The organism is Neorhizobium sp. T25_27 (genome assembly GCF_002968565.1).
Lineage (GTDB): Bacteria > Pseudomonadota > Alphaproteobacteria > Rhizobiales > Rhizobiaceae > Neorhizobium > Neorhizobium tomejilense.
The window spans coordinates 455,030-648,935 of record NZ_PVBJ01000003.1; the positions used below are offsets into that span (position 1 = coordinate 455,030).

The following is a 193,906-nucleotide window of genomic DNA, read 5'->3' on the forward strand; positions in this document are numbered from 1 at the left end:
GGTGGTCCCCTGCCCCACCGCGTTCGTGCCTTCATCGAACACATGGTCGTGACACTGGGTGATTCACCGCTGCTGAAAGGGACCTCCTGACCCGGACGGAATATGGGAAAGGCGAATGCCAAATGCTTCGCCTTTTTCCTACTCCATCAATCGCGATACTCTGGCGCCTGCCGGTCGAGGACCCGCCGGATGCTCTCCAGATGCATCCTGGCACTTTCCGGGTCCGCTTCGCGCATCTGCCGCGCCGCTTCAGCCGCGACAGCAGGCACGACCGGCAGAAGTTTGCGGCCTGAACCCATTGCCTTCAACTGAACTTCGGCAGCACGTTCGAGATAGTAGAGATCGTCCCAGGCTTCGGCGATGTTCGGCGCGCAGACCATCACACCATGGTTTTTCATGAACAGGATATCCTTGTCGCCAAGGACGGAGGCGATCCTGTCGCCTTCGCTTTCGTCCAGGGCGAGGCCGTTATAGTCCTGATCCACCGCGACACGGCCGTAGAACTTGAGCGCCGTCTGGCCTGCCCAGACCAATGGCTCACCCTCCACCATGCTGAGAGCGGTTGCATTCGGCATATGAGTGTGAAAGGCGGCGCCCACCCGAGGCGCCATCTTGTGCAGCCGCGCATGGATATAGAAGGCTGTCGCCTCCGGCACGCCATCCCCGGCAACCACATTGCCCTCGAAATCGCAGATCAGCAGTGACGAGGCAGTCGCCTCCTGAAACGCCCAGCCGAGTCGGTTGACGATGAAGAGGTTGGGATGGCCAGGCACGACGGCCGAGAAATGATTGCAGATCCCCTCTTCAAGGCCGAGCCGTGCTGCCATACGAAGGCAAGCGGCAAGATCGACACGTGCCTGCCATATCTCGTCGGTATCCAGCGGGAGATTGTGCCGAAGTGCAGGATTTGTCTTCGAAACATTCAGTTCATGCGCCATGTTGGTCTCCTTATCGCTCCATCCAGCCTACTGCGGCAAGGATGGCAGGTATCTTGTCGAGCGCCGGGACGATTTCATTCGGGTGGTAGTCAGCGAGTGGTTTGCGGCCCGTGCCACGATCGATCCAGACAGTACGAAAGCCAACCTCACGCGCTGCGGCAAGATCAAGATGCGGGCTGGCGCAGATATGCACCAGATCCTCCATGCTGATGCCGAGGCTTTTCCAGGCGTGATGGAAGATCTGGCTGGATGGCTTGTAGGCACCGGCCTGTTCCGCAGTGATGACGCGGTCGATGTGGCCACCAAGTTGGGCCACGTTTCCAGCGATGACGGCATCATCAGTATTGGAGATGATCGCCAGGCGGAAACCTGCATCTTTCAACTTTCCAAGGGTTGCCACGACCTCCGGAAACGGCGGCATCTTGCCGATCGACGAGGTCAGGATTTCGGCATCCGCAACCTCAAACGGAAGGCTAAATTCGGCCATCGCCCGTTCCAGGGCAAGGGCGCTGACCTCGGCAAACGAGCGGTGCGGACGCTCCTCCTCCAGCGAGTGTTCATGGTGGTCATAGATCGAGATGAAGGCCCTCTGGTCGATATCGCCACCTTTTGCGGACAGTATTTTGTCCATTGCTGCAAGCAGCCCTTCGTCCCATTGAATCAGGGTTCCATAGCAATCAAAGGTCAGCCAGGTCGGCTTGGGTCCAGTCAGGGTCATGTGTCTTCTCCTTGATTTCCCCGAGCTTGACAAAACCCGCATGGATGGAGAAATTAAATCTCGTCATCGTCTTCATCGAGAAATCAAATGAGCTTCGGGTTCGATCTGGATCTTCTGAAAACCTTTGCTGCAGTCGTCGACTGTCGCGGCTTTACGAAGGCGGCCGAACGGGTTCATCTGACGCAATCGACGGTGAGCCAGCAGATCAAGAAGCTGGAGGTCAACTTGGGCACCTCACTGTTGCGACGGGACAAATCGACCGGAACTGTTGAAACGACGGAAGCCGGCGAGTTGCTGCTGAGCTATGCGCGCAAAATACTCGCCATGGCGGATGAGGCCGCCGAGGTCATGCGGAGGCCTTCGGCGCCGCGCACGGTCCGTCTTGGAGTGCCGGAAGATTTTGCCGGGCGGCGGCTTATCGATCTGCTGTCGGGATTTTCTGCAGCGTCTCCACATATCAGGCTCGACACGGTCAGCGGATGGAGCACCGAGCTTCGACGCCTGCTGGATATGGGCGAGATCGATCTGGCGCTGATCAAGCGCGAGCCGGGAGACGAGGCCTGTCTCGCGAGCTGGAAAGAAGAGCTGATCTGGGTGGATAGCGCCACCCGCTCTGCCGTGACCGATCCGGTGCCACTCGCGGTGTTTCCCGTCGGCTGCATCTACCGGGATCGTGCCATCCGTGCGATCGAGCGCAGTGGTCGCCGTTGGCGGATTGCCTATACTAGCCAGGGTCTGATGGGTGTGCAGGCAGCGGTCGCTTCCGGTCTCGGGATCAGTCTGTTGCCTTCCGATGCGGTGCTTTCCGAACACCGGAAGCTCGGGCCAACGGATGGGTTTGACGATCAGCCCGTGTCCGAGATCGCGCTTATTAAAGGTCGGACGAATTTGTCCAAGGAAGCCCAGTCTGTGGGTCAATTTCTGGCGGATAGCCTGTGATCTTGATGCCTCTGATGGTGGTACAAAGATTGGCTTCCTACCTCCTCAGCAGCGACGAAGCACCGCTTTTAAGCCTTCGATCTGCAGATCCAGCCCAAAGGCAAAACGTTGATCGGCATTCGCCGTGGTGATTTCCGTCATTGCAATCGCAGCAAGCGGAAACGTTGATTCGAGTGACATCTCCTCCAGATTTGGGGTTTCTGTATTGCGCCCATTTGCCTGCTCCTCAATGACGAAGCCGATCACGAAATAAACGAGTGTAAACGCGCCCCAGCTAGCCACGCGATCGTCCGCACCGGCTTGCTTGAGAGAGCCGATCAGAAGCGAGCCGACACGCAGCACGTTATCGGACAAAGGATAGGTGCCGGCGAAAACGCGTGCCGCATCGCGGCGCGACAGCAGGGCGTTTCGCACCTCGGAGGCCACGCGCCCAAGCCTCGCATCCCACGCCTCGCTTTCCGGATTGCTTGCGGCAACCGGCTCCATCAGCGCATCCGCCATTCCCTCGAGCAAGGCGTCCTTGTTGGCAAAATGCCAGTAAAGCGAGGGCGCCTGAATGTTCAAGGCGTCTGCCAGCTTACGCATCGTCAACCCCTCCATGCCGACCTCATCTAGCAGCTTCAACGCAGTCGCGATGACCTCGGTTTTCACAATGCGCATGTCCGCCTCCAGTTTTATTATTGACTCCCTAACATTGTTAGGCAAATCTAACAACGTTAGACTGGAGCACTCCTCATGAAAATGAACTACGATGTTATTGTTGTCGGCGCCGGGCCTGTGGGACTGTGGCTGGCATGCGAACTCAAACTTGCCGGCGTGGATGTCGCCGTTATTGAGCGGCGAACTGAGCGGACGGCGCAGTCGCGTGCGCTCACCATTCATGGACGTTCGCTGGAAGTGTTTGCCTTGCGCGGCCTTGCCGATCGATTCCTCAGCACCGGCAAACCGATCCCGACCGGTCACTACGCAGCCCTCGATACGCGCCTGGATTTTTCACTGTTCGACACCCGCTTTCCTTACACGCTGTTTATTCCGCAGGCCGTGACCGAGCAGCGTCTCGAAGAACGCGCGACTGAACTCGGCGTGATCATCGTACGGGGCGTGGCAGCAACCGGAATTCTGGACGACGGGAGCCGGGTGAACATCTCTACCGACAGCGGAGAGTTTTCCGGCTCCTTTGTGGCGGGAGCCGATGGTGCTCGCAGTGTCGTGCGGGAACACGCGAGCATCTCATATGAGGGAGTTGAGGCCCGCAACTCTCTCCTGCTTGCAGACGTGGTTTTTGCCTCGCCACCGGCAAAGCCGGTCGTGTCGGTCACCAATGAACATGGTTCGGTGATGATCGCGCCTCTCGGTGATGGCAAGCATCATCGCATCGTGCTTGTCGATCCCCAACGAACCCATGTGCCGCGCACCGAACCGGTTACTCTGGAAGAGGTAGCGGGACCGACCGCGCGCATTATCGGCGAGGACTATCAACCTCGCGACCCGATCTGGCTTTCGCGTTTCGCCGATGAGACGCGCCTTGCCGGAACTTATCGAAGGGGCCGCGTCCTCCTCGCCGGCGATGCCGCTCATATCCATGCTCCCATGGGCGGACAGGGCATGAATGTCGGACTGCAGGACGCCTTGAACCTCGGCTGGAAACTGGCCGCGGTCGTGAAGGGCGAGGCGCCTGACAAACTGCTTGACACCTATGATGAGGAACGCCGTCCAATAGGACAAATCCTCTACACCAATACCCTGGCGCAGGTCGGGCTCGTCACCCGGTCCGATCCGGCGACCCTTGCCTTGCGCGAGACGCTGAACGAGCTCCTGAAAATCCCGGCGGTCAATCATCGTCTTGCCGGTGAGCTTTCCGGCTTTGACGTCGCCTATGGCGCTGATGCGAAGGCGGCCGTTGCTGCCGGACGTTTCGCGGCAGGGGTACGCGTTCCCGATATAGAACTGGTCGGCAAGGACGGCCTATCGATGTCGCTCTACAGCCTGCTGGTCGAAGGACGTTGGCTTCACCTTTCCTTCAAGCCAGGGGCATCGGCTTCCGGCCCGGAATGGTTGCGATCCAGCAGCGTCCAATCCCTGGCGGCAGTTCCCTCCGATCACGCGGCCCTTCGGGCCGTTCGGGCGCTGTTGGTCAGGCCCGACGGTTATGTCGCGGCGATCGATCAGGAATAAGGGAGAGCATCGATGGAAATCCTAAACCCTTCCACCCTCACCGATGCCTTCTCGCACCTGATTGCACAAATTGCCGTAACCCCGCCTGGCGCGCGGCTTGCCGCCATCTCTGGCCAGGTCGCCGTCGACAGGGCAGGTCAACTCGTCGGTAGAAACGATCACGCAGGCCAGGCGAGACAATGCTTTGGCAACATCCTCAACGCCCTCACTGCCTTGAAGGCGGCTCCTCAAGACATCCTGCAGATGAAGATCTATGTTGTCCGGCACACTCCCGATCTCATTCCAGCGATCTTCGGGGCGGGTGCGAACATATTCAGTGAAAAATGGCCACTTTGCGCGAGCACCTGGATCGGCGTCGAAGCGCTTGCCATTCCTGAATGGCTTGTCGAGATTGAGGTCTTGGTCGCCCTGCCCTAACGCATAAGGCATTCTGAGACGGAGCATCCGGCACGACGCCGGACACCTGCGTCTTATTCCAAGAGGCCGCGAACATGATGCGACCATCACGCTTGCACCGATACGGGCCTTCGACCCGCTCGTGCGGCGACGGCCTGCGGACGTTCAGCGAAGAATGCCAGCATCGTTCGCGGCCACTCTGAACGCTGACGCAGCCGCGGACGGATCACCTCGGCCTTCGGCAGCTTCCATGCAGGCGCGCTTGGCTAAAGCAAAGGAGTCTCCTCCTTTCTGGGGCCAGCAGGTCATCAAGTATGCCAAGGCGTCTCTGCTGCCGCCGATGCTCTTGAAGTGATCGCCCGGGCCAATAGCGATCTCAATCGGCTCATCCCAGAGATCATGGTCCATAACGTGCTCCATGGGTTCTGCTTTTTTGATGAACGCAAGTGGTCAGGGCTCGTTCCTGGGTTAGGGCTTTGGTCCCAGGTGCGGCCTGGATCACACAGCGCTACCGGCCGTTCCTCGGTTGACCTCGAGCTGATGATCCGGATGCTGATGATCGGCCACTCCATGTGCATATACTGGCCGGGAGGTGGTATTACTCATATCGCATTCGGGCCTGCGCAAATCCGCACAAGATCGGCCAGGATCGTGCGACGCTCCGGCCACGGCGCTTCCTGGAGGGCAGAGCGTGGATCCTCCATCTCCAGGAGAGAATGCAGCTTCACCGCGACGCCGGCGACAGATCGAGGAGCCGCGCTCCACAATTCCTTTGCCAACGCCTCCTCGATATCTGCGATTTCCTCCTCGGCTTTTTTCGCCCTGGTATATCCGACCCGCTTGTCCGCCGTCTTCCATTCGCGCCGGCGGGCCGCCAATGCGGTCCTTGCTTGCCGCCGCATTTCATCCTGATCAGCGTTCGGCAAAAGACGGTCGATCTCCCGACCGCAATAGGCCCAGATGAAACCACAGTCTTCGGAGAGCGGGATTTTGGTGCGGGGGAAACTACCGAGCTCTCGAAGCAACTCCGTTTCAAGCTTTTGCTGCCGGCGGCAGGCTTCCCCGCAGAGCCTGTGGGCAACTAGCCAATCCCTCCAAAGTGACACCACCGGATCGTCTTGCTCCGACCTCTCCGTCCGCACCATTGCACCTGCCGGGGCGGGCGCGGCTGCGATCGAAGCCGCAGCGCGTGCAAGGAAATTTCTGCGCGTGGTCTCGGGGGAGACATCCCTATTCCCGGAAGAGGCCATTGGGGCCGCCTCCGATCAAAACGAGGTCCGTGAGTATCGCCCCTAGTTCTGCCCACGGTAATTTTCGGCGGGTGATTGCTGACAAAGTTCTGCTATTCTCAGAATCAGCCATGATCCAAGCTTGATAAAGCGGGATTGCGGTTCGCACTGATTAGGTTTCCCGAGGCCGATCAGCGAGGCTATGAGAATGAGAGCATGACAACAAAATGATAGAAGTCAAACAATTTGTTTGCACCGGAGGTCATCTTGCTGACCGTTGAACAGTGCCGAGGTGCCCGCGCTATGCTTGGGTGGAGCCAAACCGAACTCGCCGAGGCCGCAAACGTTTCGCGTCAAACCATAGCTGATTTCGAAAGAGGCGCGCACATGCCGATCCCGAACAATTTAGCGAGCATAGCCACCGCGTTCACGGAGGCCGGAATTGAACTTATTCCGGAGAATGGCGGCGGCGCGGGCGTGCGTTTTGCGCGTCCCTACAACTCCCATGACCTCTGACTCAAAGATTTTTGTGAGCCTGCAGCCAATCCGCAAAAGCCAGCCCAAACATCAGGAACCAGATGGGCCAAAGTGCCAATGGGACGGATGCGAAAAGAGCGGCACGCACCGTGCGCCGGTGGGGCGTGAAGCAGAAGGGCTATTTCTGCTATTCTGTCCCACGCATTTGGCGGCATATACCAAGGGTTACAACTTCTCATCGAGCCTGTCCGACCCCGTGACCGCCCGTTATCAGCGGGAGGCCGCCAGCGGTCTTCGGGCAACCATTGGCTTAAAGATCAATCGAGTTACAGAACCCCCCTCTCCCATCCACGGCCCGATCAGGCTCAGCAAAAGCGATCAATGCGCGAAAGAGTGCAGCCGAGCGGCAAGCGGCAAGCGCTGCGAAACGGGTTCGCAGGCTCAAGGCTCTTGAAGCAAAAGCATTCGAGACGCTCGGCATTTCACCCGACGCGACACCTGAAGAGATCAGGAGGCGCTACAAGGAGAAACTCAAGATGCATCACCCCGATGCCAACAAAGGCGATCGCAATTCAGAAGACGAGCTCCGGGCGACCATAGAAGCTCATAAGATCCTCAAGCTCAACGGCTTCTGTTGACGCCCGGGCTCCCGGCACTTCGTTTGTCCGCGACGTCAAATAAACCGCTTGGCTTTCAAGGCGAAAGACAACCTATTCTCCAAACGGAAGTTCGATTTCTTCGCGGTTTTTTTTTGCCCCCTCGATCAGGACGGTCTTAAGCCGCTCGGCGTCTTGTGCCGGCAGCATCCCAGCCCCGGCTCGAATGCCTTCCTGCCATGCAGGCCCGCGTTCCCACGCTTCGTTGTAGACGAGCGCCAGGTCGGCGGACCGCCTCATCTGCAGCAGGGCCTCAAAAAGCAGCGCAGCTTGGCGGACGTCCTTCTCCCGCTTCGCTGCCCCCTGCCCGTCAAGGTGCCGGCGGCTGGCGACGATGAGCTTGTGGATCGCGTACCGGGACGGATCCGGGACAACGACCGGGACACCGCTCCGGTGGAGCAGCATTGTCCTGACGGGTTCCCTGATGAGGAAGTCGAGAAAGCGTAGTGGATCCGCGCTGGCGCCACCAAGGGCAGGCATCGTTGCTGGCTGGTCGATGTAGTCATCCGAACCACGGTTCGACGTCAGGAATTCGACCCGGTAGCCGTCAGCATTTTGGAACGCCGACGAGGCCGCAGATCCCGATCGATGGGGAACCGGCCGGAAGCTGGCGTCGACGCCCTGTAGCAGCTCGACGATCGGAGGCAGGCTGTCTTCAACCTCCCGGCTGATGGCATAATCCTGGGCGATATCCGCATCGCCGGTCAGGATCGCAGCCATGGGAAGGCGCACACCCAGCAGTCCTGAGTAGCATTGAAAGGCCACTGTGCCGATGAGAACGCCCCGGAGCCGAAAGAGGCCACCGTCGGCGAGGGCCTCGACGATGTCGCCCGACGTGGCGTCAGGAGCGATCATCCCGCCTTCGCGGGTCAAAGTGTTGACCAAACGCCTGCGAGCGCGGAGATCGTCCTTGTCCCGCTTGTGATCGGCTACGCGCTGCGCGATATCCGGATCGTCGGCAGAGCCGACATAGCGACGTTTCGTACCGCCCTGTCCGTCGGGTATGTCGAAGTACCAGTACTTGCGCCCCTTGATGTTCGCCGGGGTGAACCGGCCTTCCGGAGGGAAGTCGGCCGTCCAGGCGGCATCGAGCGAGCGCTGGCCCAACTCGGCGAGCATCGTCTGGTACATGAGGTCGATGGACTTCATAGGCTCGACTCTGGTGTTATACTGTTTTTCAAAAACAGTATAACCATCGAGAGGATGCCGCAAGATGGGATCCTAGCTCTATCGCCGAAGCCCGATTTGAACCAAAGACCAGCTCTTAAATTGAATATCAATGAAAATTCCTGCTCTTCACCTTCAACGTATCGATATGAAGGTCAGGCACGAACATGTCGCGCGCGGCGACAAGTGGCTTCGGCGTGTCCCGCGGATCGGGTCCACCTCCCCGCGCAAACTCATCACCACGGCCGGCCGGCAGCTTGAACTCCTCATCGCGATCCGCGAGGCCCACAAGGTCACCTGACAGATCAAACAGCTGCTGGGCGACAAGATGCACGACCTCCCCTTCCCGCTGAATCCGGCCATTGATCGCCATCATCGACGAACCGAGAACGACCCGCCGGCGCTTTTCAAACAGCGTCGGCCAGACGACTAGGTTGGCAGGCCCGGTTTCGTCCTCGATGGTGATGAACATGACGCCCTTGGCCGATCCGGGTTTTTGCCGCACCAGCACAAGACCGGCGGTATAGACCCAGCGCCCGTCCCTCGAATTCATCGCCTCTGCACATGTGATGATGTTGCGCACTGATAAATCCTTGCGCAGGAAGGCGATCGGATGCTGCCGCAATGTCAGCCCGGTATGGCTGTAGTCCTCGATGACGTTATGCCCGTCCGTCATCTGCCGAAGTGCCACCTCCGGCTCCTGCTGTTCGGCGATTGCAGCCATCTCCCGTTCGGCCGCGGCGGCAAACAGCGGCAAGGGTTCATCGCGCAGCGCCTTGATCGCCCAGAGCGCGTCGCGGCGTTCAAGCTTCAGCGACGGCAGAAAGGCATCGGCCTTGGCAAGCTGGACGAGCGCCTCCGATGGCACGCCGGATCGTCGCCACATGTCGTCAACCGAGGCAAAGGCATTGCTCATGCGTGCTGCGACGATGCGCGCGGCGTCAGCGACCGCCAGTCCTTTCACCTGCCGGAAACCGAGCCGTACAGCGTGGCGGCCAGAATTGCCGATCCGCTCCAGCGTGCAATCCCATCGGGACCGATTGATGCAGACCGGCCGCACCTCGACGCCGTGGGCCCTTGCGTCGCCGACGATCTGCGCCGGCGCGTAAAAACCCATCGGCTGCGAATTGATGAGCGCCGCACAGAAGGCTTCCGGATAATGGCATTTGATATAGCTCGACGCATAGGCGATCAACGCGAACGACGCCGCATGGCTCTCCGGAAAACCATAGGAGCCAAAGCCTTCGAGCTGGGAGAACGTCTTTTCGGCGAATTCCGGCGTATAGCCGTTCCTCACCATTCCCGATACGAGTTTGTCCTTGAACCGCGAGACGCCGCCGGTGAACTTGAAAGTGGCCATCGACTTGCGCAGCTGGTCGGCCTCGCCGCCGGTAAAGCCGGCGCAGACCATCGCGACCCGCATCGCCGACTCTTGAAACAGCGGCACGCCGAGCGTCTTGCCGAGCACCGCCTCAAGCTCGGGCGTCGGATATTCGACCGCCTCCTTGCCTTCGCGCCGGCGAAGATAGGGATGCACCATATCCCCCTGGATCGGACCTGGCCGGACGATCGCCACCTGGACGACAAGATCATAAAATGTGCGCGGTTTCAGGCGCGGCAGCATCGCCATCTGCGCGCGGCTTTCGATCTGGAAGGTACCGAGCGTATCGGCCTTGCGGATCATCGCATAGGTTGCCTGATCTTCTTGTTCGACAGCGAGATCAAGTTTTCGACCATTATGTTCTTCGATGAGCTTGAACGCTTTCGCCATGCAGGTCAGCATGCCGAGAGCCAAGACATCGACTTTCATAAACTTGAGGGCTTCGACGTCGTCCTTGTCCCATTCGATGATCTGGCGGTCCTTCATTGTTGCCGGCTCGATCGGCACGAGGTCGTCGAGCCGGTCATGGGTGAGGACGAACCCGCCCGGATGCTGGCCAAGATGGCGCGGGGCGCCCATCAATTGCTGCGCCAGCTTCAAGGTCAGCACAAGACGCCGGTCGTCTGGATTGAGATTGAGCTCGCGGACGTTGCGATCGCAGACCTCCTCCGACCAGGCCCACATGCCCGACGACAAGGCCTTGATCACGTCCTCCGGCAGGCCGAGCGCCTTGCCGACATCGCGGATCGCACCACGCGCCCGGTAGCGCGTCACGGTGGCGCAGAGCGCTGCCTTTTCTCTGGAATAGGTGCGGTAGATCCACTGGATCACCTCTTCCCGCCGCTCGTGCTCGAAATCGACATCGATATCCGGCGGCTCGTCGCGCTCCTGGGAGACGAAGCGTTCGAACAGAAGATCGTTGGTCGAGGGATCGATGCTGGTGATGCCGAGAATGTAGCAGACAGCGCTGTTGGCGGCGGAACCCCTCCCCTGGCAAAGAATGCCCTGCGACCGCGCATAGCGAACGATCGAGAAGACGGTCAGGAAGTACGGGGCGTATTTCATCGTCTTGATCAGATCGAGCTCGTGCCGCACTGTCTTCAGAACGTCAGGCGGCAGGCCTTCGGGATAGCGGTCCGGCGCGCATTGCCAGACATAGTGCTCCAGCGAAGACTGGGCATCCTTGCCCGGCACGATCGCCTCCTCGGGATATTGGTAGGTGAGTTCCTCCAGCGAGAACTTGCAACGGCAGACGATCTCTATCGTCCTTGCGAGCGCTTGCCGGTATCGCGGAAACAACCGCTCCATTTCTTCCGGCGGCTTCAGATAGCGATCAGCGTGCCGCTCGCGCTCGAAGCCGACCTCGTTGATCGTCGTCCGGGTGCGAATGCAGGTGACAATGTCCTGCAGCTGCCGGCGGCCTGGTTCATGGAAGAGGACGTCATTGGTGACGACCGTCCGCACCTTGAACCGCGTGGCCAGATTGGAAATCTCATGCAGCCGCAGCTGGTCGTTCTGCCGACGCCGGAGGCAGAGAGACACATAGGCCCGATCGCCAAAAAGATCGGCCATCTTGCGCAGCTGGATCGCACAGACGTCATCGGGCAGGTCCGGCACCAGAATGCCGATCATGCCGTCAGTATATGTGATGATATCATCCCAATGCAGGATGCAGTTGTTCTTGCCGCCACGCGATTTGCCAAGCGTGATCAGACGGGTAAGCCGGGAATAGGCAGCGCGATCGGTCGGATAGACCAGTACCGACATGCCGTCGGCCAGATCGAGCCGGCAACCGACGACAAGACGCAACCCCGTGGCCCGGGATGCTTCGAGTGCCCTGACAATTCCTGCCAGCGAATTTCGATCGACGACGCCAATCGCCTCGATGCCGAGAGCCTTTGCGGTCTCGAACAGTTCCTGCGCCGAGCTTGCACCGCGCAGAAAGGAAAAATGTGTCGTGACCTGCAGCTCGGCATAACTCATGCGAAGATCCCGTGCATAAACCACCGATGGGTCCCGGTTTCCGGATCGATGCCATCGCCGGAACGAAACACCCAGAGACGCTCGCCGGCCTCATCTTCGATGACGAAGTAGTCCCGCACCGCCTCCATCTCGGCGTCGCGCTGCCACCACTCGCCAAAAATCCGTTCCGGACCGTCGGCCCGCTTGACCTTCCGCCGCTTGCCGCGCCAGGTGATCGAGACCGGCGGGCGGTCCGGCAGTAAGGCGATGGCCTCGATCAGCTCGGGACGCGCCAGCAGCCGGACAGGCCGGCGCCAATGGCTGACCCAGGTAACTTCGATCGGGTCGGCCGCGGCGCTGATGCGCTGGACCGAGCGCTCCGGCACATCGGAGGCAACCGGCGCCACCCGATACACACGCTGTCCGCGATTGCCGTAGATATCGATCAGCGGCGTGACATCAGTGACCTCGCCCTCGACCAGCGAGGAGGATTTCTGGCGCTCCTCCAGGGGCTCGACTATGACCGCAACCAAGGTGAGCTTCTCGATCCCGAAACCGGGCTCGATCTTCTCCGTGCGATCGCGAAACAGCTTCGTCAGCCAGGCGACATCGCGCACCGGCTTCACCGTGCCGGCGCGGATTGCCTGCCGCGTGCCGTCGACCTTTTCGACGATCAGGTCGGCGCGCCGAACACCAAGGCCACGCCTTTGCAGCTCCTCGATCAGTTGTACGACCAGCCGGCCGACATATTTGTTGATGGTTTCGGCAGCACCGATCGGCTCGGCGAAGGCTCTGGAGACCTCGATAGTTTCGGCGGTGCGGATCGGATCGATCGGTTCGGAAGCGCGGCCGAACATCTGGTCGAGCCGCCGGCCAATCTCCGGACCAAAACGAAGCGTCAGCGGCGCGCGCGGCGTGTTCGCCAATTCGCCGATCGTCTGGAAGCCGAGCGTGCGCAGATCGCCGACGACTTTCCCCGGAAGGCGCAGCAACGATATCGACAGCTTTTCGACGGCGCGGACGGTCTCACCGGTCGGCACGATAACCGTCTCGCGGCTGATGGCACGGGCGCAGGCATGCGCTGCACCCCAGGTGTCGGCGATCGCGACACGGGCGGTGAGTTTTTTTGCCAGGAACTGATTAGCGATCTTGGTCACCATGGCGAGCTCGCCGCCCTGCAGGTGATCGGCACCCTCGGTGTCCATGACGATCCCGTCGATCCCATCGACGGCGACGATCGGCGAATAGAGCGTCAGCGCCCAAAGGGTAATGCGCTCAAGCGCTGCGGCATCCTTTACAGGATCCGCATCGACCAGCATCAGGCCGCGGAACAGCGCCTGTGCTTTCGCCGCCGGCATGCCGACATGCACGCCGGCTTTTCGGGCGGCGGCGTCGGCGGCCGACACCCAGCGTTTCGAGCCGCTCCTGGCGATCACGGCTATTGCCTGTTCAGGAGGAATAGACGGATCGGCGCGACGAATGCGATCCGTCGGCAGATCCGGAAGATAGATCGAGACGACCCTTGTCATCGCACGCCCTCACGAGAAACTCAGCACATTCACCCGCTTTCACGCGCATCAGTTCCAGCAACCATTGGGCCCTCCCCACACCCGGCACCGGCAATTCCTCCGACGGCATGACGCTCACCCGCCACCGCGTGGCCGACGCCGTCGGCTGCCCGAAATCATTCGCCTCCGTCTGCCGTCGCCAGCGTCGGACGGCAAGCGCCATCGTGCCCGTTTGCTCGGCCGCCAGCTGCAGCCGGCGCGAGCTGACCATCGGCAGGCGAACGAGTTCACCGACGACGGCGCCGAGCCCGCCAAAGGACAGCCCTTCCTCCATGTTTGCCAGAACGTCTTCCTCCTTGTCGGACTCGACAAAGACCACCCGGTCGGGATGGAGACCGACCTGGGCGAGCCCGGGAAAGAACAGGTCTGGCCGCGTCAGGCACCAGACGATCGGGCCTTTGGTGCGGGCCGCGATCCCTGCGGCACAGAGCGCTGCTGCCGCGCCATCCACCGTGCCCGAGCCGCCGCCGGCAAATTCATGCAGGGCGCCATAGGCCAGGCCACCTCCCGGCAGGACCGCATCGATTTCCGGCACCCCAAAGGACAGACAGCCAGCCTTTCTGGCTGACACGCCCTCCAGCGAGGCAATGCGCTCGCGCAGATCGGAAATCACCCTTTCGCGGGCAGCAGTCATCGTTCACGGCTCCCTTCAAGGTCGCGTTGTCGGCCGACATCATGTCAGACAGAATGCAGATGTTCTCTTTCTGTTCCGCCCCAACAAAAGAGTCAAGCAACCGGAGGGATGGGAATATTATCCTGAACATTAGGAATCGGAAGAATACTCAGAAGAATCAGCCCAATAGCGGCTGGCAGACTTTTTTGGAGCGCTGCGTGCGCTCGCTACTCCTTGGTGTGAATTGCGGGGACAAGTCGGGATCGTCGTAGTGTCTGCAAATTTCTTCTCGATCCCCGCGCATGAGGGCACCCCGCCGACAAAACGTCGCGGATCAAGCGGCCGGACGGTCATGGCCCCCCGCCCGAAGTGTTGCTGTCCTCACTGGCGCAACGCAGGTGATAAGGGGCCGCAGTTGCGGCTCGCGCTTTAGACCGCCAATCTTGACTGGAACGAAGCGTTCGAAAGAGGCTTGACGCGGAATGTACCTGCCGGGAGTGGCCGCAGGATTTCATCTTCCGGTACGACCCCATCGAGCCAGTCCATCCGCCGATCGCGCGTCAGCACCGCCATCTGCCGGTCATGGTAGGGTGCGATGTCGACATTCGCCTCGATCGTCAGGACGGCATAGGCCTCCGGCCAGCCATGGGACGCCTGCCGCCAGATACCCGCGAAATAGAACCAGTCACCGTTCTTGAACGAGAAACAGAAGTTCCTCGCCCCACTGCGATGGCGAAACTCGGATGCCGGCACCAGACAGCGGTGGTGGGTTGGAAACGTCCTTCCTTCAGAGCGGACGACATTGGCCGCGCGTGGGCCGCCATCGAGCCGACGCAACCCCCAGGGCAGCTCCACCATCTCCACATGGCCGTCATGCCGTCTTATGATGACGCGGCGCTCGTCGAGCGGGGCGTCGGACTGGAAAACCTTCGCGTTCATCATATGTAGAACATAGCAAGAACCACGCTTCACAACAAGAACTGCGAGGAAAGCATGTGCAATGATTATCGGCTGATGGTGGACGTGGCGTCGATTGTGGAGGATTTCGCCCATCTCAAGATCAAGATCCGCTTTGGTGAAGGTGCACCGAACGTTGAGGCACGCGAAGACATCAAGATCACAGATATGGCGCCGATCATCCGCACAATCGAGGGAACGCGCGACGAGGCGGACCTCGTCCAGCGCCGATGGAGTTGGCCTGGCCAGAACAAGCGGCCGGTCTATAATTTCCGCTCCGATGGACGCGAGTTCGATTCCAACCGATGCCTGATCGTCGCCGATGGTTTCTACGAGTTCACCGAACCAACCGAAAAAGGCAAAAAGCGCAAGGACAAGTGGCTGTTCACCAAGAAGGACGAACCAATTTTCTGCATCGCCGGCATCTGGCGCGAGACGGATGACGTCGGGCAAGCCTTCACCATGCTGACGATGGAGCCTGGCCCGGATATCGCGCCTTACCACGACCGGCAGATCGTCATCCTCGAACGGGACGCCTGGGGCAACTGGCTCGATCCATCTGTCTCGGCGAAGTCTCTGATCAGGCCGCTTCCCGCCGGCACACTCCACGTCGAGCAGGTCGGCTGACGCGCTTTCTGTTTCCATCACCGCATCTCAACGGGCTGAGTTGGAACAAAATGCGGGCTGGATGCTTCTCAGTTCCGAGGTCGCGTGCCGTGTCAACTGGACGTGACAGGGGTGATGAACGCTCTCCTTGCGGCCAACGAAATGGCAGTCGAGCGTCCCACCTGTCCAGCCCGCGCCTCAGCTCCGTCGTCATTCGACGCGGATGGCGGAAGTGTCCCGGGGACCGCGATGGCCAGCGACAAGCTCTCAAAATACAAGCAGAAACGCGACTTTCAGAAGACGCAGGAGCCGAGCGGAAAGGCGAAGCTGAAGGCGTCGAACCGCCGTCGCTTCGTCATCCAGAAACATGACGCGACGCGGCTGCACTACGATCTTCGCTTGGAACTAGATGGGGTATTCAAGTCTTGGGCGGTGACCAAGGGACCGTCGCTCGATCCACGCGACAAGCGTCTTGCCGTCGAGGTCGAGGATCATCCGCTCGACTATGGCGACTTTGAAGGCACGATTCCGAAAGGCCAGTATGGCGGTGGCACGGTCATGCTCTGGGACCGTGGCTATTGGGAGCCGGAGGGTAATAAAAGCCCGGAACAGGCATTGGCCAAAGGAGATTTCAAATTCAGGCTGGAGGGCGAGCGTCTGCATGGCAGCTTTGTGCTGGTGCGGATGCGCAATGACCGCGATGGCGGCAAGCGCACCAATTGGCTGCTGATCAAGCATCACGATGAATTCTCCGTCGAGGAAGACGGCGCGGCTGTCCTTGAGGACAACGCCACCTCTGTCGCCTCCGGTCGCACAATGGAGGCGATCGCTGCCGGCAAGGGCAAGAAGCCGAAACCGTTCATGGTCGAGAGCAGTAACGTTCAGGCGAATGCCGTCTGGGACAGCACCCACGGCCTTGCCGCCGAAGAACGCAAAGCCGAAACCAAAACCAAAAGGAAAGCCGCGCCGGCCAAAGCTTCCAAGTCAACAATGCCGGGGTTCATCGCTCCGCAGCTCTGCGAAACGCTTGAGCGTCCACCCACGGCGGACGGCTGGATCCATGAGATCAAGTTCGACGGCTATCGCATCCAGATGCGCATCGAAAACGGCGAAGTGACGCTCAAGACTCGCAAAGGCCTCGACTGGACAGCAAGATATCCGGCAATAGCCGCATCTGGTTCCGCCCTCCCTGACGCGATCATCGATGGCGAGATCTGCGCTCTCGACGAACACGGCGCGCCGGACTTTGCCGCGCTGCAGGCGGCGCTGTCGGAAGGCAAGACCGATGCGCTGGTGTATTTCGCCTTCGACCTGCTGTTTGAAGGCAATGAGGATCTCCGACAACTGCCGCTGACCGAGCGCAAGGATCGTCTGCAGACCCTGCTCAACGACGCAGGCGACGATCCACGCCTGCGTTTCGTCGAGCATTTCGAAACCGGTGGCGACGCCGTCCTGAAATCGGCCTGCCGCCTGTCGCTCGAAGGCATCGTTTCGAAACAGGCCGATGCGCCTTATCAATCCGGCCGCACTGAAACGTGGGCCAAGTCCAAATGCCGGGCCGGCCATGAAGTGGTGATCGGCGCCTATGCCAAAACGAACGGCAAGTTCCGCTCGCTGCTCGTCGGCGTCAACCGGGGTGATCATTTCGTTTATGTCGGCCGGGTCGGGACGGGTTACGGCGCAAAAGTCGTCGATACGATTTTGCCGAAGCTCCGCCAGCTGGAAACCACCAAGTCGCCGTTTACGGGGATCGGCGCGCCAAACAAGGATCCTAACATCGTCTGGCTCAAACCGGAACTCGTCGCCGAGATCCAGTTCGCGGGTTGGACAGCCGATGGCCTGGTTCGGCAGGCGGCATTCAAAGGCCTGCGCGAGGATAAGCCAGCGGGGGAAGTCGTCGCTGAGAAGCCTGTCTCACCCGTAGCAGCCGATGTGCCTGATCCGGAGGCAGAGGCCGAAAAGCCAACTCCCGCTAAATCTTTCCGGAAGGGCGGCAAGGCGAACGTCATGGGCGTGTTGATCTCCAATCCGGAGAAGCCGCTGTGGCCCGACGCTGGCGACGACAAGCCGGTGACCAAGGTCGATCTCGCCACCTACTACGAAGCCGTCGGCCCCTGGCTTATCGACCACATCAAGGGCCGGCCGTGCTCGATCATCCGAACCCCCGATGGCATCGGCGGCGAGCAGTTCTTCCAGCGCCATGCCATGCCCGGAACGTCGAACCTGCTCGAGCTGGTGCAGGTGTTCGGCGACAAGAAACCCTATCTGCAGATTGATCGCGTCGAGGGCCTCGCCGCGATCGCGCAGATCGGCGGCGTCGAGCTGCATCCCTGGAATTGCGAACCGGAACTACCCGAAGTGCCGGGTCGTCTGGTGTTCGACCTCGATCCCGGTCCGGACGTCCCCTTCTCCACCGTCGTCGAAGCCGCTCGGGAGATGCGTGACCGGCTGGAGGAACTCGGCCTTGTCAGCTTCTGCAAGACGACGGGCGGCAAGGGCTTGCATGTGGTCACGCCGCTTGCAGTGGCGAAGGGCAAGAAGCTCGCTTGGCCGGAAGCCAAAGGCTTTGCCCATGACGTCTGCCAGCAGATGGCACGCGAAAACCCTGAGCTCTACCTGATCAAGATGGCGAAGAACCAGCGCAACGGTCGCATCTTCCTCGATTACCTGCGCAACGACCGCATGGCGACCGCGGTCGCACCACTATCGCCGCGCGCCCGGCCCGGCGCCACGGTGTCAATGCCGCTGACCTGGGCCCAAGTGAAGACGGATCTCGATCCGAAGCGGTTCACGATCCGCACCGTGCCGGCGCTGCTGGCGAGATCGAGCGCCTGGCAGGACTATTGCGACGGGCAGCGATCGCTCCAGCAGGCGATCAAGCGGCTCGCCAAGTCGATGAAGCAGGCGGCCTGAGTGATCGGCCGCAGCATGGCGAGTGAACCCGAATTCGTAATTCCGCGTTACAGCACGATGGAACCGGAACCGGACAGCGATGCTCCCTCAACGCCGCGTGCTGGCGCGACGACAGAGCTGCCTCATGATCGCATCACGGTGCAGCGCTTTCGCGAAGCGTTTCCGCGCGCGCGATGGAGCGATCGTCTCAATGCCTGGTTCGTGCCGGGACGGACCGCCCAGAGACGTATCGGCCGCTGGCTCGCCGAGATGGAAGCGGAAGCCGAGGCCTTCGCCGACGAGAAGGGCAGAGATGCCTTCGCATTCGATCCGATCGAAAGCCACTATCTGGACGCGGGGCCCTCTTCCCTTCAAATTCGGACGCCCTATTCCCGCACCATCGTCAACGAGATCCGGGACATTCCCTTCGCGCGCTGGGATGCCGACCGACGGCTGTGGGCGGTGCCTTACCGGTCGTTGGACGAACTCCGCCGGCGGTGGCCGGCAATTGAGACGGCCGCCGAACGCAACGAGCCTGAGATGCGGAAGGCGCGGCGTGAAGAAATCAAGGGTACAGAGGAAGACGAGGCGTCGAAGGCACGGACCAGGGAGCGTCGACGGAAACGATATCCTGTCCCGGCCAATGATGGCCCGCCGCCGGAGCGCGCTGTCAGCACCCATGTCGGAGTCCTTTTCTTTACTGGCACGGACGGCGAATTGGCAGATACGGCGACTGTCGATACGTTCTACTTCCCCGCAAATCGCGATAAGAATTATGTCTGGGCATCGTGGCGATCAGGCTCGCTGGAAGAATTGGTGACCACCTGGCCGGCGCGGACATCTCCGGGACCACAAGAACTCGATCGCGGCTGGTGGCTTCCGACGCTGGAGGAACCGCGGACCGCGCGGCGGGACGCCAAATCCAGGAGGCGGACGAGGGAGCGCAGGGAAAAGGAAGCGTCCTCTGAGCGAACAGCAGAAAACCCTTGAGAAGTTTCTAAGCTTGCCGCCGATCAAGCCCAGCGAGATGATCGGGCTATGGCAGGGTCGCGGCATCCCGTCCGGCCATCCGTTCGACGGCGTGTTGGAAAATCTCGGCTGGTTCGGCAAACGGTTTCCATCGGAATTGCGCGCGGACGCGCTCTTGTTTCGATTCGGTCAGCACAGGCTGACACCAATCGATCCCGCGAGGATCCCGCTGCGTCTGGCGCTTCGCTTCCATAAGGTCGGAAGAACACGTCCCGTGAAAAACCTGTTTTCGTACCTTCAGCGCGGGCTGCGGGCAAAAGGGCCGGTTGCGTCGCTGCAGACGATGTCGTTTCACGGAGTGACAAGCGCTGCGATCATCTATGACGAGCAACCGATCGTAGACCACCTTCGCAGGATTGACGAGCACAGGATGATGGGGGCGATGGTGATTGAAGGCGACGAGCGGATCTACTTCTTCGAACTTGAACGGGTCGAGCCGCCATCAGGCTCGGCACGAGCAGACCCTTGAATTCTCCGGCTCGGACGATCATCTATCTGCTGCCACCCGTCTTCGATGATCGCCTGCGCAGCAGCTTGTCTGTCTGCGCGATCGTCCGGGTGTGGCAGGGCGCTCCCCGCAAGGGTCGAGCTCCCTGCCCGTTTCAGCGATCCGGTCAGCCATTCATTTCGAATACAGCCGCATTGTCCTGGATTTCCCGAAGGCCTTTGTAAGATGCATGCCGCAGATTGCCGTCGTCCGTCCAGCCGCGGAATTCGATCTCCGCGATCAACGTCGGCTGCGCAAACACGTAGTTCTTGCCTTTGATCGGAACCACCGGCGTCCTCGTCTTCAGCTGATCCAGCGTCTTCTTCAGATAGATCGCATCCCTTTCCTTGAAGCCGGTGCCCACGGCGCCGACATAGACCCAGTCATGGCCGCGACGGCCAGCAAGCAGCAAGCTGCCGATACCGCCGCGCGCAGCGGCGGATCGCTCGTAGCCGACGATCATGAAGCTATCGCTCTGGACGCATTTGATCTTTAGCCAGTCCCCGGTCCGACCGGAGCGGTACGGGCTGTCGCGGTGCTTGGCGATAATGCCTTCCATTCCAAGAGAACAAGCGTTGGCCAACAACCCTGTTCCGTCGCCTTCGATTTCCTCTGAAAGCTGAATGGCGCCGACGGCGCCTTCCAGCAGATCTTCGAGAAGATGCCGCCGGACAGACAGCTCGGTTTTCGTCAGATCGTGCCCGTCGAAATACAGAAGGTCGAAGGCAAACAGGATCGACTCCGTCGAGGATCGTTTGCCGCCGCGTCCGCCGAGCGAACGCTGCAGCGCTCCGAAGTCGGATTGGCCCTCAGCGTTGAGAACGACAGCCTCCCCGTCGAGGATCGCTGTTCCGACCCCGAGTTTCTTTGCCGCCGCGGCAATCGCGGGAAAACGGTGTGTCCAGTCATGGCCGCCACGGGTGATGATCCGCACGCCCTTCGGCTCGATATGGATCGCGAGTCGATAGCCGTCCCATTTGATTTCGAAGGCCCAGTCCGGCCCGACAGGCGGAGCTGTCTTCAGCAAAGCCAGGCATGGCTCAACGCGATCGGGCATCGGGTCGAATGGGAGGTTGGGTTGGGCCGGATCGCGCTTGCGCCTCGGCTTCGATTTGGCGGTGAACGCCTCGTCTTGAAGCAGAGGCTTGGCGCGTTTGCTCATTTGCTTGTCCGGGTTTCGGCTGCGACCGACTTCTTCAAGGCATCCATGATGTTGATGACGTTGCTCGGTGCGGGCGCTGAGGCCGGCGTTTTGGCCTTGGCCTTTGACGGCTTTTTCAGGGCCTTCTTCTTTGCTGCGATGATATCGAGGAGCCGGTCCTGAACCGGGTCGACGACCATCTTCGGGTTCCAGTGCTGGGTCTGCTTTTTGATCAGTTGCTGGATCAGCGGCATCATGTCGGAATCTGCTGTCTCATCACCGATGCCCTCGAAATAGGTCTCTTCATCCCGCACCTCGTCACCATAGCGCAAAGTCCACAGAACGATACCCTTGCCGCGTGGCTCCAACATGACGGCGCGCTCGCGCCGCGTAATAACCAGCCGCGAAATGCCGACCATGTCCTGGGATTCCATTGCGTCGCGTATGACCGAGAACGCCTCCTGGCCGACCGGATCGTTCGGTGACAGATAATAGGGGGTGTCGAGCCAGACCCACTCGATCGTGTCGCGCGGGGTGAAGGTGGAGATATCGATGGTCTTGCTGCTATCCAATGCGACATTTTCGAGCTCATCATCTTCTAGAATGATGTATTCGTCCTCACCGCGCTGATAGCCTTTGACCTCGTCCTCTTGCCTGACTTCTTTCCCCGTCACCGAGTCCACATAGTAACTGACGACGCGGTTCTGGGTTTCGCGATTGAGCGTGTGGAAGCGAACCTTCTCGTTCTCCGAGGTCGCAGGCATCATCTGCACCGGGCAGGTGACCAGCGACAGCTTGAGATAGCCTTTCCAGTAGGGACGGACAGCCATGATACCCTCCGATCAGCGTGCGCGGCGCGCTGGCGTCGTCGCGGCCTTCGATTTCGCTGCACTGGCAGGTTTGGCGGCCTTTTGGCGACCGGTGCCTTTGTTGGCGTTGGCGGCTGTGCGTTTCGGCTCGGCCTTGGCTCCGACCCCCGCGCTTTCGCGCAGTGCCTGCAGCAGATCGCTCGGTTTCGATGCGACCGGCGCCTTCTTCTTCGGCAGCGACCGGCCTTCGATCTTGGCCTTCACCAATTCGGCGACCGCGGCTTCATATCGGTCGTCGAAGGTGCTGGCATCGAAACTGCCCTTCTTCTTCCCGATGATATGTTCGGCGAGATCGAGCATCTCGCCCTCGATCTTCAGGTCAGGCAGCTCCTCGAACGCTTTCTCGGATGAACGGACTTCGTAGTCGAAGTTCAGCGTCGAGGCGATCAGGCCCTTGCCGTGTGCGCGGATCAGGACCGTGCGCATCCGGCGAAAGAGGACGGTGCGAGCGATAGCGGCGACCTTCGCCGTCTTCATCCCGTCGCGCAGAAGGACGAAAGCCTCCTTGCCCATCCTGTCCGGCGCAAGATAATAGGGCTTGTCGAAATAGACGTCGTCGATTTCGTTGCAGGGAATGAACGCGTCGATCTTCAGGGTCTTGTCGCTCTCGGGTACGGCGCCGGCGACTTCATCGGGTTCCAGAACGATGTATTGGCCGTTTTCGATCTCGTAACCTTTGACCTGCTCATCGCGCTCGACGGGATTACCGGTTTCGCTATCGACGAACTCCCGCTTTACCCGATTGCCGGTCTTCCGATTGAGGGTGTTAAACGCGATCCGCTCGGAGGAGGATGCCGCGGTGTAAAGCGCCACTGGGCATGACACCTCTCCGAACTTGATGAAGCCTTTCCAATTGGCCCTTGGGGCAACCATGACGCTGAACTCCTGACGCAACTTAGGCGATTCAAGCGAATGAGCGGGTAATTGTTCCGAGTCGAAACGAATCATTTTTCAAGGCCTTAGCCGTTCGGCCGTGCCCGTTTCGCGAGTCCCGGTTAGCCTGCTGATTCGCATGCATCTTTTGGGCGTCGGGTGCGTTCATGGAAAGCATCAACCAGGAAGGAGTCTCGCCATCACCACACGCGAACTGATCGATACCGAAGCGACAAACGGTATGTCCGCAGGGACTCGATGACGGATAACTCTAGCGGCATCTACTAGCATGGTCATCCCTGCCTCCCTTGCTGCAATATTGCCAGAGACCGGCCGTCCGCCTATGAATGGTCCAGACGATAACATAGGGGTTCGGCTTGCAAGTTCTGGTGCGGGATAACAATGTTGATCAGGCTTTGCGCTTTCTGAAGAAGAAGTTGCAGCAGGAGGGCGTGTTTCGGGAGATGCGCCTCCGGGAACATTATGAAAAACCTTCCGTGAAGCGGGCCCGCGAAAAGGCGGAGGGCATCCGCCGGACGCGCAAGGTGGCGTTGAAAAAGATGAACCGCGAACTTGGAATAACTGCGCCGAAGAAGGCGAAGCCAGCCATCCGTCCGAAACCTGCCGGTTGATTTCCGGCGAGATGTCTAGCTAGGCCTGCTTCAGGTGTTTGCCGCGCCGCACATTCGCTTCGCGGAACGAACTCGCAGACGTGGCGCATGCCTGCAATACGTTAGCCCTCCCCGACTTTCACGCCCGCGGCCAACAGCAGGATCAGGCCCTTCAAAGAGGGCCTGGATTTCGCTGACCTTCTCAACTACGTGCCATCCCTTCCCACGACCTCCCCTCCGCGGAGTGCCGCATGCGGGAGCGTAGCCACTTTCCCCAGCCAGCTTCCAACCGGTTATATGAACCGAACCCGCGTTGCCCTTCGTCCCGATCAATGGACCGATCGACTGAGAATGCGATGAGGATAGGCGGCCTTGAACTGCGATATCATCGCGCACGCCTGCTGCAGCACCCGCTCGGCCGTCTCGGGCGTATGCCGTGCAAGTTCGTCGGCATTGACAGGGATTGCCTCGGCCATGTTCGCAGACAGCACCGCAAAGCCTTTGCGGCCTTAGGCGTACGGCCACTCGTGCTCAATGCATCGGAGCAAGGCTGGTCGTCGGGACGAAGCCAATACGCTTGCCGGCGCGGGCGACTTCCGAGCGCCCGCCCGCTTCAAAGACGACCCGGAGCAGGGCGCCCGGCGCGAGTGTTTCGCCTGTTGCAGATGCCTTAGCATCGGTGAGGGGAGCGAGGGAAACGACCACATGGGTCGGCTGCGCCGGGACGAAATCGTCTGCTACAGCCGAGAGGGCGCTCACCGCCTTGCCGATGGCAAAGTCCTCGCCGATCAGCTTCATCTGAGGGACCTGCCGGATGCCGAACTTGCCGTAGGATAGGTCCGGCACCCGCGCGCCGACATGAGACGCGAGCGCCGTCACCTGGATCAGGCCAGTGCGGTTTGAGTCTGCGACGCCTAGCCCCTCAAGCACGCTGTAGGCGAAGATGCCGTGCCCCTGGAAACCTTCCAGTGCAGGACCGTCGTCACTGGAAGCGGCAAGGATTGAACGGCCGGTCGCCCTCGTTAGCCGGTCCAGCGCGGCGAGCCGGTCGAAGCCGCGCGTGGTGCGCTCTTGCGTCAGCGTTCCACTCTCGCAGGTGTCGAACATCAGCAGTGACTTGCGAGTTGCGACACGCGTCATCCAGGCCTGCCAGTGATCCTGCCCGATGCCTTGCGCCGCGATGGAGGCTTCTCCGGAATATTTGAAATCGTGAGGCAAGAAAAAGTACCGGCCATCCAGTGTTTTGCCATGGCCGGCGACGAAGAGGACGAAGACGTCGGTCGAGCGGATGCTCCTGGCGATATCATCGAAGGCGAGACCTATCCCTTCCCGTGTCGCCTGCTCATTGGTGATCAGCCAGCTCTTGACGTCGTCGAACAGGTCGCCGCCTGCGAGCTTGAAGCCCCGTACGATCTCGCTGGCATCGTCGGTCGCGAAATTGAGGCTCAGCCTGCTGTCCCAGTAGCGATTGATGCCTACCGCAAGGACGAAAAGACGCGGCGGCGCCGATGAGGCTGGATCGCCCCAGTTCACATTGATCGTTGCAGGGATCGATGCGATGCCATTCGCCGCATTGAATACGCTCAGCTCGACAAGGTTATTTCCTGGTTCCAGAAGTAGTCTGTCCTCGACAGCGATAGGCTCCCCTTGGCGTACCGCGGCACCTGAGGTGAGGTTGCGGGCCACCCGAACGATGCCGTTGACCCTCCACTCGATACGGCCCACACCGCCTGTCGACGGAATGATGTTTGCCTTGGCAACAATGCGCTCATCGTCCGCGGTTCCGTTGTTTGATGGAGATACAATGGCCACGGTAGGCGGCAGGCCGTCCTTCAGGAGCGTTTTGATGCCTTCCCCCGGATCCGCCTGCCGGTCCGGGGCAACGCCTGAAGCCGCATTCACCACGAGATCGGGCCTGTACAGCGTGTCGAAAAGGCTGTCGACCGTGATCGTCTCATGTACGCTCGGCGCGAGAAACAGGTTTTCCGCCGCGCCCCTCGTCCCGGCGAAATAGCCACCGTCGATGCGGCTCAGCCAGTTTCCATTCTCGCTCAGCACAGTCGTCATGATCGGAGCTGCCCTCTTCGGGTCGTAGAGGAGTATCCCACCGATGTCGGTAACCACAACGAAGCGGCCCTTGTTCTGTGCCCCAAGCGCAAGGACCTCTCCGCCGACCGGCGCGTGCCGTGAGGCCCACTGGTCCGCACCCAGGCGGCCGATTGCCGGACCACCCGCCCCTTGCACTGTGACCAGCTTCTGGTCAGCGAGCGCTTTTACACGCCCCCACCTGGCAAAACCGGCGACCGAATCGTTGCTGGCCCAGAGATTCCCTGCTCGTAGCGAGAACTTTCCCTGAGCATAGCTGTAGACGAGCCCTCCGGTGCCCGTGGCGCTGAACAGTGTGTCGTCGCCCGTTTCTGAATCGGGAATGACCCAGCCGACCGATCCCCAATACCAGCGTGTGGTCCGGCCGGACTTGGTCATTTCTAGCTTGAGCTCCTGGCCCGCCACCCGCTTTCCGGAGTCGATATCGATCACGACGGCGAAATGGCCTTCTCCGTAGAGAACGCGCCGGCCGGCATCGGCAAAGCCCAATCCGGAAAGCCTCTCGGCAGTCTTCCTGCGCAGGATCACGCGGCCGGTACTGCGCTCAGCCACGATTAGCGTGTACTCGCTCTTGCCGTCACTATGATCCGAGTAAATGGCGGCCAGGTAGAAGCCGTCGGGCGATGTTACTAGATGAGCTGGGCCATCATCCGAGAAGTTGCCGACCGGGAAGACCACCCCGGTCTCGATATCCATATCCTTGATGGATCCATCCTCGCAGCCGAGCGCGAGGCGCCGGTTGTTGGAAAAGCTAACCGGCGATGTGCTGTTGGAAAGATCGACAGAGCTTCCTATGGTGCAGCCGGAGATCGTCAGGTGGCGGACTTGTCCACTCTCCGTATCGAGCACATAGGCGGAGTCCAGACCTATTCCCACGGCCGTCTTGCCGTCCGGGCTGACGGCCGCCGCAACGAATTCGATGCGGTCGACTGCTCTTGGCGGCGTCAATGCTTCCCCGGTCTGGAGGCGATAACGGAACACGCCGTCGCTACCGACCGTGTAGGCTTCGCCTCGTTGTTCATCGAAACGAACGTGTTTCCCTGTCTGCCCGATATGAGAGATCGTGGTGACGCCGCCGCTCGCGAAGTCCCACCTCAGGATGGATCGGGTTTCTTCGTCGTCATAATGGGCAAGGAGAACACCCGAACCATCCGACGTGAAGACCATTCCCTCTTCCGGATTAATACCTTCGAACTTCTTCGAAAAGAGCCGCTTGCCGGTGCGGGCGTCAAGAACCTGGTAGACGTCCTCCTTCTCGGCGAGATAACGGTCGCCTTGCGGTGCAAGCGTTAGACCTTCCACATCGAAAACCGCGGACAACTGGCGCCCCGTCGTCGCATCGTATGTCCGTATTTCCTTCGGGAAGCCTTTCTTTCCGGATTTCATGCCGTAGGTGAACTCGATCGCCACTAGTGATCCGTCATCCGAAACGGCGATGTTCTGAGGCAGGTTGTCCGGCAGCTTCGAAACCACCCGACGGGCCTCGCGCGTCACGAGATCCACCGCCCACAAGCCGTTCGTCCCGAAGACCCAGACGGCTGTGCCCGTCCCGTCGACTTCGAGATGGCCCAAGGAGAAACTGTCCATTCCGGGCAGAAGGATGAAATCCTCAAGCATGCCCGTGATGGCATCGATGACGACCAGACCCTGCGCCTTGTCGTCCCAGGCGGCAAGGCAAATGATCTCGTCCATGCTGCTGCTGTAGGTGAAATTGAGTCCCGGGGCTCCGGGGAAACTTTTAGCCGGCAATCCGGTGTCAAGGCGGAAGCGTGCAATGTTCGAGCAGCTTCCCGCAAGTACGACATTGTCTTCGGCGTCGATCACGAGCTTGGCCACCCAGTCTCCAGAGAAGGATGGGCGGTCGAACGGGAGGGGATCGTCATAGGGTCCGGCAACCTGCCGCGTCTTCTCATCGATGGCCCGGTCAAGTAGCGATGCCGCCTCGTCGTCATTGCTTACGCGCAGATTGCGGGTCGACGCGAAGCGCGCAAGGCTATCGCGGTAGCCACGGTCCTCCTCGCCGTCGAGGTTGGTTCCCGAGAGTTCGCCTAGCACCCACAGTTTGCGTTTGATTTCGCGGATGTTGTCGGCGGGAAGCGCATCTGGCGCGGCCAACGCGAATGCGAGGCCGATCAGCGCGTATGTCCACAGGCCGGAACCGATCCAGGCTCCACGTTTCATCGCCTCACCCTCCCAACCTTACTAGCGTAAGGCGATAAGCGCACTGTGCCACTACTGGGCGTTGGCGCTTAGATTGATCACCTGTACCCGCCGGTTGATCTGATCCTCCGGCCTGCGGGCATCGAAGAGTTCGCTCTCGCCGAAGCCCGCCACCTCCAGCTTGCCAGAATCTATTTTGAACTTGTCGGCCAGATAGCGCGCCACCGCGTCTGCCCGGCGCTCGGAGAGCCTCTGGTTGTATTCGTCTGTGCCACGGGAATCCGTGTGCCCTGCGATCATGAAACGCGCCGACGCAAGGCTCGGATCAACGAGTGCCGTGCCCAAGGCATCGAGCGTGATGAGGGAATCGTTGAGCAGCTCTGCCGAATTATAGGCAAAGGTAACGTGCAGGCTGACGGCGTTGGGCTTGTCCTCGGCTGGAGCCGGATCGACCGTGACGCCCCTCTTGCCGAAGGGCAAGGAGCGGAAACCCGGCTTGACGCAGGTGGGGTCAAGCTTGCAGCGAATCTGGTCCGAGCTGAGATCCTGGGCCAGCGCCCTTGTTGGGAGGCACGAGAGGGCAGCGGCCAATGCCGCCAGCGGAAATATCTTCATGGTGCTGCCTTCGTTTCAAACTCGATCGTAGACGCCGCGATGACCCGTTCCGGGAGATCCGCACGCGGACGGTAGATCAGCGCCTTGCGCAGCAGCGACAGATATTCGCGCGCGGTCTGGACCTGAGGGAGTGTCTTTTCGAACAATGGGCTGCGTGAGGTCACGACCAGCATCATCTCGTGGCCGAGCGGCGGCGAGACGGTAAATTTAGAACGCCCTTCCTTCCCGTCGCCAAAGCGCAGTTCCTGCCCCGGCTCTAGCTGGCTTCCAGGCCCCTGCGGTTGCGCCAGGTGAACGATGGTCTGGTCGGCCTGGACGTAGCTGACATAGGCATAGCTGAAATGTTGCGGAGCGCGCACTGTCACGTCGAGCAGCCGCCCAGAGTGGAGTGCAGTCACATCCGCGACCGTGACGCCAGGCTTGTCAGGCTCCACAGCCGCCCGCGCGAGGATCTGCTTGAGTTCGCATTGCGGCCAGGACGCAACGGCGAGGCCGTCAATGTTCAACACCGATTTCGTTGCTGCCAGATCCTTGATCCGCTTAAGATCCTCCTCGCTGCCGACGAACCCAGAGACGATGACACTCTCGCCCTCCTTGCGGAACGCGACGTTGGCGCAGGTCCGAGTATTGACGTCGGTTACGAGCTTGGCCAGTTCGACGGTATCGACCGGTTCGACGGGCGGTGTCGGAGTGAACCCTGCGACCCTCAATACCACGGCCTCGACGGCCATGGCAGCGTAGGCGTCGTAGGACAGCCACATATAGCCGCCCTCCCCCCACTTCGTGCCCCAGGAGTTGACGACACGCAGCGCCTGACGACGATCGTCATATCCGGTGGTGACCACAGCGTGGTAGCTTATTTCCCCACTTGTCGATCCGACGCGATAGATCCCGCCGCGATAGTCGTGGAAGCTGGGCCAGATCCTAAGAGACAAGATCACCGGCTCCCCCTGGGCAAGTCGCCCGCGCACATCGTCGACGCGCGTATGGTCGAGCCGTGCCAGGTCGTCTACCTTGAAGGCTTTTGCACGGTTGGCTAGTTCTGGGGCAATGGTTTCGCAGCGATCGGAGTATGGATGATCCGCCAGCGAAAGAGCCCCTTGCCTGAGCACACGTACATTATCTGCCACGCTCGAACCTTCGTCGCAGGCGCCCCTGCGTGCGCGGTGATAGAGATAACTGGGGCTGACGATGTTGGCATCGGTCAGCGGTTTCCGTTCGGAAGTCGAAGTGTAGTAGCTGCGCGTCGCATAGCCCACTGCCCACGCCGCGCAGGAACCCAAGGCCCCTTGTTGACGAGGGCGCGGAAATCGGGCCGATAGCTCTGCGAATTCCGGCAAGAAAGCTCGAAACCGCGGCAGTTCCGGCACGCCCCGCATCTCTGTATTGGACATCGGCCTCAATCCGGTCGAATAGCGCGTCCCAGGCGGATCGGAGCGTTCAGTCGCGGGCGGTCCTGACTGCGTTTCCTGCGCAAAACAATCTCCCGCCAGTAAGACGGCGATTACGCATCCATTCAAGAAGCGCAGCCCAGCCTTGCGTTCCGGTCCCATGGTTTCTGAACCCCCAAGCCCAAGTCGAGTAGAACACACACCCGACGACAGCTCAACATCTGCCGCCTACTCATATCGGAGGCGCTTGCGCAGCGATCGGCAAAAGATACCAAGGTCATGGTCAAGCCAGCGCTGCAGGTTTTGGCGTCACTGAAGGCGGCGACGGCCTGCGGACGCTCAACGAAGAATGCCCGCGTCGCTCGCGGCCACTCTGAAAGCTGACGCAGCCGCGGACGGATCACCTCGACCTTCGGCAGCTTCAATGCAGGCGCGCTTGGCTAAAGCAAAGGAGTCTCCTCCTTTCTGGGGCCAGCAAGTCATCAAGTATGCCAAGGCGTCTCTGCTGCCGCCAATGCTCTTGAAGTGGTCGCCCGGGCCAACAACGATCTCAATCGGCTCATCCCAGAGATCATGGTCCATAACGTGCTCCATGGGTTCTGATTTTTGATGAACGCAAGTGGTCAGGGCTCGTTCCTGGGTTAGGGCTTTGGTCCCAGGTGCGGCCTGGATCACACAGCGCTACCGGCCGTTCCTCGGTTGACCTCGAGCTGATGATCCGGATGCTGATGATCGGCCACTCCATGTGCATATACTGACCGGGAGGTGGTATTACTCATATCGCATTCGGGCCTGCGCAAATCCGCACAAGATCGGCAAGGATTGTGCGAAGCTCCGGCCACGGCGCTTCCTGGAGGGCAGAGCGTGGATCCTCCATCTCCAGGAGAGAATGCAGCTTCACCGCGACGCCGGCGACAGATTGAGGAGCCGCGCTCCACAATTCCTTGGCCAACGCCTCCTCGACATTTGCGATTTCCTCCTCGGCTTTCTTCGCCCTGGTATATCCCACCCGCTTGTCCGCCGTCTTCCATTCGCTCCGGCTTGCGGCCAATGCGGCCCTTGCTTGCCGCCGCATTTCATCCTGATCCGCGTTGGGCAAAAGACGGTCGATCTCCCGACCGCAATAGGCCCAGATGAAACCACAGTCTTCGCAGAGCGGGATTTTGGTGCGGGGGAAACTACCGAGCTCTCGAAGCAACTCCGTTTCAAGCTTTTGCTGCCGGCGGCAGGCTTCCCCGCAGAGCCTGTGGGCAACTAGCCAATCCCTCCAAAGTGACACCACTGGATCGTCTTGCTCCGACCTCTCCGTCCGCACAATTGCACCTGCCGGGGCGGGCGCGGCTGCGATCGAAGCCGCAGCGCGTGCAAGGAAATTTCTGCGCGTGGTCTCGGGGGAGACATCCTTATTCCCGGAGGAGGCCATTGGGACCGCCTCCGATCAAAACGAGACCCGTGAGCATCGCTTCCAGTTCGGCCCTCGGTAATTTTCGGCGGGTGATTGCAGACAAAGTTCTGCTATTCTCAGAATCAGCCATGATCCAAGCTCCAGACAGCTAGACGTGGTCAGGTTGACGATGCTGTTCGCAACAGTAGACGCAACCGTCTCATACGCTCGGCCCCAAATGCAAATCTGCACGAGGGAATGAGAGAACGTTTTAATATCATATGAACTTAAAAGGTTCAACGGGATTAAAGATGAAAGTCATCACCGGAGCACAGATACGCGCGGCAAGGGGGTTGGTGCGCTGGAGTGCTGATGATCTCGCTGCCGCGGCTCAGCTCGGAATTTCGACGGTCCGGCGCGCCGAGGCGGACAATGGATTATCGCCAATTACAACTGCCAATCTGAAGGCTATCCAGCTTGCGCTTGAGAGCGTAGGTGTCGAGTTCATACCAGAAAACGGTGGAGGAGCTGGCGTGCGTTTCCGAAAACCGTCCCACGCCGAGAAATAGTCCTCGTAGACTCATCCTTCCTCTTCTAAGGCCGCCTGTGAAACAGCACCGAAGGTTGACCCCTACATGTTCTCCATAAGCCATTGGTTTACTGAGATAACATGGAGTTCGGGTGGGGTCACGATCGGCGCCGGTGATGACCCCAGCCTCGTTGCGAGTTGGCAAACACAATCAGGCGCTTACCGCATTTTCGAACAGGGTCAACCGTCGGTGCCGTTTCACATCTCGGACACGCAAAAGCTCTTGGCGGCAGCAGATGCGGCTATGTACGAGGCAAAGGAACAAGGTCGCAATCAGATCAGGGTGCAATCCCCTGCCCGCCAGGTATCCGCGGCAAGAGCGGGGTCGTAATCTGCCGGCCGAGCTTGGCGGGTGCACCTTGGCGTGCCGCCGGCGCCTTTGGGAGAGATGGGAGCCACCGAACCTCTTCCCAGCCGCCAGAGGTTAGCCTGCCTGTCCGGCTCGTCCGCGGCTGGGGGGGGCCGCATTGGAAGTGACCTGATTAAGCATCAAACGGACGGCAAATAGAGCTCCTAGTTCTGGAAAGGCCGTTTCCGGCGACCGACGCATCTCCCTGATTGCTACGCAATAAGAACCTAGCGGTTTGGATGGCCGCTCTCAACGATACGGCGGGGCAGTGAAGGGACCGGCTGTCTTCCCGTTCGGCATGGCCGAGTCCAGCATGAAAGAAGGTACCCGCGAACGCCAACCATGTGCCCGAAGATGAACGCGCTTTGAGTTCAAGGGGTTTGAGCACCTCTGCGGTTCAACGTAATCGAATAGACGCTGGTCGTCGCAGTCATGAAGAGTTGATGCTTCGCGTGGCCGCCAAAGCAGAGGTTGGAGACTAATTCAGGAACAAGTAGCTTTCCGATCAGGTGCCCGTCGGGGGAAATGCAGTGCACGCCATCTGCCGCCGAGGACCACATATTCCCATCGCTGTCCATTCGAAAACCGTCCGCGCATCCTGGGCTGATGGTGTGAAACACCTCGCCGCCGGAAAGCTCGCCGCTGGAGGCAACATTGAAAACCCTGATATGTTGGGGGTCTGAGCCGAACATGCGTCCGGTATCGGCGACATAGAGGCGGGTTTCATCGGGGCTGAAGGCGAGGCCGTTCGGGCAGTTGAAGTCCGTTAAGGCGACTTCGATCTCTCCAGAAGGATCGACGCGGTAAACGTGGCACGGCAGTTCCTGCTCGGCCAGAAAGCCCTCGTAGTCCGTCATGATCCCGTAGTGCGGATCGGAGAACCAGATGGAGCCGTCGGATTTTACAACCACATCATTGGGAGAGTTCAGGCGCCTGCCCCGATAGCGGTCAGCCACAATAGTGACGGAACCGTCAAGTTCCGTGCGAGTCACACGGCGCGTGCCATGTTCGCACGTTACCAGCCTTCCCTGCCTGTCGCGCGTATTGCCGTTGGCAAAATTCGAGGGTTGTCGGAACGTGGAGACCCCAGCGCCTGGAGACCAGCGGAGGATGCGATTGTTCGGAATGTCGGAAAAGAGGAGGCATCCTGCATCACCGAACCAGACCGGCCCCTCGACCCAGTCAAAGCCCGTCGCAATCTGTTTCACCGGCGCATTGCCAAGCACGTATCGGCCAAACAGCGGATCGACCACTTCGAAGTACGACATGCCGGCCTTCCCTTTCTGGAAGCTGTGAGAACGCTATCGATATCACCCGATACCCTTGATATGAACAGGCAAGGGTGACGAGATGTCTGAAGGCCCCGCCTGCGGCACCTCAATGGCCGCCGGGACGGCAGCGCCCTGGTCTGCCGGTCTAGCAGAAAACAAAGGCGGCGCTGATCCGGATCCCCCCTTCTGTTTCCGTCAAAAACCTCTCTGCAATTCAGATGAAGGCAATCTGTGCCTTCATCGCCTGGCTGCGGTCACTCGCAAGTTCGAAGGCTGTGACGACCTGCTGCAGGGGGAGCGTGTGGGTGATCAACGGCCTCACGTCGATGAGACCCTTCTGCATGAGCCCAACGCCGATGGCGAATTCTTCATGGAAGCGAAACGATCCGCGCAGATCCAGTTCCTTGGCCGTGATAGCCATCATCGGGACTGCCATATCTCCGCCAAGCCCCAGCTGAACGATCACCGCCCGCGGCCGCAAAACAGCGATGGCCGCTGCGAGCGCCGCTGCGGCGCCGGAGCACTCGTAGAGGACATCGAACGTTCCTTTCCAGGCCCCATAAGAGGCCAGCGCGTCGGGTTCTCGCGCCATGTTGATCGTCCGGTCGGCGCCGGCTTTGCGGGCCAGCGCCAGGGTGAATTCGGAGAGGTCCGTCGCGACGATTTCAGCGGCCCCAGCACGGCGAGCCGCCAGAATGGCCAGAACGCCGATTGGCCCGCAACCCGTCACCAGAACCCGTTTGCCCAACAATTCTCCAGCCCGGCGGGTCGCGTGGAGCGTCACGGCCAGCGGTTCTGCCATTGCCGCCTCGCCCGCCGTCAGGCCATCGGCCGAAACGCATTGGATCGCGTCCGCAACAAGAACCTCACGAAAGGCGCCTTGGACATGCGGAAACGGCATGGCGCTTCCGTAGAACCGCATGTTGAGGCACTGGTTTTGGTGCCCCTCCTGGCAGTAGCGGCAGGTTCGGCACGGACGGGACGGCGAAACGGCAACGAGCTGTCCCAACTCCAATCCTTCTACGCCCGGTCCAAGGGCATCGACATGTGCGGAAACTTCGTGTCCGAGAATCATCGGTTCGCGTAGCCGGACGGTGCCGAAGCCGCCGTGATTGTAATAGTGGAGATCGCTGCCGCAGATTCCACCAGCGGCAAGGCGAAGGCGCACCTCTCCTGGGCCTGGTGCTTCAACCGGACGCTCCTCGATGCGCAAATCCTTTGCGCCGTGAACAACGATAGTTTTCATCGCGGCCTCCTCAAAGGACTGGCGTCAACAGTGGCTGACCGGAAAAATGCGCGGTGAGATTATCGCGGACCAGTTTCCCCATAGCCTTGCGCGTCTCAATGGTTCCCGAGGCGTGATGGGGCTGCAGGAGGACATTGTCCAACGCGAGAAAACGCGGGTCGAGTTTTGGCTCACCCTCGAACACATCAAGAGCGGCCGAGCCGAGTGCACCACTTTCCAGTGCAGTGAGCAATGCCTCTTCGTCGACATTGGAGGCGCGAGAGATATTGATCAACATCCCCTCCCCGCCCAGTGCCGCAATCACCTCGCGACCCACGATGTGGCGGGTGACTGGGGAAGCAGCCAGGGTGACAAAGAGGAAATCAGACCGGGAGGCGAGCGCCACGGGATCAGCAATATACTCCCAATCCGAAGCGAAATCCTTCGGCGCGACGTCGGAATAGGCGATCCGCATGTCGAAACCCTGAAGGCGCTTTGCAACCTCATAGCCGATGCGGCCAAGGCCGAGCACGCCTGCGCTTCGCCCCCATACGCGGCGTTTGAGCGGATAGAGGCCCTTTTCGACCCAGCTTCCATCTCTCACCCAACCTTCCGCACCGATCAGGCCACGCGACTGACATAGCATCATCGCTATCCCGAGGTCTGCCACATCGCTCGTCAACACATCAGGCGTGTTCGTGACGCGGATGCCGCGTTCCCGGCAGGCCGCCAGATCAACAGCGTCGAAGCCGACCCCGTAGACGGAGACCAGCTCGAGCGCGGGGCAAGCCTCGATCATCGCCCGGCTGGCGCCAAGTTCGCCCCTTGTTGCGATGGCTTTGACGTCCGGACCGACAGACGCGAGGAAACCGGCCTTGTCGGCGGCCTCGAAATACCGATGGACCTCGAAGCTGGCAGTGAGGGGCGCCTCGTCCCATTCCGGATAGGGTCCGACCTGGAGGATCTGCGGCTTGTTCATTTGGCTTCTCCGTCTCTTGACAATCAATGTTATCGATAACATAAGAGACAATATTGTGGATGTCGAGAGAAAACGGAGAGATCAATGGGGCGAAGCTTGTTTGACTTGACCGGTTGCCGGGCCTTGATCACCGGCTCGTCGCAGGGCATCGGCCTTGCCCTTGCCCGTGGTTTGGCTGACGCCGGCGCAGAAATCGTGCTCAATGGACGCGATGCGGTCAAGCTGGCGCAAGCCGCGACAAGCTTCGGCGCCGGCGCCCATCAGTTGGTCTTCGACGTGACCGAACATGAGGCCGCGCGGCGCGCCGTTGACGAATTCGAAGCAAAAACGGGCGCGATAGACATCCTTGTGAACAACGCAGGCATGCAGCACCGCACTCCGCTGGAGGATTTTCCGGCGGATGCGTTCGAACGGCTGATGCGCACCAATGTTTCCAGTGTCTTCAACGTCGGACAGGCGGCTGCCCGGCATATGATCAAACGCGGCGCCGGTAAGATCATCAATATCGCCAGCGTACAGACTGCCCTCGCCCGCCCCGGCATCGCGCCATATACGGCCACCAAAGGCGCAGTTGGCAATCTGACCAAGGGCATGGCAACTGACTGGGCAAGATACGGGCTGCAATGCAATGCGATAGCGCCCGGTTATTTTGACACGCCGCTGAACGCCGCTCTGGTCGGCGACGCCGATTTTTCGGCGTGGCTGGAAAAACGCACACCGGCCGGCCGCTGGGGCAAGGTCGAAGAGCTGGTCGGCGCCTGCGTGTTCCTTGCTTCGAGCGCCTCCTCTTTTGTGAACGGACATGTGCTCTATGTCGACGGCGGCATCACGGCCTCTCTCTGAGGCCAGGCAACGATTGATATTGATGGGTGTTGCCGGATGCGGCAAGTCCTCTGTCGGAGCGGCGCTCGCCGTCGGGTTGGGCGCAGCCTACCTGGACGGGGATGATCTGCACCCATTGGCAAACATTGCGAAAATGAGCCAGGGAATCGCTTTGGACGACGACGACCGCTGGCCGTGGCTGACGCGAGTAGGACGGGCACTCGCCGCCTCCGAGAACCCGTTGATCATTGGCTGCTCAGCGCTCAAACGTGCGTACCGTGCCCATATCGCGCAGGAAGCAGGAGCGCCTGTGATTTTCATCCATCTTTCGGGCACGCCCGAGGTTATCGCAGCGCGGATGAAAGCCAGATCGGGGCACTTCATGCCACAGGGGTTGCTGGCAAGCCAGTTTTCGACGCTCGAACCGCCGGGGTCGGAGGAGAATGCGATCACTGTGGATATCGACGAGCCGCTCGACGCGGTCGTCGACAAGATTATTGCACAATTGGGAGGAATGCGAGGATGACGAACAGAGTTGCATTGATAGGCGCCGGAGCGATGGGCGGAGCTATCGGCGCACGTCTCTTGGAGACCGGCAACAACTTGACGGTCTTTGACCTGGACAAGGCCAGGGTGCAAGAGCTGGTGGGCAAGGGTGCAAAAACCGCCGCGAGTGCGGCAGAGGCAGCGTCCGTTTCGGACTACGTGATCCTCAGCCTCAATTCTCCAAAGATCGTGAGGCTGGCTGTTTTTGGCACCGGTGGTGTCGCCGAAGGTGCCGCGCCCGGAACGCTCGTCATCGACATGTCCTCCATCGATCCGGAAGCAACGAAGGCGCTGGCATCGGACGCTGCGGAGGTGGGTTTGCGCTGGGTCGACAGTCCCCTCTCGGGCGGCGCACCAAAGGCATTGGTCGGACAGCTCACGCTGATGGCAGGTGGCAAAGAACAGGATGTCGCAGACGCGCATCGGGTGCTGCAACATGTCGCCTCGAACTACACCCACATGGGGCCTTCAGGTGCTGGCCAGACGACGAAATTGATCAACCAGGTTCTCTGCGGTCTGAATTTTCTGGCGGTGGCCGAAGCCACGCAGTTGGCGCTCGACGCTGGCGTGGATGCCGCCAAAATCCCTCAGGCGCTGAAGGGTGGCCGCGCCGACAGCGCCATCCTGCAGGAATACATGCCGCGATTCGTTGCCAAGGACTACCGGCGCACCGGCCGGATTGACAACATGGTCAAGGATCTGAACGGCGCGCAGGATCTTGCACGCCTGACCAACACGGCCATGCCACTCACAGCTACCTGCGCCGAAGTGCATCGGATGCTGACGGCCGCCGGCCTCGGGGGTGAGGATCAGGCCGCTCTGATGGAATTTTTCAAGGGTCCCAACAAGGATATCGCACAATGATCACACGCTATGCTCTCTTCGAAGGAACGGTGAAGGAAGGTCAGACCGAAGCGTTTCGGACCGCCGTCCTGGAGAATATCCTGCCAAAATGGAAAGCCTTCCCAGGTGCGCTCGAAGTAAGAGTGACCTTTGCGGATGCCCGGGACGAAGGGGCGCCGGAAATCCCGATGATCCTTGCGATCAATTATCCCGATCTTGCGACGGTTGAGACGGCGTTGGCGAGTCCAGCCCGCACTGCTGCCAAGGCGGCCACGGAAGAAGTCCTAGCCCGGTTCTTCGACGGACGCATTCACCACCATGTGACACAGGCAAACGAATTCCCACTGTAGCCCGCAAGATGCCCCAAGAAGCGAGGCCCTTCAAGGCTTCGCTTTTCTTTGTTTCCGCCGCATCAAGCTTTGCGACCCCGTCCTTTGCGAGCGGTGTGATAACGGGCTTGCAATCGTGCGACAAACTCGCTGTAGTGCCGGTGATAACGATAACATGGGCTAAAATGCATAATATTAGGAAGCCAATTACGATGGCGGACATTGCACGCAGCACCGGCGTGTCGCCGATGACGGTGTCGCGCGCCTTCAAGCAGGACGCCTCCGTCAGCCAGGAAACGCGCGAAGCGGTGCTGCGTGCTGCGGAGGAACTCGGTTATGTCTTCGACAGCACCGCCGCAAATTTGCGTTCGCAACGCACTGACTTCGTGGCGGTCACCATTCCTTCAATCAACAACGCCAATTTCGCCGATACGGTACGTTCGCTGAGCGATGGCCTCGCGGAGAGGGGTCTGCAAATCCTTCTCGGCTACACCAACTATGACACGAAGGAAGAAGAACGGCTCATCGAGCAGCTCTTGCGGCGCAAGCCAGAAGCGATCGTGGTAACGGGGGGCAAACACACCCCACGCGCCCGCAAGCTCCTGTCGAACGCGGGAATCCCGGTCATCGAGACCTGGGATCTTCCTGAAGAGCCGATCGGTCACGTCGTCGGCTTCTCCAATGCACTCGCGGTGCGCGAGATGGTCAATCACTTCGTCTCTTCCGGCTATCGAAAGATCGCCTTCATTGGCGGTGACGCCGACCGCGACACGCGTGGTACCGACCGCCGGGCCGGCTTCATCGCCGCGATAAAGGATCACGGTCTGGACGCGGAACGCCTGATTGCTGCCGGCCCTCCGCCGATTTCGATGCGGGAGGGCGCGAACGCGATGGGACGGCTGCTGGAACAATTTCCTGACACCGAGGCGGTGATTTGCGTCTCCGACCTTTCCGCCTTTGGCGCGCTCACGGAATGTCAACGTCGCGGCCTTGCGGTGCCCGGACAAATCGCGATCGGTGGCTTTGGCGACTACGAGATCGGCGCAATCTGCGTCCCCAGCCTGACCACAATCAATGCGTTCGCGGCTGAGATCGGAACAAAGGCGGCGAAGCTCATTATCGACGTCCTGGACGGACGGCTGGCGAACGGATTGGGACGCGTGACGATCCGGCCGGACTTGATCCTGCGAGAGACCAGTCGCTGACGACCCCGGCCCTTGCTGTTGCGATACCAAGCGAACATTCGACAGGTGCGGCGTCCACCAACCAACCCGATCTGCTCCTGCCGCCTGAGGGGCTTGCCCTGCGGCGGCAGGATGTTTGATGCTTTAACCCGGTTACTTAACGTCGGACTTCACGAACTGCCGCAACTCCTGTGTTTGCGGATTGGCAAAGAGCTCCTTGGACGGCCCCTCTTCCCAGATCGTACCTTTGTGCATGAAGATGGTTTTCGTCGCCACCCTTCGGGCGAACGCCATTTCATGCGTCACAAGGATCATGGTCATCCCGTCACGAGCGAGCGTCTCCATTACCGTAAGCACCTCTTCGGTCAATTCCGGGTCGAGGGCCGAGGTCACCTCGTCGAACAGCATCACCTTTGGCCGCATGGCAAGCGAACGGGCGATCGCCACCCGCTGCTGCTGGCCGCCGGAAAGCTGATCCGGGTAGGAATCGAACTTTTCCAGGAGGCCCACGAGCTGCAGCACCTCCCGGGCGATTTTCTGCGTCTCGGCCTTTGCTATGCCCTTCACGATGCGTGGCGCAAGCATGATGTTCTCACCGACAGTCAGATGCGGAAACAGGTTGTAGCTCTGGAAGACGATGCCGACATCGGTGCGCAGGCTGCGCAGTGCTTTGGCATCTCGCCCAAGCGTGTGGCCGGCAATTTCTACGTGGCCGGAATTGATCTTTTCCAGACCGTTCATGCAGCGCAGCAGCGTGCTCTTACCTGAGCCTGACCGACCGATCAGCGCGAAGACCTCTCCGCGCCCGACACTGAGCGAGACGCCTTTGAGAACTTCGAGCGCACCGAAGCTCTTGTGAACCTTTTCAACGATTACTTCCGGCATGGAGCCTCCTTTCCAGCCAACGTGACAGCTGGGACAATGGGTAGCAGACGACGAAATAGAGAACTGCGACCGCGATGAAGACGCGGAAGGGCTGGAACGTCGCATTGTTGATGAGTTGCCCCGCGCGAGCGAGTTCAACGAAACCGATGATTGAGGTAATTGAAGTGTTCTTGACCACCTGCACCGCGAAACCGACGGTGGGAGGCAGCGATATGCGGACAGCCTGCGGCAGGATGACGTAGCGATATTGTTGCAGCCGGGTCATGGCGAGGGACTCCGACGCCTCCCATTGCTGCTTCGGCACTGCCTGAATGCAGCCACGCCAGATTTCCGCAAGGTAACCCGATGCGTAGATCGTCATCGATGCACCCGCGGCAATGAGCGGCGGCAACTCCAATCCGGCAAGGCTCAGGCCATAATAGGATAAGAACAGGATCATCAGCACAGGAATGCCCTGGATGACCTGGATGTAAGTGCCCGCGGCAATACGCACCGCCTTGGTGCGCGAGGTGCGGGCAAGTGCCACGGCAAAGCCGAGAAGACCGCCCCCGATCAGTGCAATGACCGTCAGGGCGATGGTCCATTGCAGCGCTTGCAGCAGGAAACCGAATTCATTGAAACCGAATGTTCTAAGCGTCATGCCTGTACCTCCGGCAGGGACGTCATGGTACGGCGGGCGACACGGCGGCCGAACAGCCACATGCCGACGAGCGCCAGACAAGCACGCAACGCAAGCGCAAGCGCCAGATAGATCAGCGTGACGACGATATAGACCTCGAACGACCGGTAGGTCTGCGATTCAACAAAGGCGGCCGAAGCTGCCAGTTCATGCGTCGAAATCGCCGAACAGATACTCGAGGCCAGCATCATCAGCACGAACTGGCTGCACAGCGCCGGATAGACCTTGGCGATCGCCGGCACGATGATGACGTGGCGATAGATTTGAAAGCGGGTGAAGCCGAGCGCCTCGCCTGCTTCGATCTGTGACTTATGCACCGCCTCAATTCCGGCGCGGATGATTTCCGTCGAATAGGCGGCAAGATTGATCGTCATACCGATCAGCGCAGCTGTATCGGCGCCGACGCGCAGGCCGAGGCCGGGTAGACCGAAATAGACGATGAAAAGCTGGACCAGGAATGGGGTGTTGCGAATGATCTCGACATAGGCATCGACAAGAAATCGCGCGGCGCCGCCTTTCACCGAGCGGATAGAGGCAAGGACGACGCCCGCCGCCGAGCCAAGAAGGATCGAAAGGACTGAAAGTTTGATCGTCAGCCAGATGCCGTTCAGAATTTCATCCTGATACTGTGCAAGCACGCCGAATTGAAACGTATAGGACATAAGCGAGCTCCGTCGATGTTTCGCGGCCCGCCGACGGTTCCGCCGGCAGGCTCTCACGCAAACCCACTTAGAAGGACGGAAGCGTCGGCATTGGACGGCCTGTCCATTTGGTTGCAACCTTGTCGAGGTCACCGGAGATCTTCATCAGGTAGATCGCCGTGTTCAGCCATTGGCGCAGTTCGAAATCCTGCATCTTGGTCGCCATCGAGTTGCCCTGCTGGAAAAAGGTGAAGCCAACCTGCAGTCCGGCGTCCGGACGCTGTTTGATGATCGCTTCACCCACTGTCGAAGGCAGCGCGACTGCATCGGCCTGTCCGGCGATGAGGGCCTGCGCGCTGGTGGAGTCGTCCTCAAATACGACGATTTGCATGCCGGGTACCGCGGCCTTTCGTAGCGCAGTCTCTTGCGACGAACCGCGATTGACCGCCACGCGCTTACCCTTGAGATCGGCAAGGCTCGCGAACTTTTGGTCGGGGCCGGAGATGATGTCCATGTTGAAGGCGCTGTACGGTTGCGTGAACATGACGGTCTTCGCCCGTTCGCCGGTCGGCGCAAGTGTGGCGACGAGGAAATCGACCTTGCCTGTCTGAAGTGCGGGAATGCGGGCGGGCGGGGTGAGCGGCACAAGTTCGACGGGTAATGACAGATACCCGCCGATCAGATTGGCGACGTCGACGTCATAACCTGTCGGGTTGCCCTTCTCGTCCACCATCCCCATAGGCGGGGCACCGGTCAGGACACCTATCCGGACTGAGCCGCGCGACACGATGTCGTTCAGCGTCGTCGCGCTAGCCTCGGCAGTCGCGGCCAGGCTTGCTATTCCTATTGCGATCGCAGTCAGCGTCGTCCGTACATAGTTTAAGATTTTCATCGTTCTTCCTCCACTTGTCATAATGATTGCTGCAAAGCATCTCGCCACGGAGCATGCGTTCACGGTCGCGAGCTCGCAGCTCCGCTCCTTCAGATCGCCGTTCCTCCTCCCAAACCGCCTGCCATGACTCAAAACTGCGCATCTGGCGTTATGGGGTTATCGCTAACCTAAATTTATGTTATCGATAACAATGGGGAGCGTCAAGTCTGTTTGTGCATCCCTGCAAAGAGGAGAAAGATGTGAGGCAGAAACGCGCGAAGACCGTCACTCTTGTTGAAGTGGCCGCCAGGGCAGGCGTCAGCAGAATGACCGTCTCAAAGGTGATCCGGGGCGTCGGAAGCATCTCAGAGGAGACGCGAGCGAGAGTCAGGCGAGCGGCGGACGAATTAGGATATCTGCCCAACAGCCTCGCAGGATCGCTGAGTTCGCGCAGAAGCCGTATGGTGGCGGTCATCATCCCCTCGATCAGCGATATCGTCTTCTCCGAAGTGCTCAGCGGGGTGAACGCGGTGCTCAGACCGAATGGGTATCAAACGTTCATCGGCGAGTCGCATTTCGACCCGGTCGTGGAAGCCGATCTTATTCGTGAAATGCTCTCGTTCCAGCCGGCCGGACTTTTGCTGAATGGCGGTATGGAGCGGAGCGCCGCTTCCATGAGGTTGCTTGAAAACCGCAGCTGCCCAGCCATTCAGCTTTGGGATTGCGATAACTCCGGCCTCGATTTCGGGGCCGGCCCATCCCATGCGGAGGCAGGCCGTCTCGTTGCAATGCACTTTCTCGCGCGTGGCTTGCAGAGGATCGCCTACGTTGGTGCCGAGCTGGAGAAGGATCTTTGTGCCCGCCGCCGCTATCTCTCATTGCAGTCTTCGCTTGCCGCCGACGACATCGCCCTGGTGAGCGTAACGTGCGAGCGGAAACCGAGACAGGCCGCGACCGGGCGCCTTTTGACGGAGCAACTCATGCGGACGCATCCCGACGTACAGGCCATCCACTTCCTGAATGACGCAATGGCGTTGGGCGGCCTGTCATATCTTCACGAAGCGGGTATAGCTGTCCCGGGCCAGGTCTCGGTAGTGGGGTTCAACGGTACGTCCATTCCCAATACGGTGCGCACCCGGCTCACCACGATTGATACGCCGCGAGAGGCGATCGGGGAGACGGCCGCTCGCGCGCTACTGGACATGCTTCGGAACGCCAACGCTAACCCCAGCAGGTCATGGCAAGCAGCGCTGCATTTGGTCCAGGGCAACACCACCGAAAAAATCTAGTTGCAGGTTTCCAGCTGATCCGTCAGGGAGTGTTATCGGGAGTGTTTTTAGAAACTGAAAAAATGGGCACCATTCGCGGTGCCGAGTTTGCTTGGGAGACGGTTGTTACATCTTGCGCCAGAGTTTCTTGTATTCGTCACGATAGCCGTTATCCGGGTCGAAGCTGTTCTTCGGTCCACCGTCGAACTCGACATTGCCCGACGTGACGACGTGCAGGGGCGATAGGTAGCCGGACCAAGTTTCGCCGGCGAATGCGCGGTTCAGCTCATCGACGAGCTGCCATCCCTGCAGGTTCAAAGGTTCGGCGACCGTCACCTTCTGGAACTGACCGGCACGGATGCGCTGATAGGCTGATTCCGAACCATCGCCGGCTGCCACATTGATCGGTGCATCGGTGCCGCCCTTGCCCGCGGCTGCAAGCGATGGACCCATGAAGTCGAAATAGAGATCGTTGATGGCCAGCGAGTGGGTCCATTTGTCGCCGTATTTCTGCAGCAGCGACGTGGTCAGCTGCGGCATGCGCTGCGACGTTTCGGCGATGGGCGTGTCGACATACGCGAGAACCGTGCCGCCGAGAACCTCGATCTCAGCCTTCATCTTGTCAGCCTTTGCGATGGCGATGGCATAGGTGCTGTCGGTGAAGATGATCACGCCCGGCTTGCCCTTGGCATCGACATAGGCGTAGTCGGCCGCCGCCTTGGAGACTTCCATGGCATCGGTGCTGACATTGGCGAAGAGACCTGTCTTTTTATCGGGGCCGATGACTGGTCCCGCATGCCAGGCGACGAGCGGAATCCCCGCAGCCTTCACCTGCTCCAGGGCCGGGGCCTGCTCGACGGCATCGAAGCCGTTGATGATGATGCCGGCTGGCTTCAGGGCCAGTGCCTGGCCGAACGCTGCCGTGCGGCCGCCGATCGAGCCGGCGCCATCCAGCACCTTGACCTCCCAGCCAATTGCCTTCGCGGCCTCCTCGACGCCGGTGGTCACGCCCAGGATGCCGCCATTCTTGAGATCGCCGGCCAGCACGACGATGGTCTTGCCTTCCTGCGCCTTGGGGCTGGTCTTCGGGCCGTCCCAAGCGGTGACGCGGGTGGCGTATTTGTCCACCACGGTCTTGGCATTGGCCATGGCATCGGCCAGCGCCGGGCCCGCCAGCATCAGTGCCAGCATGGCGACCGAGTTCTGGATCAGTGTTCTGCGTTGCATATTCTTTCCTCCCTTTGAAGATGGTGCGGTTCGTGGAAACCTTTTTCGTCAGCTTGTCTGCGTTTTTGCGGGTAACGGGCCGGGCACCGCCGCCTTGCCGGCTGCGCCCCTTTTGCGCTGCGCATAACCGGCGATGCCGATAGCCACGAGCAGGGTGAGACCGTTGAAGAGCGGCTCGACAAAGAATGAACCGCCGATCTGCTGAATGCCGGAGATGCCAACCGCCAGAATGACGACACCGATCATCGTGCCCCAGACATTGACGCGGCCGGGCTTGATCGTGGTGGAGCCGAGAAAAGCACCGACGAGCGCCGGCAGCAGGTATTCCAGCCCCACGCTTGCCTGGCCGATACGCAGTTTCGAGGCGAGCAGGACGCCAGCAAGCGCCGCAAGCGTCCCCGAAGAGACGAAGGCGCCGATGACGAAGCGGCGGACCGGGATACCGTTCAGCGCAGCCGCCTTCGGATTGGCACCGATGGCATAGACATAGCGGCCGATCGGCAGATATTCCATGATGATCCAGAGCGTGACGGCAATGGCCATAACATAGAAGCCGGTGATGGGCAGACCAAACACCATGGTGCCGTTGAGCGCATAGAAACCATTGGGCAGAACACCCACCACCTGCCGGCCGCCGGTATGCCACAGCGCCAGCGCATAGAGTATGGTGCCGGTGCCGAGCGTGGCGATGAAACTGTCGATCCGCGCCACCTCGACCAGAAGCCCATTGAGGAAACCGGTGAAGGCGCCGAGCGCCAGCACAATGGCAACAGCGATCGGCCACGGGACACCGAACATGGTCTGGAGACTGATGGCCAGAATATGCCAGAGCACGATGCCGTAGCCTACCGTGAGATCGATGCGACCGGAAGCCATCGGGATCATCGCCGCCAATGACAGAATCGCGATGATCGCCTTGTCAGAAACGATCGAGCGCAGATTCAACAGGGTCGGGAAGGTCGCGGGCAGCAGGACCGAAAACAGAAGAATCAGGAAGACTGTCAGAATGACGAGACCATAGACTGGGACATAGCGGGCGATCTTCTGACCAATGGTTAGCCCGGCCAGTTCGCCGCGCGTCGGCTCAAGCGCCGTGGATTCGATCGATTGCATTATTCGTGGCTCCCGTGGTCTACAAGGCTTGCGGTCTAGGCCGCTTCCGATGCCGAGGCGGCGGAAATGACGGCGGATGTGGTCAGGGCCTCACCCTGAAGTTCGGCGACGATGCGGCCGCGCGAAAACACCAGCGCGCGATGGCAGATGTGGGCGATTTCTTCGAAATCGGTGGAAACGACAACGACGGCTAGGCCGGCTTCCAATGCGCGGGCGATCAGTTTGTAAATCTCCGCTTTGGCACCGACATCGACGCCGGCGGTCGGGTCTTCGGCGATTAGCAGTTTGCGAGCGGTCACCAACCAACGGCCGACGACGACTTTCTGCTGGTTGCCGCCCGAAAGGGCTTCGATTGGCAGTCTCTGGTCGTTCGGGCGCAAGCCCACTGCTTCACCGATCTTGCGGGCCTGCTTGGCCTCCTCGGTCGGCGACAGGAAAGAGAACAAGCCACGGCCGGATGCACCAGGATTGATGAAGGTGTTTTCCCGGAGCGACAGCGACATCGCAACAGATTCCTCCGTCCGGTCGCGGGCGATCAACCCGACGCCGGATCTCATCGCTGCGACAGCGCTCGAAAGGTCGGGGATTTTGTCGTCGAGGTGAATGGTGCCGCCAAATGCCTCGCAGCCAAACAGGGCGCGGCCTATGTTTTCCTGACCGGCGCCGCGCAGTCCGACAAGGCCCAGAAGTTCGTTCCGGCGGATATCGAAGGATACGGGTCCTGTGCCGGCGCAGGTCAGGTTTTTCGCTGCAAGGACGGTCCGGCCGGGTGTGCAGGCGGCCTTGACGAAAAGCTGGTTGGCCGGGCGGCCGACGATCATCTCGATCAGGTCGTCCGGCCGCGTCTCGCTAACTGGCCGCTGGCCCACCAGCTTGCCGTCCCGCAGGACTGCGACGCGGTCGGCGATGCGAAAAATCTCGTCCAGCCGGTGCGACACGTAGATCATGCCAACGCCCCGTTCCTTCAACGGGCGAAGGGCGTCGAACAAGCGCCCCACTTCGTCGGCTGGAAGGCTTGCGGTCGGTTCGTCGAGAACCAGAACGTCAGCCTCGACGGCAAGTGCGCGGGCGATTGCAACAAGCGATTTTTCCGTGCGGGTGAGGTCCTGGACGCGGGTGCTGGGGTCGAAGTCGCAGCCGACCAGTGCCAGCGCCTCGCGGGCACGATCTTCCGTTCCGCGCCAGTCGATCAGCCGCGAACGCATGGAAAAGCCCTGCGCCAAACCAACATTCTCGCCGACCGTCATCCATTCGATCAGACCGAGATCCTGATGGATGAAGGCAACGGGTTGACGCGTGTTGGGTTTCGGCGGGCGGTGACCGTAAGGCTCACCGCGAAAGAGGATTTGGCCGCCATCCGGCTTATAGATGCCGGCAAGCGTCTTGATCAGCGTCGACTTTCCGGCGCCGTTCTCGCCGAGGAGCGCCAGGATCTCGCCAGCGAGCAAATCGATGGAGACGTTTTCGAGGGCGCGAGTGCCACCAAATACCTTGGTGATGTTCTGGAACTCGATGAGTCTGCGATTGTCCACCCTGCTCCTCCCAAAGCTTGCTGCCACCATCATACAGTATGTTATCGATAACATCGACGTCAAGAGCATTTCCGCTCCCCGTCAAGAATAGTCCCAACGCCTCTCTAGAATGAGGTTCCGAAATCGCAGACGGTGACGACCGATGTCCTGCCCAAGGCCAGCTGGTCAGTCGAGAAGGCGCCGGTTCCGCTCTCCGATGCCGACGCCGGAAAGTCGAAGGGGGTCTGTCGGGTCAGACGTTGCCGTTGAGACGGCTGAAGCGGCTGACACCCGGCCGGGCTTCGACATTTCCACGATGCCTCTGGCGTCTACTCGGCCGGCATCTGTCCAGACGATGTTATCGGCCGGCGGATGATCCATATCGACCGGTACTCTGGGCAAGCACTCGTCGATCTGTCCTACCAAGGCTTGCACGCCTTGATGGGATCTGAACCGACGGCCCCGCTATTCCTATTTTCGCTTGGTGACAGATTGTCTATGCAGAGCAAGATCTTGGTTCGGCAGGACGGATGTGAACCGGCGACTGACAACCAATGATTCACTCGCGAAGCTCTGGCTTTTGCGAATGAATTTCGCGACAGAGATTCCCCCTAAAATTCAGCGGCGGCGATATTGACTCGAATGTTAGGAATTTCGCGACAATGCGGCCAACAGTTCGGCCAGTTGATCGGCTTGGGCGTCGTCCAGCTTGTCGCCTAGATGTCGCTGAATCGCCGCCGCATAGACGTTCCACATGCGCGCCTGCATGGCCCGGCCGTCCTCGGTGATGATGACCCATCGACCCCGTCCATCCTCGGAAAACACCTCGCGCTGAACAAGACCGGCCTTGTCTATTCGGTCGAGAAGCCGGGAAAGATTGTGCTGCGCCAAGAGGGTGCGCTCCTCGATCTCGTAGGGCCGCAAGCGACCACCCTCGGCCCGCGACAGCTCCAGCAGCACGTCATACCAGCCAAGCGGGGGAAGATCGGCCGCCTTTAAATCCTGCTCGATCGCGTCAAGCACGAGTTGCTGGGCGCGCATAAGGCGGACCCATGCCCGGGTGATGGCTGGGGAGGGTTGCTGCGTTCTGGAATTTGAACAATCGGACATGAATGCAATTACATCTATATTGACCAACAAGGCAAGTGCCTATATAGATGCAACTACATCTATTATCCACCGAGGCTCTACCATGACACAGAAACGACTAACCGACGACGGGGTAACGCTGCTGCGCGTCAGCCTCGGCGTGATGTATCTTGCCCATTCCATCGTGCTTAAACTGTGCACCTTTGGCCTTGCCGGCACGGCGGGCTATTTCGAGGCCATCGGCCTGCCCGGATGGCTGGCTTACGTCACTTTTGCGGCGGAAGCCGTGGGCGGGGTGATGCTGGTTCTTGGCATCTATGCCCGGTGGGCGGCCGTGGCGCTGGTTCCAGCGCTTCTCGGCGCGATCATCTGGGTGCATGGCGGCAACGGATGGGTGTTCACCGCACCGCGCGGGGGCTGGGAATATCCGTTTTACCTCATCATCCTGTCTGTCGCGCAATTTCTGCTTGGCGACGGCCGCTATGCGCTGCGTCCGTCCCCCACCCTTCGCTGATCCACAAAGGAGATTTCATCATGTCCGACGTAAAGCTGAGCCTCATCAGCCATCACCTCTGCCCCTACGTGCAGCGGGCCGCGATCGCCCTGACGGAGAAGGGCGTGCCGTTCACGCGCCGCTACGTCCATCTGGCCGCAAAGCCGGACTGGTTCCTTGCCATTTCCCCGCTCGGCAAAGTGCCCCTGCTGATCGTCGAACAGGACGGTGGCACGGACATCGTGCTGTTCGAGAGCGCCGTGATCTGCGAGTATCTTGAAGAAACGCAGCCCGGCGCGCGCCTCCATCCCGTCGATCCGCTGACGCGGGCGAGGCATCGTGGCTGGATCGAATTCGGCTCATCGATCCTCTCGGACCTCTGGGGCTTCGAGACCGCCAAGGATTCCGAAAACTACGAGGCCAAGCGCAACGCCCTGATCGACAAGTTCGGCCGTGTCGAAGCCGAGCTAGGCGACGGTCCATTCTTCGCCGGCGCGGCGTTCAGTCTGGTCGATGCGGTCTTTGCGCCGATCTTCCGCTATTTCGATGTGTTCGACACCATCGCGCCGACCGGCGCGTTCGACGCGCTGCCCCGCGTGACGGCATGGCGAAAGGCACTGGCAGCGCGCCAAAGCGTCCGCGAGGCCGTCACACATGATTACGCTGATCGCCTCAAGACCTTCCTGAAGAACCATGACGCATGGCTGCTGAAAGCCACCGCCTGACGAATTCGCAAAAGTCCCAATTAAAGAGAGTGTTTTCCCGCGATAGTCGACGATCGCATAGCGATAGTTGCGACGCGCAAAGCTAGACCGAGTACTCCCCCTTGCCACCCCTCGCCCTATGATAGGGCCGTCACCAAGGTTCCTTTACGCTATCTCGCGATTGGAGCTTCGGCGACTTCACATTCCTTTATATAATCTATCTCGTCCAAACCTGTTCGGCCGGCAATGAAAGCGCCCGCGGGTTGCCGCGCGATCTCCAGTGTGATTGCGCGGCAAGGCCTGAATGGTCAAACAGGGTCGCACCCGGCTCGCAGGCTTCATGCGCACTTCTTGAAGATCGTATCAAGACGCTCGAGAGTGTCCTGAACATCGCGTTCCGAGTGAGCTATCGTGATCCCATAATGGGCAGGTGAAACCGGGCCCGCGGTATCGTGGAACCAGAGCCCGTGGCTCAAGCACTCAGTCACGAACTTCTTGTAGGTCGCCCTGTCTTGCAATGCGGCAACTTTGCGGAAGTCGAAGTCGTCTTCCGGATTTTCGACCCCAAAGTAGATGCCGAACCGAGCGCCGAGACCACGCACGTGGCCGGCAATCTTGTGCTTGGACAGGAGAGCGTCGATACCCGTAAACAACTTGCTCCCGGTATCCTCGATGCGATCGTAGAAACCGTCTTCGCTGGCGATGGTCAGGCACGCGATACTCGCCAGCACTGGCATCAGTGCACCGCTATAGGTCCCGCTCACCGCGGCGTTCCCGATCGGATTGACATGCTCCATGATTTCTTTTTTGCCGCCAACGGCCGCGATTGAGAGGCCCCCGCCGATTGCCTTCGCCATGGCAGTCATGTCAGGTAAGACGCCATAGTACTTCTGAGCGCTACCCGGCCGCATCCGCAAGCCACTGACCACCTCATCGAAGATTAGGACGATATCTTCGCGGGTGCACATTTCCCGGACGGCGCGGAGATATTCCTCCCGCGCTTGGAGGCACCCGCAGTTATAGCTGATAGGCTCCAGGATGACACAAGCGATCTGACCCTTGTATTTCTTTAGTGCGTACTCCAAAGCCTCGACGTCATTGAAAACCACGTTGACGACGCCGTCCTTGGCGTGGATCGGAAATCCTGCGGAATCTGCATTCGTCTCCACCTCACCACGCCGGTCAACATTGCTCACCATGTTATGGTTAAACCAGATGCTCTCGTACATGCCATGGAAATGGCCCTCGAATCTCAGCACCTTCTCGCGGCCGGTATAGGTCCGGGCCAACCGGATTGCAGACTGCGTTGCCTCCGCGCCAGTATTCAATAACCGGAACCGCTCGCAACTCGGAAAGAAGTGCTGCAGCAACCGGGCGAGTTGCGTGTGGTATTCCGTATCGAAATTCATGAAGAACCCCACATCCAGGGCCTTGCCAATCGCCTCGCGGATACGCGGGTTGTTATGTCCGAATAGGGCGGCGCCCGCACCCGTGTGGAAATCGATGAACTCGTTTCCATCAGCGTCCCAGAACCTGCTGCCATCGGCTCGGGTGATGTAGAGCGGCTGGCCGAGCGGTGCGTTGTAACGTTGTCCCGCCGAAGCACCGCCGATGAAATACTTGCTGGCTTCGGCGTGAATTTCAGAGAGTTTTGTCATTTGGATCGTTCTCCGTTTGCGGCGACCTGTCTGCAACTGCGGCGCCCTCGCTCTCATCGAGCTGTGTTTCGAGTTGGTCGTTCCCGGAGCGACATCCATCCTCCGAAAGACGGTGGTGTGGGCGGTCGGTTCCGACTTCAAAGACTGGCGGTTATGCCGCCATCGACGTAGAGCGTGTGGCCGTTGATGAACGAGGAGGCTGGGCTGGACAGGAAGACCGCGGCGCCGACAAGTTCGTCCACCTCTCCCCACCTGCCAGCTGGCGTGCGTTTCTGAAGCCATTCGGAGAATTCTTCACTCTTTACGAGAGCTTCATTGAGCGGTGTCTTGAAGTAACCCGGCGCGATCGCATTGATCTGCAGCCCGTACTTTGCCCAGTCCGTGCACATCCCCCTGGTAAAATTGCGGATGGCCCCTTTCGTCGCGGTATAGGGAGCAATTCCAGGACGGGCGAGCTCGCTCTGGACGGATGCGATATTGATGATCTTTCCCTGGCGGCGAGAGATCATGCCCGCCACGACAGCCCTGCTCACGTAAAACGCGCTGGACACGTTTGTCCTCAGCAGCTCTTCCCATTTTTCAACCGGAAACTCTTCCAGGGGTGAGCGAAACTGCATGCCGGCATTGTTGATGAGAATGTCGATCGATCCGACGGATGCCTCAATCTCAGCAATACCGGATGCGCTCGATTGTGCGTCCGTGACGTCGAAGGAGCAGACCTCGCAAAGAAGGTTTTCGGTCCGCAGCTGATTCTGCGCGGCTGCGAGTTTTTCTCTGCTCCGGCCGTTGAGGATAACTTTGGCGCCGTACCGAGCAAGCCCTCTTGCGAGCGCCAACCCGATGCCTTGACTTGAACCGGTTACCAGCGCGGTCTTAGCGCTGAGGTCGAAAATGGACTGCTGCTGCATGGCGGTTACTCACTCGCTTTCCATTGGGTACTTCGCCGGGCAAGGCAGCCACCTTGCCTGGGCCAGTCGCTTTGAACGCTGTTATTCATAGGCGATGGGCGTGGCATGCCAGCCCTGCTTGCGCTTTTCCCAGAATGTGTCCTTGAGACGGGTCGAGACCAGACCCGGTCGGCCATTTCCGAGAATGCGGCTGCCCAGCTTGCTGATCGGCATGATGCCGCCGGCTGTCGTTGAGCAGAAAATTTCGTCGGCATTTTCAAACTCGGCGCGCGTGATGTCCCGAAGCTCGCAATCAAGCCCGAGCATCTGGCAAAGTTCGATTACCGATTTGCGTGTAATGCCTTCGAGCGCGCCGGAGCGCGGTGTGACAACTTTGCCCTCGAACACCGCAAAGACGTTATAGCCTGGACCTTCCGTGATATGGCCGTGGCGGTCGAGCAGAATGGCGGTCTCGGCACCTTGTTCATGTGCCTCAAAGTTACCGCGGGTGAGATCGCCCCAATGAAAATTCTTGATCGTCGGATCGAAGGATTCTGGCGCAATCCGCTCGGGGGTGCCGATGATCGCGTGAACGCCACGCTCCTGTTGCTCCGGTGTGAAGACCCACACCCAAGGCAACACGTGGCACATAAGGTAGCTGCGCCCATAAGCAGGGTGTAGGGGCACGCCGCGGGGTGGGCGAGAGCGAACGCAATCCATCGCGACATATGCTTCTCGATAACCCGAGCGTTTGACGATCTCGGTCAGGATCTCCTTAATCTGATCGTCACTTTCCTGCGGCTTCATACGAAGCTTTTCCATCGACGCCCGAAAACGCTTCACGTGGTCGTCCAAACGGAAGAACACGCCATAATAGACGCCGACAACGTCATAGGTGACATCGGAACGGCGATATCCCCATTCGGTCACCGGGATCTTGGCATCCTTGAGCGGCACATATTGACCGTCGACATAGGCAGCGCCGCTGCTCCAGTCCAAATCCGACATGAGAGAATGTCCTCACCTATTTACCTTTAGCTTGGCTCCGATGCTGGCGCCTCTTAGCTGGACAAGGGGTCCCAGCAGGATCTCGATTGATTAGCTCGCTGCGGCGAGCGGCCTGCCCTTACTGCGCAATTTCTCCGTTCCGACGGGGTCAAGTGCCAGATCATCCGTGGCGCGCGAGCCGACGACGGCAACGCCGTAGACGTCGCGGGCGCGTTCGAGGCTGATCCAGCCTTCGGCCAGATCGTGGATGACCCGAGCCGGATCGCGCTCGGTTGGCACGCCGTAGCCGCCGCCACTTGCCGAATGCGAGATGATCTTTTCTCCCGCCTTGAGCGTGATGCCATGGCATGGGGGTAGCTCGACAACGCTCCCGTCAACCTTGCGCATGGCCGCTCGGCAGGTACCACCCGAGCCGCCACCTCGCGTACCGGCTGCCGGCGTAACCGTGCCGTCCGCGGCATAGAGAATGGTCAGTTCACTCCCACCCCAAGGGCCATATTCGCTGTAGATGGACGGGGCGCCGCGATAGGTACCGGCACCCTCGCTATCTTCTATCAGATGCCGATCGTCGATCAGGATCGGATGATGCAGTTCGTCAACCTCGACACTGTCGATACGGCACATGCCGGCATTACCCGCATGGATGATCGACAGGAAGCCGTCGGTGACTGGCGTACCGGCACCGCCGCTTACGCCGATATGGACCTGGTTGATGAATGGCTCGTCTTTGTTATGCGGATCGCGTCCCGAAATGACACCCATGCCGGGCGGTTGGATCGGCCCCGTAGCCGCCTGACCGTAACCTGCTGACAACTCCGCAATCGCACGCTGCACCGGGTTAGTCACGTGGTCGGCCAGATTGGTTGTTGCAACAGAACAGGATGCCGGATGACGCGGAATGCCGACGCAGCAATTTTCCCTGAGCCTCACGTCGATGCGACGGAAGCTTCCGGAGTTCGGGATCACACGATGATCAAGGAGCGCATTGAAGATACCGATCATGGCAGCACTCTTCGAGGTCGCTTCGGTCAGGTTGAGACCGCAGGGCTGGCAATCGGGATTGTCGGTGAGATCAACCGTGATGCGGGCATTTTCCGCGTCGATCTCGACCTCCACCTTGACCGGAATACCGTCCGGCAGGCCAAGGAAGGGGTCATGTGCCGAATGCAGCGTGATCTTGCCCGTCGTCAGCTTCGAGATGGCCTGGATCATCTTCTGCTCGGAATAGTCGAACCAGCGCGACGCGTAGCCTTCCAGCACATCCCAGCCAAGTTCATCGCCGAGCGCCAGCAGTTCGCGTTCACCGATACGAACAGAACCGAGTGTCGCCAGGAAGTCGCCCCACCATTGATCCGGTACGCGGATACGAGACTCGCACATGCGCACAATGTCCTGGTTGGTTCTGTAGTCTTCCTGGATCTTCGTCGCCGAGAAGATCAGCGCGCCTTCCTCGTAGACGTCCTTGACGTCGGCGAGATAGGTGGAAGGGCGCGAGTTGCCGCAATCGGCCTGATGCGCCTTCGCTAGGACGAAGAAGCGCAAAACGCCCCCGTCATCGACGACCGGAACAATCATGCAGTGGTCGGCGGCGTGAGAATTGCCCTCATAAGGACTGTTGTGCAGGAAGCAGTCGCCGCGCTTCATAATGGGATGGTGCTTCAGCACAGCCTGGCACATCAGGTCCGGGCCGATCAGTGTGTGGTTCGGCAGGCTTTCTGCGGCCGACAGCATCTGGCAATCTGCCGTCAGCACGACGCACGAAAAGTCGTGCGCGGTGTTGAGAATGCCGGATCGTGCTGTCCGGAAGATGGTGTTCTGCATCTTGCGGGCGATCGTCTCCATGCGGCTGGAGATCATCGCCATCTGCACACCGTCGGGAGCATTTTTCGAAGGGGAGCTGGTCATGTGCGACTCCTGATTAGAATGTTACGCGCAAGCCGCCGCCGGCGGTGCGTTCGGCTACGGTCTGCGGATCGATGACGACCGTGGTGAATGAGGATTCGACGATAGAAGGACCGGGCGCCGGATTGCCGGGAGCCATCGCTTCGAAGCGGTGAACCGGGACGTCGATCCAACCTGTCTCACTGAAATAGACCGGCCGGGATGCCTTTCCGCCACTGAAGCCCCCTTCACGTGGTAGCGATCCTGAGGTCGCCTCCTTCAGCTTGCAGCTTACCTTCGCCCGCCAGGTAACGAACTCGACCTCGGAATCCGGATCGGAGATTTCGAAGATACGCTGGTGCATTTCATGGAATGCCGATTTCAGCGCCTGCAGGTCGCCATCAGAGGAAATCCGGCTGGACGGCAAGGGAACGTCAATCTCCCAGATCTGGTGCGGATAACGCGCTTCGACCGAGAATTCGATCTTGTGCTCGATCGCATTCGCCCCGGGGCCCTCCGCAAAGCTCTGGCAACGGGCTTCCAACTCAGCGAGCACCGTATTGATCTTCTCGCCGTCGAACTTGCCGCTGGTCGTGAAGTTCAATTGTGCGTAATCGGATGAAAGCTCCGACATCAACGCACCGGCAGCACTCATCACCGCGCCGGCTTCCGGGATCAGTACCCCAGCGCACTGCAGGCGCTTGCCGATTGCAACCGCATTGAGGCCGGCCGCGCCGCCGCCACCGATCAACAGTGCAGATGCCGGATCGATACCCTGATTGACCGTGATTTCCTCGACAGCGCCGACCATCTTCTCTGTCGAGAGCTTGAGAACCGAGGCCGCAGCTTCCTCGACGCTGATGCCGAGCGGATTAGCGACCTTGGTACGCAGAGCCTCGGTCGCGCCGGCACGATCGAGAACCATCGCGCCGCCAAGGAAGAAGTCCGGATCGATATATCCAAGAATGATGGCGCAGTCGGTGACCGTCGGCTCGGTGCCACCGCGGCGATAGGCGACTGGGCCAGGCGTCGAGCCAGCGCTCTGGGGACCAAGCTGCAGGATACCGCCGTCATCGACCCAGGCAATCGAACCGCCGCCGGCACCAATGCTCTTGATGTCGACTGAGGGGAAGCCAGTCATATGGCCGCGCGTTGTCTGGCCAATCCAGGTTTCCCGGCTCCACGGAATACGGCCGTCGCGCACGAGGCTAACGTCGAACGTGGTGCCACCTGTGTCCGCGACGATGGCGATCGGGTTTCCGAAATCGCGATCTGCATAGTAGCGGCCGGCGACCGGTGCCATGGCCGGACCGGAATTGATCGAGTGAATCGGCGCTCGTGCGACGGCCTCCGCATCCATGATACCACCGCTGGAGGTGACCATCAGCGTGCGCCCATCGAACCCCGCGTCCTTCAGACGATTGGTGAGGCTGTCGAGATAGCGGAACATCAACGGCTTCAGCGACGCATCGATGACGGTGGCCGATGCGCGGCGATATTCGCGCAGTGTCGGGTTGAGCTGGTGCGACAGGGTGAAGGGAACATCCGGAAGGTGCTGCTTGATCAACTCGCCGATGCGCAACTCATGGACGGAATTCGTAACCGACCAGAGAAGGCAGACCCCAATTGCCTCGACCTTCAGGTCTTTCAGGCGCTTCAGCGTTTCCATGAAGTCGGCCTCGTCGAGTTCGGAGACGACGTTGCCGCGGGCGTCAATTCGTTCGTTGACCTCAAACGTATAACGGCGTGGTACATATGGCTCCGGATATGCGACGGTGAAGTTGAAGGGCTCGATCCGACCGCCCTCACGGATCACCAGAATGTCCCGGTGCCCCTTTGTCGTTACGAACGCGGTCTTGGCCGTCTTCTGGGTGATGATCGCGTTGATTGCGCGGGTAGTGCCATGAATGAACATGGAGGCGCGTTTGAGGAATGTGCCGCGGTCAAGCTTGTAGTGATCCGCCGCGAGCTGCAAGGCATCGAGCACGCCGCGAACCGGATCATCCGGGGTGGTAGACGCCTTGAACAGTCGAATCGTTTCGCCGTCCTCCACGACCAGATCGGTGAATGTGCCGCCGGTGTCGCAGGCAAGCCGAAGCCCCGTGCTCAAGCCCTTGGCGTGGGAATTGATATCCATCAAGCAAAGCCTTCTCTCTAAGGCGCGGCGATGTGCCGGCCAGTTGCTCAAAGTCATGGGGAGGTTTGGTTGTTTGTTGGGACCTGCTGTTACCGCGCGCTTAGCTGGACGGTTCTCCGCATGTCTCCCTCACTGTGAGTTCGGGCAGGAAAAGCGTGTCGGAACCTCCCCCGACAGCCCCTGCCAAATGGTTTATGATCCGATCGACGGCCGCCGCGCCCATCGCCTCGATGGGTTGGCGTACCGTCGTCAACGCCGGATAAGATAGTTGACTGACCCAGACATCGTCTATTCCAACCAAGGAGAGGTCGCCGGGCACGGATAGACCAGCTTGTCTGAAGCTTGCGAGGAGACCGAGAGCAATCATATCATTGAAAGCCACAACAGCAGTTGGCCGAGGGCGAAGTTTCAGCACCTCCGGTGCCGCACTTCGGCCAACTTCCAGCATCTCGGCGTCAGCGATATCACGCGCTCCGTGATCTGCATCGAGCAATACGACCAGATCGCCCTGGAGGCCTCTGTTTGCCATGGCGGCCTTAAAACCAGCCAGACGCTTGCGGCGACTGTATGTGATCATCGGATCCGTGACGTAAGCAATGCGGCGATGCCCGAGTTCGTACAGGTGTTCCACTGCCAGATCGATCGCTACTTCATGATTGAAGTTGATCGTATCGAGGCGAGGGAGGCGAAGATCCGACCGGTCCGCGTCAATCGCGACAACGGAGAAATCACTTTGCGGTCCGTAAAAGCCTTTCCGGGCACTCAGCGGCGCAATGGTGATCAGATCGCTGACACCCAAACCGACCAGGTTCTCCAGAAAGCGCTTTTCGACTGCATTGTCGCGCATCGTGTTGCAGAGATGGACAGCGTATCCAGCCTTGACCGCAGCCTGCTCGATCGCGAAAACCAGTTGGCCGTTGAACGGATTGACGATACTGGGAACAACGAGCGCTATCCCCTTGGTTTTACCGGTCTTCAACTGCCGGGCGGCTTGATTTGGCTTGAAACCGAGACGTCCCACCGCATCCGCGATCCGCGCCCTTGTTTCCAGACCCAGCCGCTCCAGCCTGCCGTTCATGTAATTCGAGACGCTCGTATTGGAGACGCCGGCGGCTTTGGCCACATCCTGAATGGTCGCGCGATCGGCTGCAACATCTACCGATGTCGCGCCCTGAGCACTCGATCGCCGTTCGCTTCGCTTCGGCCGTGTGGTTTCCATATGTTCATCATCCATGATCAGGCCGTCCAGGCTATTGGAGCGACAAGGATATCACCGAAGGAAGGATGCGACAGAGGACATGTGCGTCCTCCGACAAGTCTCGCTTGGTTAGTGTAACGATACACCTCGATAACTTGTTGTCAAATTTTTTTTGCGCCTTTATGCGCCGATTATCCGGGGCTGATGACTACAATTCCCCCGGAATGGAGCCAATTTCAAAATTTTATAATAATTCACAGCCATGGCGATTGACACAAACCAAATGTCAAGTTTATCGTTTCACCTATCGAAGGGGTGGCTTTCCTTTTGGGAGAAGGTGGCCGCTCCGCTCGAAGAATTATCGCAAAACTCCAGGTTCTCGGCCGATGTCGAGCACCCAGCGACGCAAACTCCCCCACACAACCCAAACCGAGGCTGTCTGTGGACTGCCGCGATTGGGGACGTGTGCGCCCCGTGAGCGCCTACCCGTATAGGGCTCCGGCAGGAAACAGAAAAACGGGCAAAGAATGATCACCCACACACCGGAGCAGGAACATGAAGAAATTCGCACTCGCAGCCGTATTCGCAGCAAGCATCGCTGCATCCGCGCACGCCGAAACCACGATCGGTTTCAGCATGCAGCGTTTCGATGACAACTTTCTCGCAATTCTGCGTAGCGGCCTGGAAGCACGCGCGAAGGAGCTCGGTAACGTCAAGCTGCTGATCGAAGATGCGCAAGGCGATGTCTCCAAGCAGCAGAGCCAGATCGACAACTTCATCGCCAGCAAGGTCGATGGAATTATCGTCATTCCTGTCGAAGCAGACGCTGGCGTGACGATCTCAAAGACCGTCGAAAATGCCGGAATTCCCATGGTCTTTGCGAACAACCAGCCGAGCAACATCGACAAGCTGCCGGCAAAGCAGGTATTCGTCGGATCCGATCAGATCGAGGCGGGCACACTTGAAGCCACCGCCGTCTGCAAAGCGTTGGGCGGCAGGGGCAATGCTGTCATCCTGATGGGTGAACTGGGCACGCTTGTCGCTCGCGGCCGAACCGAGGCCGTTCACAACGTCTTCAAATCGGATGAGTGCAAGGGCATTAAGATCGTTGAGGAACAGACGGCTGGCTGGCAGAGAACGAACGCTCTCGATCTGGTTACCAACTGGCTCACGGCCGGCACGCAGTTCGACGCCGTCATCGCAAACAACGACGAGATGGCCCTCGGCGCCATCCAGGCATTGAAGGCATCGGGAGCCTCCACGAAAAACGTTGTTGTCGCAGGTATCGACGCCACGCAGGACGCTCTCGTTGCAATGAAAGCCGGCGACATGGCTGTAACCGTACAGCAGGATCCAGCGGTGCAGGGCAAGGATGCACTAGACGCGATCCTAAAGGTCGTGAAGGGCGAGCCCACCGAGAAGAAGATCTATTCGAATCTGACGTTGGTTACCAAGGACAATCTCGCGAACTTCCTTAAGTAAGGTTCACAATTTGCGCGCGACCACAAGTCGCGCGCAATTTATTTTCGGAGGAATTGTCATGAGCGACGTTACATTGGCCGATCCCACAGCCGAACAGGCCTTGCTTCTCAGTGCGCAAGGCATTCGGAAAGAGTTTCCAGGCGTGGTCGCGCTTGACGGCGCGCAATTCAACCTCCGGAGCGGTAGCGTCCACGCCGTGATGGGTGAAAATGGCGCCGGCAAATCTACGTTGATGAAGATCCTTGCAGGAATTTATCAGCCGGACGCTGGGTCGCTACACCTCAAGGGAAAAGAGGTTATGCTCTCGACGCCGCTGGATGCGCTCGAGAAGGGTGTCGCCATGATCCATCAGGAATTGAACCTGATGGCCTCCATGACCGTGGCCGAGAACATCTGGATACGGCGAGAGCCGCGCAATGCGTTCGGGTTCATCGACCACAAGAAGATGAACCGGATCACAAACGATCTTCTCCAGCGCCTTCGCATTAACGTCCGGGCGGATGGCGAGGTCAGAACCCTGTCGGTCGCCAGCCGACAAATGGTCGAGATCGCCAAGGCTGTCTCATATGATTCCGAAGTCTTGATCATGGATGAACCGACTTCGGCCCTTACCGATCGGGAGGTGAGCCATCTCTTCGAGATCATCAGGGAACTGAGGACCGAAGGCAAAGGTGTCGTCTATATTTCGCACAAAATGAACGAAATCCTGGAAATCTCTGACGAAATCTCCATCTTCCGCGACGGCAAATATATATCGACGCATTCGGCCAGCACCATCAGTCGCGACGAAATCATCCGGCGGATGGTGGGCAGAGAAGTCCTTCAGATGTTTCCCAAAGAGGACGTTGAACTGGGCGACGTCCTTTTGTCGGTGAAAAACCTCGATCTCGAAGGTGTTTTCTCCAACGTCTCGTTCGATTTGCGCGCAGGCGAGATCCTCGGAATGGCCGGGCTCATAGGGTCGGGGCGCTCAAACGTTGCGGAAGCCCTCTTCGGGGTCACCCCCCCGACATCCGGCGAAATTCGCATCGCCGGACAGAGTGTACAAATCAGAAAGCCAAGCGATGCGATTGCGCACGGCATGGCCTTTCTCACCGAGGATCGCAAGGAAACAGGTTGTCTTCTCGCGCTCGACATTCTCGAAAACATGCAGATCGCAGCACTACAAACCCGTTATACACGCTCGGGCTTCGTACAGGGCGGCTCTGTCGCCGTGGATTGCGCCGAAATGGCGCGTAGGCTGCGCATCAAGATGACTGGCCTGAACGTGAGCATCCAGAACCTGTCGGGTGGGAACCAGCAGAAGGTGTTGATTGGGCGGTGGCTACTCACCGCACCAAGGATCCTCATTCTCGACGAGCCGACAAAGGGTATCGACGTTGGCGCAAAGGCGGAAATCCACGGTCTCGTTTCCAGTCTCGCCAAATCCGGCGCAGCGGTCATTCTGATCTCGTCCGAGCTTCCCGAAGTCCTGGGGATGAGCGATCGCGTCCTGGTCATGCACGAAGGGAAGGTGACGGGCATCCTGCCGCGGAGCGATGCGACCCAGGTCGCCGTAATGGAACTGGCATCCCGTTGATCGGACCAATAAGGGAACAACTCCGATGGAAAAGAATCTCGCTGAAAAAACTCGCATTGCGCCCTCCCCTGCTATGCAGAGATGGAAGCCTCCTCAGGAACTCAACATCCTCCTTGTCCTCGTCGGGATTGCCCTGATCTATGAGGCAATGGGCTGGATATTCATCGGCCAGAGCTTTCTTGCAAACACGCAACGCCTGACGATCACGATCCTGCAGGTCTCCGTAGTCGGCATCATCGCCGTTGGCGTCACGCAGGTAATCATCACCAGCGGCATCGATCTCTCGGCAGGCTCCGTGGTCGCCATGACCGCAATGATCGCTGCGAGCGTAGCGCAATCCTCCGAATGGACACGGGCTTTATATCCCGGCTTCACCGACATGCCGGCAATCGTGCCGATTAGCGTCGGCATCATCCTCGGAGCGATAGCCGGACTCATCAACGGTGCCCTTGTTGCCTATGCTCGGATACCTCCGTTCATTGCCACCCTCGGTATGATGGTTGCAGCGCGAGGCATTTCCAAATGGTACACGAAGGGCCAGCCAATCTCTGGTCTGACTGACCAGTTCACCTTCATCGGCTCCGGTGCCTGGCCGGTCGTCGTGTTCATCGTGGTCGCAATTATTTTCCATGTCGCCCTGAAGTACACTCGATATGGCAAATTCACCTACGCTATTGGCTCGAACATGCAGGCCGCGCGCGTGTCGGGCATCAATGTGGAGGCGCACCTGGTCAAGGTGTATGCGATAGCCGGCATGCTCGCCGGACTCGCTGGAATCGTCACCGCAGCGCGTGCCCAAACAGCGCAATCCGGCATGGGCGTCAACTACGAGCTTGACGCAATTGCAGCAGCCGTTATCGGCGGAACGTCGCTAGCCGGCGGGATCGGACGGATCACTGGGACGGTCATCGGCGTCATCATCCTGGGGGTAATGTCCTCTGGCTTCACGTTCTTGCGCGTTGACGCCTACTACCAGGAGATCGTCAAGGGCGTCATCATTGTCGCCGCAGTGACGGTTGACGTCTATCGCAACCGTCGCGGTCGGGGTTGACCGCTGCATTTGACACCATTGGAGACCCAAGAAATGTCCACGTTCCGCTATTTCTCGCCTTATGCCGCACGGCAACTTCTGAATTGGTACTGGTCTGTAAAGCGTTGGCTTAAGGGTAAAGAGGCATCGCCGTAGGCGGAAAATTACCTCACAGGCATGAGAAGACTGCATGATGGTCGCACGACAAATGCACAAGATACCAGTAATCGTGATGGGAGTGTCAGGATGCGGGAAGACATCGGTTGCACGCTTGGTCGCGGCTCGGCTTCAACAGACGTTTGTGGAGGGTGATGAGCTTCATTCCGTTACCAACATTGCAAAGATGACCGCTGGCACACCGCTGACCGATAATGACAGGGCTGAGTGGCTAGAAACCATCGGTCGCGCCTTAGCTTCCGATAGTCATGATCCGCCGGTGATCACTTGCTCCGCGTTGAAAGCGCGATACCGGGATAAATTGCGATCACTCGCAGGCTGTACGGTGACATTCCTCTATCTGAGAATCTCCCGTGAAGAAGCCAATCAGCGACTTGGCTGTCGGATTGGGCATTTTATGCCCGCCGCGTTGATCGAGAGCCAGTTCCACACCCTGGAAGATCCTTCGACCGAGGATGACGTGATAACGATCGACGCTGCTACACCCGAGAGAATCGTCGAGCAGTTCATGACCATACTCTCCGGTGAGAACCGACAGGCCGCGCAATGACCCGTTTCCTCTGACATTGAGGAAACTGGTTGGAGGATAAGCTGCTGCTGTGACTGCGAGAAACGGCAGGCTGATCCTCACGTCCTTGCGCTGCTGCGATCAGTCCGGCTAAGCTCCGGGCGATCTCAGGGGTCACGGGAGCGCTGCTGCATCAGATGGTCTCAGCAATAGGTTCGAGGTCGGTTCCGTCGATGGTCGAAGCGCCAAACACGGCGCTGTGGGGTCACGCGTCTGTTTCGATAGCGCTGCAGCTTTTCTCGATGAGACGCCTAGGATCCATCGATGCACAGCTTGAGGCCTCTCGCAACGCCGGTTTCAAGATGGTCGAATGCCTGCACCATATCAATGAACCGTCGATCTTCAGAACAATGCTGGATGTCCGGGGGCTGGAATGCACGACGCTGCACGTCGAGTATCAGTTCCTCATCGACAACGCCGGCGCCATTCTTGACGCCTGCCTCATCGTAGGAATACGAAGTGTCTTCGTACACGATTTGCGAATTCAAAAGGTGCGGGACGCTTCTCAATGGGCACGAGCGGGAGCTTGTCTCGGTATTCTGGCAGAACGATTTTTTGGCAGCGGCATCGAACTTGGCTTCCATAATGGTGGAGAGTGCTTTGACATCCTCAATTCAGGTCGGTCGCCCATCGAAGAACTGTTCCGCGCGGACGACAGTGGTCTGCTGAGATGGCAAGCAGACATCGGCTGGATACGCTTCGGTGGTGCAGATCCGAGCGTCTGGCTCCGTCGCTTGAAATCAAGGCTGGTCGCCGCGCATATAAAAGACGTCGCCATATCTTCCGAAAATAGGGGATATGTGTGGGCGGAGGTCGGGGACGGGATTTTAGTATTGCCTTTGCTGATAAGAAGCGCGGTCCAGGAGGGTGCACGACTTCTAATAGCTGAGCACGATGATCCAGAGCACCCGGAGCAGTTTGCCAAAAACGCCTACCTGTACTTGAGCCGCTTTAGCTGATCGCGAATTTTAAGCAGTCGGACCTGATGAAGGCAAATTCAAGGATCGGCTGAGAGAGCCAGTTCAAGCGGCCGCGATCAACTTACCCGCTCAAAATAGTGCACCAGTGTGGCGTAAAGGTCATTGGGATCGGCTAGGCGCGTCCCACTGGGGAAGATGATCTGGGCACGATGCGGTTCTGGCCAGCCGATCACCTGCATGCCTGCGGCGTGGGCCGCAATCGCGCCGGGCACACTGTCTTCAACCGCCACACATGACTGCGGATCCACGCCAAGCAATGCCGCGGCCTTGAGGAATGGATCGGGATGTGGCTTCCCGAACTCGACATCGTCCCGGCTGATCGAAATGACTTTGGTGGAATCCAGCCCGCTGGCAGCAAGATTTGCGTCGACGACAGTCCTGCTAGAGTTGGACGCGATGGCAAATGGAATGCTCGATCGCGCGAGAAATGAGAGCACTTCTTCAGCACCAGCGCGTATGGTCAACGTTGATGCGCGATCGAGATAGTACCTGTGTTTGGCATCGACGAAATCGTCGAAGGAACCGACAAGCTGCGCTTCACGCTGAAGCAGAGCGTGACAGGCATCCGTGCTGAGGCCAGACAACCTCGAAGCCAGATCCGGAGACAGCTCGCATCCCATTGAACGACATGCGTCAGACATAGACGCGAAGTGCTGGTTCTCGCTATCGACGAGAGTTCCATCCAGGTCAAAGATGACGGCTATCATTGCAATCTGTCCAGGAGGCATTGTGCGGCCTTGCTATGTTGGAAATTCTGTCCGGAGGACTGATGGCGGGGCCGAATGGGTCGTTTCCAGACACGAACGGGCCCTCGCTACGTCTTCGTAACGGATTGGAAACAGGCTGGAGCTCTCACCTCATATCCACGTAAAAGAGCTGATGTAAACAAGTGCAGCATTCCGGCCGATGCTCATCTCGTTGCTACCGTGGGATCGTTAGCCGTTTAGGATCTGAAGCACCTGAGCGTGCAAGCTGGTGTTCGCGGCGATGACGACGGGACCACCTGCCGCGGCATTGCCGCCACTCAGGGTCGTCACGACACCACCCGCTTTCTCGATGATCGGAATGATGGCCACTATGTCATAGGGCTGAAGCGAGAATTCGAAGCAGATGTCTATATGCCCGGCGGCCAACATCGCGAAGGCGTAGCACTCGCCGCCATAACGCGTCATTTTGACCTGACGGTTGAGAGCCCCGAACGAGATTTGGGGGTTCCGCAGAATCGGCTCGGGGCTGTTCGTGTGAAGGATTGCGTCGGCTAGATCGACCTTTTCACTTGTTTTGAGTTCGATGATCTTGCTATCCCTCTGCATCCAGGATCCCGTCCGGTCCGCCCAGAAGCGTTCTCTCGTGACCGGCTGGCTCATCATGCCGCTGACGGCATGACCCTTTTCCGTCATTCCGATAAGAGTTCCCCAAACGGGGATACCGAGCAGGAAGGGTCTTGTCCCATCGATGGGGTCGATGACCCAACGTATATCGCCAGAACCAGAGACACCAAATTCCTCTCCCTCAATGGCATGGTCGGGGTAAACGTCACGAATAATCGCCCGGATAGCAACTTCCGCCGCTCTGTCCGCATCCGTCACGGGATCAAACTTGTACCCGTCTTTCGGCTTGGTCTGCACATTCAAGCGCGTCCTGAACCGTTGCATCGTTTCCGCGTCAGCCGCATCGGCAAGACGATGCAGGAACAGCGCGTCAGGTAGCTTTGTCATGTTGGGATCCATATCGATGGGCGGCTTAAGTCGACCGCAAGGTTTATGTTCCGCCGGTGATCCGACGTTCTGTATGATGTTGGCTGAGATGATCGAGGCCGCGATGACGCCGCCCCCGATCCTACACTTCGGCTTAACGGGCGGCGGAACGCGGCCCGACAAGAGCAACGACGAGCAGAAGACCGGCAAGCATCACCAGCGCGGTCGAGAGACTGAAGTGTTGCGCAACGAATCCAATTAAGGCTGGTCCCAGCAGAATACCCGCATAGCCGACCGTAGTCACGGCGGCGATCGCGAGACTGGACGGCATTGCCTTCTGCCGACCTGCTACGGTGAATAGCACGGGCACGATGTTTGAAGCGCCCAATCCGACAAGTGCAAATGCGCTAAGCGCGACAGAAGCATTTGGAGCAACGACTGCAAGAAGGAAACCGGCCGCAGACAACAGGCCGCCGAAGAAGACCACTTTGGCACCGCCCAACGTCTTGACAATCCAGTCGCCGATCAAGCGGCCGAACGTCATAGCGATCGAGAACATTGTATAACCGAACCCGGCATAAGATTGATCGAGTCCATGTGCAGAAATGAGGAACAACGCACTCCAATCGAGAATAGACCCTTCACCCAAAAAAACGATGAAGCAGAGAACGCCAATGAGAATGACAATGCCTCGCGGCAGAACGAAGAGCGGCGTGGCGCCCGCGTCGCGATTCCCGTAGGGCAGCAGGCCAGAGTATGAGGCAATCAGAAGGATCAACATTGATGCGCTTGCGATCAGGGTCGCTCCGAAAGGCGACAGGCCGGCAGCCAGGACAAGGCTGACGCCACCGGCGCCAACGATACCACCCAAACTGAACAGACCATGGAAGCCCGACATCATGTTGCGGCCGCTGTCTTTTTCAACAATCACCGCCTGAACGTTGATCGCGACATCGAGCGTGCCAACGCTTGCGCCGCAGAATGCCAATGCCAGCGCAAGTTCAATAGACGTGTTGGCAAGCGTGAGAAAGGGTACGCCGATAGCTAATAAAATTGAGGAAGCGGCGATCACGGCTCGACATCCGAACTTGGACGCCAGAATGCCGGTGATCGGCATCGCTACGATTGACCCCAGTCCAAGACAAAGAAGCAGAAGGCCGAATGTGGCGTCTCCGACAGCCACGCGCGCCTTTGCAAACGGCACGAGTGGTGCCCAGGCGGCCATTCCAATGCCGGCTACTAGAAAGACCGCCCTCGTTGCATACTGTTCACGCCGACCGCTCAAATCGTGGTGGGCTGGAATTGAGGTATAGTTGCTGGTCACGTCGTATCCTTGATATGTGAGCCGTTTTCGGCTGTGTTTCCTAGTGTTTTTTGGTTAGGTCGTCAGTTCGATTTCTATACCGTCAGGCCATGGCCTCGTAGAAGCCATCGCCGGTGGTCCGCCACCAAGGATTAGCCTGTCGCCTTTCGAGAAATGCGAAACAGCGTCATCAACGGCCTTCTGGCTGCCAAGCGAAAGAGCAATATGTGCCCAGCCGAAATGGTCGTGGCCTTCCGACAGCTGAGCTTGCTCATCAGTTCGATCAAGGTCGGCACCCGGCATTGTCAGGAACCGTGAATTGAAGCCGATTGGGCTCTTGCTCTCGTAGAGATCTCCGACGTTGCACCGAAATACCGCGGACAAAAGCGTGCTGAACCGTCGAGGTCAGACACCCAGAGCGAACATGGTGCAAGTGCATCTTTTTTGCCTTTTCTTCTGGCGGCGAATCGCGTGAGCGACCGATCACTTAAGCCAATCTTCCCGTCCGACAGCCTGCTCGAGTCCGCGCCGGCCAGGTACTTGTTCGTGCACGTTGATAAGTTAATGCCACCCGTAGCTTTACATATCGTGCATCAATGTGCAATAACCTGGTGAAACAGGAAGACGTGTTGCATGTTGACAGAAGAGCGCCACGACAAAATTCGAGGAGAACTCGCGCGAAAAGGAAAGGTGATTGCCGCGCAGCTAGCCGTTGATTTTGGTGTTTCCGAAGATACCGTCAGGCGTGATTTGAGAGAGTTGGCACGACTGGGTTGGTGCCGCAGAGTTTATGGCGGCGCGCTGTCGCCCGCACCTGACCTCGGGACCATCCAAGCTCGTTCGGCCATACTAAGCGACGCGAAGCACAGACTCGGAGCCGCAATTGGACAACTGCTTACGTCCGGTCAAACCATTTTTATTGATGCAGGCTCGACGAACATCACAATTGCTGGCGCCATTCCAGTCGGCCCGCAACTGACTGTCATCACGAACGCTCCAAGCATAGCGCTCGCCCTCGAGAACCACGATAAGTGTCGGACAATTTTGCTTGGCGGTATATTCAACCCTTCCAAAGGCGCTTGCTTAGGTGGACAGGCGCTGCGGGAAGCTAAGCGGATTTTCGCCGATATCTTCATTTTAGGTACGTGCGGTGTAGACGCGGATATAGGGTTGACCGCATTGGATGCTGAAGAGGCGGAGCTTAAGCGGTGTATGATTGAACAATCAAATCAGCTTTGGGTGCCGGTAACCATGGACAAAATTGGCACAATTGCGCCCTATAAGATCGCAGATGCGTCCGCTATCGGTAAATTATTCGCTGTTTCAGCCGATGGAAGCGCATCGACCCTTCCATTTTCTGAGAAAGGCGTCGTTGTCCACGAGGTTTTTTAGCCAAACTCGCGACAAACGAGCATACAAAACTTTGCCTCGCGTACCTGGCCAGCAACCTATCGGAGAGTCGCGACCTGCGTGGCCTATAAAGAGCTTGGATGCCATGAAAGAGCTGCGTGTCGAAATCAACCTTCCCACCGAAGGAGACAACGCGCCGCTTGCCTTCGTAGCCACGAAAACCGAAGGGCTTCAGGGGCATTTCCTTCATAAGACGCACCAGGTCGGCCTGCATATCCGCAGGAACCACATCTGCCGATATCGGAAGCCGTCGGGAAAAGAAGGGCGCCTGCTCCTTAGACAAATCTATATGCGCGTCGGGGCTGCCCCTTCCACAGCCCGACCATCTCGCGGAACTCAACACCTAATCGCAAGGTAGAAATATTGGATCATGCCGCGGACCGTGAGCCTGGGCGGCGTGTTATTTGGCCAATTGTTATCGCAGTCTTCGATCGCGTCCGGGGTGCACGCCGCATGGTGCGAGCTTCAGGACGGGTGTAGGTATTTCCGAGCAGATTGGATGCTGGTAGTCAATACCCTTCATGTGAAAGTCCCTCGCTCGCGAAGGCGGAACTACGCGGACTGGTGGTATCACGAGACGACTGCTCTATCTGGAGGGCGCGCTTGTTAGAAGCATCGCTTGATCGCTTCCGCGCCTGGAGATCATCGCTCGTCGAAAGGTATCCCATTCTTCATCTTGTCAGCAATAGTAACCGTCGCAGACAGGGCTGCCGCCGCACCATCCACCGTGCCAGACCCGCCGCCTGCAAATTCATGCAGTGCGCCGAAAGCCAGCCCACCTCCCGGCAGGGCGGAGTCGATTGGCAGCGAGTGGGATCGACAGGATCAGCTCCCAATCCTTCGCCGATGTCAGCATGGAGGTGACCGGATATTGCCAACACACCGCTCAAGCTCCGAAAAGGAGCCTACCGGAACTCTCTGCCAAAATTGCCATGCGATTTGAAACAATCTGCTTAGGGCTTCACGAATACGACCAATAGATCCCACCGGACCCACTATCTTTGGTGCGGCTCAGATCGTGATGCGCCGAGGGCATCCGACGAGTTGAGGTAGAGGTCACGCATGAAAACGCTGCTGCTCAAGAAGAATGACGTAGGACGGCTTATCGGCATGATGGAAGTCATCGGCGCGGTCGAAGAGGCTTACAGGGCCTTCAGCAGCGATCAGGTGGAGCAGCCCGACTATATCGGGATTCATCTGCCCTCCCTGCGTGGCGAGATCGACTTCAAGCTTGGCTACCATAAGGTCGCTGAAATCATCTCCATGAAGGCGCATTCCGGGGGCTTCACGAACAACCCGGTAGAACACGGCGTGCCGAATAGCATGGGCACCATTCTCCTGTTCGATGCCAGGAGCTGTGCGCTGATTTGTATCATGGATGGTAGCTTGATCACCGGCCTTAGAACCGGGGCGGCGGGAGCCGTCTCCGTCAAAGCACTGGCGAGAAAGAACTCCAGAACGATCGCGTCGATTGGCACAGGCAATCAGGCAAGAATGCAAATCCGGGCGATCAACGAGATCATGAAGATCGAAGAGATTCACGCCTGGGACAGCACCTACGAAACAAGTTCCAAATACAAGGCGGATATCGAGCGTGAATTCGGGATTCCCGTCACCGTCGCAAGCTCGAAGAAGGAGGCGGTCGGACGGGCCGACATCTTGATTACAACGACCAGAGGAAAAGGGTCGCTTGTGGAAGCGGAATGGGTAAAATCCGGTACGCACATCGTTGCAATCGGCACGGATCAACGCGGCAAACAGGAGCTGGATCCGGAGCTTTTTCGAAACGCCAAAATCATCGTCGACTCGCTTTCTCAATGCACGGAAAAAGGCGAGACTTGGCACCCGCTGAATAAAAACATAATTGCCAAGGACGACATCCACGGCGAAATCGGTGAGGTACTGCTGGGAAGGAAGCCGGGACGAGAAAGTGATGATGAAATAACGATCTTCGATTCCACAGGGATGGCCATACAAGACAATACGACCGCCAGCAAAATCTATCAGAACGCAATAGCTGGTAACGTCGGCACTTTCTTCCAGTTTTTTGAGGAATGACAATGCGCAGCTATCCCACCATTCAGGACATCCGTGAAGCTCAGCAACGACTAAAAACGCATGTCAGACACACGCCGCTATTGCGTGCCGACAAAATCGAAAAAGCTGCTGGCTGTCAGCTCTACCTCAAGCCGGAAACCCTGCAGATCACTGGCGCATTCAAGATCCGCGGCGCCCTGAACAAGGTTCTCTCGCTCCCCCGAGAAGAGATCGCAAACGGGATCATTGCGACCTCGTCGGGCAACCACGCCCAGGCGCTTGCTTATGCCGCGAGGATGCTTGGCGTAAAAGTGATTTTGGTGCTACCGGTCACCACACCAAAAATCAAGATCGCCAATACAGAAGCCCTTGGCGCGGAAGTCATCCTTTTTGATGGTGACAACGCTGCTAGATGGAGAAAAGTCTACGAGATCGGTGAAGGAAACAATTATGCGGTTATTCACGGCTTCGAGGACCCTGTCGTAATGGCTGGTCAGGGAACGATCGGGTGTGAGATCCTCGAAGACTTGGAAGATGTGGACACAGTTATCGTACCCTTGGGCGGTGGAGGGCTGATCTCGGGCATCGCCACTGCGATAAAAGAAACCAAGCCATCAGTGCGCGTTATCGGCGCAGAGCCTGCCTTGACGCCGAAATACTTTTACAGCCGCAAAAATAAGGAACGCACATCGCTTCCGTTAAAGAATACGATTGCGGACGGTTTGAGGTTAAGCGTACCGGGTCAAAATCCGTACCCGATTATCGAAAAGTATGTCGACGAGATTGTTCTTGTTGAAGACGAACACATCATCGCCGGAATGTGTGCCCTTGCTAAGGATGCGAAATTGATCGCGGAACCAGCCGCCTCCATCGGAATAGGAGCACTGTTGGCAGGCAGCATAGACGTGAGGCCAGATGAGAAAGTGTGTGCGGTCTTGTCCGGCGGCAATTGGGATCTAAGCGACCTTGCCGAGATTTACAATTTGGCGCGGTGATCAGTCTCAGCTTCGGTCAGTAAACCACGCCGATCGCTGTTGGACGTCTGCAATTCTCATATCCTCTCTCACAAAGGACGACAAGCTCACCAAGCCTTTCGACGAAAATCCGGCGACGGCAGAATGTCATCTCACAAACAAGGCGTCGTGCCGACAGCCGTAATTGAACCTTAGTGCCAGCACAGGGAAAATCGGCAATAATCCGGACGTAACGGCTATCAATACGATCAGACACACGTTTGCACAAAGAGCAGGAACGCCGACCGGTGGCAGCCCGCGCTAAAACAATGATAACCCCGTCGCTCTCGTCGGAACGCTCTACAATCAATCCGGCCGGGATCAGGGATGACAAACGAAATTTGGTCGCCATGGTGCTGACTCCTTTTGATAGCCGGCACCCAGCTTCGACTTGAAATCATCAAATGTGATGGTGTGGAACGGCCCTTCGCGCCGGCATCCAGGATGCCTATCGTGGTGACGCCAATCGCCACAAGATAGAGGGAACCGTTCCATGGAGAAGATTACCACAATTGGACTGGATTTGGCCAAGTCGGTCTTTCAGATCCACGCCATCACTGAAGGCGGGCACGTCGCTGTCCGCCGTGCCTTGCGGCGATCACAGGTGTTGGAGTTCTTTCGTCACATCGAACCATGCCTTGTCGGAATGGAAGCATGCGGGAGTGCCCACTACTGGGCCAACGCGATCGGCGAATTCGGCCATACGGTGCGGTTGATGCCGCCAGCGTACGTGAAGCCCTACGTCAAACGTAACAAGACCGATGATGCCACACGTCGTTTAACAACCATCCCCGGCGTCGGTCCTATTATTGCAGCGGCTGTTCGTGCCGCGGTTCAGGATCCGGCAGCCTTTCGAACAGGACGGGATTTGGCGGCCTGGATCGGCATCACGCCAAGAGCGAACTCCAGCGGAGGGAAGGAGCGGCTTGGCAAGATCTCAAAGCGCGGCAATAAGCAGTTACGAACTCTACTGATTGTCGGTGCTACATCGATTCTGAAACAGGCTCGGAGAGGTTCAAAGCTACCTGGCTGGGTCGTTTCAATAATGGCACGACGCCCCTACAAGGTGGCAGCCGTGGCGCTGGCTAACAAGATGGCCCGCACGATATGGGCGATTTTGGTCAAGGGCGGCACATACCAAGCGCCAGCGATGACAGAGGCGTAGGAACAGAATTCCCGGCGTTCCTGCGTCGGGATAAAGCGGCAAGGTACGAAAGCGTGATGAACCCGAGGGGCGATACTCGATGTCGATCAGACCGTCTGACTCACTGCGCCTTTAAGCGCGCAAAATTGATTAGGCGATCGACATCGCGGATCTCATCGTGGCCAGCGGTCAATGACCGCGCTCACAGGCCGGACATATGACTGCACCGTCTGGAGGTGATTTGCGCTGAAAAACCTTGCCAACCGGGCCGTTCCACATATGAGTCAGACCCCAATCTTCACCCCTGTAGACGATCAGCGCTTGGCCTGCCCGGCGCTGGCCGGGCATGCACATGTTGCTGACCGAAGATTTTTTCGATCTCATCGAGCGAAATCCGAACGTCAAGAGGTCAGGCAACGAACACGGGCGGCCATCGTGCGCCAGATCGCGCCCGGCCTAGCCATTCACGCATGATGACCGAGATGGCAGGGTCACGCTGGAGAATGATCCTGCCTCAGGTCGCCTAGTGGTGGCTACCTACGGTTCAAGATCCAAAGTCTACAAGGCGCCTTTCCCGCCCGGCATCGAGCGGGTAAAAACGACGGCGCGAAAAGCTGGCTTGCTCACAAATCGACCGAAAAGCGCTCGGACTCCAAGCAGGATCAGCAGATTCTTTCCGCGCCGGCGGGGCTTTTCAAATTGATGGCATTCGCTTCATATAGGTTCGCCAGTCGGTGTGCTTTTAGGGAATGAGGACGACGGAAATGATTTCAAAGGGCGCTGAGGAAGCATTCTCGCCAACGGCGTCTGCTTCCACACCACAGGTCTCCAGTCCAGCTATTTTTGAACAGAAGACGGTAGACTTCAACTCTGAGCTTCACGCTCGACCGTCGATTTATTTCACCGGTCCGGCGATCGTAGAGCACGTCGCTTTCCTGCCGTCGGATGGCGTAATCAAGGAGTTCCACGATAGTCTCGAGGCCGAGGGTGGAATTTCAGTTAGAGTGGAACGGCACACTGAGTTCGTCACGGTGACGCGGGTCCGAAAACTGGCTAGCGAGCCCGAGCGTTGGCCGGACGCCGAGCTGTGTGAAGGTGATTTTGCCCGCCTAGCAGGGTTGAGTTCTCCTCTGCTCGTTTGCCGCGTGAGTATTCTTGTTCTCGGGAACCCTCCTGACCTGCTTGGAACGGTTCTGAAAGCCCTCGACTTCGGCGATACCGCCGCGTCATCAATCGGCGGCGGGGCGGCGCAGGTGTGCTCCGACTTTCGTGTTCGAGCGGACAATTCAAGCAGGATCATTCTGTTCAACAAGGACCTGAATGCACATCGCCTGGGGCGCATGGTACGTCGCATCGTTGAGATCGAAACCTATAGGTCAATGGCGCTGCTCGGGTTGCCGGAGGCGCGTCGTCTCGCCCCGCTTCTGGGCGAGTATGACGCTGAACTCGTTAGGCTGACCAATCGCAATTTGGGGACGCCTGCAGACCAGCACAAGCAATTGCTTGAGGAGATTACTGTTCTATCGTCGCATATCATTTCAGCCACCGCGCAGGCCAGAAACAGGTTTGGCGCAACCGCTGCCTACGCCAAAATCGTTGAAGAGAGGATAGCCCTTCTACGGGAAACCCATGTCCCCGGCTTTCAACGTTTCGGTACCTTCGTGGAGCGACGGTTCAAGCCTGCGGTGCGTACCTGCGAAGCAACCGCGTTGAGGCTTGAGCACCTATCGAGTGCCGCGATGCACTTGCTCGACCTGCTACAAACCCGGATCCAGGTCGAGATTGAGTTCCAGAACGCCACACAGATCCAGGCGATGGCCAATCGCGCCGCGACGCAGGTCAAGATCCAGCGCGCGGTCGAAGGCTTTTCTATGATCGCAATTAGCTATTACTTGCTGAGCTTGCTCAAACTTATATATGAAACGGTAGACCACGTAGGGCTTCATCTAAATCCGTTGATCATGCTTGTCGCTATTCCCGTGGTTGTGGGATCTGTGGGGATCACCATCTTCCGCGTCAAGCATGCGCTTAAAACAGAGAGCTAGAGGTATCGCTGCTCGACCCGCGCACGCTCCGACAATTGGCGCAACCCTTCTGTATTGCGAGCAATCGCGGCAGCGGCGGAGCGTAACACTTTCGCGAAATTTACCGTGCGCAGAACTTTTCCGTTCTACTGACAAATCGACTGCTTTCGACCATTGGCGCCCATCTGTAGGCTACAAGGCGCGCTGAATAGGTCGAGGTGAGCGAAGCATTTTTTCACAGGCGCTTCGGCTTCGTGGCAAGCACATTCCGGATCGAGAAGCTCGAGTGAATGCGCAGCACACCCGGCAACGTCGAAAGGATCTCCTTATGAATCCTTTCGAAATCTCCTGCGTTCGCCACCTCGACACGCAGAAGGTAGTCCGACCCTCCCGTCATCAGAAAGCATTCGCGGATCTCGGGGAACTTCCGGACCGCAGCTTCGAAGCGGTCGAGGTGCTCCTCGGTCTGGCGTTCCAGCGTGATATTGATGATGACCGCGATCGAGGACTCCACGTTGGAAGTGTCCACGAGCGCGGTGTAGCCCCTGATCACGCCCGCCTCTTCCATGATGCGGATTCGTCGCAGGCAGGCGGAAGGAGACAGTCCGACTTCCTCGGCCAGCTTTGCATTCGAGGTCCGGGCGTTGAGGCGAAGGAGCCTGATGACGTTACGGTCGATAGTGTCCAAAGATACCACGGCGGATTCTTTCAAAGCCTCGTATATTCCTCTTCAGAATATAGAATTTTCGCATAATCAAATACTCTTTGATGGGATATTCGACGATTATTTCAATATGTTTCCGGCATACGCAGGTACGGGGATCGAGACTTTGCAAACAGTGAGATTGAGCGAACTGCAGGTCGATGAAGTCGGTAGCGTCGAGGGCGCTTCCGGTTATCTCACCTTCGATCTCGAAGCGCTCGGGCGCAACTACGAAGCGCTCTCCGACCTGGCGGGGCCTGGCGGCGCCGCCGCGGTGGTCAAGGCCGACGCTTACGGTCTCGGGGCGGAACGTGTGGCGAAGGCCGTCTACGAGCGTGGCTGCCGGCATTTCTTCGTCGCGCAGTTCGTGGAGGCCACGGAACTTCGCCCAGCCCTGCCGCAAGATGCACAGGTCTTTGTCCTTAATGGGCTGCAACCGGGCAACGAGGACATATGCGCCTACGAGGACATCGTCCCGGTCATCAACTCGATCGATCAATGGCGGAACTGGGCAAGGACCGCGCGCAGGCTCGGACGACGATTGCCGGCGGCGGTGCAATTCGACACTGGCATGTCACGGCTCGGGCTTCCACCTGAAGAGCGCTCTCAGCTCGTCAAGGAGATCGCCTTAGGTGACAACGTCGAGATCCTCTTCCTGCTGAGCCACCTTGCGTCGGCGGATGACGGAGAGAGCGTTCAGAACTTGGAACAGCTCGAAACGTTCCGAGCCATCGCCGACGAATTTCCTGGCTACAAACTGTCCTTCGCGAATTCCGGAGGAATCTTGCTCGGCAGGCCCTATCGCCTTGGCCTCGCCCGGCCCGGCATCGCGTTGTACGGCGGCGCGTATGCGGACGATATGCATCCGATGGAGCCGGTCGTCCGCCTCGACGTCGCAGTTGTACAGACCCGGACGGTTCCGGCCGGCGCCAAGATCGGCTACGGCGGCATCCATGTCGCCTCCAGGGAGACCAGACTGGCGACCATCGCGGCCGGCTATGCGGACGGGCTGCCACGTTCCCTGGGCGACCGTGGCGCGGTCTACTTCGAAGGCGTGCGACTGCCGATCGTCGGCCGCGTCTCGATGGACAGCATCACGATCGACATCAGCGCCCTGCCCCTTGGCAGAATCCGGCTCGGCAGCCTTGTCGAAGTCCTCGGGCCCAACCAGACGTTGGAGGACGTCGCGCGCGACGCCTGGACTATCTCCTACGAAATCCTCACCGGCCTCGGCCACCGCTATCACCGCCAATATCGCTAACGGCTGGAAGAGCCCCTTCTCCTCGAGGATAATATGAAAGTCGCAGTTCTCGGCGCCGGCATCATCGGCGTCACGTCCGCATATCAGCTTGCGAAGGCAGGTCACGAGGTGGTCGTCGTTGATCGCCAGTCCGGGCCAGCTCTGGAGACTAGCTTCGCCAATGCAGGCGAGGTTTCCTTCGGCTACTGCTCGCCCTGGGCCGCACCTGGCATCCCGCAGAAGGCTCTGAAGTGGATGTTCATGGAGCACGCGCCACTGATACTCCGTCCAAAGTTCGACGCTGCCATGCTGTCGTGGATGCTGAAGATGCTGTCGAACTGCACCCATGAGAAGTACGCTCTCAACAAGAGCCGCATGCTCCGCCTCTCAGACTACAGTCGCTCGGCGTTGGCGGAACTGCGTCAAGAGACCGGAATCGCCTACGACGAACGCATGCAGGGAACCTTGCAACTTTTCAGGACCCAGCAGCAGCTAGACGCCTCCGCAAACGACGTAGTGGCGCTGGCGGCGGATGGAATTCCTCACGAGGTTCTCAATCGTGACGAATGCATTCGCTACGAGCCCGCTCTGGCACACGTCCGCGAGAAGATCGTGGGCGGTCTCCTCACTCCGAAGGACGAGACCGGCGACTGCTTCAAGTTCACCAACGCGCTTGAGAAGAAGGCGGCCGAACTTGGCGTTCGCTTCTCCTACGGGACGACGATAGAGGGCCTCGACGTAGAGTCCGGTCGCGTCCGCGGCGTCGTAACCGGCAGCGGTCGGGTTCCCGCCGATGCCGTCGTCGTAGCGTTGGGAAGCTATTCGCCGCTCCTCCTGAAGCCTCACGACATCCATCTCCCGGTTTATCCGGTCAAGGGCTACTCCTTGACGATTCCGATCGACGACCCCTCTCGTTCGCCGGAGTCGACCGTGATGGACGAGACCTACAAGATCGCCATCACGCGTCTCGGCGACCGCATCCGCGTCGGAGGCATGGCCGAGATCTCGGGCTACACGAACGACCTCGCACGGGCTCGGCGGAAAACGCTCGAGCATTCGGTAACCGAGCTGTTTCCTGGCGGAGACGTCTCAAAGGCGAGCTTCTGGTCCGGCCTACGCCCCATGACGCCGGACGGCACTCCGGTGGTCGGTCCCACGAATATCAAGGGCCTTTACCTGAACACCGGGCATGGAACTCTTGGCTGGACCATGAGCACCGGGTCGGCGCGAGTGGTTTCAGACTTGGTCAGCGAGCGCACCCCAGAAATCGACGCCGCCGGGCTGTCGATCAGCCGCTATGGCCGCAGGGCCAGCTCCTCGGTCACCGAGAGCTTCGTGCGGTCGAGGAGCTTTTGAACCTGCAACGATTCGCGTTTTGGATGCCGTGGCATAAGCAAGCTGGTAGGTACGAAGGCGCTCGGCAAGTGATCAGTCACATTGGTCGACCTTGAGGCCTGACCGGATGGTGACGTAGCTGACGGGAAGAACGCTCTCCTCCAGGGCCAAGGGGATCTGGTTGCGGACGATTCTGCTGATGCCGACTTACTGCGGTTAATGTCGAAGGATTCCGAAAGACCCGGTGAAGCGTGGATCTGCTGGGGAGGATTCTACGACTCCACGCCAGAGCGCGCGCGGGAGAGAGAACCGCCGTTGCTCTGCGGGAATACCTAGTCAGCGATCCTATGCCGGGGCGGGTCAAGCGACCCGCTCCCGACCTTCGCAATCACCCAGATCAAACGGCTTTTGACAATGGCGCAGCCAGGCCGACGGCTGCAGCCAAGCCGCCGATGTCAGCGATCTCGGTGTATCCGTAAAAGGGATTGGCCGGCTCGTGGCCGCGATTAACCCAGACCTTGCTCTTAATCCCCAAATCATAAGCCGTCATCAGATCATAGCGGAACGAGGAGGACACATGAGTGATATCATCGGGGCCGCAGCCGAGCTTGTCGAGCATGTATTCGAAGCCCTTCATCAGCGGCTTGTAGGCGCCAACCTCTTCGGCGGTGATCACGCAGTGAAAGGGGGCGCCAAGCTTTTCTACATTTGACATGATCAAATTGTTCATTGAGTTAGAGAGGATGACCAGTGGAATTTCCTTGGCGACCTCGACCAGTCCCGCCGGGACGTCCGCGTGCGGACCCCAGGTTGGAACTTCATCATAGATAAGTTGGGCGTCCTCCGGTTTGAATTGGATGGCGATGCGTTTGCAGCTACGCTCGATGGAATTGTGCACGACCTCGACGAGAGGTTTCCATGCACCCAGAACCTCGTCTAGGCGGTAGCCTCGAAAAGCCTCGATGAAGGAAACCATCGCCTCTGGCGAGAGGCGCTCACTGTAGACGCGACGCGCGGCGCCGGCCATGTCAAAGTTAGTCAGCGTGCCGTAGCAGTCAAAGGTGATGAACTTTGGTCGGAAGGCAGTCATAGCGTGTGTTCCTTTCACTTTTCACGGCACGTTGTGCCTTTACGGATCATCATATGGACGATGCAGGAATATAGTCACTGATGCTTTGGGTCGGAGGAGATGGCTGTTATTCTCCGGCTACGGTGCCAGTACGTTGCCGTCGACATTTGCGGTATTACTATACGAGCGTCGGATATAGCGGCGGATTCTCCTAGAAAACGGCGATCTCAACACCATAAACTGAAGTACTTGTCAGTTACGCCATCCAGCTCGAGCAAGCGGTCCATGTCCAACTCGGCACACGCTGATTCCGGGCGTGATGAACGTCGCCAGATAGTCGTAGCCGACCAAAAGCAGATTGCACTCGATCACGAAATCGACCTTCTCCACCGTTGGGAGGACTCCCGAAAAACGAAAGGTCGATGGCTGTTGGGAGCAATCTCGGTGAGCTCTGTCGGAGCGTTGAGCCAGTTCGGGCACGAAGGAGGCCGCGGCGCCGGTAGGCCGCAATGCGGCAGCGACAACACCGATACGCTCAAGAGTTTGTGTCTGTTCAGTTTCATCTCACCCCTATTTCTTGCCATGAGCGAATCCTGTCGGAGCACTTCGTTCCCTTCCTGCATTCCGACCGGCCTAAGCACATAAGCATAAGGTCGCCGCGATAGCAACCTAATTGTACAACAATCGCTAGTTCTCGACTTGACATTGCTTGGCCGCCACTCGTGGGCAGGCCTCCGTTCAACAACGACAAGGCACCCACTGACTCGCCGAAACAGTGAGAATATTCGGGATTTATTGCGGGTTGATCGGAACGCTCTCCTACACTGCCACCCATCCGTGGGCAGGAAGTCACAGAGCAAGGCGACAAAAGAGCTTGAATCGCCGTAGGATTGTTGTACAATCAGAAAATATGAGATATTCCGGCCGTCGAGCTGCCTATCTCAGGGCGGGATCTGAATAGGATGGACGATGAGCGACAATCAACAGTTTCGGCCAGCTTGCGTCTCTGAGCTTTCCCAAGCATGCTGTCCCGTCGGCGCAGCGGAAGCCGAAGTAATTTCTGAACGACTATACGGCGCGCGTGGCTCGGCCACCCGCTTCGAGACCGAAAAAGACGACACCTTCCTCCTTGACTGCGGGCACCAGGGGAAGTTCGTGCTAAAGATCGCCCATCCGTCTGAGCGGCTGGAGGAGCTCGATTTCCAGGTAGCGCTGATGCGTCATATCGAGCAAAGAGCTCCTGACCTCCCAATCCCTCGTGCACATCGCGACGTCGACGGAGCGGATTTGCCCATCGTCACCACCAGTGCCGGCGAGCGGCGAGCGGTGCGGCTAGTCACCTTCCTCCCCGGTACTCCACTTGACCGAACGACTTCCACGTCCCCACAGCGCGAACGGATCGGCGAGATCCTGGCAAAGCTGCGTCATTCCATGGCCGATTTTTCTCACCCTGCAGACGACCGGGCGCTAGCATGGGATGTTACCCATTTGCTCGCTCTCTCCAATCTATTGAGCTTTATTCCGGAGGGTCGCAAGCAGGCCTGGACGATCCGGGCACTCGAGCGGTTTGCCGAAATCAAGCCGAGTCTGGACCTATGCCGGCGGCAAGTGCTCCACAACGACTTTAATACCTCGAACCTTGTCGTTGATCACGCCACCCCGCAGTTCCTGACTGGCGTTATCGATTTCGGAGATGCAGTCCGTACCGCCATCGCGGTCGATGTCTCTACCGCGTTGATGAATCAGATGCCAAAGACGATTGGCTACGGGAACCGCCGTGACCTGTTCGACGAGCCGCGCGACGTTCTGCGCGGCTATCTCCGCCACGCCGAACTCACTGACGAGGAACTGCGGCTCATCCCCTTCCTGTCGATGGCCCGTCTTGCGGCCCGTGCGCTACTCACGTGCTGGCGCGCCGAAATCTTCCCCGACAACAGCCGCTACATTCTGCGCAATACCGAGGCCGGCTGGGCCCACCTGGAGTGGTTCCACTCGATTTCGACCGCTCAGATCTCCGATCTTCTGACACGATAGGAATGTCATGTTCAAGCAAGCGACCACCCTGCCAAAAGGATACCGTGGCGACATGCCTAATGGCTTCAACCCTCAGGACACGTCTCATCTCACGAGTGAAGATCTGGCCCATGTCGCTAGACGGCAAAGGTTGCTCGGGCCTGCTTATCGGCTCTTCTACAAGTCGCCGGTGGAGATCTCTCGTGCCAAGGGCGTCTTCCTCTATGACAAGCACGGTAACGAATACCTCGATGCCTACAACAATGTAGCATCGCTAGGTCACTCTCATCCGCGTGTGGTCGAGGCAATCCAGAAGCAACTCGAAATCCTCTGCACCCACACGCGCTATATGCAGGAGCCCCTGCTGGACTACGCCGAGGCCCTGATCAGTACGTTCGGCGGCGAACTCGGCCGGACCGGATGCGCGATGTTCACATGTACCGGCTCGGAAGCCAACGACCTCGCCTTGCGGATCGCACGTTATCACACTCGCAAAACCGGTGTCATCGTCACGGCCGAAGCCTATCACGGTAACAGCGGAGCGGTCGCGGCAATCTCGCCGTCACTCGGTAGGAAGTCGGCCCTTGATCCTTATCTTCGGACGGTCGCTGCGCCAGATTCTTATCGGCTGCCCGTCGAGGAAATCGGCCGCCGGATGGCGGAGGATGTCACGCGGCAGATCGCAGACATAGAGCAGCATGGCGGCGGCCTTGCGGCCTTCATCGTCGACTCCGCCTTCTCCTCCGATGGTCTCTATGTCGATCCGACCGACATTCTGGCGCCGGTAGCGGAGATAGTACGCAAGGCCGGCGGTCTGTTCATCGCCGATGAGGTGCAATCGGGATTTGGGCGGACCGGAACCCATCTTTGGGGTCACAGCCGTCACAAGGTCGATCCGGACATCGTCACCATGGGAAAACCCATGGGCAACGGCTATCCCGTCGCCGGCGTAGTCCTTCGACCCGAACTCGTCGCCGATTTCGGATCCAGCATGCGCTATTTCAACACGTTCGGCGGTAACTCGGTCGCCATCGCGGCTGCGAGGGCCGTGCTTGACACGATCATCGAGGAGGGATTGATGGACAACGCCGCCAACCTCGGTGGCGAAATTCTACATGGCCTCCGTGACCTCCAGAAGAATTACGAGTTCGTCGGCGATGTTCGAGGGACCGGTCTCTATTTCGCCGTCGAACTTATTAAGGATCGGGATCGGAAAACGCCAGACATGGACCGTGCCCTTGCAGTCGTCAATGCCTTGCGCGACCAGCGCATTCTCATTTCCGCGACGGGAGCGGATGCCCATATCCTAAAGATCCGACCACCGCTCATCTTTACATCGGCCAACGCGACGCGTCTGATCGAGGGCGTCGATAAAGCGCTTCGGTCCGTGCTGATTTGAGGCCCGACACGCAGCGGCCGGAAGCCACAGTTCATCTCCCTTGTTCTGAGCCGCCGCATATGGCGTAAGTATGGGAACACAATCGCCACCGAAGCCAGAGCCATGCCGCCAGAGTACCTCACGAATCAAACGGAAACTGCTGAGACGAACCTCGAACCCCTACCCGCGAGCGCGGTGGAAATACTGACCCACGCCGTGCGACAGCGCATCTTGTCGGGAGATTTCCGACCCGGCGAGTTCCTACGTGACGTGAAGATGTGTGAGGATCATTCGACCTCACGGCACACGTTCCGTACGGCAGCCCAGGTGCTCGTCACGCAGGGCCTGCTGCGTCAGATACCTAACCGCGGTTTTATGGTGCCTGAATTTGGCCCAGACGACATCGTCGATATCACGCGCATGCGCGGCGCCATTGAGGGCGAGGCCATTCGTCTGATCGTGTTGACCGGGGTCATCCCATCAGAGGCGCTGGAGGCGGTCGAGGTTATGCATACTTCAACGCTATCCTCCGACAAGTCACTGCTGGTGACTGCGGATAGAGACTTCCACCGGGCGATCATCGCCGCTAGTGGCAGCGCCCGGCTGAAGCGAACCTACTCAGGACTTGAAGGCGAGATCGAGCTTCTCCTCGTGCAACGGCAAGATTTCTACACCACTGCCGACGAAATGGCGGAAGAACACGAAAGGCTCATCAGCAGCTTGAGAAGCCGCCACTACGATACAGCGCGGGAGGCATTCAGAGAGCACTGGGAAGATCTCCAGATCAAATTGCTCGATCAACGCTGATGGGCCTTGCTGCGAATTTGTCAGTTCGGAAAGACAACCCGGGAAGGCGTCTGGGGATCTCCGCCCTTTGGCGCCATGTCTCAAGTAGCATGCGCGTTGGGCCGCCGGTTGATGGCATTGTAATCGAGGACAGTGAACCAGCGGCGTAGTCGAAGCGCGACGAGTTGTAAGAACCGTATCATAATCTGTTGCAACACCGGCGCCCAGCGTAGCGGAACTTGTCTCCGAACGATGTTACGGATCGGTTTCAGCCCGGCCTCTCTGCAGGAAAAATGGAACCAAACACGGCCGGAGATGCGATGGCCGTGTCTTTCGTTCCCCTTGGGGGACCGAGTAATTTCAATTTCACTTCTCAGTTTCGATATCGTCTGCGCCTCGTCGGGCGCTGCGGCCTGTTCAATCCCGCCGCTTGGCGATCAGGTCGTCGACCACGCCGGGATCGGCAAGCGTCGAGATATCCCCGAGCGCGCCGAAGTCGTCCTCGGCGATCTTACGCAGGATGCGGCGCATGATCTTGCCGGAGCGGGTTTTCGGCAGGCCGGGTGCGAACTGGATCTTGTCGGGTTGCGCGATCGGGCCGATCTCCTGGCGCACATGCTTCACCAGTTCCTGGCGTAGCGCGTCATTGCCTTCGTGACCCGACATCAGGGTGACGTAGCAATAGATGCCCTGGCCCTTGATGTTGTGCGGATACCCGACGACAGCGGCCTCGGACACGAGACTGTGGGAGACGAGTGCCGACTCCACTTCCGCCGTGCCGAGACGGTGGCCGGAAACGTTCAGCACGTCGTCGACGCGGCCGGTGATCCAGTAATAACCATCCTCGTCGCGCCGGCAGCCGTCACCGGTGAAATATTTGCCCTTGTAGGTCGAGAAATAGGTCTGGATGAACCGCTCGTGGTCGCCATAGACCGTGCGCATCATGCCGGGCCAGCTGTCTGCGATGCAGAGATTGCCGTCGGCCGCCCCTTCCAGCACCTTGCCCTCGTTGTCGACCAGTTCCGGTTTCACGCCGAAGAACGGTACGGTCGCCGAACCCGGCTTCAGGTCGGTGGCCCCAGGCAGCGGCGTGATCATGTGGCCGCCGGTTTCCGTCTGCCACCAGGTATCGACCACCGGGCAGCGTTTGTCGCCGACCACGTTGTAATACCATTCCCAGGCTTCCGGATTGATCGGCTCGCCGACTGTGCCGAGCAGACGCAGGCTTGTCCGCGAGGAGCGTTTCACGAACTCGTCGCCGGCGCCCATCAGCGAGCGGATTGCCGTCGGCGCCGTGTAGAAAATGTTGACCTTGTGCTTGTCGATGATTTCCCAGAACCGGCCCTGATCGGGGAAGTTCGGCACGCCTTCGAACATCAGCGAGGTGGCGCAGTTCGCCAGCGGTCCGTAGACGATGTAGGAATGGCCGGTCACCCAGCCCACATCCGCCGTGCACCAGTAGATGTCGCCGTCATGGTAGTCGAACGTATATTCGTGAGTCATCGCCGCGAAGACGAGATAGCCGCCGGTCGTGTGCAGCACGCCTTTCGGCTTGCCGGTCGAACCTGATGTGTAAAGGATGAACAGCGGATCTTCCGCCTTCATCTTCGCCGGCTCGCAATGCTCCTTCACGGTGGCGATTTCCTGGTGGTACCAGAGGTCGCGGCCGGGCGCCCAGCCGGTCTTGCCGCCGGTGCGGCGCACCACCACGACCTTGTTGACGATCACGTGCTGGCGGGCCGCGATATGGATCGCCGTATCGGTATTGTCCTTGAGCGGAACAGGCTTGCCGCCGCGCACGCCCTCGTCGCAGGTGATCACGAAGGTGGACTGGCAGTCGATGATTCGGCCGGCCAGCGCTTCCGGCGAGAACCCGCCGAACACGACCGAATGCACCGCGCCGATACGGGCGCAGGCGAGCATCGCATAGGCCGCTTCTGGGATCATCGGCATGTAGATGGTGACGCGGTCGCCCTTCTTGACGCCGTGTTTCTTCAAGACGTTGGCCAGCCGGCAGACCTGATCGTAAAGCTGGTTATAGGTGATCTTCTTGTCGATATAGGGGTTGTCGCCTTCCCAGATCAGCGCCGTGCGCTCTCCATGGGTCTTCAGGTGACGGTCGATGCAATTGTAGGAAACGTTGGTCAGGCCGTCCTCGAACCACTTGATCGAGACCTTGCCCTTGAAGGAGGTGTTCTTGACCTTGGTATAGGGCTTGAACCAGTCGATGCGCCTTCCATGTTTGCCCCAGAACTTGTCCGGGTCCTCAACGCTCTCCTCGTACCACTTTTCGTATTTATCCTTGTTGATAACGGCGCGAGTCCGGATGGTTCGGGGCACGATGTATCGTTCGATGGCCACAGCTCAGCCTCCCTATTCTTTTGTTCGTGGGCATCGTTTCGCCGTTCAACGACGACCCTCGAGCCACTGTCGGCAGATGTCCTAACGCGAGCCGTCGTCTGGTTATAGTTTCAACTACCCACACCAGTGAAACGAATCCTCGGCCTGCGGTCACGGATTGCCGCCTACATCATTTCCGGACGTTTGATCGAGGAGCCATCTGTGAAACGGCTTAATCTGTAGGGTGAGAGGTCAGTCATCGGCCTATCGTTCAGCACGATCTCACTCACCAGCCGGCCAGCCCCTGGGCCGATTGCGAAACCATGGCCACTAAAGCCCGCGGCAATCACGTAGCCGGACAGTCCCTCCACTTCCGAAATCACCGGAATGAGATCCGGAGAGGTATCGATCAGACCTCCCCAAGCGCGCTCGACCCCGATCCCCTTCAGCGCCGGGTATTCCGTTTCAAGGTTCTTCACGGCCAGCTTGACGAGCTCCCCATCGGGCGCGGGGTCCAGAATGCGGTTCTTTTCGAACGGCGAAATCTCGTCATTCTCCCAGTTGCCAATGGCGTCGGGGCCATTCCAGAAGCTGCTGTTAAGGCGGTACTTGAGCTTCTTGCCGATCTTGCTGCGATACATCTGGTAGAATTTGAGCGCGTATCGCATTCCACGCGGTGTGACGTCGAGCGTGCCATGTCCGGGTACAGCGATCGTATAGGAACCGTCAATCCGCCGCCGCATCACGAAGTTTGAACCCGATAGGCATCCTGCTTGAACAACCTCGGGCGCCGGGGTTGTTTTGATCGCTGTCCCGGCGATGTTCGCGACCGGAAGCTCTATTCCAAGTCGATGAGAAAAGCGGGAGGCCCATGCACCTCCGGCACAAACCACTGTGCTGGCTTTCACAAGACCCCGTTCAGTCCACACTCCTGTAACGCGGCCGTTTGCAACGTCGAGGCCCCGAACGGCACAGTTTTGATGGAGCGATACGCCGTTTTCCTTTGCTGCCTCGGCAATGGCCGGCACAGCAAGACTGGGCTCCGCTCTCCCGTCAGACGGAGACCAGACTCCACCGACCCAGGAGGACGTGCCGCCTGAGGCCCGTTCGTTGGTCTCGGAAGCACTGAGTATCTGGCTATGAAATCCTTGAAGGCGCGCGGTCTGGCCCCATTTTTCCCAGCGGGCGACATCCGCCTGGTTCTTAGTGCAATAAAGTATCCCACTTCGACGAAAACCGAGATCGCGGCCGATCTCGGGGCCCAACTCTTCCCAGCGCCGCAAACTGTACATAGCAAGGGCTAGTTCATGGATGTCGCGGTTCTGTTGACGAACCCAGCCCCAATTGCGGCTCGACTGTTCGCCGCCAACGATGCCTTTTTCGAGCAGAGCAACGGACACCCCTCTGCGCGAGAGTTCATAGGCCGTGCAGGTACCAATAATTCCTGCGCCGATGACCGCGACGTCCACCTCGGTCGGAAAAGAGGCGCTGTCACTGACTTTTTGGACCTCGGCGGGCATAATTTTATTCCTTAAGGACATGCGTGAACGCCGTTATCTCCTATGGGAGCGTTGGGATTCACAATCGTTGTTCATCGAAAGCACGTGACGTTTCCGGCGCCTCGCCTATGGCGATCACCTCGAAACATGTTTCATCACCTCAGGAGCTTCGTCCGTTGGCGTTCCGGGTGCTCGTTTCCTCAGCTGTGATCAGCTCGAACATCGAACGCATCACGCAGTCCGTCGCCGATAAAGTTAAAGCTGGTGACCGCAATGGTGATGGCGGCACCAGGAATGATGGCCAGCCACGGCGCACTGTTTAGATACTGCTGCGCGCCATTCAGCATGTTGCCCCAGCTGGGCAGCGGCGGCTGGATTCCATAACCGAGGAAGCTGATATAGGCCTCCATGAGGATCGCCCGGGCAACGGTCAGAGTGGCAGCGACGATGATCGGACCGATGGCATTCGGCAAGATTTCTCGGAACATTATATGCGTGCCGCTCAGCCCCAGCATGCGCCCGGCTTGAACGAATTCGCGCTCGCGGAGCGACCGGACCTCAGCCTCGACAATCCGGGCGACCTCCATCCAACTGGAGGCTGCGATAACGACGGTAATCATGATCGGGCCGGGCTTCAGTGCTGCGGCGAGGGCAAGCACCAGAAAGATCGAAGGGAAGGATAGAAAACCATCCACTGTCCGCATTAGAATCGTGCCGATCCAGCCGCCACGGTATCCTGCGATGACGCCCACAAACGTTCCGATGAGCGTCGACAAGAGCATTGCCGAAAAGCCAACCAGTAGGGAGGTTCGTCCCGCCATGAAGAGCCGCGCGGCCACATCCCGGCCCAGCGGATCGGTGCCTAGATAGTGGTAGCCGGTCAGCGGCGGCGAAAATCGGGCACGTAGATCGATATAGAGCGAATCGTACGGCAGCAGGTGGGGACCTAAAACGCAAGCCAGCGTCAAACAGACGATCATCACCATTCCGAGCAGAGCCAGATGATGGCCCAAAAAGCGGTGTGTGGTTCGGCTGTTCCACCAGCGGTCCTGGCCCGATTTCGCAGCGATCGCGGTCATAGTGGTTGACTCCTTTTGTGCATCTTGTGGTGCGCCTAGCTCAGGCGGATGCGGGGATCGATGATTGCGACGACTATGTCGGTGATAAGATTGCAAAGAACGACAAGGATTGCGGAGAACATCAGCAAGCCCATGACAACCGGGTAGTCGCTATAGCCTAGACTATCCAGGAACAGTCGACCCATTCCCGGCCAGGTGAACACAGTCTCGGTGACCAAGGCGCCCGTTAGGACGCTGGGGAGCTGCATTCCAGCCAATGTGATCATCGGCAGCAACGCGTTGCCAACGACATGCTTCATCAAGATCCGGCGCTCGCTCAGTCCCTTCGCGCGTGCTGTCTTGACGAATTCCTGGCTGATAACGTCAAGCGTTGCGGATCGCATGTATCGACTCCAGATGGCGACATGGACCAAGGCCAGCACTATGCTCGGCAAAATCAGGTGGTGCATGTAATTTAAGGCCGAGCCATCCCCAATTGTGTACATGTTCCCGGCCGGCAGCCAGCCCAACTGGAGCGAAAACACGTAAATCCCAACCAGCCCGAACCAGAAGGTCGGGATCGACAGCGCCACCATTGCGCCGACCGTAGCGAGGTAGTCAAAGACAGAATACCGGTGCGTAGCACCGCGAATACCGATCCAGGTACCAATGGCGATCGCGATGATCGTGGAAGACCCCATTAGCAACAGCGTTGCAAAAAGGTGCCGTCCAATCACGTCCAGAACCGACGCACCGTCGCGGAAGGAATGGCCCCAGTCACCCTGCACAAGGCGCCAGGCCCAGTCTAGATATTGCATCCACAGTGGACGGTTGAGCCCCAGCTGTTCTTTCAGTCGGTTGAGGTCATCCTGGGTCATGCTGGGATCGAGTCCAAATTGCGCCAACGGGCCACCTGGGATCAGGTTCAGGACGACGAAGCCGATGACCGAAACGATCAGGAGAAGGACAAGGCTCTGGCAGAGCCGGTTAATCAGGAAGCCGCGCATTTAGGTCTCCTCATGACAACGTCAATAGATTGCCGCCGTCGCAATCCGCGACGGCGGCAGCGAAGGTCATCGCTTCCAATGCCATCCTGCAGCATGCCAGGAAGCTGTTCGAGTGTTGGCGTTAGACTCGGAGCCCTCTAGCCCTTCCTTGCGCCCGATCACATAGGTAGCGGAAAACAGCGGCAGAAACGGCAGGTCCTGCCGCACGATTTCCTGCACGCGAAGATAGATCGCGCGCCGTGCCTCCGGATCAAAGGTTTGGGCACCCTTTTTGAGCAGCGCGTCGACTTCGGGATTGGAGTACTGGCCGACGTTGGACCCCTTTCCGCCCTTCGCAACGATTGCGCTTGAATGCAGGCGGTTCGTTGCGTCCGGATCCGCTGCAATGAGATGGGCTACTCCGGAGATGGCCGAGTCAAACTGTGACTTAAGCCAGAATTCGCCAAACATGACTGCCGCTGGCAAATTCGATATGGTCATCTCGACGCCGATCTCAGCGAAGGTTTGCTGCAGGAATTGTTGCACCTGTTCCCGAAGATTATTGCCGGAAGTCGTTGAGTTGGCGAAGGCAAGTCTCACTCCATTCTTCCCCCGAACTCCATCCGGCCCCGGCAGCCATCCGGCTTCATCGAGGAGTTTGCGCGCGAGGTTGAGGTTGAATTCTTGCGCCGGCAGATCGGGATTGTAGTAGTAGGATTGCTGCGGCATGAAGGTCTCGGTGACGGTCCCGACGCCGTAGTAGATTGCGTCGATGATAGCCTTTCTATCGATCGCGGCATAAAGCGCACGGCGCACCGCCGGATCCTTGAATTGTGGCTTCTCAAGATTGAGATAGATCGACTCGACCGATGCCCCAGGCTGCAGCTTCACGACACGACGCGGCAGTTTGCTGGCTTCCTGGTAGTGATCAGCGGAAATGTATGCTTGGTCCGTAAGGTCGATATCGCCACTCTTGAATTGGGTGTAGAGTACCGTCATGTCAGGGATATATTTAAAGACGACCCGCTCGACATATGGGCCTTCCCCGAAATATTCGGTGTTGGCAACGAGTTCGATATGATCGCCTGCGATGCGCCGCGCCCACTTGAATGCACCAGTGCCGACAGGTGCCTGATTGAAGGCGGCCGCGTTAGGGTCTGCCTCTTTTTCCAAGATATGCTTGGGCACAATGAAGGTTTCGGCAAGAAACGACATGTATGGAGCGAAGACGCTCTCCATCCGCCAGGTGATCTCAGTCGGCGAGACCACCTTGATATCGCGGACCAGAGAATGCCCACCCGTGCGCCACGCGCGGAATTTCGGGTTGGTGATGAGTTCGAGAGTAAACTTCACATCGTCGGCCGTGAACGGCTTGCCATCGTGCCAGCGGACGTCGTCACGCAGACGAATGCGCCACTGGAGGCCGTCCTGCGAGATCCCACCATTCTTCTGGCTTGGCACCTCAGCTGCTAGATTGGGCTGAAGAACGCCCTTTGGGTCGATTCGAAAAAGCGCATCAAAGACCGAGAAATGCACGGCATCATCGACCTCGATATGTGCCATCAGCGGATTGAAGACGGTGGGTTCCTGGGAAAGCCCGACGACCACGCGGCCCGACGGAGTTGTTGGAGGGGTTTGCGCATAAGCAGGTTTGCCGAGCAGGTTGGGTGCGACAAAGCTCGCGACGCTGCCCGCTGCCATCAGGCGCAGCGCGTCACGTCGTGAATAGGTGGATTTGGTCGTTAGATCTTTAGTCATGATTTCTCCTCCCGAGTGACGCTAGGCGCCGTAGCTCTCAATAGTTCGCAGCATTCATCCGAGTGTTTCTCGGCCGCTCTCCTGGAATGGCCGCCACCAGCTCACGCGTGTAGGCCGATTGCGGATTCAGGAAGATTTGAGACGGCGGACCGTGTTCGACAATCCGCCCCTTCTGCATCACTGCGATCTCGTCGCAGATCTGGCTGGCGACGCGCAGATCATGGGTGATGAAGATCATCGATACGCCGGTCTCTCGTTGGATCTGATCCAGCAGCTCGAGAATCTGAGCTTGGATCGACACATCGAGAGCAGAGACTGCCTCATCAGCAACCAAAAGTTTTGGTTTGAACATCAAGGCCCGAGCGATCCCGATGCGTTGACGTTGGCCGCCGGAGAATTCGTGCGGGTAGCGCCCGTAGGCGCCTGCATCGAGGCCCACATGTGACAGCAACGCTCGTGCTTCCTCACGCGCCTGGGAGTAGGACATCCCGTGCGCTACGGGTCCTACAGTCAGGATTTGTCCGATGGTGGACCGCGGGTTCAGCGACGCGAAAGGATCCTGAAAGATCATTTGGATTCGAGGCCGCAGCGGACGGAACTCCGATTCCGAAAGCTTGGCGATGTCGTGGCCCTCAAACAGGATGCGACCACCATCGCTGTCCTGAAGCTTGATCAGAAGCCTTCCTAGCGACGATTTGCCAGAACCGCTCTCTCCGACGACGCCCAGAGTGCGCCCATGCGCCAAGTCGAAGGAAACATCGTTCACCGCATTCACGACACGCTGGCCGCCGAACAGCACGCTGCCGCTTCGATATGTCTTGGATAATCCCTCAACCTTCAAGATAGACCCCTTGCTGGCGGTCTCCTGGGGGACACGATCCTCGCCGGTCAGGCGCGGGACGGCGGCTATCAGGCGCTTGGTATAGGGGTGGGCGGGTGAATTCAGGACCTGCTCGGCGGTGCCTTGTTCGACAATACGCCCCTTCTCCATGACCACGACACTGTCGGCGATCTCTGCCACAACGCCGAAATCATGGGTGATGAACATCACGCTCATGCCTTTGCGGCGTTGAATGTCCCGGATCAGCTCGAGAATTTGCGCCTGGGTCGTGACGTCGAGTGCGGTGGTCGGCTCGTCGGCGATCAGGACGCTCGGTTCGAGCGCCAGGGCCATCGCGATCATCACGCGCTGGCGTTGGCCACCTGAAAGCCGGAAAGGGTATTGGAAATACATGAGTTCCGGATCGGGCAGACCCACTTCAGTCAGCAATTCGATGGCCCGGCTGCGCCGCGACGCCTTTGTGCCAACACCGTGTGCAGTCATGGCTTCCGTAATCTGTTCGCCCACCGTCATCAGAGGGTTGAGCGCCGACAGGGGATCCTGAAAAATCATCGATACGACCCGGCCGCGCATATCCCGCAGCTTTTGCGGCGACGCGTCGACGATGGCGGTTCCGTCAAGATGAATGGACCCCGACGAACACCGAATTATCTTCGGCAGGAGACCCATAATCGTGTTCGCCGTTACCGACTTGCCCGAACCAGACTCGCCGATAATGCACAGGATCTGACCCCGCTTGAGATCAAAGGAGATGTTTTCGACGGCGTGGGCTCGCTCCATGCCTTTCGGGAGGTCGACCGTCAGGCCGCGCACTGAAACTGCCGCGTCGCCTGCGTTAACAGCTTCTATTTTAGCGACCATCGATGCATCTCCTTTTCAACGCAGCATTTCATTTGCGATGTGTGTCGCGGCTCTAGGCATGCTGCCTCTGATTATCCTTCTTGGGGGCACTGCATAGCTTGTACCCCTTGGACTACGGCCGCCGTTCGCTACCAATCTGGCCCTGAACCGTGATTAATATAAGCATTGGTCTTGCTATTGGTGTCAATATAGATCAAATTGGTTTCGAAAATAAATATTGGAGGGCGCATGAGCGTGATGCTGAAAGACTTCATTGAGGCGGAAGGTCTGGAGCCGGGGGATCGACTGCCTCCTGAACGAGACTTGGCGCTGAAACTCGGGCTGCCACGCACCGCCCTTAGACGGATGCTTGGTGCTTTGGAGAAGGAAGGACGCCTTATCAGGCATGTCGGCAGAGGAACCTTTATCGCCGGGAGTGGCATGCGCTCAAGCGCCCTTCGTCGCCCGTTGAGCAATGAAGGAGACGCATTGCGTACCTATCCGGCTGAAGTTTTCGAGGCTCGGCTGATTATAGAACCAAAAATCGCCGCGTTGGCTGCGTTAAGGGCGACGAGGCAAGAAATCGAAGAAATGCAGAAATCGATCGGCCGAGGCAACTCCTCGGAATCGCTAAGCGAGTTCGAGAAATGGGACGCGGTTTTTCATCGCATTATCGTCGAAGCCGCGCGGAACGGTCTTCTTGCTTCCCTCTATGAAGGGATCCACGCAGTGCGCGCGGGAAACCTCTGGGGCAAAATGAAAGAACAATCACTGACCGCAGAGCGCATGAAGGCCTATATCACCAGCCATCAGGCAATTCTCGACGCGATCAAAGATCGCGATAGCAGAGAGGCTGAGCGAAACATGTACGATCACATCATAGAAGCCAGGACCAATATACTCGGTCCCAACTTATAAGATCCGATTGGGCGATTTGGTATTGAAAGCCGGCTATCGCCGCATTGCGACCGTCTCGGCCGCGATCCCAGCCATCTCGTCAGTGTGGTGGATGAATTTATCCGGCATCAGCCTCCAGGTAGCGAGTAAGAAAAGTTTCGATCTAATTCTGGCCTGCCAGTGGCCAAGCGGTGTTTGGAATCGTGGCAGGCGCCTGGTCAAATGGAATTCCCGGATTTGACATGAGATTGGCCAAACGCCCACGCTGGGCGCAATGGGGGCGCAGAAACAAACCTGGCGCGCCTATGGCACGAATTCTCCACCGCCTCCCCGATATTCGGTTCACTGGCTGGAGACGCCGGCAAACGGCAAGCGGTGAATAACCGCTGCAAAGAAGAACACGCGAGGTGAAGAGCCTAACGTACGTCTGCCCGTCAGGTGTTGAACTGCCTTCGGAGCCAGGAGAGGAAGTTTCGTTTCCGAGCGTCGTCTTCAATGGGAAGGCGACTTAACAGGATATATCTATACCCGTTGCTGGAGAACCCCCGCGGGGCGACCAGTTGTCCGCTTTTCAAAGCGTCGGCCACCAACGGCTCTGGACCAATCGCGGCGCCTAGCCCGGCGATTGCCGCCTCGATGCTTAAATAGAAATGTTCGAACACTTGGCTGGCGACGGGATTGGCATCTGGAATCTGATCGTCAGCGATATACCGCGGCCAGGCATCACGACGGGTGGCCGAATGAATGCGTGGCAACGAGAGGATATCCGTGCTGCCGGTGACCAACAGGTGGGGTGCGCACACGGGTCCAACGCGTTCTTCGACCACCGTTTCCACAAAGATCTCCGGCGCCCAGGAGAAATCGTTCCTCCGTAGCGCTAAATCGACATGGCTCCTGTCGAAATTCACCGGACCGCCCGCAGCCAACAGATGGACCTCGACATCTGGATGAAGCGCATTGAAATGCGGCAATCGAGGGATAAGCCAGCGTTGGGTGAACGTCGGTTCGCACGAGACCACCAGTGGTGCCGAAATCCCCACTCTGAGCTCATTGCAACAATCGCCAATGTTGCGGAACACATCACTCATCGTGGCCAGCAGGCGTCGTCCCGCCTCGGTGAGGAAAACGGCCCTGTTTCGTCGTTCGAACAAAGCTACTCCCAGATCTTCCTCAAGCGAGCGGATCTGCCGACTGATGGCACTGTGCGTAACACACAATTCATCGCCTGCGCGGCTGAAGTTTAGATGACGTGCTGCGGCTTCAAAGGCCCTGAGGGTGGACAGAGAAGGTAGTCGTGCGGCCATATCTGTAACTCTGAGGAACGGATGTCTGTTCGAAATCGTCGTTTTTTCGTCAGAAGTAATAGCGCTAATATCATCGTTGTTCGACAGAAACCTGACGGGTAGCGATCATGAAGGTAGGAATTTTAGCCGATGATCTGACTAGTGCAACCGATGGCGCTGCGCCATTCGTGAGCATGGGGCACAGATGTATTGTGTTCGCCGATCATCGGCAAACGCCACCGGAAGACGTCGCAATCATCTCAGTGAACAAGAAAAGCCGCACAGCATCCTTGGAGGACGCTGCCGAACGGGCGGCATGGGCGGCAAAGAGCCTGGCGTCGGCCGATGTCCTCTACAATACCGTGGATTCTACCATTCGCGGCCACCTTGAAGCTGAGATAACGTCCGCACTCGCGGCTTCCGGTCGGTCGCTGGCGGTTCTTGCTCCGGCCTTTCCCGATGGTGGGCGGACCACCGAAAAAGGGCGTCAGCTTCTCCACGGCGTGCCGTTGGAAGAAACCGAATTTGCAAGGGATCCCCTTCATCCCGTGAAGGACTCGGATCTTCGCGCTCTGTTTCCAGGTATCCCAGACACGGAAGTCCGTTATCTCAGGCTTGCGGAGGTTCGGACATTGAAGCCGGGTGATTTTGTCGCGGACGGCCGGACATTGGTGATTGCCGATGCGGTGATGCAGGATGATCTGGTCCTGCTGGTGAGATCGGCCGCGGATCCAAAATCCATCCTCTGGTGCGGCTCTCCGGGGCTAGCGAGCGCCTTGGCGATCTCTGTGGCTCTGGCCGATGACACCGCACCATCTTCCCTCGCGGCATCGGTAAACCTCTTCGTCGTCGGCAGCGTCAACCCACGGAGCCGCGAGCAATGCTCAAAGCTCATAAATGCCGGCAATGTCAGGCAAATCACAATCGACGCTGCGGAGGCGTCGCGCTCTCCCCTTCTGGCGGCCCAAAACGCTGTTGGGCAACAAGACCGATCTGCGTCCAGTGGAGACATCCTTCTGACAACATCTGAGGGCGACACGTCCGCTGATCCCCGAGCGATCGCGATCGCTCTTGGCAAGGCAGCACGCGCGATCATCGAGCGTCATCCCGTGACAGGAATTCTTCTGACCGGCGGAGACACCGCCGAATCCATTTTAAGGGAACTTGAAGTCGGTTCGCTGGAGCTTCTAGGCGAGATCGAGCCCGGAGTTCCGATCGGACGCGTAACCGGTTCGAATCCGATTGGCATCATCACGAAAGCGGGTGGCTTCGGCTCACCGAATCTTCTGCTGAAATCAGCCGAAGTGCTTCGCGGCCTATGGCTTGGAGATAAGAAATGAAGAAACCAATTGGAATAACTATGGGCGATCCCTGCGGGATTGGCCCGGAAATTGTCGCGGGCGTTTTCGCGGACGGACTGCCGGAGCGGGCGGTGGTGATTGGTGACGCCAGGGTAATGGAACGCGCTGTCCGGGCCCTCGATCTGCCTCTTCAGGTGCAGCGCGTTGAGTCCGTCAGTGACGCTATCCTAGACGGCAAATTCATAGCCGTTCTCAACGTCTCCGATCTGCCCGACGATCTACCCATCGGTCAAGTCGACGGGCGCGCTGGCCGAGCCAGCTACGACTATGTCGTGAGAGCGGTGGACGAAGCACTGGCGGGCAATATTGGGGCAATCGTTACCGCGCCGATCAACAAGGAAGCAATGAAGAAGGGCGGGCTCAGCTATCCCGGCCATACTGAAATTCTCGCAGAACGGTCCGGGACCGACAAGTTTGCGATGATGCTGGCAAACGACGAACTGCGTGTCATCTTGGTTACGATCCACGTCTCGTTACGCGATGCCATCGAGCTGGTGACACAGGATTCTGTGCTCAGAACGATCGAATTCGCGCACTGGGCAGGCAAGGCCTATGGTGCAGCTTCGCCCCGCGTTGCCGTCGCCGGCCTCAATCCCCATGCCGGTGAAAACGGCATGTTCGGACGCGAAGATCTCGACATTATTGCGCCGGCGATCAGCCGAGCTCGGGAGCTTGGCATAGATGCATCCGGTCCGTGGCCCGGAGACACGGTTTTCATGCGGGCACGCAAAGGCGAGTTCGATATCGTCGTTGCGCAATATCACGACCAGGGTCTCATTCCGGTCAAGTATCTCGGCATCGACAACGGCGTCAACGTCACTATCGGTTTGCCCTTCATCCGTACCAGCGTTGATCACGGCACCGCATTCGACATCGCGGGCCAAGGTAAGGCCGACCATTCCTCTCTTCGCTACGCCTTCGATCAGGCACTGCTACTCAACGCAATCTAGGAGCGCTTTCGATGTCTCGGACTTCTCCCTCATTCATATTCATGTTGACCAATCAGGACAGGACCGTTGCCGACGCGGCTGAGCGCGTTAAGGATGTGCTTGCCGCGGGCATCACACATGTGGGGTTCAAGGATATTGGCTTGCCATTCGATGAACTTGTGGGCCTTGCTTCAGCAATCAGGGCAGCAGGTGCCACGCTCTACCTCGAAGTCGTCAGCCTCGACGAGGAGAGCGAGCGACAATCTGCGCAGGCCGCGCTCGACCTCGGCGTTGACGTCTTGATGGGTGGAACCCGACCGAATGTCGTTCTGCCGCTTATCGCCAGCAGGAACATCCGCTACTATCCGTTCCCTGGCAAGATTGAGGGTCATCCAAGCAAGCTCGAAGGAACGATCGATACGATCGTAGAAAGTGCTCGTCAATTGTCGGCAATCGACGGCGTCAGCGGCCTCGATCTGCTCGCTTATCGCTTCGACGGCGATGTCGAGGCGCTTATGACCCGGGTGTGCGAGGCCGTTGAAAAGCCAGTGGTTGTTGCCGGTTCGATCGACAGCCGCGAAAGAATGGCTGCCGTGGTACGATCTGGTGCAGCAGGGTTTACCATCGGAACGGCCGCGTTTAACGGGGCTTTCTCCGGTAGTTCCAATCTCCAGTTCGAGATCGAGACCGAGATTGCCGTCCTTGAGCGAATTAACGCCAACCAAGGCTATTTACACCAGCATCATTAATTCGCACCTGAATGGAGCCTTCGCAGAGCATTAATTTTCGCCGGTATGGTTTGGCGATAAGATGAAATCCGAATGGGAGATCGGGCGCATGTATCCAGCGACGATGGATGCGCCCGACGCCGTTTGGCGGCCGGACCAGGATCGAGATGCTGGAGACGCATCTTCTGGTTTTGGACGCGGACCGGTTTGGCGGGCAATTAACGCGGCTCAAAAGCCGGCCCGACGGCCTGAGGCGTGTCGCTTCGGCCATCTGAAGACCGAAACCGCGGCTGATCTCGTCGGGGTGACCGCCTATATCGCCGGCGCAACCAATTGGCCTCGCCTCGACCAGGTTTAGGTAGCACGGCTGGGGACGTCTGTCCGGCTCGCTCGGTCGTTCCGGTGCCCGAACTTCACTACAGCTATCTCGTCGAAGTCGATGCGATCGCCGAGCTCGCCGAAACGCTATTACCCAAAAACAATTCCGACTAACAACGCAGGTCAGACTCCATGTCACCACTCCTCAAACGCATACAAAGCGACGAAGAGCTTCCCGCGAAGGCGGACGTCGTCGTCATCGGCGGCGGCATTATCGGCGCGTCGGCGGCATTTTGTCTCGCAGAGCGGGGGCTGTCCGTTGCGTTGGTGGAAAAGGGCTATGTCGGTGGCGAACAATCGAGCCGAAACTGGGGCTGGTGCCGTCGGCAGAATCGCGATGAGCGCGAACTGCCGCTCTCGGGCATTTCCATGCAGTTATGGGACCAGCTGTCAGCCAAAATCGGCGAAGACGTCGGCTTCCGCCAATGCGGTCTGTTTTACGCGACAGATGACCCAAAGCAGCTGGCGGAATGGGAACAATGGCTGGATATCGCCCGGCAATTCAACGTCAACACGAAGATGCTAAGCCCACGAGAAGCGCATGACAGAATTCCGGCGGACGGCCGCCGGTGGCTCGGAGGGGTCCACTCAGTCGACGATGGCAAAGGTGAACCGGCCATTGCCGCGCCGACGATCGCCAACGGCGCACGCAAATTTGGCGCGACTGTCCACCAGGAATGTGCGGCACGGGGCCTTGATATCGTCAATGGTGCAGTCGCTGGAGTGATCACTGAAAAAGGGCTTATCAGGTCGCAGGCCGTTCTGAACGCTGGCGGTGCGTGGACATCCTTGTTCTGCCGACGGTATGGCGTTGAATTCCCTCAGGCAAGCGTTCGTCAGACCGCAGTTCGTACGCGGCCGACAGCCAATCTAGGCGAGGCGATCTATACTCCGGAGTGCTCGTTGACGCGCAGGTTGGATGGCAGCTACACGCTCGCCATCAGCGGCAGGGCGACCCTGGATCTCACGCCGCAAGGCCTGCGCTACGCGCGCTGGTTCATGCCGATGTTTCTGAAACGACTGAAAGCAGTCCAACTCGGCGTCGGCAAATCCATGTTCCGTGGCCCGGAGGCCTTTGCGAACTGGAACAATGATACGCTTTCGCCTTTCGAGCGGATCCGCGTTCTCGACCCGACGCCGAGCCGCCGGACGGTCGCAGCTATTTTGAAAGGTGTGACGGAGCAGTTTCCTGCACTGGCGGGGATCGAAGTCGCCGACAGTTGGGGCGCCTACGTCGATTGCACGCCAGACGCGGTTCCGGTCATCTCGCCGTCTGACCATGTGAAAGGTCTCTATTTGGCCGCTGGTGGTTCCGGCCATGGCTTCGGTATTGGCCCGGGCATCGGTCGCCTAGCCGCTGACCTGATTGCCAACGATAAGCCTTGCGTTGATCCCACGCCCTTCCGCCTGTCCCGGTTCTTTGACGGTTCCAGAGTCGAGGTGGGAGGGCTCTGATCGTGCCGAGCCGGCGGGAATCTGGGCACAGAGCACCTACTGGAAAACACTCTTAACGTCTCGTAGGAGTGGCAGCAATCAGCATCTACTCCAGTGTCCCGAACACTTCCGACGTTTGGATGCCCTCTACCCGAGCACGGTCCGCCGGGTCGAGGATGTGTCGGCGGTCATCCTTGCAGGATGGGTCGAAACTGGGAGCCACAACCAGGCCCCCCGCGCTTCCAAGGAGCTATTTGGTTGCTTAGGGAACAATCAGGGGAATATCAGCTTCCCAAGGCGGAGAAACGGCCGATTCACAACCTGACAACTTGAGGTTACGATTCGACGTCGGGCGTCTTGCGGGCCTCGCAAAAATGCACTGGTTTCGCACCAGGTATAACGACCGACGGTTAACCCACGGTCAGCCAATCGCCTGGCTCGCCAGGCAGAAAGTCCGACTTGGCGATATGCTGGACAGACGCTTTGCACCCCGAACCATTGCAACGACCCCACCCTCGCGGGGGAGTCCCCAGTCTTGGAGCACCGACGACAGGCCGCTCTGTTCGGGAATGTCAATTCGCACGAAGCGTCCTTCCTTGCCAGAGAGTATAAAGGAGATCAAATCCCTCGCCTGGTTAAGATTCGCTGCAACTACCGGACCGATGACTTCGCCCATCCCGAACAGCCGCGTGGCCGCGAAGGCAACGATACCCTCCTCGTTCCGGATGGCGGCGAACGTACCCTCCTTCGCCAGGATGTTGTACAGGGCGTCGCGGTCGGCGCCGTAAGCTGCCCGATCAAGCGCTTTGATTGCCGGGATGGCTTCCGGCCCGACCGCTTCAATATTTTCAGGGGCATCAATCCGAGCAACGACACCCTGATGGGGGGCGATTTGATGCGTCGCAACGAACCCCAGCTTCTCGTATAGGGGCAAGCCATCATTTGTGGCCGTCAAACGGCATTCGCGTTCCCCAGCAAGTTCCATTGCTGCGGTGGTCAACTGTCTACCCAGCCCTCGCCCGCGCTGGTTTTCGTCGACAATGATCATATTGATGGTCGAGCATGTGTCGCCGAAGGGAGTCATGAGAGCTGTACCCACCACTAGATCACCTACGAGGGCAACATGTCCCTCGCTCAGGGACCATATCATTTCCCAGTCTTCTCTTCGGTGCGGCCAACCCGCTGCACGCGAAAGCGCCAAGGCACCATCCAGATGGTGAGCCTCGAAAGGCGCAAGAGTGTACGCTTCGGTTTGCATGGGTTGATCCATTTCATTGATCTCTAGTTCCCGTTGGAAACATCGACGGCTCGCGTTTCCAATGCCGGGGTGGAGTCTCGAAGGTTCGCGCTGTATCCAGACGATACCAACGTACCAGCCGCTATTAGAATGATTTCGGCTGCAAGCACGAGCGGGATTGAAAAGGTGATGGGCAGCTGGCCGCCCATCCTCTTCCGGATCAGCCGATCGAGAGCTCTGACTGCCAGATCGATCTGTTCCCACCATTGAATAGGGCGACAATCCACCTGCAAAAGGCTTCACCCGCTCCTTTGATCAGGTGACTGTGACGAAGATTTTTCGCACTGTTTCGATTGTTTTCCAAACCCCGACGTAACCGGGCTTCATCACGAAGCTGTCGCCCGCACGATAAATGATTGGCTCCTTACCCGTCTCGGTCAATTCGATCACACCATGAAGGAGATAGCAAAACTCGAAGGTTTCGCCCTTGATGGAGTGCGTTTCTCCGGGCGTCGCCTCGAAGACGCCGGTATTGACTCTGCCCTCCTTCGCTGTGTCCTGCAACCAGGTCTTGAAAGCGGGGCTGCCCGCGATGAGGCGATCCGGCTCGGCGGTTCGATGTTTTGGCTCAAACGATGGATCCGGGTCAATGGTTTTGAGTAAAGACATTGCTCTCTCTTTCTGGTTGGAGCCATGCGAGTCATCGTTGGATGACGACTTCCGATCGACTTCGCCACGATACATCGAGCCGCGACGACCTGCCTTGATCGCCGGGACCTACCACGTCGCGGCGATGTACTTTGCTTCGAGATATTCCAGCATACCGTGATGACTACCTTCGCGTCCGAGGCCGCTCTGTTTCACGCCGCCAAACGGCGCGGCAGCGTCGGAGACGACACCGCGGTTGATCCCGACCATGCCGCTTTCCAGGCGGCCAGCGACCGCAAGAGCGCGCTTGAGGTCCCGGGTGAAGACATAGGACACCAATCCATATTCGGTGTCGTTCGCCATCCGCACAACATCGTCTTCGGTTTCGAACGCAATGATCGGCGCAACTGGCCCAAAGATCTCTTCGCGAAGTATCTCAGCATCGGGAGAGACGTCGGCCAACACGGTCGGCGGATAATAAAAACCAGGGCCGCTGAGTTTGGTACCACCGCTCACGATACGAGCTCCCTTGGCAACGGCATCGGTCACCAGGTCATCTATTTTGGCGACCGCAGCCCGGGTGATCATTGGCCCGAGCTGGTTGGCAGGTTCCAGTCCCGGCCCGACTTTGAGCGTCGCCATCTCTTCGGCAAACCGCCGTGTAAAATCTGCCAGAATTCCCTTCTGCACGTAAAATCGATTTGCGGCGGTACAGGCTTCGCCGCCGTTGCGCATCTTGGCAATCATTGCACCGGCGACAGCCGTCTCAAGATCGGCGTCGTCGAATACGATGAAGGGCGCGTTACCACCCAACTCCATTGAGCAGCTGATGACCTGATCTGCGGCTTCGTGCAGCAATATTCGACCGACATTTGTCGAGCCCGTGAACGAGAGCTTGCGCACCCGCTTGTCGTGCAGCATCGCGCTGACGACGGGGCCCGACCTCCTTGTTGTCACAATGTTGACTACACCGGCCGGAACGCCTGCCTGCTGCATGATCTCGCCAATTGCCAGCGCAGTCAGTGGGGTCTCCGCTGCGGGCTTGAGGATGCATGTACAGCCTGCGGCCAGTGCTGGAGCGATCTTGCGGGTCGCCATTGCTGCCGGAAAATTCCACGGCGTCACCAGTATGGCAATACCGATCGGCTCGTGGGTCACCATGATCCGGTTTCCACCTGCCGGCGCAGGCCCGAGTTCACCGGGCGCCCTGACGGCCTCTTCCGCATACCAGCGGAAAAACTCAGCCGCATAGGTGACTTCCGATCTCGCGTCCGGAAGCGACTTGCCATTCTCAACCGTGATCATTCGCGCCAGCCGTTCTGCCTGATCATGCATCAGGTGGAAACACTTCATGAGAATGTCCGAGCGCCGCCGCGGCGGAATTGCCTTCCAGCCCGCCGCGGCCTTTTCTGCCGCGTCGACAGCGGCAATTGCTTCCGGGACGTCGCCATCAGCGACTGAGGCGAGAACCTCTTCGGTCGAGGGATCAATGACGTCGAAGGTCCGGCCCCCTTTTGCGGAGATCCATTCGCCATCGATGAACAGCTGGGTGGGGACGCCGACTACTGCAAAAGCCGCCTGGGAAGGCGCGGCGCGGGAAATCTCATGTGTCTCATTTGTTTTCACGTTCAGCACCATTCGCTACCAATCGGGTTCATAATGCGATCAATATAGGATTGGTTTTGGTATTGGTGTCAATATAGATCAATTTGGTCGTGAACATTTTGTGCAGTTTTGGGTTTCTGATGACCCCGGGAAGCCCGAGTTCGCCGTCCCAAATCGTGAAAACCCGTCGGGCCCAAATGCGGTGACAGCGCGAACCGCGGGTAAAAAGCGGCGGCAAATTGCAGGACGAATGGGACAATTGAACGTGACGAAAGGCGAATGAATCATATTTGGTTCACGATCGGCTGGCATTTACAAGTGCGTCCCTGGAATAGTCGGCGGAGCCGTTCAAGTTTCCACTAATGCCATATGCAGCAAAGACTAATTACCCTGGCCGGCAGTCAAAGGGCAAGACGGCAGTGGACTGAGCATTGTGAGCTGCAGATTAGTCTGTTTGCTCTGTTCCGACTGAGTGATCCGCCTCTGATAATGTGCGCGTAAATCGCTTCATCGGAGGAAACCATATGGAAACGTACAACATCGCTCTCATTGGATTTGGTGGCGTCAATCGCGCGCTGGCTGAGCTCATCGCGACGAAAAACTCGCTGTGGGAGCGGGATCTCGGTTTCCGCCTGAATATTGTTGCTGTCAGCGACCTCTATCTCGGCTCCGTGATTTCACCAAACGGCCTCGACGCTAAGACGCTCGTTGAAGCGAATTTCGCAAAGGGCGGCTTTGGCGGTCTCTCTGGCGGCAGCGCGGAAGCGGACAACGCGACGGTCATTAATACCGCGCCGGCGGACATCGTCGTGGAAGCAACCTTCACAAACCCGAAGGATGGCGAGCCGGCTGTTTCGCACTGCCGCTGGGCGCTCAAGTCCGGCAAGCATGTGGTCACCACGAACAAAGGGCCAGTCGCACTCGCCGCCCAGGAGCTGAAGGCTCTTGCTAAAGCAAACCGCGCTCATTTCGAGTATGAGGGCTCCGTCATGAGCGGCACACCGGTCATCCGGATGGCAAAAAATTGCTTTGCGGGCGCGGAAATCAAAGGGTTCGAGGGGATCCTGAACGGCACCTCGAACTTTGTCCTCGGCCGCATGGAGAGCGGTCTCGATTTCACCAGCGCTGTCGCAGAAGCCCAGGCGCTCGGATATGCTGAAGCCGATCCGACAGCCGACGTAGAGGGTTTCGACGTTCGCCTCAAGGTTGTGATCCTCGCGAACGAGCTGCTGGGGGCAAATCTCCAGCCGGAGAAAGTCTCCTGCCAGGGAATATCAGGCATTTCACGTTTCGACATCGAGGCAGCGGCAACGGCGAATAGCCGTTGGAAGCTGATCGGATCTGCCGTTCGCAATGCTGACGGGACGGTAACGGGCAGCGTTTCTCCCAGGCAGCTTCCGCTCGAGCATCCGCTCGCCGGCGTGAACGGCGCCACCAATGCGGTATCTCTTAACACCGAGCTGCTCGGGTCTGTCACGGTCACCGGCCCGGGTGCTGGCCGGATTGAGACCGCCTATGCCTTGCTATCGGACATTGTTGCCATCCACCGCGCCCAATCGGGCAACCTCGCGAAGGAGGCTGCGTGATGCCGAGCGCTGCCGTGAATAAGAAGACCTCTTCAGACGAGATCATCGTCAGCGATCCCTTCGACGGCAGCTTCGTAGGAACGGTGTCCGAGACCACTGCAAACGCGGTATACCTGCTGCTGGAGAGCGCCAAACGTGGGGCGCAGATCGCCCGGTCGCTCCCTCGTTACCGGCGTTCCGCAATTTTAGAAAAGGCTGCAGCGACCGTGGAAGCCCGTCAAGAGGAATTCGCGCTCCTGATCGTGCGGGAAGCCGGCAAGACAATAACCCAGGCGCGAAAGGAGACGACTCGGTGTGTCAACACCTTGAAGCTCTCTGCGGAAGAAGCCAAACGGAACGCCGGCGAAGTCATTCCGTTTGATGCCTATGCGGGATCCGAATCCCGTCAAGGCTGGTACACTCGAGAGCCACTCGGCATCATCACGGCGATCACGCCTTACAATGACCCGCTTAACCTCGTGGCGCATAAGCTCGGCCCCGCGATTGCCGGCGGCAATGCTGTACTCCTGAAGCCCTCGGAGCTTACGCCTCTTTCGGCGATCAAGCTGGTGGACGTGTTGGTCGAAAGCGGCCTGCCGGATGAGGTGATTTCGGTCGCCGTCGGCGGCGCGGACGTGGGCAAGGCGCTCGTTTCAGCCAAGGAGGTTCGAATGATTTCCTTCACAGGCGGTTTTGCAAGCGGCGAGGCCATCGCAAAATCTGCCGGCATCAAGAAGCTCGCGATGGATCTCGGTGGCAATGCACCAGTTATCGTGATGGAAAACTGCCAAATCGACGCCGCTGTCGAGGATTGCGTGTCAGGTGCTTTCTGGGCGGCGGGCCAGAACTGCATTGGTACCCAGCGGATTTTGGTCCAGCGCCCGATCTATGAACGGTTCAAGACGGAGTTTGTGGCTCAGACCCTCAAGTTAAAGACAGGTAACCCGATGGAAGGTGACACTGACATTGGCCCAATGATCTCCGAAAAGGCGGTAAACCGCGCGGCTGCCATGGTCGACCGCGCGATTGTTGCCGGCGCGACGCTGCTTTGCGGCCACAAGCCCTCCGGCACCCTTTATCCTCCGACCGTGCTGGAAAACGTGCCGGCGACCTGCGACGTATTAAATGAAGAGGTCTTTGCGCCGGTCGTCATCCTGCAGCCGTTCGATCACTTGGATGAGGCGATACAGCTGGCAAACAGTCCGGAATACAGCCTTCAGGCTGGTATCTTTACCAACGATCTCGCCGCGGCGCTTGACGCCGCCAAACGGATCGATGCCGGAGGTGTCATGATCAATCAATCGTCCGACTACCGGTTCGACGCGATGCCCTTTGGCGGGTTCAAATATGGCAGCATGGGACGCGAAGGCGTCCGTTTTGCCTACGAAGACATGACCCAGCCGAAGGTCGTCTGCATCACCATGCTGCCGCGTTGACCGGCACCGTGGCCGATTAGCCCATTTTCACATTCGGAAGCTAAAATGTTCACAGGATCTATCACCGCGCTAGTCACTCCGTTTGCCGATGGAAAAGTCGATGACGCTGCATTTCGCAGCCTCATCGAATGGCAGATCACAGAGGGCACGTCAGGGTTTGTCCCTTGCGGAACCACAGGTGAAAGCCCAACCCTCAGCCATGGCGAGCACAAACGCGTCGTTGAAGTCGCCATCGAGACTGCGAAGGGTCGTGTTCCTGTTATTGCCGGTGCAGGCTCCAACAACACCGAGGAAGCAATCAGCTACGTGCGGCACGCGCAGGAGGTTGGCGCGGATGGTTTGTTGATCGTCGCCCCGTACTACAACAAGCCCACGCAGGAGGGCATTTATCAGCACTTCAAGGCCATCGATGCCGAAGCTTCAATCCCAATACTTATCTACAATATCCCAGGTCGGAGTGTGATCGATATCCAGGTCGAAACGCTTGCCCGTATTTTCAACGATTGCCCGAACGTCAAGGGCGTTAAGGATGCGACAGGCAATCTCCTGCGCCCCTCACTTGAGCGGATTGCCTGCGGCAAGCAGTTCAATCTCCTGACCGGCGAAGACGGCACGGCGCTGGGTTACATGGCTCATGGCGGTCACGGCTGCATCTCGGTGACTGCAAATGTAGCTCCCCGGCTTTGCGCGTTGTTTCAACGGGCATGCCTTAATCGCGATTACACCACTGCGCTGGCTCTGCAAGACCAATTGATGCCGCTTCACCACGCACTGTTCCTCGAGGCCAGTCCTGCCGGTGCGAAATACGCTTTGAACCGGCTTGGAAAAATCAGGGGCGACCTGCGCCTTCCACTCGTCGGCGTGAGTCCACCTGTTCAAGAAGCAATCACTGATGCAATGCGTCACGCTAGAATTTTGGACTAGAGAACTGCAATGGGAATTGAGCCCATCGAAAGCGGCCGGGCTCGCGAACGCCGATTTGTGCAGCGGAAGGTATCTGCCCCGCCAAGTCGAAGAGCTCTTCGATAAACGGGGCGCAGTTCAAGAATATGTCGCTGAGGTCGTCAACCGAATAAGGGGTCGGAAATGGCCGTTTTTACCGAGCTTTCTGACGAAGATCGTCAGTCGATCACTGCAGCCTATGGCCTCACCTCGCTTTTCTCGGTGATTGGGATCGCAGACGGCGACACCGAGACGACATACCTGTTCCGCGCCAAAGAAGGCGAATTCATCGTCACGCTTTTCGAGAACGGGGCGCAACCTTTAGATTTGGAAAGAGCTTTCGAGACCATGGAGGAGCTCTATCGAAAGGGCATTCCCTGCCCAAAGCCGTTGCGTACCGTCGAAGGCCACGCCACATGTCGGGCTGCAGGCCGATTGGTCGCCGTCGTCAGCTTCGTGCCCGGTTCCTCACCCACCATTGCAGGCCCGGCGAAATGCCAAAGCTTAGGGCATGTGATGGCTCGAATTCATACTGGCTTGGAGCGAAATGTAAAACGCACCTCAGCGGATCTTCCAACTGGAGCGGTCCATGGTGCCTTGGCCCAACAGAATGTCTTTTTTATCGGGGACCAAGTAAGCGGTGTAATTAACTTCAGGCTGCGTCACGATGGTGTACTTGTATCTGAGATTGCGGATGTACTTGTCGGCTGGACCGGGGAACCCAACGGAGAACTGAACAAGGAGAGGGCGTACGCCCTGTTGCGGGGTTACAAAGAAGTTCGGCCACTGACCGACGCGGAACAGGAGGCACTTCCAGGTTTCATAATGGCCTCGACGGCGAAGCACTTCGCAAGCCGGAAAAAAACAGCCTTCTTGCCTGAAATTGCCGTGTTAGCTTATCTGTCGGTAACGCCCGATTTCCTACGCTGATCACCGGTCACAATTCATGAAATACCTTCTTGATAAAGTGGATGAACAGATACTTGTCGAATTGAAGACAAACGGTCGAACTTCGCACGCGGAGTTGTCGGCGAAGGTAAATCTTTCGCGCAACGCCGTGCGAGCCCGGATTGAGCGACTTGAGCGAGAAGGTTTTATCAAAGGATACACCATCATCACTGGTGATGGAGGGAGCAGTCAACAGGTCACGACAGCACTGATCTTCGTCTACCGGCACGATCGCATGAGGGGTGGAGAGGTTATTCAGGCACTGAGAAAAATCCCCGAAGTCGTAGCCTGCGACGTGATGACTGGTGATTTCGACCTTCTCGTCAGAGTCGAGTCTTCCGAGGCTGACCGAATAAGGCAGATTTGGCAGTCGATAGCCGAAATGCCAGGCGTGCGCGATACCCTGACCGCGTTTGCTCTCTCTTCCGTGATTCGGAAGTAACCGTGCGGATAGAGGCGGGAGCGACCGAAGAGGTGTCAGACGCTCCAATTACCTAGGTGGTTTCAGTGCACCGTCAGCCTGCCCCAGGAGAGACGTGTGATGTTTGAGCGTATGCCGGAGTAGCCAATTGGTTGTCTTCGTAGGAGGCGCGCAACATTATCTTCACACCCTTGGAAGATCGGACGATAATTTGACAGAGTTCTGCCGCCTGTTTCCGGTGCGGGCGGCGGCCAGTGCCGCGGCGCAGAGGCCGCATCTTTTCGCTGCAGCACCGGCAATTTTTTCGCGAAGGACCGGCCGCAGGGCCATGGCCTGTTACGTGACCGTCGCGTAGATCTTCCGAACGGTCTCCACAGTGCGCCGGGTGCCGACGAATCCTGGTTTCATCACGAAACTGTCTCCCGCTCTGTAGGTAACCGGCTGCCCCTGATCTGGGGTGATTTCAACGACCCCCTGAAGGATGTGGCAAAACTCGAAGGTCTCACCCTTAATAGAGTGCGTGAGGCCGGGTGTGGCCTCCCAGACACCAGTGTGAATCATTTCGCCTCTCGCTACATCCTGGGCCCATGTCTTGAATGAGGGGTCGCCGGATATGAGGCGTTCCGGCGCCGGCTTGGATTCACGCGGAGCTTCCGTGCTGGTCGGTACAATGGTCTTGAGAAGGGGCATGTTTTCTCCTTGCTGTTCTGTTTGTGGCTCAATAGCCGCGGTTGCGATCGACGAGACCGATCGCGTCGAGGCCAGCTTCGGTGTGTAGGGGGGCAGCGTTTTGCGTGAGGACGGCGATCGCATCGACTTCGACGAGATAGCCGTAGTGAAGTTCGGGCACCGGAACGACCGTTCGGGCCGGGCGGGCGTCCCCCATCCGCGCTGCATAAACCTGGTTGAAGCGGGGCCAATGGGTTACACCGACGATATAGGCAGTTACCCTGACGATATCAGCCGGGGTTCCGCCGGCAGCCACTAAAACCGCGAGCATGTTGTCGATGGCCTGCTCCGCCTGCGTTTCAAAACTGTCGTCTGCAAGCGGCTGCCCATCCGGGCGGACCGGGAGCTGCCCGGAAATATAAAGCTGCCCACCCGCCAGCTTCGCCTGCGAATAGTGACCCGCAGGTCTGGGTGCACGGTCGGTATCTACTGTTGTGGATTTCGACATCACCAACCTCCAAAACGCGGCCAACAGGCCTCGACGACATGCGAGCGACCGCGGACCACATGATAGACTGCATGCTGTGCAGCGGTCGCGCAGGCATGGTTCGGCAGGATCCGCACTCGGTCCCCAACTGCCAGATCGGGGAGGCGCGCGTCCGTCCCCGGCCGCACAGCGATAATGCCGTGCTCCTGGTTCGCGTCGGTAACGATGATGTCCCGATAGGCAGTGCCATCGATGTCACAGACAAGACCATACCCTTGATCGACGACCTGCTTGCCGGTACCCCGGTCCCGCGACAACGACATCCATCCACCATCGGTGATGATCCAGCCCTTCTCGCGCTGGTGGCTGATAACCGTCGCAAGAACGCTCAGCGCGACATCATCGACTTCGCAAATCCCGATGCCAGCCATCACCAGATCGAAGAATACGAACACGCCGGCGCGGACTTCGGTCACGCCGGCAAGATCCTTCGCGTGATGGGCCGTCGGGGTCGAACCGACGCTGACGAGGGGGCATGGCAGGCCAGCCTCGCGAAGAATCCGTGCTGCCTCCACCACGGCCAGCCGCTCCACCTCCGCATAGCGCTGCTGCGCCTCAACGCCGCCACCCTTGTAGCTATCGCCGGCATGGGTCAAAACGCCACGCAGATCGGCGCCTGCCGCCAGTATCTGCCCGATGTCCAGGAGTTGGGCGCGATTGGCGGGCATCACGCCCGAGCGGTGGCCATCGCAATCGATCTCGATCATCGCCGGGATGCGCATTCCGGCATCCCGAGATGCCTCGGCGACCGCCGTTGCCTGCTCGACGTTATCCAGAATGACCACGAGATCGACGCCTTTGGCGCGCAATTCGGCGACACGCGCCAGCTTTGCCGGCGCAATGCCGACCGCATAAATCATGTCGCGCACGCCTGCGGCGGCGAACTGCTCGGCTTCCTTCAGCGTGGAAACGGTAGCCGGCCCCTCAGGCGTGTTCATGATCCGCCGGGCCACCTCGATCGACTTCGTGGTCTTCAGGTGCGGCCGCAGCGACACGCCCAAGCCGTCCAGCCGGCTCCTGAGTCGTTTGAAATTCCGGTCCATCCGGTCCGCGTCCAAGACTAGGCAGGGCGTTTCCAGCGCCTCGAGGCTGGTAACGGTGGTCAGGCGGCTGGGCGCCTCGATCGTCGCTAGACTCATACTTCGGTCTCCCATCTCAGTTTGAGCTTGTCGCGAAACCATAAAGATGACAATTAATGCTATCTGAATGTTTGCTTCAGGTCTGGATTAATGCTGACATCCGACGATCTTGCCTTCTTTTCGGTCGTCATAGGATCGAAATCGCTGGCCGAAAGCGCGAGAAAGCTTAACGTTACGCCTCCGGCGGTGACCCAGCGCTTGCGCGCGCTCGAGGAGAAAGTGGGGGTCCGGCTGATCGACCGCTCCGGGCGACGACTTCTCCTGACGGAAGAGGGCTCGTTGGTCGCGTCACACAGCGTGATCGTCAGCGAAGCCATTGATGCGCTGGCTGAGGCGATAGCTGACCGGAGGGGTGCCGTTCGCGGGCATCTCCGGGTCGCGGCACCACATGGATTCGGACGGCTCTACGTCGCACCGGTCGTGGAAGCCTTCGCTCGAGAACACCGGGGCGCGACGGCGACCCTTCAGCTGTCGGACCACCCGATTGCTCTGCTCGTCGAGAGCTATGACGTTGTCGTGCACATCGGTGGTCCGGGACATCTGGACCAGGTCGTGACGACATTGGCACCCAACCACAGGATTCTCTGTGCAAGTCCGAGTTACCTTGCCTCCGCACCGCCGATTACAGCGCCCGCGGATCTTGCTCAACATCGCTGTCTGGCGGTTCGGGAGAACGATGAGGACGTGACATTGTGGCGCTTCAAAGGACCACGGACTGAAACCGCGACTGTGCGGGTCAATCCCGTCATGTCGAGCAACGATGGTGCCGTTATACGGGATTGGGCGCTGGCCAGCCAAGGGATCATGATCCGATCCGAATGGAACGTGGCAGAAGATCTCGCCGAGGGACGATTGAGGCAGGTACTCCCCAACTGGAAGCTTCCGTCGGCCGATATCGTCGCCATGCTCGGCTCGCGGCACGGGCGCAGCGCCCGAACTGCCGCGTTCCTGACGATGCTTCGTCAGTCGTTGAAGCCGCAGCCCTGGCGGGCGGACCGCGCCGCGTCGCCGCGTCAGTAGCCGAGGATGGACTTTGTCTCGAGATATTCCTCGAGCCCGTGAACGCCATACTCACGGCCGTTGCCTGAATGCTTGTAGCCACCGAACGCGGCAGCCCCGTTCCAAGCTGGATAATTGATATGAATCTGGCCGGCACGGATCCTCGCGGCAGCCCGCCGAGCCCGCTCCGGATCCGAAGATTGCACATGCGCGCCCAATCCATAAACGGTGTCATTGGCAATCCCAATCGCGTCGTCCTCGTCCATGTACGGCATGATCGAAAGCACGGGCCCGAAGATCTCCTCGCGAGCGATGCGCATGTCGGACGTGACCTTGGAAAAGATCGTCGGCTGCGTGAAAAAGCCCCTGTCGAGGCCCGCCGGACGCCCTAGCCCGCCGCACAGCAGCTTGGCGCCGTCGTCGATTCCCGCCTGGATCATAGCCTGCACCCGCTCAAACTGGGCACGATTTGCGATCGGTCCCATGCCGGTTGCCGGATCGAGCGGCGCGCCGACGGTGATGGCACGCGCAGTTTCGCTGGCTAATTCCTCCACTTCGACGAGCCGATGCGCTGGTACCAGCATGCGCGTTGGGGCGCTGCATGACTGGCCGACATTTCGCATGCCGGCCAGGACCCCCTTTGATACCGCCTCGCTGAAATTTGCGTCATCGAGCAAAATGTTGGGCGACTTGCCGCCGAGTTCCTGGACTACCCGCTTCACCGTCGGTGCAGCCGCCTGCGCGACGAGTACCCCTGCACGGGTCGACCCGGTGATGGAGATCATGTCAACCTCCGGATGACTCGCGAGCGCTGCGCCGACGCTCTCGCCAGTGCCGTTCACCAGATTGAATACCCCTGGCGGCGTACCGGCGTCGTGCATCAACTGGGCAAAAAGGAGGGCGCTGTAAGGCGACAGCTCACTTGGCTTGAGGACGATCGAGCATCCAGCGGCGATCGCTGGGGCTACCTTCGCGGTGATCTGGTAGAGTGGCCAGTTCCAGGGCGTGATCAGCGCGCAAACTCCGATCGCTTCCTTGGCGGTGGCGGTGTGCCCATCGATCGTCACGAAGCGGTATTTCTCGAGCACCTCCATCTGGACACGAATGTGTTCGGCAGCGAAGGGAACCTGGGAGGCTCGCGCGAAACTGATTGCGGCCCCCATTTCCATAACGAGCGCTTCCGCGAATATCTCCGCTCTGTCCTTCAGGAGCGAATGCATCCTGCCGAGCAGACCGAGCCGTTCGGAAACCGACGATTGAGAGAAGCCGGGGAAGGCTTTACGCGCCGCTGCAACCGCCAAGTCGACGTGATGAGCGCTTCCCGCGGCGATATGCCCAACAACCAGCTCCGAGGAGGGATCGACGACAGGCAGGCGGGCAACACCCGCAAATTCCTGCCATTCTCCGCCAATGAAAAACTGGCTTTCTCTTTCGGTCACCATGGTTCACCTCGCATCACGACTATGCGGCCAGTCCGAGCCACCGGTGGAAGATGCCTGAAAGGGCGCCACGATGGCAATTCATGTCGTCTGAATCGTTGCTTAAGATGGGCGTTAACAAAGGGATCACCCATCTCCTGTGACAGAAAATCTGCTGACCGAGTTGTTTCGGTTGGAAACATCGCCGCATCACGCTCGGCTACCGCTGAGCTGAAGTGCTCCTGAGACTGGACTGGCGAACCCTTGCGAAGCCGAGGGCAAGCATGCGTGGTTTATGTTGTAGCAGGTCCAGGGTGCGTGAACTCATTGATATGGAAGGTTTTGATTGTTTCGGTCTCATTCAGCAGCTGATGCGCCGGAGCGGGGCCAAAACGTCATTTTCTTCCGTATCACACCGATATCCAACATTAACTGTCCCGACATCCGCAGTCATCTGAAGCTGCGTGCCGACTATCCACCCACAGGGTCTCGTTGTTCGGCGGGTTTCGGATGCAGCGCCTCCTGCGCATACCACACAATGTGAGTGACAAGCATGTCTACCTTGAAAGCGCCCTTCTTCAGCGATGATGCCGTTGCCAGCCCCTTTTGGTGGGACGAGGCCCGCCCGGACGGAGCCAATGCCGATGATATCCCCGCCTCCACCGAGGTCGCAATCATCGGCGGCGGCTTCACCGGCCTCAACGCTGCGCTTGTTCTTGCACGGGCTGGCAAGCAGGTCACTGTCTATGACGCTGACGCACCGGGCTGGGGTGCATCTTCGCGCAACGGCGGGTTTCTAGGACCCGGCTGGGCCTTCTTCGATACGGCGATGACCTCTTTTGGCGTAGATATGGCTCGACGCGTCGTCGAGGAGAGCTTTCAATCGCTGCAATACGTCAAAGATGTTGTCGCAAGGGAACAAATCGACTGCGACCTCAAAGTGGTCGGATATTTCAAGGGAGCAATGACCCCGCGTATCTACGACAGGCTGGGCGCCAACATAGAACGCATTCGCAAGGTGCTCCCATGCGATGCCTATATGGTTCCGCGGGTGGACCAGCATAAGGAAGTCGGTTCCGAACTTTATCACGGCGGTGTCGCGATGCCTGGTTATGCTGGGCTTCATCCAGCAAAATACGTCAAAGGCCTCGCAAGGGCTGCCCAGCGCCTGGGCGTGCGCGTGTTCAGCAACGCGCGAGTAAGCGAACTTCAGCAAAAGGCTGGTGCTTTCAGTTTCAAAGTTCAGGGTCGAGATGTCACGGCAGGCCAGGTTCTGATCGCGACGAACGGGTACAGCGGCGCGCTGTTGCCCTATCTGAAGCGGCGCATCATCCCCGTGGGCAGCGGCTTGGTTGCAACGGAACCGCTGCCACCAGAGCTCATGAGAAAATTGATGCCGAAGCAGCAGATGCTTGCCGGCAGCCAGAGAGTTGTAACCTATTATCGCCCTTCACCTGATGGAACTCGGATCATCTTGGGTGGACGGGTCCTCAACATGAGCGGCACACTAGAAAGCAACACCAGGAACGCAACCTATCTTCGCAGCCTGCTGGTCAACATCTTTCCGGAATTAAATGCGCGCAAAATCAGCCACTACTGGCACGGCCAGTTGGGGTTCACCTTCGATCATTTCCCACACATCGACACCATCGATGGCATGTATTTCGCCGGCGGCTACAACGGTACAGGCGTCGCGCGCTCCAGCTGGCTTGGCGGTAAAATGGCCAACAAAATGCTCGGCAATGATCAGGGCAAGACCGTTTATAGCGAACTCAGCTTTGAGACCCGCCCTTATTACAACGGGAAGCCATGGTTTCTTCCCTTGGCCGTTTGGTACTATGGGATGTTGGACAAATGGGACCAGCGGTGACCGCATCCGCTGAACGCCGGTCTGGTCTTGATACTGCGCGGCACCGGGCATCGTTTTAGCAACCCGAACGAAACCCTTGTTGGCCGCGCATGTCTCGCTAGATCTTCACCTAGCCCGTCTTGCCAGCCACGGCAAACATGGGTGCTTGTTCAGAGAAGCTTGCGCGCATGGGACCAAGATTGCCTGGAACACCTCAGACGAACGCTGCGTCGAACTGCCCGATGGCTTTACCGCCACAAACGGCACAGAGCTGATGGTAGTATCGGCTCAAAGACCACCTCCCGACGAAGTCTGCTCGGCAGCAAAGCTTTGAGGCTGCGCAGCTAGCAAAACGACTGGTTTGCCACCGCATACATTCGAGCGGGGGAAACAGGCTCCGGTGCACTTCCCCGCACCATGGACACGGCCTCACCAACAAGCTGCAAGCCAGAACTCTGGAGCCAATCGCTCAACCCCTCCTGGGCATAAACGTCGATTCGAACAAATTGGCCGGCTAGGTTGCCAAGATGGGCAACGATCAGGCGCTTTGCGTCGGCAGCACAGTTGGCCGCAACGGGTCCGATCACATAACCACGACCGAATTTTCGCGCGATGGCATATCCGACAAATTGTCCATCCTGGATGATAACGAGCGTATCGCCGACATCGGTAAGCGCGCTCACCAGTTCCTGTCGAGGCATGCCGATTGCTAGCTGATCAAAAGTCTGGATGGCCGCTAAGTCTTGGTCATTGGCGGGGCGAATGTCCGCGTGAAGCTCGGTGTCTGGTGCAGCGGTCAACATGCCCTGATGCCGCAGGACCTTGCCCCAAGGCAGGAAGCCGCGGCGCTGATAGAGCGGCAGCCCCTCTTCGGTCGCGTTGAGCAGGACGTTTCGATCCTTGGTCGCTTCCAGTAAAGCGTTGAAAAGCCGGGAGCCTTGACCGCCACCTTGAACCTTCGTGGTTACGATGATCATTCCGGCGGTGGCATAGTTGGCGCCATAGCACCACCACAGCGCTGTTCCGACAACCTCGCCGCCGCGTTCCAACACGAAACCCTCCCCCCGACTGGCAGCGAATTCCCAATCTTCCAGGCCGTAGGGCCAAGAAAACTCCTGAGAAAGATTCAGCGCACCCTTTAGATGCCGAGGTTCAAGTTTGGAAAGGGTGATATAGTTGCTATCTTTCATTTAATGGCTTCCGCTAATTGGGATTTTGCCGTTGGCTCTGTTGTTCGAAAGGGCGAAAATGCCTTGTGATTGTCATCGCAAAAGCCCAAGTTTCCATGCTTTTTAGGCGCTCAATTCAGTGACTTCATGCGGTTTTAAGTTGCTGCTCGACATTTCCTGTGTCGCATTGCTGCCTGAACGCTACTAAGGACACGTCGTTCGGCTAAGGAGACCGTCAAGGAGCTGCATGGCGGCCTCGGCTTACGTTGCAGATCCGCAACCCGTTTCGTCAGCACGCAATGTGCGACCTCACCGGCTGCTTCCGGTGGTTGCGCGACGTTCGAACACGGGAGAAGCCCCGCTACTGGGAGGTGACGCAGCAACGGCTACTGGCAAGGCTCACCCGGCACTGAATCCACGTTGGCGGCGTCCCAGGACATCGCGGGTGAGCCTGACCCCGCCGGCCTCAGGCTCGCCAAAAGTGATCTCTGCAGGCTCAATCGTGAAACAATGTCTTGAGGGGTAGATGATGCTTGATGAAAGGCGATTTCATCACAATGAAGCTGAAATATTTGTCTATACCGATTTCTGCTGTAAGCAGGCGCTCCATCAGCTCCTGATAGTCGCTGATGCTGGCGGTGACAAATTTTATCAGGTAGTCGTAGCCACCAGAAACCACATGGCACTCGATTGCTTCTTCGACCTTCTCGATGGCCTGTTGAAATCGGGAAAAGTCGTTGTGGCGGTGATTGCTCAACGTGATTTCGGTGAAGATGGTGACCGACGGGCCAAGCTTCGCCAGATCTATATGAGCCGAATAGCCGGTAATGTACCCCAACTGCTGTAGCTTTTTGACGCGCATAAGGCACGGACTGGCCGATAGATGCACGAGGTCCGCAAGCTCGACATTTGTCAGCCTGCCATTGCGTTGCAACTCATGCAGGATCCGGATGTCGATACGGTCAAGCTTCACGTCCGTTCCCTTGCTGTTTTCTCTCGGCTTCGTTTTCCGATGCCGAATAGTCACCCGCTGTCGCCGAAACCTCTGCGTCACCTATGCCCAGGTTCACCGATTCATATACCTTAAGTTCGAGTAGCCGCCCAACATGTTCGAGTTGCATCGGGTACCATTGTCATAGAATATCCGCTCGCTCTCACCGAGTTGGGGTGCAAGCTTTGATTCTGGCCCTCGAGGGTTGGTTTTCATACCGATCGCTCTATGGCCTCGCCCAACGAAAGTACATCCGGAACTCATGCGCCGGCGGGCTTCAGAACGAGATTTTCGTCAGATGCGGACTTTCGATGTTCCGACGACATGGCGCACATCCCGCACATGCATGCATGAGCTGTCAGTTGCTCCTTCACGCTGATAGCGGCTGAGGCGAAAAAGTTCCAGCGCTCTTGCTGCAGCAGCGAACGGAAACTTGAGGGACGAACGAATTCGGCGCCGGTTCAAGCCAAGCGGATCGAGCATGGTATCGTCACCGTCAAAATTGGCATTGCCCTGAACATGCCTCGCAGTTTTTTTACATCACGACGCCGCCACATAGTTGCTCCTCGAAAAGCGGGCTTAGTCATATTGCACCCGGCTAACAATGTGATCTTGATCGACAGGCTAGCCGTGACGGGGAAGGCTTCTGTGCGGAATGGCGTTGACATTCGGCAAAAGATATCGAACAGCATCCTCGGATGCGGTTGATCCTGCTGGCTTGCGGGCGCCACTATGTGGACGGTGACAATCGTTCTGGCTTTTTTGACGGGACCGGCTCTTGTTCCCTCGCAAGTTCGCCCGATCTGTCAAACACAAAGGAGTCGAAGTGGCAAAATCGGTTCGCGTGAAGTCCTTTGATTTGGTCGCGCAGGACATCGCCGAAGTTGACGTGCAATTGCTGCATGGGCTCTCGATTGGCGTCGGTTGGCCTCACAGGCCTGCGGATTGGGAATTCCTGCGACGCGTAGGACAAGGCATCGTCGCCGTCGATGGGATCGGGCGGGTTTTCGGCAGTGCGATGTGGTTTCCTCAGGGCGAGGATTTCGCCACCGTCGGAGTAGTCATTACGACCCCCCGCGCCCAGGCTCATGGCGCCGGTCGGTGGCTGATGGAGCAGGTGCTGGATCGTTGCCAAGACCGAAACCTCAGCCTGAACTCGACGAGAGCCGCTTACCCCATGTATGTCTCGCTTGGATTCGAAACCGAGGCAACGGTCTTCCTGCACCGTGGCATCGTTTGCGCGCTACCAGTGCTGCCAATCTTAGATGGAACGTTGAGTGAACTCCCGGCCGCCCGTATCAACGAAGTAACTTCCTGCGACACCGAGGCGTTCGGAACCGAGCGCGCGCGACTCCTGGCGCAGCTGTCAAAGGGGGCGGTGACTTGTGTACTTCGACGCGGTGGCGTGGTCGTTGGGTATGCCATGCGTCACAAATTTGGACCTGGTCATGTAGTTGGTCCAATTGTCGCTCGAAACGATGAGGATGCGATCCACCTCGCCGCGTGGCATCTGAATTTGCTGAAGGATCAGCACACGCGGATCGACACGCGAGAGGAAGGGCCTTTCGCGAATTTCGTAGAGCAGTGCGGTCTCGCTGTTTCCGAAACGACGATAACAATGTCTAAGGGCAGGAGGTTTCTGAACCGGTCGGAGAATGGCCCATGGGTTTACGGATTGGCCGGTCACGCACTGAGTTAGTCGAAGGCCAGCTGCCAGTCACACCCGTGCCACTTGTCTCACCACCACCTACTTATTTGGGCGCCATGGCGGACACATTCCTTATTCGGAGGCCAACGAAACGATGCTTTGTTCGATCAGAGCTCGTTGAACGCCATCCATAATTTGCCAGCACACGGCCCGGCGAGGTCGAACCGCTGTTTGGAACCCGGGGCTTTGGTGGCTCGCGCCGGGGGTCGAGCGGGCCAGAAAGCCGCGCGTGGATGGGTGCGCGTTGTTTTATTCTCGCCGGAGATAGTTTCACTAGTGCAGGTCATTTGACGACTCTCAGAAGCTCTGAGTTGACGGGTCCCTCCGAGAGGCCTGTGGGTTCTCCGCATCGAGCCGCGCGGACAGCATCCACGCCCCGCGCCGGGCAGTCTCCATCGAACCCATCGATCAGCGATGCGCACTGCATCGCGGCCAACAGCCCGTAGGCGCCACAGCGCTCTCTGACTACAGCCCGGATTTGACGTACTGCCGCAACTAGAATCCCGCAGTCGCCGTCTCGGCGCGGTCGAAGGAAGGGCAACTGCTCTCGGTTACGAAGCATAGCCTGCTACCTTGCTGAGGGCGCGCTCGAACGATGCAAGGAAAAGGTCGGCATGCTCTGCCTGGCAAACGAGCGGTGGGCGCACCTTCAGGGAATCCTCGTTGGCTCCCGTCGTGCTAACCAAAACGCCGTCGTCCCGCATTGCGTTGACCAAATCTAAAGCCATGGTGCGCCTGGCTGTTGCCGGTGCGCTCTCATGTCCAATGTCGATGCCGAAGAAAAGGCCAGCGTTTCGGATTGCGCGGATCGTGGAGGTCTGCTGCTCGATCTTCTCCAGTCCAGCCCGGAGATGCTGGCTCATGGAAAGTGCTCTTCTGGGGATCTGGTCACGCTGGAGGATGCTGAGCACGGCGTCCGCCGTCGCAATCCCAATGGTATTTCCTGCGAAGGTGTTTGAGTAGCGGGAGGTGGTACCGAATTGCTCCATTGGCGCCTTGCGACCAACGACAGCACCGATTGGAAATCCATTGCCCATGGGCTTGCCGAGAGTGACGAGATCCGGAACAATCCCGTGCCTCTCAAAACCCCACATATGCTCGCCAGTTCGGCCAAAGCCGGGCTGGACTTCATCGGCGATGACGAGACCACCTGCGTCCCGCACCGCGGCAACGCCGCTGGCAATGAAGCCAGCTGGATCTACCCAGACGCCATCGCTGGAAAAGATGCTATCGAGGAGCAGCGCTGCAACACCAATGCCCCGACGGTTCAGATCCGCGATGGCCGAGCGGATTTGTGCTTCGAAAAAATCGGCAGCTTGGCCGTCCGGGACGCCTGCTGGCCCGGGTATCGACACCATGCGCACGAACGGGCTGAGCTTGACAGCGTCGCCCAAGTTCGGGGAGACCGCGGCGGTCGCAGCGCTGGTGCCGTGATACGCATGGGTGGACACGATCACCCCTTCGTTGCCGCTCGCAAACCGCGCAATACGCAGGGCCAGATCGTTGGATTCGCTTCCCGTACACGTGAAAACCACCCGGTCCAGCCCACTTGGGAAAGTATCGACCAATCGCTCGGCATAGTCGATGAGCTTTGGCTCAAGATAGCGCGTGTTGGCGCTTATCCGGCCCGCCTGCTCAGCCATTGCGGCGTTTACTTCTGGGTGACAGTGGCCGAGAGATGGCACATTGTTGTAGAAATCGAGGTAGCCTCGGCCGTCTGGGTCGTAGAGCCACATGCCTTCACCTCGAACGAAATGCACAGGCCGACGGTACTGGAGCCGGTAAGAGGCCCCAAGAACTGCATCACGGCGCGCAATCAACTCCGACTCGCGTCTGGGAAGATCCGCTTCGCCGGGCCTGTAACGATTTGGCATGAGATCTGTGGACATGTGCTTCTCCCTGTTGCGAGGTAGCTTGATCAATTTCCGGGCGTCCGTCGGGCGAGCCAAGAGGACGTTACGGCCGCGACAACGACACCGCAGCGAGGACTGCCGACTCGCCCGCTGCAACGCCGAGAGGTCTCAGGATGGCAAGGCCCCGCTCGGCACGCGCAACATTTTTTTTGATATACTGGGCGTCGGCTGGAAAAAGATGGGATCGCCAATAATTGACCAGAAGCAGTGCGCTTTGCCGCGCCCGCATCAGTCCAACGAGCAGTTTTGCTTCCAGCGCCGAAAGTGGAGTGACGGAGGCATAGCCGGCAATAAGATGCTCGGCTCCGCCCAAAGGAAGGGTCGGATCCCTTACGACGTGGCTTGCGCCGATCGCCAGATCCTGGATCCTGGGGCTCCAGCAGCCGTCACCAAAATCAATGAATCCCATTTCCTGACCGGTCACCATCATATTGAATGGGCTGGGATCATTGTGGACTACCTGCCACGCCACATTCGAGATTTGTGGCTCGACGAACTCCACATAATCCGCCATCGCTATGCGCACGCAATCAGCGGTGAGCCCGGGTGGGAGGTATTGCTCCAGTTCGATCAAATGCGGCCAGCAGCCGAGCTGCCAAAGTATGGGACGGTGGGCCGCGGCCACACTGACCGGTTCAAGCGCTAAGTCCAGGCGAGCCAGAGCGTAGCCGGTTCGAAAGAGCAGGTCGGGAGTTGGCGTCGCCTGGTGCAACGGAATGCCATCAATCCGGGTCTGCAAATATCCGCATACTCCGTCCTGGTCAAACATCAATCCGCCATTGCTCGTGCGGAGCACCTCGGGTGCAATAAAGCCCGATGCCCCTTGTAGTTCGGATAAGGCCGCTGTTTGAAAATCAAAGCTGTCGACCGCCTCCGGTCTCATCGACGTCTTCAGGATCAGCCGGCGGCCGTCCGCCAAGTTCACCGCAACTGTGCGCTCGACCTCCGATGACAATGGCACAATCGATCCTGTCAATCCGTAGTGGCGCTCCAACAGTGCCCCCGATATGTCAGGCTCGCAGCTCGGCGGCACGGCCAACATTGCCGCGGCAGCGCGAAAATAGGCTTCAGTTGAGGCTACCGAGCAAGGTAAATGGTCGCCTTTCGCTGGCATGGAGCCATTGAATTGACCTGTTCCATCGGCGAGGAGATCACGAGAAGCACCCAATTTGAAGAATCCTCGTCCGTTGGGGAGGGTTGTTCTGACGCTGCGAGATCAAACGCTCCAGCGAGAACCCGCGAAGTTGCCTGTCTTGCAGCGTTCGGAAAGCTCCGCCGGCTACTCCCGGAATGGGCGCGTGCTTTGCAAGAGGCCACGCCCATTGCCGACCTTCAAAGCCCGAAAACGCCTGGCAGATGCTTCACATCAGGGATCTCGGTGTATTCGTAGAAGGGATTGGCTGGTTCATGGCCTCTGTTAACCCAGACCTTGCTCTTGATCCCCAAATCATAGGCAGACATCAGGTCGTGGCGGAAAGATGAGGAAACATGCGTGATGTCCTGCGGACCACAACCCAGCATATCGAACAAATATTCGAACGCCCTCAGGTGCGGCTTGTAGGCACCCGCCTGCTCGGCGGTGTACACAGCATGAAATGGCGCGCCAAGCTTTGCCACGTTGGACGGAATTTGGGCGACCATGGAGTTCGAAAGGATAACCAGCGGAATTTCTTTGGCCAGTTTCGCCAATCCCTCGGGCACGTCCTGATGTGGGCCCCAGGTCGGGATGCGGCTATAGATCGTCTGCGCGTCTTCGTCAGCGAATGGGACGTTGTTGCGGCGACATGTGCGCTCCAAGGCGTTGTGAACGACATCGGCATAAGGCTTCCAGTCCTGCAGCACCTCATCCACGCGGTAGGCTTGGAAATTTTTGATGAATTCAGCCATGCGCGGACCATCCAAAAGATGACCGAACAGATCCTTGGCGGCTTCTGCCATTTGGAAGTTGATCAGCGTGCCGTGACAATCGAACGTCACGTATTTCGGTCGGAAGACATCCATGTGCTTGGTTCCTGTCGCTTGTCTAACGGACCGACGATAGGCGCATGCCTGAGGTAGAATGTGCCGAAGTGCACAGGGATTCGGTAGAGGCGTCCTCCATTGAGTGAGAACCAGCACAACCTTCCGCTCCCGTGAATCACGCAAGCCTACACGCCCGATGGGCACAACGAGCCGAAACGCGCCGATTTCTTCCGCACATTAAGCTTGTGCGCATCACCCGGATCGAGAGGAAAGTGAACGAAGTATGCGAACTACCCTCAATCAGAGCGACGCTCTCCGCTCGGGCAATGGCCCCGAAGGCTATCTGCCAGAGGAAGGCATCGTAAACGACCTGATCGTGACGCTCGCAAACAAGCTCGCCCCCATTGCGTGGCAGTCTTACGAAAGGGATGTCATTCGAGCGAACATACGGCGCCGCTCTGGCCTGAGACGGTCGGCTGAACCTATAAGCAGTCCATGATGTTTGCGAGAAGGAAAACAGCCTGACAGTTGACCGGCGTCCGGAAAGCCCAGCAGTGGAAATGGGTCATGGAAGCCGTGTTGATTATTGAGGCTCCGGATGTGCGGAATTCACCGTGGCCACGGCATTACCGTGAGACCGCACACGTTGAAGCAGACTGCGCAGGAACTGAAAAAGCTCCTGCAAACACGGCGGGCCATCCCATGCTCAACAGTTCTGAGTTCAATCAGTCGTGACTGGCCGCGATCAAAGCATGGGCAGCATCGCGGAGCAAGCTGGTTGCCTCCCCGGGTTCAAAGACCTGCATGCTGACAAAGGCGCCGTTGATCAGGACCGCAAGCTGACCGGCAAGCCGGTCGGGTGCGGCAACCGCGAGCGCCTCGGCTATGGTCTTCAGGCGTCGCCGCAGCTCGCGCATGTGGGCCTTCGCGACCTTGCGAGCAGGATGATCCGCTTCTGGAAACTCGGCCGCCGTATTGATCTGTGGGCAACCCCGGTAGTGGTCCCGTCCGACCCGCTCGCCGATCCATTCGAGATGGGCGTCGAGTTCGGCTGCGGCATCGTCCGGATGCTGTTGCCTCACCTGCTCCCAGGTGCACCAGAAATCCAGGTCCTCGCGCTTGAGAAAAGCGGCGATCAAGTCGTCCTTCGTACCGAAATGGCGGTAGAGGCTGGTTTTGGCGACGCCGGATTTTTCCACCACCAGGTCGACGCCGACAGCGCGCACGCCACGCCGGTAAAAGAGCTCCGATGCTGCCTCAAGAATTCTGTCCCGGACCTCTTTCGTACCGGATGCGGGAGGGTTCGCTGTGTTCTTTGCCATGACTCGATCTCCAATATCCCCCTTGTAGCAGAAAGCTACTTGACGCGCTACAGACCTGTATGTTTTGGTAGCAACGGACCGGTCTGTAGCGAAGGAGAGAGCGATGACCATTGATCAAGCTGATATCATCAGGACACGACAGCCCGTAGCGGTCATAGGTGCGAGTGGCCATACTGGCCGATTTGTCGTCGCCGAATTGTTGCGGCGCGGATCCAAGCCGATCGCCATCGGCCGGAGCGGAGCGCGGCTGGCGGAGGCTGGCTTTTCCGAGCTGGGTATCGAACGCCGTGAAGCTGCAGTGGAAGACGACGCGGCGCTGGACCGAGCCCTTGCCGGGGCGGCGGCGGTCATCAACTGCGCCGGACCGTTCATGGATACGGCCGACGCTGCGGTACGTGCCGCGTTGCGAGCAGGCATCCACTATCTGGACGTGACGGCAGAGCAGCCCAGCGTGCAAACGACGTTCGAGCGCCACGAGATTGCGGCCCGCGATGCAGGAGTCGTCGTCATACCCGCAATGGGCTTTTACGGCGGCCTGGCCGATCTGCTCGTCGCAACCGTTATGGACGAATGGGATCACGCCGACGCCATCGAAATCCACGTTGCGCTCGACAGCTGGCTCCCCACAAGGGGGACCCGCGTGACCGGAGAAAAGAACACTGCGAAGCGCCTTGCCATCAGCGGCGGCCAGATGGAGCCAGTCCATCAACCACCTATGGAAAAGGTATCCGTCCTACCGGCCCCGTTCGGCCGGCAGACCTTCGTCGAGCTTCCCTTTTCGGAAGTACCACTCATCGCCCGTCACGTCCGGACGAAGGAGCTGCACACCTTTCTCAGCACGACCGCGCTTCGGGATCTACGCGATCCGGCCACGCCTGCACCGCAGCCTGTCGACGAAACCGGACGTTCGGCGCAGCGCTTCGCCGTCAAGGTCGTCGTCACGCAAGGAGCCCTTCACCGCCAGATCGTCGCACAGGGCCAGGACATCTACGCCGTCACGGCGCCGATCATATGTGAAGCGGTCCAGCGCATCCTGTTGGGCAACATCCTCAATATCGGCGCGAACCCGCCGGCCGTGATTTTCGATGCTGCCAGCTTCCTGCGTGCGCTGGACCCGCATCTGTCGATCGAGACATTGGAAATGTCGGCTGTGACAAGGGGCCCGCTTTATGAGGGATAGGATCGCTCTATTTTTCTAGTCACTCGTCAAGGAAAGAGTCCCCGAGATTGGTTGGCGTTGGTAGTTCGCCGCACTCCAATCGTGATCGCCGCAGTGCGATTGGATATTTTTCCGAGATCGCTCTCGCGATGACCTTGGAAAAAGCGTCGTCAACAGTTCACGACGCCTGGCGACGACGGTGTCGAAAACGGGACCGGAGGAGATGTCTATCCTTTTGAGACCCCAGTTGAGACTTCTTATGCAGCAGGCGGTGCGGGATGGATGAAGGGCCAGGGGCTTGCTTCGGATCCCTTCTCGATTGGCACTTCGATGAGAACGGGAGCGTTCAGCTCCAGAGCCTCGCTGACAGCCGATTTCAGTTCGCCTGGGGACGATACGCGATATGTTTTCACGCCAAAACTCTCGCCGAGTTTTACGAAATCAGGATTGGTGAGGTCTGAGCCAATGTATCGGCCGGAATAGGCTTGCTTCTGATCGCGCAATACGTTTCCGTAGGCATTGTTGTTGAACACGATTGCGACGACCGCGATATTATGCTGCACGGCTGTGGCCAACTCCTGCACACCGAACATGAAACCACCATCGCCCGACACTGAAACGACTGCCTTATCCGGATTGCCGACCTTGACTCCAAGCGCGGTATTGAAGCCGAACCCGAGGTTGTCCTGATAGCCACAAGTCACATACTGTCGGGGCCCGTAGACGGGGAAGGCAAACCGGGCGGTGAAGCCCATCTGACTGACTTCTTCGACAAAGAAACCATCGCGCGGCAGTGCCTCCCGGATCGCATTCAAATAATCGACCTGAGGCTGAACGGCTGAGAACCGTTCTTTCGCGTTGCGATTCAGGGCCGCGAACTCATCAGTTCGCGCCGCTCTGTCCGATGGTCCCACGGCTTTGGTCAAAGCTGCGGTGCCCGCCTTTGCGTCCGCGACAATTCCAACGTCCGGCTTCAACCGGACCATTTCCGTTGGATCGATATCGATCCGGATAACCTTGAGTCCCTTGGGAAGCCACTTCCACCGCATGAATTCGAGTTCAAGACGGCTACCGATACCGATGAGCACATCGGTATCTTTCCAGTAATCGAACGCAGCGACAAAATTCAGATAGTTGGGATGCTCGTCGCTTACGATGCCCTTTCCCGATCGATGGGACGTCACCGGCGCTTTAAGCGCTTTGGCCAATTCAGCAACTTCCGCACCCGCATCAACAGCGCCTCCGCCTACCATAATCAGAGGGTTTTTGGCGTTTGCCAGGATAGCAGCCGCAGCCTGAATACTGTCAGGATTGACTTGGGGGTCCGCGGCGCGTCTGGTTTCAGGAAGATCGAGCTCCGGGCCTGTCATTCCAAAGACATCCCAAGGCGCCTCGACCGCTCCGGGTCCCTGACGTCCGGAGAGCATTTTTCCGATCACCTCGGCCATGACCGTTCCGGTCTGGGACTGATGATCAATCCGCTCTGCGACCTTCGTGATCCCACGCATGGTCGCCAGCTGGTCGGGCAGCTCGTGGAGCTGGCCACGGCCCTGGCCGATCAAGTGCGACATGATATTGCCCGTCAAACACAGGACCGGGGAATTCGCTCCATAGGCAGTGCATAGGGCGGCGCCGGAATTGAGAACACCTGGGCCGGGCACAACCGTATAGGCGCCGATGCGTCCAGTGGACTTCGCGTAACCGTATGCCATGTAGCCCGCACCCTGCTCGTGGCGGGTATGGATAAAACGGATCTCGTTGCGCTTTTCATAGAGAGCATCGTTGAAATCGTACATATGGGCGCCGGGGATGCCGAAGACAGTGTCCACACCGTTTTCGAGGAGTGAGCGAGCGATGGCCTGCCCTGTGGTCTCTTTGTTTTTCATGATGATGTCCAAACCTGTTTTTTTAGGAATGCTCAGGCCGCCGAGCGGGTGCTCAGCGTGCCTTCTGCCGACAGAGCCTTGACGATCGCGCCAGCGTCGGAGGGCTGCATCCCCGCCAAATTCATGCGACCGGAATCGGCCATGTAGATCCCGTGTTTGTGGCGCAATGCGACCGCCGTGTCTTTCGACATCGCCAGGTTCGAGAAGAGCCCTCGCTGGTTTGCGATGAAGCCCAGTTCCAGATGGGCAGATGCAAGGGCGGCGCGGTTACCATTGACCCGAGCGCACATTTCAACCAGCTCCTGCTTCCAGATTTGGGTTAGCTCCGCGCTCTCCAGAATCACGCGTACGATGGCCGCGCCATGGTCCGGGGGCATCGACCAGTTGACGCGAGCCAACGAAGCCATGTTGCCATCGGCAATCTTGAGCTGCTCCGCGTTGCGGCTGACAAGGTAAAGGGCACCAACACGTTCGCGATAAAGACCAAAATTTTTGTCACACGAATAGGCGACAAGCGCTTCGTCTACTGCCTCGAGGATAAGGCGGGTTGGCTCCGCGTCCGCTTCGAGGCCATCGCCCAGGCCTTGGTAGGCAAGATCGATAAAGGGAAGGAGCTTGCGCTCTACGAGCGTTGCTGCGATCTGCTTCCACTGGTCGATATCAAAATCAATGCCAGTTGGGTTGTGGCAGCAGCCGTGTAGCAGGATCACATCACCAGCCTCGGCCGCGTCGAGAGCCTCCAGAACACGATCGAAGTCAATTTGCTGCTTGGCAAGGTCGACGAAACGATAGTCTTTGACGGTCAAGCGCGCCGACTCGAAAATTGGAGCATGATTGGGCCAGCTGGGTGTACCAAGCCAGACCTTCGCACCGGGTCTGGCTGAGGCGATGAGTTCAGCGCCCAGTCGCAGAGCGCCGCTTCCACCTGGCGTCTGAATGCCTACAACCTTGCCGGCATCATGATTTGCGCCGAAAATAATCGGTCTCAGGAGATTGACGAAATTCAGGTCCCCTTCCGGCCCGAGATAGCGCTTGCTGTCCTGGGTGTCGAGCAGCTGCTTTTCAGCGAGCTTGACGGCCCGCATGACCGGGGTCCGCCCTTGTTCATCTCTGTAGACGCCGACGCCGAGGTCGACTTTGTAGCCTCTGGGATCGGCTTGAAACGCCTTGATGAGCGCAAGTAGGCTGTCGGCTGGTTGCGCGGTGAGTTTCTCAAACATGTTGTCTACCTCCTAAGAACGTGGCCTAAGCGTACAGGCGCCTCAGTGAGGTAAGTTTGCAATTTTCAGCAGATATAGATATAATAGCGCATGAAAATCACCAACTTTCCGCAAATTATGCAGATATTTTGACATGACCTCAAAGTTACATACCCTAGATCAATTCGATATCCGTCTTCTCGCGGCTATTCAAAGCAATGCTGAGCTGACACAAACTGAACTGTCGCAAGTCGTCAATCTGTCAGCAGCTCAATGCTCGCGGCGGCTTGACCGGCTGAGAAGCGAGGGTCTGATCCAGAACGTTGTAGCGATTTTGAACCCGGAACGACTCGGTTTTTCCGTTGTCGCGCACACGCTGGTTAGCCTTCGGTCCCACACAGAGGAAGGGAATGCTCAACTGCATCGCTTCATCGAAACAGCGCCTGAGATCCTGGAATGCTATTCCCAGACGGGCGATGCGGATTTCCTGATGAAGATCGTGGCCAGCGATCTTGACCACCTCAGCATCTTTTTGGAACGTATGATCAAGGTCACGGGTGGACTGGCGTCGGTCACCTCCAGCATCGTGCTACGGACCCTTAAGAAGAGTACCGAACTCCCGTTGCAGATTATTCAGACCTAGCGGGATCAACTACAACGCCAAAAGCAGGCTATCGGCTACCTTCGATATCGCGGCTCGGTCGACGATTGCAATGACAGAACCTGAGGCTATGACCATTCCTCCAACTGAAGCTGTCAGACGAATGTAGCGACTTCTCCACCAAACCGACGCTTCAAGCTCGAATTTGGTGAACGCACTCGCTACAAAAATCATCCCAACGACCGCGGGAGCGGTCGCTGCGGATAAAGCATCCGGACGATAGGCCAGGATGAGCGAGCATATCGTAAGGGTGACCGACCCGAGGACCGCCAGAAAGTAACATACCCACCAGTCTTGCCGGGCGCGTACACGGTCTGCCCTGGTTTTTCCCAGATATGACATCAGTATACGCTGCCTGAGCTCGCAGTACCGGGGCTGGAAGCGGTACGACCGAATTCCTCAATCAGCCGCGTCGTGGCGTTCGCAAATAAAGTGACATCATTTCCAATGGCAACGAATGTTGCACCGAGATCGACGTAGCGCCTGGCAAGCGACAGATCGGCGGTCAAGATTCCTGCAGCTTTTCCATGGGACTGGATGCGCAGGAGGGCCTTCTCAACTTCTTCTTGGACTTCCGGGGCTCCCGGCTTACCAAGATAGCCCATGTCAGCTGCGAGATCAGCCGGGCCGATGAACACGCCGTCGACGCCGTCGATCGATGCGATTTCATCTAGCGCGGCCAAACCTGCGCGGCTTTCGATCTGAAGCAAGAGACAGATTTCGTCGTTTGCCGTCTGGAGGTAGTCCGGAATCCGGTTGAAGCGTGAGGCACGAGCCAGCGCTGCACCAACGCCCCGGACCCCGCGCGGGGGATAAGACACGGCCTTTACCAAATTCTCGGCGACCTCTTTGCTGTCAACCATCGGGATCAGGAGTGTTTGCGCGCCGATGTCGAGCAGCTGTTTTATGATGTATGTCTCGCCGATTGGCGGCCTGATAACCGCGTGACTGGCTGAACCTTTCATCGCCTGTAACTGGGCGACCAGGAGCGGGATGTCGTTTGGCGCATGTTCGGCATCGAGAAGGAGCCAGTCGAAGCCGGCGTCCGCTGATATTTCGACCGTGTAAGGATTTGCCAGAGCTTGCCAAAATCCGGTTTGAAGCCGCTTTTCCTGAAGCGCCCTTTTGAAGGTGTTGGTTGGAGCTGGCATGGTTTTCCCCTATTCGAAATACAGGCTTACAGTTCCGTAGGGCCCGAAATCGCCTACGATCGTGTCTCCATGACGTGCCTCAATCGGTCGAATGAACGAGCCGGCGAGGACCACCTGCCCTGCTTCTATTCCGTCTCCATATTGCGACAGCCGATTGGCAAGCCACGCAACACCACGAGCAGGTTGATTGAGGACGCCCGCGCCAAGCCCAGTCTCTTCGACCTCCGCGTTGCGAGACACTATGGCACCCATCCAACGCATATCCAGTTGATCCGGGCGCACAGCGCGGCCGCCCGTTACGATGCCGGCGTTCGCAGCATTGTCAGAGATCGTATCGAGGACGTTACGGTTTTTCTTCGTCTGGGGATCCACCCGAAGAATCCGCGTGTCGAGAATTTCGAGGGCTGGAGTGACATAATCGGTGGCATTGAGCACATCGACGACGGTCACGTTCGGCCCCTTTAGGGGCGCTTTCATGATGAAGGCGATTTCAGCTTCGATCCTCGGCTGAATAAACCGGTCTTTTGGAACGACCGAACTGTCCTCAAAGACCATGTCGTCCAGCAAGACCCCTGAGTCTGGAATGTTGATGTTGAGGGCATATTGCATCGCCTTGGATGTGAGACCAATTTTCCAGCCCACCACCTGACGTCCGTCGGAAACTTTCTTTTTCACCCACGCAGACTGGATCGCATAGGCATCATCCATCACCATGTCCGGATGCTGAAGTGACAAAAGCCCGGTCTGAACGCGAGTTCGTTCGGCTTCGTCCAGCGCGGCAACAGCTGTTTCTATGTCTGCGGTGGACAGCATCTCAGATCCTCTCGTCGGCAATGGTGTTGCGCAACAGACCGATACCGTCGGCCTCGACCTCAACGATATCGCCCGGCTTCAACCAAATTGGCGGATCGAAGCGTGCTCCAGCGCCAGTAGGTGTTCCGCAGACGATCACGTCGCCTGGCACGAGTGTCGTAAAGGTTGAGACGTAATTGATGATCTTCCGGAATGAGAAAATCATTCGACTGGTCCGATCACTCTGGCGGACCTCGCCATTGACCCGCGTCTCCAGCTTGATGTCCGCTAGCTGACTTTCGTCAGTATAAGGAACTATCCATGGCCCAATCGAGCCCGAGGCATCGAAATTCTTGCCTTGGGTAACGTTGAACTTGGCGTGCCGGACCCAATCCCGCAGCGTCCCTTCGTTGCAGAGCGACAGAGCCGCTATATGTGAGAGAGCCTCGCTTTCTGGAATGCGTCGGCCTTCTTTTCCGATGACGACAACTATTTCCCCCTCATAATCGAGTTGAGGGCTCTCCGGTGGCCGGATCAGCGGCTGATCGTGACCCGTGAAGGATCGCGGGAAGCGGATAAACAGCGACGGATTGGTGGGCGCTGTCTGCCCATCTTTGTATTCCTCGTTACGGTCCGGAAAATTGACGCCGACGCAGATGATCTTTTCCGGCGACGGGATTGGAATGTCCAATGTAACCGCAGCCAGGGGATAGTCGACGGGGGCCGATTGACCTTTCTCGGCCAGTATGTCCAAAGCACCTGCGGCGATAACTTCGCGCAGGGTCGGAAAACGCGGGCGGAACCTGACGGACAGGTCCACCACGCCATCTTCGCGGATTAGGCCGTAACCCTGGCGACCGGAATTGGAAAAAGATGCAAAACGGGGATGCATACGGGCTTTCCTTTATTGTTCTTTTGTTGTGATGCCACCAAGGCATACGTATTTGAGCTCGAGGTAGTCATCGATGCCGTATTTGGAGCCTTCACGGCCTAGCCCGGACGACTTTACGCCGCCGAACGGTGCTTCAGCAGTGGATATCAGGCCGGTATTCACGCCAACCATTCCATATTCGAGGGCCTCGGCAACTCGAAACACCCGCGACAGATCCTTCGCGTAGAAATAGGAGGCGAGACCGAATTCCGTGTCATTCGCCTTTTCAACCACATCAGTCTCATTCTCGAAGCGAAAGAGCGGCGCGATAGGCCCGAAGGTTTCTTCGGATGCCACGGCCATGTCTTGCGTGACGCCTGTGAGAACAGTCGCTTCGTAGAAGGTGCCGCCAAGTTCATGCGCTTTTCCGCCTTGAATGACGGTTGCGCCCTTCGATACGGCATCCTGAACGTGCTCTTCGACTTTCTTAAGAGCCGCTTCATCGATCAAGGGTCCGAGCGCAACACCCTCCTCGAACCCGTTTCCGGTCCGAAGCTTACTAACGGCTTTGGCCAGCTTTTCAGCGAACGCGTCATAGACCGTATCCTGGACGTACAGGCGATTGGCGCAAACGCAGGTCTGACCATTGTTCCTGAACTTCGCGATCAAGGCGCCTTCGACGGCTGCGTCGAGATCTGCATCATCGAACACGATGAAGGGCGCATTGCCGCCCAGCTCCAGACCAAGTTTTTTGATAGTGGGAGCAGACTGACGGTAAAGTTCGGCACCAACTTCCGTCGACCCAGTGAATGTGAGTTTACGTACGATGGGATTTGAGGTCATCTCGGCGCCGATTTCGCGAGATGAACCGGTGATCACGCTGAACAATCCTGCCGGCAATCCTGCCCGCTCCCCCAGTACCGCCAAAGCGATCGCGGAAAATGGCGTCTGAGCGGCGGGTTTCAATACCATTGCACATCCGGCTGCGAGCGCCGGGCCAGCTTTTCGTGTAATCATCGCGTTCGGAAAATTCCACGGCGTGATGGCCGCGACGACGCCAATCGGCTGCTTCATCACCAGAATGCGTTTGTCTCGCTGATGGCCGGATATAATGTCGCCGTTGATGCGTCTGGCTTCTTCGGCGAACCACTCGATGAAACTTGCCCCATAGGCGATCTCACCCTTTGCTTCGAGAAGCGGCTTTCCCTGTTCGAGTGTGAGAATGTGCGCCAAGTCATCCTGGTTGGACATCATCAACTCAAACCACTTGCGCAGGATTACGCTACGCTCCTTCGCGGTTCGCGCTGCCCATTCCTTCTGCGTTTCTTCGGCATGCGCGATCGCCGCACGTGCTTCTGCCGCCCCCAGTTTGGGAACGGAGCCGATCTTCTCACCAGTTGCGGGGTTTGTGACCGCAATGGCATCCGTATCGTTTGCTTCGATCCAGTCGCCACCAATGTAAGCGGCCTGGCGGAATAACGTTGGGTCTTTCAGGTGCATCGCTTGGTCACTCCGTGTGGGCTAAGAGAAACGGGACACAGGACTTGCCAATGTCCCTCGCCGTCTGTGTTCGCGACGAGATCAGGGCGCGATGATCGGTTGAGCCTTTAGAAGCGGCTCCTGGGTTGGAAGGTCGGTGAACAAACTGCCGTGTTCGAACCAAGACCTCGGCGCAGGTGCCCCCCACAGTGTCTGACGCTGTGGATCCTTCAGGTCCCATTTGATCGGCTCGAGATCGGGATCGACAGTCTGGTAGTCCGAGCAGTAAATCTCGATGCGGTGGCCGTCCGGATCAAGGATGTAGAGGAAAAATGCATTAGAGATGCCGTGACGGCCTGGACCCCGTTCGACGTTTGCGAGGTATCCAGTGGTTGACATAAGATCGAGGAGATCGATGATATTCAAAGGTGTTGGAACCCAGAATGCTGTGTGATGCAGTCGCGGGCCGACGCCGTTTGTGAACGCCATGTCGTGGACGCCACCCTTGCGATGCAACCAGGCGGCAAACAGTTTTTTGCTTTCTGCATCCTCAGTGTATTCCGTAACACGGAAACCAATGTCGTTGTAAAAGGCCACGGATGCGTCAACGTCTGGCGTGAAGCAGTTGAAGTGGTCGATCCGGAGTGGTTTGACCCCGTGATAAAGCGCGTACTTTTGATGGATAGGCGTCAGGCGATCCATTTTGAAGTAAAATTCAAGCGGGATGCCGAAGTTGTCATGGGTGCGCAGGGTGCGTCCCTGGAAAGGGCGCTCCACCCATTCCGTCTTGTGACTTTTTGTATCGAAATAGACCTTGGCTTTGTCGAGATCTTCCTCGGAATAGACCTTCAAGGCGAGGTAGCTGATTGCCGAAGTATCGCTCTTCTTGAGCACCATGCAGTGATGGCCGCGTTCTTCCATGGCACGCAGGTAGACAGTATCAGCGTCTTCGTCTGTGACCTGAAGGCCGAGCATGTCCACATAGAAGGCACGGCTGGCAGCGAGATCCTTAACAAGGAATTCGACATGGCTAAGCCGAACCGTGTTGAACGCTGGATATAGATTGAATTGCGGGAGCGGCATGGTTTCCTCCTCGGGGCCGAGACAATCCGTGTTCGGCGCTTGTTGTTACGAAGCGGCCGCGTCCTTTGTTGACGCGCCAGTCGTGAAAGCCTGTCAGCTGCCCAATTTTTGGATGGCGTGGGCAGTCGTCGCGAAAGCGATGTTCTTGGTTTCCATGTAGAAATCGAACGACCAGTCTCCGCCGTCTCGTCCGATACCGGAATTCTTCACGCCGCCGAACGGGGTCGGCAGGTGGCGGACATTCTCTGAATTGACCCAGATCATGCCAGCCTCGAGCTGGTCGGTCAGCCTGAAAGCGCGCGTGACGTCGGAAGTCCAAAGATAACCGGTCAAACCGTACTGGACATCGTTGGCGATCTTCAAAGCATCCGCTTCATCTTTGAACGGGATTGCGGTCAGAACCGGTCCAAAGATCTCTTCCTGGGCGATCCGCATTTCATTGTTGGCACTGGTAAAGAGCGTAGGAGCGACGTAGCATCCGCCACCGGGTCCTTCGACCTTGTGGCCACCAGCGGCGACAGTTGCGCCTTCGGATTTGCCGATCTCGACGTATTCCAATACCTTGCGTTCGTGGACAGGGTGAATCAGAGGTCCGACTACCGTCTGCGGATCGAGCGGGTGACCGACCTTGATACGTTTGGCCCTCTCGGCGACCATTTCAGTGAACTTACTGTAGATGCTTTCTTCGACCAACAATCGGGATGAGGATGTGCAGCGTTCGCCGTTGAGCGAATAGATCATGAATACGGCAGCATCCGCCGCGCGCTCCAGATCAGCGTCAGCGAAAACAATGACCGGGTTTTTGCCACCGAGCTCGAAATGGACGCGCTTGAGCGTGTCGGCACCCTGCTTCATGATCATTGAGCCCGTCCGGCTTTCGCCAATAAAACCGATCGCCTTGATCAATGGATGTTCTGTCAGCGCTTTACCGGCGTCCTCTCCCAAACCGTTGACCAGGTTCCAAACACCTTTGGGAAGGCCGGCGCTTTCGGCAATCTCGACCAGCAGGCGTGCTGTAAGCGGCGAGTATTCCGCCGGCTTGTGGACGATCGTGCAACCGGCCGCCAAGGCCGGTGCAATCTTCCAGGTGGATAGCATGAATGGCGTGTTCCAAGGCGTGATCACACCGACCGGGCCTATGGGGTTCCGCGTTGTTACGTTTACCTGGCCTGGAATACGGATCGATTTGCCGTCTCTTGCTTCCGGTGCTCGGTCTGCGAAGAAACGAAAATTCTCTGCGCCACGTAGCGCTGCCTTCGCCATGAATTTCAGGGACTGTCCGGTGTCCATGCACTCGACGAAGGCGATCTCCTCGGCGCGGGCAACGATCGCGTCAGCGATCTTGTGTAGAAGCGCCTTGCGAGCGTCACCAGGGATTGCCGCCCAGGCGGGAAATGCCTCGGATGCGGCTTTGGCAGCACGATCGATGTCTGCCGCTTTGCCGTGGGCGACTTGCGCCAGAGGCTGCAAGTCGACGGGCGAGATTGTTTCGAACGTGGCACCATCTAAAGCAGGGACAGCCTCTCCGGCAATGTGGTTGAGGACGCCGCCGGCGCGAAACCGGGCAAGATAGGCATCGGCCTTTTTCTTGTTGTCTTCAAAATTCGTCATGAGATCTCCATCTCGAATGCAGCAGCATTCGCTCAGCCAATGTTCAATGGTGTTTTCTAAGTCCCCGCCCGAAGGCGCGCATGGATCGCATTGTCTTTCCAGCTTAGGGCTGGATCGATCTCGCGCACCTCAAGGGAGAGAGCAAAATGTGGCTCGCTGAAAAGGTCCAGCAGCTCGGCCTTGACGACTGCCATGATCGCGTTGCCAACACGTTTCTTTTCTTCGGACGATCTGCCCGCTCCAATGCGAAAGCTCATGTCGATGAAAGAATTGCGCTCGTCGAGGTCAGCGATCGCATAGTCATCGCTAAGCAGAACTCGGACGCGAACCGCGCCACGTTCGAACAGCCCACTGTCGAGGATCGCTTTATGAACGACCTCACACAGCGATTTGAAATCGACGCGCGGTTTCAGGTTCGCGGACCCTTCAATGACGAAATGTGGCATTTATCGCTCCTCAGATACTTAACACGTTAACAATCATTGAGCGTTTGTCAACCCACTGTCGGGTGATCTCGGCCTGATCGAATATTGACGGGCCGGTAAATTCTCACTTATTCACCTCATATGGATCAGGATAAAAATCACCCTCGCCTTCTGCGTAGCACCCGCCAGGCACTCCCAATCGCACTGTTGAAGGCGCGAGAAGCAGTGATGGGCCATTTTCGACCGATGCTTGCGCAGCACAATGTGACCGAGCAGCAATGGCGTGTGCTGCGGCTATTAAGTGAACGGGGGCAGATCGATGCCACCGAATTGGCGCAAGGTGCCGCGCTCCTTGCCCCCAGCCTGACAAGGATGATCAAGGCGCTTGAGGACCGTAAGCTCATCAGGACGACGAAGGATACTGCGGATGGCCGACGTCTGCTTGTCCGGATTGATGACGCAGGCGCTAAGCTCCTCGAAGAAGTGCGGCCCGAAAGTCTTAAAATTTATGAAGAGCTCGAGCTTCGGATTGGCCACGACAAGATCGAAGCCCTGATTTCACTGCTTAACGAGGTCACGGATAAGGCGACGACGCGCTAGTCGAGTTTGCGCCCTTGCTTTCCTTCGCTGATTTACTTAACATGTTTAGTAATTCAGCGACGGAAATAGGAGGAGTTTTCCCATGGTGGACCACCAATACAGGCTCGTTATCAACGGCCAGTCGATCGCAACCCAAGAAACATTCGAGGTGCTAAATCCCTCAGATGGTCAAGTCGTGGGGGCAGCGCCAAAGGCAACCGTGGCCCAGTTGGACCAGGCGGTTTCCGCGGCGCAAACAGCTTACGAAAAGTGGAGCAAAGCTGACGACGCGACGCGCCAGAAGGCCTGTGTCGCAATCGCTGACACCTTGCGCGATCATGCGGAGGAGCTGGCCCAGCTTCTCACCCTGGAACAGGGAAAACCCTTGAATGGAATGGGCTCCCGGTATGAGCTCGGAGGGGCCGAAGCTTGGGCGCGATACACTGCCGGTCTGGAGCTGCCGGTCAAGATTTTGCAGGATGACAATCAGGGCCGGGTGGAACTGCACCGCAAACCGGTGGGCGTTGTAGGATCAATTACGCCCTGGAACTGGCCGTTGATGATTGCGATCTGGCACATTGTACCGGCCATACGAATCGGGAACACCGTTGTGATCAAGCCCTCCCCGCTCACCCCGCTGTCCACCATCCGGATGATCGAACTGCTCAACACAGTTCTACCCGCAGGTGTGTTGAATTGCGTGACGGGTGAAAACGACATCGGGGCCGCGATGTCCTCCCACCCTGGTATTGCCAAGATCGTTTTCACGGGTTCGACCGAGACCGGCAAAAAAATCATGGCAGGCGCTGCGGCGACATTGAAACGCCTGACTCTTGAACTCGGTGGTAATGATGCCGGCATTGTCCTGCCCGATTGCGATCCCCGCCAGATTGCCGAGGGACTGTTCTGGGGCGCTTTCATCAATGGCGGGCAAACCTGTGCGGCATTGAAGAGACTTTATGTTCACGAGGACATCTACGAGGATGTCTGCCGTGCGCTGACAAGCTTTGCAGCGACAGTCAAAGTCGGTGATGGACTTTCGGAAGATAGTGTCCTGGGTCCGGTCCAGAACCGCATGCAGTACCAGAAGGTCAAAGACCTGGTGAACGACGCGAAGGGGCGTGGCGGGCGCATTCTCATTGGAGGGAATTCTGACGACAACGCTCCTGGGAATTTCTATCCCGTGACGCTGGTCGCGGACCTTAATAACGGTGATCGTCTGGTGGACGAGGAACAGTTTGGGCCGGCTCTCCCGATCATCAAGTATTCTGATCTCGACGAAGTCATCAGGCGCGCGAATGACAACCCGAACGGTCTTGGTGGTTCCGTCTGGGGCAGAGACATTGCAAAAGCAAAGAAAGTGGCAAGCCAGCTGGAATGTGGATCCGTATGGATCAACAAGCATGGGGCTATCCAGCCGAACGTGCCGTTCGGTGGCGTGAAGGACTCCGGTCTGGGCGTAGAATTTGCTGAAGAGGGCCTGGCGGAATACACGACGATCCAGGTCATTTTTCAGTAAGAGCCTGGAGCGCGAGAAAAGAAAGGGACGCCGGGTTCGCCGGCGTCCCTTTTCTTATGTTGTTGCGGGATCGAAGGCTCCGAATTCTACCGACAGAGTGACCGTGTGCGCCCTAAGACTTCAAGCGATCTCAGATAGGAACCGTTGAGCACGTTCGGTCTTTGGGTTGTCGAGGAAATCGTTCGAAAGCCCCTCCTCGATGATCTCACCGCTTTCGAGGAACACGATGTGGTTCCCGACTGCCCGCGCAAAACCCATCTCGTGCGTGACCACGACCATGGTCATGCCTTCCTTGGCGAGATCTTGCATCACCGCCAAAACGCTTCCTCGCAGCTCGGGATCAAGGGCTGACGTGGGTTCGTCGAACAACATCGCCAGCGGTTTGGTGGCGATGGCGCGGGCAATGGCAACCCGCTGCTTTTGACCGCCCGACAATTGCCCGGGGTAATGTCCTTCTCTGTCGGCCAAACCGACTTTTGCGATCTCCTCGCGCGCGATTTCACGCGCTTCGTCTTTCGACATCCCTTTGCTGTGCACCAAGCCACACATCACGTTCTCTAAAACGGTCATGTGCGGGAAGAGATTGAAGTGCTGAAAGACCATGCCCGTCTCGCGACGAAGCCGCTGAAAATCACGGCTGTAACGGCGCTCTCGTGAGCGTGCCGAAAAATAGGCTTTGGCATCCCATTCTACAGAGCCGACCCGTAGTTGTCCCTCGTCGGGAATATTGAGCAGGTTCAAACACCTCAAAAGTGTGCTTTTGCCTGAGCCACTTGGTCCGAGCAAGACGACGACATCGCCTTCAAGAACGTCAAGCGATACCGAATTCAGCCCCCTCACATTGGGAAGGTCGCGACTGGGGAACCACTTGCTCGCATTCCGCAGTGAGATGACTGTTTTTCTTTCTTCTGAATTTTCCATGTTCCGCTCCTCGAAGAAGCGGGGCGGCCACTCGGCCGCCCCGACACGAATCTCACGCGTCCACTTTGAGAGGGCTGCCGCCCGGACCAACCGCAAGGTAAGGAAGGCCTGCGGCGATCGCATCTTTGCCGACATACTCGCGGAATACGGAGTTGAGGATCCCGCCTGCTGCATTGAAAAGCAACCAGTTGGTCACGAACATGTACATCTTCATGTCTCCCGTCGGCATGAAGAAGGTGTTGTGATCGACATAAGCCGGTTCCTTGCCGATTATCTGAAGCGCGACACCCTGTTTCTTGGTGTTCACGATAGTGAACAGCGACTGCAAGGTTGCGTTCGCACGTCCTGACATGACCTGACCGATGGCGCCCGTCTGGTCAGGGAATACCGACACGTTTGCCTTCGGGTAGAGCGCCCGGATCTTCGCTTCCTGCGAGCTTCCCTGAAGAGCGGCGAACTTGAACTCCGGCGAGTTCATCTGTTCGAAAGTCAAGTCTGACGCGTCGCGTCCAACGACGTAGACCGGTTGAAACGTCACGGCACAGCCGGCAAACCAGCCACGCAGCGAACGTGATGGCAAGATCGTTCCCGTTGTCATGATATCGGCACGGCCGGATTCGACGGCTGCAAACATCTGACCGAAATCCATGTCTGCGAATTCTACCTGGATATCAGGCGAGACATCTTTCATCATTCGACGGATGAGAGCGATCTCGTAGCCGTCCGGCTCACCCTTGTCATTGATGTACAGGTTTGGCGGATATTTGAGGCTCGCCGCGACCACGATTTTTTTGGTGCGGATCGCTTTGTCCAGGACGGATTCCTTCGCGGCATCCTGCGCGGCGGCCGGTGTCGTTGCACCAAGTGCAACAGCAGCTGCGCCGCCCACGAACAAACCTGCTGTCAGTAGCGAACGGCGGTTTGCCTGCATTCCATTATCTTGCTTCGTATCCATGAGCATTCCCCTTGTTGTTTCCACGATGAAATTTTCGGCCTGGAACCCACGATCCGTGGGGTACAGCTTGTGCTAGGCGGTAAGACCGCCATCGACTGTCAGCTGCGCGCCATTCACGTAGCTGGCATCCTCACTCGCCAAGAAAAGCGTGGCTTTGGCGATTTCTTCGTATGTCCCAAGGCGACCGAGAGGGACCGTCGGCGCAAAGCGCTGGTCACGTGCTGCGACCTGTTCGGCCGACATTCGGGTCAATCTGTCTGCCATGACACTTTCAAGGACGCCGGGGCAGATCGCATTTGCGCGAATCCCTTTTGCTCCGTAGTCCCGCGCGATGGTGCGCGTCAGCATGATCAATCCGGCTTTGGAAACCCCGTATACCGCCTCGGCTGTCGAGGCCCGTTGACCCGCGATGGAGGCCGTGTTGACGATCACACCCTTGCCCGCCTCCACCATGTGCGGGATCGCTTCCCGGCAGAAGAGATAAGCTGACTTCAGATTTATGTCCAAAGCCTGCTGCCACATCGCGGGATCGGTCTGCGAGATCGTGCCTGTAGGATTGATGCCGGCATTGTTGATCAAGATGTCCAGGGATGAGAAGCGTGACCGGGCCAGTGCGACTGCTTGCCGTGAGGTTTCCTCGCGGGAAACATCGCCCACGAGTTCGACGACGTCCGCTCCCTCTCCGCGTAGAAGCAGCACCAAGTTTTCCAGCTGATCTTTTGCGCGATCAACGAGAACAAGCCTCGCGCCTTCATTCGCCAGTGCCTGCGCAACGGCGCGCCCGAGCCCACTTGCGACCCCGGTTACGAGGGCCGTTTTTCCTGAAAACCGCATGTCTGACTTCCCATTATTTGCTTTTTCGCGACCGCTGGGGACCGCTTTTTGACATCTATGACCTGAATCTATCTGTCTTGCAATATGAAATCATATATGATGTTGACGAAGCTCGCGCTCGGGTTTATCGATTGAGTCAGTACCGGAGAAGAAGCCGAGTAAAGAAAAAGGGAACGTCATGAACCTCGATTTCTCGATCATCCTGGCGCAATGGCCCCGGTTCCTATGGGGATTAGGGTATGATCTCTATTTCGCATTCGCGGGATTCGCGCTGGGCTGCGTTATCGGGTTCATCTCCTATCTTGGCTCGGCCTCCCGCTCGAAAATCGCCCGCGCAGTGTCTTACACCTACGTGCAGATCGTTCGGGGCCTGCCGATGTATCTGCTGCTGTTGTGGATTTACTTCGGGCTCGCAACAAAATTCGGCCTGGCACTGACGGGGCCTCAAGCGATAGTCATCGCCATCGCCATCATGAGCTCGGCATTTGCTTCCGAGATTTTCAGGACCGGCTATAATTCGATTGACGTCGGCCAGATTGAAGCCGGCAAGGCGCTCGGTCTTTCCGACCTCCGGATCAATCGCACTATCCTTTTTCCACAGGTCATTCGGGTCGTGATCCCGCCCCTGCTGAACGTCTTCGTGATCTGCTTCAAAGCGGCGACTTACGCGGCAGTGGTTGCTGTCCCGGAACTCGTCTTCACGGCCCAGGACATCAGTCTCAACCAATATAGGCCGTTCGAAGCCTATATCTCGGTCGCCGTCCTACTCATCGCGACGATGCTGGTTTTATCTTTGCTGGTCAAAGTCGTCGAAGACCGTCTCAATGACGGCAAAGGGGCTTGAAGCTCATGAATAGCTGGTACGTTGTCCTCAACCACCTGCCCGACATGCTCTACGGGCTTCGTTACACATTCCTGATCGCAATCGTCTCGCTCGCACTTGCAATGGTCTTCGGAGGGCTAGTGGTATCCCTTCTCAGGAGCAAATCTGCTGCCATCCGAGCGGTAGGATTTCTCTACATCCAGGTCTTCCGCTCACTATCGCCATATGTTTACGTTCTGCTCGTCTATTTTGCCCTCGCCGGAGCAACAGGCTGGAAAATGGATCCGATCACAGCCGCTATCATATCCCTGACGCTTCTGAATACCGCTTATGTTGCAGAAATCTATCGGTCCGTGTTGCTCACCATTGATGGCGGGCAATGGGAAGCGGCCGCCGCAATGGGTCTGTCACCCTGGAAAACAAACTCGATCATTATCTGGCCGCAGGCGCTACGGACTGCAATTCCACTCCTTCTGAACCAATTCATCGTCATCTTGAAGGATTCCGCGATCGTGGGCGTGATTGGTGTCAAGGACATCCTCTATGTGGCGAATGCCCAGGCATCGATCACCTACAAGCAGTTCGAGTATCTGACGGCGGTTGGGGTGATCTTCATCCTGATTGTCTTCGTCCTGTCGCGGTTGAGTATGAGCCTTGAGCGGCGACTGGCCTGGAAGCACTAGCACTTGCCGAAACCACCCGAAGTCATTAGGTCGAAAAGGAAATCAAATCTGATTTTCAATTTGATCACCGTTGGAGAGTGACGCATGGCAAAGGTGGTGGCACCCGTCACAGAAGCTAGAAGCAAACAGCAACTTGCTTACGATTATCTCAAGGCTGGGATAGATCGCGGCCTCTATGCACCCAAACAGCGGCTTGTAATTGACACACTCGCGAAGGAGCTATCGATCAGCCCTGTACCGGTGCGCGAGGCGATCCGTCGGTTGGAAGCAGAAGGCCTGATCATATTCAGTAAAAACTCCGGCGCAATCGTGGCTGGAGCCGATCCGGATCTCTGGGCTGAGCAGATGGAACTTCTGGCATTGCTTGAGGGCTACGTAACCGGCGCCGCCGCGCCGAGGATTACTGCCAGCGACATCAAGCAGCTTCAGAAAATCAACGAGGGCATGGAACAGGCGCTAGCTTCCTTCGACCTTTCGGGATGGACTCAGGGCAACCTGGACTTCCACTCCGTGATAAATCGGAGGTGCCCGAACGAAACAATCGTCGAGCAGATCGCGCAATTGAGATCGCGGATTGCGATGATCAATCGCTTCATCCAGCCGCGGACGGAAGCGACCATCTTGCATACTCTTGGAAAGGATAGCGGGAAGTCGACGCTTCAAGGGCACGAGTGGATCATTGCGGCCTATATCGCAAAAAAGTCTCCCGCCGAGATCGAAGCGCATGTTCGCACGAATATCATTCTGCTCACCACAGAAACGCACCGCAATCTGGTCAACAACCATGATCGGCGGGTAAGCAGATCGCAGGGATAGTCACATGCAACCGTCGGAATATGATGTTGTCGTCCTCGGAAGCGGCGGTGCCGGACTGGTGACGGCGCTCACCGCGGCGTCAAGGGGACGGTCCGTTGCCGTTTTCGAGAAGTCGATGCTCCTTGGTGGAACTACTGCTATTTCCGGCGGCGGCATCTGGATCCCCAATAATCATGTGATGCAAGCTTCAGGTTTCGAGGATCAGGAACCGGATGGCTTAACTTACCTTGTCCGACTAACCCTGGGGGAAATCGGCGTCGATCTGCTGCACGATTTTCTGAAGACAGGCCCCGAAATGTTGCGGTTCCTGGAGCGGCATTCCGATCTGCGCTTCTTCAGCGTGAATCGCCCCGACTACCATCCCGGGTGGCCAGGCGCACGCACGGGCCGCTCGGTCGAGCCTTTGCCTTTCGAGCCGACGATGGACGAGAAGCTGTTTCAGATGCTGCGCTATTCGCACCTGCGCCAACCGGTGACGTCGATAGAGGCTCGCAAGGGACTGGCGCCAGAAATCATCGCGGATCGTCAACAGCGCCGCGTTCGCGCGCAGGGTGCCGGACTGGTCGCGGGACTGGTGCAGGCGTGCGCCAAACTTGGAGTCCACTTTTACGTCAATGAAGCCGCCACGGGACTATCGTTTAGTGGTGATCGCTGCGACGGAGTCGTGACCGTTTCCGGTTCGACCTCCGCTCGCCTCGGCGTTGTCCTCGCCACAGGAGGCTTCGAATGGAACCCATCGCTCGTCTCCGCATATCTTCCTGGATTTTCAAGCGCGCCGACCACACCGCCGGGTAATGAAGGGGACGGTCTCCGGCTCGCCCTTCAAGCCGGCGCGGCCGTCGCCAACATGACGGAAGCTTGGTGGACCGCGGCCTACCAAATCCCGGGTGACGTCCTTGATGGCAAGGCACTGACGCGCAACATGGTGCGCGAATTGGCGCTACCGGGCTCGATCATGGTCAACCGGAAAGGCCAGCGCTTCGTCAACGAGGCGAGTTCCTACAATGATCTGGGCATGGCGTTCAATGCTTTTGACCCCGGTTCATTCTCCTACCCGAATCGACCGGCCTGGCTCATTTTCGATGACGCTTTCAAGAGACGTTATCCCGTCGCCTCTATCCCCCCTCAGCAGTCGGCTCCGGATTGGATGATCAGTGCGGGATCCATTGCAGAATTAGCCGAAAAGCTTCGCATGTCCGTCGAAGGCCTAAGCGCAACAATCGACCGTTTTAATGGATACGCTCTCCAGGGTCATGACCCAGATTTGGGCCGAGGTGACGACGTGCACGGACTCTACTATGGAGATCCTGGGCATCTCCCAAACCCCTGCCTAGGGACGATCGGTGTCGGTCCTGTCTACGCAGTGGAAATTCTGCCCGGAAACAATGGCACAAAAGGTGGGTTGAAGACAACGTCACGCGGCGAAGTCATCCGCCAGAACGGCTCTTTGATCGCCGGCCTTTTTGCTTGCGGCAATGTTGCCGCAAGCATATTCGGAAAAGGTTATCCAGGCCACGGTGGATCGCTTGGGCCGATCCTGACGGCAGCCTATAAAGTTGGTGTGGAAATCGGCGCGAACCCCACACCCTGAGCAGGCGGACTTCACGTTCAATCTTCCAATCCCGGGATGGGGTAAGGCTCGCACCGAAACGGTGCCTACAATCACGGATGGTGTCAAGGCAAACCCTAACTTCCTCATCGGGGATAAATCGAGAGCCGCAAGATTGTCGCGAGGATTAACAGCCCTATTCCGTGAACACCTCGTCCCTGTTTTTCCTTAGGCTTGGAAGCAACGCCATGGCTAACAGAAGCACTGAAATCGCCAATAGCACTGCTGATATCGGGTTCTCGATGAACGTCATCATGTCCCCGCGCGACATCAACAGAGCGCGCCGGAAGTTCTCTTCCATTAGCCTCCCGAGAACAAAGCCGAGGAGAAGTGGAGCTGGCTCGAAGCCTAGTTTGCTGATGGCATAGCCGACGATGCCGAAGAACGCGATCATCAGAACCTGCACCGGTTCGGAGTTGATCGAGAATATCCCGATACAACAGAACATGAGAATTGCGGGAAACAGCAGTTGGTATGGCACTTTGAGGAGCCGTACCCAAAGGCCAATCATCGGCAAGTTGATAATGAGCAGCATAAGGTTGCCTAGCCACATCGAGGCTATCATACCCCAAAATAGAGTGGGGTTGCTCGTCATGACCAGGGGTCCAGGCACGATGCCGTGGATGGTCATGGCTCCCACCATAAGGGCCATAACGGCATTTGGCGGGATTCCTAATGTGAGGAGAGGAATAAACGACGTTTGCGCTCCGGCATTATTCGCGCTTTCCGGCCCGGCAACGCCTTCGATAGCTCCCTTGCCGAACCGCTCCGGGTGCTTGGAAATCTTCTTTTCTAAAGAGTAAGAGGCGAACGGTGCCAGAACGGCTCCGTTACCTGGGAGGATTCCGAGAACAGAGCCAAGAAGAGTGCCCCGTGTGATCGGTGCAGCGGCCTGTTTGAACTCTTTCCACCCAGGCAAAAGGCGACCGATCGTTTGACGCACCACATCGCGCGTCTCAACGTTATCAAGGTTACGAAGTATTTCGGCGATGCCAAAAACGCCCATCGCCAAGACCGCGAAGTCGATTCCGTCGAACAGGAAGCTGAGCCCGAGGGTCATTCGGTCTTCGCCAGTTTCAAGGTCGACGCCCACCGTCGACAGAAGGATGCCGACAAGAATCATCGCTATTGCTTTGATGATTGAGCCGTGGGCAAGCACAACCGCGAAAACCAGGCCCATCACCATCAAGGAGAAATATTCCGCGGGTCCGAAAACCAGAGCAAGGCCGGTAAGAGGTTTTGCCAGGGCCGCGATCACGATGGTGGCAACCGTTCCGGCGAGGAAGGAGCCAATTGCAGCAATACCAAGCGCGATTCCGGCTTGGCCTCGACGTGCCATCTGATGGCCATCGAGGGTTGTCACCACAGCAGTGGCTTCCCCAGGAATGTTTACCAGGATCGCCGTCGTAGAACCTCCGTACTGCGCGCCGTAGTAAATGCCGGCGAGCATGATAAGCGCGCCGACCGGATCCAACCCGAACGTTACCGGTAGCAACATCGAGATGGTTGCGATGGGGCCAACTCCGGGAAGGATGCCCACCAGGGTTCCAACCAAGCAACCGAGGAGGCACAGGAAGAGGTTATTGAATGTGAGCGCGACACCAAAGCCGAGAAAAAGATTTGAGAGCAGATCAAACACGTCTCAGTTCCTCACTTCATGTTTGGCGACTTCGATCCGCGAGCCGCTTCGGCCCTTCGTGAACCGGAACACAAGTATCGCGGCGGTGAAGAGAACCGCGGCTGTCACGCGAAGACTGGACTTGTAGCTCATGCCGCCAAATAGCGCTTCCGACAGAAAGCGGGGCAGGATGGGGATTGGGAGGTTTAGCATGTCGCCGAAAAGCAGCATGCAGAACGGGGTCAAAGTAAGAGCAAGCAGGAGGAGGTCCCGAAACCTGGCTTCACTTGACGCGTAGCCGCCAATGATGATCGCCATCGGACCCGCGAACATCAAGCCGAACTCGATAGTTTTCCAATTCCCAAAGTGATGTCCCTTGATGGTAGCCGCAAAAAGTCCAATTGAGAAGCTGACCAAAAGCGGTCCGCGCAGTGACCAAACCGGCGCGCCGTGTTCTGCGCGCCGTTTAAATCCTGCAATGAGAAGGACAAATCCGCAGGCCCCGATCAGAACCGCGATCGCTTGGGGCAACATTGCAGGCCCCACGGTTGTCAAGGTTCCCCGTGGCAGATCCAGAGTAAGCCACAGGGCGAACAAGGCGAGTGCGATGAGCACTAGACCACCCAGGACATTTTCCGGCGAGCGGACCGCAAGCCCGCCTTTTTCTGTCGGACGTACCGGTAGATCCCGTGTCGTCATGATGAAGGTCTCCATTCAGGTCGGGTCCGGCGCCAGGTTTTTGATGACGCCGGGACGAGCGATGCAATTTCAGCAGGAGATGGCTACTTGATGCTGATTCCGGTCTTGGCCAGAAATTCTGCCCAACGCTTGGATTCTGCAGCCATCATGGACGCAAACTCAGCAGGCTTGTTACCGACAATGGTCGTGCCTTCCGCTTCCAGGCGTTCCTTGATGGTAGAAGTGGCGAGAGCCTCGGTGGTCGCCGCTCTGAGCTTCTCGATGATCGGGCCAGGTGTGCCTTTCGGGACCACAAAGCCGTACCATGCCGCTGAGCTGTATTCGGGGAACCCGCTTTCAGCGATGGTCGGAACGTCCTTGTATTTCGGTACGCGTTCCGAGGTCGTAACTGCGACAGGGATCATGTCTCCACTGTCGATCAATCCCAGCACCGATGGAAGCGTCGTGATCATGAAATCACCGCGGCCACCGAGCATATCGTTAAGGGCCGGACCAGCGCCTTTGTAAGGAACGTGTACAGCTGTAATACCCGCTTGCGTAAGCAGCATCTCGGTAGCGAGATGGCTGGCGGATCCGTTACCGGCGGAACCGTAGGTGAGCTTCCCTGCGTTCTGCTTTCCGTACTCGACAACATCCTTGAAGCTCTTGTATGCCGAGCTTTTCGATACGACAACGACCAGCGGCGTCTGCGCGACGAGGATCACCGGATCGAAAGCGGCCAGCGGGTCGAGCTTCATGTTCTTGAAAAGGTGCGGGTTTACGACCATCGGCCCCTGGTTCGCCATCAGGACGGTGTAACCATCGGCGGCCGCGTTCGCAGCGGTCTGCGAAGCCACGTTACCTCCGGCCGTGCCATTATTTTCGACAACCATGGACTGACCGATCTTCGCACCCACGCCGTTCGCCACCAGTCGAGCGATAGCGTCAGTACCGCCGCCTGCAGCGTAAGGCACGATGAGCTTTATAGGACGTGTCGGGTAGTCGTCAGTTTGAGCAAAAACAGGCGCTGCAATCGCCACGCCAGCCAGAGTTACGAACGCACAGAATGTACGGCGATTGAACATCGTCACCTCCCTGTATGACTTGCCGCCTCCCAGCGAACAAGTGATGGATTCTCCTCGCGACCGCTTGGCGGCCACCGTCTCCACATGAGCCGATGCAAATGCTGTAAAGCGAAACCCTTTTTGCCGGAAATGCAAAGATTCGGATTATTGATCCTCTTTACGCATCAATCCGCCGCTCTGCTCAAGTTCAGTCTTTCGCCCAGGTCCCCACCAGCATCCCGAGAAAACGCTCGGCGGCCGGGGAGAGGGTGACATTGCGCCGTTTAACAACACCGATCGTCCTTGATACCTCCGGCCCCCCAATGGGGATCGCTTTCAGAATAGGATGGTCGCCTTGCGGCGTAGCGAGGCCCGGCAAGACAGATATCCCGAGCCCCGCCTCAACGAGGCCAAGAGACGTCGACAGGTGAGTGACCTCGTACGACCACTTCAGCTGGACGTTGGCCCGCGCCAGGGCCGCATCGAGCAGCGTGCGATTTGCACTTGATCTGTGGACCGAGATCATGGGGTGTTTCTCGAGATGGGCCCAGGTGACGCTTTCAAACTCCGCCAGCGGATGATCTTTCCGTACGGCGAGAACAAAAGGGTCTTCGATCAACCTGATGAAGTCGAGATCAGGGTCCAGATTTCCCATGATGTTGATGCCGAACTCAACCTCTCCGCGGGCCACCGCCTGGATGCCGCCAGTCGCGGTCAAGTCCATGATGCTGAAGCGGACGTGCGGAAATTCAGCGGCAAACTTCCGTATGACGGTTGGAAGGAAGTAGAAGGCCGCAGTCGGAATACACGCCATGTTCACTACGCTACTTCGCTGCAGCCCCGAGCCCCGGGCAGTGAACAGCGACTGATCGAACTCTTCCAACATTCGGCGCACAAGCGGGATCAGCTCCATCCCTAGAGCAGTGGCGGCTACTGACCTGGTAGTCCTCTCCAGCAGCGCTGCACCGACGACGCCTTCCAGCTTCTGAATCCTTCTGCTGAGTGCAGGCTGTGAAATGTTAAGCGCCTCTGCCGCTCGGTGAAAGCTTCCGAGGTCCAGCACATACATGAAGGCACGGAGATCCAAGATTTCGCAATTGATAGCCATACCGCATCAGTTCCTTCGAAATTGGCATTTCACTTAATAAAAGGCCTAGCGCATTTTGCAACAACGGAAACGATTGATGCGATTTGCTGAATAAAGGAACTGCCCGCGACATGAATGACCTGATGGCCATCCCGTGTGTTCTGATGAGGGGAGGCACCTCTAAAGGGCCGTTTTTTCTCAGCAACGATCTACCCGGCGACATCGCTGCGCGCGACGAGGTCTTGCTTGCGGCGATGGGATCTGGACATCCTCTACAGATCGACGGAGTGGGCGGTTCCAACCCTGTGACCAGTAAGGTGGCCATAGTAAGTCCTTCAGATCGACCAGATGCAGATGTCGAGTATCTTTTTGCCCAAGTCAGCGTACTTGAGCGCCGCGTGGATACATCGCCCAACTGCGGGAACATGCTCGCGGCAGTTGGCCCTTTTGCCATTGAAGCAGGCCTTATGCGAGCCTCGTCACCTCTTACTGTCGTGAGAATCTACAACGTAAACACCAACACGCTGATCGAAGCTGAAGTGCAGACGCCCAATGGACGGGTATCGTATCAGGGAGACGCATCAATCGATGGCGTTCCGGGAAATGCAGCCCCCGTTTCCCTCACGTTTCTGGACGCGAGTAATCCGGACACAGGCAATCTCTTCCCCACCGGAGCAAAGCTTGACGAGATCGGTGGAGTATCCGTAACCTGCATCAATGCGGCAATGCCCATGGTTTTGCTGCTCGCCGCCGACGTCGGTGCCACGGGTTACGAGACAGCAGCAGAGATCAACCAGAACATGGATCTGCTTGCAAGGATCGAGTCTATACGCCTGGCGGCCGGTGAACGAATGGGGCTGGGAGATGTTGCCGATCGGGTCATCCCAAAACCGGTACTTCTCGCACAACCGCGATCAGGCGGAGATCTTTCCGTAAGGTACCTAATGCCGCATACCTGCCACCCTGCCCTGGCGAGTACGGGCGCGGTCGGAATTGCGACGGCGTCGTTACATGAAGGGACCCTCGTGTCGGGTCTCCGGGGGATCAAAAACCCTCCAGCGACCGTGAGTATTGAGCATCCTAGCGGGAAGATTGACGTGCGATTTAGCTTTCGCAACGGGATCGCCGTGGCAGGCATCCTGAGGACGGCGCGACGCCTGTTCGAAGGACGGATTCTGGTTCCTTCGGAACCGTATGCCCGGTCTCTGGTCCAAGTCGCGTAATTGTCAGAGGCGATCGTCGGCTGGGCTCCAAATGAGTTTAACTTTTAGATGCTTAGGTGCCCATTGGTTCCCTCCCTCATGAGCGCGAATCCGAACGGATTACTATTCCGACTCCTTTACAACACTGAATTTTGCTGGTTCTGAAAGTCTGATTGCTCGTATTTTTTCGCTGCTGCATGTTGGGCATTACCTCGCAGCTGGTCCGTTGGAGTCTGCACAAGTGACCATCTGGAGGTCACGGCTTAGCAATCAAATGAAGGCGACAGGCACTTTGCCTTGAAGGGACGTGAACCGTCGACCAAAGGCTCCTTGTCGTGAGAAGCAATGACATACCAAGGTAGCCGCGAGCCAATCGCCCCGGTATTTCTCCTGAGAGGCACCGCGGCCGACACTCAGGCGTCAAGCACAATCACCTTCAAATCCTGAGGTACTGCTTCATACGTCAATCTCGACAATGCTTCTCCATTGGTGATGAGCACATCGACGGCGTTGAGATTCGTCACTCTATGCGGCGCGCGTTTGCCGAATTTCTCCTCGTGCGCGACAAGGATTATTTGTCGAGATTGAGGAAGGATAGCATGCACGAGTTCGACTTCGAGGGGATCGAATTCAAGCACCGCCCCATCCTCATCAATTGCGCTCGCGCCCAAAACAGCGATATCGAACTTGAAGCGATCTCGACTCCCATCAGGTACCGTTAGCACTGTCGGATCCTTGCTACGCACATACCCGCCGTAAATGTAGACTGAGGCGTCCGTCTTCATGGCGCAGCTATAAGCAACTTCCAGATTCGGAGTCGCAATAAACACCCCCGGATGCCGGGTTAAGATTTCGTGCAAAGAATCGAACGTCGTACCAAGTCCAACGAACATTGTCGAATTCGGCTGAACGAACTGCTCTAGAGCCTGAACAAGGCGCCTCTTAACCGACACCAGAAGATTTTGCCGTTCTCCTCGGCCATATTGAACGACGCCGGGTGACGCAAAGGCGCCCCCAAAACCCTTCTGCAGCAAGCCGTTGTCATTCAGTATTTTCAGGTCACGGCGAATGGTCTGCTGGGTGACGCCGAACTCCTTGGCCAGCTCACTGACGGAGGCAGATCCATTCCTCCGGACCGCCTCCAGGATCGCGGCCTGCCGGCCGGAGCGACGAGGGCTGTCGCCGCTTCCCTCAATTTCCCGGGACTCCGCTCTTGGCGAGGCCTTGCCGCTCATTTCAGTCTCACGCCAACATAGGTCCGATCATCCGTCCATTGCACGTCCGTCGTGCCCTTCGTACTCATGTACCGCCCTATCTTGAATGGATCTTCTTGCTCGACCTTCTCGAACGCCTCCTCCCAAGAGGCAATGCCAAATTCCGAGCCAGGCTCGAAATATCCGTCAGAAAACAATTCGATCGTATCGATTTCGGAAATCGGATAACGTCGTGCTTCGATAAACTTTGCCGGCAGCTTGAAGCCGTCCAGTCCACCATAACCAAGAACGCGGTCGGTAACGTTCTGAAAATTGCCTTGTCCGTGGGCTATACCGTGCTCAATGAGCTCCAAAATTTCCCATTCGGGTACGGATGGGAGACGGGCTCTGGATGCGTCAAGCGCTTTATGCTCAATCGCCTGCACGATCTCCGGTATCGCCGTGCCCGAACCAACGGGCTGATTGCGCGTGCCTTGCCACGTCATCAGGGCCGCCAAGCGATCACAGTCTTCCTTCGAGGCCCCCCTGCCTTCGAAGAACAACCACGCCTCCCGACGAAGGATCGCTGTTACATCGTCAAGCGGCTTCAGGGGCTGCAAAACTTCAGAGCCATTGATCCGTATGCCGCTGTCACCGACGGCCACGACCTGCAAATAATCGCCGTCGTGCAGCGCAATCATCAGCGTGCAGCCGGCCCGCACCTTCCAGTCCGCTTCGGCCAGCGCCAACGCATTGTTGTCCACGTAGCCGCGATAAATTGCGTTCGCCAGATATTCGATCAGCGCCTCCGGCCCTCCGTTCTCGAACGGAGACCCCGTCGCGTCCTTATGGTCGAGCAGACGTTGCTCAAGCGCGTGCCGCACGGTCCGCGAGGCGAAACGCCCCGACAGCATGCCGCCATATCGCGTCCCGTTGCGATCCGTAACGCCGTCGATGACGGCATAACCGAGGTCAGGCATGACGACCATACTGTCTTCGTTGAGGTCGGGGTGCCCAATTTTTTTCCCAAGTGTGAAAGCCTCGATTTGCTTCATTTTCATGTATCCACGATTGATTGCCGCCGGCTGAGCGACGGGTTGATCCGCTTGCACTGTTGACTGACAGGGTGAAGAACACCCTCAGCAATTCCAGCCGTAACGGCCTGCCGACTCGTGTCTGCAGGCCGTGCATTTCAAACCGATTTACTGACCCGTGGCAGTTCTCCACTTCGTGAGGAGAGCTTCCTGACCGCCGAGATCGGCGATCGTCCTAAGGCTGACGATCTTTAGATCCGTGAGGTTCGGGAGGCCGGCAGGGCCGTTAACGTCGGTGCGCACGGAGCGACGGCCGATTTCCTTCACCAGCGTCTCTTGCGTCGCCTTGGAGAGCGCCCAGTCGAGGAAGCGCTTGCCGCCTTCCGCATTAGGACCGCCCTTAACCAAAGCCACACCGTCCGGCGATAAGATTGTGCCGTCGGTCAAATGCACGATCGAAACAGGCGCTCCGCCACTGACATACTGCAAGGCGTTGTCTTCGAGCGTGAGGCCAAGCGAGGTCTCGCCGTCGGCAACGTATCGCGATACGGCGCCGGAACTGTCAGTCAGGACGAAATTCTTGGCGATCTGGTTGTACTTGTTCCAGCCATCATCGCCGAAGATTGTTAGGACACCCTGCATCTGCTGCAGGGCAGACCCGGAATTGTCGGCGCGGGCGGATGCGATCTGCCCCTTCCATTTGCTATCGGCGAGATCGGACCAGCTCTTCGGTGCGTCCTTTAGGGGTGTCATGCTGGTATTGACGGCCAACACGTAGACGACGCTGGTATAGGGCGTCCAGGCCGGGCTGCCGACCAGGTTCTTATTGATCTTGTCGAAATCCTTCGGAGCATAGGGTTCGAGGATCAGAGCAAGTTCCGTCAGCACGCTGCCGGAGATCGACCAGATGACGTCCGCTGCAGGCTTGCCGGCTTCTGCCTTGGCACGCTTGGCGACATCTCCGGAACCAAGCTTGACGACTTCCGCCTTCAGACCGGTTTCCTTCTCGAAAGCCGGGATCAGCTTATCGACGATCGCCGAAATATGCGCTGTGTAAATGACAACTGGCTTTTGCTGCGCGGTCGCAACACCGGTGAATGCGGCACTGGCGGCCAACAGAGTTGCCGCGGCTAATAGTGTTCGCCTACGAATATCCATTCTTTCCTCCCGTTCGTTTTTGATCATCCTCCTGATCATTTCGATACTGAGCCGCATTCGAGAATGTTGCAATGCGAATATTTTGCGCCATTATCGCTCTCAGTGGGGAGGAACCAAGCATGGCATATCTGATGGTCGAAAAGGCCACGAAACAATTCACCCCGACGTTCAAAGCGCTGGATGAAGTGTCCGTCAGCGTCGAGAAGGGCGAGTTTTTCACCCTGCTGGGTCCGAGCGGTTGCGGAAAGACGACCTTGCTGCGCGCTATCGCGGGCTTCAGCGATCTAACCATCGGCAACATCACTCTTGCCGGCACCGATCTGCGCAAAGTTCCCCCGCACCAGCGCGACATCGGCATGGTCTTCCAGGACTATGCGGTGTTTCCGCACCTCAGCGTGTTTGAGAATGTCGCGTTCGGCCTGAAGCCGCGAAAGGTCGCCGAAGCGGAGCGCAAGGCCCGTGTCGAAGAGGCGCTGGCCACCGTTCGTCTTTCGGCGCTTGCCGAGCGCATGCCGGCTGCCATGTCCGGCGGCCAGCAGCAGCGCATCGGCATTGCACGCGCGATGGTGATCAAGCCGCGGCTGTTGCTGATGGACGAGCCTCTCTCCAACCTCGATGCCAAGCTTCGCATTGAACTGCGCGAGGAAATTCGCGACATCCAGAAACAGATCGACATCGCCGCGATCTATGTCACGCATGACCAGGAAGAAGCGCTGGCGATATCCGACCGCATCTGCGTGATGAGCGGCGGCCATGTAGAACAGGTCGGCAGCCCGCAGGATATTTACGGCAATCCGCAAACGTTGTTCGTCGCGAACTTTGTTGGCACGCTGAACAAGTTCAAGAACGGTACCGAACTCAGCCGATTGCTGCGGTCTGTCAGTCTTGGCGACGTGGCGGGAGAAACGTGGACGATCCGCCCTGAGCGACTTGTGCTTGCCGATGGCGCGGCCGAATCGCTTGGCAGCGGATTCGCCCTCAGTGGCACAGTCAGAAAATACACCTATCTTGGCCGTGAAGCCCATGTTCTGGTCGAGACCGGTGTCGGCGATCTCGTTGTTCACATCTCGAACCCCGGGAGGAGTGCCGGACAACATGCCGGTGAACCCGTTTCCGTGCTTGTACCGCGCGAGGCTCTCATGGGCTTCGATTCCGCCGGCAAGCGCATCGCGATCGGAGGATAGCCATGTCGCGCTTGAATTTCTGGTCCGGCGTCGCGATCTTCACCTGGATCCTGCTCGCTCTTCTCCTCCTGCTCCCAGTCGGCACCGTTCTGGTATCGAGCCTTTACGACCCTGCCGGTGATTTCACGTTCGGCAACTATCTCACCTTCCTCACAGAGACGCGCTTTCACAGGGCGCTGCTGAACACGCTCGTCGTCGGTTTCGGCGGTCTGGCCGGAGCGCTGCTGCTCGGCTCGATTATGGCTTTCTGCGTATCACGCTTCGTGATCTTCGGCGGACGCTTCGTATCGCTACTGGCGATCCTCGCTCTCGTCTCGCCGCCCTTCATCGGCGCCTATTCCTGGATCGTGCTCTTCGGCGCCGGTGGCCTCGTCCGAAGCGGGCTGCGCGAGATCGGCATCCAGATGCCGCCGATCTATGGCCTTGGCGGAATTCTGGTCGTTTTCTCGCTGAAGTTCTACCCTTACGTCTACCTGATGGTTTCCGGCGCGCTTTCCAACGTTAACCGATCGCTGGAGGAAGCAGCCGAAGGGCTTGGACTGACGCCCTGGCAGCGCACGTTCAGGATCTCGTTCCCGATGGTGTTTCCGGCGCTGTCGGCGGGCGGGCTGCTTGCCTTCATCCATGCGATCGCCGACTTCGGCACGCCCCGCCTGCTCGGCCGCGGATATACAGTGCTCGCCACCGAAGCCTTCACCCTCTATTCAGCCGAGGTCGGCTCGAACATGTCGATGGCAACGACCATCAGCGTCGTGCTGATCGTCGTCTCGATGCTGTTCGTCTTCTTGCAACGCTACATGTCGCGGCGCAACGTCTACCACGGCAACATGATCAACAAGCCGATCAGGATCCGGCTGAAAGGCTGGCGCAACGTGGCGGCTCATGTCGCCGTCTACCTGATCGGCCTGCTTGGCGCGCTGCCCGTCATCATCTCCATCATCTATTCCTTCCGACTGACCAATGGCCCCGTCTTCCAGCCGGGCTTCGGGCTGCAGAGTTACGCCCGCATCCTGTTCAACCTCGGTGATGTCGTGCGCAATTCACTGACCTTCTCCGTGGTCGCCGTCATCCTGATCGTGCTGGTCGGAACGATCGTCGGCGTCTATGTTGCGCGTCGCACGACGCTTAACACCTCGCTTCTCGATGCGGCTTTCATGATCCCCTATGTCATGCCCGGGATCGTCATCGGCATCGCCTATATCGCGATCTTCAACACGGGCCCGATCGTGCTCACGGGAACGGCTGCAATCATCATCTTGTCGATCTTCATCCGCCGCCTGCCCTATGCCGTCCGAACGACGGCGTCGTCGCTGCGGCAGATCTCGCCGAGCATGGAAGAAGCAGCCATATCGCTCGGATACAGCCCGTTTCAGGCGTTCATTCGCATCACGGTTCCATTGATCATTCCCGGTATCATCGCTGGCGGCATGCTGAGCTTCGTGACAGCGATCAACGAACTCTCCTCCTCGCTGGTCCTCTATGTCGGCAGTACCGTGACCATGCCTGTGCGCATCTACCTGCTGATCCTCGACGGGGATTTCGGGACTGCCGCGGCGATGGCGAGCATCCTGCTTCTCCTGAGCGGCGTGGCCGTCTATATCGCCTTCCGCTTCCTGGGCAGGAACGAACAGGCGCTCCTATAGCGGAGGCCCGCAGGATCCGATGATGCATATCAAGTGGCTTCTAACCCTCTCCGATCAAGAGCTTGAAGATGTGATGGGAGCGGTCGAGATCTGGTGTTCCAGCGAAGGCCAGGCAATTGCTAGCGATGTCGGCAGACAGGCGCTTGAACTGGCCGCCCAGCTGCGTCGCAAACGCGTGCTTTCCCAGACGCAGCTTGCACAACTTTTATCAAAGGAGATGCCGGAGAGACGCTGACCCGGCACTTTCGCATGAAATTACGTCTGGTGGCGCAGCGGCGCTTCGGCGAAAATACGGAAAGCCTGGACGACCATTCCGGTCGATACGTCGAGGCTACGGACCAGGCCGCAGCCTTTTAGCACGCCGCCGCGCTTGTTCGGGTCAGGCTCCCGAACGAGCCGCCACCGCCTGTCGGTTTGCATTTAATCGTGAGATTCCTCCCCAACAACTTCAAGAAGTTAGCTCGGCACTTAATCTGAGACTTAGCACTTAATTTGAGACTGCCCCTTGGATTTTAGCACTTAATGTGAGATCCATTCGTTGATGAAATCTGCGGTGCTTCAGGATGGATGCTCAATTCCCAGACGATATTGACGAAACGCTTTGGAACGAGGCGTGTCGACGCGCCGAGGCAATCCGAGAGTTTCTTAAGCGCCGATCTGGCGATGTAACTTCCGGGGATATGGCGCTGCTTGCTGTCGAACTTGGAGTCAGTCGGGCAACTGCATTCCGTCTTATCAAGCTATTTCGGGGTGGGGGAACGGTGATGTCGCTGGTGGAGCGGAAACCGGGCCGTCCTGACGGTCGACGGGTGCTCGACAAAGGCCGAGAAGAAATCATCCGCGCCACGATAAATCGGTATTATCTGACAAAGAACCGCCCAGGCATCTCTCAATTAGTTCGGGATATCCGAACGAGCTGCCTCTCTGCGGGGCTAAAGCCGCCACATCGCCGGACGATCGAAACTCGTCTCCAGGAGATCAACCTTCACAAGCGCGCCAAACGACGGGGCGAATCCGAGATCGTGAAGCGGACAACGGCCGTGCCGGGAGGGCTTACGGCCTCGCGCCCACTCCAGATCGTCCAAGTCGACCATACGAAAGCAGATATCTTTGTCGTCGACGAGGAGACGCGTCTACCCATCGGAAGGCCTTGGCTAACTCTGGCAATGGATGTCTGCAGTCGGATGGTGACAGGGTTCTACCTCACGATGGACGTCCCCTCCCGACTTTCGACCAGTCTGTGTTTACTACACTCCGTCTTTGACAAATCGCCTTGGTTACGAGAGCGCGAGATCAACGAGCCATGGCCGGTCGCCGGCCTCCCTGAGACACTACATGTCGACAACGGCAGCGACTTCAGGAGCCGCGCTTTTAAGAGGGGGTGCGACGATGCTGGCGTAGCGATCGACTGGCGACCACCTGGTGAACCGCGCTTCGGCGGACATATCGAGCGGCTGATCGGCACCCAAATGGGAAGGCTCCACTTGCTACCCGGCACTACTTTCAGCAATGCACAGGAGCTTGGCGAATACGATTCGAAGCGGCATTCGGCGCTGACACTCCGCGAACTTGAGCGATACATCGCCCTCGACATTGTCGGTAACTACCATCACTCAATCCACCGCACTTTGGGCCGCCCGCCCATCGCGGTGTGGCGTGAGTACGAGGGTGAAATTCCGCTCCGCTTGCCGCAGGACCGAATGCGATTTTGGCTGACATTCCTGCCCGAGCAGGAGCGTACATTGCAGCCAACCGGGATCCATCTCTTTGGAATGCGCTATTGGGCGGCAGCCCTGAGTGCCGACGTCGGGACTGCAAATCGCCGGCTTCTCGTCAAATACGACCCAAGGGATATGTCTCGTGTCTTCGTGCGGCGACCATCGGGCAGCTTCGTGGAAGCACGTTACGCCGATCTCACCCTAGCTTCGGTAACGCTGCACGAAGCATTGGCTGCGAGGCGTACTCTGCTGGCGAAAGGGCGACGAGAGGTCAACACCCGCACGATCGTTGGAACAGCGATCGAACAACGCAAGCTGGTGGATGCGGCGGTGAAGGCGACAGCGACAGTACGACGAGGCCGCGCTGCCAGCTCAAAAACGAAAGTGGATGACAGCGGTTGGGGCTCGCTTCGGGGGATCGACTCCAGCAAACCTGTGGCTTTCGACGAGGACATGGAGTGAGCTGGCATGAACACAGAAATCTCCCACCTGACTGTGACCGCAGCGGCACTGCTCGGTGAGGCAGACAACCAGCGGATCCGCGCCATAAGATCACGTCGCTGGCTCATTTACCCGCGTGCCAAGCAGGTTCTCGATCGCCTTAACCTTTTGGTCGATCATCCACGTGGGACGCGAATGCCGTCGCTCGCCATTTATGGCGACAGCGGCATGGGCAAAACGATGATCATGAAGCGCTTCCGTGACCAGCACCCACCAAGCTTTAACCCGATTACCGGCAAGCTAAAGACACCGGTTCTGGCGATGGAGATGACCAGCCGGCCTGGCGAACGGCGGTTTTACGCCGAACTTTTGACCCTGCTCGGCGCACCGCAGCGACCGCGTGCCGATATTGCTCAGATGGAGCAAGCGGCACTGCGGATCATGGAAGCGATTGGCGTGCAGGTTTTAGTGATCGACGAGGTGCACAACATTCTCGCCGGGACCTATCGCGAGCAGCGCATCGTATTAAATACCTTGCGCTTTCTCAGCAACCGCCTCCAGGTCTCCCTCGTCTGCTTCGGCGTCAACGACGCGCGTGAGGCCATTGGTGGCGATGTCCAGTTGGCGCGTCGCTTCGACCAGCTCACGCTGAGCCGCTGGGCTGCAAATGAGCAATTCGAAATGTTGGTCGCCTTGATACTGCGCAATACTCCATTGCGGCACCCATCGGTGTTGACCGCGAGATCATTGCGGCGAATACTGCAAGTCACGGAAGGCATCACTGCTAACATCTTCCACATCGTCAACTCACTGGCCATCGAGGCAATCGAAAGCGGAAGAGAGCGGATTACTGACGAAGCCATTGAGAAATGGGAGCCAGAATTCGACGCCGACGCAGCGTTCGCGTGAAGACGGCCTTATGCGAACAGCGACTGCCGGTAAGGCTGGCTCCGTGCGCCGATGAGCTTTTGTCGTCGTGGATCGCCCGACATGCAGCATTCTATGCGATCTCTCCTTTGGCCATGCTTCAGCATTGCCTTCCAGAATTGCTGTCGTTACGCGCCGCTGATCTGAACCTCACTGAAGATCAGGTCGTCCGCATCGCCCACATATTCTCGATCGAGCCCACTACGGTTCGCCGCATGACGTTCTCGGATGTTCCACAGCCATCACGGCGAATGATCGCAAGCGAGCCTCGACAATCATGCTCTACCTGCCGCCGAACGGCCGACGGATTGCCCGTCATCCTCCGAAGCCAACTCTTAGGCTGGCGGATCACCTGCTCGCTTTGCGGAGGCACACTGCAAACAATTGGCGGGCGTAATGGTCCCGCTCCCTTCAGCGGCTACCACCATGCAGCACTGATAGGAGAAGAAACGCTCGATAACGAGGCTGAGCACGGTATCCAAAACTGGGTATCGCCAAGTGAGATTGCCCGTCTCCTGCTAATGCGGCGCGTTCCGAAGTCGCCGCCCGGTTACAAACCGTCGGTCTATAGGGTGCTCGGTGTCATCATTCCTGATCTCGACGAAGTTATGCAGATGGAAATCAAACTTCCGAGTCCGGCAAGCCCGATCTTGCCCATGTATTTGCGCCCTGCCCTCTTGGCAGGTGTCGCCATTGTCCAGCATGCCGGGCCCGAAATGCTTCGCATGCTGAGTGGCCATATGATTGGTGAGAACAAAGCCCGCTTCGACAGCGCTATAGAAGAGGTCTTAGACTGTTCGCGTCAGTCGCTTGGATCGTCACAGTTGCACTTAATTTGAGATTCTTGGCCGGTAGAATCTCGAATAAAGTGCCAAATGGGAAAACAACGACCGCAATCTCACCGTTAACTGCCAAACGACAAATGCGCAACTGAAGAGGATGCTGGAGCGGTTCGAACGCTGAACGTGTCATTGCCCATCGCGCCTAACCCAGCCAATGTGTCTTGACGGGGGTGGGATGATCTGAGTTGTTGGCGCATCGGTAAATTCCCGTACATGCCGAGGGTCGCAGTGGCAAACGATCCGTAGCCGAAGCCGTTCGACAGCGAACTTGCCGGTGAACGCAATTTTATGTGGACCTGACGAAACAGGGGCCGAGAGAGTGTCAATCGGCCCTTCAATTGCGGGACTTAGTCAAGCCTGTTTTGTCCGTGCCGGGGTCACGTTCTTTTCGACGTCATGGCCTCATGAATATATCCGGGTCGGATGCCTCAACGCACTCATTCGTCGGCTGTTACTCTCTTGGGAAAAACCCTGTCCCAGCTGAACTCAACTGGTATTTCTAAATCCAAACCTGTCGCATCCACCGCATTTAGGTCCATCGAGAAATCGAAGGACATAGGATCGCCACCTGAATTGTATCGAGAAAGGAGGTCGTAGGGACTACCCTTAATTATCATCTGCGTATCAGAGACCTTGGCCAATTTTCCAATCTGCCTAGCCCCCGGTTTCCCAATACCGTCATGGCACGAATCTATTCGTATGGTTTGATAAGCAACGGTGACATCCCAACCAAGCTCAGTGTCGTTGAGGGACGTGATGGTTCCAGACCACGCATTGACGTAGTCTTGTAGGCAAAAAGCGCCCCCTCTTTTATAGTATTCAAACCTTCCTGCTGTCTTTAAGATAATTTGTTGCCCAACCGCTGCGATCGGTATTTTGAAATACAAGCTTCGTAGCCCCTTGTATCCCGGCTCAGCACTTGGAGTTCGGCACATCCATTCTCCCTTAAACCAATCCGACATCTCTTCCCCCTGACAAACACGACAATCGCGACCACCGCAACAACCAGAATAGTATAAACTGGGGGCGCTACAAGCACCCCCTAATCATCTTCTTCAGGGTGTAGATATAGCTCGCGCTCATATTCCCATCATTCAGGTTCAGGCCAGTGCCGGCCACCATCATCGACCCCTCCATCGCGGCTGGCAGAACCCATTCCCGGATCGGAACGCCGTACCGTAGAGCGCCGGGTTTGGGAGCCAGGACTGGAACATAGTGCCTGGAACACAGTGCCAGGATTATAGACGGTGTCGCCGCGGCCGAAGCTGCGCCGAAGCTCGGCGACCGTCACGCCGTCCTGCTTGACGACGATACGATCAGCATTGACGTGGACCTCGACAGAGCGGCCGGCGGCAGTCGACAGGACTGAGTATTTTGTTGTTGTCGAAGCGGACCGCGCATGTCTTCGACACAGAGGCCAGAACGCAATGGAACCCGTCGAATGGACCGACATGATGCACGAGGCTCCTGCGCTCCGCTTCGAACATCTGCCAGGTCGTCTGTTCCGGGTGGCTCTGGATCTTGGCACAGACAGCGCATTTATCGAGTAGCCAGACATTTGGCCGCTACAAATCGTCAATCTCGCCTTTCCGAGCGCCAGTCTTCGGCAATGGTTGCCTTCTCGCTCATATCAGAAATCCGCCTCGGATTGCAGCAGTTGTATCGGCCCTGTTGCAATTTCTTTTGCAGATTTCCTGATATTACAGCTGCAACCAGTCTCCCACAGCGGAGGAATTGCAGGGCAAGAACGTCCGTGCTTTCGTGGGGCTCGCAAGCGTTCATCGACTTCCATAGAAATGAGCAAACCATTGACGAGAAAAATTGATTTGGCGTCTTCACAGACGAATGAAGGTGCGACCTTTGCACCTCCCGCCTACCCGGCCGGCGCCCCTGAGGGTGCATCCTCGCTAAACCTTGAGGGTCGTGTTGCAATTGTAACCGGCGCGAGCCGAGGCCTCGGCCGGCGTATCGCGCAAACATTCGGACGGAGTGGAGCCAGGGTCGTGGTAGTCGGCCGAAATGGAGCTAAACTGGACGACACCGCGCATACGATCATAAAAGCAGGTGGTAAAGCGCTCCCTTTGGTGTGTGACGTCTCGGACGCGAACGCTGTCGCGGAAACCTTTCACCAAATCTCCGCGACCTTCGGTGCAGTCGATTTGCTGGTGAACAATGCTGGCGAGACCGGCCCAATTGATCACGCTTGGCAAGTCGATAGCGCCGACTGGTGGAAAACGTTCGAAACGAATCTTTTGGGCGCTTTCCTGTGCACGCACGCGGTACTGCCTCACATGGTCGAGCGCCGGGAAGGTATCGTCGTTAATATTGCCAGCAATGCGGGGGTCTTTCGCTGGCCAACATGTTCGGCATATGCCGTTTCGAAAAGCGCCCTGATCAAGTTGACTGAGAACTTGGCAGCCGAAACCGTCCGACACGGACTGTCGATCTTCGCCTTTCACCCTGGGCTTCTGCCGATCGGTCTTACCGAGGTAGAAGATCCCTCAGCCGTTGATCCCGCCTCTCCCAAAGGAAAGGTCGTGTCCTGGTTCCAGGAGCAACTGGAATCCGGCAAGGTTGTTGATGTGCAGCAGAGCTTGGACATGATTGCGAAGCTGGTATCCGACCGCTATCGCGCTCTGAGTGGTTGCTATATCGCCCCCGATGACGATCTTGAAGTCATGAAGAACCGCGTGAGGGGGATGGGGCGACATTCAGACCTTTACCGCTTGCGATTGGCCAGGTGATCGGTGGCGGTTTGGCGGCTCCCGTCACCCCTCGGGATGCTGCTGGACGTTCGGGTTGACCTTCACCTTCTTCCTCGTACTGGCCTGTCGACCCCTCTTTACGAGTGCCTTTGCAATGCACCAAATTTCGCCTCCGTGATAGAAGGAGGCCCCCGGAGAACCGATGACCACATCCTATGCCGCGGCTTGCGCCCCGCAGTCGGAAAAACGAAAGTTTCTCGTGCTCCTCCTCGGATCGGTTGGCGTGGTCTGTGGTGATATCGGCACCAGCCCGCTCTATGCGTTCCGCGAGTCGCTCCGCCCGTTCACTGCCAACGGGGTGGAGCCCGACCAGGTGATCGGGCTCATCTCGCTGATGATCTGGACACTGACGATCATCGTCACTTTCAAGTATGTGCTGTTCCTTCTAAGAGCCGACAACGACGGCGTGGCTGATTGCGGCGGATGTCCTCACCAACGAGGAAAGGGACGCAATCCATCGCAACTACAATCAGGCGTTTGGTGTCGACACAACCGACGAGGCAAGCCAGAAGAACGTTCGCGCCCTACCGACGCCAACGATTGCGCCTCGAGAGGCAGCCTGAAAACACTAGGCGCGATCGCCACCGGCGATCGCGCAATCCTTGTCATTCAGATGAAGTCGCCGACTGCGTCACCGATCGCGACCAATGCGTCCTTCAAACTGCAGTCGGACCAGCGCGAACTGTTCGAATTAACTGAAATGTCGACGCTCTTTCAATAGGAGCGCAATTTTGCCCGAACCCGATGATGGACCACGACGTGGCAATATCGTGCTGGGGGAAGCTTTTGCTGCGGTATATCGGCCTTCAACTCCACCTATATCGCATACCACGTCGACATGCCGACCAGCACAAGCGGTATTGCGACCATGGCGAGAACCGTCTGTGTCGCAGTGATGCCTGCCATCATGGGAGCGTCGCCGCCAAGTTGTCGCGCCATGATATAGGCCGAGGACGCTGTCGGCAGAACCTGGAAGAGAAGAGCCGTCGTCAGTGCCGGTCCCTCCAATCCAATTGCGGCGGCTAGGATGGCTGTTGCAATCGGCATCGCCGCGAACTTCATGGTCGAGGACCATGCCACGGGGGCGACCCACTGCCGCGCAGCGCTGAAGTCCAGGGCGGCTCCAACACACAAAAGACCAAGGGGTAAGGAGGAGACGCCAAGCGTCCGCATCGCCGGTTCAATTCCCGGCGGTAGGCCAAGCCCTAGCATTTGAAAGATGATGCCACCAAAAGACGCAATGATCAGCGGGTTCGTCAAAAGCTGTTTGAGGATGCCACGCCAACTCAGTTTTGCGGAGCCGAGCCGGGAAAACACCAGAACGCAGAGAATGTTGACCGTGGGCACGATGGCGGCGTTACAGATCGCCGCAAGAGCAATCCCCTTTGCCCCGAACAGGCCGGACGCTAAAGTCACACCGACATAGTTATTGAAGCGCACGCTGCCCTGGAACACCGACGTAAAGCCTGCACCGTCTACCCCCATCAGCGGACGCAACGCGATGACCAAAGCGGCGACGCCGAGTGTCGAAAAGATCAGCGTTAGGGCAAGATCGCTAACGGGAAGCGCATCCAGACGGGCTGTTGTCAGACCGTGAAAAAAGAGGCAGGGCAACAGGACGTAGTAACCGAGGCGTTCGGCCTGCCCCCAAAACCCCTCATCGAGGAAACGACGATGACGCAGAAGAAACCCGAGTAATATCAGGATGACGATGGGCAGCAGAGCCAAAAGAACATCGGTGGTCATGCGATTTCTTCCAGTGACTTGACGATACGGCGGCAGCCTTCTTCAAGCGTGGCGGTGTCTGTCGCGAACGAAAGACGCAGATGACCGGGTGCACCAAAGGCGCTGCCTGGAACGGTAGCAACGCCCGCCTCAAGCAAAAGGTCGGCGACCGCCACATCGTTGGATTGAGCGACAAGACGCGGGAACAGATAGAACGCTCCGTCCGGGACTGGAACATCGAGAGCGGCGCTCCCGGAGAGAACCGTGTGGGCTGCGTCTCTGCGTTGGCGATAGATCGCGTTGCGTTCGGCAAGGACGTCCTGGGGACCTTCCAGAGCCGCCACTGCCGCGATCTGGCTCAAAGTCGCGGTCTGTGTGCAGTTCTGCCCCTCTATCGCGTTGATTTCAGAGATGAGTGTCTCGGGGCCGAAACCCCATCCAACCCGCCAGCCGGTCATTGCGTAGGCTTTCGACACGCCGTCGACGAGGAGGATACGGTCACGAAGATCCGGCGCGACGGCGGCTATGCTCATATAGGTTCTATCGGTATAGAGGATGTGGGCATAGATCTCATCGGACAAGATGAGGACATGCGGTTGGTCGCGCAGCACGTCCGCGAGCGCTGCCATCTCTTCGCGGCCGTAGACAGCGCCTGACGGGTTGCCTGGCGAATTGAGAACCACCCACCGTGTCTTCTGCGTAATCGCGCCAGCCAGTGTTGAAGGCGAAAGACGGAAGCCGTGTTCGGCCGGACACACAATGTTGACCGGCGTGCCGCCGCACAGCCGGATCATGTCCGGATAACTCGCCCAATAAGGTGTTGGCACAATGACTTCGTCGCCGGCTTTGATAGTCGCCAGAAAGGCGTTGAAGATAACCTGCTTGGCACCACACCCGACAGCAACCTCGCTGTCGGCGTAGTGGAGACCGCGGTCACGAGCGATTGCTTGCCGGGCGGCATTGCGCAGAGCTGAAATCCCGTTGGAGGGTGTGTAGCCCAGCGGACGGCGGGCTGCATTGATGGCCGCGTCCGCGATATGAGACGGTGGGGCGAAATCGGGCTCGCCGAGAGTGAGATCAACGATGTCTCGACCGCCTAAGCGCAGCTCGGCAGCCCGTTTCGCCATGGCAAGGATGGGAGACCCTTTGCCAAAGTTCTTTACCGTCGGGGCGTCATTGGTCATCGGGATACCGGCCTCTTTTTATAGGGTTAGACAGATGACTTACCGGTTCTGACCAAGAAGGAATAATTCTTAATTCTCTTGGATAAGATGATATTATCTCATTGGTAGCGTCGTCGGACGAGCGAGCATTCCGGAATGATGGCTACGCTCCAAAATGCTGACCGCCTCGTTGTCGGGAGATCGCCTTGTCCTTACGTGCACTTCGCACTCTGCAAGCCATTGTACGTCATGGCTCCTTCGCCCGCGCTGGCGAGGTCGTCGGGCTGACGCAGTCGGCGGTGAGTTTGCAAGTGAAGGCGCTGGAACAGGAATTCGGCATGAAATTGTTCGACCGCTCGCGCCGGTTACCGGTTCTCACCGGGGCAGGCAGGATCGTATTGGAAAAGTCTCAGGAGATTCTCGCGCTCTACGATAGGATTGCCGAAGCCCTGGGGGATGAGCAATCTCTCGCGGGAAGACTTAGGGTAGGAGCTATCCAGACTGCGTTGTCCGGCGTGCTGCCGGAAGCATTGGCTGCCCTCAATCGGGCGCATCCTCGGGTACGCGTTCACGTTGCCGCCGGAATGTCGGCCGAGCTTGCGCTTCAGGTCGCTGCGGGCGAACTGGATGCGGCGGTGACGACGGACCCGGTCCGCCCCTATCCCGCCGACCTGACCGCTACACCGCTCTATGAGGACCGCTTCTGGATCCTCGCGCCCTTGGGACACGAGCATAGCAGCTCGCGCGATTTACTCTGCGAGTTGCCGTTCATTCGCTTCGACAGCCGAGCCTGGGCGGGCCGTCTTATCGACCGTGAGCTCCGGCGGCAGCGGCTGGACGTCAGGGAAGAGATGGTTCTGGACAGTCAGGACGTCATCCTACGAATGGTCGAGAAGGGTCTCGGCGTTGCCGTCGTACCACTTTCCGATCAAGCGCGAGCGGATCTGCTTCTGACCTGTATTCCATTCGGCGAGCCGCAATTAATCCGGCGCGTTGTGCTTCTTGAAAGACGGGGACACGATGGCGGGCAACTGTCACGTGCTCTCGCACAGGCGATCATCCAGGCGGAAAACATCAGAAACTCTTGACTGGAATGAAAATCAAAGTGTCCAACAAAGACCCTCAGGATCCATGAGGAACTGTTATGGCCGCGCGTACTCGCGGCCCATTTGAGATGTGAGACATACCCTGCTCCCGCTCGTCTCGCCTAAACTCGCGGGCCGAAGGAACATCCGTCGGCGCGCCGCCATCTTTATGAGTTCGCCTAGGCCGTCAGATCCGGCGTCCTTTGTCGGTACGCGGGTCCGCTCCTTGCGAACGGGATTCCGCCGCCTACTCTAGAACAACGAGCAGGACCCCAACCGTCGCGAAAGCAGCCACCGCCTGTACCGTGGTCACAGGACGCCGCTCGATCTTTAAAACGTGAACCGCCAGGAACGACGCTATGACTACTTCTGACACATTTATCAAAGCTACGCGCGCGGCAGGGATATGGCTGAGCGCTGCGAATTGAATGATTTGGCCGAGCGCCACGCACCCTGCGCCGACGGCGCTCCATCGGCTGTGCGACCGCCATGGCGCCTTCAGAACGGTACGGTAGGACGGGCTGAAGAGGCTCATCGAGCAATAGAACAGCAAAGCGGCGATGGCTCCGATCAATGAGCCTAGATATGGGTCGTTGATCAACTGAATGCCCGACTTCCTGACGATGTAGCTCAGGGCATACGAAAGCGCGCACGCTAGGCCGAACGCATAGCCCAAGGTCGCTCCTCCCGGCTTCGGCTGTCCTTCGGGTGAGGTTGGCTGCAACCAGCTGTGGCCCACGAGAATCAGGACGGTGAATCCGATCAGGACCATCCCTCCGATGCCGGTGCCGGAGAGCGTCTCCCCTAGCAGTATCCACGCCAGGAGAACGGAGAAGAACGGCGTGAGCCGCCGGACCGTCGAAGCGCGTACGACCCCGAGATGCTCCAGTGACTTGTGGAGCGTCAGCCTTCCTATCGCCGTTGCCAGTAGCCCCGCCACACTGAAGTAAAATACCGCGCTCACGACCTCCGCCGTCAGCCAATCCGAAACAGAGGCCCCGAGGAAAAGCCACGCCAGGAGCGAGAGGCCCGCGGTGAACAGTACCGACAACAAGACGCTGGCCCGGGCGTTCGTATCCCGTGCGCTTATGACGATGGCGACGCTTCCGAGGGCGTAGGCGACGGAAGACGCGAGCGCTAGCAGCTCACCGGTCATCTGAGGTACCCGAAGATCGCGATTGCATGCTCCTTTCGCGCCAGGGCCTCTCCGATCGAACGCATCCTAGGGCTAGGTTGCCGCATGACCGAAACGAGCGCTGCGATCGTGCTCCGCACTGAAAAAGGTGTCCCGCTCCGCCTCTCAGATGGCCTTCCGGCTGCGCGTTCTGATGTGGACGTTCTTTTCCTGCGTGAAAGCCAGAAGCTCTTCCAGGGACTCTTCCTTCCCCAGGCCGGACTGCTTATACCCGCCGAATGACGCGCCGAGAAAATGCTTGCTCGTCTCGTTCACCCAGACGTATCCGGCCTCGACGGCGGCTATGAGACGATGGGCCGTGCCCAGGTCGTCGGTCCAAATCGAGCAGGTTAGGCCATAGTCGACGGCGTTGACCTCCGCGAGCATCTCGGCTTCGTCGGACCAGGGAAAGACGGACAGGACAGGTCCGAAGATCTCCTCCCGCGCGATGGACATCGATGGCTTCACGTCGGCGAATACAGTCGGATTGAAGTAGAAGCCGTCTGCGAGCCTGGGATCCTGGGGCACGTCGCCGCCGCAAATCAGCCTCGCTCCGTCCCGCTTAGCGCTTTCGATGTACGATCTTACCCTGTCGTGCTGCCTCCGGTTGATAAGAGCGCCCATGTTGGTAAACGGATCCGTCGGAAGGCCGGGTTTGTACGCCGAAGCGAAAGTCCCCACTTCGCGGAGGACCGCGTCGTAAATGCTCCGGTGAACGAAAGCGCGGCTGGTGGAGCCGCATGATTGCGAACACCAGGTGAAGTTCATGCCGCTTACAACGGCCTTCGCTATTTCCGTCGGATCACAATCGGCACATGCGATGAGCGCGTTCTTCCCGCCGAGTTCCAGAAGCACCGGTTTTACGGTATCCGCCGCGGCCCGCATGACGGCTTTGCCGGTAGGCACGCTGCCAACGAGCGCTACCATCGCTATCCCAGGATGGCTCGAAAGAGCCGCACCCGCTTCCGCCCCCCCCGGAACGATGTTCAAGACACCGGGAGGGAGCAACCCGTCGAATAGCTCTGCCATGCGAAGCGACGAAAGGGGGGCTTGCTCGGCCGGCTTCATGATCACCGCGTTCCCCGCTGCCAGAGGTGCCGCCGACTTTCCCGCGACGAACATGAACGGATGGTTGAACGGTACGATGCGGGCCACCACGCCGCGCGGCTCCCTGAGGGAATAGACGACACCGTCCGGCCCGATCGGCATCGAGTAGCCCTTCATCTCGGAGACCAAGCCGGCAAAAAAGTCGAGCTGGGCCGCCGCATAGGCGGCATCGGCGAGCATTTCGGTGACGGGGTTTCCGCAGTCAACCGCGTCCAGATATGCGAGTTCCCTCGCGTTCTGCGTGATTACGCCGGCCATCTTCCTGAGGAGCTTAGACCTCTCTACAGGCTTCACTTCCCGCCATGCTGCGAAGCCCGCGCTGGCAGCGGCTACCGCCCGGTCGATATCCTCGCTCCCCGCCTCGCCCACCGTTCCCAGGGACACTCCGTTCCCAGGGCTGTGTATCTCTATGTATTTGCCGCTCGCGGGGCCGTGCCATCTGCCACCGTAATATAGCTCACGGTGCTCGGGAAGGCCGAACTCGTTGGGGTAGTGAGTCATAGACTGCGCTCCGTTTAATCCTGTCTTCGTGAAGGGCTTTTCCGGCTTCCCGATCGGTTGCTCCTACTGTCTCGCGGTTTCGAAGACGTCACCCGAGAGGAGCCCAACGCGTACGGCGGGGCCGCCCCGTCAGCTGTAGTTGGATATGAAAGAATGCAGCGCCCTTGAGAACGAGGCGGGATCTTCACGGTACACGTAGTGTCCGCACCTATTGAAGATTCGTAGCTCAGTGTTTCTCTGGCGACGCATGAACATTTCGATGAGCACCTTTCCGTTGCGCAGACCCGCGGTCGGATCGTTGTAGCCCCACGTGATGAACGTCGGACATGGCATTCCTTCCGTGACCAGCCATCGATGGAGATCAGTCCTCATCAGGCGGAGCTGGGGGGTGAAATAGCGATCCTCCAGTCCGTCTTCGAGCATTTTCGCGCGCGCCGTCTGGTAGCTCTCGCTGTGGTATACGGTCATGCATTCGTCGAGCAGGTCTTCCGAGACGGTTCGCGGGTTGTAGCTGTACCTCTCGTAGACCGCACGGACGGCGGCGCGCGGAGAGCTTTGCGGCAGGCGGTCAAACACCAAGAGATTTCGTGCGGTGCCCGGTGAAAGCGTACCGCTGGACACGCAGGTGGCCGTTGCGACCAGCTCCGGATATTCCTTGGTCAGACTGGTGATGAGCAACCCACCCCGGGAGTGCCCGACGAGATGGTAAGGCCCCCGTCCGAGCTTCTGGAGGAATCGCGCCGCATGGCTTACGGACGCTTCCATCGTGTAATCCTGGTCGCGCAGCGGATTCTCGGTCATCCCCTGCCCTAGTCTGTCCACCGCGATGACGTTCATGTGCCTCCGCAGGGTGCAGAATGTCGGCTCCCAGGCCACACAGCTTCCGGCGTCGTTGCTCGCGAAATGCCCTCCGTGGAAGAACGCGACCGGAGCGCCGCTGCCCTGATCGAAATAGCGCGTCCGCACGCCGTCCACATCGAGCCAACCGGCCTCTCCCATGCGTCCGTTGGAGTGCCGGAAGTCATCGTCCTCGGGAGATACCTTATGCGCCATTTCGTGTGTCCTCTATGAAATCCGATAACACCCGCGCAAACTCGCAGGGTTTTTCCCTGAAGGGATAGTGGCCGGAATGGCCGACGGCATGCAGCTGTACGCGCCCTTCCCGTTTGGCAAGCAGGGCGTAGAGGTCAAACGCCTGATTAATCGGGCAGCTGGGGTCGCCGTGTCCCCAGATGAGCATGGTCGGGCGGTTAACCGCGTTTGCGCCAAGGTGGGCGAACGTCTTTTCCTTGACCGCAAGCACGCTCGTCTGGAAGACGTTCTCGTACTGCCCGGTTCCAAACATAATTGCGGCCGCTTCCGCGTATTTCGGCTGCGACATCATAGACAATCTGCGGTGCGGGAAAGTGCCCGTCGCGTGAGTGGCGTCCACCGACATCACGGCGGTCGCCCAAGCGGCGTGCCGCGGCTCTCCTTCCGGATACGGGTTTTCCGACAGCACCAACTCGTTCAAGCCCGCTTCAGGTGCTGCTGCGTTGGAGTTGATTACGGTCAGTGAGCGGACGAGTTCCGGTGCGTCGATAGCCACACGCAGCGCTAGAAGACCTGCGAGACCGTGACCGACGATGTGGACCGGAGCTACGTCGAGCGATTTTATCGCGTCGACGACGTGCTCGAGGATGCCGTCGAACGAGTAGTCCGCTCGGTTCCGGGGGTTTTCCGTCCACCCTTGCCCCAGGCGGTCGATCGCGATGAGCCGATAGCGCGTCGCCAGCGGCCGGAACACCGGAAGCCATACGTCGCCGCCGTCTGCGAAAACGGGGTCACCGGGCACGCCGTCATGCAGCAGGAGGATCGGCTCGCCGCTCCCGGCGGACAGGTACCGCGTCCGAACCCCGGCGGCGGAGACGTACGCATCAGGAATGTCGAGATCTTGTGTTGTATCCATGGGTGTTTCCTGTGTCAGCCGATGGTCATCAAAGCATGAACAAGACGAGCTCCGGGAACGTCGCCATCAGCAGCATTGCGAACAGAAATATCGCCACGAACGGGATACTCGCCTTGTATAGTTCGCCCAGCTTGACGTCCCCGATGACGCCCTGCATGACGAACAGCGTATAGCCCACTGGAGGCACAATCCCGCCCAGGGTCATATTGATTAGGAACAGCGTCCAGAAAAGGACCGGGTCGATCTGCAGCGGAGCCAGAAGCGGCAGGTAGACTGGGATAAGGATCAGCATGGCCGCCACTTCGTCAAGCACCATGCAAATCACAAAGGGTACCGCCATCAGCAGCAACAGCATCAGCGATGGATGCAGTTCCAGTCCGGCCATAAAGCGATTGATCGCGACCCCGGCACCGCTGAATGCAAGAAGCTGCGAGAAAAGCTGCGAAGAGAGCATTATCGCCAGCACCATCCCGGTGATCCGTGCAGTGGACCTGAACGCTTCGCAGAGCGTCGGCAGATTGAGCTTGCCGAACATTGCCGCCACCACCATAGCGCCGAGAACGCCCGCCACGGCGGACTCAGTCGGCGTGGCTATTCCGAGCGAGATGCTTCCGATCACGCCCCCGATTACGAATGTGAACGGCAACAGATTGAACAGGGCGATTGCGACCTCTCGGCGGCTGGGTCTGCGGTGGTCCGTTTCAGGAGGAGCGATCTCGGGGTTGAGGCCGATACGCGCGTAGACGTAAGCCAGCATGAGAAACGCGATCAGTAGTCCCGGCACCACACCGGCCACAAACAGGTCCCGTACGGAAACCTGCGCGATTGTTGCTATGATGATTGCCAGAACGCTCGGCGGGATGATCGGGGCTAGGCATGCCCCACCCATTATGACACCAAGCGACATTCTCTGGTCGTAGCCACGCTCCCGCATCGCAGGGTACACTGTGCGGGACAGCATCGCCGAGCTCGCCATCTGCGAGCCCGACAGTGTTGCAAGAATGGTGGAGACGATGACCGCGAGTATGAACTGACGTCCTCGCAGTCTTCCGACCAGCTTGTCGGCAGAGTTCACTAAAGCCCCGATGGCGTTCGCGCGGTATAACATCTCGCCCATCAGCACGAAGAGCGGAAGCGCGAGCAAAGTAGCGGATGTGGCAGTCGAGGCCATGCTGTTGACGAACAAACTGATCCCCGTGTACCCCATCAGGAAGTACAGCGCGCCAAGGTTGCAGAGTAGGAATGCCGCGTAGATCGGCATTCCCATAAGGAACAGGATCAAAAGCGCCCCGGCCATCAAGGCAAGTGTTGTGGTAGGATCCATGCAATTATCCTTCGATGGCCTGCTGCGTTTTCTGGTTTGTGATCGACCGCCACGCATGCAACCCACCGCTGAGGCTGAGGCCGTAGAACATCACGGCAAGAATGATCCACTTGGGTATCGGCGCGGCGGCCAGCGTTTCAGTTCCGGAAGCGTACTGGCGCTTCATAATCATCCAGCAGAGGTAGGCGACGATGATGCAGGTGACGGCCGCAATACCTTCGACTATTCGAGCGAAATTCGCCGCCCGCTCTTCTCCCACGAGATCGAGTACAACCCGGATCGAGATATGCGATCCCTTGGCGGTCAACTCCGGGATCGCGAAGAATACCACCACGCAAAGCAGATAGCTGGAATAGTCGGGGACCCAGACCAGCGGGTGACCGAGGAAGTATCGGGAGACAAGTTCGCACGTGGTGATGAAGAAGATGACCCCGATGGCGAAGGCACCAATGTCATTGCTTGCCCCGCACAACCGATAAATCATCGCTCGGTCACTTTTCATAAGAGTACTGCCTCCGTCATTCCGGCTCAGTGTGCTGATTGGGTGGACGCGCGATACCTAACGATCGGGACGCGGACCATCGGGCGCGGCGCGCCGGCGAAACGGTTTCGGCGGCGTCAGGTACGTTGTGTGTTCTTGCTGGTTGGGGTGGTCTGTAGCCAAAGCCGAGGCTTAGTGGGCGAGGCCCTTGGCCACTGCGGTCTCGCGGATGAACTTCACCTGTTCCGGGCTCTTTTGGGCTCCCAGATCCATAACGCCAGTAAACCATGCCGCCTTCAGCTTTTGCTGTGCGTCGGGCGTCAATTCGGTGATGGTCATCCCCTCCTTCAGAAGCCGCTGGTGATCCTGGTTGGAGAGATCGGTAAATTGCTGCACCGCCGACTTCTCATACTTCGCTGCAACCTCGGAAAGTAGCTTCTGACGTTCAGGATCCAGGCCCCTCCACTTGTCCAGCGACATTAGGAGGAGATATCCGGACTGGCCGAATGTCGGCCTCTGGATATATTTTGCGACGTTGAACCAGTTGTTCGCCGCGACGCCGATCGTCGTCCATCCGGCACCGTCTATGACGCCTTTTTCCAATGCCGAAAAGATCTCGCCCCCGGGGAGCACGACTGGAGAGCCTCCGAGAGCCTTGATGCTTGGATGATAGACCGGGGAACCCCTGAGACGTAACCCGGCGAACGCGTTTGGTCCGAGTGGCTTTTTCAGGATGAATTGGTAGCCGTTGGGGTCGATGAAAAGTGCTAGGACCTTGATCCCAATCTTCTGGTACTCGGTGTCGATATAGGTCCACAGCCCGCTCTGCCTGATGGCATCGGTTCCCCCCGACATACCGTCGAGCGTCAGTCCCAGTCCTGAGATGTTCGAGTGATAGGCACCGTTGGTGAAGAGAATGTCCAACGCTCCGTTCTCGACGGCCTCGAATTGCTCGAATGGTGGCACCGTCTCTGGCCCGACCCGAGTGAACGTCAACTTTCCATCCGAAGCTTTGGCGACTTCCTTGGTGTAAGCGTCGAGTACACGCCCGACGACGGGATAACTGTCGTCCCATGAACTCAGGACGCGAAGTTCCTGTGACGTGGCCGTCTGCGCAGTCGCGAATAAGGCAATAGCCGCCAGAAGACCTGCTAGTGTAGATTTCATCCGTTCCTCCCATGGAAACCTGTCGCATCGTGCCATCTGGCGCGACCGCGAAAGTCGAGTAGATGCAAGACGTCAGGTGATACAGATACTACTGAGGGGGGCCGTCGTGGGGAAATGGTGCAGGTGCATGAAGCGAATGCACCGCATCGATCAGCGGGATGGTTACCCGCATTGAAACCCTCTGCTAGAACCTTGCCGTTCGAGTGCCTGGGCCGTTCCGCTGCAAGAGCCCCACCCGACATTGATGACGCGACGAGTATTTCTAGCGCCGTGCTCCGAAGAGAAACTGGAGGAATAGATGAAGCAACTGGAAGCTGACTACGTCATCGTCGGCGCGGGATCCGCTGGCTGCGCGCTGGCCTACCGGCTGTCGGAAAATCCGGCGAATACGGTGGTGCTTCTGGAGGCAGGCGGGTGGGACTGGAATCCCTGGATACACATACCTCTCGGCTGGCCGCGTATTTTGATGAAGCGCATGAATGATTGGATGTACTTCTCGGAAGACGAGAAGGAAATCGGCGGACGTCTGATAGAATGCGCTCGTGGCAGGGTCGTGGGAGGATCGTCATCCATCAACGCGATGGGATACGTCCGCGGACATAGCGGTGACTATGATCGGTGGGCTTCGCTCGGCCTGAGCGACTGGTCGTACGAACGGGTACTTCCCTACTTCCGCCGCCAGGAAACGTGGGAGGGCGGAGAGGACCGGTATCGTGGCGGCTCGGGACCGCTAAACACCCAATTTTCGAGATACGATGACCCGCTCAGGGAGGTCTTCACGACTGCTGGTCTTTGCGCCGGCTACACGTATACGAGCGACTATAACGGTGCCGAGCAGGAAGGGTTCGGGGAGTTTCAGGCCACTATCAAGGATGGACGCCGGTGCAGCACAGCCGTGGCCTACCTCCGGCCGGCCCTCCGCCGCAAGAACCTGCGCCTCTTGATCAAGTCGGTCGCTCGCAAGTTGATACTGCAGGGCCCGCGTGCGGTCGGGGTGGAGTTCGAAAAGAACGGCGAAGTGAGCGTCGTGCGCGCCTCTAAGGAGGTCATTTGCTGCGGCGGGGTCATCAACAGCCCGCAGCTCCTGAACCTTTCGGGCATCGGAGACCCTAGTGACTTAAAGGAACTCGGCATCGATACCTCGATCGCTTTGCGGGGGGTCGGTAAGAACCTTCAGGACCACATCTCGGTGGCGGTATCGTATCGGCGAAAGTACTCCGGACCGCTTCACAACCAGATGCGGGTCGACCGGATCGCCGCCCAGCTCGGGAACGCTTACTTCCGCGGCGCGGGCATAGCGACCGACCTTCCAAGCGGCGGGATGGCGTTCCTGAGGAGCTCGCCGGACGTCGACCTGCCGGACATTCAGATGATCCCTGTCGCGGCACCAATGACGGCGGCACCGTACCTTAGGCCATTCAGAGAGCCCTACGTTGATGGCTTCGCGTTGCGTGCGATCCTCCTCCGCCCGGAGAGCCGCGGCACCGTCAAACTGGCTTCCGCCAATCCACTAGACGCACCCGTAATACGTCAAAACTTCCTGACAGCGGGGAACGACAGGCATCTTCTTCGCAAAGGCCTCAGAATGGCACGCGACATCGGGCGACAGGGGCCGATGTCACGTTTTGTGGAGCGCGAGTTAGCGCCCCACGGCTATTCGGATGAAGAGATCGACGGGCATATCGATGCGACCGGTATCAGCGTGCACCACCCGTGCGGAACGTGCAAGATGGGGTTGGAGAACGATCCGATGGCGGTCGTCGATGCCGAATTAAGAGTATTCGGCGTTGACGGGCTGCGCGTCGTCGATGCGTCGGTGATGCCCGATTTGATTGGCGGCAACATCAATGCCACAGCCATTATGATCGCCGAGAAGGCTGCGGATTTAATAAATCGGTCGCCCGTTCGTTAGTTTTGAACCGGCGTCCGGCTTTCCGACGTCGTCGCGACCTCTCCCAGATGTGAGCCGACACCGCCAGCTCCGGAGCGTCGTCCGGCGCTTCCTGGTGGGCCGCCGGGCGCTGACACGAACGCGGCTGGCGGCCTACCCCGGACCGCTACGGTATCCACTTTCCGAACGAGAGCTTATGGATTGGATGCATCCGGGAAATGGTCGCCGCCAATTTAACAAGGATGGGCGGCTCGCATATCAGGGACGTGGAAACCGACAACAGTGCACGCCGAACACCTGGGCGGCCATCGACTACGGGAGAGGACGACATGTACAAGTATGTACTAAAGATCACCTGCGGAACCAAACGCGGGATCGTGGCCGCGATTTCCGGCTTTCTCGCCGAGAATGGCTTCAACATCATCGACAGCTCGCAGTTCGACGACCTTGATACAGCCAAGTTCTTCATGCGGATAAGCTTCATATCCGAAGAAGGCGCGGATCGAAGTAAGCTGGAGCTGGAATTCCAGATCATAGCCGAGAAGTTCGAGATGGACTGGGAACTCCACGCAGCTGACGAGCGCATCAAGGTCCTCCTGATGGTGTCGCGCTTCGGCCATTGCCTGAACGACCTGCTCTACCGCTGGAAGATCGGGGGCCTGCCGATCGACATCGTCGGTGTGGTGTCCAACCACTTTGATTATCAGAAGCTCGTGGTGAACAACGACATCCCGTTTCACCACATCAAAGTGACTAAGGAGAACAAGCCTCAGGCCGAAGCAAGATTGATGGAATTGGTGGAGTCGAGCGGTACCGACCTCATCGTTCTGGCGCGCTACATGCAGGTGCTCTCCGACAACTTGTGCCAGAAGATGTCGGGCAGGATCATCAACATCCACCATTCCTTCCTGCCAAGCTTCAAGGGTGCCAACCCGTACAAGCAAGCCTATACACGCGGCGTGAAGCTGATCGGCGCCACGGCGCATTACGTCACCGCAGATCTCGACGAAGGTCCCATCATCGAACAGGACACGGTTCGGATAACTCACGCGCAGTCGGCGGAGGACTACGTGTCGCTTGGACGCGATGTCGAAAGTCAGGTGCTGGCACGCGCAATCCACGCCCACATTCACCATAGCACCTTCATCAACGGCAACAGGACGGTGGTATTTCCCGCCAGCCCCGGTTCCTACGCGTCGGAGCGCATGGGCTGATGGCTCCGAGGATCATCCGGGGCCGGGAGGTCGCGGCCTTTGTTCTAGGCGAGGTCAAGGCCGTGACGGCCGAACTTTCGCAAAGGCTGGGAGGGGCGCCCGGTTGGCGGTCGTGATCGTCAGGGAAGGCTCCGCCAGCCAAATCTATGTCGGTTCGCAGGTGAGAATGGCGGGAGAGTGAGGCTTCAGATCTGCCCACCATACCCGGTCCGCCGCGGCGTCGCAGCGCAACCTGCTCGACCTCATAAAGGTGCTGAACGAGGCGGAACTATTTATGGAACCCTCGTTCAACTGCCGTTGCCGGCGATCTCGACCCTGGTCCGACCAACCACTATCCCCGCCAAGGTGTCGACGGACTGAATGTGGTGAACGTGGGAACGCTCGCCCTCCGGAGACGTGACCGCCAGGCTACTGACCTGTACCCCAGCCGGCGCTATGAAGCTCCTAGAATGTGTCCAGGGGAAAGACCGATCCGGGTCGGCATGGCGCCGTCATCGGGTGCTCCAACCTCTGGAGAGCCGATGGCGCAACCTCTACTTCGCGCCAACGCGACCGTTGTCATCGCCCATTCTCGGACCAGAAGCCTTCCGGCCACCTGCCGGACAGTAGACATCCTCCTTGCGGCAGCGGGTCGCGCCGCAACGGTGAAACGCGACTGGGTAAACGCGGTGCGACCGTCGTCAACGTCGGCATAAACCAGCTTCCGGAGAACAGGGCAACGACCGCAGAGGACGTTGGTCAGAGACGTGGATTTCGCCTCCATGCAAGAAGTCGCGGGGGCGGTTACACCGGTTCCTGGCGGAGTGGGTCCGTCCGATGACGATCGCAATGCCAATCTCATCACGGCACAGCAGCGCAGAGAGCCTGCAGGCATAAGCAGACTGCGCCCTATCGATACGAAGCATATTCCCCATCGCGCCCGTGCATTTGCTAGATAGCGCTATCGAAGCGACTATCGAGCGCTTCCCATCACAACAGGGAAGAGGAGGAGGAGCAATGTTCAAATCGTTTACGAGGTTTTCTCGCCTTGCGGCCGTTACGTTCGCGGCGACAACCGCGGTCGCGGCCCTCGCAGCCCCGGGCGCTCGCGCGCAGGACTCGTGGCCGTCGAAGACAGTCAGGCTGGTCGTGCCTTATGCTGCGGGCGGACTTCCGGATACCACGGCAAGGATCATCGGCGAGAAGTTGCAGTCGATCATCGGCAAGTCCGTGATCGTTGAAAACAAACCGGGAGCCAGCGGTGGCGTCGCCGTCTCCACTTTGGCGTCGTCGCCCGCTGACGGGCACGTCGTGCTCCTTACCGAGGGGTCGATCAACTACAATGCATTGATCGTCGAGAACATCTCGTATGATCGAGCCGCTATAAGACCCGTCGTGCAGCTAGCGCGAGCTCCGCAGTTTCTGGCGATCAACGCGACACTTCCGGTAAACTCGCTGGAGGAATTCATTGCATACGTCCAAGGCGCGGGAAAAACCGTGAGCTACGGGTCCGCGGGATTCGGCAGTCCCCACCATCTGGCCATGGAGGCGGTCAAAGCGGGCCTCGGCCTCAACATGAAGCACGTGCCTTACAAGGGTAGCAGCGAAGCCGTGCCGGCGCTGGTCGGGGGACATGTAGACGCGCTGTGGTCGGCGTACCCGCCGATCGCGGGATTCGTGAAGAACAACGAGGTCAAGCTCGTGGCCATTAATTCACCTCAGCCGCTCGCGTCTGTTCCGGACGTGCCTCCGATGGCAAAATTGATCCCCGGCTTCGATACCTCGTCGATCCTCGGCCTGTATGTAGCTAAAGGCACTCCGGACGCAATTGTTTCGAAGATCGAAAAGGCGGCTCTGGAGGCCACTAGGGACCCCGCGGTCGCAGAGCGGCTCGCCACGGTGGGTATTCAGGCCGCCGGCGCTCCCAAAGCGGATTTCGCGAGCGCCTTGGAGCGGGAGTTCAAACACGTGCAGACGATCGTAACGAACCCAAGTTTTACGAAGAAGTAGACGCCCCGTTCCCGACGATACCATGGAGGTCCTGACCTATGAAAGCTCTTTCGATCGATGTCGCGGGTGGGCTCTGCCTGATCGCGCTCGCATCAATCGCGCTCTGGCTTCTCCGGGACCTCCCCCAGGGCACACTGGACAACATCGGCCCTGCCATGCTCCCGAGATGGATGGCAGTCGGGTTCGGTGCCATCGGGATCGGAATGTCAGTCAGGGGTCTCCGGCGGCCGGGCGAACGGCTGGGGAAAATCGGGCTAAGGAGTCCGATTTTCCTCGCGGGCGCTATCGTCTTCTTCGCCGCAACCATCAATCAGGTCGGCCTGGCTCTAGCCGGACCGCTGACGATGGTCATCGCGGGTCTCGCCTCGAGCAACACCCGGTGGCACGAACTACTGCTCTTTTCGCTGGTCATGACGGCGCTTTCGATAGCGCTCTTTCGTTACACGTTGAATGTGCAACTGCCGGTGCTGACGCTGCCTGGCCTAGTCTATCTTTGAGGCTCCCTTGGACCTACTCAAAAACTTCGAAATCGGCTTCTCCGAAGTCTTCGGTCTGGCGAGCGCGTCCCTGCCGCTGTTCGGCAGCGTCCCCCTTCCCTTAAACATTCTCTTCTGCTTCATCGGATGTTTCGTCGGAACACTGGTCGGGGTATTACCCGGCATCGGCCCGGTGGCTACGATCGCGATTCTGCTGCCGCTCACGTTCGGGCTCGATCCGACGGCAGCCTTGATCATGCTGGCAGGCATTTACTACGGCGCTCAATACGGCGGCTCCACCACGGCGATCCTGGTAAACATTCCAGGGGAAGGAGCCTCGATCGTCACGGCGATCGACGGGCACCAGATGGCCCGTCAAGGCCGCGCTGGGACCGCGCTTGGGATCGCCGCGCTGGGCTCCTTCTTCGCCGGCTGCGTCTCGACACTCGTGATCGCTGCCGTAGGAGCGCCCCTGTCCCGTTTCGGACTGGTTTTCGGTCCGACCGAGTATTTCTCGCTCATGATAATGGGACTTGTGTTCGCTATTACGCTGGCGGGAGGATCCGTTCTCAAGGCGGTCGCGATGATCATGCTCGGCATCCTCATCTCAAGCGTCGGCACTGACCTTGAAACCGGAGCCCAGAGGATGACGCTTGGCTCTCCATATCTTTACGAAGGCATAGACTTCGCTGTGCTTGCCATGGGCCTCTTCGGAATAGCCGAGATTCTGCGGAACGTTGAAAATCCCGACGTTCGCGACGTCGCCGCCAGAACGCTCGGAAGACTTCTCCCCGACCGCGATGATATAAGGCGTTCGGTCTACCCCATTGCACGCGGCACGATGATTGGATCCATCCTCGGCCTGCTGCCGGGCAACGGCGCGGTCCTCGGGCCATTCGCTTCCTATACCGTCGAGAAGCGCCTGGCGAAGGATCCGGAACGTTTCGGACACGGCGCCATAGAGGGAGTAGCAGGTCCAGAGGCGGCGAACAACGCCGGCGCGCAGACGTCCTTCATCCCGCTTCTTACGCTAGGCATTCCACCCAATGCCGTCATGGCTCTGATGGTGGGGGCCATGACGATACATGGGATCATCCCCGGACCACAGGTAATGACGAGCAACCCCGACCTCTTCTGGGGCCTCGTCGTGTCAATGTGGCTCGGCAATGCGATGCTGCTGGTCATCAACCTTCCGTTGATCGGCCTCTGGGTGAAACTCTTGAAGGTGCCATACAGGCTTCTTTACCCGGCCATTCTCATTTTCTGCTGCATCGGCATCTATTCCGTCAACACGTCGACGGCTGACCTGATGATCCTCGCGGTCTTCGCCATAGCTGGATATATCTTCGGAAAGCTAGGCTTCGAGGTCGCGCCACTTCTGCTTGGGGTGGTCCTCGGGAGGATGATGGAGGAGAACCTCCGCCGTGCGCTCATCCTGTCAGACGGAGACTTCTCCGTATTCATACGCAGTCCCATCAGTGCCGTCTTCCTCGTGCTCTCGGCGCTGCTGCTTGTGTTGATCCTTCAGCCTCGCGTCCGCAGCCGACGGGAAGAGGTCTTCGTCGGAGATGACTGATCTGCTTAGAAGGCTGCCGCGGGCATGCGGCTTAGTCCGCCTCGCTGGACCAGAGGTCCCAGGCCCGGTCGACCTGCCCCGAATTCGCCGCGTCACTGTTCCTGGCCTCTGCGGGATTCAGGAATACAACGTCCCCCAAAGCCGAGGCCGCGGCTTGTATTTCAGCGTTCGCCTGCGCATAGACGGCTCGAAACACAGCCGCTTGCAAAGAGGGCCCCACGATCGTCGCTCCGTGTCCGCGCATCAGCACGACGGCGTTTTTGTCCAGAGAGCGCGCCAGCGCGTCGCCGAGTGCAGCACTCGTGATCAGCATATTGCTTTCTTCGCCTGCACAGCTGCGTATTTCGAATCTCGGAACCTCTTCGGCGAGGAACCCGCTCATGTGCCAGATGGGACGAAGGCGCATCTTGGTGACACCGAACGGAATAAGTGCCTTGGAGTGGCTATGCACGATCGACATCACATCCGGACGGGCGCGATAGATGGAACCGTGGATAAAGCGTTCGAGATAGACTTTGGAGGTGGAGCCGTCGATGATGCGGCCATCGAGATCAAATTCGACGATGTCCTGCTCGGTGACGAGCGCAGGAGCCATGTTGCGGGACAGGTAAAAGCGCGTGGCGTCTTGAGCGGCCCTGACGCTGACGTGGCCGAAGGCGTCAACGACCCCTTTCGAATACAGAATCCTGTTGGCCAAGGCTAGCGCGGCTTTGTCTCGGTGCATTGTTATCCTCCTAGTTTCACGGCACTCTAACCCATGTCGCGCAGGCTCTTAAAATTGGTGGCTCAAATGACGTCTATGCATGCTGTCGATATCAACCGCCTCGACCTCAACCTGCTCAGGGTATTCGTGTCTCTCTATGAAACCCGAAGCGTTACTCTCGCAGCGGAGCGACTAGGGCTTCGCCAGTCTTCCATGAGCCACTCGCTCGGCCGCCTGAGGACTGCGTTCGGCGACCCTCTCTTCGTCCGCAGCACGGTCGGAATGCAGCCGACCCCGTACGCGCAGAAAATCGCTGCACCTATCCTCTCGGCTTTCAAAGCTTTGGATGCCACTCTTGCGGAGCCCGATGACTTCGATCCGGCACTCTCCACAAAGGTCTTCGACCTCGTGATGACGGACGTCTGCGAACTTATGTTTCTGCCCGCGCTCGTAGCTTTCTTCAGCAAAGCTGCGCCCACGGCCCGCCTGGTGATCCACCAGATGTCAAGGTCGAACTACCGCAGTGCACTCGAAGACGGCTCGGTAAACCTGGCGCTAGGTCAGTTACCCGAGGGTCATTCAGGATTCTATCAACGCCACCTTTTCGACGAGACTTTCGCCTGTGCAATGCGGCCCGATCACCCGCTGCGTGAGAACCTGACTTTAGAGGCGTTTCTGGGAGCAGAGCACGCCGCCATCGGCTCCCCCGCGACCTGTGAGGTCTTGTTGAAACGGACTTTGGGACAGAGAGCACAAGAGCGGAACATACGCCTACACGTCCCGCACTACATGGTCGTCCCGTTCGTCGTGGCGCAGAGCGACTTGCTCGCGGTTCTGCCACGGACGGTCAGCCGGACTTATCAGCAGGAAGGGCTTCTTATCGAACGGCCACTTCCGTTTGATATGCAAACTGTTGTCACCAGGCAATTCTGGCACGAGCGGACCCACAACGATCCCGCCTGGAAGTGGCTGCGCATGGCGATAGCCGAGCTTTTCTCGCCGCGCCCCGGTGTGCCCCGGGACGCGGAGCACGCCGCGGTCGGCCCATCAACGGAGTTGCTGGCCCGGGGTCGTTCGGCCATGATCAACAGAGATGGAGGAGAAGCGCACGCCTGACTGGAAGTTCCCGCGTGCTTTCCCAGCTTTAAGGCGAAGTGATGCGGCGGACGTCCGGCTTGAAGGGAAGCTCTACCACTTCCGCACGTACCTCGCGCTGCGCCTCCCCGCGGTTTCCCCAGACGATGGTAACGATTCCGCCGGCCTCGGCATGCTCCCGCGGAAGATGACCGAGCGATATCATGCTTCTGAGATAAGGGCTGTAGACGCGCGAGGTCGAGCAACCGATCACGTTTCCGCTACTCAAGACCTTGTCCACCGAGAGGCCCAGGAACCGCGGCAAGTCCATCGGGGAAACGATGGGGCCCTCCTCGAACAGCGTCGCATATACGTCAAGAAGGTCTTTCTTGTTCCAGATCAGTCCCATGAGCCGCCGCGCCGGGCCTCCGGCACGCTGTTCAGCGGCGAGCGCGTCGCGGCCGATGAAATCGTGACTGTCGAGCGAGACCTGCCGGAAGAAATTTACTTCCGAGGGAGTACGGAAGAGCAGACTCGAGTCATCAAGTTCGTAGCTGCCGAGGATGCGGGATCGGGCGGTCGGAGGGATTAGCGGCGCACCCGGTGTGTTGACCGCCGCTGAAATGAAGTCGCGATCATTCGTCGCGATCCCCGCCTCAACGTGGGAGACGATCTGCGATCGGACGCCCAGCTGCTTGATGCCATGCGCCGCGCCAGCAGCGACTACCTTCGACCACACGAGGTTGCCGAAACGCGTGGATCCGTGCAGTTCGTATCCCAGCTCGCCTGTTATGCCCGTCCGCACAATCCTGACCTCGACGTCCCCCAGCTCGACGAGGAATGAATCATTGAATCGCAGGCTGCCGAGATCGCTTGCGAACACTTCTTCCAGAATCACCCTCGACATAGGTCCCTGCACGGAGAAAACAAAGTGCTCGGCACTTTCGATCTCGGCGTCGACGTTCCATTTTCCCTGCTTAAGCTGATGGAAAGCCCAATAGGCGCTGTTACCGGTGTAGAGGAAGTCTTCCTCTCCGACCCGGTAGAGGAGCCCCTGCGACGCGATCTTCCCAGCTTCGTTCACTTGAACGTGGTGCTTCGCCTGATTGATGCCGAACTTCTGAAGATTGTTCGTTCCTATAAAGCTCAGGAATTTTAGCGCGTCAGCCCCGCGGAACCTGATCTTAACGATACCGCTCCAGTCCCCGATGTAGGCAGTGTCGTGGAAGGATCGGGCTTCTTCAAGCCAACTCGTGTATTCCCAAGGTAACCAGATTGGTGCCCACGACCAAAGCATCCTGCTGCTGTTGGCGGCGTCCTGCGCGGCAGCCGCTGAACTGAACAGCGGAGTGCGCTCGAGGTAGAAACCCTTTTGGGGGTCTGTTGCCGCGCTCCAGTCCTGCTTGTATCGCTCCACATCCAGCAGCGGATGCTGCTCCGCTGCAGGCATCTCCCGTCTTGTTGTGCTGTTAGCAACCATACCCAATGCTTCTCCGACTATTAGTTTTTGCTTTGGGAAGGTTAGTTGGAAGAACCACCGCTAACAAATGAAGGCGGGACATGTCTCGAATGCACCGGATCAATGTGCGTACCCCTGCGCAGAAACAGGCGCGGAAACACTTGGCTGCGAGCACCCCTATAGCGCGACACTTAAATCGACATTTAGGATGCCGCACGAATGGCGCTTGCCAGCCATTGGCTACCTTGTAACCATGATGTACCAAGACTTTGGATTTTGGGAAATTCGTGTATTCCGGTCTAACGGCCCGCCGCGCCTGACACCGGTTTGCGGCTTGCTCCTGAGAAATCACAGATCCGCTCCACCAGAACTTGGAGCGCGTCAACCACGGGTACAAAGCCATCCGCGGCGTCGGCGATCGTGGAGAACTCCGTGCAGCCGATGAGCAAGTGCCTTGCTCCCTTTCGGACGCATTCGGTGGCAGCATTTGCCAGCGCTGCTCGTGCATGCGAGCTGGAAGGCCCCACCGACTTGACTGCTCGAATTGCATCGACCATGGAGGCCCGGTTATCCGGATAGATCGCGCGCAATCCATAGGGCCTGAAAGCCTTGTCAAAGACACCGATTTTCTCAGCTGCGGGCGAAGCCAGGACTCCCACTTTGCCACCAATGGAACATTGTAGTGAGATGGCTTCGCCAACCAGATCGATCATATTGAGGAATGGTATCTGGACAGATGCGGTTACTTGGTCAACGAAATAGTGCGCCGTGTTGCACGGCATTGCCAGTGCTTCAGCTCCTGCAACTTCGAGCCGCCGAGCCATCTGGCCTAGCACACGCCCAGGGTCTTCGCCTCGTCCAGACAATACGTAGTCTAGCCGCGAAGAAATTTGCGAGTTCATGTCGATTAGCAAAGGGATGTGTTGAGCGTCATCGGCTGCATCGACTATGTCGATTAGGCGCTGCTGGAGGAGAACAGTCGCTTGGGGCCCCATTCCGCCTAGGATGCCGACACGCCGCAACTTGGAGCTGGATAGTTTCGGTTCCATCAGTGATTGAGGATCTTGGAGAGGAATTCCCTCGCGCGTTCGCTTCTGGGATGACTAAAAAACTCCTCGGTGGCCCTGTCCTCGACGATCTTGCCCGCGTCCATAAAGATCACCCGATCGGCCACTTTCCGGGCAAACCCCATTTCGTGCGTAACCACCATCATCGTCATTCCTTCTCTGGCCAGTTCGACCATAACTTCCAAGACTTCGCGGATCATTTCGGGATCAAGCGCGGAGGTCGGCTCATCGAAAAGCATGGCAACCGGATCCATCGCCAGCGCCCGGCTGATCGCCACGCGCTGTTGCTGACCGCCGGAGAGCTGTGCGGGGTACTTGTCAATGTGGCTGAGAAGCCCCACGCGGCGAAGTAGTACTTCAGCCTTTGCGTGGGCTTCCTCAGGTGAACGACCAAGCGCCTTTCGTGGACCCAGACACAGGTTCTCCTTTACGGTCATATGCGGATAAAGCTCGAAATGCTGGAAAACCATCCCGATGCGTGTGCGCAACTTCGTCAGGTCAGCGCCCTTTTTGGTGACGTCCGATCCTTCCACGTGAATTCGTCCGTCCTGAACAGGTTCTAGTCCATTGACAGTCTTGATCAGAGTGGACTTACCGGAACCTGAGGGACCGCAGACGACGACGACTTCGCCCTTCGCGATACTGGTGGAACACTCACTGAGAACCTGGAAATTGCCGTACCATTTTGTACTGGTTATCGATGGTATATCCATATTTAATGGCTTGATCGTGATTTCTGATCCTCATGAGTATATTTCGATATCGGGATGATGGGATATTCTATACGTGCTGAGCCGGCGGTTATGCACCTTTATCGGATCGGCGTTGCACTCTTAGCCAACGTCAATTTCCGGGCGGCACGGAGACATGCCTGCCGATCGGATACTAAGCAGGTCAGTGGTTCGCCGGAACCGATGTTAGGGTGGTCCTCCTGCCTACTCGATGCTGCTGGCGGCCCGATAATCCTTTGTTAAAAATCAGCTCCTATTTCCGCTCGCCCTTGGCACTGGTGCCGAGAGCTATGGAATGCAAGCATGCCAAAACACGATATTGCCTCACGTCATTTTCAACGAAAGATCTCGGAATTCTGCGACGCCCGCATCGCGCCAATCGCTCCGAAACGGGTGCTGGAGAATATCAGACCCTACCTGATCAGCCTCATCATCTACCGGAAGTCCCCGCCGCTTTTAAACGGCCGGATCGACTGGACAACGGTTGCAGACGCTTGCGGAATTGAGACCGAACTGACAGCCGAGTTGAAAAAGCGGCTCCGTCCTGGCCTGGACGCCATCATCCGATGGCTCGGCACGCCGGCTTTGGAAGAAGGTCCTGCATCCGAGCCGAAAACTAAACCGGCTCGACCCGCTCGCCGCTCACCGGTGCCGGCGACATCGTCCACTCGCAAGCCTCAACGAATGGGCAGCGACGGGACGCCGGTTCAATCTGCGTCGCCTCAGCGAGGCCCGCAGCCAAAACCAATCCAGGAGTTTCCTGAGCCGCTGTTTGAAGCGACGGACAATCCGGAATCCTTCCAGGACGCGCTCGTCTATCATATGCGCCGGTTTGGAGACAGCTATTGGCAGCTATACCGCGCCATCATTCGCCTCGGTGAAACCTTCGACGACAAAACCCTGCTCTCCTGGATCCAGGCTGGCCGAACGCCAAGATCCATTGCCAGCTTCGAAATCCTTTCCCGCATCGAGCGGCGCTACCAACTGCGACAAGGATATTTCAAAGAAAAGCTGCCGCATCCGTCGCGATCGCTCTACGGTCACAAGCTCGCCGATATCAGCCCCGCTGAACGACGAAGGCTGGCTTGGCACCTGCCAGACGACTTTGGCAGCCTGTCATTCTCGAAGCGCGAGGAAATCCTCGATTGGGTCCGGCGGGTCATCGTCTCCGGCTCAACTGATTATCGCCGCTATCAGGCGGCGGCGAGTAAGCAACGTTATGCCATCCGCTTTCCCGGCGTCACTTATGGCGGAGGATCTTTGTCTCCGCGATCATCCCTTCTCGCCGGCGGCACGAGTAAGAGTGCGGATGTTTCATTCGAGGATCCCGACCTGCTGTCCGGCGTGGTCGACGCGCCGCCGCGGCTGGCGATGGAGATGGCGGACCTGATCCGCTTCAAGACTTCGACGCTGACGGCGGTCGGTTTCCAGCGCAACGGCGTCTGGGGTGAAGAAACGGCGTCGCAGAAGGTGGAGCATCTCGGACTAATGTTCGGCGCGCTCGCCGCTTCACCTGCCGGCGTCGTCAGAGGCCGCGGTGTGCCGCTCAGCCAGTTGACCTTCGGCTTGCTGATCTTTCCAGGCGTCTGGGACTGGTATCTGCAATGGCGTGAGCAGCGGCGCGGCTTTTACACCAAGTGGGAGGAGGACATGCTGATGGTGGCGCAAGCCCTCACTCGTGCAGAGGTGGGCTGGATCCGCCAGCATCCGGAGCTTCTGAAGAATGTGAGGCCGATCGAGGGCCTCATCGCACCAGAGGAAATCGAATTTGCCACCCGCGACTGGCACGGCGCCTGTGATGCTTTCCATCGCCATGCGGCCAATCGTTCGAAGGAAGTCCAGAGGGTGATGCGCGTGCATCGCGATCCATTTGAGGCGATCATGGTGATCCTGGAAGCGGAAAGCCCGCTGGCGGAATATCGCAAGATCACCGATGAGATCTTGATGCGTATGCCAGACGAAGACCGCTATCCGCGGCCGGCTGCGGAAGCTGTGCGCTCCTTCCTGATGCTTCGGCTCGGATTGCATCTGGGACTTCGGCAGAAGAACCTTCGCCAGCTTCGCCTCTGCCCGCGAGGACACTTCCCGACCTCCGAGCGCCGGTTGGAAGACATGAAGTGCGGGGAATTGCGGTGGAACGACCGGGAGCGTGGCTGGGAAGTGCTGATCCCGTCGATTGCCTTCAAGAACTCCGGCTCGTCCTTCTTTGGACAAAAGCCCTTCCGGCTGATCCTGCCGGACCTGCTCGACCTCTACAAATACCTAGAGGCCTATATCGACCGGCATCGCGGCGTGCTGCTCGGCAGTGCAAAGGATCCGGGCACGTTCTTCGTGAAAACGGTGAAGACAACCAGTTACGACGCGGCCTATGACTCGACAAAGTTCTATGAGGCGTGGAGGACGATCATCCAGCGCTATGGCATCTACAACCCCTACACCGGTCGCGGCGCCATCAAGGGCCTGCTGCCGCACGGGCCGCATAATCTGCGGGATATCCTGGCGACGCACATCTTGAAGCAAACCGGATCCTATGAGCAAGCAAGCTACGCGATCCAGGACACACCGGATGTGGTGCAAGAGCATTACGGGCGCTTCCTGCCGCAAGACAAGGCGGCGCTTGCGGCAAAGATCCTCAACCAGGTTTGGGAAGCAGCCTGATGTGGAGGTGGCGGTGCGGTGACCGCATCGCCAACGCCCATTTCACCGGGGGTTTTCAGTTATTGCAGTTACAGGCCTGGCACATTATGTTAGTAGCCAAGGAGACTTTGCCATGGCCAGTCAAATCGTTCATTTCGCCGGATTGTCGGATCGCGACCGCGAGACAGCTTCGCCTTTGCCGAAGCTGTCCGCGGGCGACAGGATGGAACTTCATGTTCGTCACGAAGGCGGTACAGAACAGACGCTTAAAATCCCTCCCACGGCCGCGGCGGCAGTTGAAGCGCTTCTGGCGCATATGTTGCGCGGCGAACGCGTCGCTGTGCTGGCCGAAGACCAGGAGCTCAGCCCGACCGAGGCATCGGCGGTTCTGGGCATCTCGCGTCCACTCGTCGTCCTGCGTATGGACCGGGGCGATCTGCCATTCCGCTATGTCGGCAAACACCGCCGTGCCTTGCTCAAGGATGTGCTCGCGCTAAAATTCAGGCTGGACGGTCGGCAGGCTGCGATGGATTCGCTTGCCGAAGACACCGAGGATCTTGTTGAGACTCATGGCCTCTAAACCGCCCGTCGCGGTCTATGATGCCTGCGTCCTCTATCCATTCCACCTGCGCAATGTCCTCATCCAGTGTGCTTTCGACGGCCTCGTCGAGGCGCGGTGGACCGACGATATCCATGAAGAATGGATACGCAATCTTGCCGCTAACACGCCTTCGTTGCCCATCGAACGCCTATTAGCCACACGCGACAGGATGAAGGCCGTGCTACCGGAAGCGCAAGTGGGAAACTACCGCCCTCTGGTCACCGACCTTGAGCTACCAGACCCCGACGATCGGCATGTTCTGGCAGCCGCCATCGCCGGGAAAGCATCCGTCATCGTCACTTGGAACCTGAAAGATTTTCCAGCACCAAACCTCCGCCCCTACGGTGTGATCAGCCAGTCACCCGATGATTTTTTGTTCGAACTCCATGCCGCGTTTCCCGATGCGTTGATCTCCAGCGTCAAAAGTGCACGGCACAATCTGCGCAAGACGGCGCCGTCCATCGAAACGTTTGTGGGCGCGCTTGAGCAAGGCGGGTTGAAGAAATTTTCGGCCATTCTTCGTCGCAATATCACCAAGCTGAAGTGACCGTGAGGACGAGCGCAGCACAACGACTAAAACATCCTGTACGCAGCAGACAATTTATTCTTCCTCGCTCTCCGCCTCAGCCGAGAGCGGCTCATTCTGAACCTCCTTCCGGCTGAGCAACCCCGCATCCTCGAGCGCTTCGACGTTGGCAAGATCACGCAGCGTCTCCATTCCGAATGCGGAGGGGAAGTATGGAGTGGTCACATAGGTGTAAGGTGCGCCTGGCGTCGGACTGCGCGGTCCGGAAGCAATGAAGCTGGAACCCCGGAGCGCTGCGATGATATCGCGGCTGACCTCCTTGCCGAACATTTTGCTCAGCTCGCCGCGGGTGACGGGCTGGAAATATCCCACCGCCATCAGGACCATCACCTCGAACCCCGACAGCGCCGCGGCCCCTCCCCGCGTCGGCGCCGACGAGGCGCGGATCGTCTCTCCAAAGCACGGTCGGGTGCGATACTGCCCATGCGGATCGGAGCGGATCAGATCGCGGAGTGATTTCAGGGCAATGCCGGCGGCAAAGGCAGCATCCGCCTCGCCGCCATCCTGGGGATGCGCGGTCGCCCGGCCCGGCACGGGCGGCACGGCCGCGAGCAGAACCGCGACGGTGAAAGGGAGCGGGAGCACGGGTTCATGCCGAGCATCATCTTTTGCTTGAGCGGTTTATCGCACCAATTTCCGCCAAAACCGCACGCCATGTCTGCTCAGATAAACGAACGATAAACTTCCATTATCGTTCGTTTCTGTCATTATAGAGAAATGCGCCAAATCATCGAACAAAACAGCGAAATTTCCGTCGAGCCGAGCTCCGCTCCGTCTCTCAGCACGGCCGCCGACGGTGACATTTCCGCGCCGCAGGCGTCGGCCGGCATCTCGACGGACAACGCCGGCCTCCCCTCCCCTCTTCCGGAAGCCAGTACCGTATTGCCCGCTCATCTGGAGCAGCTCGCCGATCTGGCGCGCGATTATGTCGAGGCCGCGAGCTCACCGAACACCCGCAAAGCCTATGCCTCCGACTGGAAGCATTTTTCCGGATGGTGCCGCCGGCAAGGGCTGGAGATCCTGCCGCCCAGCCCACATACCGTCGGCCTCTACATCACCGCGTGTGCCGGTGGCAGTGACGCCGCCTCGGGTTCGGCAATCGCCGGCAGCAAGCCAAATTCGGTCACGACGATCGAGCGGCGGCTCTCCGCGATCACCTGGAACTATGCGCAGCGCGGGCTCCCGCTCGACCGCAAGGATCGCCATATCGCCACCGTGCTCGCCGGCATCCGCAACACCCATGCCGCCCCGCCCCGGCAGAAGGAAGCAGTGCTGCCCGAACACCTGATCGCCATGCTGGAGACGCTCCCGCGCGGCACCTTGCGGGGCTTGCGCGATCGGGCCATGCTGCTGATCGGCTTTGCCGGTGGGCTGCGGCGCTCCGAGATCGTAGGGCTTGACGTCGGCCGCGACCAGACGAAGGACAGCCGCGGCTGGATCGAGATCCTCGACAAGGGCATGGTGGTTACGGTCCGGGGAAAACGCGGTTGGCGTAAAGTGGAAATCGGTCGCGGCTCCTTGGACGCCACCTGCCCCGTCGTCGCACTGCAGACGTGGCTCAACCTTGCAAGGATTGCGCACGGCCCCCTCTTCCGGCGGGTTACCGGTCAAGGCAAGGATGTCGGCCCCGAGCGATTGCTCGATCAGGAAGTGGCGCGCCTCGTCAAGAAGGCGGCATCGGCCGCCGGCGTGCGCCCCGACCTCACCGAGACCGAGCGCGCGGAAAAATTCTCAGGCCACTCGCTGCGTGCCGGCCTTGCCTCCTCGGCCGAGGTCGACGAGCGTTACGTTCAGAAGCAGCTCGGTCACGCTTCTGCCGAGATGACCCGAAAATATCAGCGGCGGCGGGATCGGTTTCGGGTGAATCTCACCAAGGCGTCGGGGCTCTGATCGTCGCCCCCTCCCCCGGCCTGTGTGAGACGCTAACCCCTCTACCTCGGCTGGCACCACTAGGTTGGATCGACATTCAGGATTCTGAACCGCCCCGGCTTGGCCGGAGACCCCAACTCGTGAGAAGTAGGGTCTATGACAAGCAAGACGACGAACAAATTCTCTCCTGAAGTCCGCGCCCGCGCCGTTCGGATGGTGACGGAGCATGAAGC

Annotated in this window: 171 protein-coding genes and 6 pseudogenes (1 of these 177 only partly in view); 77 read left to right on the plus strand and 100 right to left on the minus strand. The window is 58.5% G+C overall.

Annotated elements, in window-relative coordinates:
• Positions 1–90: the final stretch of a LysR substrate-binding domain-containing protein gene (locus C5J24_RS12365; RefSeq protein ID WP_105418204.1), read on the plus strand. Its footprint begins 831 nt before the window's first position; 90 of the gene's 921 nt are visible here — the last part of the coding sequence; the start codon falls outside the window, past its left edge; the stop codon is at positions 88–90.
• A 56-nt stretch (positions 91–146) separates the two neighbouring features.
• Here C5J24_RS12365 and C5J24_RS12370 read toward each other — a convergent pair whose 3' ends face one another.
• Complete coding sequence (locus C5J24_RS12370) at positions 147–938, minus strand: aldolase (protein ID WP_105418206.1); 792 nt, start codon at positions 936–938, stop codon at positions 147–149.
• Positions 939–948: 10 nt separating this feature from the next.
• Complete coding sequence (locus C5J24_RS12375; RefSeq protein ID WP_105418208.1) at positions 949–1,656, minus strand: haloacid dehalogenase type II; 708 nt, start codon at positions 1,654–1,656, stop codon at positions 949–951.
• Positions 1,657–1,743: 87 nt separating this feature from the next.
• Between C5J24_RS12375 and C5J24_RS12380 the strand changes: the two genes are divergently transcribed.
• Positions 1,744–2,595, plus strand: a complete 852-nt coding sequence (locus C5J24_RS12380) for a LysR substrate-binding domain-containing protein (protein ID WP_105418210.1) — start codon at positions 1,744–1,746, stop codon at positions 2,593–2,595.
• Between the two features lie 45 nt (positions 2,596–2,640).
• Here C5J24_RS12380 and C5J24_RS12385 read toward each other — a convergent pair whose 3' ends face one another.
• On the minus strand, positions 2,641–3,255 hold the full coding sequence (locus tag C5J24_RS12385; protein WP_105418212.1) for a TetR/AcrR family transcriptional regulator C-terminal domain-containing protein: 615 nt from the start codon (positions 3,253–3,255) through the stop codon (positions 2,641–2,643).
• 75 nt (positions 3,256–3,330) lie between these two features.
• Here C5J24_RS12385 and C5J24_RS12390 point away from each other — a divergent pair, with 75 nt between their 5' ends.
• A complete protein-coding gene (locus C5J24_RS12390; RefSeq protein ID WP_105418214.1) occupies positions 3,331–4,770 on the plus strand; it encodes an FAD-dependent oxidoreductase in 1,440 nt (479 codons plus the stop codon).
• Positions 4,771–4,782: 12 nt separating this feature from the next.
• Positions 4,783–5,187: a RidA family protein gene (locus C5J24_RS12395; protein ID WP_105418216.1), complete on the plus strand. Its 405-nt coding sequence runs from the start codon at positions 4,783–4,785 to the stop codon at positions 5,185–5,187.
• A gap of 144 nt (positions 5,188–5,331) precedes the next feature.
• On the opposite strand, the gene C5J24_RS12400 is transcribed toward C5J24_RS12395, so the two are convergent.
• Positions 5,332–5,574, minus strand: a complete 243-nt coding sequence (locus C5J24_RS12400; protein ID WP_105418422.1) for a DUF982 domain-containing protein — start codon at positions 5,572–5,574, stop codon at positions 5,332–5,334.
• Positions 5,575–5,768: 194 nt separating this feature from the next.
• A complete protein-coding gene (locus C5J24_RS12405; RefSeq protein ID WP_105418218.1) occupies positions 5,769–6,416 on the minus strand; it encodes a hypothetical protein in 648 nt (215 codons plus the stop codon).
• Between the two features lie 249 nt (positions 6,417–6,665).
• Between C5J24_RS12405 and C5J24_RS12410 the strand changes: the two genes are divergently transcribed.
• Positions 6,666–6,911, plus strand: coding sequence for a helix-turn-helix transcriptional regulator (locus tag C5J24_RS12410; protein WP_342588861.1), 246 nt, complete (start codon positions 6,666–6,668; stop codon positions 6,909–6,911).
• Positions 6,901–7,510: pseudogene (locus tag C5J24_RS12415) on the plus strand (J domain-containing protein). The gene C5J24_RS12410 and the pseudogene C5J24_RS12415 overlap by 11 nt, the downstream one beginning before the upstream one ends.
• A 72-nt stretch (positions 7,511–7,582) precedes the next feature.
• Here the strand turns inward: C5J24_RS12415 and C5J24_RS12420 are convergent.
• The 5 genes from C5J24_RS12420 to C5J24_RS12445 all read right to left on the minus strand — a co-directional run bounded on the left by C5J24_RS12420 (position 7,583) and on the right by C5J24_RS12445 (position 15,161).
• Positions 7,583–8,677, minus strand: coding sequence for a GSU2403 family nucleotidyltransferase fold protein (locus tag C5J24_RS12420; RefSeq protein WP_105418222.1), 1,095 nt, complete (start codon positions 8,675–8,677; stop codon positions 7,583–7,585).
• Between the two features lie 127 nt (positions 8,678–8,804).
• Positions 8,805–12,059: an error-prone DNA polymerase gene (locus tag C5J24_RS12425; RefSeq protein ID WP_105418224.1), complete on the minus strand. Its 3,255-nt coding sequence runs from the start codon at positions 12,057–12,059 to the stop codon at positions 8,805–8,807.
• Positions 12,056–13,567, minus strand: a complete 1,512-nt coding sequence (locus C5J24_RS12430) for a DNA polymerase Y family protein (protein ID WP_172723934.1) — start codon at positions 13,565–13,567, stop codon at positions 12,056–12,058. The genes C5J24_RS12425 and C5J24_RS12430 overlap by 4 nt, the downstream gene beginning before the upstream one ends.
• Positions 13,488–14,240, minus strand: coding sequence for an ImuA family protein (locus C5J24_RS12435; protein WP_105418226.1), 753 nt, complete (start codon positions 14,238–14,240; stop codon positions 13,488–13,490). Before C5J24_RS12435 ends, C5J24_RS12430 begins: the two co-directional genes overlap by 80 nt.
• 408 nt (positions 14,241–14,648) lie before the next feature.
• Positions 14,649–15,161: an SOS response-associated peptidase family protein gene (locus C5J24_RS12445; protein WP_172723935.1), complete on the minus strand. Its 513-nt coding sequence runs from the start codon at positions 15,159–15,161 to the stop codon at positions 14,649–14,651.
• 51 nt (positions 15,162–15,212) lie between these two features.
• Between C5J24_RS12445 and C5J24_RS12450 the strand changes: the two genes are divergently transcribed.
• The 4 genes from C5J24_RS12450 (at position 15,213) to C5J24_RS12465 (ending at position 20,172) form a co-directional block, all read left to right on the plus strand.
• Positions 15,213–15,803 carry an SOS response-associated peptidase gene (locus C5J24_RS12450; protein WP_105418228.1) on the plus strand — a complete coding sequence of 197 codons (591 nt, stop codon included), beginning with the start codon at positions 15,213–15,215 and terminating at the stop codon, positions 15,801–15,803.
• 228 nt (positions 15,804–16,031) lie between these two features.
• Entirely contained in the window at positions 16,032–18,695 is a 2,664-nt protein-coding gene (gene ligD / locus C5J24_RS12455) for a DNA ligase D (RefSeq protein WP_105418230.1), read from the plus strand.
• 57 nt (positions 18,696–18,752) lie between these two features.
• Positions 18,753–19,664 carry a hypothetical protein gene (locus C5J24_RS12460; RefSeq protein WP_105418428.1) on the plus strand — a complete coding sequence of 304 codons (912 nt, stop codon included), beginning with the start codon at positions 18,753–18,755 and terminating at the stop codon, positions 19,662–19,664.
• Positions 19,665–19,677: 13 nt separating this feature from the next.
• The gene (locus tag C5J24_RS12465; RefSeq protein WP_371674194.1) at positions 19,678–20,172 is read left to right on the plus strand and encodes a DUF4334 domain-containing protein; all 495 of its coding nucleotides are present in this window, start codon (positions 19,678–19,680) and stop codon (positions 20,170–20,172) included.
• 145 nt (positions 20,173–20,317) lie between these two features.
• On the opposite strand, the gene ligD (C5J24_RS12475) is transcribed toward C5J24_RS12465, so the two are convergent.
• The 3 genes from ligD (C5J24_RS12475) to C5J24_RS12485 are packed head-to-tail and all read right to left on the minus strand — an operon-like array spanning position 20,318 to position 23,073.
• A complete protein-coding gene (gene ligD, locus C5J24_RS12475) occupies positions 20,318–21,352 on the minus strand; it encodes a non-homologous end-joining DNA ligase (protein WP_105418234.1) in 1,035 nt (344 codons plus the stop codon).
• Positions 21,349–22,161 carry a Ku protein gene (locus C5J24_RS12480; RefSeq protein ID WP_105418236.1) on the minus strand — a complete coding sequence of 271 codons (813 nt, stop codon included), beginning with the start codon at positions 22,159–22,161 and terminating at the stop codon, positions 21,349–21,351. The genes ligD (C5J24_RS12475) and C5J24_RS12480 overlap by 4 nt, the downstream gene beginning before the upstream one ends.
• A 12-nt stretch (positions 22,162–22,173) precedes the next feature.
• Positions 22,174–23,073: a Ku protein gene (locus C5J24_RS12485; RefSeq protein ID WP_105418238.1), complete on the minus strand. Its 900-nt coding sequence runs from the start codon at positions 23,071–23,073 to the stop codon at positions 22,174–22,176.
• A gap of 377 nt (positions 23,074–23,450) precedes the next feature.
• On the opposite strand from C5J24_RS12485, the gene rpsU reads away from it, so the two are divergent.
• Positions 23,451–23,705 carry a 30S ribosomal protein S21 gene (rpsU, locus tag C5J24_RS12490; protein WP_105405181.1) on the plus strand — a complete coding sequence of 85 codons (255 nt, stop codon included), beginning with the start codon at positions 23,451–23,453 and terminating at the stop codon, positions 23,703–23,705.
• Positions 23,706–24,013: 308 nt separating this feature from the next.
• Here rpsU and C5J24_RS32660 read toward each other — a convergent pair.
• The 6 genes and pseudogenes from C5J24_RS32660 to C5J24_RS12520 form a co-directional block, all read right to left on the minus strand.
• Positions 24,014–24,193, minus strand: a pseudogene (locus C5J24_RS32660) (hypothetical protein); the annotation flags it as partial.
• A 22-nt stretch (positions 24,194–24,215) separates the two neighbouring features.
• A complete protein-coding gene (locus C5J24_RS12500; protein ID WP_172723936.1) occupies positions 24,216–27,905 on the minus strand; it encodes a caspase family protein in 3,690 nt (1,229 codons plus the stop codon).
• Positions 27,906–28,022: 117 nt separating this feature from the next.
• Complete coding sequence (locus C5J24_RS12505) at positions 28,023–28,565, minus strand: OmpA family protein (protein ID WP_105405179.1); 543 nt, start codon at positions 28,563–28,565, stop codon at positions 28,023–28,025.
• On the minus strand, positions 28,562–29,959 hold the full coding sequence (locus C5J24_RS12510) for a C1 family peptidase (protein ID WP_172723937.1): 1,398 nt from the start codon (positions 29,957–29,959) through the stop codon (positions 28,562–28,564). Before C5J24_RS12510 ends, C5J24_RS12505 begins: the two co-directional genes overlap by 4 nt.
• Positions 29,960–30,295: 336 nt before the next feature.
• Complete coding sequence (locus C5J24_RS12515) at positions 30,296–30,538, minus strand: DUF982 domain-containing protein (RefSeq protein ID WP_105405195.1); 243 nt, start codon at positions 30,536–30,538, stop codon at positions 30,296–30,298.
• A gap of 193 nt (positions 30,539–30,731) precedes the next feature.
• A complete protein-coding gene (locus C5J24_RS12520; protein ID WP_105418244.1) occupies positions 30,732–31,379 on the minus strand; it encodes a hypothetical protein in 648 nt (215 codons plus the stop codon).
• A gap of 272 nt (positions 31,380–31,651) precedes the next feature.
• Here C5J24_RS12520 and C5J24_RS12525 point away from each other — a divergent pair, with 272 nt between their 5' ends.
• A complete protein-coding gene (locus C5J24_RS12525) occupies positions 31,652–31,909 on the plus strand; it encodes a transcriptional regulator (protein WP_105418430.1) in 258 nt (85 codons plus the stop codon).
• Positions 31,910–32,649: 740 nt separating this feature from the next.
• On the opposite strand, the gene C5J24_RS12535 is transcribed toward C5J24_RS12525, so the two are convergent.
• The 3 genes from C5J24_RS12535 to C5J24_RS12545 form a co-directional block, all read right to left on the minus strand.
• A complete protein-coding gene (locus C5J24_RS12535) occupies positions 32,650–33,546 on the minus strand; it encodes an SMP-30/gluconolactonase/LRE family protein (protein WP_105418248.1) in 897 nt (298 codons plus the stop codon).
• A gap of 217 nt (positions 33,547–33,763) precedes the next feature.
• The gene (locus C5J24_RS12540) at positions 33,764–34,795 is read right to left on the minus strand and encodes an L-idonate 5-dehydrogenase (protein WP_105418250.1); all 1,032 of its coding nucleotides are present in this window, start codon (positions 34,793–34,795) and stop codon (positions 33,764–33,766) included.
• Between the two features lie 10 nt (positions 34,796–34,805).
• Positions 34,806–35,753 carry a 2-hydroxyacid dehydrogenase gene (locus tag C5J24_RS12545; RefSeq protein ID WP_105418252.1) on the minus strand — a complete coding sequence of 316 codons (948 nt, stop codon included), beginning with the start codon at positions 35,751–35,753 and terminating at the stop codon, positions 34,806–34,808.
• A gap of 84 nt (positions 35,754–35,837) precedes the next feature.
• Here C5J24_RS12545 and C5J24_RS12550 point away from each other — a divergent pair, with 84 nt between their 5' ends.
• The 5 genes from C5J24_RS12550 (at position 35,838) to C5J24_RS12570 (ending at position 39,498) form a co-directional block, all read left to right on the plus strand.
• The gene (locus tag C5J24_RS12550) at positions 35,838–36,596 is read left to right on the plus strand and encodes an SDR family oxidoreductase (protein ID WP_105418253.1); all 759 of its coding nucleotides are present in this window, start codon (positions 35,838–35,840) and stop codon (positions 36,594–36,596) included.
• A gap of 22 nt (positions 36,597–36,618) precedes the next feature.
• Positions 36,619–37,101, plus strand: a complete 483-nt coding sequence (locus C5J24_RS12555; RefSeq protein ID WP_245437533.1) for a gluconokinase — start codon at positions 36,619–36,621, stop codon at positions 37,099–37,101.
• A complete protein-coding gene (locus C5J24_RS12560) occupies positions 37,098–37,985 on the plus strand; it encodes an NAD(P)-dependent oxidoreductase (RefSeq protein WP_105403715.1) in 888 nt (295 codons plus the stop codon). The genes C5J24_RS12555 and C5J24_RS12560 overlap by 4 nt, the downstream gene beginning before the upstream one ends.
• Positions 37,982–38,314 (plus strand): hypothetical protein, encoded by a 333-nt coding sequence (locus C5J24_RS12565; protein ID WP_105403716.1) that lies wholly within the window; start codon positions 37,982–37,984, stop codon positions 38,312–38,314. Before C5J24_RS12560 ends, C5J24_RS12565 begins: the two co-directional genes overlap by 4 nt.
• 191 nt (positions 38,315–38,505) lie before the next feature.
• Entirely contained in the window at positions 38,506–39,498 is a 993-nt protein-coding gene (locus C5J24_RS12570; protein WP_245441238.1) for a LacI family DNA-binding transcriptional regulator, read from the plus strand.
• Positions 39,499–39,630: 132 nt separating this feature from the next.
• Here C5J24_RS12570 and C5J24_RS12575 read toward each other — a convergent pair whose 3' ends face one another.
• From C5J24_RS12575 to C5J24_RS12590, 4 genes are all read right to left on the minus strand, one after another.
• Positions 39,631–40,362, minus strand: coding sequence for an amino acid ABC transporter ATP-binding protein (locus tag C5J24_RS12575; protein ID WP_105403718.1), 732 nt, complete (start codon positions 40,360–40,362; stop codon positions 39,631–39,633).
• Positions 40,343–41,002, minus strand: coding sequence for an amino acid ABC transporter permease (locus C5J24_RS12580; RefSeq protein WP_105403719.1), 660 nt, complete (start codon positions 41,000–41,002; stop codon positions 40,343–40,345). Before C5J24_RS12580 ends, C5J24_RS12575 begins: the two co-directional genes overlap by 20 nt.
• The gene (locus tag C5J24_RS12585; RefSeq protein ID WP_105403720.1) at positions 40,999–41,703 is read right to left on the minus strand and encodes an amino acid ABC transporter permease; all 705 of its coding nucleotides are present in this window, start codon (positions 41,701–41,703) and stop codon (positions 40,999–41,001) included. The genes C5J24_RS12580 and C5J24_RS12585 overlap by 4 nt, the downstream gene beginning before the upstream one ends.
• Positions 41,704–41,770: 67 nt before the next feature.
• Positions 41,771–42,574 (minus strand): transporter substrate-binding domain-containing protein, encoded by an 804-nt coding sequence (locus C5J24_RS12590; protein ID WP_105418257.1) that lies wholly within the window; start codon positions 42,572–42,574, stop codon positions 41,771–41,773.
• Between the two features lie 239 nt (positions 42,575–42,813).
• Between C5J24_RS12590 and C5J24_RS12595 the strand changes: the two genes are divergently transcribed.
• Entirely contained in the window at positions 42,814–43,842 is a 1,029-nt protein-coding gene (locus tag C5J24_RS12595) for a LacI family DNA-binding transcriptional regulator (RefSeq protein ID WP_105418259.1), read from the plus strand.
• A gap of 105 nt (positions 43,843–43,947) precedes the next feature.
• On the opposite strand, the gene C5J24_RS12600 is transcribed toward C5J24_RS12595, so the two are convergent.
• The 4 genes from C5J24_RS12600 to C5J24_RS12615 form a co-directional block, all read right to left on the minus strand.
• The gene (locus C5J24_RS12600; protein ID WP_105403723.1) at positions 43,948–45,048 is read right to left on the minus strand and encodes a substrate-binding domain-containing protein; all 1,101 of its coding nucleotides are present in this window, start codon (positions 45,046–45,048) and stop codon (positions 43,948–43,950) included.
• Between the two features lie 48 nt (positions 45,049–45,096).
• The gene (locus C5J24_RS12605; protein WP_105418261.1) at positions 45,097–46,161 is read right to left on the minus strand and encodes an ABC transporter permease; all 1,065 of its coding nucleotides are present in this window, start codon (positions 46,159–46,161) and stop codon (positions 45,097–45,099) included.
• Between the two features lie 35 nt (positions 46,162–46,196).
• Positions 46,197–47,693 (minus strand): sugar ABC transporter ATP-binding protein, encoded by a 1,497-nt coding sequence (locus C5J24_RS12610; RefSeq protein ID WP_105418263.1) that lies wholly within the window; start codon positions 47,691–47,693, stop codon positions 46,197–46,199.
• 624 nt (positions 47,694–48,317) lie between these two features.
• Positions 48,318–48,782, minus strand: coding sequence for a MarR family winged helix-turn-helix transcriptional regulator (locus C5J24_RS12615; protein ID WP_105418432.1), 465 nt, complete (start codon positions 48,780–48,782; stop codon positions 48,318–48,320).
• Between the two features lie 82 nt (positions 48,783–48,864).
• Here C5J24_RS12615 and C5J24_RS12620 point away from each other — a divergent pair, with 82 nt between their 5' ends.
• Both C5J24_RS12620 and C5J24_RS12625 read left to right on the plus strand, forming a co-directional pair.
• The gene (locus tag C5J24_RS12620) at positions 48,865–49,275 is read left to right on the plus strand and encodes a DoxX family protein (RefSeq protein ID WP_105418265.1); all 411 of its coding nucleotides are present in this window, start codon (positions 48,865–48,867) and stop codon (positions 49,273–49,275) included.
• 20 nt (positions 49,276–49,295) lie between these two features.
• Positions 49,296–49,979, plus strand: coding sequence for a glutathione S-transferase family protein (locus tag C5J24_RS12625; protein ID WP_105418267.1), 684 nt, complete (start codon positions 49,296–49,298; stop codon positions 49,977–49,979).
• A 317-nt stretch (positions 49,980–50,296) separates the two neighbouring features.
• Here C5J24_RS12625 and C5J24_RS12630 read toward each other — a convergent pair whose 3' ends face one another.
• The 6 genes from C5J24_RS12630 to C5J24_RS12655 form a co-directional block, all read right to left on the minus strand.
• Complete coding sequence (locus C5J24_RS12630) at positions 50,297–51,616, minus strand: aspartate aminotransferase family protein (protein WP_172723938.1); 1,320 nt, start codon at positions 51,614–51,616, stop codon at positions 50,297–50,299.
• A 137-nt stretch (positions 51,617–51,753) separates the two neighbouring features.
• Positions 51,754–52,524, minus strand: coding sequence for an SDR family oxidoreductase (locus tag C5J24_RS12635; protein WP_105418271.1), 771 nt, complete (start codon positions 52,522–52,524; stop codon positions 51,754–51,756).
• A gap of 81 nt (positions 52,525–52,605) precedes the next feature.
• Positions 52,606–53,511, minus strand: coding sequence for an aminotransferase class IV (locus C5J24_RS12640; RefSeq protein ID WP_105418273.1), 906 nt, complete (start codon positions 53,509–53,511; stop codon positions 52,606–52,608).
• A gap of 90 nt (positions 53,512–53,601) precedes the next feature.
• A complete protein-coding gene (locus tag C5J24_RS12645) occupies positions 53,602–55,416 on the minus strand; it encodes a hydantoinase B/oxoprolinase family protein (RefSeq protein ID WP_105418275.1) in 1,815 nt (604 codons plus the stop codon).
• 13 nt (positions 55,417–55,429) lie between these two features.
• Positions 55,430–57,529 (minus strand): hydantoinase/oxoprolinase family protein, encoded by a 2,100-nt coding sequence (locus C5J24_RS12650; RefSeq protein ID WP_105418277.1) that lies wholly within the window; start codon positions 57,527–57,529, stop codon positions 55,430–55,432.
• Positions 57,530–57,629: 100 nt separating this feature from the next.
• Positions 57,630–58,763: a LacI family DNA-binding transcriptional regulator gene (locus C5J24_RS12655; protein ID WP_105418279.1), complete on the minus strand. Its 1,134-nt coding sequence runs from the start codon at positions 58,761–58,763 to the stop codon at positions 57,630–57,632.
• Between the two features lie 519 nt (positions 58,764–59,282).
• Between C5J24_RS12655 and C5J24_RS12660 the strand changes: the two genes are divergently transcribed.
• The 5 genes from C5J24_RS12660 to C5J24_RS12680 all read left to right on the plus strand — a co-directional run bounded on the left by C5J24_RS12660 (position 59,283) and on the right by C5J24_RS12680 (position 64,522).
• Positions 59,283–60,209 (plus strand): substrate-binding domain-containing protein, encoded by a 927-nt coding sequence (locus C5J24_RS12660; protein ID WP_105418281.1) that lies wholly within the window; start codon positions 59,283–59,285, stop codon positions 60,207–60,209.
• Positions 60,210–60,261: 52 nt separating this feature from the next.
• Positions 60,262–61,788, plus strand: a complete 1,527-nt coding sequence (locus C5J24_RS12665) for a sugar ABC transporter ATP-binding protein (RefSeq protein ID WP_371412640.1) — start codon at positions 60,262–60,264, stop codon at positions 61,786–61,788.
• 73 nt (positions 61,789–61,861) lie between these two features.
• On the plus strand, positions 61,862–62,839 hold the full coding sequence (locus C5J24_RS12670) for an ABC transporter permease (protein WP_245437547.1): 978 nt from the start codon (positions 61,862–61,864) through the stop codon (positions 62,837–62,839).
• Between the two features lie 169 nt (positions 62,840–63,008).
• The gene (locus C5J24_RS12675) at positions 63,009–63,545 is read left to right on the plus strand and encodes a gluconokinase (protein WP_105418287.1); all 537 of its coding nucleotides are present in this window, start codon (positions 63,009–63,011) and stop codon (positions 63,543–63,545) included.
• Between the two features lie 191 nt (positions 63,546–63,736).
• Complete coding sequence (locus C5J24_RS12680; protein WP_172723939.1) at positions 63,737–64,522, plus strand: sugar phosphate isomerase/epimerase; 786 nt, start codon at positions 63,737–63,739, stop codon at positions 64,520–64,522.
• A gap of 77 nt (positions 64,523–64,599) precedes the next feature.
• Here C5J24_RS12680 and C5J24_RS12685 read toward each other — a convergent pair whose 3' ends face one another.
• From C5J24_RS12685 to C5J24_RS12695, 3 genes are all read right to left on the minus strand, one after another.
• On the minus strand, positions 64,600–65,250 hold the full coding sequence (locus tag C5J24_RS12685) for an HAD family phosphatase (protein ID WP_172723940.1): 651 nt from the start codon (positions 65,248–65,250) through the stop codon (positions 64,600–64,602).
• A 228-nt stretch (positions 65,251–65,478) separates the two neighbouring features.
• On the minus strand, positions 65,479–66,261 hold the full coding sequence (gene hisN, locus C5J24_RS12690) for a histidinol-phosphatase (RefSeq protein WP_105418434.1): 783 nt from the start codon (positions 66,259–66,261) through the stop codon (positions 65,479–65,481).
• 133 nt (positions 66,262–66,394) lie between these two features.
• Positions 66,395–67,564, minus strand: coding sequence for an MFS transporter (locus C5J24_RS12695; RefSeq protein ID WP_245437530.1), 1,170 nt, complete (start codon positions 67,562–67,564; stop codon positions 66,395–66,397).
• 612 nt (positions 67,565–68,176) lie between these two features.
• On the opposite strand from C5J24_RS12695, the gene C5J24_RS12700 reads away from it, so the two are divergent.
• Positions 68,177–68,935, plus strand: a complete 759-nt coding sequence (locus C5J24_RS12700) for a DeoR/GlpR family DNA-binding transcription regulator (protein WP_105418295.1) — start codon at positions 68,177–68,179, stop codon at positions 68,933–68,935.
• A gap of 720 nt (positions 68,936–69,655) precedes the next feature.
• Here C5J24_RS12700 and C5J24_RS32355 read toward each other — a convergent pair.
• Positions 69,656–69,760, minus strand: a pseudogene (locus C5J24_RS32355) (damage-inducible mutagenesis protein); the annotation flags it as partial.
• 255 nt (positions 69,761–70,015) lie between these two features.
• On the opposite strand from C5J24_RS32355, the gene C5J24_RS12715 reads away from it, so the two are divergent.
• Complete coding sequence (locus tag C5J24_RS12715; protein WP_105418297.1) at positions 70,016–71,011, plus strand: ornithine cyclodeaminase family protein; 996 nt, start codon at positions 70,016–70,018, stop codon at positions 71,009–71,011.
• A gap of 2 nt (positions 71,012–71,013) precedes the next feature.
• Positions 71,014–71,985, plus strand: a complete 972-nt coding sequence (locus tag C5J24_RS12720) for a threonine/serine dehydratase (protein ID WP_105418299.1) — start codon at positions 71,014–71,016, stop codon at positions 71,983–71,985.
• A 16-nt stretch (positions 71,986–72,001) separates the two neighbouring features.
• Here the strand turns inward: C5J24_RS12720 and C5J24_RS12725 are convergent, their stop codons facing one another.
• Positions 72,002–72,355, minus strand: a complete 354-nt coding sequence (locus tag C5J24_RS12725; RefSeq protein ID WP_245437529.1) for a transposase family protein — start codon at positions 72,353–72,355, stop codon at positions 72,002–72,004.
• 141 nt (positions 72,356–72,496) lie between these two features.
• Between C5J24_RS12725 and C5J24_RS12730 the strand changes: the two genes are divergently transcribed.
• Together C5J24_RS12730 and C5J24_RS12735 are read left to right on the plus strand one after the other, a co-directional pair.
• Positions 72,497–73,168: a transposase gene (locus tag C5J24_RS12730; RefSeq protein WP_105418301.1), complete on the plus strand. Its 672-nt coding sequence runs from the start codon at positions 72,497–72,499 to the stop codon at positions 73,166–73,168.
• Positions 73,169–73,911: 743 nt separating this feature from the next.
• Complete coding sequence (locus C5J24_RS12735) at positions 73,912–75,192, plus strand: DUF3422 domain-containing protein (protein WP_105405437.1); 1,281 nt, start codon at positions 73,912–73,914, stop codon at positions 75,190–75,192.
• A gap of 214 nt (positions 75,193–75,406) precedes the next feature.
• Here the strand turns inward: C5J24_RS12735 and C5J24_RS12740 are convergent, their stop codons facing one another.
• Complete coding sequence (locus C5J24_RS12740) at positions 75,407–75,868, minus strand: Lrp/AsnC family transcriptional regulator (RefSeq protein WP_105405444.1); 462 nt, start codon at positions 75,866–75,868, stop codon at positions 75,407–75,409.
• 148 nt (positions 75,869–76,016) lie between these two features.
• Here C5J24_RS12740 and alr point away from each other — a divergent pair, with 148 nt between their 5' ends.
• Positions 76,017–77,135 carry an alanine racemase gene (alr, locus tag C5J24_RS12745; RefSeq protein WP_245446625.1) on the plus strand — a complete coding sequence of 373 codons (1,119 nt, stop codon included), beginning with the start codon at positions 76,017–76,019 and terminating at the stop codon, positions 77,133–77,135.
• A gap of 33 nt (positions 77,136–77,168) precedes the next feature.
• A complete protein-coding gene (locus C5J24_RS12750; protein WP_105405435.1) occupies positions 77,169–78,470 on the plus strand; it encodes a D-amino acid dehydrogenase in 1,302 nt (433 codons plus the stop codon).
• A gap of 376 nt (positions 78,471–78,846) precedes the next feature.
• On the opposite strand, the gene C5J24_RS12755 is transcribed toward C5J24_RS12750, so the two are convergent.
• On the minus strand, positions 78,847–79,539 hold the full coding sequence (locus C5J24_RS12755; RefSeq protein ID WP_105418304.1) for a haloacid dehalogenase type II: 693 nt from the start codon (positions 79,537–79,539) through the stop codon (positions 78,847–78,849).
• Between the two features lie 948 nt (positions 79,540–80,487).
• On the opposite strand from C5J24_RS12755, the gene C5J24_RS12760 reads away from it, so the two are divergent.
• The 3 genes from C5J24_RS12760 to C5J24_RS12770 all read left to right on the plus strand — a co-directional run bounded on the left by C5J24_RS12760 (position 80,488) and on the right by C5J24_RS12770 (position 83,716).
• Positions 80,488–81,552, plus strand: a complete 1,065-nt coding sequence (locus C5J24_RS12760) for a phosphotransferase (RefSeq protein WP_172723941.1) — start codon at positions 80,488–80,490, stop codon at positions 81,550–81,552.
• 7 nt (positions 81,553–81,559) lie between these two features.
• Positions 81,560–82,930, plus strand: a complete 1,371-nt coding sequence (locus C5J24_RS12765) for an aspartate aminotransferase family protein (protein WP_105418306.1) — start codon at positions 81,560–81,562, stop codon at positions 82,928–82,930.
• A gap of 174 nt (positions 82,931–83,104) precedes the next feature.
• Positions 83,105–83,716: a GntR family transcriptional regulator gene (locus C5J24_RS12770; RefSeq protein WP_245446627.1), complete on the plus strand. Its 612-nt coding sequence runs from the start codon at positions 83,105–83,107 to the stop codon at positions 83,714–83,716.
• Positions 83,717–84,112: 396 nt separating this feature from the next.
• Here the strand turns inward: C5J24_RS12770 and acs are convergent, their stop codons facing one another.
• The 6 genes from acs to C5J24_RS12800 all read right to left on the minus strand — a co-directional run bounded on the left by acs (position 84,113) and on the right by C5J24_RS12800 (position 93,038).
• Positions 84,113–86,056 (minus strand): acetate--CoA ligase, encoded by a 1,944-nt coding sequence (gene acs, locus C5J24_RS12775; RefSeq protein WP_105418308.1) that lies wholly within the window; start codon positions 86,054–86,056, stop codon positions 84,113–84,115.
• 164 nt (positions 86,057–86,220) lie between these two features.
• Positions 86,221–87,555 carry an FAD-binding oxidoreductase gene (locus C5J24_RS12780; RefSeq protein WP_105404703.1) on the minus strand — a complete coding sequence of 445 codons (1,335 nt, stop codon included), beginning with the start codon at positions 87,553–87,555 and terminating at the stop codon, positions 86,221–86,223.
• A 179-nt stretch (positions 87,556–87,734) separates the two neighbouring features.
• A complete protein-coding gene (locus tag C5J24_RS12785; RefSeq protein WP_105404697.1) occupies positions 87,735–88,613 on the minus strand; it encodes an ABC transporter permease in 879 nt (292 codons plus the stop codon).
• A 35-nt stretch (positions 88,614–88,648) separates the two neighbouring features.
• A complete protein-coding gene (locus C5J24_RS12790; RefSeq protein ID WP_105404696.1) occupies positions 88,649–89,599 on the minus strand; it encodes an ABC transporter permease in 951 nt (316 codons plus the stop codon).
• 66 nt (positions 89,600–89,665) lie between these two features.
• Positions 89,666–91,336: a peptide ABC transporter substrate-binding protein gene (locus tag C5J24_RS12795; RefSeq protein WP_105404695.1), complete on the minus strand. Its 1,671-nt coding sequence runs from the start codon at positions 91,334–91,336 to the stop codon at positions 89,666–89,668.
• A 37-nt stretch (positions 91,337–91,373) separates the two neighbouring features.
• On the minus strand, positions 91,374–93,038 hold the full coding sequence (locus tag C5J24_RS12800; protein WP_105418310.1) for an ABC transporter ATP-binding protein: 1,665 nt from the start codon (positions 93,036–93,038) through the stop codon (positions 91,374–91,376).
• Positions 93,039–93,266: 228 nt separating this feature from the next.
• Here C5J24_RS12800 and C5J24_RS12805 point away from each other — a divergent pair, with 228 nt between their 5' ends.
• Positions 93,267–93,935: a FadR/GntR family transcriptional regulator gene (locus C5J24_RS12805; RefSeq protein WP_105404693.1), complete on the plus strand. Its 669-nt coding sequence runs from the start codon at positions 93,267–93,269 to the stop codon at positions 93,933–93,935.
• A 413-nt stretch (positions 93,936–94,348) separates the two neighbouring features.
• Here the strand turns inward: C5J24_RS12805 and C5J24_RS12810 are convergent, their stop codons facing one another.
• Entirely contained in the window at positions 94,349–95,218 is an 870-nt protein-coding gene (locus C5J24_RS12810; protein WP_105418312.1) for a LysR family transcriptional regulator, read from the minus strand.
• A 107-nt stretch (positions 95,219–95,325) separates the two neighbouring features.
• Here C5J24_RS12810 and C5J24_RS12815 point away from each other — a divergent pair, with 107 nt between their 5' ends.
• The 4 genes from C5J24_RS12815 (at position 95,326) to C5J24_RS12835 (ending at position 100,048) form a co-directional block, all read left to right on the plus strand.
• Positions 95,326–96,537: a four-carbon acid sugar kinase family protein gene (locus C5J24_RS12815; RefSeq protein WP_105404691.1), complete on the plus strand. Its 1,212-nt coding sequence runs from the start codon at positions 95,326–95,328 to the stop codon at positions 96,535–96,537.
• The gene (gene pdxA, locus C5J24_RS12820; RefSeq protein ID WP_105404690.1) at positions 96,534–97,508 is read left to right on the plus strand and encodes a 4-hydroxythreonine-4-phosphate dehydrogenase PdxA; all 975 of its coding nucleotides are present in this window, start codon (positions 96,534–96,536) and stop codon (positions 97,506–97,508) included. The genes C5J24_RS12815 and pdxA overlap by 4 nt, the downstream gene beginning before the upstream one ends.
• A gap of 11 nt (positions 97,509–97,519) precedes the next feature.
• Positions 97,520–98,236 carry a 4-hydroxythreonine-4-phosphate dehydrogenase gene (locus C5J24_RS12825; protein WP_105404689.1) on the plus strand — a complete coding sequence of 239 codons (717 nt, stop codon included), beginning with the start codon at positions 97,520–97,522 and terminating at the stop codon, positions 98,234–98,236.
• A 489-nt stretch (positions 98,237–98,725) separates the two neighbouring features.
• Positions 98,726–100,048 carry an FAD-binding oxidoreductase gene (locus C5J24_RS12835; RefSeq protein WP_105404688.1) on the plus strand — a complete coding sequence of 441 codons (1,323 nt, stop codon included), beginning with the start codon at positions 98,726–98,728 and terminating at the stop codon, positions 100,046–100,048.
• 400 nt (positions 100,049–100,448) lie between these two features.
• Here the strand turns inward: C5J24_RS12835 and C5J24_RS12840 are convergent, their stop codons facing one another.
• The 3 genes from C5J24_RS12840 to C5J24_RS12850 form a co-directional block, all read right to left on the minus strand.
• Positions 100,449–101,285: a GNAT family N-acetyltransferase gene (locus C5J24_RS12840; protein ID WP_172723942.1), complete on the minus strand. Its 837-nt coding sequence runs from the start codon at positions 101,283–101,285 to the stop codon at positions 100,449–100,451.
• A 294-nt stretch (positions 101,286–101,579) separates the two neighbouring features.
• Positions 101,580–101,933 (minus strand): cupin domain-containing protein, encoded by a 354-nt coding sequence (locus C5J24_RS12845; RefSeq protein WP_105404685.1) that lies wholly within the window; start codon positions 101,931–101,933, stop codon positions 101,580–101,582.
• Positions 101,934–102,041: 108 nt separating this feature from the next.
• A complete protein-coding gene (locus C5J24_RS12850) occupies positions 102,042–103,550 on the minus strand; it encodes an NAD-dependent succinate-semialdehyde dehydrogenase (protein ID WP_105404684.1) in 1,509 nt (502 codons plus the stop codon).
• 491 nt (positions 103,551–104,041) lie between these two features.
• On the opposite strand from C5J24_RS12850, the gene C5J24_RS12855 reads away from it, so the two are divergent.
• The 5 genes from C5J24_RS12855 to C5J24_RS12875 all read left to right on the plus strand — a co-directional run bounded on the left by C5J24_RS12855 (position 104,042) and on the right by C5J24_RS12875 (position 108,850).
• Positions 104,042–105,103, plus strand: coding sequence for a homoserine dehydrogenase (locus tag C5J24_RS12855; protein WP_105418314.1), 1,062 nt, complete (start codon positions 104,042–104,044; stop codon positions 105,101–105,103).
• Positions 105,103–106,518: an aldehyde dehydrogenase family protein gene (locus C5J24_RS12860; RefSeq protein ID WP_105418316.1), complete on the plus strand. Its 1,416-nt coding sequence runs from the start codon at positions 105,103–105,105 to the stop codon at positions 106,516–106,518. Before C5J24_RS12855 ends, C5J24_RS12860 begins: the two co-directional genes overlap by 1 nt.
• A gap of 45 nt (positions 106,519–106,563) precedes the next feature.
• Positions 106,564–107,442 (plus strand): 4-hydroxy-tetrahydrodipicolinate synthase, encoded by an 879-nt coding sequence (gene dapA / locus C5J24_RS12865; RefSeq protein WP_105404681.1) that lies wholly within the window; start codon positions 106,564–106,566, stop codon positions 107,440–107,442.
• Between the two features lie 162 nt (positions 107,443–107,604).
• Positions 107,605–108,390 carry a phosphotransferase gene (locus tag C5J24_RS12870; RefSeq protein ID WP_105404680.1) on the plus strand — a complete coding sequence of 262 codons (786 nt, stop codon included), beginning with the start codon at positions 107,605–107,607 and terminating at the stop codon, positions 108,388–108,390.
• 16 nt (positions 108,391–108,406) lie between these two features.
• Positions 108,407–108,850: an Lrp/AsnC family transcriptional regulator gene (locus C5J24_RS12875; RefSeq protein ID WP_105404679.1), complete on the plus strand. Its 444-nt coding sequence runs from the start codon at positions 108,407–108,409 to the stop codon at positions 108,848–108,850.
• 315 nt (positions 108,851–109,165) lie between these two features.
• On the opposite strand, the gene C5J24_RS12880 is transcribed toward C5J24_RS12875, so the two are convergent.
• The 3 genes from C5J24_RS12880 to C5J24_RS12890 are packed head-to-tail and all read right to left on the minus strand — an operon-like array spanning position 109,166 to position 111,184.
• Complete coding sequence (locus tag C5J24_RS12880; protein ID WP_105418318.1) at positions 109,166–109,519, minus strand: cupin domain-containing protein; 354 nt, start codon at positions 109,517–109,519, stop codon at positions 109,166–109,168.
• Positions 109,520–109,547: 28 nt separating this feature from the next.
• Complete coding sequence (locus C5J24_RS12885; RefSeq protein ID WP_105404677.1) at positions 109,548–110,006, minus strand: RidA family protein; 459 nt, start codon at positions 110,004–110,006, stop codon at positions 109,548–109,550.
• A complete protein-coding gene (locus tag C5J24_RS12890; protein ID WP_105404676.1) occupies positions 110,006–111,184 on the minus strand; it encodes a DSD1 family PLP-dependent enzyme in 1,179 nt (392 codons plus the stop codon). Before C5J24_RS12890 ends, C5J24_RS12885 begins: the two co-directional genes overlap by 1 nt.
• Before the next feature lie 90 nt (positions 111,185–111,274).
• Here C5J24_RS12890 and C5J24_RS12895 point away from each other — a divergent pair, with 90 nt between their 5' ends.
• Entirely contained in the window at positions 111,275–112,204 is a 930-nt protein-coding gene (locus C5J24_RS12895) for a LysR family transcriptional regulator (protein WP_105404675.1), read from the plus strand.
• Here the strand turns inward: C5J24_RS12895 and C5J24_RS12900 are convergent.
• On the minus strand, positions 112,198–113,625 hold the full coding sequence (locus C5J24_RS12900; RefSeq protein WP_105404674.1) for an aldehyde dehydrogenase family protein: 1,428 nt from the start codon (positions 113,623–113,625) through the stop codon (positions 112,198–112,200). The two genes, C5J24_RS12895 and C5J24_RS12900, sit on opposite strands and share 7 nt — an antisense overlap.
• Before the next feature lie 529 nt (positions 113,626–114,154).
• Between C5J24_RS12900 and C5J24_RS12905 the strand changes: the two genes are divergently transcribed.
• On the plus strand, positions 114,155–115,471 hold the full coding sequence (locus tag C5J24_RS12905; protein ID WP_105404673.1) for an FAD-binding oxidoreductase: 1,317 nt from the start codon (positions 114,155–114,157) through the stop codon (positions 115,469–115,471).
• A 323-nt stretch (positions 115,472–115,794) separates the two neighbouring features.
• On the opposite strand, the gene C5J24_RS12910 is transcribed toward C5J24_RS12905, so the two are convergent.
• The 3 genes from C5J24_RS12910 to C5J24_RS31830 all read right to left on the minus strand — a co-directional run bounded on the left by C5J24_RS12910 (position 115,795) and on the right by C5J24_RS31830 (position 118,093).
• A complete protein-coding gene (locus C5J24_RS12910) occupies positions 115,795–116,640 on the minus strand; it encodes a GNAT family N-acetyltransferase (protein ID WP_105404672.1) in 846 nt (281 codons plus the stop codon).
• 475 nt (positions 116,641–117,115) lie between these two features.
• Entirely contained in the window at positions 117,116–117,592 is a 477-nt protein-coding gene (locus C5J24_RS12915) for an Lrp/AsnC family transcriptional regulator (RefSeq protein ID WP_105404671.1), read from the minus strand.
• Positions 117,593–117,904: 312 nt separating this feature from the next.
• Entirely contained in the window at positions 117,905–118,093 is a 189-nt protein-coding gene (locus tag C5J24_RS31830) for a hypothetical protein (protein ID WP_172723943.1), read from the minus strand.
• A gap of 343 nt (positions 118,094–118,436) precedes the next feature.
• Here C5J24_RS31830 and C5J24_RS12920 point away from each other — a divergent pair, with 343 nt between their 5' ends.
• A complete protein-coding gene (locus C5J24_RS12920; RefSeq protein ID WP_105404702.1) occupies positions 118,437–119,309 on the plus strand; it encodes a GNAT family N-acetyltransferase in 873 nt (290 codons plus the stop codon).
• 560 nt (positions 119,310–119,869) lie between these two features.
• Here C5J24_RS12920 and C5J24_RS12925 read toward each other — a convergent pair.
• From C5J24_RS12925 to C5J24_RS12940, 4 genes are all read right to left on the minus strand, one after another.
• Positions 119,870–121,207 carry an aspartate aminotransferase family protein gene (locus C5J24_RS12925; RefSeq protein WP_105404670.1) on the minus strand — a complete coding sequence of 446 codons (1,338 nt, stop codon included), beginning with the start codon at positions 121,205–121,207 and terminating at the stop codon, positions 119,870–119,872.
• A gap of 67 nt (positions 121,208–121,274) precedes the next feature.
• Entirely contained in the window at positions 121,275–122,399 is a 1,125-nt protein-coding gene (locus C5J24_RS12930) for a phosphotransferase enzyme family protein (protein ID WP_245437495.1), read from the minus strand.
• 164 nt (positions 122,400–122,563) lie between these two features.
• Positions 122,564–123,232, minus strand: coding sequence for a haloacid dehalogenase type II (locus C5J24_RS12935; protein ID WP_105404668.1), 669 nt, complete (start codon positions 123,230–123,232; stop codon positions 122,564–122,566).
• 686 nt (positions 123,233–123,918) lie between these two features.
• Positions 123,919–124,515, minus strand: coding sequence for a TetR/AcrR family transcriptional regulator (locus C5J24_RS12940; protein WP_105404667.1), 597 nt, complete (start codon positions 124,513–124,515; stop codon positions 123,919–123,921).
• 103 nt (positions 124,516–124,618) lie between these two features.
• Here C5J24_RS12940 and C5J24_RS12945 point away from each other — a divergent pair, with 103 nt between their 5' ends.
• Positions 124,619–125,695, plus strand: coding sequence for a trans-acting enoyl reductase family protein (locus C5J24_RS12945; protein ID WP_105404666.1), 1,077 nt, complete (start codon positions 124,619–124,621; stop codon positions 125,693–125,695).
• A 236-nt stretch (positions 125,696–125,931) separates the two neighbouring features.
• Here the strand turns inward: C5J24_RS12945 and C5J24_RS12950 are convergent, their stop codons facing one another.
• Positions 125,932–127,560, minus strand: coding sequence for a thiamine pyrophosphate-dependent enzyme (locus tag C5J24_RS12950; RefSeq protein ID WP_105404701.1), 1,629 nt, complete (start codon positions 127,558–127,560; stop codon positions 125,932–125,934).
• A 32-nt stretch (positions 127,561–127,592) separates the two neighbouring features.
• The gene (locus C5J24_RS12955) at positions 127,593–128,780 is read right to left on the minus strand and encodes an amino acid aminotransferase (protein WP_105404665.1); all 1,188 of its coding nucleotides are present in this window, start codon (positions 128,778–128,780) and stop codon (positions 127,593–127,595) included.
• Between the two features lie 133 nt (positions 128,781–128,913).
• Between C5J24_RS12955 and C5J24_RS12960 the strand changes: the two genes are divergently transcribed.
• Complete coding sequence (locus C5J24_RS12960) at positions 128,914–129,402, plus strand: Lrp/AsnC family transcriptional regulator (RefSeq protein ID WP_105404664.1); 489 nt, start codon at positions 128,914–128,916, stop codon at positions 129,400–129,402.
• 359 nt (positions 129,403–129,761) lie between these two features.
• On the opposite strand, the gene hpaI is transcribed toward C5J24_RS12960, so the two are convergent.
• From hpaI to C5J24_RS13000, 7 genes are all read right to left on the minus strand, one after another.
• Positions 129,762–130,571, minus strand: a complete 810-nt coding sequence (gene hpaI / locus C5J24_RS12970; protein WP_040124765.1) for a 4-hydroxy-2-oxoheptanedioate aldolase — start codon at positions 130,569–130,571, stop codon at positions 129,762–129,764.
• Between the two features lie 9 nt (positions 130,572–130,580).
• A complete protein-coding gene (hpaH, locus tag C5J24_RS12975; protein ID WP_105404662.1) occupies positions 130,581–131,384 on the minus strand; it encodes a 2-oxo-hept-4-ene-1,7-dioate hydratase in 804 nt (267 codons plus the stop codon).
• A gap of 1 nt (position 131,385) precedes the next feature.
• Positions 131,386–132,255, minus strand: coding sequence for a fumarylacetoacetate hydrolase family protein (locus C5J24_RS12980; protein ID WP_105404661.1), 870 nt, complete (start codon positions 132,253–132,255; stop codon positions 131,386–131,388).
• A 12-nt stretch (positions 132,256–132,267) separates the two neighbouring features.
• Positions 132,268–133,734, minus strand: coding sequence for an NADP-dependent succinate-semialdehyde dehydrogenase (gene gabD / locus C5J24_RS12985; RefSeq protein WP_105404660.1), 1,467 nt, complete (start codon positions 133,732–133,734; stop codon positions 132,268–132,270).
• 81 nt (positions 133,735–133,815) lie between these two features.
• Positions 133,816–134,796, minus strand: a complete 981-nt coding sequence (hpaD, locus tag C5J24_RS12990; RefSeq protein WP_105404659.1) for a 3,4-dihydroxyphenylacetate 2,3-dioxygenase — start codon at positions 134,794–134,796, stop codon at positions 133,816–133,818.
• Between the two features lie 93 nt (positions 134,797–134,889).
• Complete coding sequence (gene hpaE / locus C5J24_RS12995) at positions 134,890–136,407, minus strand: 5-carboxymethyl-2-hydroxymuconate semialdehyde dehydrogenase (RefSeq protein ID WP_105404658.1); 1,518 nt, start codon at positions 136,405–136,407, stop codon at positions 134,890–134,892.
• 56 nt (positions 136,408–136,463) lie between these two features.
• On the minus strand, positions 136,464–136,853 hold the full coding sequence (locus C5J24_RS13000) for a 5-carboxymethyl-2-hydroxymuconate Delta-isomerase (RefSeq protein WP_105404657.1): 390 nt from the start codon (positions 136,851–136,853) through the stop codon (positions 136,464–136,466).
• Positions 136,854–136,973: 120 nt separating this feature from the next.
• On the opposite strand from C5J24_RS13000, the gene hpaR reads away from it, so the two are divergent.
• Positions 136,974–137,432, plus strand: coding sequence for a homoprotocatechuate degradation operon regulator HpaR (gene hpaR / locus C5J24_RS13005; RefSeq protein WP_077979360.1), 459 nt, complete (start codon positions 136,974–136,976; stop codon positions 137,430–137,432).
• Between the two features lie 82 nt (positions 137,433–137,514).
• Complete coding sequence (locus C5J24_RS13010; RefSeq protein WP_105418320.1) at positions 137,515–138,930, plus strand: aldehyde dehydrogenase family protein; 1,416 nt, start codon at positions 137,515–137,517, stop codon at positions 138,928–138,930.
• A 120-nt stretch (positions 138,931–139,050) separates the two neighbouring features.
• Here the strand turns inward: C5J24_RS13010 and C5J24_RS13015 are convergent, their stop codons facing one another.
• From C5J24_RS13015 to C5J24_RS13025, 3 genes are all read right to left on the minus strand, one after another.
• Positions 139,051–139,851 (minus strand): amino acid ABC transporter ATP-binding protein, encoded by an 801-nt coding sequence (locus tag C5J24_RS13015; protein WP_105404700.1) that lies wholly within the window; start codon positions 139,849–139,851, stop codon positions 139,051–139,053.
• Between the two features lie 52 nt (positions 139,852–139,903).
• The gene (locus C5J24_RS13020) at positions 139,904–140,806 is read right to left on the minus strand and encodes an ABC transporter substrate-binding protein (protein WP_172723944.1); all 903 of its coding nucleotides are present in this window, start codon (positions 140,804–140,806) and stop codon (positions 139,904–139,906) included.
• Between the two features lie 72 nt (positions 140,807–140,878).
• The gene (locus tag C5J24_RS13025; protein WP_105404654.1) at positions 140,879–141,640 is read right to left on the minus strand and encodes an SDR family NAD(P)-dependent oxidoreductase; all 762 of its coding nucleotides are present in this window, start codon (positions 141,638–141,640) and stop codon (positions 140,879–140,881) included.
• A 178-nt stretch (positions 141,641–141,818) separates the two neighbouring features.
• On the opposite strand from C5J24_RS13025, the gene C5J24_RS13030 reads away from it, so the two are divergent.
• The 4 genes from C5J24_RS13030 to C5J24_RS13045 all read left to right on the plus strand — a co-directional run bounded on the left by C5J24_RS13030 (position 141,819) and on the right by C5J24_RS13045 (position 145,553).
• Positions 141,819–142,484 carry an amino acid ABC transporter permease gene (locus tag C5J24_RS13030; RefSeq protein WP_105404653.1) on the plus strand — a complete coding sequence of 222 codons (666 nt, stop codon included), beginning with the start codon at positions 141,819–141,821 and terminating at the stop codon, positions 142,482–142,484.
• Between the two features lie 5 nt (positions 142,485–142,489).
• A complete protein-coding gene (locus tag C5J24_RS13035; RefSeq protein ID WP_172724408.1) occupies positions 142,490–143,146 on the plus strand; it encodes an amino acid ABC transporter permease in 657 nt (218 codons plus the stop codon).
• 84 nt (positions 143,147–143,230) lie between these two features.
• Complete coding sequence (locus C5J24_RS13040; RefSeq protein WP_051900455.1) at positions 143,231–143,962, plus strand: GntR family transcriptional regulator; 732 nt, start codon at positions 143,231–143,233, stop codon at positions 143,960–143,962.
• Between the two features lie 4 nt (positions 143,963–143,966).
• Positions 143,967–145,553 carry an FAD-dependent oxidoreductase gene (locus C5J24_RS13045; RefSeq protein WP_105404651.1) on the plus strand — a complete coding sequence of 529 codons (1,587 nt, stop codon included), beginning with the start codon at positions 143,967–143,969 and terminating at the stop codon, positions 145,551–145,553.
• 154 nt (positions 145,554–145,707) lie between these two features.
• Here the strand turns inward: C5J24_RS13045 and C5J24_RS13050 are convergent, their stop codons facing one another.
• The 4 genes from C5J24_RS13050 to C5J24_RS13065 all read right to left on the minus strand — a co-directional run bounded on the left by C5J24_RS13050 (position 145,708) and on the right by C5J24_RS13065 (position 150,039).
• Positions 145,708–147,210: a tripartite tricarboxylate transporter permease gene (locus C5J24_RS13050; protein WP_105404650.1), complete on the minus strand. Its 1,503-nt coding sequence runs from the start codon at positions 147,208–147,210 to the stop codon at positions 145,708–145,710.
• Between the two features lie 3 nt (positions 147,211–147,213).
• The gene (locus C5J24_RS13055) at positions 147,214–147,903 is read right to left on the minus strand and encodes a tripartite tricarboxylate transporter TctB family protein (RefSeq protein WP_105404649.1); all 690 of its coding nucleotides are present in this window, start codon (positions 147,901–147,903) and stop codon (positions 147,214–147,216) included.
• Positions 147,904–147,971: 68 nt separating this feature from the next.
• Entirely contained in the window at positions 147,972–148,952 is a 981-nt protein-coding gene (locus tag C5J24_RS13060; protein WP_105404648.1) for a tripartite tricarboxylate transporter substrate binding protein, read from the minus strand.
• Between the two features lie 187 nt (positions 148,953–149,139).
• Entirely contained in the window at positions 149,140–150,039 is a 900-nt protein-coding gene (locus tag C5J24_RS13065; RefSeq protein WP_105404647.1) for a LysR family transcriptional regulator, read from the minus strand.
• A gap of 110 nt (positions 150,040–150,149) precedes the next feature.
• Between C5J24_RS13065 and C5J24_RS13070 the strand changes: the two genes are divergently transcribed.
• Positions 150,150–151,241, plus strand: a complete 1,092-nt coding sequence (locus C5J24_RS13070) for a 4-oxalomesaconate tautomerase (protein WP_105404699.1) — start codon at positions 150,150–150,152, stop codon at positions 151,239–151,241.
• A 392-nt stretch (positions 151,242–151,633) separates the two neighbouring features.
• Here C5J24_RS13070 and C5J24_RS13075 read toward each other — a convergent pair whose 3' ends face one another.
• From C5J24_RS13075 to C5J24_RS13085, 3 genes are all read right to left on the minus strand, one after another.
• Positions 151,634–152,455 (minus strand): DeoR/GlpR family DNA-binding transcription regulator, encoded by an 822-nt coding sequence (locus tag C5J24_RS13075; protein ID WP_105404646.1) that lies wholly within the window; start codon positions 152,453–152,455, stop codon positions 151,634–151,636.
• Positions 152,452–153,468 carry a protein phosphatase 2C domain-containing protein gene (locus C5J24_RS13080; RefSeq protein ID WP_172723945.1) on the minus strand — a complete coding sequence of 339 codons (1,017 nt, stop codon included), beginning with the start codon at positions 153,466–153,468 and terminating at the stop codon, positions 152,452–152,454. Before C5J24_RS13080 ends, C5J24_RS13075 begins: the two co-directional genes overlap by 4 nt.
• Before the next feature lie 147 nt (positions 153,469–153,615).
• Positions 153,616–154,605, minus strand: coding sequence for an extracellular solute-binding protein (locus C5J24_RS13085; protein ID WP_172723946.1), 990 nt, complete (start codon positions 154,603–154,605; stop codon positions 153,616–153,618).
• Between the two features lie 131 nt (positions 154,606–154,736).
• On the opposite strand from C5J24_RS13085, the gene C5J24_RS13090 reads away from it, so the two are divergent.
• The 3 genes from C5J24_RS13090 to C5J24_RS13100 are packed head-to-tail and all read left to right on the plus strand — an operon-like array spanning position 154,737 to position 157,667.
• Positions 154,737–155,789: an ABC transporter ATP-binding protein gene (locus C5J24_RS13090; protein ID WP_205412899.1), complete on the plus strand. Its 1,053-nt coding sequence runs from the start codon at positions 154,737–154,739 to the stop codon at positions 155,787–155,789.
• 2 nt (positions 155,790–155,791) lie between these two features.
• On the plus strand, positions 155,792–157,432 hold the full coding sequence (locus C5J24_RS13095; RefSeq protein WP_105404642.1) for an iron ABC transporter permease: 1,641 nt from the start codon (positions 155,792–155,794) through the stop codon (positions 157,430–157,432).
• 19 nt (positions 157,433–157,451) lie between these two features.
• Positions 157,452–157,667: a hypothetical protein gene (locus C5J24_RS13100; protein WP_105404641.1), complete on the plus strand. Its 216-nt coding sequence runs from the start codon at positions 157,452–157,454 to the stop codon at positions 157,665–157,667.
• A gap of 20 nt (positions 157,668–157,687) precedes the next feature.
• On the opposite strand, the gene C5J24_RS31835 is transcribed toward C5J24_RS13100, so the two are convergent.
• The gene (locus C5J24_RS31835) at positions 157,688–157,852 is read right to left on the minus strand and encodes a hypothetical protein (RefSeq protein ID WP_172723947.1); all 165 of its coding nucleotides are present in this window, start codon (positions 157,850–157,852) and stop codon (positions 157,688–157,690) included.
• Positions 157,853–157,995: 143 nt separating this feature from the next.
• On the opposite strand from C5J24_RS31835, the gene C5J24_RS13105 reads away from it, so the two are divergent.
• Genes C5J24_RS13105 through C5J24_RS13115 form a run of 3 tightly spaced genes read left to right on the plus strand, consistent with a single transcriptional unit; the run spans position 157,996 to position 161,357 of the window.
• The gene (locus C5J24_RS13105; protein WP_105418324.1) at positions 157,996–159,612 is read left to right on the plus strand and encodes a Mu transposase C-terminal domain-containing protein; all 1,617 of its coding nucleotides are present in this window, start codon (positions 157,996–157,998) and stop codon (positions 159,610–159,612) included.
• 6 nt (positions 159,613–159,618) lie between these two features.
• A complete protein-coding gene (locus C5J24_RS13110; protein WP_105418326.1) occupies positions 159,619–160,500 on the plus strand; it encodes a TniB family NTP-binding protein in 882 nt (293 codons plus the stop codon).
• A complete protein-coding gene (locus C5J24_RS13115) occupies positions 160,497–161,357 on the plus strand; it encodes a TniQ family protein (RefSeq protein ID WP_245437498.1) in 861 nt (286 codons plus the stop codon). Before C5J24_RS13110 ends, C5J24_RS13115 begins: the two co-directional genes overlap by 4 nt.
• Positions 161,358–161,797: 440 nt before the next feature.
• On the opposite strand, the gene C5J24_RS13120 is transcribed toward C5J24_RS13115, so the two are convergent.
• Positions 161,798–162,322: a hypothetical protein gene (locus C5J24_RS13120; RefSeq protein WP_172723948.1), complete on the minus strand. Its 525-nt coding sequence runs from the start codon at positions 162,320–162,322 to the stop codon at positions 161,798–161,800.
• Positions 162,323–162,491: 169 nt separating this feature from the next.
• Positions 162,492–162,919: pseudogene (locus C5J24_RS32360) on the minus strand (IS21 family transposase); the annotation flags it as partial.
• A 237-nt stretch (positions 162,920–163,156) separates the two neighbouring features.
• Between C5J24_RS32360 and C5J24_RS13130 the strand changes: the two are divergent.
• Together C5J24_RS13130 and C5J24_RS13135 are read left to right on the plus strand one after the other, a co-directional pair.
• Positions 163,157–164,104, plus strand: a complete 948-nt coding sequence (locus tag C5J24_RS13130; protein ID WP_105418332.1) for an SDR family NAD(P)-dependent oxidoreductase — start codon at positions 163,157–163,159, stop codon at positions 164,102–164,104.
• Positions 164,105–164,267: 163 nt separating this feature from the next.
• Positions 164,268–164,531: pseudogene (locus C5J24_RS13135) on the plus strand (KUP/HAK/KT family potassium transporter); the annotation flags it as partial.
• Between the two features lie 410 nt (positions 164,532–164,941).
• Here the strand turns inward: C5J24_RS13135 and C5J24_RS13140 are convergent.
• Positions 164,942–165,871 (minus strand): AEC family transporter, encoded by a 930-nt coding sequence (locus tag C5J24_RS13140; protein ID WP_105418333.1) that lies wholly within the window; start codon positions 165,869–165,871, stop codon positions 164,942–164,944.
• Positions 165,868–167,034, minus strand: a complete 1,167-nt coding sequence (locus C5J24_RS13145; RefSeq protein ID WP_105418335.1) for a pyridoxal phosphate-dependent aminotransferase — start codon at positions 167,032–167,034, stop codon at positions 165,868–165,870. The genes C5J24_RS13140 and C5J24_RS13145 overlap by 4 nt, the downstream gene beginning before the upstream one ends.
• A 185-nt stretch (positions 167,035–167,219) precedes the next feature.
• On the opposite strand from C5J24_RS13145, the gene C5J24_RS13150 reads away from it, so the two are divergent.
• Positions 167,220–168,101, plus strand: coding sequence for a LysR family transcriptional regulator (locus C5J24_RS13150; protein ID WP_105418337.1), 882 nt, complete (start codon positions 167,220–167,222; stop codon positions 168,099–168,101).
• Positions 168,102–168,345: 244 nt separating this feature from the next.
• On the opposite strand, the gene C5J24_RS13155 is transcribed toward C5J24_RS13150, so the two are convergent.
• From C5J24_RS13155 to dctP, 7 genes are all read right to left on the minus strand, one after another.
• On the minus strand, positions 168,346–169,254 hold the full coding sequence (locus C5J24_RS13155; RefSeq protein WP_105418339.1) for a DMT family transporter: 909 nt from the start codon (positions 169,252–169,254) through the stop codon (positions 168,346–168,348).
• A 144-nt stretch (positions 169,255–169,398) separates the two neighbouring features.
• Positions 169,399–170,880: an aldehyde dehydrogenase family protein gene (locus C5J24_RS13160; protein WP_105418341.1), complete on the minus strand. Its 1,482-nt coding sequence runs from the start codon at positions 170,878–170,880 to the stop codon at positions 169,399–169,401.
• A gap of 129 nt (positions 170,881–171,009) precedes the next feature.
• Positions 171,010–171,933 carry an alpha/beta fold hydrolase gene (locus C5J24_RS13165; protein WP_105418343.1) on the minus strand — a complete coding sequence of 308 codons (924 nt, stop codon included), beginning with the start codon at positions 171,931–171,933 and terminating at the stop codon, positions 171,010–171,012.
• On the minus strand, positions 171,923–172,828 hold the full coding sequence (locus tag C5J24_RS13170) for an alpha/beta fold hydrolase (protein ID WP_105418345.1): 906 nt from the start codon (positions 172,826–172,828) through the stop codon (positions 171,923–171,925). The genes C5J24_RS13165 and C5J24_RS13170 overlap by 11 nt, the downstream gene beginning before the upstream one ends.
• 28 nt (positions 172,829–172,856) lie before the next feature.
• Positions 172,857–174,152, minus strand: a complete 1,296-nt coding sequence (locus C5J24_RS13175; protein ID WP_172723949.1) for a TRAP transporter large permease — start codon at positions 174,150–174,152, stop codon at positions 172,857–172,859.
• A 4-nt stretch (positions 174,153–174,156) separates the two neighbouring features.
• On the minus strand, positions 174,157–174,654 hold the full coding sequence (locus C5J24_RS13180) for a TRAP transporter small permease (RefSeq protein ID WP_105418349.1): 498 nt from the start codon (positions 174,652–174,654) through the stop codon (positions 174,157–174,159).
• 171 nt (positions 174,655–174,825) lie between these two features.
• Positions 174,826–175,800, minus strand: a complete 975-nt coding sequence (gene dctP / locus C5J24_RS13185; RefSeq protein ID WP_172723950.1) for a TRAP transporter substrate-binding protein DctP — start codon at positions 175,798–175,800, stop codon at positions 174,826–174,828.
• Positions 175,801–176,098: 298 nt separating this feature from the next.
• On the opposite strand from dctP, the gene C5J24_RS13190 reads away from it, so the two are divergent.
• The 6 genes and pseudogenes from C5J24_RS13190 to C5J24_RS13220 all read left to right on the plus strand — a co-directional run bounded on the left by C5J24_RS13190 (position 176,099) and on the right by C5J24_RS13220 (position 182,946).
• Positions 176,099–177,712 carry a GMC family oxidoreductase gene (locus C5J24_RS13190; RefSeq protein WP_105418353.1) on the plus strand — a complete coding sequence of 538 codons (1,614 nt, stop codon included), beginning with the start codon at positions 176,099–176,101 and terminating at the stop codon, positions 177,710–177,712.
• 308 nt (positions 177,713–178,020) lie between these two features.
• On the plus strand, positions 178,021–178,905 hold the full coding sequence (gene purU, locus C5J24_RS13195) for a formyltetrahydrofolate deformylase (RefSeq protein WP_105418355.1): 885 nt from the start codon (positions 178,021–178,023) through the stop codon (positions 178,903–178,905).
• A gap of 521 nt (positions 178,906–179,426) precedes the next feature.
• Positions 179,427–179,843: pseudogene (locus C5J24_RS32665) on the plus strand (hypothetical protein).
• A gap of 58 nt (positions 179,844–179,901) precedes the next feature.
• Positions 179,902–180,894: a tripartite tricarboxylate transporter substrate binding protein gene (locus C5J24_RS13210; RefSeq protein ID WP_105418362.1), complete on the plus strand. Its 993-nt coding sequence runs from the start codon at positions 179,902–179,904 to the stop codon at positions 180,892–180,894.
• 38 nt (positions 180,895–180,932) lie between these two features.
• Complete coding sequence (locus C5J24_RS13215) at positions 180,933–181,391, plus strand: tripartite tricarboxylate transporter TctB family protein (protein ID WP_105418364.1); 459 nt, start codon at positions 180,933–180,935, stop codon at positions 181,389–181,391.
• A 55-nt stretch (positions 181,392–181,446) separates the two neighbouring features.
• Complete coding sequence (locus tag C5J24_RS13220) at positions 181,447–182,946, plus strand: tripartite tricarboxylate transporter permease (RefSeq protein WP_105418436.1); 1,500 nt, start codon at positions 181,447–181,449, stop codon at positions 182,944–182,946.
• Between the two features lie 31 nt (positions 182,947–182,977).
• On the opposite strand, the gene C5J24_RS13225 is transcribed toward C5J24_RS13220, so the two are convergent.
• Complete coding sequence (locus C5J24_RS13225; RefSeq protein WP_105418366.1) at positions 182,978–183,670, minus strand: class II aldolase/adducin family protein; 693 nt, start codon at positions 183,668–183,670, stop codon at positions 182,978–182,980.
• 66 nt (positions 183,671–183,736) lie between these two features.
• Between C5J24_RS13225 and C5J24_RS13230 the strand changes: the two genes are divergently transcribed.
• Positions 183,737–184,765, plus strand: coding sequence for a LysR family transcriptional regulator (locus tag C5J24_RS13230; protein ID WP_172723953.1), 1,029 nt, complete (start codon positions 183,737–183,739; stop codon positions 184,763–184,765).
• Between the two features lie 28 nt (positions 184,766–184,793).
• Here the strand turns inward: C5J24_RS13230 and C5J24_RS13235 are convergent, their stop codons facing one another.
• The 3 genes from C5J24_RS13235 to C5J24_RS13245 form a co-directional block, all read right to left on the minus strand.
• The gene (locus C5J24_RS13235) at positions 184,794–186,173 is read right to left on the minus strand and encodes an aminomethyl transferase family protein (protein ID WP_172723954.1); all 1,380 of its coding nucleotides are present in this window, start codon (positions 186,171–186,173) and stop codon (positions 184,794–184,796) included.
• A 308-nt stretch (positions 186,174–186,481) separates the two neighbouring features.
• Positions 186,482–187,231, minus strand: coding sequence for an aspartate/glutamate racemase family protein (locus C5J24_RS13240; protein WP_105418372.1), 750 nt, complete (start codon positions 187,229–187,231; stop codon positions 186,482–186,484).
• Positions 187,231–187,962, minus strand: a complete 732-nt coding sequence (locus tag C5J24_RS13245; protein WP_105418374.1) for an amino acid ABC transporter ATP-binding protein — start codon at positions 187,960–187,962, stop codon at positions 187,231–187,233. The genes C5J24_RS13240 and C5J24_RS13245 overlap by 1 nt, the downstream gene beginning before the upstream one ends.
• Positions 187,963–188,283: 321 nt before the next feature.
• On the opposite strand from C5J24_RS13245, the gene C5J24_RS13250 reads away from it, so the two are divergent.
• The 3 genes from C5J24_RS13250 to C5J24_RS13260 all read left to right on the plus strand — a co-directional run bounded on the left by C5J24_RS13250 (position 188,284) and on the right by C5J24_RS13260 (position 191,765).
• Complete coding sequence (locus tag C5J24_RS13250; protein WP_105418376.1) at positions 188,284–190,638, plus strand: hypothetical protein; 2,355 nt, start codon at positions 188,284–188,286, stop codon at positions 190,636–190,638.
• Positions 190,639–190,750: 112 nt separating this feature from the next.
• Positions 190,751–191,197, plus strand: coding sequence for a DNA-binding protein (locus C5J24_RS13255; RefSeq protein ID WP_105418378.1), 447 nt, complete (start codon positions 190,751–190,753; stop codon positions 191,195–191,197).
• Complete coding sequence (locus C5J24_RS13260) at positions 191,187–191,765, plus strand: PIN domain-containing protein (protein ID WP_105418380.1); 579 nt, start codon at positions 191,187–191,189, stop codon at positions 191,763–191,765. The genes C5J24_RS13255 and C5J24_RS13260 overlap by 11 nt, the downstream gene beginning before the upstream one ends.
• A 54-nt stretch (positions 191,766–191,819) precedes the next feature.
• Here the strand turns inward: C5J24_RS13260 and C5J24_RS13265 are convergent, their stop codons facing one another.
• Positions 191,820–192,389 (minus strand): SMC-Scp complex subunit ScpB, encoded by a 570-nt coding sequence (locus tag C5J24_RS13265; RefSeq protein ID WP_105418382.1) that lies wholly within the window; start codon positions 192,387–192,389, stop codon positions 191,820–191,822.
• 132 nt (positions 192,390–192,521) lie between these two features.
• Here C5J24_RS13265 and C5J24_RS13270 point away from each other — a divergent pair, with 132 nt between their 5' ends.
• Complete coding sequence (locus C5J24_RS13270) at positions 192,522–193,694, plus strand: site-specific integrase (protein ID WP_105405445.1); 1,173 nt, start codon at positions 192,522–192,524, stop codon at positions 193,692–193,694.
• Positions 193,695–193,906: the final 212 nt, after the last annotated feature.

Excerpts from the sequence above, each read along its gene's own strand:
- C5J24_RS12370 (WP_105418206.1), bottom strand. The coding sequence starts at position 938 with ATGGCGCATGAACTGAATGTTTCGAAGACAAATCCTGCACTTCGGCAC.
- C5J24_RS12375 (WP_105418208.1), bottom strand. The coding sequence starts at position 1,656 with ATGACCCTGACTGGACCCAAGCCGACCTGGCTGACCTTTGATTGCTAT.
- C5J24_RS12380 (WP_105418210.1), top strand. The coding sequence starts at position 1,744 with ATGAGCTTCGGGTTCGATCTGGATCTTCTGAAAACCTTTGCTGCAGTC.
- C5J24_RS12385 (WP_105418212.1), bottom strand. The coding sequence starts at position 3,255 with ATGCGCATTGTGAAAACCGAGGTCATCGCGACTGCGTTGAAGCTGCTA.
- C5J24_RS12390 (WP_105418214.1), top strand. The coding sequence starts at position 3,331 with ATGAAAATGAACTACGATGTTATTGTTGTCGGCGCCGGGCCTGTGGGA.
- C5J24_RS12395 (WP_105418216.1), top strand. The coding sequence starts at position 4,783 with ATGGAAATCCTAAACCCTTCCACCCTCACCGATGCCTTCTCGCACCTG.
- C5J24_RS12400 (WP_105418422.1), bottom strand. The coding sequence starts at position 5,574 with ATGGACCATGATCTCTGGGATGAGCCGATTGAGATCGCTATTGGCCCG.
- C5J24_RS12405 (WP_105418218.1), bottom strand. The coding sequence starts at position 6,416 with ATGGCCTCTTCCGGGAATAGGGATGTCTCCCCCGAGACCACGCGCAGA.
- C5J24_RS12420 (WP_105418222.1), bottom strand. The coding sequence starts at position 8,677 with ATGAAGTCCATCGACCTCATGTACCAGACGATGCTCGCCGAGTTGGGC.
- C5J24_RS12425 (WP_105418224.1), bottom strand. The coding sequence starts at position 12,059 with ATGAGTTATGCCGAGCTGCAGGTCACGACACATTTTTCCTTTCTGCGC.
- C5J24_RS12430 (WP_172723934.1), bottom strand. The coding sequence starts at position 13,567 with ATGACAAGGGTCGTCTCGATCTATCTTCCGGATCTGCCGACGGATCGC.
- C5J24_RS12435 (WP_105418226.1), bottom strand. The coding sequence starts at position 14,240 with ATGACTGCTGCCCGCGAAAGGGTGATTTCCGATCTGCGCGAGCGCATT.
- C5J24_RS12445 (WP_172723935.1), bottom strand. The coding sequence starts at position 15,161 with ATGATGAACGCGAAGGTTTTCCAGTCCGACGCCCCGCTCGACGAGCGC.
- C5J24_RS12450 (WP_105418228.1), top strand. The coding sequence starts at position 15,213 with ATGTGCAATGATTATCGGCTGATGGTGGACGTGGCGTCGATTGTGGAG.
- ligD (WP_105418230.1), top strand. The coding sequence starts at position 16,032 with ATGGCCAGCGACAAGCTCTCAAAATACAAGCAGAAACGCGACTTTCAG.
- C5J24_RS12460 (WP_105418428.1), top strand. The coding sequence starts at position 18,753 with ATGGAACCGGAACCGGACAGCGATGCTCCCTCAACGCCGCGTGCTGGC.
- ligD (WP_105418234.1), bottom strand. The coding sequence starts at position 21,352 with ATGAGCAAACGCGCCAAGCCTCTGCTTCAAGACGAGGCGTTCACCGCC.
- C5J24_RS12480 (WP_105418236.1), bottom strand. The coding sequence starts at position 22,161 with ATGGCTGTCCGTCCCTACTGGAAAGGCTATCTCAAGCTGTCGCTGGTC.
- C5J24_RS12485 (WP_105418238.1), bottom strand. The coding sequence starts at position 23,073 with ATGGTTGCCCCAAGGGCCAATTGGAAAGGCTTCATCAAGTTCGGAGAG.
- C5J24_RS12505 (WP_105405179.1), bottom strand. The coding sequence starts at position 28,565 with ATGAAGATATTTCCGCTGGCGGCATTGGCCGCTGCCCTCTCGTGCCTC.
- C5J24_RS12510 (WP_172723937.1), bottom strand. The coding sequence starts at position 29,959 with ATGTCCAATACAGAGATGCGGGGCGTGCCGGAACTGCCGCGGTTTCGA.
- C5J24_RS12515 (WP_105405195.1), bottom strand. The coding sequence starts at position 30,538 with ATGGACCATGATCTCTGGGATGAGCCGATTGAGATCGTTGTTGGCCCG.
- C5J24_RS12520 (WP_105418244.1), bottom strand. The coding sequence starts at position 31,379 with ATGGCCTCCTCCGGGAATAAGGATGTCTCCCCCGAGACCACGCGCAGA.
- C5J24_RS12525 (WP_105418430.1), top strand. The coding sequence starts at position 31,652 with ATGAAAGTCATCACCGGAGCACAGATACGCGCGGCAAGGGGGTTGGTG.
- C5J24_RS12535 (WP_105418248.1), bottom strand. The coding sequence starts at position 33,546 with ATGTCGTACTTCGAAGTGGTCGATCCGCTGTTTGGCCGATACGTGCTT.
- C5J24_RS12540 (WP_105418250.1), bottom strand. The coding sequence starts at position 34,795 with ATGAAAACTATCGTTGTTCACGGCGCAAAGGATTTGCGCATCGAGGAG.
- C5J24_RS12545 (WP_105418252.1), bottom strand. The coding sequence starts at position 35,753 with ATGAACAAGCCGCAGATCCTCCAGGTCGGACCCTATCCGGAATGGGAC.
- C5J24_RS12550 (WP_105418253.1), top strand. The coding sequence starts at position 35,838 with ATGGGGCGAAGCTTGTTTGACTTGACCGGTTGCCGGGCCTTGATCACC.
- C5J24_RS12555 (WP_245437533.1), top strand. The coding sequence starts at position 36,619 with ATGGGTGTTGCCGGATGCGGCAAGTCCTCTGTCGGAGCGGCGCTCGCC.
- C5J24_RS12560 (WP_105403715.1), top strand. The coding sequence starts at position 37,098 with ATGACGAACAGAGTTGCATTGATAGGCGCCGGAGCGATGGGCGGAGCT.
- C5J24_RS12565 (WP_105403716.1), top strand. The coding sequence starts at position 37,982 with ATGATCACACGCTATGCTCTCTTCGAAGGAACGGTGAAGGAAGGTCAG.
- C5J24_RS12570 (WP_245441238.1), top strand. The coding sequence starts at position 38,506 with ATGGCGGACATTGCACGCAGCACCGGCGTGTCGCCGATGACGGTGTCG.
- C5J24_RS12575 (WP_105403718.1), bottom strand. The coding sequence starts at position 40,362 with ATGCCGGAAGTAATCGTTGAAAAGGTTCACAAGAGCTTCGGTGCGCTC.
- C5J24_RS12580 (WP_105403719.1), bottom strand. The coding sequence starts at position 41,002 with ATGACGCTTAGAACATTCGGTTTCAATGAATTCGGTTTCCTGCTGCAA.
- C5J24_RS12585 (WP_105403720.1), bottom strand. The coding sequence starts at position 41,703 with ATGTCCTATACGTTTCAATTCGGCGTGCTTGCACAGTATCAGGATGAA.
- C5J24_RS12590 (WP_105418257.1), bottom strand. The coding sequence starts at position 42,574 with ATGAAAATCTTAAACTATGTACGGACGACGCTGACTGCGATCGCAATA.
- C5J24_RS12600 (WP_105403723.1), bottom strand. The coding sequence starts at position 45,048 with ATGCAACGCAGAACACTGATCCAGAACTCGGTCGCCATGCTGGCACTG.
- C5J24_RS12605 (WP_105418261.1), bottom strand. The coding sequence starts at position 46,161 with ATGCAATCGATCGAATCCACGGCGCTTGAGCCGACGCGCGGCGAACTG.
- C5J24_RS12615 (WP_105418432.1), bottom strand. The coding sequence starts at position 48,782 with ATGTCCGATTGTTCAAATTCCAGAACGCAGCAACCCTCCCCAGCCATC.
- C5J24_RS12620 (WP_105418265.1), top strand. The coding sequence starts at position 48,865 with ATGACACAGAAACGACTAACCGACGACGGGGTAACGCTGCTGCGCGTC.
- C5J24_RS12625 (WP_105418267.1), top strand. The coding sequence starts at position 49,296 with ATGTCCGACGTAAAGCTGAGCCTCATCAGCCATCACCTCTGCCCCTAC.
- C5J24_RS12630 (WP_172723938.1), bottom strand. The coding sequence starts at position 51,616 with ATGACAAAACTCTCTGAAATTCACGCCGAAGCCAGCAAGTATTTCATC.
- C5J24_RS12635 (WP_105418271.1), bottom strand. The coding sequence starts at position 52,524 with ATGCAGCAGCAGTCCATTTTCGACCTCAGCGCTAAGACCGCGCTGGTA.
- C5J24_RS12640 (WP_105418273.1), bottom strand. The coding sequence starts at position 53,511 with ATGTCGGATTTGGACTGGAGCAGCGGCGCTGCCTATGTCGACGGTCAA.
- C5J24_RS12645 (WP_105418275.1), bottom strand. The coding sequence starts at position 55,416 with ATGACCAGCTCCCCTTCGAAAAATGCTCCCGACGGTGTGCAGATGGCG.
- C5J24_RS12650 (WP_105418277.1), bottom strand. The coding sequence starts at position 57,529 with ATGGATATCAATTCCCACGCCAAGGGCTTGAGCACGGGGCTTCGGCTT.
- C5J24_RS12655 (WP_105418279.1), bottom strand. The coding sequence starts at position 58,763 with ATGGATGATGAACATATGGAAACCACACGGCCGAAGCGAAGCGAACGG.
- C5J24_RS12660 (WP_105418281.1), top strand. The coding sequence starts at position 59,283 with ATGAAGAAATTCGCACTCGCAGCCGTATTCGCAGCAAGCATCGCTGCA.
- C5J24_RS12670 (WP_245437547.1), top strand. The coding sequence starts at position 61,862 with ATGCAGAGATGGAAGCCTCCTCAGGAACTCAACATCCTCCTTGTCCTC.
- C5J24_RS12675 (WP_105418287.1), top strand. The coding sequence starts at position 63,009 with ATGATGGTCGCACGACAAATGCACAAGATACCAGTAATCGTGATGGGA.
- C5J24_RS12680 (WP_172723939.1), top strand. The coding sequence starts at position 63,737 with ATGGTCGAAGCGCCAAACACGGCGCTGTGGGGTCACGCGTCTGTTTCG.
- C5J24_RS12685 (WP_172723940.1), bottom strand. The coding sequence starts at position 65,250 with ATGATAGCCGTCATCTTTGACCTGGATGGAACTCTCGTCGATAGCGAG.
- hisN (WP_105418434.1), bottom strand. The coding sequence starts at position 66,261 with ATGACAAAGCTACCTGACGCGCTGTTCCTGCATCGTCTTGCCGATGCG.
- C5J24_RS12700 (WP_105418295.1), top strand. The coding sequence starts at position 68,177 with ATGTTGACAGAAGAGCGCCACGACAAAATTCGAGGAGAACTCGCGCGA.
- C5J24_RS12715 (WP_105418297.1), top strand. The coding sequence starts at position 70,016 with ATGAAAACGCTGCTGCTCAAGAAGAATGACGTAGGACGGCTTATCGGC.
- C5J24_RS12720 (WP_105418299.1), top strand. The coding sequence starts at position 71,014 with ATGCGCAGCTATCCCACCATTCAGGACATCCGTGAAGCTCAGCAACGA.
- C5J24_RS12725 (WP_245437529.1), bottom strand. The coding sequence starts at position 72,355 with ATGGCGACCAAATTTCGTTTGTCATCCCTGATCCCGGCCGGATTGATT.
- C5J24_RS12730 (WP_105418301.1), top strand. The coding sequence starts at position 72,497 with ATGGAGAAGATTACCACAATTGGACTGGATTTGGCCAAGTCGGTCTTT.
- C5J24_RS12735 (WP_105405437.1), top strand. The coding sequence starts at position 73,912 with ATGATTTCAAAGGGCGCTGAGGAAGCATTCTCGCCAACGGCGTCTGCT.
- C5J24_RS12750 (WP_105405435.1), top strand. The coding sequence starts at position 77,169 with ATGAAAGTCGCAGTTCTCGGCGCCGGCATCATCGGCGTCACGTCCGCA.
- C5J24_RS12755 (WP_105418304.1), bottom strand. The coding sequence starts at position 79,539 with ATGACTGCCTTCCGACCAAAGTTCATCACCTTTGACTGCTACGGCACG.
- C5J24_RS12760 (WP_172723941.1), top strand. The coding sequence starts at position 80,488 with ATGAGCGACAATCAACAGTTTCGGCCAGCTTGCGTCTCTGAGCTTTCC.
- C5J24_RS12765 (WP_105418306.1), top strand. The coding sequence starts at position 81,560 with ATGTTCAAGCAAGCGACCACCCTGCCAAAAGGATACCGTGGCGACATG.
- C5J24_RS12780 (WP_105404703.1), bottom strand. The coding sequence starts at position 87,555 with ATGCCCGCCGAGGTCCAAAAAGTCAGTGACAGCGCCTCTTTTCCGACC.
- C5J24_RS12785 (WP_105404697.1), bottom strand. The coding sequence starts at position 88,613 with ATGACCGCGATCGCTGCGAAATCGGGCCAGGACCGCTGGTGGAACAGC.
- C5J24_RS12790 (WP_105404696.1), bottom strand. The coding sequence starts at position 89,599 with ATGCGCGGCTTCCTGATTAACCGGCTCTGCCAGAGCCTTGTCCTTCTC.
- C5J24_RS12795 (WP_105404695.1), bottom strand. The coding sequence starts at position 91,336 with ATGACTAAAGATCTAACGACCAAATCCACCTATTCACGACGTGACGCG.
- C5J24_RS12800 (WP_105418310.1), bottom strand. The coding sequence starts at position 93,038 with ATGGTCGCTAAAATAGAAGCTGTTAACGCAGGCGACGCGGCAGTTTCA.
- C5J24_RS12805 (WP_105404693.1), top strand. The coding sequence starts at position 93,267 with ATGAGCGTGATGCTGAAAGACTTCATTGAGGCGGAAGGTCTGGAGCCG.
- C5J24_RS12810 (WP_105418312.1), bottom strand. The coding sequence starts at position 95,218 with ATGGCCGCACGACTACCTTCTCTGTCCACCCTCAGGGCCTTTGAAGCC.
- C5J24_RS12815 (WP_105404691.1), top strand. The coding sequence starts at position 95,326 with ATGAAGGTAGGAATTTTAGCCGATGATCTGACTAGTGCAACCGATGGC.
- pdxA (WP_105404690.1), top strand. The coding sequence starts at position 96,534 with ATGAAGAAACCAATTGGAATAACTATGGGCGATCCCTGCGGGATTGGC.
- C5J24_RS12825 (WP_105404689.1), top strand. The coding sequence starts at position 97,520 with ATGTCTCGGACTTCTCCCTCATTCATATTCATGTTGACCAATCAGGAC.
- C5J24_RS12835 (WP_105404688.1), top strand. The coding sequence starts at position 98,726 with ATGTCACCACTCCTCAAACGCATACAAAGCGACGAAGAGCTTCCCGCG.
- C5J24_RS12840 (WP_172723942.1), bottom strand. The coding sequence starts at position 101,285 with ATGCAAACCGAAGCGTACACTCTTGCGCCTTTCGAGGCTCACCATCTG.
- C5J24_RS12845 (WP_105404685.1), bottom strand. The coding sequence starts at position 101,933 with ATGTCTTTACTCAAAACCATTGACCCGGATCCATCGTTTGAGCCAAAA.
- C5J24_RS12850 (WP_105404684.1), bottom strand. The coding sequence starts at position 103,550 with ATGGTGCTGAACGTGAAAACAAATGAGACACATGAGATTTCCCGCGCC.
- C5J24_RS12855 (WP_105418314.1), top strand. The coding sequence starts at position 104,042 with ATGGAAACGTACAACATCGCTCTCATTGGATTTGGTGGCGTCAATCGC.
- C5J24_RS12860 (WP_105418316.1), top strand. The coding sequence starts at position 105,103 with ATGCCGAGCGCTGCCGTGAATAAGAAGACCTCTTCAGACGAGATCATC.
- dapA (WP_105404681.1), top strand. The coding sequence starts at position 106,564 with ATGTTCACAGGATCTATCACCGCGCTAGTCACTCCGTTTGCCGATGGA.
- C5J24_RS12870 (WP_105404680.1), top strand. The coding sequence starts at position 107,605 with ATGGCCGTTTTTACCGAGCTTTCTGACGAAGATCGTCAGTCGATCACT.
- C5J24_RS12875 (WP_105404679.1), top strand. The coding sequence starts at position 108,407 with ATGAAATACCTTCTTGATAAAGTGGATGAACAGATACTTGTCGAATTG.
- C5J24_RS12880 (WP_105418318.1), bottom strand. The coding sequence starts at position 109,519 with ATGCCCCTTCTCAAGACCATTGTACCGACCAGCACGGAAGCTCCGCGT.
- C5J24_RS12885 (WP_105404677.1), bottom strand. The coding sequence starts at position 110,006 with ATGTCGAAATCCACAACAGTAGATACCGACCGTGCACCCAGACCTGCG.
- C5J24_RS12890 (WP_105404676.1), bottom strand. The coding sequence starts at position 111,184 with ATGAGTCTAGCGACGATCGAGGCGCCCAGCCGCCTGACCACCGTTACC.
- C5J24_RS12895 (WP_105404675.1), top strand. The coding sequence starts at position 111,275 with ATGCTGACATCCGACGATCTTGCCTTCTTTTCGGTCGTCATAGGATCG.
- C5J24_RS12900 (WP_105404674.1), bottom strand. The coding sequence starts at position 113,625 with ATGGTGACCGAAAGAGAAAGCCAGTTTTTCATTGGCGGAGAATGGCAG.
- C5J24_RS12905 (WP_105404673.1), top strand. The coding sequence starts at position 114,155 with ATGTCTACCTTGAAAGCGCCCTTCTTCAGCGATGATGCCGTTGCCAGC.
- C5J24_RS12910 (WP_105404672.1), bottom strand. The coding sequence starts at position 116,640 with ATGAAAGATAGCAACTATATCACCCTTTCCAAACTTGAACCTCGGCAT.
- C5J24_RS31830 (WP_172723943.1), bottom strand. The coding sequence starts at position 118,093 with ATGCTCGATCCGCTTGGCTTGAACCGGCGCCGAATTCGTTCGTCCCTC.
- C5J24_RS12925 (WP_105404670.1), bottom strand. The coding sequence starts at position 121,207 with ATGTCCACAGATCTCATGCCAAATCGTTACAGGCCCGGCGAAGCGGAT.
- C5J24_RS12935 (WP_105404668.1), bottom strand. The coding sequence starts at position 123,232 with ATGGATGTCTTCCGACCGAAATACGTGACGTTCGATTGTCACGGCACG.
- C5J24_RS12940 (WP_105404667.1), bottom strand. The coding sequence starts at position 124,515 with ATGGCAAAGAACACAGCGAACCCTCCCGCATCCGGTACGAAAGAGGTC.
- C5J24_RS12945 (WP_105404666.1), top strand. The coding sequence starts at position 124,619 with ATGACCATTGATCAAGCTGATATCATCAGGACACGACAGCCCGTAGCG.
- C5J24_RS12950 (WP_105404701.1), bottom strand. The coding sequence starts at position 127,560 with ATGAAAAACAAAGAGACCACAGGGCAGGCCATCGCTCGCTCACTCCTC.
- C5J24_RS12955 (WP_105404665.1), bottom strand. The coding sequence starts at position 128,780 with ATGTTTGAGAAACTCACCGCGCAACCAGCCGACAGCCTACTTGCGCTC.
- C5J24_RS12960 (WP_105404664.1), top strand. The coding sequence starts at position 128,914 with ATGACCTCAAAGTTACATACCCTAGATCAATTCGATATCCGTCTTCTC.
- hpaI (WP_040124765.1), bottom strand. The coding sequence starts at position 130,571 with ATGCCAGCTCCAACCAACACCTTCAAAAGGGCGCTTCAGGAAAAGCGG.
- hpaH (WP_105404662.1), bottom strand. The coding sequence starts at position 131,384 with ATGCTGTCCACCGCAGACATAGAAACAGCTGTTGCCGCGCTGGACGAA.
- C5J24_RS12980 (WP_105404661.1), bottom strand. The coding sequence starts at position 132,255 with ATGCATCCCCGTTTTGCATCTTTTTCCAATTCCGGTCGCCAGGGTTAC.
- gabD (WP_105404660.1), bottom strand. The coding sequence starts at position 133,734 with ATGCACCTGAAAGACCCAACGTTATTCCGCCAGGCCGCTTACATTGGT.
- hpaD (WP_105404659.1), bottom strand. The coding sequence starts at position 134,796 with ATGCCGCTCCCGCAATTCAATCTATATCCAGCGTTCAACACGGTTCGG.
- hpaE (WP_105404658.1), bottom strand. The coding sequence starts at position 136,407 with ATGACGAATTTTGAAGACAACAAGAAAAAGGCCGATGCCTATCTTGCC.
- C5J24_RS13000 (WP_105404657.1), bottom strand. The coding sequence starts at position 136,853 with ATGCCACATTTCGTCATTGAAGGGTCCGCGAACCTGAAACCGCGCGTC.
- hpaR (WP_077979360.1), top strand. The coding sequence starts at position 136,974 with ATGGATCAGGATAAAAATCACCCTCGCCTTCTGCGTAGCACCCGCCAG.
- C5J24_RS13010 (WP_105418320.1), top strand. The coding sequence starts at position 137,515 with ATGGTGGACCACCAATACAGGCTCGTTATCAACGGCCAGTCGATCGCA.
- C5J24_RS13015 (WP_105404700.1), bottom strand. The coding sequence starts at position 139,851 with ATGGAAAATTCAGAAGAAAGAAAAACAGTCATCTCACTGCGGAATGCG.
- C5J24_RS13020 (WP_172723944.1), bottom strand. The coding sequence starts at position 140,806 with ATGGATACGAAGCAAGATAATGGAATGCAGGCAAACCGCCGTTCGCTA.
- C5J24_RS13025 (WP_105404654.1), bottom strand. The coding sequence starts at position 141,640 with ATGCGGTTTTCAGGAAAAACGGCCCTCGTAACCGGGGTCGCAAGTGGG.
- C5J24_RS13030 (WP_105404653.1), top strand. The coding sequence starts at position 141,819 with ATGAACCTCGATTTCTCGATCATCCTGGCGCAATGGCCCCGGTTCCTA.
- C5J24_RS13035 (WP_172724408.1), top strand. The coding sequence starts at position 142,490 with ATGAATAGCTGGTACGTTGTCCTCAACCACCTGCCCGACATGCTCTAC.
- C5J24_RS13040 (WP_051900455.1), top strand. The coding sequence starts at position 143,231 with ATGGCAAAGGTGGTGGCACCCGTCACAGAAGCTAGAAGCAAACAGCAA.
- C5J24_RS13045 (WP_105404651.1), top strand. The coding sequence starts at position 143,967 with ATGCAACCGTCGGAATATGATGTTGTCGTCCTCGGAAGCGGCGGTGCC.
- C5J24_RS13055 (WP_105404649.1), bottom strand. The coding sequence starts at position 147,903 with ATGGAGACCTTCATCATGACGACACGGGATCTACCGGTACGTCCGACA.
- C5J24_RS13060 (WP_105404648.1), bottom strand. The coding sequence starts at position 148,952 with ATGTTCAATCGCCGTACATTCTGTGCGTTCGTAACTCTGGCTGGCGTG.
- C5J24_RS13065 (WP_105404647.1), bottom strand. The coding sequence starts at position 150,039 with ATGGCTATCAATTGCGAAATCTTGGATCTCCGTGCCTTCATGTATGTG.
- C5J24_RS13070 (WP_105404699.1), top strand. The coding sequence starts at position 150,150 with ATGAATGACCTGATGGCCATCCCGTGTGTTCTGATGAGGGGAGGCACC.
- C5J24_RS13075 (WP_105404646.1), bottom strand. The coding sequence starts at position 152,455 with ATGAGCGGCAAGGCCTCGCCAAGAGCGGAGTCCCGGGAAATTGAGGGA.
- C5J24_RS13080 (WP_172723945.1), bottom strand. The coding sequence starts at position 153,468 with ATGAAGCAAATCGAGGCTTTCACACTTGGGAAAAAAATTGGGCACCCC.
- C5J24_RS13085 (WP_172723946.1), bottom strand. The coding sequence starts at position 154,605 with ATGGATATTCGTAGGCGAACACTATTAGCCGCGGCAACTCTGTTGGCC.
- C5J24_RS13090 (WP_205412899.1), top strand. The coding sequence starts at position 154,737 with ATGGTCGAAAAGGCCACGAAACAATTCACCCCGACGTTCAAAGCGCTG.
- C5J24_RS13095 (WP_105404642.1), top strand. The coding sequence starts at position 155,792 with ATGTCGCGCTTGAATTTCTGGTCCGGCGTCGCGATCTTCACCTGGATC.
- C5J24_RS13100 (WP_105404641.1), top strand. The coding sequence starts at position 157,452 with ATGATGCATATCAAGTGGCTTCTAACCCTCTCCGATCAAGAGCTTGAA.
- C5J24_RS31835 (WP_172723947.1), bottom strand. The coding sequence starts at position 157,852 with ATGCAAACCGACAGGCGGTGGCGGCTCGTTCGGGAGCCTGACCCGAAC.
- C5J24_RS13105 (WP_105418324.1), top strand. The coding sequence starts at position 157,996 with ATGGATGCTCAATTCCCAGACGATATTGACGAAACGCTTTGGAACGAG.
- C5J24_RS13110 (WP_105418326.1), top strand. The coding sequence starts at position 159,619 with ATGAACACAGAAATCTCCCACCTGACTGTGACCGCAGCGGCACTGCTC.
- C5J24_RS13120 (WP_172723948.1), bottom strand. The coding sequence starts at position 162,322 with ATGTCGGATTGGTTTAAGGGAGAATGGATGTGCCGAACTCCAAGTGCT.
- C5J24_RS13130 (WP_105418332.1), top strand. The coding sequence starts at position 163,157 with ATGAGCAAACCATTGACGAGAAAAATTGATTTGGCGTCTTCACAGACG.
- C5J24_RS13140 (WP_105418333.1), bottom strand. The coding sequence starts at position 165,871 with ATGACCACCGATGTTCTTTTGGCTCTGCTGCCCATCGTCATCCTGATA.
- C5J24_RS13145 (WP_105418335.1), bottom strand. The coding sequence starts at position 167,034 with ATGACCAATGACGCCCCGACGGTAAAGAACTTTGGCAAAGGGTCTCCC.
- C5J24_RS13155 (WP_105418339.1), bottom strand. The coding sequence starts at position 169,254 with ATGACCGGTGAGCTGCTAGCGCTCGCGTCTTCCGTCGCCTACGCCCTC.
- C5J24_RS13160 (WP_105418341.1), bottom strand. The coding sequence starts at position 170,880 with ATGACTCACTACCCCAACGAGTTCGGCCTTCCCGAGCACCGTGAGCTA.
- C5J24_RS13165 (WP_105418343.1), bottom strand. The coding sequence starts at position 171,933 with ATGGCGCATAAGGTATCTCCCGAGGACGATGACTTCCGGCACTCCAAC.
- C5J24_RS13170 (WP_105418345.1), bottom strand. The coding sequence starts at position 172,828 with ATGGATACAACACAAGATCTCGACATTCCTGATGCGTACGTCTCCGCC.
- C5J24_RS13175 (WP_172723949.1), bottom strand. The coding sequence starts at position 174,152 with ATGGATCCTACCACAACACTTGCCTTGATGGCCGGGGCGCTTTTGATC.
- C5J24_RS13180 (WP_105418349.1), bottom strand. The coding sequence starts at position 174,654 with ATGAAAAGTGACCGAGCGATGATTTATCGGTTGTGCGGGGCAAGCAAT.
- dctP (WP_172723950.1), bottom strand. The coding sequence starts at position 175,800 with ATGAAATCTACACTAGCAGGTCTTCTGGCGGCTATTGCCTTATTCGCG.
- C5J24_RS13190 (WP_105418353.1), top strand. The coding sequence starts at position 176,099 with ATGAAGCAACTGGAAGCTGACTACGTCATCGTCGGCGCGGGATCCGCT.
- purU (WP_105418355.1), top strand. The coding sequence starts at position 178,021 with ATGTACAAGTATGTACTAAAGATCACCTGCGGAACCAAACGCGGGATC.
- C5J24_RS13210 (WP_105418362.1), top strand. The coding sequence starts at position 179,902 with ATGTTCAAATCGTTTACGAGGTTTTCTCGCCTTGCGGCCGTTACGTTC.
- C5J24_RS13215 (WP_105418364.1), top strand. The coding sequence starts at position 180,933 with ATGAAAGCTCTTTCGATCGATGTCGCGGGTGGGCTCTGCCTGATCGCG.
- C5J24_RS13225 (WP_105418366.1), bottom strand. The coding sequence starts at position 183,670 with ATGCACCGAGACAAAGCCGCGCTAGCCTTGGCCAACAGGATTCTGTAT.
- C5J24_RS13230 (WP_172723953.1), top strand. The coding sequence starts at position 183,737 with ATGACGTCTATGCATGCTGTCGATATCAACCGCCTCGACCTCAACCTG.
- C5J24_RS13235 (WP_172723954.1), bottom strand. The coding sequence starts at position 186,173 with ATGCCTGCAGCGGAGCAGCATCCGCTGCTGGATGTGGAGCGATACAAG.
- C5J24_RS13240 (WP_105418372.1), bottom strand. The coding sequence starts at position 187,231 with ATGGAACCGAAACTATCCAGCTCCAAGTTGCGGCGTGTCGGCATCCTA.
- C5J24_RS13245 (WP_105418374.1), bottom strand. The coding sequence starts at position 187,962 with ATGGATATACCATCGATAACCAGTACAAAATGGTACGGCAATTTCCAG.
- C5J24_RS13250 (WP_105418376.1), top strand. The coding sequence starts at position 188,284 with ATGCCAAAACACGATATTGCCTCACGTCATTTTCAACGAAAGATCTCG.
- C5J24_RS13255 (WP_105418378.1), top strand. The coding sequence starts at position 190,751 with ATGGCCAGTCAAATCGTTCATTTCGCCGGATTGTCGGATCGCGACCGC.
- C5J24_RS13260 (WP_105418380.1), top strand. The coding sequence starts at position 191,187 with ATGGCCTCTAAACCGCCCGTCGCGGTCTATGATGCCTGCGTCCTCTAT.
- C5J24_RS13270 (WP_105405445.1), top strand. The coding sequence starts at position 192,522 with ATGCGCCAAATCATCGAACAAAACAGCGAAATTTCCGTCGAGCCGAGC.